A 230,686-nucleotide genomic window follows, 5' to 3' on the forward strand; every position below is an offset into this window, starting at 1 on the left:
ACATTGAAAAAATAAAACATATCAATCCTAATCTCCCAATTCATGCTATTGATGTAAATAGTAAATTTGAAGTGGAACCTGGATTGAAAAACGCAGCACAATTAAAAGATTTTATTTCGAGATATAAAAATGTTTCTAGAGAATAGAATTGGGGACTAGGAAATTAAAAGAGATATAGATTGAAATCTATTAATAAAGTCACTACTCTTTTCCTCCCTACTTTAAACTTTAAAACATTCAACTTTACAACTAAAAAAAATGGACACATACAATGTAAACGAAAAAGGATATTATGGAGAATTTGGAGGTGCATATATTCCAGAAATGCTCTATCCAAATGTTGAAGAACTACGTCAGCAATATCTTTCAATTATGAATGAAGATTCTTTCAAGGAAGAATTCAATCAATTACTAAAAGATTATGTAGGACGCCCTTCTCCATTATATTTTGCCAAGCGATTGTCTGAAAAACATGGAGCAAAAATTTATTTAAAAAGGGAAGACCTTAACCATACAGGAGCTCATAAAATAAACAATACCATCGGGCAAATATTAATGGCCAAAAAGTTAGGCAAGAAAAGAATTATTGCTGAAACAGGCGCTGGACAACACGGTGTTGCAACCGCTACTGTTTGTGCACTTATGGGTATAGATTGTGTAGTTTATATGGGAGAAATTGATATTGCTCGCCAATCTCCAAATGTGGCTCGAATGAAAATGCTTGGAGCCGAAGTACGCCCTGCCCTCTCTGGGAGTCGCACTCTTAAAGACGCCACCAACGAGGCTATTCGAGATTGGATTAACAACCCAGTAGATACGCATTACATTATTGGATCGGCTATTGGTCCACATCCATATCCAGATATGGTAACACGCTTTCAAAGCATTATTTCCGAAGAAATAAAATGGCAGCTACAAGAAAAAGAAGGTCGCCAAAATCCCGATTATGTAGTAGCTTGTATAGGTGGAGGAAGTAACGCTGCAGGTACTTATTATCATTTTTTAGATGACGAAAAAGTAGGTATCATAGCTGTAGAAGCCGCTGGAAAAGGTATTGACTCTGGGGAAAGTGCTGCTACTTCAGTTTTAGGAAAAGAAGGCATTATTCACGGCTGTAAAACCCTATTAATGCAAACCCCCGATGGGCAAATTACTGAGCCTTATTCCATTTCGGCAGGATTAGATTACCCTGGTGTTGGCCCAATGCATGCACATTTGTATAATTCGGGTCGTGGAGAATTTTTCTCTGTAACCGATAATGATGCTATGAAAGCAGGATTAGAATTATGCAAAACAGAAGGAATTATTCCTGCAATTGAAAGTTCTCATGCCTTGGCAATATTTAATCATAAAAAATTCAACCAAAATGACGTTGTTGTAATTAGTTTATCCGGTCGTGGCGACAAGGATTTAAATACATACATTGATTATTTTGATTTGTAAAACGCAAATAAGAAACAAATGAACAGAATCAGTAAAAAACTGGAAGAAAATAAAAAACTGTTATCCATCTATTTTACGGCAGGTTACCCAGCTATAGAAGATACAGTACCCGTTATAGAAGCGCTTCAAGATAGTGGAGTTGACATGCTCGAAATCGGACTCCCATTTTCCGATCCGCTGGCAGATGGTCCTACCATACAAGCAAGCTCTACGCAGGCACTTAAAAACGGAATGACTACAGAAAAGCTTTTTCAACAACTAAAAGATATTCGCAAAACAGTCCACATTCCGTTAATTATTATGGGGTATTTCAATCCTATTTTACAATATGGTGTAGAAGCTTTTTGCCAGAAATGCTCCGATATTGGTATTGACGGACTCATTATCCCAGACCTTCCTGTAGATGTTTACCATGAGCAATATCAAGCAATATTTGAAAAACACGGACTCATAAATGTATTTTTAATTACACCGCAAACCTCAGAAGCACGGATTCGTTTTATAGATTCGGTTTCTAACGGGTTTATTTATATGGTAAGTTCTGCCAGTGTAACAGGAGCTAAAAGCAATTTTGGGGATGCTCAAAGTGAATATTTTGAAAGAATTGCGAATATGAATTTAAAAGCACCACAAATTGTTGGCTTTGGTATTAGCAATGCCGAAACTTTTAAAGCTGCCACAACACATGCCAAAGGAGCAATTATAGGCTCTGCTTTTATCAAAATGATTCAAGAAAAAGGAATTAAAGGCATTGATGCTTTTGTTAAAGGAATTCAATAAAAAAACACACTTTAATTGTAAACTCGTCTAAACGAGTTCTATTAAGAAGGTCTAGGAGTTAATTTCCTAGACCTTTTTTAACACTTTTTCTTTCTATAAAACCTCATCCTTTTACCCTTCTACAGCTAGAATTATAGTGCTTTTGCATTAAATCTTATAATTCTATTCTTAAATTTTAATTGTACTCTAACGTTATATGTTAAAACAGAAATTAAACAAACGTTTAATTTAAACAATTGTTTAATTTTGCACAGAATTTCTAACATTCATTTTTATGGAGTTAAATGAGAAGCAAATAAAAATACTAGAAGTAGCAGAAAAAATGTTTGCCGAAAACGGATATGATGGCACTTCTATTAGAGCTATTGCTAAAGAGGCAGACATTAATATTGCAATGATTTCTTACTATTTTGGATCTAAAGAGAAACTACTAGAATCTCTTTTGAGCTACAAAACGGCAAACTTCACTATGGAGTTAGAATCTATTTTATCTAAAGACATAGATTACCTACAGAAAATTGATGAAATAGTTACTGTATTAGTTACCAGAATTCATAGAAATAGACGTGTTTATAAGATTATTCACTTTGAATATTCAAATGAAACGCGTCAAATAGATTTTGAAAGTTACATTCAGATAAAGAAAAACAATTATTTAATTATTGAAGACTTTGTTAAGAAAGGACAAAAGGCAGGAGTATTCTCAAAAAAAGTAAATATCCCTTTAATAATCCCAACTGTATTAGGATCATATTTCAATTTTTATTACAACAAACGGTTCTATAAAGACATCCATCAACTGTATACCACAGATTCCTTAGATGATTTTATACACACAATTCTTACAGACCATATAAAACAAACAATAAAAGCACTATTAACTTATGAAGCGTAAAATTATATTCATATGCCTACTAGGTATTTTAGGTATTAAAAACATGCAATCGCAGGAAACCTCGCTTACGCTAGAGGAAGCTATTAAATTAGCGCTCCTAAACAGCGACGAGTCAAAAATTGCAGACACTAAAGTAAACACTGCTGGCTATGAAGTAAAAGTAGCAAAAAGCAAACGGTATCCAGATTTAAAAATTGCTGGACAATACCAACACCTTACTAAGGTTAACGCCGATATAAAATTTGATACTGGCGGACAACAAAATGGAGCTGCAGAACCAGACATTAGCAGTTTAATGCTTGGACAAGCAACTGCTTCTGTTCCTATTTTTACAGGTTTTAAACTAAATAATTTAGTAAAAGCTAGTAAAAATAATTATGAAGCGGCTACACTAGATGCTAAAAGTGATAAAGAAGATATTGCATTACAGACAGTAAATGACTACGTAAATTTATACAAAGCCCATAAAACTGTAGCGCTTATCCAAGAGAACCTAAAAAGTGCTCAACAGCGTGTAAAAGATTTCACCGCTATGGAACAAAATGGCCTTTTAGCGAGAAATGATTTATTGAAAGCTCAATTACAAGAATCTAATATTGAAGTTAGTTTAGAGGAAGCCAAAAAGAATGAAAAGATTTTAAACTTCAGCTTGGTAACTACCTTAAAAATGCCAAAAGACACTAAAATTAATATTGAAGATAATAATTTTCAACTTACTCTTGGTTCTGAGTTAAATGATAGTATTCAAAGAAGCGATTTAAGAGCATTAGAATACCGAAAAGAAGCTGCTGAAAACAATATCAAAGTAGCTCAAAGTAAATACTACCCAAGTATTTCTTTAATGGGAGGTTATGTTGCATTAGACATTAAAAATGCACTTACCATTACAGATGCTATGAATTTTGGGGTTGGAGTGTCTTATAATTTAGCTGATATTTTTAAAGCAAAAAGTGATGTTAAAGTTGCTAAAAGTCAAGCTGAAGAACTACAACATACTATAGATATGGTTCAAGATAAAATTCAGATTCAAATTGAAGATGCTACTCAAAACTACAATCTTGCCAATAAAAAATACGATGTATATCTAAAGTCTGAAGAACAAGCTATTGAAAATTATAGAATTGTAAAAGATAAATATGACAATGGATTGGTAGACACCAACGATTTACTTGAAGCAGATATTGACCAGCTTCAAGCTAAAATCAATTTGGCATATTCTAAAGCAGACATCATACAAAACTATTATGAGCTTTTAAATGCTCAAGGACAAATAAACACAGACGTACAATAATCTACTATTATCAATAAAATGGAACAAAAGAAAAAAACAAACAAGAAATTCACCCTCATTATCGGTTCTTTAATCATTATAGGAATTATATACGGTGGAATTAAAATAGTTCATTCTTTTTCTCATGAAGAAACAGATGATGCACAAATAGAAGCTAATATGAGTCCGATAATCCCTCATGTAGGTGGTTATGTTGAAAAAGTATATGTGAGCGATAATGAAAAAGTTAAGAAAGGAGATACACTTTTCACTATTAATGATCAAGATTATATGGTACAGTTAGAGCAAGCAAAAGCTGCGCTAGCAGGAGCCGAAAGTCAATTAATAGTTGCAAAAGCAAGTATTGGTTCTTACCAAGCTAATGTAGCTACTTCTAATGCGCAAGTAAATTCTGCAGAAGGAAATTTAGAGAATGCAAAAATTACTTTATGGAGAGCAGAAAATGATTTTAAACGTTATGAGAATTTATATAAAAATCACTCTATAACCGAACAACAATACGAAGAGGCGCTTGCTGCTAAGCAATCCGCAGAGAAACAATTAGAAGTATTAAAAAGTCAGCAAAACGCAAGTGCTAGTCAACGTAAAGCTGCGGTTTCTCAAACAGAAATTTCAGAAAAACAAGTGGCAGTTGCCGAAGCAAATGTAAAAAGTGCACAGGCACAATTAGATGCTGCGAGACTAAACTTAAGTTACACTTTTGTTACTGCGCCTATAGACGGGCAATTATCTAACGTTGATTTACAAGAAGGGCAATTTGTTCAACCAGGACAATCGTTATTTTATCTAGTAAATACTAACGATAAATGGGTGGTAGCAAACTTCAAAGAAACCCAATTAGAAAAAATGAGTATTGGGCAAAAAGCAACTATAGAAGTAGATGCTTATCCTGGAGAAGAATTCAATGCGGTAATTACTGCTTTCTCTCCAGCAACAGGAGCTAAATTTTCTTTATTACCTCCAGATAATGCTTCAGGAAACTTTGTTAAAACAATACAACGTCTTCCAGTTAAAATAGATTTTTCAAAAGATAACGACACTGAAAAACTAGCAAAATTACGTTCAGGAATGAATGTTTTGGTAGATGTTCATTTAAAATAAGTTATGGCAGAAGCACAAGTTCAAGTTCAAGACGAAGACAGTTTAGTAGAATATGGTTTTACTAGGGTCATAATAACCATTACGGCTATTCTTTGTGCCCTTCTAGAAATTATTGACACTACAATTGTTAACGTTGCATTAAACGACATGAGAGGTAGCTTAGGGGCTTCTCTTACAGATATTGCCTGGGTCATTACGGCCTATGCAATTGCAAACGTAATTATTATCCCAATGACCAGTTGGTTGTCTAAACAATTTGGGAGACGTAATTACTTTGCAGCTTCAATTATAATATTTACTGCAGCATCCTTTTTGTGTGGAAATGCAACAAATTTATGGGAACTAGTAGCTTTCCGATTCATACAAGGTATGGGAGGCGGAGCATTACTAGTTACGGCCCAAACAATTATTACAGAAACGTACCCTGTTGCAAAAAGAGGAATGGCACAAGCTATTTATGGAATGGGAGTAATTGTTGGTCCTACATTAGGACCTCCATTAGGTGGTTATTTAGTAGATAATTTCTCTTGGCCATATATATTTTATATCAATGTGCCTATTGGAATTATTGCCACATTTTTAACCATTATATATATTAAAAGTCCGAAGTATGGAGAAAAGCTAAAAGCAAGTCAAGTAGACTGGTGGGGTATTATCTTTCTAGCTTCTTTTATTGGTTCCTTGCAATATATTTTAGAGCACGGACAACAAGACGATTGGTTTGCAGATACCACTATAATAATACTAACTATTGTATCTGGTCTAGGATTGTTATTATTTATATGGAGAGAACTTGTATATGAACACCCAATTGTAAACCTCAGAGTTTTAAAAGATTACAACCTAAGAATCGGTACTATTTTAACATTTATTCTTGGTTTTGGTTTGTATGGTTCTACCTTTATTATTCCAATTTACACTCAATCTATTTTAGGATGGACAGCCACCGATGCTGGTTTACTACTAGTTCCAAGTTCTGTTACCACCGCACTAATGATGCCTATTATTGGTAAACTTTTAGAGCGTGGAGTTCCACAAAAATACTTAGCAGCCATTGGGTTTGTAGTATTCTTTATTTATAGTTATTGGATGTATAACATGATGACTCCAGATACTGGTTCCGAACATATGTTTTGGCCTCTAGTAGCGCGTGGATTTGGGTTAGGATTACTATTTGTTCCAATAACAACCTTATCTCTTTCTACATTAAGAGGAAAAGACATTGGAGAAGGTGCCGCATTTACAGGGATGATGAGACAATTAGGGGGATCTTTTGGGATTGCAATTATCACTACGTTTGTTGCCAGATTAAGTCAGCAACACCGAGTGGACTTATTACCAAACCTCTCAAAAATAGATTTTAAAGTACAGGAGCGGTTGCAAGCGTATCAACAAATGTTTATGTCGAAAGGTTTTAGTGTAAACGAATCTTTAGATAAAGCATATCAATTAATGGAAGGAAGTATTACCTTACAAAGTACGGTATTGTCTTACATGGATATATTTTTATATTTGGGGATTCTATTTCTAATTTGCGTTCCTTTTGTATTAATGATTAAAAAAGGTAAAGGCAAAGTTGATGCTTCAGCAATGCACTAACTATTTAAATGTTAAACCATTAACAATAACTTACAATTGTTTTAAGAGCCTTTTCCCAAGTTCATTTGTATCTTTAAGTAAACTAAAAAAAAGAAATTATGAGCACTATTAAAGATAAAAAATGGAAAAGAAAACAAGAACAAACAAATCCTACAAACCCAACGGGAAATAGGAATATAGATACTAATAAGTTTGATATTGATGAGAAAACCATCAAAGATCAACAGAATAAAAAATAAAATCCCCCAATAATTAGTACCGATAATCAATTAATTATCATACAAAATATTTAATATACTGAAGCACTCTAAAATCAATAGTATTGAGATTAGAGTGCTTCTTTTTTAGTGCTTTATATTCTGGTATAGCTCCCACCGCCCTATTTGCCGCTCCCGATGGGGCTGTTAATGAAACTGTTTTTATATTTCGATTCCCAATTTTAAATTGATACTCACGAGGTACATCCGAAGAAATAGTTTCTAATTTTATTCCTTTATCCTTTAATTGCTTCCTAAAAAGATATTCAGGACCATTTTTACTATTTCCTCCCATAAATAAAATGGTATCAATAGTAGGATTTTCTTTTAAATAAAAAATCAAATCCCGGCATTCTATATTCTTCATCCCCAAATCTGACGCGTCTATTTGTTCTCTTTCTGCGGAAGCAACTATATCACAAATCCCTATTTGATAGGCTGCCAAAAATAATTTACGCTGCTGTATAGCTTCTTCCGTAGTTTCAAAAACTAAATTCAAACTAAAGATTCTATTTAAAATGGGCCACAAATATCCATCTCTACTTCCGTAAGAAAAATCTACATCGCCTTCTTTAAACACTTTTTCCGTAAATCTTGGCGGAGGTAATGTTCCTACAATTAATTTAGCTGCATTTTTAGGAATAAATGGGGAATAAGGATGTGTATGAAGAAACATATTTTTTAATTTATTGTTGTCCGATAAAAGCTAACAGAATTTATTGGACTCCACTTATATCAAGGTTAAAATGAGGTTTTCAAGATAGACCCTTACTATTAATAAAAAAGTTTTTTTAGTAATGTTGTTTTTTTAAACTACATATTTTAAGATAGTTAAAATTTAGTCTTTGTTCTTTTTTCTTACATCGAAGCGGTCTTATATTTTTACTCGGACATTAATGATTTTAATTAGAAGGACAAATTAAGTAACTTTAGTCAAATTTTAAATGAAAACGCAATGGGAAAAGGAGATAAAAAAACAAAACGCGGAAAAATAAGTAGAGGAAGCTACGGAGTAAGACGCAGAAGAAAAATTAAAAAGCAAACTCCTGTAGAAGAAAGAATAAGTGTAGACACTAAAAAATAGTTATAATAATCAAAGGCTTAAAAGCAATGTACAGTTGTCGAACTGAGCTTGTCGAACTGAGCTTGTCGAAGTTTCAAGCAACTAACTCTTAAAAACATCCTTCGACAAGCTCAGGATGACATTTAGAACTTAAACACTTTATACACCTTTCAATAGGTGTATTTTTCAATTTTATTAGTATGATTTTGTTAGATTAAAACACCCAAATAATGGTACTTTTACCTCACAAAAACTAATTCATTTTTCTTTTTAGTGTATTCTTCACTAAACGAATATCCGTCGTAATTAAAGCCTTTTAAATCTTCAATGCTTTTAGCATCGGTATCTACAATATACCTAACCATAGAGCCTCGAGCCTTTTTGGCAAAAAAGCTAATTATTTTTAGTTTGTCATTCTTCCAATCTTTAAAAACTGGAGTAATCACAGGAACTTTCAATGCTTTTTCATCAACAGCACCAAAATATTCATTACTAGCTAAATTTAAGAAAAGTTCGTCTTCCGAAAGTTCTTCATTGAGTTTTGCTGTCACTTTTTTCTTCCAAAACTCATAGAGATTTTTATTTTTTCCTACAGTTAATTTCGTTCCCATTTCCAAACGATACGCTTGCATTAAATCTAATGGTTTTAATACCCCATAGAGTCCGCTTAAAATTCGTAATCTATCTTGAAGAATAGACAATTTTTCTTTCGGAATATTATAAGCATCCAACCCAGTATACACATCTCCATTAAAAGCAAAAACTGCTGGTCTTGCATTTTCAGGAGTAAAGGGTGTTGTAAAATCTTGATTCCGTTGCCAGTTTAAATCTGCTAACTTATCAGAAATACTCATCAGCTCAGAAAGTTTTTTAGGCGATTTCTTTTGGAGCACCGTATTCAACTTTTCAGCTTCTGGTAAAAAATCGGGTTGTGTATATTTTTCTGTAGGCAATTTTGATTCGAAATCTAACGACTTTGCTGGCGATACAACTATCTTCACGTATATAGGATTTTAATTATTCAACTTCTATTTCAAAGTTAAAGATACAATCTATGTTTTACTTTTTTCAGTTTATAGATTCAGTGTTTTCTATTGATAGATTAGTAAAATTTATAATGCCTTTATAGTCTAGGCATAAGCACTCAGGTAAGCGCCTCCATATTTATATTGCTTATTCGGTAATTTCTTGATGTTTGGCATAGCCTCTCCACTTTTCTATACATTCCTGCATATCTTCTGGAATTTCAGTATCAAAACTTAGAAATTTTCCTGTTACAGGGTGTTCAAAACCAAGTGTTTTAGCATGCAATGCCTGTCTTGGTAAAATTTTAAAGCAATTTTCTACAAATTGTTTATACTTACTAAATGTAGTTCCTTTTAATATTTTTTCACCTCCATAACGTTCGTCATTGAACAAAGTGTGTCCAATATACTTCATATGAGCTCGTATTTGGTGAGTCCTTCCAGTTTCTAATTTACAAGAAACTAAGGTAACATATCCAAAACGCTCCAACACTTTAAAATGTGTAATTGCTTCTTTTCCATTATCTCCTTCAGGAAAAACCGTCATTTGCAAACGGTTTTTAGGATGCCTCCCAATATGCCCTTCCACAGTTCCTTCTTCTTCCTCTATATTCCCCCAAACTAATGCAACATATTCCCGTTCACTAGTTTTATTAAAAAACTGTTTAGATAGATGCGCTAACGCCTCTTCTGTTTTGGCTACAACCAAAAGTCCGCTAGTATCTTTATCTATTCTATGTACCAATCCTGGGCGCTCATTGCTATTCATCGGAAGGTTTTCGAAATGATAAATAAGTGCATTTATTAAAGTTCCAGAGTAATTTCCATGTCCAGGATGCACCACCATTCCTGCAGATTTATTTACCACCAAAAGGGTATCATCTTCATAAACTACATCTAAAGGAATGTTTTCTGGAGTTAATAAATATTCATGTGGAGGATGTTCAAAAAGTACTTTAACCTCATCATTCGCTTTAACCTTATGATTTGATTTTACGGCAGTTCCATTTACATAAATATTCCCATTTTTTGCTGCTTGCTGAATTTTATTACGGGTTGCATTTTCAATAAAATTCATTAAAAACTTATCCACCCGTAAAGGCTCCTGCCCTTTTCCAGCAGTAAAACTATAATGCTCGTAAAGTTCGTCGTCTTGGTTAAAATCGTCTTGCGTTTCCTCTATCATTTCAATTTCTGCTATTATTCTACAACAACTTCGGCATTGTTTCCATTTCCGCAAACCAACTCCACTTCTGTTGTTTTTGGCAACTGATGTCCTGGTAAAATATTCTCCCCTTCATAACGTACATAATACACCATATCTTTACCAATTTCATTGATGTAAGAAACTTTTCCCACATTAAGACCAACAGCTTTAAGCATAGACTCTGCATTACGTTTGGTTACTTGTATAACATTGGGAACACTTACTTTTCTATAACCAGAGGGATTTATGGTTAAATAGATTTTCCTCCCTTCCTTCACCTCATTATTTGCTTTCGGACTTTGTTCAATAACCGAAAATCGAGGATAATCTGGATTGTAATTAGTAGAATCTAACACTGCGTAATTTAAATTTGCTTTGTCCACAATTTCTTCTACTTCTCTCAAAGATTTTTTAGATAAATCTGGCACCAATACAAACTCTCCATGGTTGGTGGTTATTTTTAAATACTGAAGTGTTAATATTACTAAAACAACGATTGCTAAAACAGCCAATCCTATTTGTTTTAAAAAAGTCTTACTTGTTATAAATTTTATAAAGCTCATGGTTTTTTATTATTCAGCAAAGATATAAAAACTAGACACCTAATTTTATTTCTATTTGTATTTAGGTTTAAAGTATTTTTTTGATTGAAATTATTAATACTTTTGAATAACGTTAAATTCCCTTTTATAATATTTAAAATGAAGAAAAATATAGGTGTAGTTATGGGGGGGTACTCTTCTGAGTACCAAATTTCCTTAAAAAGCGGTGATGTAGTCTGTAAACATTTAGACCCTGAAAAATATAATGTATATAGAATCCATATATTAAAAAACAAATGGGTTTATGTTGCTGAAGATGGGACGGAAACCCCAATTAACAGAGGAAATTTCACCATTACATCAGAAGGAAACACAATTAAATTTGATTGTATTTTTAATGCCATACATGGAACTCCAGGAGAAGATGGATACTTACAAGGTTATTTAGAACTCTTGGAAATTCCACATACTTCTTGCCCAATGTATCAAGCAGGGCTTACTTTTAATAAACGGGATTGCTTGGCTGCATTAAAACCTTTTGGAATAAAATGTGCATCTTCCTATTATATAAACAAAGGGCAACCTATTAATGAAGATGAAATTATAGCAAAAGTTGGACTTCCTTGTTTTGTAAAAGCAAACAAAGCAGGTTCTAGCTTTGGAGTTTCAAAAGTGCATACTAAAGAAAATTTAACGGCGGCTATTGAAGTTTCTTTCAAAGAAGATGACGAAATTATTATCGAGTCTTTTCTAGATGGAACAGAAGTTTCTGTTGGTGTTATTACCTATAAAGGAGAAGTAACTGTTTTACCTATTACTGAGATTGTTTCTGAAAACGATTTCTTTGATTATGAAGCAAAATACCAAGGAAAATCTCAAGAAATTACGCCTGCACGAATTAGTGATGAAATGACACAAAAGGTTACAGAAGTTGCTAAAAAAGTATACAATACACTAAAAATGAAAGGTTTTAGTCGCAGTGAATATATATTTGTTGACGGAGAACCCTATCTTTTAGAAGTAAATACCATTCCTGGAATGACCACCGAAAGTATTTTACCACAGCAAGCTGCAAAAGCTGGAATTTCTCTAAATGAGTTATTCAACAATGCAATTGAGGAGGCGTTTAAAGCATAAAGAGAATTCTTAAAATAACTAATCTATAATCCCGACTACTTATAATAGAGTCGGGATTAAAATTATCTCCTCTCCACTTTTCTGTTTTATTTTAACAGTTATTCCAAAATCAATTTCCCTATATTTACATAGCTATTACTCAATTTTTGTAAAAACATTGCGATGCGAAGAGCTATTTTCCCAGGGTCTTTTGACCCAATAACATTAGGTCACTACGATATTATTACACGTGGAATTACCCTTTTTGACGAATTGGTTATTGCCATTGGTATAAATGCTGAAAAAAATTATATGTTCACTCTAGAAGAAAGAAAGCATTTTATTGAAGAGGCTTTTAGGAATCAGCCAAGAATAAAAGTAATGACATACGAAGGCTTAACAGTTGATTTCTGCAAAAAAATTGATGCGCAATTTATTTTGCGTGGATTGAGAAATCCAGCAGATTTTGAATTTGAAAAAGCCATTGCACATACAAATCGAAAATTATCTGAAATTGAAACTGTATTTTTATTAACTTCCTCTGGAAAAAGTTACATTTCTTCTTCTATTGTAAGAGATGTAATAAGGAATAATGGAGATTATACTGGCTTAGTTCCAGAAACCGTTAGAGTGAAATAATTTACACCCAACAATAAATCCCCTAAATAACCCTACTATTTAAATTTATGACGAACCTACTTACCATGGAACAATGTCCAGCCCCAATGGCCTTGTTCGATAAAAAGCTTTGCTTACTAACAGCATCCAATGCTTGGTATGACTTCTTTTCAATCTCAAAAGAAAGTATTGATAAAAAATTGTTTTTTGAGATACTTCAGAAAAAAAGTTCCTCTTTAAGCAATGCACTTCTATATGCTCAAAACACCTCTGAAATAATTGAGAGCGAAGATTTTTTTTACAAATCTCAAAATATAGCGGTATGGTTTCTGTATAAAATTCAAGCTTCTGAAGATGGTTTTTTAGTGTATTTAGAAGACATTTCAGCAAAAAAAGAAAATGAAAAAAATAAAATTTTTCTAGCACAAACAAGTACAGTTGCATGTATAGGAACTTGGTTTTTTGATGTTGAAAATGATATCCTAGAATGGTCTCCAATTACAAGAGAAATTTTTGAAGTTCCGTCCAATTTTATTCCAACAATAGAAAAAACTTTTAGCTTTTTTAAAGAAGGAATTCATATAGAAAAGGTTATTAACAGTATTAATAACGCAATAGAAAAGGGCACTTCATTTGATTACGAAGTATTAATAATTACTCAAAAAGAGAATGAAAAATGGGTGCGTTTTCGTGGAGATATTGAGCAAGAAAATGGACATACAAAAAAGATTTATGGAACCTTAAAAGATATAGATCACAAAAAAAATACGGAACTTCAATTAGCGCTCAAAGAGAAACAAATAAAAAGTACCAAAAGAGCCCTATCAGAAAATAAACAGGTTTTTAAAAGTATTTTTAATTCTACTTTTCAATTTACAGGCTTTTTAAATATAAAAGGAAGACTTATAGATATTAATGAACCTGCATTAAGTTTTGGAGGTTTACAATCTGAAGACGTTATAAATAAATATTTCTGGGACACTTATTGGTGGAAAAGTTCTGATAAAGAACAGAAGAAACTGAAGAGAAACTTCAAAAAAGCGGCAAAAGGAGAATTTATAAGGTATGAAGCCAAAGTTCTAGATAAAAATAAAGAAACTGTTTATGTAGATTTTTCATTGAAACCTGTTTTTGATGAAAAAAAACGAGTAAACTTCTTAATTGCTGAAGGAAGAATTATCCAAGAAATGGTGGAAGCTAGAAAAAAACTTAAAGAAAGTGAAAAGCTCCATAAAACGCTATTAGAACTCTCCCCAACAGGACTCGTGCTAAATGATGCCTTATCTGGAGAATTTCTAGACATGAATAACTCTTTTAAAAACAGTACGGGTTACACAACTCAAGAACTTTTAAAAATGACCCACCTCGATGTGGTTCCAAAAGATGAAAAAAACAAAGAACTTCGAGCTTTAAAAGAGGTATTAAACAATGGAAAATATGGCCCTTATGAGGGGCATTATCTAAATAAAAATAACGAATTAGTTCCTACTTTAAATACCCGAGTTTTAATTACCAATTCTTCTGGAAGGAAGCTTATCTGGTCTGTAATTCAAGATATTACACATATCAAAAAAAAAGAGGAAGAACTTCTGGAGGTTATTAATGTAGCAAGTGAACAAAACAATAGACTCCTAAATTTTGCCCATATTGTTTCTCACAACCTACGTTCTCACGCTTCAAATTTCTCTATGTTAATAGAGCTTTTAGGAGTAGAAGAAGACGTTTTCAAAAAGGTGGAAATTATAGAGATGCTAAACTCTGCTTCTAGCAATATGTTAGAGACTATAGCTAACCTCAACGAGATTATTGCTATTAATACTAACTTGAATATTAAAACAGAAACTGTAAATTTAAAAGAAGAAATTGACGAAGCTTTTACAAATATTAGCGAACTCATAAAAGGAACATTTACAGAAGTAGAAAATAATATTCCAGAAAATGTTAATATAAATGTTGTTAAAGCATATTTAGAGAGCATTTTATTGAATATCTTCACTAATGCAATTAAGTACAAGGCTCCAAAAAGATATCCTAAAATTACAATAAATTGCGAACACGTAAAAGGTTTTACAATTTTAAGCGTTACAGATAATGGTTTAGGGATAGATTTAGAAAAACACGGTCATAAACTCTTTGGAATGTATAAAACTTTTCATGGAAATAGAGATGCTCGTGGAATAGGTCTCTTTATCACTAAAAATCAAATTGAAGCCATGAAAGGTAAAATTGAAGCCGAAAGCGAACTTGATAAAGGAACAACATTTAAAATATACTTCAATGAAAACTATTAATGCCATTTGTTTAATCGACGATGATCCGATTACAATCTTCAGCGTTAAAAAACTCATAGAGGTAACCAAGATTACGCAGCAAGTAATTTCGTTTAACAACGGAATCGAAGCACTAGATTATTATAAAAATACGAGTACAGAATTATTCCCTACGCTTATTTTACTAGATTTAAATATGCCTATTATTGATGGATGGGAATTTATTGATGCTTTTAGCAAACTAGAAATTAGCAAAAAAACATTCATCTACATTTTAACCTCTTCCATTAATCCAGAAGACATTAAAAAAGTAGATGAATACGATAAGAAACACCCTTTTTCTATCAAGCATTTAATTAAACCAGTTACTAAAGAAAAATTAAACGAATTGGCTATATCTATATGTAATTAGCAAGGGTTTAAATATATGTTTGTATGATTTTACTCCTCTTCAATAAGTTTATATTCTGAAAGCGACTTCGGAAATTTCTCTGGATTTGCTGCTAAATGATACCTCGGATCGTTTACAGCAACCACTATTACCTCTCTAAATTTAGGAGACGATTTATACAAGAGTGCTTTACAATCTTCACTTAAATGCTTCAGTTTTATTGTCTTTCCTGCTGCTTCATATTTTTCAACAATATTATAAATTGCCTCAATAGCAGAATGGTCGCTTACTCTAGATTCTACAAAATCAATTTCGATGTTATCAGGATCGCCTTTAACATCAAATTTTTCATTAAAAGCAGCAATTGATCCGAAGAATAAAGGTCCCCAGATTTCATATACTTTAGTTCCGTCATCTTTAAAACGCTTACGAGCTCTAATTTTCTTGGCATTTTCCCAAGCAAATACTAAAGCAGAGATAATTACACCTACAAATACTGCAATTGCCAAATCGTAAATAACAGTAACAGCAGACACTATTACTAAAACAATAGCATCAGATTTTGGTATTTTTCTAATAATTCTAAAGCTAGACCATGCAAAAGTTTCAATTACCATCATAATCATTACTCCTACCAAAGCTGCAATTGGCACTTGTTCAATATATTTATCTGTAAACAATATAAAAGTTAATAATGTCAATGCCATCATTACTCCAGACAAGCGTCCTCTTCCTCCAGCATTAATATTAATAACAGTTTGTCCAATCATACCGCAACCTCCAGTTCCACCAAAAAGTCCGCTAAGCATATTACCTGCTCCTTGCGCTATACATTCTCTATTTCCATTCCCTCGTGTCTCGGTTAATTCGTCCACCAAATTCATCGTCATCAGAGACTCTATTAAACCTACACAAGCCGCTAAAAATGCATATGGAAGTATAAAACTAAGCGTATCTAAATTAAACGGAAGATTTTGCCATAATTCCATATTTGGCGTAGGCAATTCTCCTTTTAATCCAGTTCCACCACCTTCTATAATATAAGAACCTACTGTACTTACATCCATTCCACTAACCACCACAATAGCAGTTGTTATTAAAATAGCCGTTAAAGATGCTGGTATTTTTTTTGTAATTCTAGGTAACAACCAAATAACTCCCATGGTGAGTAAAACAAGCCCAATCATAGTATACAATTCAGTTCCTTCCATTGGAATATTGATGTATTTTTTAACGCCTTCTGCTGTTACTTCAAGCTTTTTATGCGTAAACATTTTTACCTGTGCTATAAAAATAACAATAGCCAAGCCGTTTACAAACCCCATCATTACAGGGTGAGGAATTAATCGTACAAACCTTCCTAGCTTAAAAATTCCTGCAACAACTTGAAAAACTCCCATCATAACCACGGCAGCTAGCAAGTAGTAGTACCCCATATTTTCAACGGGTACATCAAACATCATCCCTTTTGTATGTCCTTCAGAAATCATAGTAACAAAAATAACTGCTACCGCTCCTGCAGCTCCAGAAATCAATCCTGGTCTTCCTCCAAAAATAGCTGTAATTAGTCCGATTATAAAAGCCCCCGAAAGTGCTACCAATGGATCTATTTGCGCAACAAAAGCAAATGCTACAACTTCTGGAATCATGGCTAAAGAAACCGTGATTCCCGCTAAAACATCGTCCTTTGCATTTGGAACTATCTTTCTAATAAACTCAGTCATAATACTATATTCTTCTTAGTAGGGTTAAAAAAGTCACTTCTCTATTTATGAGGATGTTAACTTTTAAAGAGTGCAAAACTACTCCAAATTTTCAGTTAGACAAATAGATCACACTACTATATTGTTATAGAATTCATATTTTTGTTTCACCTAATTCGTAAAAAAAGCCTCATGAAAAAAATATCGGTCATTTTAATTATTCTAATCTCTTTTATAAAACTACAAGCCCAAAAAACCGATTTTACTACAGAGTTTGAAAAATCCAGAGGAAAAGCTACAGCTACTTATAACGAAACTATTTCCTATTTTACAGATTTAGCAAAAACATATCCTTCAATTAAAATAATAGAAGAAGGACTTACAGATAGCGGAAAGAATTTACATCTAGTCCTTTTAAATCCTGATGAAAACTTTAATATAAAAGACATTAGAAAAAATAAAAGAATTCTTTTTATAAATAATGGAATTCATCCAGGTGAACCAGATGGAATTGATGCTACCATGATGCTTTACAGAGATATTGCTCAAGGCAAAATTAGTATCCCTAAGCATACCGTATTGGCTACAATTCCAATTTACAATATTGGAGGATCTTTAAATAGAAATAGCACTTCTAGAACTAATCAAAATGGCCCTTTAGCATACGGATTTAGAGGAAATGCAAGAAACTACGACCTCAACAGAGATTTTATAAAAAACGATACTAAAAATGCCCAAGCATTTGCCAAAATATATCACTACTTACAACCCGATGTTTTTATTGACAACCATGTAAGTAACGGTGCCGATTATCAATATATTTTAACTCATCTTTTTACGCAACACAACAAACTAGGAGGAGAAGCCGGTACATACCTACATGAGCAACTTATGCCAGAAATGATTGCTTCTCTTAAAGAAAAGGATTACGACATTACTCCTTATGTAAATGTTTTTAATGAAGTTCCTGAAAAAGGATTTTCACAATTTCACGATGCTCCTCGGTATTCTACGGGCTACACTACCCTATGGAATACACTTGGAATGATGGTAGAAACGCATATGCTAAAAGACTATAAAAAAAGAGTTTACGGAACTTATGAATTGATGCGGAGCATGATTGAAGTTATCGAAAAAGATTATAAAAAAATTAAAGCAGTAAGAGAAGCTACCAGCAATTCTTTTTTAAATGCTGAAAGTTATGCGGTTAATTGGGAGGTAGATAAAAGCAAACACTCTACCCTAAATTTTAAAGGCTTTGAAGGCGAACGCATTCCAAGTGAAGTAACAGGATTAGAACGTTTAAAATATAACCGAAATAAGCCTTTTACAAAAGAAGTTACTTATTATGATACGTTTAAAGCAACAAAAACTGTTCAGATTCCTGAAGCATATTTAGTTCCAAAAGCATGGACCAAAGTGGTTGATTTATTAAAATTAAACAACGTTGTTTTAGATGAAATAAAAGATACTAAAGAATGGAATGTAGAAGTTTATCATATAGCAGATTTTTCTACAGTTGAGAGCCCGTATGAAGGTCATTACCTACACAAAAACACCTCTGTTACAAGAGAAAAAGAAACGCAACTTATTAACGCAGAAGATTATTATTTAATTAGAACTCGTCAGAAAAGTATCCGTTATATTTTAGAGACCTTGGAGCCAGAAGCAGTAGATTCTTTTTTTAACTGGAATTTCTTTGATACTATTCTTCAGCAAAAAGAAGGTTTTTCGCCTTATGTTTGGGAAGACAAAGCACTAGAGTTTTTAAACAACAATCCAACTGTAAAAAAGGAATTTGAAGCTAAAAAAGTAGCCAACAAAGACTTTGCAAACAGTTGGTATGCGCAATTAGATTGGATCCATAAAAAATCTCCTAATTACGAAAAAGCACATTTAAGATATCCTATCTATCGAGTATTTGAAAATTAGATGTTGTTTCAAATATAATTCTGTATAAGTTTTTAAGGGGTTTCTGACTAAAACAATGTTTTTATATTTTCATAAGAATTTTCCATCAATTTAGGAATGTCGGATGCTGGTCGCCATTCGGCTAACTCAATATTTTCGTTACATTGTGGCACTAAAGTACCCTTGTACTTACTCGTCATTAAAAACCAATGCGTTTCTTTTAATTTATAAGTACCATTTCTTTTAAAAATATGGTATGTTTTTTTAAGAAGAGAATCTATTTTTAGCTTCTTTACACCCGTTTCTTCTTCAACTTCACGTATAGCAGCATCTTCTATAGTTTCCCCTTTATCCACTTTTCCTTTGGGCAAATCCCATTTACTATTTCTAAAAATAAATAAAATTTCATCTTCTTTATTTTTAACTAATCCCCCCGCTGCAATGACCAACGGTATTTTTTTTAGGAATTTTTTCATCAGAACCTTCTCATCCTCATAATATATATGGGCGCATTTTATTTTACCTTTATTTAGTTGATGGATTACATCAACAATATCAACAGTTTCCATTAGAAACAATTTGAAATCTGTTTCTTTTTCAATCTTATTGGTTAAAATAATGCGATGTTCATTTACAAAAACTTCATACATTTGCAACATGGTTTTAGATAAAGATACCGCTAAAAAAACAGCAGAACTTTTATTGCAAATTAATGCAATAAAGTTGAATCCGAAAAATCCTTTTACATGGGCTTCCGGATGGAAATCACCAATTTATTGTGATAATAGAATAGTACTATCCTTTCCTCCTATCAGAAATTACGTTAGAGAGCATATGGCAAAGCAACTCGAAGAGCTTTATGGAAAACCCGATGTTATAGCCGGGGTTGCCACTGGAGCTATTGGAATTGGAATGCTTGTTGCCGAGGTACTTAGTCTTCCATTTGTATATGTTAGACCAGAGCCTAAAAAACACGGACGAGGAAACCAAATTGAAGGTTTTTTAGATCGTGGACAGAGCGTTGTTGTGGTAGAAGACTTAATTAGTACTGGAAAAAGTAGCTTAAACGCTGTTAAAGCTTTAAAAGAAGAAGGCGCTAATGTAAAAGGAATGATTGCTATATTTTCCTACGGCTTTGATGTTGCTGATGAGAATTTTAAAGAAAATAATGTTTCTTTATATACATTAAGTAACTACGAGCATTTATTACAACAAGCAGTAGATACCAACTACATCAACGAAAAAGAACTAAAGACGCTACAGGATTGGAGAAAAGATCCTGGAAATTGGAAATAATAATAGCACCATGAAGTTAGAAACAGAAAAAAAGACCGTAAATAAATCTGCTGAAGAATTATATAATTTTTTAGGTGATGTAAAAAACTTTGAAAAACTAATGCCAGAAAACATTAGTAAATTTGAAGTTTTAGAAGACGATAAGTTTCTTTTTGCATTAAAAGGAATGCCAGAAATCGTTCTAAAAATGAAAGAAAAGCAACCGCATAATAAAATTGTATTAGGAGCTGCAAGCGAGAAACTTCCGTTTACACTAACTGCGGATATTGAGAGTTTAGCTGCTGATAAAAGCGAAGCAAAACTAACTTTTGAAGGAGAGTTCAATGCAATGATGGGAATGATGATAAAAGGCCCTATTACAAGCTTTATAAATACCTTAACAGATAATATGGGTAAAGTTTCTTAACAAACAATACCTTATACATTACATTACAAAAAAAGGGTTAGACGCTGTCTAACCCTTTTTTTGGTAGTAAGACACTATCCAAAATTTTGTGTAAACGCTTAAAGTGGGTTTAGCTCAAATTTAGAGTTGAACCCTATTTTCAAATATAGTTAAAAATTGATTTAAAATTAGTCCCCAATTATGGATAGGTTGCGTCCATTTTTTGGTGATTTGCATCAGCGATAAATAGACCGATTTTTTAAGAGCATCATCTGTTGGGAACGCCATTTTGTTTTTGGTGTATTTTCTGATTTTTCCATTTAAATTTTCAATAAGGTTTGTGGTATAAATGATTTTTCTAATCTCTAAAGGAAAGTCAAAAAATACGGTAAGTTCCTCCCAGTTACGTTGCCAAGATTGTACGGCATAAGGATATTTGTCATTCCATTTTTGGGCAAATCGTTCCAGCTCTTGTGCTGCCATTTCTTTGTTGGGTGCGTTGTAAATAAGCTTCATATCGGCAGTAAATGCTTTTTTGTCTTTCCAAACCACATAACGGGCCGAGTTGCGTATTTGATGCACGACACATATTTGTGTGCCTGCTGTAGGGAATACGTTTTTAATAGACTGGGTAAAGCCATTAAGGTTATCGGTAACGGTAACCAAAATATCTTCTACACCACGAGCTTTTAAATCGGTAAGCACACCTTGCCAAAAAGCTGCTGATTCATTGTGACCCAACCACATTCCTAAAAGCTCTTTGTAGCCTTCTCTATTAAGCCCTACTGCCAAGTAAATGGTTTTATTAATCACTTTGCCCGATTGGCGCACTTTAAATACAATACCGTCCATCCAAACAACACAATATACAGCTTCCAATGGTCTGTTTTGCCAATCTAAAACACGCTGGTTGACTTTGTCCGTGATAATGGATATAGCTGATGTAGAGAGCTTGTAACCGTAGATTTGTTGTAGCTCTTCTTCTATATCGGAAACACTCATCCCTTTTGCGTAAAGCGATATAATGATGTTTTCTATAGGAGTAGCTGTGCTTTGGTTCTTGGGTACTACAATGGGCTCAAAACTACCTTCTCGATCCCTAGGAACCTGTATCTGACTTTTTCCAAATTCAGTCTTTACGTGTTTGGAACTACTACCGTTACGAGCGTTACTGTGCAAACTTTGCTCATGCTTAGAATAACCTAAATGATTATCCATCTCACCTTGAAGCATCGCTTCTAAAGCTGCTGAATGTAGCTCTTTAAGCATAGTGCTTAACTCTTCTTGTGTGGTAATGCCTTCTAAAAGACCGCTTTTTAAAAATTGTTGTTTCTCTTCTGGTGTCATAATAACTGTGTTTTATAAAATTATACAAAAATTTAAGGTGGGTTTTAAAACCCACCTTAAATCTTACTTTACACAGTTTTTTGGATACTACCGGTAGTAAATTATATCATCAATGAAAAACTAATCCAAATATTTCACCTCTATTTTATCATTCTTCATTCGGACTTTAAGCCATTCTGTCAACTTTTTAGAAGCTTCTATTTTCTTTTCAGACGACATTCCTTTTTCCCATTTTATAATAAACATCGGGATGGTGTCAATCTTTTTAAAATCGGTTTTGATTTCATTACCAAAACCTAGCTCTAAAATATTACTGTAGTTTATCTTAATTTCTTTACTTATTTCCTGAAACGGCACTTCGTTATAGGCAAATCTACTTAAACGGTCTATTTCCTTTTCAAGTACTTTTATCTGCTCATCTTTTGTAACAATTTCTTGTTTTTTAGCTTCGTATAGTTCATTTACATATTGAAACTTATCAAATTGTTTGTTTTCACCCCCCATAATAACAAGTTCAGCATTTTGTAATTTTGAGTATGATTTCATTTTTTCACGCCAAGTTTCTTGAATATTTTTAGGAATTGCAGCATCTCCCATAAAAACCAATTCTATTTTGGATCCTTTTCCTTTATTATATTCTATTACAGAGTACTTATCCAATAAAAACCCTCCATCATCAAACTTATATGGCTTTACATCGTCATTAATAAACTTGGTAGCCTGATTTTTAAAATTAGACTCTTGCAACACATCATAAAAAGTTTTCCCAGCAGGAATCATTACCAAAATGGCAAAAATGGAAGCTATTTGAGCAATGCGTTTACGTTTTTTAGAATTTACATATTTCACCATTGGGAAACGCAGTACCTTTAATACAATAAATGTTGCCAAAGCAATAAAAATGGTATTAATTAGAAAGAGATACATGGCTCCCATTGCATAATCTACATTCCCTTTTGCCAAACCAAAACCTACGGTACATAATGGAGGCATTAAGGCTGTAGCAATTGCAACACCAAAAATAACACTGGCAATAGTTCCCTTTTTTGCTCTTGCAATAACCAAAGCAGTACCCCCAAAAAATGCAATAAGCACATCTCGAATATCTGGTGCTGTTCTGGCTAAAAGCTCAGAAGACTCATCTCGTAAAGGAAACAATTTAAAGAATAAAAAAGCAGTTAGAATACTTAAAATTACCATTACGGCAAAGTTCTTAAGAGATCTTCTCAAGGTATCAATGTCATTAATAGCTAAAGACATTCCAATACCTAAAATAGGTCCCATAAGAGGAGAAATTAACATGGCTCCAATAACCACTGCTGTTGAATTAGCATTTAACCCAATAGATGCAATAAATATTGAGCAAATTAAAATCCAAGAAGTATGCCCTTTAAACGGAATATCGTTTACTATACTTTCTTTAGTAGCCTCTTGATCGGTATTATTTCTAATATCCAATAGCTCAGAGAAAAATAATTTTAAACTCCCCAAGAAACCAGAGAAATCTCTCTTCACCTTTTCTTGGCTACTATTATCGGTAGGCGTAATATTATCTTGCCCTAATCCGTTTTTCTTTTCTTCTTCCATGTTTCACTATGAATCAGTAAATTTAGTATTCAACCTTTTTAGGAGATTTTTTATCTCTTGCTCTTTTTTCTTAGGGTAAATTAGTAGCTTATCCTTTTCATCTATAATTATATAATTTTTCAAGTCGCCAATAACTACTGTTTTATTTTTTGAAGTATGAATTATATTTCCTTTACTATTTTCCAAAAGTGTTTTAGCATTTACAATAGCATTTTTATTATCGTCTTTTGGTAATTCATTATACAAAGCTCCCCATGTTCCTAAATCATTCCAATCAAAAGAAGCTGGTAGCACATATATATTTTTTGAAGGCTCCATAATAGCATAATCAATAGAAATATTTTCAGCCTCAGGATATGCTTTCGCTATAAAATCTTTTTCTTTTTCAGTATTAATATCATCAAAACCTGTTAAAAACTGGTTCAACATTGGAGCTTGATATTTTTCAAAAGCATTTAAAACACTTTGTACATTCCAAACAAATATTCCTGCATTCCATAAAAAATTCCCTTGTTTTATAAACTTTTTCGCTGTTTTATAATCGGGTTTCTCACAAAAACGTTCCACTCTTTTTACAACTTCAGAAGCATTTTTTTTATGCTCAATATAACCATATCCTGTATTCGGAAAAGTAGGTTTTATCCCCAAAGTCATTAAAACATCCTCATTTTCACAAGTCTCAAAACATAATTTAATATCGTTTACAAAACTATCTTCTTGCTCAATCCAATGGTCGCTTGGAGCAACCACTAGCATAGCATCTGGATTTTTCTTTTTTATTTTTAGGGAGGCATACAATATACAAGGAGCTGTATTTCTCATAGCTGGTTCTAGAATAACCTGTTCACTTTGAACAGTTGGCAATTGTTTCATTACCAAATCTCCATACTCTTCATTTGTTAAAATATAAATATTCTCTGCTGGAATAATTTTATTTAATCTACTGAAGGTTTTTTGAATAAGCGTCTCCCCCGTCCCCAGAATATCATGAAATTGTTTTGGCAGTGCGGCTGTACTAACGGGCCAAAAACGAGACCCGATACCTCCTGCCATCAATATTGCATAGTAATTTTTATTCATCAATCATTAATTAGTTCAACCTCGGCATTGGGTTGAAAAAGGTATACTCTTCCCGTATTAACTTCAACACACTCGTATCTTTTTACGCGTTTATTTCCTCTCTTAAAAACCTTTCCGTTGTGTATTCGAAAAACACTTCCTATTGGGAGTTCAAAGATATAATTTTTATTGTTTTGAGGATCAAATTCTTTCAGCGCTACAGAAAGATACGCATCGGTATCACTACTCGCTTTAGGGTTTTTAAAATGTCGGGCTAGCACAGGTAATAACGAACTAGGAAAAACTTCTGGTCTAATAAAGGGAAGCATCAATTGTTGAAACGTATATTTCCATTCCTGTCCGTGCGGCTTTATAAGTCGCCCATATTTTGTAAAAGCAACTAAATGAGCTATCTCATGCACTAGCGTAATTAGAAATCTATATTTATTTAAATTTGCATTTACAGTAATTTGGTGACTCCCATCTGGTAGTTTCCTGTAATCTCCATGTCTAGTAACGCGTTCATTTACAATTTTTAAATGTACATGATTGAGCTTTATCATCTCCAAACAAGGCGTTACCGCCATTTCTGGAATGTATTTAGATAGAATCTCACGCATTTATTTCCTTTTTACGGGGTGCTATTGCTAACCTGCAATAGTTTCCCATTATAAAATTTATTAGCATTTAAAGAAAATTCTGCAATATATGCTGCCATTTCTTCTGGAGTAGTTGGAGCTTTATAACCTGGAAAGGCTTCTTCTAACATCTCTGTTTGTACCGCTCCTAAAGCCAATACATTAAAAGAAGGGCCTGTTTCTTTATACTCTTCAGCCAATAATTCCGTCAAAGTAATTACAGCTGCTTTTGAAGAACTATATGCAGACAAGCCAGGGAATTTCATACTTCCTTGTACTCCTCCCATACTACTTATTGTAACAACATGACCGTTTTTTGGCATATGTGGCAGCACAAGTTGTGTTAGGGCAAATACTCCTATAACATTTACACGGTACACATCTTCCACCTCTTTCATCGAAATTTCAGCAAATGGCTTGTTTACAATACTCCCCGCATTATTTATAAGCACATCTACTTGTTTCCAATTTTCTTCAATAAAAGTTGTTACTTTTTTTAGTTGAATTTCTTCTGAAATATCACAGTCAAATGCTGTTACATTTGAAATATTAAGATTATTTACAGGCTTACAATTTCTGGAAAGCGCCAATACATTATGCCCTTGTTTTGATAACAATTGTACTAATTCAAATCCTATTCCTCTACTTGTTCCTGTAACAATAATATTTTTAGCCATTACGGTTAATTTATAGCGTATTCATTTTAATTTCCTTTGTTGGCGCGTTAGATATCTTTTCCAACACAGGAATCATTTCATTTATTACTTTTGCCATATGCTCAAAATCCATTTCACTAATCTCATCATCTACATGATGGTAATATGGATAGTTTTCAAAATCAAAGGTGCAAATAGTTTGTGCTGGCACTTTAAACGCTTCATAAAAAGGGTAATTATCGGATCTTTTAAAAAGGTTGTATTCTCCTGCTTTTGGTAAAAATCCAACTATATTTTTTCCTGCATAGGCATTCATCTTTTCAGCCATATTACTTTCCTTATATCCTGTAAGATAAGTTAACTCTTCACGCTGCATAGGCACGCCAATCATTTCAAAATTAATCATTGTATACAGATTAAAATCTTGGCTTTTTAATTTTTCAGCAAGATGCTCAGATCCTAAAAGTCCTTTTTCTTCAGCAGAAAACAAAACAAACAACAAGCTTCTTTTATTAGTTTTATGAGTTCCGAAATACTTAGCAAACTCAATTACTGCACTGGTTCCAGAAGCGTTATCATTAGCTCCATTGGCAATTTCATCTCCTTCTACAGCTTTTGCTGTTCCAATATGGTCGTAATGTGCTCCAATAACAACAAACTCATTTTTTAATTGTGGGTCGTTTCCTTCAACCATTCCTACAACATTATAGGTTGGTTTATCAAAATTTGTTAAGGTATCATGATAGGTTTCAAAATAAGGTTTCACCCCATTTTTCTTAAAAATATTTTCAATGTAGGAAGAGGCTGTGTTTATTCCTTCTGTTCCCGCTTCTCTACCGTTTAATTTATCTGAAGCTAGAAAAGACAAGTTTTTTTCTACTGAAGAAGCACTAGCTACTTTTTCTACAGAAACTTCTGCTTTTGAAGCTGTTTCTGTTACTGTAGTTGTAGTAGACTTACATGCAATTGCTACTAACGATAAGGCAAATAAATATTTTTTCACGTGTATAAAATTTAGTAATTATTTGATAATGAACAACGCTCTTGAATAGCCAAAAAGGCGTTCAATTAAAACCTATTAAATACCACTTACCAACTCTATTTACTGGTATAAAATGCATCTTTTCCCTTTCTACTTCAAGATAAAAAGACGTAGCAAAGACTCACTATGTTTTATTTTTCTGTTTTGTATAAAGAAAAAAATCATCATTTTATTTTACAGTAAATTCAATCAATAACTGGTATAATTCTTTTCGATACAAAACTCTTTAATAAACTCAGAGCAAGCATCGGAATTAAACCCTCTTAAGGGATTTAAATATACCAAAAATCCCGCATAAAGCGGGATTTCTATGTTTATTCTATAAAATTTATCTATGCTAACATGGTTACAGGGTTTTCTAAATACGCCTGTAATGTTTGTAAGAATTGAGCTCCAGTAGCACCATCAACCGTTCTATGGTCGCAGGCCAAAGTAACCTTCATTGTATGTCCAACTACAATTTCTCCATTTTTAACAACCGGTTTTTCAACAATACTTCCTACAGAAAGAATAGCCGAATTAGGTTGATTAATAATTGAAGTAAATTCTTGGATTCCAAACATTCCTAAGTTAGAAACTGTAAAAGTACTTCCTTCCATTTCGGCAGGAGTAATTTTTTTATTTCTAGCTTTTCCAGCTAAATCTCTAACTTGAGACCCAATTTGCGTTAAACTCATTTGGTCTGTAAATTTTAATACAGGAACCAAAAGTCCGTCTTCCACAGCAACAGCAACACCTATATGTACATGGTGATTGTAAACTGTTACATCATTTTTCCATGTTGTATTTACTTGTGGGTGTTTCTTAAGCGCCATTGCACACGCTTTAACTACCATGTCATTAAAAGATACTTTAATATCTGGCAAAGCATTTATCTGACTACGAGAAGCCATTGCATTACTCATATCTGCCTCGATAGTTAAGTAATAATGTGGCGCTGAAAATTTAGATTCTCCAAGGCGCTTCGCAATAGTTTTACGCATTTGAGAATTTTTCTTCTCTTCCGTACTTTCTTCTCCTGCGGGTACAAATGGCATTGCCGATGGAGCCGATGAAGCTTGTTGAGAAGCAGGCGCAGCTGTTGTTGCGCTTTCTGCTGGTTTCTTATAATTTTCTATATCTTTCTTAACAATTCTACCGTTCTCTCCAGAACCGTTTACATTAGAAAGATCTATTCCTTTATCTTCAGCCATTTTTTTAGCTAAAGGAGAAACAAAAATCCTACCGTTTGAAGTAGAAGTAGCTTTTGGAGCTTCTGCTTTTTCTTCCTTAGGTGCTTCTGTTTTAGAAGAATCTGAAGAAGTTTCTTTTTCTTTTTTAGCTGAAGCAGTTCCGCCTCCTTTTGAAGCATTTAATACTGCATCAACATCTGTACCTTCTGGTCCAATAACAGCTAAAACATCATCAACAGGTGCCGATTGTCCTTCTTCAATTCCAACATAAAGTAGCTTTCCTGAATAAAAAGACTCAAACTCCATTGTAGCTTTATCTGTTTCGATTTCAGCTAAAATATCGCCCTCTTCAACATCATCTCCTACTTTTTTAAGCCATGAAGCAACAGTTCCTTCTTCCATAGTGTCACTTAGACGTGGCATAGTAACCACTTCTACGCCTTCAGGAATTTCTCCTCCACCATTAGAAGTTTCTTCAGAAGATTTTTCTTCGTTAGATGCTTCTTTTTTACTCTCTTCTTTAGCTTCTGCTTTTGAATCTGAAGAATTTCCAGCTCCATTAATTAGTCCTGAAACATCTTCTCCTTCTTCCCCAATGATTGCCAAAAGAGAATCAACAGGTGCACCATCTCCTTCTTGTATTCCAATATGAAGAAGCGTCCCTTCATGAAACGATTCAAACTCCATTGTAGCTTTATCTGTTTCAATTTCAGCTAAAATATCGCCTTCTTCTACTTTATCTCCTACTTTCTTAAGCCATTTTGCAACGACACCCTCTTCCATGGTATCGCTCAAACGTGGCATGTTAATGATTTCTGCCATTATTTTTAAAGTTTATGCTGTAAAAATGGATAATCTTCTTGTTCGTAAACAACGTCGTACATTACATTCTTATCTGGGAAATCTGATTCCTCAGCGAATTTCTCGCACTCTTTTACTAAATCTTTTACTCGTTTGTCAATCTTAGCGATATCTTCATCCTTAGCATATTTCTTATCTAAAAGGATATCTTTAACTTGAGTAATTGGATCTATTTTTTTGTATTCTTCTACTTCGTCTTTAGTTCTATAGTGTTGAGCATCCGACATAGAATGACCACGGTATCTATATGTTTTCATTTCAAGGAAAGTTGGACCTCCTCCAGAACGTGCTCTTTCTACAGCTTCATGAACTGCTTCGGCAACTTTAACAGGATTCATCCCATCTACAGGTCCACATGGCATATCAAAACCAAGACCTAACTTCCAAATTTCTTGTTCTTTAGAAGTTCTAGCTACAGAAGTTCCCATTGCATACCCATTGTTTTCACAAATAAAAACTACAGGTAAATTCCAAAGCATTGCTAAATTAAAGGTTTCGTGTAAAGAACCTTGGCGCACTGCTCCATCTCCCATATAACATAAAGTTACTCCGTCTCTTTTGAAGAATTTATCTGCAAATGCAAGTCCAGCTCCAAGTGGAATTTGCCCCCCTACAATACCATGACCTCCATAAAAGTTGTGCTCTTTTGAAAAAATATGCATCGAACCTCCTAAACCTTGAGAAGTTCCTGTTGCTTTTCCATAAAGCTCTGCCATAACTCTTTTTGGATCTACGCCCATACCTATTGGTTGAACGTGGTTACGATATGCAGTAATTAATTTATCTTTTTTAGGATCGATAGCATGCAAAGTACCTGCTAATACGGCTTCCTGTCCATTATAAAGGTGAAGAAAACCTCTTACCTTTTGTTGTATGTAAACCGCTGCCAGCTTATCTTCAAACTTTCTCCAAAATAGCATGTCTTCATACCATTTCAAGTAAACTTCTTTTGTAACTTTTTTCATCTATATTTTCTTTTTGCCAAAAATTTGCGCATTCAATTTAGAAAAACATTTAACATAAATAGCACCTTACCTAAAAGGTTACGTTTTTCTAAACGCAATACAAAAGTAGCGTTTTCAATAAAAGTGTAAAAATGAAAAAGTGCTTTTATAAAAGATTTTTGTTAAATATTATTCAAAGTAGCTTTTCCGAAGGTAAGTGGTAATAAATCTTTTATAGAATCTGCCTTAACTACTTTCCCTGTTTCCCCCATAAAATAGAGTGCTATGGGTGCTTTTTGATTTTCTTCATATTCAAACATTGATTGCCTACACGCACCACATGGAGGGGTTGGTGTTAACACATTAAATGCATCCGAAGAAGCAGAAATTGCCATCATTTTAATAGAAATGTTAGGATAAAGTGCCCCTGCTTGATAAATAGCAACTCGTTCTGCGCATAAACCAGAAGGAAAAACTGCATTTTCCTGATTATTCCCCACTACAACTTCATCATTTTCTAACACAAGTGCAGCTCCTACTCTAAATTTGGAATAAGGAGCATAGGCATTTTTACGAACATTTACAGCTTTGACCATTAATTCTCTAACTTCAGTAGGAAGTTCATCTAGAGAATCGAAAACAGTAAGAGTTGTTGTTATTTCAAGTTTTTTCATAATGCATTTTTAATCCTTCATAAAGGTTTTAATTCCCCGAGACCACTCATAATATGTGCTAAGTACTCTCGCTCAGATACCTTTTGAGCTAGTTTAAGATAATTCCTTTCCTGAACGCATTAGCAAAATACAATATTTTGATTGAAAACTATTAGTTTTTAGTTTGAGTATCTAAAATGAAAAAAGAAGTTTTCACTATATTTTAAGGCTTCTTTATTTCATATTAATTTTTATTGCTTTTTAATAATTACATGGAACATTAAAATAATCATTCTGCTTTGTATCTAAAAATTTAGACATGAATGTTTCAGTTTTATTCATCTAAACAACGCTATCTAATAATTATAATATTCATCTCCTAAATTAAAGGTAAGAGAAAATCGAAGCGTATTTTCTAATGGGTTTCTTACATTAGAAGTAGAGAATAAATAAGAAAGATCTATAGTTGTTGCTTTAAAAGTGAATCCTGCTCCTAGCGTAAAAAACTTTCTAGCGCCTTTTTCATCATTTTCATGAAAATACCCTGTACGCAAAGCAAAAGCCTCATTATACACATATTCAGCTCCAAAAGCCCAAGTAATCTCTTTTAACTCTTCACTAAACCCATCTGGAGCATCTCCAAAAGAAGTAAACATTCCAGAGAAAAAGCTTTCGTTATAATAATCGTCTTGAGTATCAATCTGACCATCCCCATTAGAATCACTCGGTGTTGGAACTAATAATTTATTAAATTCAGTATTTAATGAAAGTTTATTCATTGGATCAAAAATAAAATCGAATCCTGCTCCAAATTTCAAATTAGTTGGTAAAGGACTTTCTCTACTATCATCTTCATCATATTTCATTTTCGGACCGATATTAGAGATATTAAATCCTCCTTTCCAAACCCCGTTAAAACTATTATATGCTATTTCATGAGAACGATAATAACCTGCTACATCTACTGCAAAAGTACTTGCAGAAGTACCATCGGTTGTTTCATCTTGATATTTTAAATCCGATCTAATAAACCTTCCAGCTACAGCCATAGAAAAAGTTTCACTGAGTTTTAATGAATAGGAAGCATCTAATGCCAATTCATTTGGTCTTACAATTGTTGGAGCAACTCCCATTTGAGCTTCATTCTCGGTAATAAATTCAATATCTCCTAAACCAAAATAACGTATGGTAGCAGCCCATGCACTACGCTCGTTAATACGACTATAAAAAGAAGCATTTAACAAGGCAATATCATTAACAAGCTGACTTAAATAGGGGGTGTAACTAAGCCCTACTCCATATTCTCTTTCTGCAAAAGCATATTTAGCTGGGTTCCATTGTTGGGAAAACACATCTGGCGAAGTAGTTACTCCTAACTCTCCCATTCCACCAGATCTAGCATCTGAAGCAATTGTAAGAAAAGGAACTGCTGTAGTTATTACTCTGGATTCATTTTGAGCTGAGGCATAAGCTGACACTAATAATAGACTCAGAAATAAAAAACTTAATCTCATTTAGTTTAGGTTGAATATTAAAACAAATATAAATCTTTATTGATTTAAGGCAAATATCACATTACAATATGCAATTAACGTATTATTAAGAATAATCTTGTGTTAAACTGACCTTTTTTATAAAATAAAATCTACAAAAATTAATTCCCCGCATATCTATACATTACAATCCCCAAAACCCGCTTATCAACAATATTCTATTTATATGAAATAATAAAATTGTTATTTCATCGTTTTTACAACAACGTAGCGAACTTTGACAACATTATACTCACAATTTTTATGAAAAAAATTGAATTAAAACACTTAATTACTATATTGCACACTTATTTAAGACAACTCAAATCTTAACTATGAAGAAGTATCTTTTTAACCCATATGTATTATGCTTAATAGCGTTTGCGAGTTTTACTAGCTGTAGTAATTCTTCAAAAAACACTTCTAGAGCTACTGGTTGGCAAATCAATTCTAAAGAAGGTGGTTTCCAATACAATACAAATTTTAAAGAGCAGGAAACTGCTCCCGGACTCGTATTTCTAGAAGGAGGAACCTTTACTAGAGGAAAAGTTCAAGATGATGTAATGCACGACTGGAACAACACACCTACTCAACAACATGTTCAGTCGTTTTACATGGACGAAACAGAGGTTACCAACAAGATGTACATGGAGTACCTTGATTACCTTAAAAGCGTTTACCCACCAGACGATCCAGCCTATGCAAACATTTATAAAGGAGCACTTCCTGATACACTTGTATGGAGAAATAGACTTGGATATAATGAAGTAATGACCAACAACTATCTTAGACATCCAGCATATGCTGAATATCCTGTAGTTGGAGTGAATTGGGTACAGGCTGTTCAATTTTCTGAATGGAGAACCGACCGAGTTAACGAATTACTTTTAGAACGTGAAGGGTATCTTGCTAAAAACAGTAAATATGCCGTAACTAACGGAGAAACTCAAGGAACATTTAGCACTGAAACCTACCTAAATAGTCCTGAAAATGTTTATGGCGGACAAATAGACTCCCTTCAAGGAAATGCAAAAAGAGATTCTACAAATGTATTTGCTAAAAGATCTAGTGGGGTAATTATGCCTTCTTATAGACTTCCTACCGAAACAGAATGGGAGTATGCAGCTGCCGCACTTGTAGGAACAAGAGAATACAACAATTATAGAGGTAGAAAAAAATATCCTTGGGAAGGGGAATACACCCGATCAGGAAAAAGAAAAAACCGCGGAGATCAACTTGCTAACTTTAAACAAGGCAAAGGTGACTATGGTGGAATTGCAGGATGGTCCGATGATAGTGCAGATATTACTGCTCAAGTAAAATCGTATCCTCCAAACGACTGGGGATTATATGACATGGCAGGAAATGTTGCGGAATGGGTTGCCGATGTTTATAGACCTATTGTTGATGATGAAGCTAACGACTTTAACTACTACCGTGGGAACGTTTACATGAAAACTTCTATTGGAGAAGACGGTAAAGTTCAAATTGTTGGTAGAGATGGAATTAAATATGATACACTAAGCAACGGTAGAATTGTTGCTCGTGATTTACCTGGGGAAATTGCAATGGTTCCTATCGATCAAAACGATACCTATTTAAGAACTAACTTTGACACCAGTGACAATAGAAATTATAGAGATGGAGATAAAGGTTCTACTAGATATTATGATATGTTTAATGAAGGAGAGGATTTAGAAGATTCTAAAAGAATGTACAATGCTCCTAAAAATAAAATCATAAGAGATTCTTTAGGAAATATTGTAAAGCAAATAGACGACTCTAATACAAGAACTACCCTAATAAACGACGAAGTAAGAGTTTATAAAGGAGGATCTTGGAAAGATAGAGCATACTGGTTAGACCCTGCTCAAAGAAGATATTTACCACAATATATGGCAACAGATTACATTGGTTTCCGTTGTGCAATGTCTAGAGTTGGATCTAAAGCTAAAGAGAAGAAAACACCAAGACATTAATAAAAAAATTTATAAATAATATAGGAAAAAGCTCTGAATTTATCAGAGCTTTTTTTTATACATTTATTCCATGACAACAGAATCACTACATACTTTATTTCTAACTACTACTGGCGCAGTTACAGACACTAGAAAGATTGAAAAAGACACCATGTTTTTTGCTTTAAGAGGAGAAAACTTTAATGGAAATGAATTTGCCGAAGAAGCTATAGAAAAAGGCGCCAAATTTGCTATTGTAGACGACAGAAAGTACAAAACTTCCGATAGAATTATTACGGTTAACAATTGTTTGCTTTCACTACAAGAGCTTGCTAAATTTCATAGAAAATATATAAACCCTACAATTATAGCGCTTACTGGAAGTAATGGTAAAACAACAACTAAAGAATTAATAAATGCTGTTTTATCAAAAAAATACAGAACGGTTGCTACCAAAGGGAATTTAAACAATCATATTGGAGTTCCATTAACACTACTCTCTATGGATAAAACCACTGAAATGGGAATTGTAGAAATGGGCGCCAACCACCTAAAAGAAATCCAAAGATTGTGTGATATTGCTACTCCAAACTATGGTTATATTACAAATTTTGGAAAAGCTCATTTAGAAGGTTTTGGAGGAGTTGAAGGTGTAATTAAAGGGAAAAGTGAGCTTTATGACTTTTTAATCGGACGCTATAAAACAGTTTTTTTTAATGCTGAAGATGAAATTCAAATTGAAAAATTAAAGCATTATGATGCTAAAATAGGTTTTAGTCAAACTCCAAAAAGCGATTATCAAATTACACTTAAAAATGCAGATCCATTTGTTACGCTAGCATTTGAAGATATTACTATTAATTCTAATTTGATAGGCACTTACAACACTACAAACATTGCTGTAGCTATAACAATGGGAAGCTATTTTGAAGTTTCTAATAAAGAAATTAAAGAAGCCATTGAAGCATACAAGCCTTCAAACAATAGGTCTCAAATAATAAATTCCAAAAATTATAAAATTATTCTAGATGCTTACAATGCAAATCCTTCTAGCATGAAAGCTGCATTAGACAATTTTAATCAATTAAAAGACACTACCAAGCTACTTATTCTAGGAGACATGTTTGAATTAGGAAGTGAAGCAGAAAAGGAACATCAAACTATAGCAATGCTTGCTGAAAACTTAGATTTTGATGCTACTATTTTAGTTGGAGAGAATTTCTATAAAACAACAACCAACGCCTTAAAATTTAAATCTTTTGACGAATTAAAAGATTACATTACAAAAGAAATCCCGACTCAAAAAAATATTTTAATAAAAGGATCCAGAGGAATGGCTTTAGAGAGAATTTTAGAGTATTTAAATTCCTAAATCTTTAAATAGACAATTTGTATTTTTCTGAATTAACCAACTACCTCGAGGCAAGCCTACTAGGTATTCAAAGGAAACAATTTAATCCATTTCGACGTAGAACGTCGGGGAATAAAACCCTCAATGAGGGATTTAAAAAAAAGGTCATTTAGAGTTTTAAACCCCTAAATGACCTCAACAACCAACCAAAAAATTTATTCTTCAACTATAAATAGACTAGCTATTGCTACGGCATCATCTCCAGATAATGCCTCATCATAAGCTTCGGTAGAAGCATCCATGCTAAAAGCAGCACCGCTACCCAAAGTAGTTACATCTAAACCACCTTGCATTACATTTTCCTCACCATTATAAACGGGCTGTGTTGCATCTGGCATTCCTGCACCTCTTTCATTTCCTGTAATCCAACCTTTCAAACCTCTTAACCTTCTAATTTCAGAAGCATGTCTAGCTTCCACAGAATGAATTTGTAAAGCGGCAGTTAAGAACGGGGAACCTAATAAATTTCCTGCCTGCCCTTTATATGCTCTCACTCCTGTATCTTCAAAAGCTTGTGCCAATGCTAATAATTGTGCATATGCCGTTTCTTGTCCAACTCCATTATCATTGAACGGATCGAAAGTACCACCTACAGTAAAATCGAATGTTGGCTTTGAAACTGGAGTTACCCCAGCACCTTCTAAACCAGCTATTAAAAAGTCAACATGCGCTTGTTCATGCTTAGAAATCTGCATATAAACAGTTTCAGGTCTTCCAGATGGCAACACTCCCGATTGAAGGGCTAAATCGTAAAACTCATCTTCTAAATACTCTAAAGTTAAAGCTAATTGAAGCGCTCCAACTGGATCTGTATTCATAGATTGCGCATATGTTTTTTTAGGCATTGCTGCCAATCCTAAAGGAACTGCAGCCATAGCCGCTTTCTTCCCTAATGTTCCTAATGTTCCAAATATATCTCGTCTTGATGTTTTACCTTCTAAAATACTACTGGTAGTAAAATCATCTAAAAAATTTATAATATTCATCGTTTTATGTTTTTGGATTAGTTCAGTTTTAAACTGAAATAAATAATTTATTACTAATAACTAAAGGTTCTTCACTACGGTAAGTTATTCGCTGTAAATTCAGTTTTAATGAATCCTGTTGCAGATACGGCAGCCAAAATATCTGATGGATCTAAAGCTGCATCTAAACCTGTATCTACAGTTACTACATCATCTCCAGCAAAGTCTGCCGAGTTAGGATTTATAAGTGTTCTTATTGCAGAAGCATGTCTTGCTTCTACAGAAACTATTTTTCCCGCTATTAATAAATAATCTGGATTAGAAATCAATCTTCCTGCACCATTATACGCAGCAACACCAGTATCCTCTAGTACTTTTGCAGTACCTAAAACTTGAGCTCTATTACTAAAATCCAAATCTCCATAATCAAACTCTAAAGTTGGCAACATTAAGTCTGTATTCCCTTCTACTGCTGCTGAAATTGCGGCATTAAAGAAATCTCTATGATTTACCTCATGGTAATACAAGTCTGTTAAAACTTGTCTTTCTTCATCTGTAATATTAGCGTAAAATGAATTTACAACCTTAGTGTAGAAATCTGCTTCCAGTTGCTCTAACGCATAGGCGTAATTTAAAACCCCTAGATCTCCTTCGCCTAAATCGAATATTCCACCTTCAGGCGGCGGCATCATATTTTGATCATCGTCATTACTACAAGCCATTAATAATCCAGTACCAGCTACCGCCAGTCCTCCCAATTTTAAAAATTGTCTTCTGTTATTAAAGCTCTTTGGTTGATGAACTTTTATTGTTGTCTTTTTCATAATTGATGTTTTTATGATTAATCTTCACTTATACTAACGAAGAAAAAAGACAAGCGGTTTTCTTAAAATTTTGTTAAAGTTAAATTTGATTAATTCTGTACAAAAAAAAGACCGTTAACCACAAATATATCTTTCCATTCCCTGCTATTCTAACCGCAGCTCCTCAAGGAAAAAGAATGATCTATATTCCAGAATCTGCGGCTAAAATTGGTAGAATTAAAAAATGCTATAATAAAATTGTGGGGAAGTAAAACACTCATTGTGACAACATAATATAGTCCGTGGTTTATGTGCGTTAATTTTCGGTTTAGCACAGGCTTTAGCAATTCCGAGCGGATTCGTACGTAGTCGAATCCGCTCGGAATTGTGGTTACTATTGCTACCACCAGTTATTTTTCATAGATAATACTGACTTAAAAAACTAGGATTTTCTTTTTCTTTTGGGTAAAAATAAATTCCGATTAACAACTTACTGTTATCTGGAACTTTGTCTTCTACTCCATTATCAAAACTTGTCCATTCCGTTTTTTTAATTATCTCAATTAATTTTTTGTCGATTGGGTTTTGATATCCACTTATTTCAATGACGTTTTTAATCCTCAAATCAGATGCAAAAGTTATTTCATAAATTCCATAATTTCTTTCAAGATCAATGCCTATGAACTGTTCTAATTCTTCATGAAGTCCCGCCTTTTCTCGATAACTTATTTTGTCTGTAAAATTTATGTTTTTCGACTTGAAAGTTTTTAGAATATCTAATTCTCTTTTTTGTCGTTTCTGATTTGTTTTGTTCAAATAAAGCAAACCAGAACACATCCCTATTCCGTAATGTTCTTCTTTATTTTTACTTGCATAAGCAATTAAACTTGTGTTTTCTGGAATATAAATATCACAAGAAGTTCCAATTCCATTGTCACTTCTCCCATAAACATAAATTGATTTTAATCTATCGCCTTTATAGAGCTCATTAATTTTAATATCTACTCTATAGCTTTGTTTATTCTTTTGATTTGGATAGATTTTAATAATTGTCACATTAGCAACAAAATCAGATTGAGTATACTTTTCAGTTATTTTCGGCGGGTCGCAATCGCAAGCAAAAACTCCGATTGAAAACAGAAAGATTGTTATTTGCAGGATTTTTTTCATAATTAATGGCAACTAATAATTAAAAACAGAAGAAAGCCCATGTGGTCATTTTTAATTAGGACAGAATTTACTATTAATTCCTAACAGCGAAAGAACAACCTTACATACCAATTTTCCATTTTCATGCCTTTAAGGTTTTTAAAATCTTTTGTATTATCAGTTACTAAGATTAACTGATTTTCTATAGCTGTAATTCCTATTAGTAAATCAAACTCATCATGCATCGGTATTCTATTCTTTATCCCTAAATTTTCTGCTTCCCTAAATTTCTTTTATAATTTGCTCGGCGGATTTTTCTGAATCAAAAGCTCTGAATAAGTTTCGATTATATGTCGGTCTATGTATGTCATTTTATTTCAAATATAATATTTCTTTTAGAATCAAATTCTCTCTCATTATTGCCAACAGACTCATTAACAACCAAAAAGAAGTCCCTTGTTAAAAATTCATTCTCATGAATCAACTACCTCGAGGCAAGCCTACGAGGTAGTTAAAGGAAAATAATTTAATCCATTTCGACGTAGAGCCTTTCAATATACTCAGAACAGGCTCTGGGAATAAAATCCTCAATGAGGGGATTTAAGAAATATCGTCTATTAAATTTGCCACCAAACTTGTCCATCCTGTTTGATGAGACGCGCCTAAACCACGACCATTATCTCCATCAAAATACTCATAAAACAAAATTAGATCTTTAAACATAGCCTCTTTATACTTTTCTGGATGATTGGAATTTATTGGTCGGTTTCCATTACTATCTTTTTCAAACATATTAATAAGACGCTCACTTAGGTTTAAAATAATTTCTGATAACTCTTTCTTTTGACCACTTCCTGTTGGAAATTCAAAACTCAAAGACCCCATTTTATGACTTTGGTATTCTTTTAAAGCTTGAATAAAAAGAAAATTAATAGGCATCCAGATAGGTCCCCTCCAATTTGAATTCCCTCCGAATAAATGCACCGTAGATTCTCCAGATTCATAATTAATAGAATAATCAATGTTTTCAATACTAATATGGTATGGCTTTTCATGTGCTTTAGAAAGAGAACGTATCCCATAGTCGCTTAAAAACTCTTTTTCATCTAAAAAGCTCTTCATTAAAATTAATAATCGATCTTGAGGCACTAAAGACAGTAATAAGTCCTCACCATCTACAAACGACTGGATTACTGGATATTTCAATGTATTTTTTCGGTATCGTTTAAACCAATTAATACTACGCTCAAATTTTGGTAGTTTCTCTATAACTTCTTTTTTGATATTTAAAACTGCAGCCATAGACAACAAACCAGCAATAGAACGGACTTTTATCAGTGTAGATTCTCCAGAAGGCAGTGTTAATTTATCATAAAAAAAGCCTTCCTCTTCATCCCAAGTTCCTTGAGAATTAATATTTATATTATTTAAAGCTTCAGCAATAAATACAAAATGTCCAAAATATTTTATAGTCATATCCTCATAACTATTGTCTTGTAAAGAGATCTCAAGACTAATTTCCAACATACTTAAACAATAAAGTGCCATCCATGAAGTGCCATCTACCTGCTCCAACTTTCCGTTTCCAGGAACCCCATAACTCCTGTCAAACACCCCTATATTATCGAGTCCTAAAAAGCCTCCTTCAAAAATATTATTATTACTACTATCTAATCTATTTACCCACCATGTAAAATTCAATGCTAATTTATTGAGTATCCGTTTTAAAAACTTAATATCTCCTACACCCTTTTGTTCCTTATCAATTTTATAAACTTTCATTGCAGCCCATGCCTGTACTGGTGGGTTGACATCACTAAAAGACCATTCGTAGGCTGGAATTTGTCCATTTGGAGCCATATACCATTCTCTAGTAAATAATATAAGCTGATTTTTTGCAAATTCTGGGTCAATTTTAGCCAAGGAAATACAATGAAATGCAGAATCCCACGAAGCATACCATGGATATTCCCATTTATCGGGCATCGACATAATATCGTGATTTCTCAATGTTTTCCAATTACTATTTCTCCCCGAAAGTCTTTCCACAGGAGGTATAGAAACATCAGAATCGCCTTCTAACCAAGTTTCAACATCGTAATTGTAATATTGTTTTGTCCATAACAATCCAGAGTAAGCTTGCCGTTGAATAGCTTTCCGTTCATTAGTACTCCCATTAGTTATTGCATTGTAAAACTCATTACATTCTTCTATACGGCGATTAAAAATTTCCTCAAACTGCTCGTCAAAAGGTTGCGAGTGCTCTTGTGCAGAAAGACGCAATTTTATAGTTTTTGTTTCCCCTCCTTGAAAATTTAATTTGTATACAGGGGCAAATTTTGTTCCTTCCTCTATAGATGTTGGCAAAGAAACATTATCATTCACTAAAGAAGTATGAAAAAGATCCTTTTTATATGGATGGTCATTCTTTCTTAAATATACAGCTTCTTCATTGGTTTCATTTTTAGTAAAAAACAAAAAATCAGCTTCCTCAAAATACAAATTATAACTCCCTACATAAATGTTCTTTACAGCTACATAATCCATTCCATTAGCTGTTTGTTTTTTGATGAATGGTTTTTCTTTTATTCCAACAAAACTCCAATAATTTCGAATCCAAAGAGTAGGCAACAAATGTAAATCGGCTTGAGTTTTAGCTACATTTTCAATTGTTATTTTTATAAGAAGGTCTTCATTATCTGCTTTTGCATATTCTGTTTCTACATTAAAATACTTATCTCCTTTAAAAGCATCGGTATCTAGAATTTTATATTCACGTTCATTCAAACCTCTTTTTCGGTTTTCCTCCACAATTTTATCATACGGAAACTCTTCTTGCGGATACTTATAGAGATGTTTCATATAAGAATGAGAAGGGGTGTTTTCTAGATAGTAATACAATTCTTTCACATCTTCTCCATGGTTTCCCTCAGGACCAGTTAATCCAAAAAGTCGTTCTTTCAAAATAGAGTCTTTTCCATTCCAAAGTGTTATTCCAAAACAAATATTACAATAACGATCGGAAATTCCAGCAATTCCATCTTCTCCCCAACGATAGGCTCTACTACGAGCGTGGTCGTGCGTAAAATACCCCCAAGCATCTCCATTTGAGCTGTAATCTTCTCGAACTGTTCCCCATTGCCGCTCACTTAAATAAGGCCCCCATTTAAGCCAATCTTTCTTCTCCGAATAATTTTCTTCTAAACGCTCATGCTCCTTAGTTCTGATTTCCATATATTTTATTTATACTATTGAAACTAAAAACATTATTTTAAAATACTTTATGCTATTAGTCGAAACTAAAATTATTGAATATAAACTACACTATACCTTTTTTAGAGTGTTTTTACCTAAGTATTTATAATTTTTGATGATTTTACAAAAAGAATCGATTTAAAAAGTGAATTCTGAAATAGAATCTATATACTACAACATTTATTCCCTGTCTTGCAATATCAATAAAAAACATGCTATTTATTCTTTACTACTATTTGATACTTCTCTGATGTAATATTCTTAATTTTGCAATTTTAAATTTAGAATAAAGCACAAACTATTCATTTTAATGAAGAAGGAAATTATCAAAAAAAGCTATTATGGTTTAGTAACGGGCGCTATTATTGTAGGAGCAACTGCTACTATTTTAGGTTATTCTTTAAAGAAAACTACAGAAATTTTTGAAGAACATATTTTTGAAAAGCTTAATAGCTTTCCCCTACTTTTTATAATAGCTCCTTCTGTAGGAATAACGCTTATTTATTTTACTAGAAAATATTTATTCAAAGGAAAAAAGAATAAAGGTATTGCTGAAATTTTCCATACCCTAAGCAACAGAAAGGATGAACTTCCGTTTTACAAAGTACCCTCTCATTACATAAATGGCTTTTTAACGGTTATATTTGGAGGTTCTACAGGTATTGAAGTTTCCACCGTAGTTGCAACTGCAGCTCTTGGAGCATCTGTACATAAAAAAGACACTGTTGCCAATAGTTATAAAACAGAGTTAATATGCGCAGGTGTTGCTGCTGGAATAACTACTTTGTTTGGGAGTCCAATTGCAGGTATTCTATTTAGTATTGAAGTTATTTCAAGAAAAGTTACAAAAAGTGTTCTCCTAAGCTGTGGAATTTCTGTATTAATAGCTTGGACATTTGTTCATTTTTTTGATAATGAAATACTTTTTGAGTATCATGTTTCACTATGGAATACAAAAGCAATTCCTTTTATGATACTACTTAGCGTGCTAGCTGGTGTTACAGCTGTTTATTTTACTAAATGTGTAATCTTTATAAAAAAAGTATTTTCTAAAATAAGCAATAATTTTATTCGGGTAAATCTTGGAGCTGTACTTGTAGGAATTTCGATATTTTTTTTTCCAGCTTTATATGGAGATAGCTACCACGGGATTAATGAGCTTCTAACTTCAAATTATTATACTCCACTTCCTATTGGATTCCTACTCTCATTATTCTGTATAATTATTTTTAAACCCTTGGCTGCTTCCCTTACATTAGGAGCAGGGGGAGATGGTGGTGTTTTTGCTCCAAGCATTGTAACGGGCGCCGCACTTGGTACTTTTGTTGCTACTTTTTGTAATCAATATTTCCAAACAGATTTAATAGTTTTAAACTTTGCTTTATTAGGCGCTGGAGCTATGCTAAGCGCTGCAATTCATGCACCCTTAACTTCTTTGTTTTTAACGTGCGCAATAGTTGGCGGAGGTTACAATTTATTCATCCCATTACTTTTTGGAGTTTTTATTGCCAAATATGTAGCAAAATTTTTATGCCATTATACCGTTTATACCTATAAACGTAAAGACAATAAATTCTTGTTTGATATAAAATAGCAAGTTCTTCCTTTTCAGATTAACTACAATTTTTGCATAAACACAACTTTTGGGAATGATCCGAATGATCCCCCATGATCCCCTATAGCGTGACCTGTACATAATTAAAAAAGCCACTCAATTTCTTGAATGGCTTTGTTTGTAAGTGGTGGGCGATACTGGATTCGAACCAGTGACCCCCTGCTTGTAAGGCAGGTGCTCTGAACCAACTGAGCTAATCGCCCTAATTTGGGCATCAAGTAAATGAAAGTTTTATAAAAAAAGACCTCCTTCAAGGAAGTCTGAAAATTGGTGGGCGATACTGGATTCGAACCAGTGACCCCCTGCTTGTAAGGCAGGTGCTCTGAACCAACTGAGCTAATCGCCCTTCATTTGCTTGATTGCGGTTGCAAATATATAACAGTTTTTAATATCAGCAAAGAAAATAAAGAAAAAATTAGAGTATTTCTGCAACAACAAAAGTACTCCCTCCAACATAAATAAAATCGCTCACACCAGCCGATTTCTTAGCCGATTCAAAAGCAGCTGAAACTGAACTATATACCACGCCCTCCAAAGCATACTCCAAAGCTTTTTCTTTTAAAACTTCTGCCTCCAAACCACGAGATATTTCTGGCTTACAGAAATAATACATGGCATTTTTAGGAAATAAAGGTAAGATGTCTGTGAGTTTTTTGTCTTTTACAAACCCTAAAACAATATGTAATTGATTATATTTTTGCTTAGAAAGCTGATTTGTTACAATTGAAAGTCCTTCTTTATTATGAGCAGTATCACAAATTATAGTTGGTTCCTCGCCTAATTTTTGCCACCTCCCCATTAAACCAGTATTCCGAACTGTATTATTCAAGCCATTTACAATGTTCTCCTCCGTAACAGAAAAGCCTTTTAATTGCCGTAACGTTAATACTACTGCTTTTATATTTTTCTCTTGGTAATCTCCCAATAAATCACTTTTATAATTGAGATTTAGCTCAGAAGCTAATTGAAGTGTTGTATTATTATAACTAGCCACTCCTTCAAAAACAGGATATGTTTCTGGATGATACTCACTTATTACCGTAGGAACATTTGACTTAATAATTCCAGCTTTTTCCCAAGCTATTTTTTCTAAGGTATCTCCCAACATATCGGTATGATCCAAACCTATATTTGTAATTAAAGCTACCTCGGGAGTAATTATATTTGTTGAGTCAAAACGCCCTCCTAAACCTACTTCTATAATTGCAATATCTATTTTTTCTTCTGAAAAAAATTGAAAAGCCATTCCAACAGTCATTTCAAAAAATGACAATTCATTGGCTTTAAAGAATGGTTTATTGACTTCAATAAAATTTACCACAAAATCTTCTGAAATCTCCTTTCCATTTATTTTAATTCGCTCTCTAAAATCTTTTAAATGAGGAGATGTGTACAATCCAACTTTATAACCTGCTTCCTGCAACACAGAGGCTAACATATGGCTTGTAGAGCCTTTACCATTGGTTCCCGCTACATGAATAGATTTAAAATTTTGCTCGGGATTCTGTAGATGTTTTGCAAGCGCAATAGTATTTGTTAGTTTAGGCTTAAAAGCCGATTGCCCTTGTTTTTGATACATCGGCAACCTACCAAACATCCAGTTTAGGGTTTGCTCGTATGTCATAATTGTATTTTATTAAAATGAAAGAATTAGTAGTTTTCTACTCTCCTAATTTGAAATTAACCACTACAAAACCTATTTGCCTTGAAGGCGCATTTGCATCAGAATTCCATTTATAAGAACGCGCAGTTTTACTTGCAGCTTCTTTTAAACAAGCTGCTGTATTTGTAGTACCTTTTACACCTGGAGTGGCGCTAATAACGTTTCCAGAACGGTCTACCTCTATTTTCACAACCACAGTTCCAGACTCATTACAGTCTTGCACAAACTTATCTCCAGAAACTAAGCTACGCCCATTAAGACCATAACCTACACCTCCAGAACCCGTTCCGCCACCACCGTAATAACTTGTAGCATATGGATCGCCATCTGGTTGCCCTTTGTCTCCTGCGCGGTTGTCGTCTCCTTCTCCTCCAGTAGCTTTTCCGTCAGAACTATTAAGTCCTCCCATCATTGCATCTAGATTCTTTTTCTTAGCTTCTTGTTCTTTTTTAATACGTTCTTCTTCAGCTTTTCGCTCACGCTCTTTTCGCGCTGCTTCTGCCTGTGCTTTTTTCTTAGCCTCTTCTTCAGCTTTCTTTTTTGCCTCTGCCTCTTTTTGCTTCTTAATCACCACAGACTCTTCATTATTCTGTGTAACTACATCTTCAACTTTAGCTTCCGCAGGTTCTGCAGGAGCAGTAGGCTTTGGAGTTTCCTCAACAGGAGTTGCCTTTTCTATAGGTTTTTCTACGGGAGTACTTTTTATTTTTTCCTTTGGTTGTACATTTCCACTCCCAAAATTTGTAGTTCCAAAATTAACAGAGATTCCATTTTCAATAGGCGGATCTAAATAAGACAACCCAATATAAAACATAAGAAACAAGAGTATTGTTAGTAACAAGGTTGTTACTGTAAAGGATTTCTTTTTATGTTTTGTATCTAAAAAAGACATATTTATTTAGGTCTAACTGCTAAAATTACTTTGTAACTATTTTGGTTTGCTATGTCCATTATATTAACTGCATTATCTATCGGAACACTTTTTTCAGCTCTTAAAATAATAGTAGGTTGCTCTACATCTTTTAATCTTCTCTTAAGTTCTGTTTCTACGAATTCAGGTTTTACTTTTACATTATCCACATAAATATCAAGGTTTTTATTGATACTTACTGAAACGTTTTGTGTATTTGTAGACTTTCCTTTTGCCTTAGGTAATAGTAAATCTAGAGCATTTGGAGAATTTGAAGTAAGCATAAAGAACACCAAGAGTAGAAAAACAATATCAGTCATAGAACTCATACTGAATTCTGGCGACACTTTGTTTCTTCCTTTTAACTTCATTTCTTATAAAATTTTAGTGTTTTAATGATAAACAGATAACCTAAAGTAAGTATTAGGCTATCTGTTTAGTATAAGGTTTCAACGTTACCAATTTTACATTGGTTCGTCTAGAAGGTCTAAAAATTCTACTGCATTAGCTTCCATATTATGGACAACCTTATCGGTACGAACAACCAAATGATTGTATCCAATATAAGCAATAATACCTACTACAAGTCCTGCTACCGTAGTAGTCATTGCTGTATAAATACCACTTGCTAATTGCCCCATTTCTGCTTGTCCGCCACTAGTTGCCATTTGGTGAAACGCTATAATCATTCCGATTACAGTACCTAAGAAACCAATCATTGGAGCCGCTCCAGCTACTGTTGCTAGAATACTTACGTTCTTTTCTAATTTATATACTTCTAAAGTACCTGCATTCTCAATTGCCTTATTAATATCTTCCAAAGGTTTTCCTATTCTAGAGATTCCTTTTTCGGTTAATCTTGCTACTGGCGAATCTGTTTGAGCACAAAGTATTTTAGCTGCTTCTAATTTTCCATTAGAGACATGATCTCTAATTTGAAGCATGAAATTTTTATCAATTTTTGAAGCTGCTTTAATAGCAAAAACTCTTTCAAAATAAATGTATAAGGCTACAAATAACAACACAAAAAGTATTGCTATAATAATTACACTTGCAGTTCCTCCATTTACGATTAAATCTATAACCGAAAGTGTTTTTTCTTCCGAAAGAACTTCTTCAGCCACCTCTTGGGTTGCTTCTTGAAATAATATCATATATTATTATTTATCGAATTGGGTTTGGTTTATAACGGTGTATTGCATATAAAATTATACGTCAAGTACAAAATTTCTTAAAAGTACAAATACTGCAGCTCCAGATAAGAATCCAATTAATGCTAACCATCCAATTTTTTTAAGGTACCAGAAGAAATCGATTTTCTCCATTCCCATAGCAACTACACCAGCTGCCGAACCAATAATTAACATACTTCCTCCTGTTCCGGCTGAATACGCTATAAAGTGCCAAACTGGATCGTCCATTCCTACAGAAAACATCCCCATACTTGCGGCTACCAAAGGTACATTATCAATAACTGCAGAACCTGCTCCTAAAATTATAACCACTAAATCTGAAACTTTTTCTCCAACAGATTCTGTTCCTAACATAGGCATTACTGCATCCATTCTTTCTGCAAAATGGAATAACATCCCTAGTGATTCTAAAGCAGCTACTGCCATTAAAATCCCTAAGAAAAATAAGATACTTGGCAGTTCAATTCTCGCTAAAGAATGATGTACTGGACTATGATGTCCTTGGAAATCTCCACTATCTTCATTAACTCCAGAAAGAGCGAATTTTTTATTACTATAAATTTCTGCAAAAGCAGCAACTACAGCAAGAGACAACATCATTCCTACATAAGGAGGTAAATGTGTTACTGTTTTAAATAAAGGAACAAAAACAATCATTCCTAAACCTAAATACAACATAATAGTTCCATATTTAGATTTTGGTGCTGTTTCTGCAAAATCTCCTTCAATTTCTCCTTTAAATATTTTTAATCTTGATGCTATTAATACTGGTACAACCATACAGAATATAGATGGTATTAATACATGCTCTATTAATAAAGCAGCAGATACTTTGTGTCCAATCCACAACATGGTAGTAGTAACATCTCCAATAGGAGACCATGCACCCCCAGCATTTGCAGCTATAATAATAATACCCGCAAACCAAAGTCTCAACTCTCTATCTTTAAGTACTTTTTGTAAGATTGTTATTAATACAATTGTTGCTGTTAGGTTATCTATAATTGCTGAAAGCACAAAAGCCAGAATACTAAATATCCATAACAATTTACGCTTACTTCTAGCTTTAATATAGCCCTTAATAGTTGCAAAGCCATCAAAATAATCGATGATTTCCACAATAGTCATTGCCCCAAGTAAGAAAACTAATATTTCGGCGGTTTTACCTAAATGATGCAACAATATCTCATCAACATGAGAAGCTTCTAGTTCTTTGAGTTCTGCATTAACTTCAAAAACATCCATGTGTGTTAATGCAATAATAGCCCATAAAAGTGCCATCATTCCCAAAGCAGGAATCAATTTGTCAATTTTTAAATTATGTTCTAGGGTGATTGCCAAATAACCAAGAACGAATACAATAATAATTATAGTCTCCATAGGATAGTGTTAGTAAATATTTGTGTCTAAATTAATTGTTTTAATGCGATTTCAAAAGCAGTACTGCTAATATTTATTTTAGCATTATTATGTTGAAAGGTATTTTGCAATGCCTTTTTAATTGTATCTGAGGTATCTGCAAAGATTGCTTCATCTGTCATTTCGGTACGTCGCTCCATAAAATAAGCAAAAACTCTAGCCATTCCACAGTTCGAAATAAAATCTGGAATTAAGCTTATTCTTTGGTCTGTATATTCCATAATAGGACCAAAAAATATTTCTTTATCAGCAAATGGAACATTCGCTCCACAAGAAACAACCTCTAAACCTGCTTCTATTAACTGGGTAATTTGTTCTTTTTTAATAAGTCGAGAAGCAGCACAAGGCAAGAAAATTTGCGCTTGTATATTCCATATCTTCTCATTCATTTCTTTAAAAGGAATCATATTTGGAACGTCCAAGGTATTTCCTTTTTTCTCCAAGAAAAACGATTTTATTTCAGCAAAAGAAAAGCCTTCTTCATTTATAACACCGCCATTAATATCGGTAATTCCAACAATTAAAGCGCCCATTTGAGATAAATAATAGGCTGCAGCAGCACCAACATTTCCAAAACCTTGAACAATTGCTTTCTTCCCTTTTACCGTTCCTCCATATATTTCATAATAATGTTTTACAGACTCTGCAACCCCATAACCGGTTATCATGTCTGCAACGGTGTATTTTCTTTTAATATCTGGAGAGAAGTTATCGTTTTCTAAAACCTTAATAACTCCTTGTCTCAGCTGTCCAATCCTGTTTATCTTATCGGCTTCAGACGGCTTAAAATGTCCGTTAAAAACTCCTTCTTGCGGATGCCAAACCCCACAATTTTCGGTAATTGGTATAACCTCATGGATTTCATCTACGTTTAAATCGCCTCCAGTTCCGTAATAACTTTTAAGCAACGGAGAAACAGCTTTATACCAACGTTCTAAAACCCCTTTTTTACGAGGATCTTTTGGATCGAAGTTAATTCCAGATTTAGCACCACCAATTGCGGGTCCAGAAACCGTAAATTTAACTTCCATAGTTTTTGCTAAAGATAACACCTCATTAGCATCCAAACCTACTCTCATTCTGGTTCCACCACCTGCGGCTCCTCCTCGTAAAGAATTTATAACGGTCCACCCTTCAGCAGCTGTTTCAGAGTCCTTCCAATTAAAAATAATTTCAGGAGATTTGTCTTCGTATTGTTTAAGTAATTCTTTCATTAATCTTTTAAAGTATTCACAAATATATAAAACAAAAAAATCTGACCTCGACTTTTAGAATATTTTAAGGATTGTAAATTTTCCCACTACTATGGTCTTTAGAAGCTCCCGTAATACTTTTCATACAATTCACTTCATCCCTTACTTTCAAGACGCCTAATAAACCAAAAATAATGGCTTCCTTAAACTCTATAGTATTATTATTAGGTAAAATTATTTCTGCATCACTCAAGGTCTTTAATTGTTCAATAAAAAAAGTATTGTAAGCGCCTCCTCCTGTTACCAAAACTCTTGCTGTTGGCTCCAAAACTTGAGCCACCTGAAAAGCTGTATGCGCTATATAAGTTCTTAAAATATCTTTTTCTGAAATTTTATAAGAATCAATTAAAGGGAGTACATCGCTTTCTACCCATTCAATTCCCAACGACTTTGGATATGGTTTTTTATAAAAAGCTAAACTATTTAACTCTTCAAGCAGTTCCTCATTAATATTACCTGATGCAGCAATCTTTCCGCCATCATCATAATCAAAACCTAATTTTGAGACGTAATGATTCAAAACATTATTCACAGCACAAATATCAAATGCCTTATAAACACCGTCCTTTTCTACGGAAACATTTGCAAACCCTCCTAAATTAAGGCAATAATTGTATTCCGAAAAAAGTAGCTTATCTCCAATTGGTACCAAGGGAGCTCCTTGCCCTCCAAGTTCTACATCCTCCACACGGAAATCGCATACTACTTTTTCGCCAACTTTCTCTGCTATAAAAGGTAAATTTCCTATTTGATAGGTCTGTCCTTCATCTGGTTTATGAAAAACGGTATGCCCATGAGAAGCAACAAAATCTATCGTCTCTATTTGTTTTTCCTTAATAAAGCCACAAATTATTTCAGCTAAAAAAACAGTGTATTCTTCGTCTAATTTCTGTAGATCAGAAGTATTTAAATGAATAGCATTTTTTAAACGTTTGCGTAAATTTTCTTCATAAGAAACTGTTTTAGAACTTCTTACAGAAAAACTCCACTCATCTTTCTTTTCAAAATAAACATTAACCAAATCGATTCCGTCCAATGATGTGCCAGACATCACTCCTATAACGTTGTAGTTTTCTTTTTTCATTAAGTGTAAAAATAAATAAGAATGATTGAAAATGTTACATTTTAAAATTATATTTGATGAATATTATAAAAATATCACAAAATAGGATGGATTTCAAACTTTCTGAAGAACAATTACTAATAAAAGAAGCTGCAAGGGATTTTGCTAAAACGGAATTATTACCTGGAGTCATCGAAAGAGACGAAAAGCAAGAATTCCCAACAGAGCAAGTCAAAAAAATGGCAGAACTTGGTTTTTTAGGAATGATGACTTCTCCCGAATATGGAGGTAGCGGAATGGATACCGTATCTTATGTTATGGTAATGGAAGAGCTTTCAAAAGTAGATGCATCTGCTTCTGTTATTGTAAGCGTAAATAACTCTTTAGTTTGTTGGGGATTAGAAAATTTCGGAACAGAAGAACAAAAGAAAAAATATTTAAAACCGCTAGCTTCCGGAGAAATTACCGGAGCCTTTTGCTTATCGGAACCTGAAGCAGGAAGTGACGCTACTTCACAAAAAACAACTGCTCTTGATAAAGGAGACCATTATATTGTTAATGGCACAAAAAACTGGATTACCAATGGAAATTCAGCAGCTGTTTATTTAGTAATAGCACAAACTCATCCAGAAAAAAAACACAAAGGCATTAATGCTTTAATTATTGAAAAAGGAATGCCTGGTTTTGAGATTGGTCCAAAAGAAAATAAATTAGGAATTAGAGGAAGCGATACACATTCTTTAATTTTTAACGATGTAAAAGTTCCCAAAGAAAATAGAATTGGCGAAGATGGTTTCGGATTCAAGTTTGCTATGAAAACGCTAGCAGGTGGAAGAATTGGAATTGCTGCTCAAGCGCTAGGAATTGCCTCTGGAGCGTATGAACTGGCAAAAGAATATTCTAAAGTAAGAAAGTCTTTCGGCACAGAAATATGCAACCATCAAGCAATTGCCTTTAAATTGGCAGATATGCATACCCAAATTGAAGCAGCAAGACACCTTGTTTTAAAAGCTGCTTGGGACAAAGACAATGGAAATGACTACGACTTATCTGGTGCGATGGCAAAATTATATGCCTCTCAAGTTGCCATGGATACCGCTACCGAAGCTGTACAAATACATGGTGGAAACGGTTTTGTAAAAGAATATCATGTAGAAAGACTGATGAGAGACGCCAAGATTACTCAAATTTACGAAGGCACTTCAGAGATTCAGAAAATAGTCATATCAAGAAGCATTCTAAACAACTAACCCTCTCTTTTAACACGCATTTCTATAATAGAAATGATAATATTACAATTACACCCCTATTTTTTTAGGGGTGTCTTTATTTTAAAACCTATTTTAAATACAACACCCCCTCTTTTTATTAAAAAAATATATTATTCCTACGACATATCCTTAAAATACCCTTAAAATTATAGGGATTAATAATTTTTTAGCCTTGAATTAACGATTTGATAATTTGCCCCACCTTAAAATCTCAATATTAGATTTTTCTCAAGCTTTAATTCTAAACACCGAATTAATTTCATTTTTTACTCAAAAACGTTGAATAATCGGCATCTTTCTTATTAGATTTGTGGAAACCACGTAATTATGAAGCCACAACAACAAGGACTATACTCTCCGGAGTTTGAACATGACAATTGCGGTGCAGGTTTTATCTGTAACCTAAATGGAGTAAGAACCAACGACATCATTCATAAAGCCCTCGATATTTTAATTCGTTTAGAACACAGAGGAGCTGTAAGTGCCGATGGTAAAACGGGAGATGGTGCAGGAATCCTAATAGAGATCCCTCATGCTTTTTTTAAACAAACATGTAAGTTTGAAATTCCCGAATCCAAAGAATATGCTGTAGGAATGTTATTCCTACCAAAATCTAAAAACCAATCTCAAATATGTATTAATCTTTTTGAGGAAAACATCAAAAAACAAGGTCTAAATATTATAGGCTGGCGCGATGTTCCTGTAGACCATAATTGTATTGGGAAAATAGCTGCTGAAACCGAACCTTTGGTAAAGCAGGTCTTTATTGGAAAAAACAACTTAGATCTTACGGAAGAAGAGTTTAATGCGAAGCTTTTTGCAGGAAGAAAAATAGCAGAACATGCTGTTTTAAATTCTAATCTTTCTGAGGCTGGCTATTTTTATTTTTCAAGCCTTTCAACCAACACAATTATATATAAAGGTTTATTAATGCCTCAAGACATTAGTACTTATTATAAGGATTTAATGCAACCAGAGGTAGTAACAAAACTAGCTTTAGTACACCAACGTTTCTCTACAAACACCTTCCCTACTTGGGATTTGGCTCAACCTTTCCGTTTAATGTGCCATAATGGTGAGATTAACACTCTTAGAGGTAACTTAAGTAGAATGAAAGCTAGAGAAGAGCTTTTTAAAACTGAAATCTTCGGAGAGAGCATTAAAGACATCCCTCCAATTGTTTTAGAAGGAAAATCGGATTCTGCTTCTATGGATATGGTATTAGAATTATTATTACAAACAGGAAGATCACTTCCTGAAGCAATGATGATGATGGTGCCAGAAGCATGGGAAAAACACCAGTCTATGACCGACTCCAAAAAGGCTTTTTACGAATACAACTCTTGTATTATGGAGCCTTGGGATGGTCCTGCTTCAATTCCTTTTACTGACGGAAATTATATCGGTGCTCTTTTAGACCGTAACGGTTTGAGACCTTCTCGATACACTGTTACTAAAGATGGGTACGTAATTATGTCTTCGGAAACTGGAGTTATAGATGTGGCTCCAGAAAATGTAGAACACCACGGCCGCTTAGAACCAGGAAGAATGTTTCTGGTAGACATGAATGAGGGACGTATTATTGGAGATGAAGAAGTAAAAGAAAGTATTGTTTCAAAAAGACCTTATAGAAAATGGCTAGATGAGAATCTTTTACAACTTTCCCAAATATCCTACACTGGAAATAAAACTCCTGTAGAAAAAGAGGATTTTATAACACGTCAAAAATTATTTGGATACACCAATGAAGATATCACAACCTTAATAACTCCAATGGCTACTTTAGGAAAAGAAGCCATCGGATCTATGGGAACCGATACTCCACTTGCTGTTTTATCGGATAAACCTCAATTACTTTTCAATTACTTTAAACAACTTTTCGCTCAGGTTACCAATCCGCCATTAGATGGGATTCGTGAAGAAATTGTAACCGATATTAGCTTGTCTATTGGAGGTGATAAAAATATCTTCGATATCATTCCTGAGCAATCTAAAAAACTGAAAATCCAGAATCCAGTAATCTCAAATGAAGATCTGGATAAGATTAAATATATTAACCACCCGGACTTTAAGGCCGTTTCAATTTCAATCCTTTATGATATTAATAAAGGGTTGAATGGCCTTGAAGCACGTTTAGACGAAATGGTGGACGAGATTTCTAATGCTATTGATGAAGGATGTAATATTATTATTCTTTCTGATAGAAATGTTTCGAGCAACATGGCTCCAATTCCATCAGCTTTAGCATGTTCTCATGTACACCATGGACTAAAGAAAAAAGAAAAGAGATCTTCCGTAGGAATTATTATTGAATCTGCGGAACCTAGAGAACCTCATCATTTTGCACTTTTATTTGGTTATGGCGCTAGCGCGATTAATCCATATATGGTAAACGAGATTATTGCAAAATTATCAGCAGAAGGAGAAATCAATATTTCTTTTGAAGAGGCAATTCTTAATTTTAACAAAGCTATCGGAAAAGGTATTGTTAAGATTATGAATAAAATTGGAATCTCAACTTTACATTCCTATAGAGGGGCTCAAATTTTTGAAGCTTTAGGATTAAATAAAAAATTTGTAAACAAATATTTCTGCAATACTACTAGTCGTATTGAAGGAATTGGGATTTATGAAATTGAAAAAGAAATTCAAAAGCGTGTTTCCAAAGCATACACTAGCAGCGAATCTTTAGCCGATTTAGATTTAGAAATTGGAGGAGATTACCGCTGGAGAAGAAATGGAGAACGCCATATGTTCAACCCAACTACTGTTGCTAAATTACAACAGGCTGTTAGAACAAATAAATTTGATAGCTACAAGGAATATTCTAAGATGATTAATGAGCAAACAGAGCGTTTGATGACACTTAGAGGGATGTTCAAGTTTAAAGAACTTAATCCAATTCCAATTGAAGAGGTAGAGCCTTGGACAGATATTGTTAAGCGTTTTAAAACTGGAGCCATGTCTTTTGGTTCAATTAGTAAAGAAGCGCATGAGAATTTAGCTATTGCCATGAATAGAATTCAAGGTAAAAGTAATTCTGGAGAAGGTGGAGAAGACCCAGACCGTTTCCATAAAGACCTTAATGGTAATTGGAGAAACAGTGCTATAAAGCAAGTTGCTTCTGGACGTTTTGGAGTTTCTATAAACTACCTTACCAACGCCAAAGAAATACAAATTAAAATGGCTCAGGGTGCTAAGCCTGGAGAAGGAGGACAATTACCTGGTCCAAAAGTAAATCCTTCTATTGCCAAAACTAGAAATTCCACTCCTTATGTTGGGTTAATATCACCACCTCCGCATCACGATATTTATTCTATTGAAGATTTAGCTCAGCTAATTTTCGATTTAAAAAATGCGAATCGTGAAGCTAGAGTAAACGTTAAGTTAGTATCAGAAGTAGGAGTAGGAACTATTGCTGCTGGAGTTGCCAAAGCAAAAGCAGATGTTGTTCTTATCTCTGGATTTGATGGAGGTACGGGGGCATCGCCACTTACCTCGCTTCGTCATGCAGGATTACCTTGGGAACTTGGGGTTGCAGAAGCACAGCAGACATTAGTCTTAAACGACCTTAGAGGACGTATAGTAATGGAATGCGACGGACAATTAAAAACGGGTCGAGATGTAGCTATTGCTTGTTTATTAGGTGCAGAAGAATTTGGTTTTGCTACGGCTCCACTTGTAGCATCTGGTTGTATTATGATGCGCGCTTGCCATTTAAATACATGTCCAGTTGGAATAGCAACTCAGGATCCTGAATTACGTAAAAACTTTAAAGGAACTCCTGAGCATGTTATTAATTTCATGTATTTTATTGCTCAAGAGTTACGTCAGATAATGGCCGACTTAGGATTCAAGTCTATTGAAGAAATGGTTGGACAGAGTCAGAAATTAGATATGAATAAAGCTATTGAGCATTACAAAGCGCAAGGAATAGACTTATCTAATATTTTATACAAACCTAGAGTTCCAGAGCATGTAAAACTTCATAATACAGAAAAACAAGACCATCAGTTAGAAGAAGTTTTAGATTTTGAAATTTTAAATCAAGCTCATCCAGCGGTTTACCGTAAGGAAAAAATGAGTTTAGATTTTCCAATAACAAACATCAATCGTACTACGGGAGCTATATTAAGTAATGAAATTTCTAAAATTCATGGAGAAGAAGGGCTTCCTGAAGATACATTAACATTAAATTTTGAAGGTTCTGCCGGACAAAGTTTTGGAGCATTTGCTACTAAAGGACTTACCTTAAAAGTAAATGGTAATACAAATGATTACTTTGGAAAAGGACTTTCTGGTGCCAAATTAATTGTAAAAGTACCTGAAAAAGCTACTTTTAAACCAGAAGAAAATGTAATTATTGGTAACGTTGCCATGTATGGTGCTGTTACTGGAGAAGCATATATTAACGGTATTGCTGGAGAACGTTTCTTAGTAAGAAACTCTGGAGCCAAAGCTGTTGTTGAAGGTATTGGAGACCACGGTTGTGAATACATGACAGGTGGGGTTGCAGTTATTCTTGGAAAAATAGGTAGAAACTTCGCTGCTGGAATGAGCGGTGGGGTAGCTTATATTTATAATCCAGATAACACCCTCGATACGAATAACTTTAATATGGAAATGGTTGAATTAGAAGATTTGTCTGATAATGACCAAATTCAATTACAAACCTTAATTAGCGAACATATTAAATACACCGATAGTCCACATGCAAAACGCATTATGGAAGATTGGGGTAAAAACAGCAAAAAGTTTGTAAAAGTAATGCCAACAGAATACAAAAAAGCATTAGAGATGCTGGCAAAACAAGAAAAAGAAGTAGAACAACTAACAACAGCATAAAATGGGAAAACTAAGAGGATTTTTAGAATACGAAAGACGCGGTGAAGATAGTATTGCTGTTGAAGAACGTGTTGAGAATTACAATGAGTTTACCAAAGAACTCGATACAAAAGAATTAAACGAACAAGGTGGCCGTTGTATGGATTGCGGAATCCCGTTCTGCCATAGTGGATGTCCGCTCGGGAATTTAATTCCCGACTTCAACGACGCCGTTTATAAAAACGATTGGAGCAAAGCGTTACGCCTACTCCATGCCACCAATAATTTTCCTGAGTTTACAGGGAGATTATGTCCAGCACCTTGTGAATCTGCATGTGTACTAGGAATTATCCAACCTCCTGTTTCTATTGAACTTATTGAAAAATATATTGTAGAACGTGGATTTAAAGAAGGATGGATTAAACCAAACCCACCAAAAAAACGCACAGGAAAAACAATTGCTGTTGTAGGTTCTGGACCATCTGGTTTAGCAGCTGCACAACAATTAAATCGTGCAGGACATACCGTAACTGTTTTTGAACGCGATAAAAAAGTTGGTGGCCTATTAAGATATGGAATTCCAGATTTTAAATTAGAAAAGAATGTTATAGATCGTCGTGTTGCTATTTTAGAAGCTGAAGGAATTGAGTTTAAAACAAACGTTCATGTAGGGAAAAACTACGATGCGGCACAACTAAACGATTTTGATGCTGTAGTACTTTGTGGTGGCGCTACGCAACGTAGAAAACTACCAATTCCAGGAGCGGAAGCAAATGGCGTTGTGCAAGCAATGGATTTCTTAAAAAGAAACAATCAGGTTGTAGACGGATTAGCAGAAACTACAGAATCTTTACATGCCGCTGGCAAAAATGTTATTGTTATTGGTGGAGGAGATACTGGGTCTGACTGTGTAGGAACTTCCAATCGTCATGGAGCAAAATCGGTTACTAACTTTGAGATTATGCCAATGCCTCCAGAATCTCGTTCAGAAGAAAATCCATGGCCTTTCTGGCCTTTTACCCTCAAAACAAGTTCTTCTCATGAGGAAGGTGTTGAGCGTAATTGGAGCATCTTAACAAAAGAATTTGTAAAAAATGAACAAGGAAATTTAACAGCTATTAAAACTGTTGAAGTTAAATGGGTTAAAATTCCAGGAGAGCGTCCACAACTTAAAGAAGTTGAAGGTTCTGAAAAAGAATGGCCTTGCGATTTAGCATTATTAGCTTTAGGATTTACAGGCCCAGAAGCTACTTTAAGCGAGCAATTAGGATTAAAAACTGATGAAAGAAGTAATATAAAAGGGAATAATTATCAAACCAATGTTCCTCATATTTTTACTGCTGGAGATATGCGCAGAGGACAATCGTTAATTGTTTGGGCTATTTCTGAAGGTAGAGAAGCAGCACATCATGTAGATAAATTTTTAATGGGATCTTCTTCACTTCCAGTAAAGGAAAAAGGAGATTTACCAGCAGCCTAGGTTATATATTTATTTAATTCCATTACGTGGTTTTGTCAATCAACTATCTCTAGGCAAAATCGAGATAGTAAGACAAAACAAATTTAACTCATTTCGGCACAGAGTGTCGGGGGATTAAATCCTTCATGAGAAATTAAAATAGCCGACTTCAATTTGAGGTCGGCTATTTTTATGCTATCTAATCGTTAAGGTTAATTTTCATTTTCGTATTTTCCCGAAAATTTTTTTCAATGCAAGAAACACCCATTTTTAGTAATGATACTATTGTATTCGGTATCATCATGTTATGTTTAGGATTTGTTTTTTTTACTTCAGCAATAAAAACTGGATTTTGGAACAAGTTCTATAAAATTGTCCCTTCCGTATTAATGTGTTATTTACTCCCTTCGTTATTTAATTCTTTTGGAGTTATTTCAGACGAAACTTCAAACTTATACTTTGTAGCAAGTAGATACCTACTTCCAGCATCATTAGTTTTAATGACGCTAAGTATTGACCTAAAAGCGGTTTTTAATTTGGGTCCAAAAGCATTAATCATGTTTTTTACTGGAACTATAGGAATTGTTATCGGAGGACCGCTTGCCATTCTTTTAATTTCCACTATTTCTCCAGATACTGTTGGAGGCGTTGGGCCAGATGCCGTTTGGCGAGGCCTTGCAACGCTAGCTGGTAGTTGGATTGGTGGAGGTGCAAATCAAGCCGCTATGCTTGAAATTTTTAAATACAATCCTGAAAAATATGGAGGAATGGTATTAGTAGATATTGTGGTAGCCAATCTGTGGATGGCAATTGTATTACTAGGTGTTGGAAAAAGTAATAAAATTGACAACTGGTTAAAGGCAGACAATAGCGCTATTGAGGAGCTAAAAAATAAAATGCAAGCCTTTGCCGATAAAGTAACTCGTATTCCATCATTAACAGATTACATAATGATTCTCTCCATTGCATTTGTTGCGGTAGGGATTGCACACTTTGGTGCTACTAATATTTCAGATTTTTTAACAGGAAACTTTGAAGCCGTAAGCGATAAAAAAAGTGCCTTGTCTTCTTTTGGATCACAATTTTTTTGGATGATTACCATTGCCACACTAATTGGTATCGGACTCTCATTTACAAAATTCAAAAACTACGAAGGTGCTGGTGCGAGTAAATTTGGCTCTATTTGTATCTATATTTTGGTTGCCACTATTGGAATGAAGATGAATATCTTTACCATTTTTGAAAATCCGGGACTTATTGCAATTGGTTTAGTATGGATGACCATTCACGCTTTATTACTAATAATAGTTGCAAAAATAATTAAAGCTCCCTACTTCTTTTTAGCAGTTGGAAGTCAGGCAAATGTTGGAGGAGCTGCTTCTGCTCCAGTAGTTGCTGCAGAGTTTCACCCTTCTTTAGCTACTGTAGGTGTTCTATTGGCTGTATTTGGATATGCTGTTGGAACCTATGGTGCTATTTTTTGCGCTTATTTAATGGAATTAGCTTCAAAAGTGTAGCAATTTTTAGTAGAATTATGCATATTTGCCCTTCAGAAAAAAACAACTTATGTACAAATTATTAGTACCCACTTTAATAGCCTTAATCCTTGTTTCTTGCGGAAAAGGAAATGACAATATGATTGTTAACGGAAACGTAGAAGGTTTGCGTAAAGGAACTATTTATTTTCAGAAATTAGAAGATAGTACAATGGTAACTTTAGACTCTATAAAAATAGACGGGAAATCCGATTTTAGTTTTTCAACCACTATTGAAAGTCCAGAAGTTTTTACCTTATACCTTGATAAAAATGATGGTAATCTTTTAAACGATCGTCTTGATTTTTTTGGAGAACCTGGAACAATCACCATAAAAACTACAAGAGATTATTTTGCTCCTGAAGCTAAAATTGAAGGCTCTGAGAGTCAGAAAACATGGGAAGAATACAAAAGTATCCTTTCAAAATTTTCTACTAAAAACTTAGAGCTTATAAAAGAAACGTTACAGGCAACTAAAGATGGGAAAATGGAAATTGCAGATTCTCTAAAACAAGTTTCTCAAAGAAATTCGACTCGTAGTTACCTTTACACGCTTAATTTTATTCTTAACAATAAGGATTCTTACACGGCTCCTTATATAACACTTGCCAATGCTTACAACACCAATGTTAAATATTTAGATTCTATAAACAACTCCTTAACACCAGAAGTTGCCGATTCTAAATATGGTAAAATGTTGGCTGAATACATTAAAGAAATAAAAGAAAATTCTACTACAGCAGCAAAAGACTCTATTAAATAATTACTGTATATATATTTTTTATCATTAATGTCCGAGTAAAAATACAAGACCGCTTCGCTGTAAGAAAAAAGAACAAAGACTAAATCTTAACTATTATAAAATGAGTAGTTTAAAGAAGTTACATTGTTAAAATTTTCTTTTTCATTCATTTTTATTAATAGCAAGGGAGCTATATAAGTAGAGCTCAATAAATTTTGTTAACCTTTATCGGACAACAATAATTTTTTATAGAAGAGGTTGGCAAATTATTTTAGCCAACCTTTTTTTATGGAACTGTTTGTAAAAGCTATTAAAAAAGCAGCTATTAAAACCACTAATGCAGGTAAAATATAAGCCGTATTCCCTAAAGCTTCTGGAGTTTTAACTACAAACAAGCTATAGCCCATTTGAATAATAATAGCTATAAGGGAAATTACAAACATAGGTTTTGCCCATTTCTTTTTTAACAGCAAAGCAAAACTCCCTAGCACCCCAGAAAAAACGGCAATTCCATAAATAAATTTTGCCCAGAGCGGATTGTTTTCATACATGGCTCTTTGGGGTTCGGGCATAGCTTCTAATGCTTCTGGTGTTACACTAATATCTGCTATAAAAGCTCCTACTCCCATTAAATTCCAAAACAATGCAAGAATAGTGATAAGCCAAAACCACCACGGAATTTTAGTTGATAATTGCGTGTCCATAATAAGTTTAGTTAGTTATAAGTCTTATAAATTTAAGAAATAAAACGCAAACTTAAATTGCCTATTTTAAAACAACGAAAAAACTTTTTAGTCCCATAAGGATACTTTGCACTGCATAAGCCGCTAAAATAAGTCCCATAACCTTACTAATTACAGAAATACCATACTCTCCAATTCTCTTTTGAATATGATTAGCTCCAAGTAAGAAAACGCAGGTTATTCCAATAACTAATAATACTAGAATAGAAGTTATTATTTGCTGTTGAATAGTGTAGATATGGTTATCTGTCATTAACACCACCGCCATAATTGCTCCAGGCGAAGCAATTGAAGGTATTGCTATTGGAAAGATAGTAACATGTTTATAATCTTTTATTGATTCTTTTTCTGAGGAAGGTTTACCTTCTCCAAAAATCATAGTAAGTGCAAATAAAAATAAAATAACTCCTCCAGAAATCTGAAAAGCATCTAAAGACACTTTCATTCCTTCCAAAATAAATTGCCCAATAACAATAAAGAACAACAGAATAAAGAACGCTACTACGCTTGCACGCATAGCTATTTTCTTTTTTTCAGCCAAATCAAACGACTTTGTTGCCTCCAAATACACTGGAACAGAACCAAATGGATCGATTACGGCAAATAAAAATAATATAGTAGTTATAATCTCCTGCATTTATAATAAATCTTAGTGTGCTAAATATACGTAGAAGATTTTTTACAGAACTCCCTAAAAAATAAAGATTTTAATTCAACCAGTTCTTTTTTATACTGAAGTTTGAAAAGAATACGTGAAAAACACCAGCAAGAATAATAAAAACAGGGAGAATTACAGATTCGGGACTGAAAGACTCTAATGAAGTTACCCCTATTAAACTATATATCATTTGAATTAAGATAGCCACCAGAGAAAGTACAAATAAGGGTCTTGACCACTTTTTACGCAATAATAAACCTATACTTCCAATAACTCCAGACAATACAGCTACAGCATATACAACTTCCATCCAAGAGGGATAAGAAAGTAAGAGTTCTTTTTCTGAAATTGGAAGCGCCAACAAGGAAGCTTGAGTCATGCTTATTTGTCCTATAAAAGCTCCCAGCCCCATTAAATTCCAAATAAGTGCAAATATAGAAACTATCCAAAACCAAATTGGAAGACTTAAAACAGCTTTACGAGTCATAATCTATTAAATTTTAGCTTATTACACCTCTAATATACACTTTATATAAGGATTTCTAAAGTGTTAAAATTACTGACTCTATTTTTATCATTTATGTCCGAGTAAAATACAAGACCGCTTCGCTGTATGAACAAAGAGGCAAGAGGCAAGAGACAAGAGACAAGAGGCAAGAGACAAGAGACAAAGAGACAAAGAGACAAGAGACAGGAGACAAGAGACAAAGAGACAGGAGACAGGAGACAAGAGACAAAGAGACAGGAGACAGGAGGCAAGAGACAGGAGATAGGAGATAGAAAACAAGAAACAAGAGATATGTATATCCCTAAATAGAGTTGACCGTTTTTATTTAATTTCCATTATCAAAAATGTAGAATTCTTCTTATTCAGATTAACCACAATTTTTACATAAACACAACAATTGGGAATGATCCACTTTTTTATGAAAGGAAACTACTATTGTATTTATACCCATAAAAAAAGCCTCTTCATTTTTGAAGAGGCTTTAGAGCCGATAGAGGGACTCGAACCCACGACCTGCTGATTACAAATCAGCTGCTCTAGCCAGCTGAGCTACATCGGCGTTTCCCTTAAAAAGTGCGCAAATATAATTCTCAAAATTATACTTGCAAACTTTTTTAAAAGAAATTTTTGATTTTTTTTAGATTAAGCCGCTGACAATTTATTCAGCTTTTCAACTAAAGAAGAAGCTTTCTCTTCAAGCTCTTTGTTAACTTGCTTTAAATGAGCTTTTCTATTATCTACATCTTTATTATTAACCTTTACGATTAACTCATCAAAAGTAGCAATTGCTTCATCTATAATTTTATCACCTTCTTTAGAATTTGGTGTATTGGTACTTATTTCCCAAATGTAAACAGCTTCAATAATATCTCCTAAAACGAAGTTTATATCTCTCTTTAAATCTCTTATACTAGCCATACTATTTTATTTTAGCTGCAAAAGTACAGCATTTTTATAAATGTACCTCCAAAATTTTAGCATCCTTAGCACTAATACTAATTTCATTGATTGTGGCTGGAATGAGGATTGTTTCTCCTTGTGCTAACTTCTCTATATTTTCTCCGACTTTAATTTGCGCTTGTCCGTCCACACAAATATAAATAGTAAAAGAATCTCTATTAACTAATTGCTTTACAAAGGTTCCTACAACATTTAAATAATTGGTAATAAAATAATCACAAGTCACCATATTATTAGACGAATTATACTCCGTACCATAGTTAACCTTAAAATCGTCTTTCTTCTGATAATCGATTGCGTCTACTGCCAATTCGGTATGCAATTCTCGTGTATTCCCATCTTTATCTTTACGTTCATAATCATAAATTCGATACGTAACATCTGATGTTTGCTGAATTTCTGCCAATAGAATTCCTGCTCCAATTGCATGAACTTTTCCTGTATTGATAAAATAGGTGTCGCCTGCTTTAACTTCTTCTTGATTTAAAATCTCAAGTAATTGTCCGTTTTCTAAGTGTTCTAAATATTCTTCTTTCGTCAAAGTTTCTTTAAAACCAACAATCAATTTAGAACCTGGATCGGCTTGCATAACATGCCACATTTCTGTTTTTCCGAAGGAATTATGCCTTTCTTTTGCCAAGGCATCATTAGGGTGAAGCTGTACAGATAAATCTAATTTTGCATCTATAAACTTAATCAAGATTGGAAATTTACTCCCGAAACGTTTGTAAACAGAAGCTCCTAAAAGTTCCTCTTTATAAGTATCTATTAATTCTTGAAGTGTTTTTCCTTGTAATTCTCCATTGCTAGCAACAGAAACATTTCCTTCTACTCCAGACAGCTCCCAACTTTCTGAGGCTGTAGTTGTTTTTACATCCTTCTGAAGGACTTCTTTTAATTTGTTTCCTCCCCATAAATACTCTTTATAAATAGGAATAAACTTTAATGGGTATAAATTCATTTTTATATAAACGCTTTATTAATAATTATTAAGCCCCTGTATAGGTAACATAATTTCTTGGTGTTTCATATAGCACAACCTCCAATTCAAATTCCTCTAAAAAAGGTTTTAACCGATTGTAGATTACTATAGCTATATTTTCTACGGTTGGATTTAAGGTTTTAAATTCTGGAACTTCAATATTAAGATTTTTATGATCTAAATGATCTTCAACTTCTCTTTCGATAAGCTCTTTTAATATTTTTAAGTCGATTACAAATCCAGTTTCAGGATCAATTTCTCCTTTTACACTTACAATTAAATCGTAGTTATGACCGTGATAATTAGGATTGCTGCATTTTCCAAATACAGCTTTATTTTTATCGTCGTCCCAATCTGGACGAAACAATCTATGAGCTGCATTAAAATGAGCTTTTCTACTAACTTTTAAGTTCATCTGTTACTATTTATTGTTTTTCAATGGTCAGCTATAATGCTCTTGACTATCATAATTGGTTGGTTTCCAAATTTGTTAATAGGCATTTCATGATATAGCACTAGATTGTTCTTCAATATGAAGGTAGAATTTTTCAAATATTATTTTAAACCAAGCTGTATACTCATCAGGATTAACCTGCATATCTTTTTTAATATCTTTTAAAGACATCCATTTCCAGCTTGCTACTTCATCAGGATTAATTTTTGGTTCTTCATTATACTTACCTACCAAAATATGATCGTATTCATGTTCTGTTAATCCATTATCAAAAGGAGCATGGTATATAAATGACAAAACTTCTTCAAGGTCTGTAGCAAACCCCATTTCTTCTTGCAAACGACGTTTTCCTGCTTCAATATTACTTTCTCCTTCTCTTTGGTGACTGCAACAGGTATTTGTCCACAAGCCTGGAGAATGGTATTTATGAGCCGCACGTTGTTGAACCATGGTTTCCCCAGCATCATTAAAGACAAAAACTGAAAAAGCTCTATGAAGCAGCGCTTTTTCATGTGCTTCAATCTTTTCCATTAATCCAATTTGCTGATCATTTGCATCAACCAAAATAACTTTTTCTTTTTCCATTTAGCATTTTTCTTTCAAAGGATGATTGGTTTCTTTTCAATCTGCCGTAAAATAGCACAACAAATCTACAAAAATGGTTAACCATATCATAAAACAAAAAATCCCACTTGTTGTGAGATTTTTCAGCTAAACCCTTTTTAGAGTTTTTCTTTATAGTAACGCTATATTATTTTAAATTGAAGCAATCATTAATTTCATCTAAAATCAACTACCCCGGAGCAAAATCACAAGGTATTCAAACGCAGAGTCCAATGGTAAGTCCGGAACAGGCTTTGAAGCATTATACCCTCTGTATGGGATTAAAAAGTTACACCTTATTACTTAGAAAAATCTTGGAGCAGTAACTCTTCTGTAATTTCTAGAAAACTCATATCTAAGGAAAATTTCCATAGTTCCATTATTAAACTGAGTTCCTCCTAATGCTGTTACTTCTCGGTCATAAGCCATTCCAATAGCTAAAGATTCGTTTAACTGAAAAGCAATCATAGCGGTTACTGCTGCATCCAATCTGTATCCTACACCAAAAGAAACACTTTCGTTATACATAAAATTAGCAGATACATCTACTTGCAAGGGTGCTCCAGAAACATATTTGGTCAATACTGTAGGCTTAAATTGCCAATCATAATTTAAATCAAAAACATAGCCCCCCATTAAATAATAATGAATTCTAGAAGTAGCCACGTAAGACGTGCTACTATTGGAATTGTTAGATTCATCAAAATACTCTGTAGTAAGCATATTAGGAACAGAAAGTCCAACATAATATTTATCGGCATGGTAATAAATTCCAGCCCCTATATTTGGCGAGAACTTATTATCGATATTGTTTTGTCCTGTAAGTTCCACATCATCATATTGATTAAGCTTTGTAAAATCAATATTCAATAAGCTACCTCCCACTTTCAATCCAAAAGATAAATTCCCTTGGTAGGAAGTTTGGATAGTGTATGAAATATTCGCATCAAAAAAGGTTTCTTGAGTAACCCCTTCACCTAATTTATCATTAATTATAGACAAGCCAACTCCTAATCTACTATCTCTAATTGGCGAATGCACATTAAGCGTTTGCGTTTGTGGCGCGCCATCTAAACCTAACCATTGATTACGGTATAAAGCTGTAGCACTAAGCATTCCTCTACTCCCCGCATAGGCAGGATTTATGCTCATGGTATTATACATATATTGAGTATACTGCGCATCTTGCTGTGAATAAACAGAATTTAATGCCGTAAGAATAAACAACACTATTAAAAAATTATTACGCTTCAAATTGTTCATCTCCTAATAATTGATATATAAATATCCAGCTGTACTCTTTGTGGTTTGGTCTTTAACATATTCTATTGCATAATAATATGTTCCAACTGGTAATTTATTATTTTGACCTATGGTAACTCTCCCCTGTGAATACCCGTTAAAATGATTAGTACTCTGTCCATAACCTTCCGTTTCGAAGACTAATACTCCCCATCTATTAAAAATCTTAACTGAGTTTTGAGGATATAATTCAATCCCACCAATTTTGAAAAAATCGTTTCTTCCATCTCCATTAGGCGATACTAATTGATGAATTTGCAAATCTTCTTCTGGTGCTGGTGGCGGAGGTGGAGCTGGGTTTAATGGCTCTGCATTTACAGTTATAAAACCTCTTTCAAAATTAATACTTCCATCGGAATGGATAACATCTACTACATAACTAAAAACATCTTGTCCTTCATAATTTGCATCAACAACATATGAAATTGTGTTGTCAGAATTTATAGTAGCAACACCATTTCCAGGCGTCCCTATACTTGAAATAACTAAGTTTGAATTTTCATTGAAAGCATCGTTTTCTAAAACATTAAAAATTACTTCTGAAGGATTTGAAGAGTCAACATAATATAAATCGTCTACCACATCTACCACAGCATTCACTTTTATGAGAACAGTAGCTGAAGAAGACTCCATTACCCCATCAATATTTGTATAATTTATACTATACTCAAAAGTATCGTTTCCTACAAAATCGGACTCGGGAGTATAAGTAATTGTATTATCAGCATTTTTAATTGCTGTTCCGTAAATTGGGGTATCAACTTCTATTGAAAAATTTGAAACCCAATCAACATTATCATTATCCAAAACCTTAATAGTAATTACTGTATCTTCATCTGTAGTTACATTATCATTTTCAGCAATATCATCTCTATCGTCATTTCCATCACTTACATCAACATGAACCGTTGCAGTATCAAAACCACCATTCCCATCTGATACAGTATAAGTAAAGCTATCCTCTCCTACAAAACCTGGTTCCGACGTATAAATAAGCGTTGTATTATCATTAGGATTAAACTCTACAAGTCCGTGTGCAGGCAACACATAGTCGTAAATAGACAAGGCGTCTCCATCTGGGTCTGTATCGTTTATCAGCACGTCCATAATCAATGATTCTCCATCAAACACATAAAAATCGTCCACAGCAACTGGGGCATCGTTGGCTGAATTATCTGTAACTTCAACTATTGTAACTCTAACTACAGCTGTAGTTTGGTTTCCATTAGCATCTGTTAGCGTATAACTAAAACGGTCATTTCCATTAAAACTTGGATTTGGGATATATTCAAATACTCCATCAGAAACTTCTACAACAGTTCCGTTACTTGCATCTGTATTATATTGATAATCATTTCCGCTACTTCCAGCCGCTCCAATATTATCATTCTCCCTTACATCTATTTGATTTGATACCCCAGGACTGCTATCTTCCAAAACTTCCAAACTATCATCTTCAGCATACAAAGCATTGATGGTAATTGTAGCAGTATCTGTCATAGGTGAACCATCGGTATTTAAAACCGATAACGAATAGGTAAATTCATCTTGCCCTTTAAAATTACTCCCTGGAATATAGGTAATGGTGTCATCACTTGGATTCTCTGATGTTTCATTTTGATTAAGTACAACCGTTCCATATTGTGCTTTTGTTACTTCTATTACCCCAATAGTTGGAATATCAGAATCGTTCTCCAGCATATTAATAGTAGTTCCTGTAGTTGCTACGGAAGCTACTACATCGTCCACCAATTGGAATTCATTTCTAAGGCAAACTACGGTAAAAGTAGGTAGTTGTTTAGCACTCCCCCCCTTTTGAAGCGTAGCTATATATTCAATATATGTAGTCCCTGCTTTTACGGTAGGCGAAAGTCCGCTAAGACCTTCATTCCAAGTTACTGCTGCATTAGTTCCAACACTACCCGCTACATTTAATGTAACCTCATTGGCTGGAGAATTGCAATACGTAACTACAAAATATGAAGTAGCATTTTTACCACATTTAGTACCATCGTAAGTAGCGTAATAAACACCTGGAATTTTTACCTCCAGAAGGTGGTCTCCATCTTGAGAAGAAGGTAACCATACAGCGTCTCCTCCATTTTCTTCCATTCCATCCTGCACATACCATTTATAATTACTAATAACTCCATTTTCGACACTTGTTTTTGGAGCTTCCAATATAAATTGTGCCTGCATTTGGAATGTCAGCAATAAAAATAAGCCGAACAAAAACTGTTTGATATGTATATTTTGATATTTCAAAATGATTTTTTTTAGATTTTTATCAAACAATTATTTTACAACAAAAACTACGTTGATAAGCGAGTTGTAGTCAGAAGGCACTGCCTTTATATCATAACTTAAAACTCCAGTATCTGAAATAGATACATTTTCAAATACATCCGTGTCGTAATAAGTTACATAGTAATACAATTCGTCTTCACCATAAGTAGGAATCCCACTAGAAGGAGCACTAGTACTTGAAACCATTGGCGAACCGTATTGGCTTACATAATCTTCATGTAGGTCTCTCGTATTTCCAGTTGAAACTGCAGATGCATTTAACGCTATCGACGGGGGATAGAAAATTCTAGCTGCTTTAGCGGTTACTTTTGACATAGCTGATATTGCTTCATTTGTATTAGTTTCATTAGTTCCATCTCCATCAACATCTAATTCTGTATCTAAACTTATACTTGAAGCTGTTTGCTCTTTCCATTCAACACCATCTCCTGCGGCATTAGTAGTAAGTATTTGATTTGCCGTACCATTTTTAATTTTAGCAGTAGTTATAGCCTCATCAGCAATGTCTGCTGTAGCAATGGTTTCGTCTTTAATTTCTGTAGAAGTAACAACTCCTTCAGCTATTTCAAGAGTTACATTATTAAAAGTTGCATTGGCTCCTCCTGTAACCGTAAGATCATTAGAAGTAATATCCCCATCTCCATTAATAGAAGCTATATCTACATCTAAAGCACCTGAAGTTGGGTTTTTAGTTAATCCTACTCCAGCTACCTCTTGATTAATATGCTTAGCTTCAACTGCAAGGTTTGATATTTTATACCCATTTACAGCCCCATCAGCAATTTTACTATCAGTAACTGCATGCAATAAGATTTTATCTGTGGTTACAGCATCATCCGCTAATTTTGCGTTTGTAATGGCAGCATCTGCAACTTCTATTTGATATTCTCCTCCTGAAACTCCTGTTCCAGAAACAGTAGTTGTTGTTCCATTTTTAATTAATGTTTCTGATCCGTCGGGAGTAGGTAATATAATACTATTACCATTTGATATAGATAATGTGTTTCCTGTTATAGCTAATTCCTGCTCATCTGTATTGTCTATATATCCTGATAAATCAATTTGATTTTCCGTTGTTTTAGGGGTTGACAACGTTAATACATTGGCAGTTAAGTTTAAATCCTGAAGCTCATTTGTCGAATTTGTATCCTCATCTGCACTAATATGATTATCTATGGCTGTTTCGTTAGCGTCAATTTGACTCTGTAAATCGTCAATAGAGTTGTTTGCCGCTGTTTTTGCAGCATCTAAATCTATTTGAACTTCTTCAATAGCATCTTGTACATTATTGCTTGAAACATTCCCTGCAGGAGAAAATGTTACTTCAGTAGCGGTTTGATCATCTGTATTATCTAAATATGGTGTCAAATCTACCGTCCCTCCATCTTCCAATGTTAATATATTGCCAGTAGCCAAACTTAATCCTTGGTCATCTGTATTATCTAAATATCCTGAAAGATTTACACTCCCTCCATCTTCTAATACTAAATCATTTCCTGATAAACTCAAAGCCTGATCATCTGTATTCACTCCACTTAAATCAATCGAAAAATCATAATCTTTTCCTTCTGAATCAGGCGTTACTGTTATACTACCATCTGTAGATGTAAGTGCTTGTATCTCATTCTCGTCATCCGTATCCCCATCTGCTGCATTGCTTGCTGCTAACTCGTCAATAGCTGCTTGTGTGTTTTCTGCTGTAAGTCCAGAGGTGCTATTGCTATAATCTACCTCTGAAGCGGTTTGATCGTCTGAACCTAAATCAGACAATGCTACTTGCAAAGTTCCCCCAGCATCTACTAACTCTAAATTAGTTCCATTAACTCCAAATGTAGTATTCAACTCATTCTCGTCATCTGTATCCCCATCTGCTGCATTACTTGCTGCTAACTCGTCAATAGCTGCTTGTGTGTTTCCTGCTGTAAGTCCAGAAGTGCTATTGCTATAATCTACTTCTGAGGCAGTTTGATCGTCTGAACCTAAATCAGACAATGCTACTTGCAAAGTTCCTCCAGCATCTACTAACTCTAAATTAGTTCCATTAACTCCAAATGTAGTATTCAACTCATTCTCGTCATCCGTATCCCCATCTGCTGCATTACTTGCTGCTAACTCGTCAATAGCTGCTTGTGTGTTTTCTGCTGTAAGTCCAGAAGTTCTATTGCTATAATCTACCTCTGAAGCGGTTTGGTCGTCACTGCTTCCTGCTGCTACTTCATCTATCGCTGATTGTACATTTGTAGCTGTTAATCCTTCTGAAGAAGTGAATTGTGTACTCGAGGCATCTACCGATAAATCATAGTTATTATCCGCATCTTTTGTAGCTACTACACTACCATCTGTAGATGTAAGTGTTTGTATCTCATTGGTTGCACTTAAATCCTCATCTGCCGATTCATGTGCTGCAAGAGCATTTGTGTTAGCTAATATTCCAGCATCAGTAGCTGCTTTATTTGTATCTACATCCGATTGTACCGCAGCTATTGCATTGGTTGCAGCTGTTTCATTTGCATCCACATCTGATTGTACTGCTGCTATCTCTGATGATTCTTCTAATAATGATAAATCTACACTAGTTCCTTTCCCATTCTCAATACCTATACTTAACGTATTTGTTGTACCATCTAAACTTGCTGTTCCTAAATCCTGATCATCACTACTTATATATCCTGATAAATCAATCTCAGAAGCAGCACTGTTGTTTGTTATTCTTAACTTATCTCCTGTTAATTCTAAATCCTGTATCTCATTGGTTGCACTTAAATCCTCATCTGCCGATTCATGTGCTGCAAGAGCATTTGTGTTAGCTAATATTCCAGCATCAGCAGCTGCTTTATTTGTATCTACATCCGATTGTACCGCAGCTATTGCATTGGTTGCAGCTGCTTCATTTGCATCCACATCTGATTGTACTGCTGCTATCTCTGATGATTCTTCTAATAATGATAAATCTACACTAGTTCCTTTCCCATTCTCAATACCTATACTTAACGTATTTGTTGTACCATCTAAACTTGCTGTTCCTAAATCCTGATCATCACTACTTATATATCCTGATAAATCAATCTCAGAAGCAGCACTGTTGTTTGTTATTCTTAACTTATCTCCTGTTAATTCTAAATCCTGTATCTCATTGGTTGCACTTAAATCCTCATCTGCCGATTCATGTGCTGCAAGAGCATTTGTGTTAGCTAATATTCCAGCATCAGCAGCTGTTTCATTTGCATCCACATCCGATTGTACTGCAGCTATTGCATTGGTTGCAGCTGCTTCATTTGCATCCACATCCGATTGTACCGCAGCTATTGCATCGGTTGCAGCTATTTCATTTGCATCCACATCTGATTGTACTGCTGCTATTTCTGATGATTCTTCTAATGATGATAAATTGGCAATAGCACTAGCTCCATCTTCTATCGAAATTGTTAAATCAGTTCCACTTAATGTAGCAGATTCTAAATTCTGATTATCTGTATTCACTCCACTTAAATCAATCGAAAAATCATAATCTTTTCCTTCTGAATCAGGCGTTACTGTTATACTTCCATCTGTAGATGTAAGTGTTTGTATCTCATTGGTTACACTTAAATCTTCATCTGCCGATTCATGTGCTGCAAGAGCATTTGTGTTAGCTAATATTCCAGCATCAGCAGCTGCTTTATTTGTATCTACATCCGATTGTACCGCAGCTATTGCATTGGTTGCAGCTATTTCATTTGCATCCACATCCGATTGTACCGCAGCTATTGCATTGGTTGCAGCTATTTCATTTGCATCCACATCTGATTGTACTGCTGCTATTTCTGATGATTCTTCTAATAATGATAAATCTACACTAGTTCCTTTCCCATTCTCAATACCTATACTTAACGTATTTGTTGTACCATCTAAACTTGCTGTTCCTAAATCCTGATCATCACTACTTATATATCCTGATAAATCAATCTCAGAAGCAGCACTGTTGTTTGTTATTTTTAACTTATCTCCTGTTAATTCTAAATCCTGTATCTCATTGGTTGCACTTAAATCTTCATCTGCCGATTCATGTGCTGCAAGAGCATTTGTATTAGCTAATATTCCAGCATCAGCAGCTGCTTTATTTGTATCTACATCCGATTGTACTGCAGCTATTGCATTGGTTGCAGCTGTTTCATTTGCATCCACATCCGATTGTACTGCAGCTATTGCATTGGTTGCAGCTGCTTCATTTGCATCCACATCTGATTGTACTGCTGCTATCTCTGATGATTCTTCTAATAATGATAAATCTACACTAGTTCCTTTCCCATTCTCAATACCTATACTTAACGTATTTGTTGTACCATCTAAACTTGCTGTTCCTAAATCCTGATCATCACTACTTATATATCCTGATAAATCAATCTCAGAAGCAGCACTGTTGTTTGTTATTTTTAACTTATCTCCTGTTAATTCTAAATCCTGTATCTCATTGGTTGCACTTAAATCCTCATCTGCCGATTCATGTGCTGCAAGAGCATTTGTGTTAGCTAATATTCCAGCATCAGCAGCTGCTTTATTTGTATCCACATCCGATTGTACTGCAGCTATTGCATTGGTTGCAGCTGCTTCATTTGCATCCACATCTGATTGTACTGCTGCTATTTCTGATGATTCTTCTAATGATGATAAATTGGCAATAGCACTAGCTCCATCTTCTATCGAAATTGTTAAATCAGTTCCACTTAATGTAGCAGATTCTAAATTCTGATTATCTGTATTCACTCCACTTAAATCAATCGAAAAATCATAATCTTTTCCTTCTGAATCAGGCGTTACTGTTATACTTCCATCTGTAGATGTAAGTGTTTGTATCTCATTGGTTGCACTTAAATCTTCATCTGCCGATTCATGTGCTGCAAGAGCATTTGTGTTAGCTAATATTCCAGCATCAGCAGCTGCTTTATTTGTATCTACATCCGATTGTACCGCAGCTATTGCATTGGTTGCAGCTGTTTCATTTGCATCCACATCCGATTGTACTGCTGCTATTTCTGATGATTCTTCTAATAATGATAAATCTACACTAGTTCCTTTCCCATTCTCAATACCTATACTTAACGTATTTGTTGTACCATCTAAACTTGCTGTTCCTAAATCCTGATCATCACTACTTATATATCCTGATAAATCAATCTCAGAAGCAGCACTGTTGTTTGTTATTTTAACTTATCTCCTGTTAATTCTAAATCCTGTATCTCATTGGTTGCACTTAAATCCTCATCTGCCGATTCATGTGCTGCAAGAGCATTTGTGTTAGCTAATATTCCAGCATCAGCAGCTGCTTTATTTGTATCTACATCCGATTGTACCGCAGCTATTGCATTGGTTGCAGCTGTTTCATTTGCATCCACATCCGACTGTACTGCTGCTATTTCTGATGATTCTTCTAATAATGATAAATCTACACTAGTTCCTTTCCCATTCTCAATACCTATACTTAACGTATTTGTTGTACCATCTAAACTTGCTGTTCCTAAATCCTGATCATCACTACTTATATATCCTGATAAATCAATCTCAGAAGCAGCACTGTTGTTTGTTATTTTAACTTATCTCCTGTTAATTCTAAATCCTGTATCTCATTGGTTGCACTTAAATCTTCATCTGCCGATTCATGTGCTGCAAGAGCATTTGTGTTAGCTAATATTCCAGCATCAGCAGCTGCTTTATTTGTATCTACATCCGATTGTACTGCAGCTATTGCATTGGTTGCAGCTGCTTCATTTGCATCCACATCCGATTGTACCGCAGCTATTGCATCGGTTGCAGCTATTTCATTTGCATCCACATCTGATTGTACTGCTGCTATTTCTGATGATTCTTCTAATAATGATAAATCTACACTAGTTCCTTTCCCATTCTCAATACCTATACTTAACGTATTTGTTGTACCATCTAAACTTGCTGTTCCTAAATCCTGATCATCACTACTTATATATCCTGATAAATCAATCTCAGAAGCAGCACTGTTGTTTGTTATTTTTAACTTATCTCCTGTTAATTCTAAATCCTGTATCTCATTGGTTGCACTTAAATCCTCATCTGCCGATTCATGTGCTGCAAGAGCATTTGTGTTAGCTAATATTCCAGCATCAGCAGCTGCTTTATTTGTATCTACATCCGACTGTACTGCAGCTATTGCATCAGTTGCAGCTATTTCATTTGCATCCACATCCGATTGTACCGCAGCTATTGCATCTGCATTTGTTCCTATGGAAGTTGTATTTGAAGTAATGTTTGTTTCATTAGTGGTTACTCTTGTACCTAAATTAGTGATATCAGTAGCATTTGTTGTAATGGCAGCTTTGTTAGTTAATATATCCTCAGTGTTTGTAGTTATATTTGTTGTATTAGCTGCAACTCCTGACTGCAAAACTGCATCATCATAAAATGCACCCCCATCTGATCCTACTTCTACATCATTATCATCATCGCCACTTACAATTGTTTGATTTGATGCTGTAATTGCTCCATCCACATATGTCTTTACAGCCAACTCTGTCGGGAACTTTGTATTAGTATCATCCGCTAAAGTAACATCTGCTGATTTATTTGATGCATCTTCCTTTAAAGCTATTGCATCTGCATTTGTTCCTATGGAAGTTGTATTTGAAGTAATGTTTGTTTCATTAGTGGTTACTCTTGTACCTAAATTAGTGATATCAGTAGCATTTGTTGTAATGGCAGCTTTGTTAGTTAATATATCCTCAGTGTTTGTAGTTATATTTGTTGTATTAGCTGCAACTCCTGACTGCAAAACTGCATCATCATAAAATGCACCCCCATCTGATCCTACTTCTACATCATTATCATCATCGCCACTTACAATTGTTTGATTTGATGCTGTAATTGCTCCATCCACATAACTCTTCGTTGCTGCATCTTGATTTGCTGTTGGAATTCCTAAATTAGTAATCACAATTCCATTTGCATCTGCTCCTTCTCCTAATACATTTGCTAAATCTTGCTCATCCTTATCTATTGCATCAGCAATTTCATCAAAAGATACATGAACTTGTCCTCCATCACTATCGGTAATAACTAATTGCTTGTTCTCTGTATCTACTTCAAATTCTTTGTTTGTTACTATATTCCCAGATGTTAATTCCCAAGAATCTCCATCCCAGAAATATAAAATTCCAGTATCGGTATTTATATAAATATCTCCAAGATCTGCTGGATAGAAGGTAACTCCAGGTGCTGTTACATCCGTACCTTTAATTACCTCACAATTACATTGATTTTCAAGGTTTATGGTTGTTTGAGAAAACGCAAACCCAGAAATAAGCAATACAATAATTATAATTCCGTTTTTCATTCTTAATTTAATTTCTTAACAATAATTATCTTAAAATTTAAACAGCAAATTCCACTGCTGTCTAAACAACATTAAATTTTATTTAATAAATTTTGGTGTATTTTTTAGCTACATCCTTTCTAAAAAAATTAGATCTTTAAGATGTAAAACTCATTTATTTGAGAGTAGTTGGTTTTCATTTTTATATGAGGTTTGAAATAGGTTTTCTTTTTATTTTCAATCTTCAAAACTACTGTAAAACAAAAGCTTAATAAAAAAAATGATGTGTAATAAAGCTATTATGTTGTATGGTCGATTAACAGTATTTTTTACAGATTAACTACATTAATTTTTGTTTACACGGTAGGTTTTATTTCTATTTGTTATGACTGTTTGAACACGAACAAATAATTTTGCATTTTCAGAAACATACTCACATCCACCTTCTGTGTTATTAATTACTAATCTGTATACATATCCTTCTTTTTCGATTTCTGGATTTAACACTTCTAAACTCGCTGTAGTGTATCCACTATAATTTATAGCATCTGTAATATCTGAGAAAGTAGTACCTCCATCTGTACTTTCTTGCCATTGATAGGTGTTTACGTTTTTAGCAGTAACCGAAAAACTAGCATTATTCCCCACAAATACCGTTTGATCCTCAGGTTGATTTCCTTCGTTAATTACAAATGGAGTAATTTTTGTAACGGCCGAAACATCAGGAAAAGTTTCCCCTGAATTAAGTCCCCCATACTCAACCAAATATCCTTTAGGTTGGTATGCTCCACTAGTAGCTCCAGTATTTGAGAGGTCATTCCATGAACCATCAAAACCAGTTCCTGGGGCGTTGATATGCGCATAATCTTCATCTCCCGATTGGTTTGGCTCTCCGGTATTCCAATTAGCATACATTCCATTTACTACAGTTCCTCCTCCAGTACCCTGCCAAAATTGCTGACCAGCTTCTGGTCCAGTTACCCATTTCCATTCCCCTTCAACAGCAGCATCACTTGCTCCAATCCAGCCAGCCCCTGGCGATTGCTCGCCTAATAAAGCAGCTTCATCTGCTGAAGTTATAGTAGCTAAATATCCTTGTACGCCATAAAAATTTCTGGCTTCGGCTGCTGCTTTAGCTACTGTCCATGTAATTCCTTCAGAAGGGATATATTCATAGTAATGACCAGAAGATTCTAAGAAATTTAATTCCGATAAAACAATGGAAATATCTTTAGTAGCATCATTTAAAACCGCAGTAGAACTATAACGAACCGCTAAAACTGCTTGCTCAAAAGCTTCAAGTGTAGCAGGACCTGTAAGAGTAAGCTTCCCTTCTGTTGGATTCCAACTTGAAGTAATTCCAGTAATCGAATTATTATAACTCAATAAATCTCCATCATCATAATTTTCTGAAATTTGAATAAATACCTTTTCGAGACTGTCTTGATCGTCGGTTATACTAACGCTCTCCACTATTGGGGTAGAACCACCTATACAATGAATAAGATTTCCAACCGCATTAATTTCTGGCGGATTGTTATCAATTCCATCATTAGCATCTCTAAAATCAACATCCCCTCCAGAATTAACATCCGAATCCATATCTGGCAAAACTACAGCCCCTGTTAAAGGGTTATCTATTGTTCCACCAGGATCTGCATATCCAACGGATGTATCTGTACTATTATCTAAACCATCATTATCACTATCTGCATTACTAAGTGTTAATCCAGCTTCAAGGGCATCATTATTGCCTTGATCATCACTATTAATATCTAAAAAATCTGGAGTTCCATCACCATCAGTATCTACAGGAATAATTCCATTCGCTCCATATGCATTATCCACCCCGTTTGTTCTGTTTCCAGAAGGTGCAATATAACCTAAGGTGGTTTGAGCTTCTACATTATCAGGAATTCCATCACCATCACTATCAAGATCTTTATAATCGGGAATCCCATCATTATCTGTGTCTACTGTGGAACAATCGTTACTTGGCAAAGTATAAGTTGCACCATAAATTCTAAATCCAATTTGGTAAGCTATAATTTTTACATATTGTAAAGAAGATTTTGTAACTATATTTAATGTTGATTTGGTTGGCCTTGCTACTCCTTGACCTACATACCCCTCGTTACTTACTCCAGTTGAGTTGGTTTTTTCTATATTAAAATCAGAACCACTAACTGAAGGATCAGCTTCTACAACTAATGATATTGTTGAACCTATTGGCAATACTTGAGGGAATTTCAGGAAAAGATTAGACTGCCCTTCATAATTACCTACAGCATTATTTGCATATGTTGTTCCTGGAAATCCTTCAACGTTAGCAACATTGTAAAAGTATTGGATATTCTTAGCCTCTTGAACATATCCTACAGATTTACACTCTACATCATTTAATATTCCATCTCCATCTACATCCTTATCTGTATTATCTTTCACGCCATCTTTGTCCAAATCGTTACATAAACCAGAAAGTATTGAAAAAGGTAATGGTCTTTTATTTATACTTGGACCAGCATAAGAAACAGAAAGATTACTGCTTCCTCCATTTTCATAAAATAATATTTGTATCGAATGTTTCCCAGACGGTAACCAAACTCCACCTGACCGCTCTTGACTCCCATGATTCCCATCATTACTTACAACTTGAGTGCCATTTATATATAGTTTAGAACCATCATCGGAAGTAGTATAAAAAGTGTAATTACCAGCCGTAGTAATATTAATATATCCTCGGTAACGTATGGAATATGTATCTGCATCACCAGGGTCTATAGTGTTCTGAAGAGCTCCAACGTCAAAGTTTCCTATCTGCCCCATTCCTAATGAACCAGAAGTAGGAATATTATCTACTGTATTCCCAGAAGGGACACCTTCATAAAATTCATAATCCAACACCCCAGAGCATGGCGGAGTTTGGCCGTAAATAAGGATTGGAAACAAAAGTAAGTATACTAAAAAACAAAGTTTATTCATTAGGATTGAGGGGTGTAGGTTAATTTAATATTTTGAAACAATTCAAGTAATTTTTCTAATTTAGTTCTTGTTAATATTTTGTTAAAGCGAAAATTATCCTACAAATATATTATGCTTGCATACTATATTGAAAATAAAAAAGACTATACACACTAATCTATCGATGAAATACATAAAGGTTATAATCACCTATATTCTATTTTTTTAGTTAAACGTTTTAGTTTTAAAACATTCATTTATAAAATATTGAACTAAATAGTGGCATTTGATCTTTATTAATTTATTTTTGCAGTCCTTAAAAAAAGGTAAGCATGCGTTTAGAAGAAGAAATTAAAAGAAGGAGAACATTTGGGATTATTTCTCACCCAGATGCTGGTAAAACAACATTAACCGAAAAGCTTTTGCTTTTTGGTGGCGCTATTCAAGAAGCTGGGGCTGTTAAAAGCAATAAAATAAAAAAAGGAGCTACAAGCGATTTTATGGAGATTGAGCGCCAGAGAGGGATTTCTGTAGCTACTTCTGTATTAGCTTTTAACTATCAGAATAAAAAAATTAATATTCTTGACACCCCTGGACATAAGGATTTTGCTGAAGATACTTTTAGAACGCTTACCGCAGTAGACAGTGTTATTGTAGTAATAGATGTTGCTAAAGGGGTGGAGGAACAAACCGAGAAATTGGTTGAAGTTTGCCGCATGCGCAACATTCCAATGATTGTTTTTATAAACAAATTAGACCGTGAAGGAAAGGATGCCTTTGATCTTTTAGATGAAGTAGAACAAAAACTTAATTTAAAAGTTACTCCGCTTAGTTTTCCTATCGGAATGGGATACGATTTTAAAGGAATTTATAATGTTTGGGAAAAAAACATCAATCTTTTTAGTGGCGACAGTAAAAAGAACATCGAAGAAACCATTGCTTTTGATGATGTTACTAACCCCGATTTAGATAAAATAATTGGCGAAAAATCTGCTAAAGATTTACGAGAAAACCTAGAATTGGTTTATGAGGTATATCCAGATTTTAACCGTGAAGAATATTTAAAAGGCGATTTACAACCTGTGTTTTTTGGCTCTGCTTTAAATAATTTTGGAGTTAGAGAACTTTTAGATTGCTTTGTTGATATTGCCCCTACACCGCTTCCAAAAAAAGCAGAAGAACGCTTGGTTGATCCTAATGAAAAAGAATTTTCTGGTTTTGTTTTTAAAATCCATGCTAATATGGATCCTAAACACCGAGATCGATTAGCTTTTATAAAAATAGTTTCTGGTACTTTTGAAAGAAATACGCCATACTTACATGTTAGAAATAATAAAAAATTAAAATTCTCTAGCCCTAATGCCTTTTTTGCTGAAAAGAAAGAGATTGTAGATATTTCTTATGCTGGAGATATTGTTGGGTTACACGATACAGGGAATTTCAAAATTGGTGACACTTTAACGCAAGGGGAAGCGCTCAACTTTAAAGGCGTACCTAGTTTTTCTCCTGAACACTTCCGCTATATTAATAATGCAGACCCAATGAAGGCTAAACAACTAGACAAAGGAATTAGTCAGTTAATGGATGAAGGGGTTGCTCAGTTATTCACTTTAGAAATGAATAATCGAAAAATTATTGGTACTGTTGGAGCCCTACAATATGAGGTAATTCAATACCGATTGGAGCATGAATATGGAGCAAAATGTACTTATGAAAACTTACCAGTACACAAAGCTTGCTGGGTAGAACCTAAAGATGCTAATAGTGAAGAATTCAAAGAATTTAAGCGTGTAAAACAAAAATTCCTAGCCAAGGATAAACAAGGACAATTGGTTTTCTTAGCAGATTCTTCTTTTTCAATACAAATGACTCAACAAAAGTATCCGAATGTAATACTTCATTTTGTTTCGGAGTATAAGTAAACTATCTTAATAGTTTATTGGGCATAAAAAGAATAGCAAAAAACATATAAACGCAAAGAAAATAGTCAATAACTGTGATTAAGTAAATAACGTTAGTTAAATATGGTATTTACTTAATCACACGATAGGCTCTATTCCTATTCATAATTACAGTTTTAACCCTCACTTTAACTGTCACTTCTGTTGAAGAATTGTAAGGACTACATAAATAACCCGTATTTTCTAGTAAAACTCTATATTTATAACCTTCCATAGAAAACTCTGCTTTTTTAATAGTAAGGGTCTTAGAATTCACTCCCGCATATACATCGTTATCTACAAGGTCTACAAAACTATTACCAGCATCTGTACTTAACTGCCAACGGTAATTGGTTACATTGTCTGCTAGAATCGTAATATTTGAAGCATGGCCATCAAACAGCGTCTTATTTTGGAGCTTAAATGAAATAGTAGGCTGGCTACTTTTTTTTCTGAAATCAAACACCCCATCTGCATCGCCATCTCTTGGGGTTGTATAACCTCCTTGCTCAATTATAATCCCTAAGGAGTTTACAGAAACTGGGGTCTTTCCTAAAATTCCATCGTTATCTTCATCTAAAAATCCAGCTTCTATAACATCATTACAACCATCCGAATCGCTGTCGAGCGACATATAATCGAGCACATTATCTTCATTAGAATCTGCTATGCTGTAATTAATATTTCCACTATCAAATTGCCCAGTTGCCTGTACGCTATTTGGAATTCCATCTGCACCTACAGCTCCAATAACTTTTCCTTCAGAATTTATACTTTTTCCATGACCTGATTCCACAGCATCAAATATTCCATCATTATCACTATCTAAATCCAAGCTATTTGGAATCCCATCACCATCTGTATCAACAGAAACGCAACCTGGCGTAAAACTACTTTCATTAACCGCAAAGAAAACAGGATCTGCACCACTCGATATTTCTAACCTAAATGCAACTGCTTTACTTATTTCTGCTGATGTAAGATTAAACTCAGATAATTCTACAGCTGCAAAGCGTAATCCCTTACGTTCATTGGCTGCATGTTTACTATCATCTGGATTGTATTGATCTACTATTGATTCTCCAACAATAGGAATATTATCCCAAATAATCTCCAACCCATTTCCAAGATAATTTCCATTAGCATCCAATAAATTTAGTCGGTTATAATTAGATCCTGCTGTTAATTTAGCTCCTTGGGTTAATAGAATATCCATAACCCCATCATTATATGCAGCAGCAGTACTTCCTCCTAACCTAAAAGACCAAGTATTTCCTATATTAGCAATAGTATATGCCATGTCCAAACCTCTTTCTCCTTCATATAAATAAGGATTAAAAGGAATCCCACCAGAGGTTAATAATGGCCCCGATGCATTTGTTAAATTCCCATCTAAGGCTCTAGCTTCTAAACGAATTCCTTTGGTAATTCTTGTTACTGGTTTAACTGCAACCCAAGTTGTTTCCTCTATATTGACATCCTTTACCCCGTCTCCATCTGTATCTATCCCGTCGTATCTACCATTATTATCAATATCTATCATTCTAGAATTTACAACCCCTGTAGCATATGTTTTCCCCATCGATTCAAAAGCTAAAAGTGTAGAATGACCATCAAAAGCAGTTGGATTAACACTACTTGTTTTGGAACTCCAATACCCCTTAAAATCAGAATAAATAGCAGTTACACTATTGTCGGAAATAACTGAAGGTGGTGGGGTAGCATAACTTTCAGAAAATTCGCATTCATCTTCCATAAGATCTGGAATTCCATCATTATCATCATCTTTATCAATATCATCTGTTAAACCATCTCCATCTGTATCTACAAGAACCTCTGTGGAAATGTATTTTTCAGTATGAAAATATTTTTTTGAAAAACTGTATATGGAGTTTATAACACTCAGTACACAAAGAAGAATAACAAGTTTTACAATTGAAAAACGAAACTTATTACGCACTAGTTTAAAAGGCATTTTAATAGGTTTAGGGGGAATTATAAGATGTATTTACATTGCTAGCTAAACTACTTATATTGATTTTAAAAGAAAACTAAATGTTGTAAACAGCATTTATAGTGTGGTATATTTAGTACACCCCAATTTATGCTTAGGCACTTCAAAAAAAATCAACTCCCTCGAGGCAAGTCTACGAGGAATTCAAAGGAAAATAATTTAATCCACTCCTACATAGAGCCCTTTGATATACTCAGAACAAGCTCTGAGGCAATAAAACTCTCAATAAGGGATTAAACTAAAATGGAGCTACTAATTATAAATGAAGAAAAACGAGCAAAAAAAAAGCCCAGATCTTCATCTGGGCTTGACGCACTAATATACTAAGATGTTAGGTTTATCGTAACCGATCTACAGATTTTACAAGATCTTCGTCCTTTTTAATGGCTCTATTTGCCAACACTAAAAAAACGATAGAAATAATAGGAAGAAGCATCCCAATACCCTTCTCCGAAACATTAGTTTCTCCGGATAACACTAGTGATCGATAAACGAAAAATCCTAGTAAAAAAAGATTAAGTATCATGTTCAATCTATTCAAGACAAATTGATTTTTTCGTTTTTTGAATAAGAAAATAGTAATAAATGCTAAAACGGCCGAAGCAATAAATAAAGCAGAATATAAAATATCGCTCTCTGCATAGACTGCTTCACCTGCATTATCTGTCCATAAATACACCCAGAAAGGCAAAACCCCACTGATTATAACTACTAAAAATAAATATATGCTCTGTATGCGTTGTAACACGTTTTCTTATTTGTTAGGCAAAAATAACGTTCTTTTCGAAAAAATATGCTTGTTTATTAAAATAAATTTGTAATATTGCGTAGTCAATTCGAAACGAGTACTTTACTACGTTCCAATTTGAACTTCTATAATTATTTTCAAGAAAACAATCATTTTCACCTCAAACCAATAATAAATTATTTATTTAATCAATGTTTGAAATTTCAGATTTAAAAGCAAAAAAACTTGCTGAGTTGCATGAGATTGCCAAAGTGGCTGGTATTCCTAAATACAAATCTCTTAAGAAGAACGATTTAGTATATCAAATCTTAGATGTACAAGCAGCAAGTCCAGAGGCAGTAGCTAAAGAAAAGGCACAAGCCAAGAATACTCCTGAGGAGAGTAACAAAACTGCACCAACTTCTACCCCAAGAAAAAGAACCCGAACTACAAAGAAACCTTCTAACGCTCCTCAAAAAGAAACTCAAAATACACCTCAAAAAACTTCGGATTCTAACTCTGAAATTAAAAAAAATGAGCCTTCTAATACAAAAGCAGCTACTCCAAAAGAGAAAGCTCCCGTAAAAGAAGAGGCTAAAACAGAGGATTCAAGGAAGCACACCAATGCTCCAAAAAACAATAATAACGATAATAAGAATCCTAAAGCGCGTAAGGATAATAATAATCCGCAACAGCGTAACAACAAACCTCATCATAATAAAAACAACAATCCTCCAAAGGATAAAGATAATTATGACAAGGAAAAGAAAAGTCGCTATAGAGATCCTGATTTTGAATTTGATGGAATTGTAGAGAGTGAAGGTGTTTTAGACATCATGCAAGACGGATATGGCTTTTTAAGAAGTAGTGATTACAACTACTTGTCGTCTCCAGATGATATTTATGTATCGCAATCTCAAATTCGTTTATTCGGATTAAAAACTGGTGATACTGTTAAAGGAACTGTACGTCCTCCAAAAGAAGGAGAAAAATACTTCCCACTTATAAAGGTTAATCTTATTAATGGTTTAGACCCTCAAGTGGTTAGAGATCGTGTTTCTTTTGAACACTTAACACCATTATTTCCTACGGAAAAATTTAGATTAGCAGAAAGACAAAGTACTATGTCTACACGTATTGTAGACTTATTCTCTCCTATTGGAAAAGGACAACGTGGAATGATAGTTTCGCAACCTAAAACTGGTAAAACAATGTTATTAAAAGACATTGCAAATGCCATTGCCGCTAATCATCCTGAAGTGTATCAATTAATTTTATTGATTGATGAACGTCCAGAGGAGGTTACAGATATGCAACGCCATGTACGTGGAGAAGTTATTGCTTCTACTTTTGATGAACCAGCAGACAGACACGTAAAAGTGGCTAATATTGTATTAGAAAAAGCAAAACGCTTGGTAGAATGCGGTCATGATGTAGTTATTCTTTTAGATTCTATTACACGTTTAGCACGTGCTTACAATACCGTACAACCTGCTAGTGGTAAAGTACTTAGTGGTGGTGTAGATGCCAATGCGTTACACAAACCAAAAAGATTCTTTGGTGCTGCAAGAAATATTGAAGGAGGTGGATCTCTTACAATTATTGCTACTGCACTTACAGATACAGGTTCTAAAATGGATGAAGTTATCTTTGAAGAATTTAAAGGAACTGGAAACATGGAGCTACAATTGGATAGACGTATCTCTAACAAACGTATTTTCCCTGCTATCGATCTTATTTCTTCTTCTACGCGTCGTGATGACTTGTTATTAGATGAAAATTCGATTCAACGTATTTGGATTTTACGCAAGTATTTATCAGATATGAATCCTATTGAAGCCATGGAATTTATGGAGCAACGTATAAAAATGACAAAAAATAATGAAGAATTTTTAATGACTATGAATCAGTAGTTTTTTAATTCTTCTGTTTTATAAAAAAGTGGCTTTTTAAAAAGTAATTTGAAGTTGTAAAAGCTTGTTGAAGCTTTTACAATTAACACTCCAAAAGAATCCTTCGACATACTCAGGATGACATTTAGAGTTTAGATACTTTTTAAAAAGCCACTTTTTTTATATGTGGGCAGACCAACTTTAGTATAAATTATTTTAATTGCTATAAAACTTCAACGTTAAGATCGTTTTTTCTTCACCTGTATGGACAATCTAAAATAAAGAGACCGTGCAATCATTATCAATACAAATGAAAACGGAAAAGCAAATATTAAAGTAGCTGCTTGCAAAGCTTTAATTCCACCACCAGCTAAAAGAACCAAACTCAATACTCCCAAGACAATTCCCCATGTTATTTTCATTTTCATGGTGGGATCTAAGTCGCCTTCCGATGTCATCATACTAATTACAAAAGTTGCAGAATCGGCAGATGTAACCAAAAATGTAAACAATAAAAATAAGGCTGTTACTGAAGTTACACTTGACAACGGAAGTTGTTCAAACAATAAAAATGTCCCTACACTAATCTCTTTCAACATCGCTCCTCCTATTGGAATTTTATCAATCATTTCTAGATGAATAGCGGTTCCTCCAAAAACAGAAAACCAAAACAAACTAAAAATTGCAGGCACTAATAAGCACCCTACAATAAGCTCTCTTACTGTTCTTCCTTTAGAGATTCTCGCAATAAAAATACCTACAAAAGGAGCCCATGCAATCCACCATGTAAAGTAACTAAGCGTCCAGTCTCCCATCCAATTTTCGTAATTAGCATCATATGGATTTAATCTAAAACTCAACGCTGGTAACTCCTGAAGATACTGACCAATAGAGTTAACAAAAACTTTCAAATCGAATAATGTATTCCCAACTATAAAAACAAATAACAATAAAAGAATAGCAATAATCATATTCAAATTAGATAAGATTCTAATTCCTTTTTTTAAACCTGTGGAGGACGAAACAATAAAAACTAATGTAATAATTGAAATAATAACAGCATACCCCATAAAATTGGAAGTTTCCATGTCAAACACATGATTTAATCCTTTGCTTATTTGCAACACCCCCACCCCTAACGAGGTACTTACCCCAAAAATAACTGCAAGAATAGATATTAAATCGGTCGTAGATTTTACAACTGTTTGTATTTTTTTATTAGAAGTAAAATTTAAAATACTCGAGGAGACCAAATAACGCTTTCGTTTTCTAAATCCATAATAGGCAATTCCTACAGCGCAAACGGTATAAATACCCCACGCATGAAGTCCCCAATGAAATGCAGAATACGTCATTGCAGAGGTAGCTGCGGCTGCACTTCCTGAAGGATCTACAGGAGAATTTAAAAAATGACTCATAGGCTCTGCGCTCCCGTAAAATAATATTCCAACTCCCATTCCTGCAGAGAATAGCATAGAATACCACGAAAAGTTAGAAAATTCTGGGCGCTCATCTGGATGTCCTAGCACAACAGAACCAAATCTTCCAGAAGCCAAAAACAATAGAAAAATTAAGAATCCAGAAGCAACTAACACATAAAACCAATTTAAATATTTAGTCACAAAACCAGCTATCCATTGAGCAAAATCTGCAAGATCTTCTCCAGCACTAAATGCAAAAATCATTACTAAGACTGTAACAAAAAGGCTAATCCAGAAATTAATTCCAATTATAGACTTCTCCTCATCTCTAATTTCTTTAACATCTCTTCGGATATCGTCCAATTCATTTTCAATAACTCGCGCTTTGAAAGTTCGTTTTTTCTTTTCTATTTCTTTATATGAATTTGCTTTAGATAAGTCTAGTTCTTTCCGCAGCTCAATTTCATATTCTTCAACCATCGAATCTATCTCTAGCTGCACTTCTGGATTTACAATTTCATTAGTCTCTTTTTCCTTCATAGTATGTAAGTTCTTCTATAATTAACATCAAGTTACTTATTTCTTATCATTTCTCCTTCCTTAAATAGGAATAAAAACTACAACGTTTTAGGTTATAAGCTTGTTAATGAATGGATTATTAAAAAAAGTTTTTATATTTTGAATGAAAACCAACTCAGATGAAGCAGTTAAAACGATTCATTACACCAATCTTACTATTTGCACTCTCCATATTTTTTAAATCGGGTGCAAACACCTTTTTAAATTTTAACGAAGAAACTTCTCTAATTGTAGGAAAGCTAAGCTCCATACTTTTAATAATTAGTGTAGCTTGGACTCTCATAGTTATTTTAAGAGTCTTAAAAGCAAGATACTTACGTAGATATGATATTAATAGTGAAAACAACCTCAACGCTAGAAAACTCTATACACAGTTTAATATTTTAGAGCGAATTATAATATTTATCATCATTATTATTGCGGTGGCAGTTACTTTAATGCTTTTTGAAAGCGTCCGAAAAATAGGACTAAGCTTATTTGCCTCTGCAGGTATTGCCGGTATTATTTTAGGTTTAGCTGCTCAAAAAGTAATTGGAACCATTCTTGCGGGACTTCAAATAGCAATTTCACAACCTATTCGTTTAGACGATGTTTTAGTTGTAGAAGGAGAATGGGGATGGGTAGAAGAAATTTCGTTAACATTTGTAGTTGTAAGAATCTGGGATAAACGCCGATTGATACTCCCAACCACCTATTTTATCGAAAAACCTTTTCAGAATTGGACCCGGAATAACTCCGACATCCTTGGCACCGTCTTTATTTATACCGATTACAACGTTCCTTTTGACAAGTTACGAGACGAACTTACCCGCTTACTCAATAGCACCAATTTATGGGACGGAAAAGCAAACGTACTTCAAGTTACAGACGCAAAAGAAAACTACGTAGAAATAAGAGCCCTCATGAGTGCCAGTAGTTCCCCAAAAGCATGGGATTTACGGGTATTTGTAAGAGAAAAATTAATAACATATATCCAAACAAATTATCCTGAAAGCTTTCCTAAAACACGAGTTCAAGTTAAAGACTTCATATCTGTTAAGAATAAAGATTAAATAGTCCTCCTCAAAACAAGAATAGAGGGCTTTAGCAGGGGTTCTAGAAGTATTTTAACAGCACGTTTACAACTAACCTTATGACAAGTTACAAAGTATTCAAATCTCTTTCAGAAAGGAAATTTATATCTACATTAACAACTTATATCATAACTTTAAGTAACTTTAAAACTAAAGCCAACCTTAAGATATGAGTAAAGATCGTTTGAGTCCTGCGTTAATACGCCAATTATTTATGCTGTTTGCAATTATTGCTCTCGGCTATCTTATTACTAAAGAAATGACTCCTTATCTCTCTGGAATACTTGGAGCAATTACGGTATATGTACTGTTTAAAAACTTTATGAGTAAGCTTTTAAACAAAGGATTAAAGCCTTGGCTGGCAGCCACTATAATTATTGTTTTGTCAATCTTTATCATCATCATTCCAGTAACACTTATCATTTTATTACTTTCTTCTAAAATACAAAAGGCAGTACAAAACTCCGAAGAACTTACCACCATTGTAAAGTCAAAACTAGGGCAAATAGAAGACTACGTTGGGGTTGATATACTTTCTCAAGTAAATGCAAAAGATGTTTCTGGATGGGTATCAGAGCAAATACAAGGCTTGGCGGGCACTACTTTTGATACTGTTATTGCCTTCGGGATTATGTATTTTTTATTATACTTTATGCTGATAAATACAAAGAATCTACAAAAAATGATACTAGCTTATATTCCTTTAAATGATGATAATATTAAAGCTATTTCTAAAGAGAGTAACGACATTGTAAAATCTAACGCTATTGGAATTCCTTTAGTAGCCATAATGCAAGGAATTGTAGCCTTAATTGGTTATTATATTTTTGGTGTTGAAAATCCTTTGTTTTGGTTTGTAATTACTGTTGTAGGCTCCATGATTCCTTTTGTAGGAACTGCCTTAGGAATTCTTCCAGTAACTCTTTTGCTTTTCTCTCAAGGGGAGAGTTGGCAAGCAATTGGATTGTTAATATATGGAGCTGTAGTAGTTGGATCTACTGACAATGTTTTCAGAATAATTGTTCAAAACAAACTAGCCAATCTACATCCATTAATAACCCTAATTGGGGTAGTTATTGGAGTTCCTCTATTCGGATTTATAGGATTGATTTTTGGACCTTTATTAGTAAGTTTATTTTTACTACTGGTGAAGATTTATAAAAATGAATACGGAAAAAAAGAAACAAAAAAGAGCCCTTATTTATAAATCAACTACCTCGAGGCAAGCCTGCGAGGTATTCAAAGGATAATAATTTAATCCATTTCTACGTAGAACACTTTGATATACTCAGAACAGACTCTGGGGTATAAACCCCTCAATGAAGGATTCAAGGCTCTTATTATTATTTTACACCCAATTAGTTTTTAGCTCTATGGCGCTCACGCGCTAACAATGTATTTTTCAATAGCATTGCAATAGTCATCGGTCCAACACCACCTGGCACTGGAGTAATATAACTTGCTTTTTTACTAACATTTTCAAAATCTACATCTCCTGTAATTTTATATCCACGAGGCGCATCTTCATCTGGAACACGTGTAATTCCAACGTCAATTACAACTACATCATCTTTTACCATTTCTGCTTTTAAGTAATTTGGTTGCCCTAAAGCGGTAATGATAATATCTGCTTGAGACGTTATTTGCGTTATATTTTTAGTATGACTGTGAGTTAAAGTAACTGTAGAATTTCCAGGGAATCCTTTTCTCCCCATTAAAATACTCATTGGGCGTCCAACAATATGAGAACGACCAATAACTACCGTATGTTTTCCTTTAGTTTCTACATTATATCTTTCTAGAAGCTCTAAAATTCCAAAAGGAGTAGCTGGGATAAAAGTACTCATATCCAAAGCCATTTTACCAAAATTCATTGGATGAAAACCATCTACATCTTTATCTGGATCTACAGCCATTAGTACTTTTTGCTCGTTAATTTGCTCTGGAAGAGGAAGCTGTACAATAAATCCGTCTATATTTTCATCTTTATTAAGCTCTTCAATTTTTTTAAGCAATTCCAACTCACTTGTTGTGCTTGGCATTTTTACTAATGTAGACTCAAATCCAACACGCTCACAAGCTTTTACTTTACTTCCTACATACGTAAGACTAGCACCATCATTCCCAACAATAATAGCAGCTAAATGAGGAACTTTTTCCCCTTTCTTTTTTATTTTATCAACCTCAACAGCTATTTCGTCTTTTATTTGGTTGGATATTTTTTTTCCGTCTAAAATTTCCATTATTTATTTTATTATTTGGTTCAAGATTTAAGGTCTCTACTTTGAAAATTTCAAGCCTTCAAAACACTTAATTGTTGCCATAAAAGCTTTAAACTTTAAAGCTTCAGATACAAACAATCTATTTCATTCCTTGCATCATCTGCATCATCTTACGGCCACCACCGCCTTGCATCATCTTCATCATTTTACTCATTTGATTGAATTGCTTCAACAACTGATTCACTTCTTGGATAGATGTTCCACTCCCTTTGGCAATACGTTTTTTTCTACTTCCGTTTAAAAGAGAAGGATTAGAACGCTCACTTGGAGTCATAGAATGTATAATGGCTTCCACTCCCTTAAAAGCGTCGTCATCTATATCCATTCCTTTTAAAGCTTTTCCGGCACCAGGAATCATTCCTAGTAAATCCTTCATGCTTCCCATCTTTTTTATTTGTTGAATCTGACTTAGGAAGTCATCAAAACCAAACTGATTTTTAGCAATTTTTTTATGAAGTTTTCTAGCCTCTTCTTCGTCATATTGCTCTTGAGCTCTTTCAACTAAAGAAACCACATCTCCCATTCCAAGGATTCGATCTGCCATACGAGAAGGATAGAAAACATCTATTGCATCCATCTTCTCCCCTGTACCAATAAATTTAATTGGCTTATTAACAACAGATTTAATTGACAACGCTGCTCCACCACGAGTATCACCATCTAATTTGGTAAGAATTACCCCATTAAAATCCAATACATCGTTAAATGCTTTTGCAGTATTTACAGCATCTTGCCCCGTCATAGAATCTACCACAAATAAAGTTTCATTTGGTGTAATTGCAGTGTGAATATTAGAAATTTCATTCATCATTTCCTCATCTACTGCCAAACGTCCAGCGGTATCGACAATAACTACATTATGTCCATTTGCTTTAGCATGCTCAATCCCTGCTTTTGCAATTGCAACAGGATCTGAATTTCCTTTATCAGAAAAAACTTCCACTCCTATTTGATCTCCTACAACATGAAGCTGATCAATCGCAGCAGGACGATACACATCACAAGCTACTAAAAGAGGTTTCTTAGTTTTTTTAGTTTTTAGAAAGTTTGCTAGTTTACCAGAAAAGGTAGTTTTACCCGAACCTTGTAACCCTGCCATTAAAATAACTGATGGACTTCCAGAAAGGTCAACTCCAGCAGCTTCTCCTCCCATTAACTCAATCAACTCATCTTTAACGAGTTTCACCATCAATTGTCCTGGCTTCAATGTAGTTAATACATCTTGCCCTAAAGCTTTTTCCTTTACAGTATTAGTAAACTCTTTAGCTGTTTTAAAGTTAACATCGGCATCAAGCAACGCACGACGTACTTCTTTAAGTGTTTCTGCTACGTTTACCTCTGTAATTTGTCCATGTCCTTTTAATACATGAAACGCCTTATCTAACTTATCGCTTAAATTATCGAACATATTGTTTTCCTTCTTTTTAGCCCCTCATTCTTTGGGAAGTGCAAATTTAAGAATTTGGATTAGAAGTTGGAAGCTTATTTTAGACTTCTTAGTGTATAGTTTATCAGAAATGTTATATTTTGTAATATTTGAGTTATTTCTACTACAATTTCTAGCCTTTTTTACTTCTTTAGACTACAAAAGGCATCAAATTATATTTGTAGTATTGAATCTTTATATTTCCACGCTCCTCTTTTATAATATACAAACGCTATAATTGCAGTGAGGGCGTTGGAAATAGGAAAAGCCCACCAAATCCCTTCATAATCCAAAGGTGTTTTATTGGATAACATAAAGCCAACAGGAAACCGAACCACCCATAAAGCTATAATGGAAATTAACATGGAAACTTTAGTAAAACCAGCTCCATTAAATACCCCATTTAAAACTTGTTGCACTCCTAACAGACCAAAGCTAGGCGACATTATTTTAATGAATTTAGCTCCTATTTGAATCACATTTTCATCGTCTGGAACAAAAAATCGAGTTAGGGGTTCAGCAAAAAAGAACAACAACATCCCTAGAAAAGTAAGTCCTATTGCGGCAATTAACGCACTTAAATCCCCTACTTTTTCTGCTCTATCAATCCTCCCTGCTCCAATATTTTGCCCCACCAAACTAGTGGTTGCAATAGATAATCCCAAAGCGGGAACAATTACTAAACTCAATATTCTAGCACCAATTCCATAGGCTGCCACCACATCACTACTAAAACTTGTAACTAGCATAACCATTGCTGTCATTGCAGTTGCCCTACTGGATTGATCTAAACTGGAAGGAATTCCAATAACAAACAAGTTTTTAACCCATTTAAAATCGAATTTCATATGGGAAAACTTAATTTTAATCCCCCTTTTTCCTCGGAAGAGAATCCACATTCCTGCCATAGCAGAAATTCCTTGTGTAATTATACTTGCAATAGCAGCACCCGCAACTCCATAACCAGGGATAGAACCGTAACCAAATATAAACAGAGGATCCAAAATAAGGTTAAGAATAACGGTAGCTAAAACGATATACATCGGAATTAAAACATTACCAATTCCACGCATTAGCGATTGGTATACGAAAAACATAAATAGAAAAATAAATCCCCATGAAGAAACCTTAAAATAGGTAACAGAATCGTTTAATATTTCTGGACCTGCTCCCACTAATCTCATAAGTGGATCGGCTAAATAGTAGCCTAAAAAGGCTAAGAAAATAGAAATAAAAAAAATTACAATTACAGTTTGAGAAGCAGAATAATTTACCATTTTTTGGTCTCCTGCTCCCTTGTGCTGAGATACTATAACCGTACCTCCAAGTGTTAATCCACCTCCCAATGATAATACTAAAAACAAAATAGGAAAACTTAAACTTACACTTGCTACTGCATTTGCACCCAATCTCCCCAACCAAAATGTATCAATTAATTGATACATGGTTTGTAGTATATTAGCCATAATAATTGGAAAGGCTAATCCTAAAAGTGAATTAAGAATATTACCTTTAACTAAATTATTTTCTTTTTCCATCCACTAATTATAATATAGCTTAAAGTTAAACTATTTATAGGAAACTACCTCCCTCCATTGGCACGAAGATCGGCTAAACATTGACTATCTAATTTGGGAATATTTTCTTCTGAAATCATTCCCCCTACATTAATACCAGACTCCACACGGTAATTCATCAAACAAGTTTCAACATCACAATGATGTCCGTTTTCTGTATCAAGATGGTCTGCTTGCATTTCGGAACCCAAATCTACAAGCCCTAAAAGATGAGAAAACTCATGTCTATAAACGGTAGATTCTAATAGCACACGACTAGGTTCTGTAAAATCATTACTAAACTTTTGTATGGTTTCTTCAAAAATAACAAATGATGTATTTCTATATGCCACTCCTAGAACTACCGAATTCTCATCGTTGTCCTTGTATTCTCCATCCACAAAAAAAGCAAATAATGCTAATCTACTTCCAGAATTATAGTGTGTTCTTATTTCTTTCTCAATACTATCTATCTCCTCAATGGTAAATAATTCCTTATTAGGAGAAACTATAGAACGCTTATTTATTTCCACACCTCCAGATTTGTAACAACGCTGATTGATAAAAGAAACTAAATTATCTAAGGAGCTTTGCGAAGGCTCAAATCCTTCAACATACACCACTTCAATAACTAAATCTGTAAAATTATCTTCGGATAAAAAATCGTTAGCTGAATCTCCTGTACCCTGTCTATTAGCAGATTTTGTGGGATTATTTGTTTCCTGTGAATCGTCATCCTTAGCACAAGACACAAAAAAGATGAAGCTAGCTACTAAAAAATAGCGAAAGGTATATTTTAACATTCGTTCGTTTTTTTATGCAATATATTAATATTCAATAAAAAAAGAGGCGCTCTCTTTAAAAAGCGCCTCTAACCACATGAATTAATGAATAACTAATTATCTAACTGACTAAAAGTCAATTAAATTTCTTCTCTCTAAATTGGTTTTATCCAAACTAGAGGTTTCCATTTTTTATATTCCTTAAGAACTAAAGCAAGATTGATGGCAAAAAAGGCTAAGGTTTTTAGTAATTCTCCTGTTTCTTCCCTTTCCAAAAAATAATGAAACAGAAAAATATGTAGGGTTATAGGAAGTAAAAAAATAGCTCCTATAAAACTTGTTCCTTGAATAATTAATAAGAGTCCGAATAAAATCTCACAAATTCCCAATACCTGCCAAAAGTAGCCTGTTTGCTTTGCGCCACTTATATAAAGTATTTTTTGAAGGGTACTTTTCTTCTCTGGAGATGAGAATTTTTCGGCTTTCTGAAACACTTCAATTGGGGTAGGACTTGGTTGTTCAAACTTATGAATTCCTCCATAAATCATGAGTCCGCCTAAAAACAATCGAAGGATTATAAATAAAATACTAACTGCTTTCATCTTACAACAAATTATATTCAAATTTAGGATATCCACGCTCTCCACTTTCACTTAACAAAGCAGTAAAACGGATTTTATAATAATTTCCATCGGTGTCTTTGAGAACATAATATCTATCATTCTTTGATACAGGCGTTGATGAAGAAGGTCCTGTTGTAGATCTCCATCCACTTCCTATAATATTCTTTTTATCAAATACTAATGAGTCTTCTATTACATCGCTCATCGTAAAATCTTCATAAGACTTTATTCCATCTTCTATCACTACTTCATATACCCCTGTCCCACCTAAAGTATTGTGTAAAACAAAATCTGAATAAGTAGTTCCAATTTCAGTTGCAAAAACTCCTGAAAAATTAAGATCCCATTCTGCTTTTGCTGGTTCTACAGATAATGCTTTATTATTTGTCAAACTAAAAGCAGTACTGTTATATTGCGGAGTTTTACTTATTAACACCTCAGAATAATCCGTAGCATCTAAAGGCGCATATTTCAACTTGTAACTATCCCCTTCCATTGTAACTCTTATTTTGTACCACCCTCTATCTACAGACCCAGTATTTATCTTTCCTGGTTCTGCGGGTGTATCTTCAATTTCTGTTCCCATATAAACCAAATAAACTTTGTTCTCTTCATCATTTACAGCAATTTCAGATATTGCAGTTCCCTCTAATTCTCCTGTAGATGTATCAACATATGGTTCATACACTGAATACGAAACTTTTACTCCTACTTTATATTCTTCAACTGAATTTACGATTACCTCATTAAAAGATTGTGTAAATAAATCAAAACTATTTATGACTAATGGTGGATCGAAAACTGTTGAGCTAGTTACCGCATTTATATCTGTAAACTGAGTTAATTCTGCTGCTGAAACTCTCAATGCAGGATTTAAAAACACTCTATTTTCTGATCCAGAATAAAAAGCGAGCTCCCACGTATCTCTTTTAATTGGAGTCATTTTTTGAGAACTCAAATCAATAAATACTTGATTAGGATATGTAGAACCTCCCCAATCTGGAGATAAAACCCCACCAAGAGCAGCGCTTTCTGTAAAACTAACCGCTAACGAAGTATTTCCTTGTATGCTACTTTCTGGATTTGAAATAGAAGCTAACTTAAAAGTAACCGACATTTCGGTTCCTTCAATTGGGTTTTGTAATTTATTAAGGGTAAAAGTCGCCGAATTGCTTCCAGCAGTTACAGGAACTGTAATAGTACCCTCTTCCGATGCTGGATTGGTTGTAAAATGTGTGTCATATTCTGCATTTACCGTTGTGTAGGTAATTGTAGCCGTACCGTTTTCTGCTGCGTTTCTAGAAAACACTAACTTAACTTCCTTTGTTTCTTCTTCCGTAGTTAAACTTACCGAAGGATTTTCAAAAGCTACTACAAATTCTTGCGTAGTTTTAGTATCGTCATCACTACAGGATGCGAGTATAAATAAAACAAAGAGGTTTAAGATTAAAAACTTGTTTTTCATGATTGTCTAGTTAAAATTTAAATTATATAATAGTTTTATAAAGTAGGATCTTCCGTACCCCAAGAGCACATTAGAGGGAGGTCCTGAATGCACCCCGCCACTCACAGATGTGCTGTTTACCCTAGTAACATCTAATAAATTTCTTGCACCAAGAGTTAGCTGAAGTTTGTTGTTGTAAAATGCCTTTCGTATCGACGCATCCCACCAACTATACGCATCTTGTTTGCCTCTAATTAATATTGTTTCTCCATTTTCATCTTGATCTTGCAAAAACTGATATTCGGGTCCGTTGTGTTTAAAATATGTTGAAAAAGTGGTATTCCATTGAGGAACACTATAAGACAAACTTGCATTTAGTTGTAATGCCTTTAAATAATCGTCATCATAATTTCTCCCTTCTAAAACTTTAGAAACTCCCGAGTAGGAAATTCCTAAATTTCCACTAATATTTTGATACATAAATCCATTAGAAAACGATACATTCCATGTTTTATATTTGTCAATATTAGTATACTGATATGCTAAAGGAGAACTATTTACAATGATGAGTTCAATACGGTCGTCTACATCTATATATCCAACAGATAATTTGCTTCTTAAGCTGAAATTATTCTGAAACTCGAAGATTTTTTTAGCATGAATAAAAGCAGAAATCCCCTCTTCTGGTTTTAAGTCTTCATTACCTCGTACATCATGATTGGCATCTACGAAATAAGAATACAGCTCTGTAAAATTTGGCATTCTTGGCGCTGTACCTACAACCGCTCTAACCTCCATCTTATTTTTAAAAAGATATTTAGAAGACAATTCTAAAGCGGTTTGCGTATCAAATTTGTTTGAAAAGAAAACCCGAGCTCCTGGTCGGAATGAAAGCCTACTATTTGGTACGTATTCTGCAGATGCAAACACATCATAAGAGCCTATTTTTCTACGGATATTCTCTCCATCATAATCTCCAGAGATAGAAGAGGCATACCCTTCATTTTGACTAATCTCATAACCAACTTGAAAATCAAAAGCACTTTCATTTAAAAAATTACTAAACGTTCCTTTGGAATAGTATATGCTCCGCGATTCGTATTCAAATTCTGCTACATCAAACTTTTCTTCTTCTAAAATTCTATAGTTATACGTTTCTGCATTTTTCTTTTGCTGCTGAAAAGAAAGCGAAACATTGTATAAAATTCCGCTATTAAAACTTCCGTTTGCATTTAAATGATGCATAAATCTTTGGGAAGTAAATATTTCGTCCGAAGAAATAGGGTTTCGTGTTTGTGTGGAAGGGTTGTAATTTTCTCTTACTACGGAATCGTAACGAGAAACTTTTTCATTAAAATATTCAAACTTGTAAAACATTTTCATGTTTTCAGCTTGATAGCTCAACATCCCTTTTGTGTTGTATTGCAATTTAGGAAGCCACTCATAGCCACGCTTTCCATCGTTATATTGATAACTTTCTCCCTGCTTATCTCCCCATAATCCTGCAAAATCGTTTCGTGTGGCAGTAATATTAGCATATAACTTTTCAGATATATTATTAGAAACACTTAACGATTGAATATGCCTTCCTTTATCAAACCACCCATACTCATCTCCAATGGTTTCTTCTTGTAAATAGGGTCTTATTTGCCATTTGTAATTAGCCGATTTTTTGGTAATAATGTTAATAACACCCGCAACGGCATCTGCTCCATACTGAACTCCCATGGCGCCCTCAACAATTTCAATATGTTCAATATCATCTAAATTAATTTGCGTTAAATCGGTATTATTTCCAAAACCTTCATCGTTTACTAGCGGAATATTATCTACCAAAATTTTGACATATTGACCGTCTAAACCAAACATTTTTATACTTGATTTCCCAGTGGAAGCATTTGGAAGAATTGAAATATTTAAAGTCTGATTTAAAACATCTGCCAAATTGTTTCCTGCTTGACGATTTATGTCTGCTTGACTGATTACAGTAACTTCATAAACCGATTTTTTTACCGACTGCGGATTGTACTGTCCAGTAACTACTACTTCCTCCAAATCGTTTACTACTAAAGAATCCATTATTTGAACCTTTTGGGCAAAACCAAAGCTTACAGTTAAAAATAATATTAGGTATGTTAGTTGTTTCATTATTTAGATTGATTCTGAATAATTTTTGACAAATATATAGTTATTTTTATTCAATCTAAATAAATTTTATATTTTTGTTCCATCAGAAATGAAAAACTAATTATATCAACAATGAAAAAATTATCAATTTTTATAGGCTTAACAATGGCGAGCCTTGCTGTAACAGCTCAAAAGCACGATAAAAGTGCGGATCAAAAAAACATTAAAGACATGTGTGGCTGTTATGAAGTACGTTTCAATTTTGCCGAAACATTTAACAACGCAAAAGATTCTACCTACCAAGCTTCCAAAGTAAAACAAGTGGGCGCTTTAGAATGGGTACAATTGGTAGAAGACAAACCCAATAAAATTGTAATGCAGCATTTATTAATTGCCAACGACACCATGATTATTAAACATTGGAGGCAAGATTGGTTGTATGAAAACACCAATTTATATCAGTTTTATAAAGACAAAACATGGAAGTTTGAAAAATTGGCGAAAGAAGATGTAAAAGGGCAATGGACACAAAAAGTGTATCAAGTAGATGATAGTCCGCGTTATGAAGGCACCGCAAGTTGGGTACATGTTGACGGGAAAAATTATTGGGTAAACACCACCGATGCTCCTTTACCTAGAAGAGAACACACCGTTCGAGACGATTATAATGTTATGAAGCGTAGAAACATACATGCCATTACAGATTACGGTTGGTTGCATGAACAGGATAATGATAAAATTATTAGAGAAGATGAAGGAAATGATTTTGTATTAGCTCAAGAAAAAGGCTACGACACCTATACAAAAGTAGCTGATGAAAAATGTAAAGCAGCACAAGATTGGTGGAAAGAAAATGAAGCTTTCTGGAAAATTGTAAGAAATAAATGGCAAGACTTATTTGAGCAAAACAAAGATATTGAGTTACAAAAAAGCGTTGACAACAAACCTTTATTTGCGCATTTATTTGCGATGCCTGCAAACAGTAGTAAAAAAGAAATTGAAGCAGTAATTGACAGCTTTATTGTGAAATAAATTACCGCAATATTTAATCTATTTCTACCTAGAGCCCTTCGGTAAACTCAGGACAGGCTCTGGGGGAATAAAACCCTCCATGAGGGATTTAAAAACAGTGATTATGTGTAAAAATCTTAAAGTATTAAACAGGTCTAAAAATGGTATTTTGATTTATTGCAAACACAACAATATGTATCAATTACTTTACAACAACCTCAACTTTAATTTTACTGAAGTTGAATTTGAGAGTTTCCATAATTACTTACACAATATTGAAGTAGATTATTGGGAGGAAGAATACAAATATTCTATTTATGATAAAAGGATTCCAATTCCAACCATCCAATCTAACTTACTTATTTTACTAAATAAACAAGAAGTTGAAGAACTTGCTGCGCTAATAAAGCTACGTCCAAAAAAATACGATTTGCTAAGCTTATGCGATATTGAATACAAACTATACCCGAATTAGCCATTTAATTGTTTGAGTTTGTTAGTTTCGAGGCTGAATTTTCAGCAAAAAACCCCGAAAAAATTTTCGGGGTTTTTAAATTTTATTGTTGTTGTCCGATAAAAGTTGACGGAATTTATTGAACTCCACTTATATCAAGGTTCAAATGGGGTTTTCAAAATAGACCCCTTGCTATTAATAAGAATGAATAAAAAGAGGATTTTTGAAATGCCATCTCTTTAAACTACTTATTTTGTGGTATTTATTAGTCTTTTTCTTATAGCGAAGCGGTCTTGTATTTTTACTCGAACATTAATGAAATTTTATACAAATTCTATGTTTTTTACATTCGTTCTGGAACTGAAATTCCTAGTAATTTTAAAGCGTTTGCAATTATTTCTGCTACTTTACTAGAAAGCTGTACTCTAAATATTTTTTCTGAAGTTACTTCTGCTCCTAATATAGACACATTCTGATAAAAAGAATTGAACTCTTTTACCAAATCATAGGTGTAATTTGCTATGATAGCTGGGCTAAAATTAGCGGAAGCATTCTGAATAATTTCTGGAAATAATTGAACTTGTTTAATAAGAGATTTTTCTTTCTCATGAAGTTTGTAATCCATCACTACAGCTTCCCCTGAAAAATCAAAATCCGCCTTTCTTAAAATAGATTGAATTCTAGCATAAGTATACTGAATAAAAGGCCCCGTATTTCCTTGAAAATCTATTGACTCTTTAGGATCAAAAAGGATACGTTTTTTAGGATCTACTTTTAGAATGTAATATTTTAAGGCTCCAAGCCCAATAGTTTTATAAAGTTCTTGCTTTTCTTCTTCCGTAAAGCCTTCTAATTTTCCTAATTCTGAAGAAATCTCTCCTGCAGTGCTTGCCATTTCGGTAATTAAATCATCTGCATCTACAACCGTACCTTCTCTACTTTTCATTTTACCGCTAGGCAAATCTACCATTCCATAACTTAGATGATACAAATGCTGTGCCCATTCAAATCCGAGTTTTTTCAGAATTAAAAACAATACTTGAAAATGATAATCCTGTTCGTTCCCTACTGTATAAACCAAACCTCCAACATCTGGATAATCTTTAATACGTTGGATTGCAGTTCCAATATCTTGCGTCATGTACACAGCAGTTCCATCGGCTCTTAAAACAATTTTTTCGTCCAAGCCATCTTCTGTTAAATCAATCCAAACAGATCCATCTTCTTTTTTAAAGAAAACACCTCTTTCCAAACCATCGGCAACCACATCCTTTCCTAATAAATAGGTATTACTCTCGTAATATAATTGGTCAAAATCGACTCCTAAATTTTTATAGGTAATAGCAAATCCGTCGTAAACCCAACCATTCATGGTTTCCCAAAGCTTTACAACTTCTTCATCTCCAGCTTCCCATTTTCTAAGCATATTTTGAGCTTCCAATAAAATTGGCGCTTCTTTTTCTGCTACTTTTTTATCTACTCCCCTAGCTATTAATTCTTCAATTTCAGCCTTATAAGCTTTATCAAAAGCTACATAATAATTCCCAACGAGCTTATCTCCTTTTAATCCAGTGGATGCTGGAGTCTCTCCATTTCCAAATTTTTGCCAGGCCAACATTGACTTACAAATATGGATTCCACGGTCGTTTATAATTTGAGTCTTATATACTTTTTTTCCAGATGCTTTAATAATTTCAGCAACAGAATACCCTAATAAATTATTTCTAATATGTCCTAAGTGCAAAGGTTTATTAGTGTTTGGAGAAGAATATTCTACCATAATAGCTTTATCTCCTTCTTTAGGAGTTTCAAAACCATACACCTCATCATTTTTTATATCACTAAAAAATTGAAGGAAATATGAATCTGAAATTACAAGGTTTAAAAAACCTTTTACCACATTAAATTTTTCAATCTCAGTAACATTAGCCTCCAAATAAGCTCCTATTTGTTCTCCTATAAGTTGCGGATTTCCTTTTATAGTACGCAACATAGGAAAAATAACTACCGTAATATCCCCTTCAAACTCCTTACGAGTAGCCTGTAATTCAACGGTTTCTAATTCTTTATCAAAAATAGAATGTATTGCTTCTTTAACTTTGGTAATTATAATATCCTGAATGTTCATTTTTATGAAAAATTTGGGTGCAAAGATACGGATTTTGAAAAAGTTATTACCCTTGAAGCAAGGATAAAAACAAATCTTTACATCGAAAAAATGATTTTTATTTCTGCTGAACGCCGATAAAAATCTATCTTTAAAGAATGCTAATCAATTTTTCTAATACAAATTCTTTTCAGAAAGAAATACTTCTAAATGAAGTAGGTAATGTTCTTCCTCTAAAAGAAAGAGTTGAAATAGGCAAAAGTCACTCCCCTAACTTATTTATTACAACTACCAGTATTCAGATTAAAAACTTATTAATTCTCAATAACAATATAGATACTTGCAACATCGAAATTAGAACAAAAGGGATTGTTATTAAATTTATAGCGCTAACAGATACTTATGGATTGTTGATTCCATTTTACAAACTTTCTTTATATAAAAGTGCTCCTCAAGAATATACCTTCCATAAAGACCACCATTTTATAAGAATTGTTGCTAAAACAAAAGAGATTCATAACTTTATAAAGAATATCTCTTCCTACAAAATCAAACATTTATCTAATCTAAGCGGCAATATTTAATATCTTAATCAAAATAATTTTTTGGAAATTTTTAAAAATAGATTATTAGTAATATCGGTAAGCATTTTAGTCTTTCTGGCTATTCTTATCTTTATTTTCCCTTCTCTTAGCTATACTTCTATTGAAAATGTATCCATTTGGATACGCGACTGGTTTGGGAATTTCTATCTGTATTTAGGTCTTTTTTGTGTGCTATTTTTACTTGGAATTGCAATCTCTCCATTAGGAAAATTACGTTTAGGTAATACTAACGACAGACCAGAATATTCTCGCTGGGCATGGATCTCAATGCTTTATAGTGCTGGAATGGGAGCTGGAATTTTACTTCGTGCAGTACAGGAGCCTGTCTATATGTACTTAAACCCGCCCATACAAACCGACGCTAGCAAACAAACAATTGCACTTGAATACACCTTTTACCAATGGGGCTTTACTGCATGGGCCTTTTATGGACTTTTTGCATTGGTTATTGGGCATTATTTATTTACAAAAAATAAACAGGCTTTAATTAGTAGTACTGTAGCTCCTAATTTTAAAAATTCAGGAGTTTTAAATGGAATAGACATTTTAGTTATGCTCGCTACCGTTTTTGGACTTGTAGGTGCCGTTGGCCTAGGGACTACACAAATTAATGGCGGACTTCAACATTTACTAAAGATAAATTTAGACGTTACCTCAGCTATTATATTGACAATAATTATCTGCGGATTTGCCTTTTTATCTGCATGGAAAGGAATAAATAAAGGCATAAAAAACATCTCTAAAGTAAACATCTTTATTACGCTCTTACTGCTAGTTTTTGTTTTATCGCAAAGCGATATTCTATTAATTCTAAAACAGTTTATAAATGCTCTATTTCAGTATCTAAAAGATTTTATTCCACTTAGTTTGGCACTAGGAAAATATAATCCTGGAAAGCAATTTCTTACAGATTGGACCTACTATTATTGGGCTTTTTGGTTAGCTTGGGCACCTTTTACTGGGGTTTTTATAGCACGGATTTCTAAAGGAAGAACATTAAGAGAAATGCTCCTTGGCGTAATGATTATTCCTTCTTTAGGTTCTTTCTTATGGTTTACAGCTTTTGGCGAAAATGCCTTCCTTCTAATTGAGGGTTGGAACAATTATAATAATGAATTTGGGGATGTATTTACTTCTATTTTTATCTTTTTCAAACAATATCCCCTTCAATTTATAATAAACTCCACCATTGTAATACTCCTCATTGGCTTTTTATTAACCTCTGTAGATTCTGCTATTTTTGTATTAAGTATGTTTAGCGATAAAGGCAATCCAAAACCTAAAAAATCGCACCGCATAGTTTGGTCTTTCGTAATTGCTATTTTTAGTATTGCAATGCTAATTCTAGGAAATGCCAAAAAAGAAATTGATGTCCTTATTGCGCTTCAGAAACTATTAATTATTACCTCCCTACCTTTTGCCCTTTTTATTCCTATAATGAGTTTTTCCTTTCTTAAAGAATTAATTCAGAAGAAACCCTCATAGAAGGATTAATTATAGCCAAGAAAATCCACTCTACAAAAGGAATAAATAAGTTTCATATTTTCATTCAACTTCATTAAACACCTCACTATAAACCATATAACTCAGGTTTATTCATAATAGAATAATAGCTTATTTATAAATTAGCGCATTACTAAAATCTTGTTCTGGTTTTTTTAAATCCACTAAATTTCCATTAATAATTAAATATTCTAAGGAATCATTCTTCTTCAAGAAAAAAGTTGGATTAGCGCCCACATATAAATTCACAGCTGTATTTTTTTTATCTGAAATAACGTGTAAAGGAATATTTATAGCATCTTTATCTTCAGGAAGGTGTTCCACTTTTACGTAAGCAAACCCTTCTTTTAAAAATGAAGAAACCCCTTTTTCTACAACAGCATTTATAGTTGAGAATGTCTCCGGATATACCTTTGGAGCAACTACTGCGTAAGCAGATGCATCAAACTCTTTATACCCATAATACGTAGATAAATCTCCCATATCCGATACTCCTGCTTTGTAATAATAACCAGATTCGGTATGAGCAGACACCTCCCTACTATCTATTCCTAAATCTACGGTATACGTATTTCCTAATAATTCGTACTGAACCCCTATTAGTTTTAAGTCGAATAATTTCCTGTCGTTTTCAGGGATTTTAAAATATTCTTCTTTAGATGATTTCTCATACTCTTTGGTTGCAATTGCTCTAATTGCAGATAAAATAGTTACGAAATTCAACTTTCTGATAAATTGCTTTTCAGGGTCGTTTGGATATCCACCAGACTCTATTAAAACAACACTTGTTCCCCATTTCTGAATATTATCTCCAAATGCACGCGGCTCAAAATCATCATTATACCTCCCTACTTGTCCTGGTGCATATTTTTGAAGAATTCCATTCATATACCCAATAAGTTTCATGGCATTTTCCCTAACATTATTCACCTCCTTTTCATAATTATATGCAGGCGCTAAATAAGAAATAGTTGCTGGCTTTGGAGTTCTATTAGCATTGTAATACGTACTTTGATCGTGTAAATTAAAACCAAAATCGGCTTCCAAACTATCTCGAACCCGCTTTAATGTTTTACTTTCTGGAGATTGTAATCTAACAGCATCTCTATTTATATCTACTCCTAAAGCATTTCTTCTGGTAAACAATTCGGCTCCATCTGGGTTTAACATGGGCAAGAAATGAATCCTTAAATTGGACAGCATCTCTTCTTTTTCCTTCTGAAAATCTGTTGATTTAAAAAAGTTCATAATATCAAAAATCGCCATGGTAGCAGTAGATTCATCGCCATGCATTTGCGACCAAAGAAAAACATCCACCTCTCCTTCTCCAAAGCTTATTAAATTTAAACTCTTCCCTTTTATGGAAGTTCCTACTTTATTCACTTCAAAAAAAGAATCAGGTTTTAATTCTTCAATTAAAGGCATTATTTTACTGTGCGTAAACCTTCTAATTGTAATACTTTCCTCTTTATAGCTATCGTATTTTTCAAATAGTTCATTGTAAAAGCCTTGTGCTGAAATCGATAAAAAGCTTCCTATAAAAAATATCGAGAGTATAATTTTTCTTATATTCTTATTCATTGGTACTTATCCTTTAGGTAATGGTTTTATATCTAATTTTTTAGTTCTCTTTCTTATTTCTTCCATAAATTCTTTATTCGGGTCTGTTTTCACAGTTCTATAACTATCGTTTTTTTCAAGCCATAAGTCGGTTTTCTCAAATAATTGATATTCATAATGACCAATAACATAATCAATTGGATACTTCTTTTTCAAATATTTTATCAACTTTACATTGGCTCTCAACTGTGCATCTGTTAAGGGTAAATCTGAGCCTCCTACATTTTCTATCCCAATAGCACAATGATTTAAACCTATTACATGGCGAGCCATAGTAGTTTCTGGCATTAAATTATAAATAATTCCATCTTGATCCACTACAAACTGAGAGGAAACATTCAAGCTTCCTGCGCCTGCAATAGCATTTCTATGCTCTGGCAAATTAGCTTCATAAAAAGCATCAACCGTTTTTTGAAACGTGGGAATTTCTGTCCAATGAACCACTATCATTTTAGGAATAATAGTTGGCTCTTCTTGCCTTATTCCATAATGTTCTTCCATATAACTCAAGGTTAAATTACTCCTTTCCTCGTCAAAAACAATAGGCTCTTGAATTATTTTTGGACCACAAGAAAAACATCCAACTATTATGATAACGTATAAATATGCTACTTTCTTTTTCATCACTTTTATTTTCCTTAAAAATAAGAATATCTTGTCAATTATAATTCCTAATGTAGAATTTAATTTACATAAAATCCAACTTTACTTAAACACTTAGCTTATAAACAAATTAAATTCTCTATTAGGGATTAAACCAAAAAAGGGGATTGCTGCTAGCAATCCCCTTCCAGAATATCTTAAACTATTTTTTTTAGCTTACATGTAAGCCACACTCCCTATTCTCTAAAACCTTGGTAGGGTCAAAATAATTAAATTCGTTTTCTAGATTATGAGCCTCCAAATAAGCATCTAACTCTTCATCTGAATAATAATAAAATGGACTCACTTTTAAAACACCATCATTTCCTTTGGTTACAATATCCAAACTATCTCTAAATGCAGTTTGTCCTTTTCTAAGGTTTGTAAACCATATATCCGGTTTATTTTCTGCCATTGCTCTCTTAAATGGCTCTAACTTAACCTGTTCTGTAAACACTTTATGCAAAGGGTCTTCAATACTAGGAATTCCCATTACCATATTTCTGTGTGCTACCGTTTGTTTAGGAACATATAATTTAATATTTAATGCCAAAGATTTTATTAAACGCTCTGCATGTAAATAAGTTTTATTGGTATTGTAACCTGTATCACACCAAATTACAGGAAGCTCTTTTTTTTCTGAAGTGGTAGCGTGTAAAATAGCTGCTTCATACGGACGGAAATTTGTGGTTACAACAGGATTTTGACCTTGAGTCAATGCCCATTTTACAATTTCCGAAGGAGATTTATCTTTTAAATTTTTATTTATTTCTACTAAATCCATAACTCTTTATTTCTATACTAAAAAGCAAAGATATCAATAGTCTAGTTAATTACTAGGTTTTTAACAAAAAAATCACAGAATATTTTTTCAACTAACTAAAAATAAGCATCTTAAGCGGTTAAAGTAGATCTAGTTAAATCTGCCAAAGTTTTATTTTCTAATACTTTTAAGGTACTATCTCTAACCTCTATCATTAACCTACTTAGCGAGCAAGCTTCTTCATTTTTACAATCATCACATTTTTCGTAAAAATTAAGACTTACACAAGGAAGCATTGCAATAGGGCCTTCTAGTACTCTAATTAGAGAAGCTACAGTTATTTTTTCGGGATCCCGAATGAGGTAATAGCCACCTCCCTTTCCTTTTTTCGACCCTAAAAAACCGCTATTTTTTAGTTGAAGTAAAATAATTTCCAGAAATTTTTTGGAGATATTTTCTTGCTCTGCAATTTCTGAAATGAGCACAGGACTCTTACTTTCCTTTTTGGCCATGTAAGTAAGTGCCTTTAAACCATATTTTGTTTTCTTTGAAAGCATAAGTTATTTTAAAATCTATATCGCTAGGTCTTTAAATATACTATTTTTTTGGGAGAAATATTTCTGCCATCATACAACGGGCACTTCCTCCTCCGCATGTTTCTATAGTTTCTAAATTGCTCGATAAAATTGTAGCGTATTTTTCTATAGATTTTGTCTGATTAGAATGCAAACTTTCATGAGCAGATTTACTCATTATTAAATATTTTTCTCCTGTTTCTGATTGAGCTTGTAGCATGTTTCCTGCAAAATTGCTCATTTGAGTTTCAGAAATTACAATAATTTCTTTTCCATCTTTTTTAAGATGATCTACTAAGTTTTTGCGCTCCTTCTTATCGTCAATAGTATCTAAACAAACAACCGCAAAATTATCTCCAACACACATCATTACATTGGTATGATAAATTGGTTTTCTTACTCCATCAACATCTTGATTGGCAGTAAAAATAACAGGGAAATATTCAAAGTCTTCACAAAATTCTATAAATAAATCCTCATCTGCTCTTGGAGAAAGTGCGCAATATGCTTTTCTATGTACACGGTCTAAAATTATACTTCCAGTTCCTTCCAAAAAAATCCCTTCTTCTTCAGCAGAGGTATAATCCATTACATTCTCAACACAAAAATTGTTTGCCTCCAATACATCCAATATATCTTCTCTCCGCTCATTTCTTCTGTTTTCTGCAAACATTGGGTAAAGCGTTACAGTTCCATCCTCATGTGTAGAAATCCAATTATTAGGAAAAATAGAATCTGGAGTATCTGGTTTTAGGGTATCTTGAACCGTAATAACTTGAATCCCGGCAGCCCTAATTTTTTCCACAAAAGTATCAAATTCTTTTTGAGCTTTGGCATTTATTGCCTCGTTCATCATATCGATATCTTCCTGAAAATAATTATTAACGGCTGTTTGCTCGTTCATTCTAAAACTAATTGGACGAACCATTAAAATTGTATTCGTAACCTGACTCATATCCTTCTAAATTTTAATCGCGCAAAGCTACAAAGAAAGTTAGACAGTATGCATAAAACAACTTGCTTTGATTAAGATTTTATGCACGAATTAATGGCATAGTTGAACAACGTAAAAGTCCTTCCTGTTTAGATATTTCACTATAAGGAATCTCTTCAACTGTAAATTTATTTTCGCGAAGCCAATTATTAAGTCGCTTAAAGTTTTTTTCTGAAACTACTACTTCTGGAGAGATTGAAAACACATTGCTAAACATATAATACATCTCATCTTTTGTAATATGAAATAAGTTTTCCTCCCCAAATAAATCCACTAAATAATTATAGTCTGCTTCCTTTCTAAAACCTTCTTTATGAATAATTCCTTTGCTCGTTCCTACTGGCTGAAAACAACAATCCAAATGCAAAGCATTGTCTCTAGCAATGGTATTTGATTTACTTAAATCAAATTCTTTCACAATTTTATTAGGAAACATTTCTTTAATAAAATTAACCCCATGCATATTTGTTCTAGCTGTAATAAGATCTGGATAATCGGCTCCTTTGTAGGTTCCTATAAAAATATGGTCATTCCAAAGCATAACATCGCCACCTTCTATATGCACTTCTTTTGGAGGTGTTATCACTTTTGAAGGCTCTATTTGATTTATTACATACTGAATAGCTTCCAGTTCTTTTTCTCGATCTGGCAATATATTCGATTTTATAAAGAAATCGTCAATAACAAAAGCGATATCTCTTGAGAAGATTTGATTGCAATTTTCTATTAATTCTGGTCTGTATACTTTTACATCATACTTTTCAAAAACAGTATTAAAAGCTTCCATTTCTGGAATCATATCTGCTTCTACAGGATAGGTTCCTGCTTTTATAAATTCCAACGACTTTGGGTCGTATGCATCTTCTATAGTTGGTGTAGGCCCATTACTTTTTGCAGTTCCTAAAACTACTGCTTCAAGTTTAGAAGTCTCATTTTCTACATGAAGTTTTAACATAAATATCTTTTTAAACTAGCATTTCTAGATGAAGATCAAAAATATCATTAATAATCGACATACAATCAATAAAAAAGGGCATGTTATAGATTAACATACCCTTTAAAAATTTTATATGGTTTTTTATTTACCTTTTTTCTACTTCTACAAAAGGTCTTAAATTCTCACCAACATATACTTGACGTGGTCTACCAATTGGTTCTTTTTTCAATCTCATCTCTCTCCATTGAGCAATCCAACCTGGTAATCTCCCTAAAGCAAACATTACGGTAAACATTTCTGTAGGAATTCCTAAAGCTCTGTATATAATTCCTGAGTAAAAATCTACGTTAGGATATAATTTTCTTTTTACGAAATAATCGTCTTCTAATGCTTGTTTTTCTAATCCTTTGGCAATTGATAAAACTGGATCTTCAACGCCTAAATCTCCTAAAACTTCATCTGCAGATTTCTTGATAATTTTAGCACGTGGATCAAAGTTTTTATATACTCTATGCCCAAATCCCATTAAACGGAAAGGATCTTCTTTATCCTTAGCTTTTTCCATGTATTTTGCAGTATCACCTCCGTCTTCTTTAATTCCTTCCAACATTTCAATAACCGCTTGGTTTGCTCCACCATGAAGAGGCCCCCATAATGCAGAAACACCTGCAGAAAGAGATGCAAATAATCCTGCATGAGATGAACCTACAATTCTTACTGTAGATGTAGAGCAATTTTGCTCATGATCTGCATGAAGAATTAATAATTTATCTAATGCTTCAACCACAACAGGATTTAATTTATACTCTTCGTTTGGTTTTTTAAACATCATATAAAGCATGTTCTCCACATAACCAAGAGAAGCATTCCCGTAATCATAAGGCTTAGCATTTCTTCTACGTAATGTCCATGCTGCTAAAACAGGAAATTTACCCATAATTTTAACGATGGCCTGATACATATCTTCTTCAGAATTTATATCAACACAAGAAGGGTTAAATGCAGTCAATGCACTAGTTAAGGAAGATAACACCCCCATTGGATGTGCAGTTCTTGGAAAACTATCTACAATTTTCTTAACGTCTTCATCTACCTCAGAATTTGCTTTGATATCATTATGGAATTTCTCTAACTGTGTTTTATTAGGAAGCTCTCCAAAAATTAATAAATAAGCAACTTCAAGGAAGTCAGCTTTCTCGGCTAGGTCTTCAATAGCATAACCCCGGTACCTTAAAATACCTTTTTCTCCATCTAAATAAGTTATTGCACTTTCACAAGAACCTGTGTTTTTGTATCCTGGATCTAAAGTAATAATACCTGCTGAAGCTCTTAGCGTTTTAATATCTATTGCTAATTCATTTTCTGTACCTTCAACAACTGGAAATTCTATTTTTTTACCTTTATACTCAATAGTAGCCGTATCTGACATAATATATTTTAGTTTATTTAAATTTTTACAAGTGTTGCGAAAATACGAAATAATGTGTTAAATTACGGTTAATCAGCAGTCTTTTTACTAGTTTCAAAGGTTAAAATGATGCCAAAATTTATTTCTGAAAAATGTAGATTTTGTTTCTTTCAATCAAAATGCTTGAAAATGAATATTTCGCATTTTTTTATGTTGAAAATTTCTAATTTGAAAAAATAATTATACAATCTTAAAAAACAACTCAATTCTTTATTAAATTGTTATTTTTTAATACTTAATTATTAATGTCTGTGTAAAAACACAAGACCGCTTCGCTATAAGAAAAAAGAACAAAGACTAAATCTTAACTATCACAAAAAAATATGTAGTTTAAAAAAATTATTAATGTCCATGTAAAAACACAAGACCGCTTCGCTATAAGAAAAAAGAACAAAGACTAAATCTTAACTATCATAAAATATGTAGTTTAAAAAAATTATTAATGTCCATGTAATAACACAAGACCGCTTCGCTATAAGAAAAAAGAACAAAGACTAGATCTTAGACTATCATAAATATGTAGTTTAAAAAAATTATTAATGTCTGTGTAAAAATACAAGACCGCTTCGCTATAAGAAAAAAGAACAAAGACTAAATCTTAACTATCACAAAAAAAATATGTAGTTTTTAAAAATTATTAATGTCCATGTAAAAATACAAGACCGCTTCGCTGTAAGAAAAAAGAACAAAGACTAAATCTTAGACTATCATAAAATATGTAGTTTAAAAAAAATAATACTTGATATTGAGAACCTCCAATACCAAGTATAAAAAATTATTAATTCAGCACCGTATAAAAAACTAATTTTTATAATTGTTTTAATTGCTGAAGAAAAGGGAATTCTTTATTTGTCATAAATTATAACTCCCGATTTGTTTCTACTATTTTTTATTCTTGGGGTAAGCTTATTTTTTGTCGAAGTTTCTAAAAGATACAATTGTTCATAATATTCTTTTACAGATTTCTCCCAACTAAATCTTTTACTCTTTGCTACTTTACTTATATGCTTCCAGATTTCTTGATCTTCAAAAAACAAATCCAAGGTACTTTCAAATACTCTTAAAAAATTCTCGTTTTTCTCTTCTAAAGTCTCTCCAGAAAAACTAAAACCAGATTTAAGATGCTCTACAGTATCTATTAAACCTCCCGTTGCATGAACAAGGCAGGGTTGCCCGTTGCGCATAGCCAACATCTGACTAATTCCGCAGGGCTCAAACAAACTTGGCATTAAATACAAATCGGACTCATAGTACAACGAATCGATAACCTCTTCCGATTGTCCATTTATGAAAATAAAATTTTCTTTTTCGTAGCTTACTTGTCGTAGTAATCTTTCGTACTCTGGAGCTCCTGTTCCTAAAACAATATAAACTCCATTTCTTTTTGCTAACAAATCTATAATATCTCTAAGAAGCTGGGGATTGTTCTTAAAGAAAAAGAATTTTTGTTCCGTTAGGCGGGCTACACTTGCGCAAACAAAGCTAGGTTTACTACTTGTTAAAGCATAAATTTTATTACCTGTATGTGCTAAAAAATCTGCTTTATATTTTTTATTTGGTTCTTGTATCCATTTAAAAATAGCTTTTAAACTATGTTTACATAATTCATTTTTCTTAACTCGGTTAATGTTTTTATAGTTACAACCATTTAAAATTCCAAATAAACGTCCCTCTTCATTCGCCTTTTTCAAATCATCTTCTAAGCCTTCTCCTCCAATAAATGTAGGCGGATTACTAGCTTTCTGTATATCTTCTTTGTAGGAAGGAGAAACCGTATGCACAGCATCTGCAAAACGAATTCCTAATGACATTAAATTTATACAGTCGTGATATCTCGGATCTTTTAGTTTTTCTTCATCTATATCAATTTCAGGATAAAATTCTTTTAAAGAAGAATAATTAGCTTGAAAAGGGCGGATTCCTTGTATAGCCAAATTATGTATAGAATAAACAAACCTGCTAGTTTTTAAAACTGAATAAGAAGGATGGTATTCTTTTAAAAATAATAATAAACTTGTATGCCAATCATGTAGATGTATAATTTGAAGTGCTCCAAATAAATTTTGTTTTACTGCCTCTGCCACAGCTATACAAAAAAGAGAAAACATACAAGCGTCTGTATAAAAAGGCTGTTCTGGATCATTAAAATAAATATGAGCTATATCTCCCGAGGTAATTTCTGGATGATCTATTACATAATGCTTAATATTTTCATTCAATTTCTTTCCAGGAACTTCATATAAATGCGCTTCCTGTGGAATACCTCTATAATTAAAACTTAATTTACTAAGAAATTCTCCATTAGAATGTAACCTCCCATAAGACGGGGTAATAATATGAGACGTATCTCCATTAATTGCTATTTGGCGTGGAACATCCCTAACAACATCTCCCATTCCTCCTGCTTTACAGTTTGGGATTCCGTCATTTTCAGCGCAAACAAAAAGAAAGTTAGTTTTCACAATGGTAGAATTTTTTCGGTTACTAAAAGCTTTTCATAATTAACTTTAAATTAAATAATTATATTGACATAATGAAAATTTTCCTTATTAAATGAATGTTAATATGACATTATTTTCATTTATAAAAAAAGCCCTTCTATAATTGAAGGACTTTATATTTATATATTGACAGTATTACCTTACTTTCTTTATTAACTTGTTAAATTATCATAGCTAGACCCACTAATAATTACGAATCAAGCATTTAATTAACAAATTTCGCACTATATTTCCACCTGTTTTTGTGCTTGACTTTGCCCCCTTACATTAATTAAGTTTATTTAATTCGAATATATATGAAGGGAAAAACAGTTAATATCCTAACTTTCCTCACACTATTGATCTTCTCATTAGGGTATACACAAAATATAGAAATAGACAGTCTATATACCAAGTTAAAAAATGCACCTACCGCTATTGACTCTATAGCTTTATATAGTGAGATTGCAGAAATAACTACGAACATCGACCCAAATGAAGCTATTTTACTTTCTGAAAAACTATTGCTCCTTTCAGAAAAAAACTCTAATCTCCTAGGAATTGCAACGGCATACAACATTATAGGCGCCTCAAATGTATATCTATCTAATCATAATAGCGCTATTGATTATTTAAATAAAGGACTTGAAATTGCCGAAAATAACAATCTAAACACTATAAAAGCTTCTATATACAACCACCTTGGAAAAGTGCATAGGTTTAAAAGCAACCACTACGTAGCTTTAAAATATTACGACAAGGCCATAGCCATAAGTAAAGAACTAAACAACACACCACAAATAGCAGAATGCTTAAAAAACATTTCTATCCTATATACATTAGTTAATGAATATGATACTTCTATTGAGCTATTAGATAGTGCGTTAGTTATACACAAAAAAATAATGACCAATATGGAATTGTCTCTATCCAAAAAAACTTGGCGTTTATTAACTCCTACAAAGGGCTTCCTGCACCCACCCTTTCTGCACTTAAAAAAGTATACCGTTATGAAGACTCTCTAGGCTACACTTTTAGGAAGCTGCTTACACAAATGTATATTGGGAATTTATATTATGAATCTGAAAATCTAACCGAATCTAAAGAGGAGTTTGAATATGCTCTTCTTTTATTAAACCAAGTAAACAACAATATTATTAGGGAAGATTGTTATATGAGTTTAGCTAAAATTCTTCGTAAATTAGGAGATGATGAAAAAGCGCTTGATTATGCTCTAAAGGCTTTTGAAACGGCAGAAAAACATCAAGTCTATGCAAACTCAATCGAAACAGCTAATTTACTATCTAATCTATATGAGCAAAAAGAAGACTATAAAAATGCACTGAAATTTTCTCAAATTGGCTACACATATCGTAACAGTTTACAACTTAATAAAGTCCAAAACACACTATTAAAAGAACGCCTAAAATTGGATTTAAAAGAATTATCCATACAAAAGGAAAAAGAGTTGAACGATTTAAAAGTGAAAAAAAATAAATATATAATTATTGGGGGGTTTATCTCTTTTATTATTGTAACCATGCTTATCTATTTTAGCAGAATTAAATTAGCTAGAATAAACAAAAGACTAACTATTTCCAATGAAATAAAATCCAACTTCTTAACCAAAATGACACATGAAGTAAAAACACCTTTAAATGCAATAATTGGTTATGCAGATTTACTTCTTAAATTTAAAGACCTTACAAGTGTTCAAAATAATCATATCAACATCATTAAATCTTCTGGGGAGTCTCTTTTATATATGGCCGAAGATATTTTTGATTTTAACCGCTATGACAAAAACAAAATTAGTATAAAACAAAACCCTACCGACCTAGGAGCCTTAGCCAACGAAATTTTTGAAATGTTTAAAATTAGGGCTCAAGAAAAAAATCTGTCGCTCTTCCTCAATACCAGCACAAACATTCCAAAAACTCTTTTAATAGACGATTTAAAAATTCGTCGAGTAGTATACTCTTTGCTAGATAACGCCATAAAATACACCTCCAAAGGTAGTGTTACTTTAAATGTAATATTGGTTAATGTATATGAGAAAACTACTGAAATTAAATTTTCTATTGATGATACAGGAAAAGGAATAAAGACTAAAAACCAAAACAAAATATTCGAAGAATTTTATCAAGAAGAGTCAGATTATACTCGAAAACATGGAGGAATAGGATTAGGTCTCTCTATTTCGTATAAAATTGTTGAAGCACTTGGAGGAATATTACAATTTGAAAGTGAAGTAAATAAAGGAAGTAAATTCTATTTTAAACTCACTTTTACAAATAGTTCTGAAGAAAAAGTGGATTCCAATCCCATTCAAAACTTAGCAAATGAGATTGAAAATAAAATATTTAAGGTGCTTATTGTTGAAGACAACAAAGTAAACCTTCTAATTACAAAAAAACTATTATCCTCTCTTTACAAAAACGCCCTTATCTATGAAGCTTATGATGGCAAAATGGGAGTTGAACTATATAGCAAAGAACAGCCTAATATTATCTTAATGGACATCCAAATGCCTGTTTTAAATGGATTAGAGGCAACAAAAATTATAAGGCGGCAATACAATGCTACAATTCCTATACTAGCATTAAGTGCTGGAAGTGCTGCAGAAAATCGAGAAAAAAGTATTTCCGTTGGAATAAGCGAGTATCTTGAAAAACCTATAAACCTTAAAAAACTAAGAGAAACTATTTATAAATACCTCACCAATTTATAGGCGTTTTTAGCATAAAAAAAATACTCTAGATAAAAATTAAATTACCTAGAGTATTAATATTTAAATTGACTTACAACTGCAAGTGCTAAATCCTTATTTTATTTTAAATGCTTTTTCCTGAGGATAAAAAGCAACAGCTCCTAATTCTTCCTCAATTCTTAGCAATTGATTGTATTTTGCCATACGATCACTACGAGATGCAGATCCTGTTTTAATCTGACCTGTATTTAATGCAACTGCTAAGTCTGCAATTGTATTATCTTCTGTTTCTCCTGAGCGGTGAGACATTACAGAAGTATAACCAGCATTTTTAGCCATGTTTACTGCTGCAATAGTTTCTGTAAGTGTACCTATTTGGTTAACTTTAATTAAAATTGAATTTGCAATACCATTTTCAATTCCTTTAGAAAGACGCTCTACATTAGTTACAAATAAATCATCTCCTACTAACTGAACTTTGTCTCCTACTTTTTCAGTAAGTGCTTTCCATCCATCCCAGTCGTTCTCATCCATCCCATCTTCAATAGAGATAATTGGATATTTAGCAGAAAGATCTGCCAAATACTGAGCTTGCTCTTCAGAAGTTCTTACAGCACCTTTATCTCCTTCAAATTTAGTATAGTCATATTTTCCATCAACATAAAATTCTGCTGCAGCACAATCTAAAGCAATCATTACTTCATCTCCCATTTTATATCCAGCTTTTTCAACTGCTTTTGAAATGGTATCCAAAGCATCTTCTGTACCATCTAAAGTTGGTGCAAAACCACCTTCATCTCCTACAGCTGTACTTAAACCTCTATCGTGCAATACTTTTTTAAGGTTATGGAAAATCTCAGTCCCCATTTGCATTGCATGCGTAAAGTTTTTAGCCTTTACTGGCATTACCATAAACTCTTGGAAAGCAATAGGTGCATCTGAATGTGATCCTCCATTAATAATATTCATCATTGGCACAGGAAGCGTATTTGCACTTACTCCACCTACGTATCTATATAATGGCATTCCTAATTCGTTTGCCGCAGCTTTAGCAACTGCAAGCGATACCCCTAAAATAGCATTAGCTCCTAATTTAGATTTATTTGGAGTCCCATCTAAATCGATCATTGTTTGATCTATTAAATTTTGCTCAAATACAGAAGCCCCTATAAGTTCTTCTGCAATGGTAGTGTTTACGTTGTTTACAGCTTCAGAAACCCCTTTACCCATGTAAGATTTTCCTCCATCTCTAAGCTCAACTGCTTCATGCTCTCCTGTAGACGCTCCAGATGGAACTGCTGCTCTACCTAAAATACCGTTTTCGGTTACTACATCTACTTCTACGGTTGGATTTCCTCTTGAATCTAATATCTGACGTGCGTGTACACTTATAATTATACTCATACTGTTTCTAGTTTTTGTTGTTTAATGTTTTCTATAAATTGATCAAATAAATACGTAGCATCATTTGGTCCTGGACCAGCTTCTGGATGGTATTGTACCGAGAAACAGTTCTTTTTAGTATGTCTAATTCCCATTACTTCATTATCATTTAAATGAGAATGTGTAATTTCGAAATTAGCATTGCTTTCTGTTTCTTTTCTGTTGATTGCAAAACCGTGGTTTTGAGAAGTAATCTCCCCTTTCCCTGTAAGATGATTTATAACAGGATGATTAATCCCTCTATGTCCATTATACATCTTAAAAGTAGATACTCCTTCTGAAAGTGCAATTATTTGATGCCCTAAACAAATTCCGAATAAAGGTAGGTCCTTTTCTATAATTTCTTTAGCCAAAGTAATAGCGCATTCTAAAGGTTCTGGATCTCCAGGGCCATTAGACAAGAAATATCCGTCTGGATTAAAAGCTTCCATTTCCTTAAAAGTGGCATTGTATGGAAATACCTTTATATAACAATCGCGTTTTGCTAAATTTCTAAGGATATTCTTCTTGATTCCTAAATCCAACGCTGCTATTTTGTAGGTAGCATTTTCATCTCCATAAAAATAAGCTTCTTTGGTTGAAACCTTTGATGCAAGCTCTAAACCTACCATATCTGGTGTCTCGTTTAGTTGCTTCTTCAATTCATCTATTTTATCTACTTCTGTAGATATTACAGCATTCATTGCACCATGGTCTCGAATATAACTCACAAGAGCTCTGGTATCAACATCAGAGATTGCAAGTATATTATTTTCATTTAAAAAGTTCTCAAGAGAATCAGATTTCCCAACTCGCGATGGAACATAGCTAAAGTTCTTACATATAAGACCTGCTATTTTAACTGAATCCGATTCCTCTTCATCATTTTTAACTCCATAATTCCCAATATGGGCATTAGTAGTTACCATTAATTGTCCATAGTAAGATGGATCTGTAAAAATTTCTTGATAGCCTGTCATTCCTGTGTTGAAACAGACTTCGCCAAAAGCACTTCCTTCTTTATTTGCAACGGCTTTCCCATAAAATATGGTACCGTCTGCCAATAAAATCATTGCTTGTTTTCTAGATTGATACTTCATTTTTGTACGTTGCAAAAGTTTTACAAAATAACACAAAAAAAAGGATAAACTAAAACGTTTATCCTTTTTGATATGTTATGATAACATTAATCACTATTCTTGTGAAGTTTCTGGTTTTTCATTGTCAGAATCTTCTTTAGCTGCAGGAGCTTCTTTAGCTTGAGGAGCTTCAACAGTAGCAGCCTCAGTAGCTTTTTTACTTCTACCTCTTCTAGTCGATTTTTTCTTAGCAGGCTTATCAGCTACATTGTAAGTTTCGTTGTAATCAACTAGCTCAATCATCGCCATGTCTGCGTTATCTCCAAGTCTGTTTCCTAGTTTAATAATTCTAGTGTAACCTCCTGGCCTATCACCTACCTTAACAGCAACATCTCTGAAAAGCTCAGTAACAGCGTATTTGTCTCTTAATTTACTAAAAACAACACGTCTGCTGTGTGTTGTATCCTCTTTAGATTTTGTAACTAAAGGCTCAACAAACTGCTTTAAAGCTTTAGCTTTTGCTAAAGTTGTATTAATACGCTTGTGCTCTATTAATGAGCATGCCATATTAGCAAGCATTGCTTTTCTATGAGCTGTTTTTCTACCTAAATGGTTAAATTTCTTTCCGTGTCTCATGACAATTGTTTTAAATCAACATCTTGCTCTACCCATTTTGAGGAGCAAAATATGATGATTTTGTTAGTCTTTATCTAATTTATACTTTGATAAATCCATTCCAAAACTAAGTCCCTTGTTATTTACAAGTTCTTCTAATTCTGTCAACGATTTTTTACCAAAGTTTCTGAATTTCATTAAATCGTTCTTATTAAAAGATACTAAGTCTCCTAATGTATCTACTTCAGCAGCTTTCAAACAGTTTAATGCTCTTACTGAAAGATCCATGTCTACTAACTTGGTTTTCAATAATTGACGCATATGAAGAGATTCCTCATCATAAGTTTCTGTTTGTGCAATTTCATCCGCCTCCAGAGTGATACGCTCATCAGAGAATAACATAAAGTGGTGGATAAGTATTTTTGCAGCTTCAGTTAAAGCATCTTTTGGATGTATAGAACCATCTGAAATGATTTCGAAAACTAATTTCTCGTAATCTGTTTTTTGCTCTACACGATAATTTTCAATGCTAAATTTAACATTTTTGATAGGTGTATATATTGCATCTGTGAAGATAGTTCCAAGAGGAGCATTTGCTTTCTTGTTTTCTTCAGCAGGAACATACCCTCTACCTTTTTCGATTGTAACTTCCATGTTTATAGTTACTTTCGGGTCTAAATTACAGATCACTAAATCTGGATTTAATACCTGAAAACCTGATATAAACTTTTGGAAATCTCCAGCAGTTATTTGTTCTTTACCTGAAATCGAAATAGAAACGGTTTCGTTATCAATATCTTCAATTTGTCTTTTGAAACGCACTTGTTTCAGGTTCAAAATGATTTCTGTAACGTCCTCAACTACACCTTCGATTGCAGAAAATTCGTGTTCTACTTTATCGATTCTAGTTGATGTAATTGCAAAACCTTCTAATGAAGATAAAAGAACTCTTCGTAATGCGTTACCAACGGTCAATCCATATCCTGGTTCCAAAGGTCTGAATTCAAACTTACCTTCGAAATCGGTAGAATCGATCATTATAACTTTATCGGGCTTCTGAAAATTTAGTATTGCCATAGTACGACTGCTGTCTAATTATTATTTAGAGTATAACTCGACGATTAATTGCTCTTTAATATTTTCTGGAATTTGTAAACGTTCTGGAACAGCAACAAAAGTACCTTCCTTTTTCTCGTTATTCCAAGTAATCCATTCGTAAACACTACTATTATTAGCTAACGATCTTTCGATAGCTTCTAAAGATTTTGATTTCTCTCTTACTCCAACTACATCACCTGCTTTTAACTGGTAAGAAGGAATGTTTACTAATTCTCCGTTTACTGTAATGTGACGGTGAGAAACTAATTGTCTCGCTCCTCTTCTTGAAGGAGAAACTCCCATTCTAAAAACTACATTGTCTAAACGAGACTCACAAAGTTGTAAAAGCACTTCCCCAGTAACTCCTTTGCTACGGTTTGCTTTTTCAAATAAGTTTCTAAATTGTTTCTCAAGGATACCGTAAGAGTATTTAGCTTTTTGCTTCTCCATTAACTGGATAGCATATTCTGATTTTTTACCTCTTCTACGGTTGTTTCCGTGTTGTCCTGGAGGATAATTTCTTTTTTCAAAAGATTTATCGTCTCCAAATATTGCTTCTCCGAATTTACGGGCTATTTTAGTCTTTGGACCTGTATATCTTGCCATGTTTTGTAATATTTTGAAGGTGATTATGAATTAAGGCTAATCCTTCGATAATCGTAAAAACCTTCTTTTAAACATAAATGTTATTAAACTCTTCTTCTTTTTGGTGGACGACATCCATTGTGTGGTAGTGGAGTAACATCGATAATTTCTGTTACTTCAATCCCTGCATTATGGATAGAACGGATAGCAGATTCTCTCCCTGATCCTGGACCTTTAACGTACACTTTTACTTTTCTAAGACCTGCCTCTTGAGCTACTTTTGATGCATCTTCTGCAGCAATTTGAGCAGCGTAAGGAGTGTTTTTCTTAGAACCTCTGAATCCCATTTTCCCTGCTGAAGACCAAGAAATAACATCACCCTTTTTATTTGTCAAAGAGATAATTACGTTATTAAATGATGCAGCAATATGAGCTTCACCTACAGATTCTACTATAACCTTGCGTTTCTTAGCAGTTTTTGTATTTGACTTTGCCATAATTAAGCTACGAATTATTTAGTTGCCTTCTTCTTGTTAGCAACAGTTTTTCTTTTACCTTTTCTTGTTCTAGAGTTATTCTTAGTGCGTTGTCCTCTTAATGGAAGACCTGCTCTATGACGAATACCTCTTTGACAACCGATGTCCATTAAACGCTTAATGTTCAATTGAACTTCCGAGCGTAACTCACCTTCTATTTTGTAAGAAGCAATAGCCTCTCTAATACCAGCGATATCTTCGTCTGCCCAGTCGTTAACTTTTGTGTCTTCGCTAACCTGAGCTTTCTCTAAGATCTCTTTAGCTCTACTTTTTCCAATACCAAAGATGTAAGTTAAACCTATAACTCCTCTTTTATGCTTTGGTAAATCTACTCCTGCGATTCTAGCCATAACTTATCCTTGTCTTTGTTTAAATCTAGGATTCTTTTTATTAATTACATACAATCTCCCCTTTCTACGCACAATCTTGCACTCGGGACTTCTCTTTTTTATTGATGCTCTTACTTTCATCTCTTTTAATATCTATAAGTAATTCTTGCTTTAGTAAGGTCATATGGACTCATCTCAAGTTTTACCTTGTCTCCTGGTAATAATTTAATATAATGCATACGCATCTTACCAGAAATATGAGCCGTAACAACGTGACCATTTTCTAATTCTACTCGAAACATTGCATTAGACAATGCTTCGATTATACTTCCATCTTGTTCTATTGCGGGCTGCTTTGCCATAATTAAGCTACAACTTTTCTATTTTTACCTGTTTTCATCAAGCCATCATAATGCCTGTTCAACAAATATGAGTTTACTTGTTGCATTGTATCTATAGCAACACCCACTAAAATTAATAGTGATGTACCGCCATAAAACAACGCCCAACCTTGTTGTACACCCATTATCTTAACAACAATTGCTGGTAATACAGCTATTACTGCTAAAAATAAAGATCCTGGGAATGTAATTAAAGACATTATTTTATCTAAATAATCTGAGGTTTCTTTTCCTGGACGAATTCCTGGTATAAATCCACCACTTCTTTTTAGATCATCAGCCATTTTATTTGTCGGTACAGTAATTGCGGTGTAAAAATACGTAAATATTATGATTAATAGCGCAAAAACTAAATTGTACCATAATCCAAAGATATTGCTAAACTCAGTTTGCAACCATTGACCAGCACCTGTATCTTTCAAAGCTCCTATTCTACCTACATATGCTGGAGCAAACATGATTGCTTGAGCAAATATAATTGGCATTACTCCAGATGCATTTAACTTTAAAGGAATATACTGTCTAGATCCAAAAACATTTTTCTCATAACCACCAGAAGCCGTTCTACGAGCATACTGAACTGGAATTTGTCTTGTTGCCATAACCAACATAATACATGCTAGTATAACTACAAACCATAAAATCAATTCAATCAATATCAACATTAATCCTCCGTTTGAACCTGATGTTCTAGAAACAAATTCTTGCACGAATGACTGTGGCATTCTAGCAATAATTCCTACCATAATAAGTAAAGAGATTCCGTTACCAATACCTTTATCGGTAATTTTTTCTCCTAACCACATAGCAAAAATGGTTCCTGTAACTAAAATTAAAACTGCAGGAATCATAAAATCAAGTCCTTTACCTAAGATAAAAGCACTATCTGGAACACCTAAAGATCCTAATGAATAAAGATACGCTGGTGCTTGTACCAAACAAATACCTATTGTTAACCAACGGGTAATTTGATTTAATGTTTTACGCCCACTCTCCCCTTCTTTTTGTAACTTCTGAAGGTAAGGAATAGCTAATCCCATTAATTGAACTACGATTGATGCAGAAATATAAGGCATAATACCTAAAGCAAAGAAAGAAGCATTTGCAAACGCTCCACCTGTAAATGCATTTAAGATACCTAATAATCCTCCACCATCTGTTCTAGATGATAATTCTGCCAATTGTTGTGTATCAATACCTGGTAATACTACTTGTGCACCAAAACGATACACTAATAGAAGACCAAGGGTAATTAAAATTCTACCCTTTAGTTCTTCAATTTTCCAAATATTGCTTAATGTCTCAATAAATTTCTTCATGGTTACTTGTTGGTTATAAACTTACTGCTTCACCTCCGGCTGCTTCGATAGCTGCTTTTGCACTGGCGGTAAATTTATGTACTGATATTTTTAATTTAGCTTTTAGTTCTCCACCTCCTAGTATTTTAACTAGCTCGTTAGATTTAACAACTCCGTTGCTAACTAAAACTTCTAAATCTACAGTGTCTTTAACAACACCTTTATCAACCAATTCTTGTAACTTGTTTAAATTGATTCCTGTGTATTCCTTTCTATTGATGTTATTAAAACCAAATTTAGGTACACGTCTTTGAAGTGGCATTTGCCCCCCTTCAAAACCAATTTTCTTAGAATATCCTGAACGGGATTTAGCTCCTTTATGACCTCTAGTGGCAGTACCACCTTTGCCAGAACCTTGACCACGTCCTACTCTTTTTCCGTCTCTATGTACTGAACCTTCAGCTGGTTGTAAGTTACTTAAATTCATAACTATATTGTTATTAAGCTTCTTCAAAAGAAACTAAGTGTTCTACTTTTTTTACCATACCAAGGATGTTTGGTGTTGCATCATGCTCCACAACTTGACCAATTCCTCTTAGGCCTAGTGCTTTTAACGTTCTTTTTTGTCTTTCAGTACGTTTTATGCTGCTTTTTACTTGCGTAACTTTTACTTTTTTCATCTTATCCTTGGTTTATCCTTTAAAAACTTTTTCTAAAGAAATTCCTCTTTGCTTAGCGATTGTTCTAGCGTCTCTTAAACGTAGTAAAGCATCAAAAGTTGCTTTTACAACGTTGTGAGGGTTAGAAGAACCTTGAGATTTAGATAGTACATCATGTACTCCAACTGCTTCTAATACCGCACGTACTGCACCTCCTGCAATAACCCCGGTACCGTGTGAAGCTGGCTGAATGTAAACTCTTGCACCACCGTATTTCCCTTTTTGCTCATGAGGTAATGTACCTTTGTTAAGAGGGATACGTACTAGGTTTTTCTTAGCATCTTCTACTGCTTTAGAAATAGCATCTGCTACCTCTTTAGATTTTCCTAATCCGTGACCAACTACACCATTCTCGTCTCCTACAACAACAATTGCAGAAAATCCGAAGGCTCTACCTCCTTTAGTAACTTTAGTAACTCTTTGTACACCTACTAAACGATCTTTCAATTCAAGTCCACCAGGTTTTACTAATTCTACGTTTTTATAATCTTGATACATATCTTCTTAGAATTTAAGTCCTGCTTCTCTAGCACCATCTGCTAATGATTTTACTCTACCGTGATATAAATAACCACCTCTATCAAAAGAGATTAACTCATATCCAGCGCTTTTTGCTTTCTCTGCAATAGCTTTACCTACTAAGGCTGCTATTTCAGTTTTAGTACCTTTTGCAGAACTAATTTCTTTATCTCTTGAAGATGCTGCTAACAGAGTTTTCCCTGTTACATCATCTATCAATTGAGCATAAATTTCTTTATTACTTCTAAAAACAGCCAATCTAGGTCTTGCTTCTGTTCCAGAAACAACCTTGCGGATTCTGTTTTTGATTCTCTGTCTTCTTTCAGTCTTTGATAATGCCATAGTGCTAATTATTAAGCTGATTTACCTGCTTTTCTTCTTAATTGCTCACCAACAAACTTGATTCCTTTTCCTTTGTAAGGCTCTGGCTTACGGAAAGAACGGATCTTAGCTGCTACTTGACCAACTAATTGCTTATCGTATGATGTTAGTTTTACGATTGGGTTTTTACCTTTTTCTGAGATTGTTTCAATCTTAACCTCAGGAGCTAAATCGATAACAATGTTATGCGAAAAACCTACAGCCAAATCTAATTTCTGACCTTGGTTGCTAGCTCTGTAACCTACACCAACTAATTCTAACTGTTTAGTAAAGCCATTAGAAACACCTTCAATCATGTTATTGATTAATGATCTGTAAAGACCGTGTTTAGCTTTAACATTTTTTATCTCTGAAGAACGCTCAACAATAACATTTCCTTCTTCTACCTTTACAGTAACATCAGAAAAAGTCTGCTTTAATTCTCCAAGTTTACCTTTTACGGTAACTTCGTCTTCTTTAATATCTACAGTAACTCCCTCAGGAATTACTATTGGACTATTACCTATTCTTGACATTTCTTCTTGTCTTTAATATATTAGTAAACGTAACACAATACTTCTCCACCTACGCTCTCTAACTTTGCTTGCTTACTTGTCATTACTCCATGAGAAGTAGAAACAATTGCAATACCAAGTCCATTTAGAACTCTAGGAAGTTCATCTTTACCTACATACTTACGTAATCCAGGTGTACTTACACGCTTCAGTCTTTTAATAACAGGCTCTTTAGTTAGCTTATCATATTTCAAAGCTATCTTAATAGTTCCTTGTACTGAGTTGTCTTCAAATTTATAACTTAAAATATATCCTTGATCGAATAAAATTTTAGTCATGTCTTTTTTCAAATTAGAAGAAGGTATTTCTACCACTCTGTGCCCAGCGCTGTTTGCGTTTCTAATTCTTGTTAAATAATCTGCTATAGGATCTGTATACATCTATATCTATTTGCGGTAATAGTTTTCGGGTAAATCCGAACTTACTACCAGTTAATTTTTGTTACCAACTTGCTTTCTTAACCCCTGGGATTAATCCGTTGTTTGCCATTTCTCTGAATGTTACACGAGAAATTCCAAAAGTACGCATATAACCTCTAGGTCTTCCAGTTAGTTTACAACGATTGTGTAAACGTACTGGTGAAGAGTTTTTTGGTAATTTTTGTAATGCTTCGTAATCTCCAGCTTCTTTTAAAGCTTTTCTTTTCTCAGCATACTTATCTACCAATTTCTGTCTTTTAACCTCACGGGCTTTCATTGATTCTTTAGCCATACTAGTTCTTTTTAAAAGGTAATCCTAATTCGCTTAATAATGATTTTGCTTCTTTATCGGTATCCGCAGAAGTAACAAAGGTAATATCCATACCTGCTACTTTGTTTACTCTATCGATATTGATCTCTGGAAAGATAATCTGCTCGGTTACCCCAAGGTTATAATTCCCACGTCCATCAAAACCATTCGCTTTGATTCCATTAAAATCTCTAACTCGAGGAAGTGCTGAAGTAACTAATCTATCTAAAAACTCGTACATCATTTCTCCACGTAAAGTTACTTTTGCCCCAATTGGCATTCCTTTACGAAGTTTAAAAGACGCAACATCCTTTTTAGATATTGTAGCTACTGCTTTTTGTCCAGAAATTCTACTTAATTCGTCTACTGCGTAGTCGATTAGCTTTTTATCTGCAACTGCTGCACCAACTCCACGGCTAATAACAATCTTTTCCAGTTTAGGCACCTGCATAACATTGGTGTAACCAAACTCTCCTGTAAGAGCAGAAACTATTCTTTCTTTATACTCTTGTTTTAATCTTGGAATGTAAGCCATAATTAAATTACTTCATTAGATTTTTTAGAAAATCTCACTTTCTTACCATCTCTTTCTTCGTAACCTACTCTCGTAGTTTCTCCTGATTTAGGATCTATTAACGACAAATTAGATATATGAATAAGAGCTTCTTTCTTAACGATACCACCTTGAGGGTTTTTAGCACTTGGCTTCTCGTGTTTAGACACAAGATTAACTCCCTCAACTATCGCTTTGTTCTTTTCACGATTTACTTTAAGCACTTGCCCTTCTGAACCTTTATGTTCTCCTGCAATTACTCTTACAGTATCTCCTGATTTTATCTTTAGTTTTATCATTTCTTAATGTATTAAAGCACCTCTGGAGCTAATGATACAATTTTCATAAACTGCTTATCACGCAATTCTCTAGCTACTGGTCCAAATACACGAGTTCCGCGCATCTCCCCTGCAGGGTTAAGAAGTACACAAGCATTATCATCAAAACGAATGTAAGAACCATCTGGTCTTCTTACTTCTTTTCTAGTACGAACTACTACTGCTGTAGATACTTGCCCCTTTTTAACGTTTCCGTTTGGAGTTGCATCTTTTACGGTAACAACTATTTTGTCACCAACAGAAGCATATCTTCTTTTAGTACCTCCTAATACACGGATAGTAAGAACTTCTTTAGCTCCCGTGTTGTCTGCTACTTTTAATCTTGATTCCTGTTGTACCATAATTATTTAGCTCTTTCAATGATTTCAACTAATCTCCAACATTTAGTTTTACTTAAAGGTCTTGTTTCCATGATCTTTACTGTATCACCAATATTGCAATCGTCTTTTTCGTCGTGCGCAACATATTTCTTTGTTTTTAACACGAACTTACCGTACATAGGGTGTTTTACTCGTTTTACTTCAGAAACCACAATTGATTTCTGCATTTTGTTACTTGTAACAACCCCTATTCTTTCTTTTCTTAAATTTCTATTTTCCATCTTCTAGCAGAATCGAATTATTGTAATTCTCTTTTAGTAAGCTCTGTTGCCAATCTAGCCACCGTTCTTCTAGTATATCTCAACTGAAGTGGATTCTCCAAAGGTGTAATTGTATGAGCTAATTTTAAATCTGCATATTGTTTCTTAACAATACCAAGCTGTTCTTGTAGCTCAGCAGTAGAAAATTCTCTAATCTCTGATTGTTTCATAATCTTCTTAATTAATTAAGCTGAATAATCTCTAGCTACAATAAACTTTGTTTTAACCGGTAGTTTCTGAGCTGCAAGCCTTAAAGCTTCTTTTGCAACATCCATAGGCACTCCACCTATTTCAAACATAATTCTACCTGGTTTAACTACAGCTGCCCAATATTCTGGTGCACCTTTACCTTTACCCATACGCACCTCAAGTGGCTTCTTTGTAATTGGCTTGTCTGGAAAAATTTTGATCCATAACTGCCCTTCTCTTTTCATAAAACGAGTAGCAGCAACACGAGCAGCCTCAATTTGACGCGCTGTGATGAATGATGAATCCATTGATTTTATACCAAACATACCATTTGAAAGTTCATGCCCTCTTTGAGAAAGACCTTTCATTCGGCCTTTCTGCTGCTTACGGTATTTTGTTCTTTTCGGCTGTAACATTTTTCTTTTACTTTAAAAAATTACTTTCTACGACGAGATTTTCTAGCTCCACCACCGGCATTATTATTGCCGCCTTTCCCTTGCTTCTTAGACATTCCAACAAGCGGAGAAAGCTCTCTCTTTCCATAAACCTCACCTTTCATGATCCACACTTTGATTCCCAATCTACCATAAGTAGTATGAGCCTCATGTAATGCATAATCAATGTCAGCTCTAAATGTTGACAAAGGAATTCTACCATCTTTATACGCTTCAGAACGTGCCATTTCAGCCCCGTTTAAACGTCCAGAGATTTGAATTTTGATACCTTCGGCGTTCATTCTCATCGCTGCAGCGATAGCCATTTTGATTGCACGTCTGTAAGAAATTCTATTCTCAATTTGACGAGCAACACTTGCAGCAACAAGGTTAGCATCTAATTCTGGTCTCTTAATTTCAAAGATGTTAATTTGAACTTCTTTGTCGGTAATTTTCTTAAGCTCTTCTTTTAACTTGTCTACCTCTTGACCACCCTTACCAATAATGATTCCTGGGCGAGCCGTAGTGATAGTAACGGTCACAAGCTTAAGCGTACGCTCAATAATTACTCTAGATACACTAGCTTTAGATAAACGAGCATGGATATACTTTCTGATTTTATCGTCTTCAGCAAGTTTATCTCCATAGTCATTACCTCCATACCAGTTGGATTCCCATCCTCTAATGATACCAAGGCGATTTCCGATCGGATTTGTTTTCTGTCCCATACTCTATCTTAACTTTGTGTATTATTTTTAGCACCAACCACTATTGTAACGTGGTTAGAACGTTTTCTAATTCTATGTGCGCGACCTTGAGGTGCTGGACGAAGTCTTTTCAACATTGCCCCACCATCTACGCGAATTTCTTGAACAAATAAATCTGCCTCCTCTAAGTTTGCATCTTCATTTTTAGACTGCCAGTTTGCTATCGCAGAAACTAACAACTTCTCTAAACGACGAGATGCTTCTTTTTGGTTAAATTTCAAAATAGCAAGTGCCTTCTCAACTTTTTCCCCACGAACTAAATCGGCTACTAACCTCATTTTTCTTGGTGAAGTTGGGCAGTTATTCAACTTTGCAAACGCTAAACTTTTCTTAGCTTCTTTTATTTGCTCTGCTCTTTCTCTTTTACGAACTCCCATGGCTACTTATTATTTTTTTCCTTTATTTTTTGCACCTGCATGACCTCTAAAAGATCTTGTTGGTGAAAATTCTCCTAACTTATGACCTACCATGTTCTCTGTTACATACACAGGAACAAATTGGCGACCATTATGTACAGCTATTGTTTGACCAACGAAATCTGGAGTAATCATAGATGCTCTAGACCAGGTTTTAATAACTGTCTTCTTACCAGACTCAACATTTTGTTGAACTTTTTTCTCTAAACTATAGTGAACGTAAGGTCCTTTTTTTAGTGAACGTGCCATCTCTTAATACTTTATTTCTTTCTACGTTCTATAATATACTTATTACTCGCTTTAGATTTAGTTCTTGTTCTAAATCCTTTAGCAGGTATTCCGTTTCTTGATCTTGGATGTCCTCCAGAAGCACGGCCTTCCCCACCACCCATTGGGTGATCTACTGGGTTCATTACAACCGGTCTAGTTCTAGGTCTTCTTCCTAACCAACGTTTTCTACCTGCTTTACCAGAAACCACTAACTGATGATCTGAATTTGATACCGCTCCAATTGTAGCTAAACAATTTGCTAATACCAATCTAGTTTCACCAGAAGGAAGTTTCACAGTAGCATATTTACCTTCTCTTGCCATTAACTGAGCAAAAGCACCAGCCGAACGAGCCATAACAGCTCCTTGACCAGGACGTAATTCAATACAAGATATAATAGTACCTAATGGAACCTCACTTAAAGGCATTGCATTTCCTATTTCAGGAGCTACACCAGATCCAGAGACTACAGTTTGACCTACTTGCAAACCGTTTTGAGCAATAATATAGCTCTTCTCTCCGTCTTTGTATGTAATTAATGCAATAAACGCAGTTCTGTTTGGATCGTATTGTATTGATTCTACTGTAGCTTCAACGTTAGTTTTCATTCTTTTAAAATCAACCACACGATACTTCTTCTTATGACCACCACCTAAATAGCGCATGGTCATTTTTCCTTGACTGTTTCTACCTCCCGACTTTTTTAACGGAGCGAGTAAACTCTTCTCCGGCTTGTCAGTAGTAATCGCGTCAAATCCGTTTACTACTCTAAATCGCTGCCCAGGAGTTACTGGTTTTAATTTTCTTACTGACATTTCTTGTCTTTACTTATATATTATTATAAAAATCAATAATATCCCCTTCGGCTACTTGAATAACAGCTTTCTTAATAGCATTGGTTTTACCATGCTGAATACCTGTTTTTGTGTAGCGAGTACTTCTTTTTGGTCCGTAATTCATTGTGCGAACTTTTTCAACAGAAACTCCATAAGTAGCTTCCACGGCATCCTTAATTTGCAACTTGTTTGCCTTAGTATCTACAATGAAACCATAACGATTATTCAACTCGCTATCTGCGGTTGCTTTTTCGGTAATAATAGGTTTTATTAACACACTCATTGGTTCCTTATTTACTTAAATTCGACTCAATTCCTTCTATAGATCCTTCTAAAAGCACTATGTTATTTGCATTAACAATTCTATAAGTGCTTAATTCTGAGTTAGTTACAACTTCAGAGGTCTTTAAATTGCGTGACGACAAATATACATTATTATTTGAATCACCCAACACAAAGAGGGACTTTTTATTTTCTAACCCTAAAGCTTTCAAAACATTAGTGAAATTTTTAGTTTTTGGAGCTTCAAAATCGAAGTCTTCTAAAACAATAATTGATTTCTCTTGTGCTTTGATTGTCAATGCTGAACGTCTTGCAAGACGCTTCACATTTTTATTTAGCTTCTGAGTATAATCTTTTGGTCTAGGACCAAAAATTCTACCACCTCCTTTAAAAATTGGAGACTTGATACTTCCTGCTCTTGCAGTACCTGTACCCTTTTGCTTTTTTATCTTACGTGTACTACCTGCAATCTCCGCTCTTTCTTTAGATTTATGCGTACCTTGACGTTGATTAGCCAAATACTGCTTAACATCTAAATATACAGCGTGAGTACTAGGCTCTACACCAAAAACTGACTTAGAAAGACTAACTTTTCTTCCAGTTTCTTTTCCGTTGATATCTAAAACTGCTACTTCCATTACTTCTGAACGATTACATAAGCATTTTTGTGACCAGGTACACATCCTTTAACTACTAAAAGATTTTTCTCTGCAACCACTTTCAATACTCTTAAGTTTTGTACTGTTACTCTTTCTGCACCCATCTGTCCAGCCATACGCATACCCTTAAATACACGAGCAGGATATGATGCAGCACCAATAGAACCAGGAGCTCTTAAACGGTTATGCTGACCGTGAGTAGACTGACCTACACCACCGAAACCATGACGTTTTACAACACCCTGAAATCCTTTTCCTTTTGACGTACCAGTAACATCAATAAATTCTCCTTCTACAAATTGCTCTACTGTTACAGTATCACCTAATTTGAAATCTCCTTTAAAATCTTGGAACTCGACAACTTTCTTTTTAGGAGAAACACCTGCTTTTTTAGCGTGACCTTGCTCAGCTTTATTAGCATGTTTTTCTGCCTTGTCATCGAAACCAAGCTGAAGAGCTTCATACCCGTCAACCTCTGCGGTTCTGACTTGGGTAACTACGCATGGTCCAGCTTCGATCACTGTACATGGAATGTTCTTTCCATTTTCGTCGAAGATGCTGGTCATACCAATCTTTTTTCCTATTAACCCAGACATTCTAATTTAATTTACGATGTACAATTTGTAACTATTACAAACCTTCCACCAAATTGTTATTACTAATTGTTATTTATCTAAAAAACTTCAGAGCTGAAAAATACTTTCAGCTCTGAATGTATTTTTTCCGTTTTTCCTTCGCCAAAGGCTTAGGACATGTACTAATCAAATTCCATGATTAGTTCAAGGAATTAAACCTTGATTTCTACTTCAACACCACTTGGTAATTCCAGTTTCATCAAAGCATCAATTGTTTTTGATGAAGAACTGTAAATATCAAGAAGTCTTTTGTAAGAGCTTAATTGAAATTGCTCTCTAGACTTTTTATTTACGTGTGGAGAACGTAGTACAGTAAATATTTTTTTGTGTGTTGGTAACGGAATTGGTCCAGTTACTACAGCACCAGTAGTTTTTACTGTCTTAACGATTTTTTCAGCTGATTTATCAACTAAATTATAATCGTATGATTTAAGTTTTATTCTGATTTTTTGACTCATTTTCTTTAGATTTAAGCTTCAACTCCTTTTGCTTCCTTAATTACAGCTTCAGATATATTTGAAGGTGTTTCAGCATAATGTGAAAATTCCATAGTAGATGTTGCTCTACCAGATGATAAAGTACGTAAAGAGGTTACATATCCAAACATTTCAGATAATGGAACACTTGCTTTAATTACTTTTGCACCCGCTCTGTCGCTCATGTTGTTAATTTGACCACGACGACGGTTAAGGTCACCTACAATATCTCCCATACTTTCCTCAGGAGTTAACACTTCTAATTTCATAATTGGCTCCATGATCACAGCTTTTGCAGCTTTTGCAGCAGCTTTAAATCCTAGTTTAGCAGCCAATTCGAACGAAAGTTGATCGGAATCCACATCGTGATAAGAACCATCAGTCAAAGTAACTTTCATAGCATCTACTTCATAACCCGCTAACGGACCATTTTTCATTGCTTCTCTGAAACCTTTCTCAATAGAAGGAACAAATTCCTTAGGAACGTTACCACCTTTAATTACAGATTCGAATTCAAGACCAAGCTTACCTTCTTCAGCTGGCTCAAGTGTAAATACGATATCAGCAAATTTACCACGTCCACCAGATTGTTTCTTATAAACCTCTCTGTGATCCGCTTTTTGCGTAATCGATTCTTTATACTCAACCTGAGGCTGACCTTGGTTAACTTCAACCTTAAACTCACGTCTAAGACGGTCAACAATAATATCTAAGTGAAGCTCACCCATACCAGAAATAATTGTTTGTCCTGAAGCCTCATCAGTTCTAGCTGTAAATGTTGGATCCTCTTCAGCTAATTTAGCTAAAGCCATCCCCATTTTATCAACATCTGCTTTTGTTTTAGGCTCCACAGCAATACCAATTACTGGATCTGGGAAATCCATACTCTCAAGTACAATAGGTGCTTTTTCGTCTGATAAAGTATCTCCTGTTTTGATGTCTTTAAACCCAACAGCAGCTCCAATATCTCCAGCCTCTATATACTCAATTGCATTTTGCTTGTTTGAGTGCATTTGATAGATACGAGAAATACGCTCTTTTTTACCAGATCTGTTATTTAAAACATAAGATCCAGCATCTAATCTACCAGAATATGCACGGAAGAATGCTAAACGACCTACAAAAGGATCGGTAGCAATTTTAAATGCCAAAGCAGCAAAAGGCGCATCCACATCTGGCTTACGTCTTTCTTCAGCACCTGTATCAGGATTCGTTCCAACAACACCATCTTTATCTACCGGTGAAGGTAAATAACGACAAACAGCATCTAATAAGAACTGAACCCCTTTATTTTTAAATGAAGAACCACAAATCATAGGAATGATTGCTCTATCCATTACCGCAGCTCTTAAAGCAGCGTGAATTTCTTCTTCAGTTATAGAACTCTCATCTTCAAAGAATTTCTCAAGTAGATTTTCATCATACTCAGCAACCTCTTCGATAAGTTTTGCACGGTACTCACGAACTTCTTCCTTCATATCTTCAGGAATATCTACTACATCAAAAGTAGAACCGAAATTATCTTCGTGCCATACAATAGCTCTATTTTTTACTAAATCTACAATTCCTTTAAAATCAGCTTCATCACCAATAGGCAATACAATTGGAACTGCATTAGAACCCAACATCTCTTTAACCTGCTTTGAAACAGCTAAGAAGTTAGACCCTTGACGGTCCATTTTGTTAACAAAACCAATTCTAGGAACACCATAATTATCTGCTAATCTCCAGTTAGTTTCAGACTGAGGCTCAACACCATCAACCGCACTAAACAAGAAAACCAACCCATCAAGAACACGTAAAGAACGGTTTACCTCTACGGTAAAGTCAACGTGGCCAGGAGTATCGATAATATTAAAGTGATATCCTTTAGTTTCAGGAGTTGGCTGTGCATTCTCCATAGGGAACTGCCAAGTACAAGTTGTAGCAGCAGAAGTAATTGTAATACCTCTTTCTTGCTCTTGCTCCATCCAGTCCATTGTAGCAGCACCATCGTGCACCTCTCCAATTTTATGAGAAACTCCTGTGTAAAAAAGAACACGCTCTGTTGTTGTTGTTTTACCAGCATCAATATGAGCCGCAATCCCTATATTTCTTGTATATTTTAAATCTCTTTGTGCCATTTTATTTTTTTACTAAAATCTAAAGTGAGAGAATGCTTTATTTGCTTCAGCCATTTTATGAGTATCAACTCTTTTCTTAACCGCTGCACCTTCTTCTTTTGCAGCTGCAAGAACTTCGCCAGCTAATTTTTGAGCCATTGATTTTTCATTTCTCTTACGAGAATAACTAATCAACCACTTCATAGCCATAGATACTTTTCTATCTGGTCTAATCTGCATAGGAATTTGGAATGTAGCTCCACCTACACGACGGCTTCTAACCTCTACGTGTGGCATTACATTTGATAATGCATCTTTCCAAATCTCTAAAGCAGTTTTTTCTTCGTCTTGTTTTTTCTCTTCTACGATATCAATTGCATCATAGAAAACTTTAAAAGCTACAGACTTTTTACCATCCCACATCATCATGTTAACGAAACGCGTCACTAACTGATCATTAAATCTTGGATCTGGTAAAAGAGGTCTTTTTTTGGCCTGTCTTTTTCTCATTTCTTCTTGTTAAAAGTTTTAATTACTTCTTAGGGCGCTTTGCACCGTATTTTGATCTACGTTGCGTTCTTCCTTGAACACCAGCTGTATCTAAAGCACCACGAACGATGTGATACCTTACCCCCGGTAAATCTTTTACTCTTCCGCCTCTTACTAATACTATCGAGTGCTCTTGTAAGTTGTGACCTTCTCCAGGGATGTATGCATTTACCTCTTTACCATTTGTAAGACGAACCCTTGCTACTTTACGCATAGCAGAGTTTGGCTTTTTAGGCGTAGTAGTATAAACACGCGTACAAACCCCTCTTCTTTGAGGACACGAATCTAAAGCAGCCGATTTACTCTTCTTAGTAATTGTGACTCTTCCTTTTCGTACTAATTGTGAAATTGTTGGCATAATCTACTAAACAATAATTATGTTTTATTTAATTAAATTTCCCTTTAAAATCCTGAGATTCAGCTCATAAAAGAACACACCTCTCGTTTAAAAGGGTGGCAAAGGTATAAAAAATTATCAATAAATCAAACCTTAATTAATTAATTTTCAACAAAATCCACCTGCCACATAAAAAACAGCACAAAGAACACATAGTAATGTAAAGGAATAGTCACAATTATTTCAGAAAAGTAAAAATTACAAATTATTGTTGTCCGATAAAAGTTAATGGAATTTACAGGACTCCACTTATATCAAGGTCAAAAATGAGGCTTTCAAAATAGACTTATTGTTATTAATAAAAATGAATAAAAAAAGATTTGAGCAACACTTTTCTTTAAACCGATTACTCCATGACAATTAAGGCTTAGCCTTTGTTCTTTTTCTTACAGCGAAGCGGTCTTGTATTTTTACTTGAACATTAATGATTACAGAATTAAAAAAAGACTACACTAAAAATACTGTATTATTAATAAGGTGTTATATTTAATAAGAATTATGTAAAAAACCACAAAAAGCTTAACATTCTCTTAAAATTTATGACAGAAAAGTTGCAATCTTAACGTTATTTTATCATTTTCGCAGCAGCTAATTCAAATAAATTTATAAAATGAGAACAAAGTTTAGTGGATTTTTGACGCTAATCCTAGCGTTAATTGTGCAAATAACTTTTGCACAAGAAAAAACCGTAACAGGTGTGATTACAGACCAGGATGGCCTGCCGCTACCTGGCGCAAATGTAGTAGTTAAAGGTACCGCCAATGGTACTCAAACTGATTTTGATGGAAATTATTCCATCCAAGCCAACACAGGAGACATATTAGTATATTCTTTTGTTGGACAAAAAACTGAAGAGCGAACAGTTGGCGCTTCTAACGCCATTGATGTTAGCCTTCAACAAGATGCACAAGCTCTTGATGAAGTTGTTGTAACAGCTCTGGGGATTAAAAGAGAAAAGAAAGCATTAGGGTATGCAACTCAAGAGGTAAAAGGAGAGGCAGTTTCTACTGTAAAAAGTCAAAACTTTGTAAACTCTTTATCTGGTAAAGTTGCTGGTTTAAACATTAAGCCTTCTGGTACAATGGGTGGTTCTACACAAGTTGTAATTAGAGGTAACAGCTCAATTGCTGGAAACAATCAGGCTTTATTCGTTGTAGATGGAGTACCAATTAACAATGACAACAACAATACTGCAGATCAACAAGCTGGTCGTGGTGGTTATGATTATGGTAACGCTGCCTCTGATGTTAACCCAGATGATATTGAAAGCATCAACGTACTTAAAGGTGCTGCCGCAACAGCTCTTTATGGATCTAGAGCTTCTAATGGAGTTGTAATGATTACTACCAAAAAAGGTAGAAAACAAAAAGGAATTGGAGTTACTGTAAGTTCCAGCTTTACCATGGGTACTGCTGACAAAACTACACTTCCTACATATCAGAAAAAATATGGTGCTGGTTATGGACCATATTATGACTCTGCTGATGGTTTCTTTTTATTAGACGACATTAACGGTGACGGAATTGATGATTTAACAACTCCTTTCACTGAAGATGCTTCATACGGAGCTCCTTTCGACCCTAACAAAATGGTGTACCAATGGAATAGTATCTACCCACAATTAGGAGATACTTACCAAAAAGCCACTCCATGGGTTGCTGCTGAAAACGACCCTAATTATATCTGGAGCGCAGCCGGCACAATGGTAAACTCTGTATCTCTAGATGGTGGTTCTGACAAAGGAACTTTCAGAATGGGATACACTAATCTTGATCAAGAAGGTAACTTACCAAACAGCCAGATTAAAAGAAACTCATTAAATTTTTCAGGGTCTTTGAATCTAACCGATAAGCTAACAGCTACAACTACTTTCAATTTTGTTAAAACAGATGGTAAAGGACGATACGGAACAGGATACTCTTCTTTAAACCCAATGCAACAGTTTAGACAATGGTTTCAAACAAATGTAGATGTTAAAGAACAGAAGGAAGCATATTTTGCTACAGGCGAGAATATTACTTGGAATCCAAATTCTTCAAGTGATTTATCTCCTATTTATTCTGATAATCCATACTGGACATTCTTTGAGAACTATCAAACAGATACTCGTAATAGATTCTACGGAAATGCGGCTTTAAACTACCAAATTAATGATTGGTTAAGTGTTTTAGGAAGATTTACTTACGATACTTCTTCAAGTCTACAGGAAGAAAGAATTAACGTTGGTAGTGCAGATGTTTCTAAATACAGTAGATTCAATAATAATACTGCAGAATACAACTATGACTTAATGTTAAATTTTAATAAAGATTTAACTGAGAAATTAAATTTGGATGGTAACATTGGATTTAACTTAAGAAGAAATGAGTGGAGCTCTATTTTTGCAGAAACTAATGGCGGCTTAAACCTAGCAGGATTATACAGCCTATCAAATAGCGTTAACCCTCTTGAGGCTCCAACAGAATATGAAGCTGTAAAAATGGTAGATGGTGCTTACGCAAGAGCAAGTTTTGGTTATGACGACACTGTATATATTGAAGGTACAGCTAGAACAGACCGTTCTTCTGCACTTCCTAAGTCAGACAACAGATACTTCTACTGGTCGGTAACTGGAAACTTAATTTTTTCTGAGCTATTCGATAGTAGCTGGTTATCTTTTGGTAAAGTAAGAGCAAATTATGCAACTGTAGGTTCTGACACAGATCCTTATAGAGTATTTAACACTTACACAGTTGGAACTCCATTTAATGGTGGTTTAGCATCAAACAACTCTACAAAACAAAATCTTGAACTAAAGCCAGAAGAACAAGAAAACTGGGAGGTTGGTCTTGAAATGTTCATCCTTAATAGACGTCTAGGTTTTGATGTATCCTACTACGATACTAAAAATAAAGACCAAATTACAAGCGTTCCTGTATCAAACTCTACTGGATATACGTCTGCTTTATTAAATGCAGGTACTATTCAGAATAAAGGGCTTGAAGTTCAATTAAATGCAACTCCAATTCAAAGTGAAAACTTTAGATGGAACTTTATATTGAACTGGTCTCAAAACAGAAGTGAAGTACTTTCTCTAGCAGATGGTATCGAAAACTTACAATTAGCTTCCTTACAAGGTGGAGTATCTGTGAACGCTGCTGTTGGAGAACCAATGGGAGTTATTAGAGGTACAGACTATGTATATGATGACAATGGTAATCGTGTTGTAGGAAGTAATGGATATTACCTTACATCTGCCAGCAACTCTATTATCGGAGATATCAACCCAGACTGGAAAGCAGGTTTATACAACACTTTCTCTTACAAAAACATTAGTTTAGGATTCTTAATAGACATGCAAAAAGGAGGCGATATATTCTCTCTAGACACATGGTATGGTTACGCAACAGGTCTATATGACTTCACTGCTGGTACAAATGATTTAGGAAACCCTGTAAGAAACCCTTTAACTAATGATGCTACTAGTGGTGGTGTTATTTTACCAGGCGTTAAAGAAGATGGAACTCCAAATGATATCAGAGCCAACGCATCCACTTCTGGAAACCCATGGGGATATGCCAGAGCAACAAATGCTCAACACGTTTATGATGCAGGTTATATTAAATTACGTGAAGCTAACATTACTTATAAGTTAAGTGATAAGGTTCTAGAGCAACTTCCATTCACAGCAGCTTCTTTCTCTTTAATAGGAAGAAATTTATGGATTATTGATAAAAGTGTTCCATTTGCAGATCCAGAAGCAGGTTTAAGTTCTGGTAATGTTCAAGGATATCAATCAGGAGCATACCCAAGTATTAGAGAAATAGGAGCAAGTCTTAAATTACAGTTCTAAAAAAATAATTATGAAAAAAATAGTATTAACAATTATATCTCTAGTAACTCTAATCTCTTGTCAATCAGACGACAAGTATGAGAACTACAATAGAGACCCAAAGAATCCAACTCAAGTTGATGCGGACTTCTTATTCAACAATGCTCAAAAGAGCTTGGTTGACCAAATGACAAGCACTAGTGTTAATCGAAATGTATTTAGATTACTAGGTCAGCATTGGACTGAAACTACATATTTTGATGAAGCCAACTACGATTTAACAAACAGAAATATACCGGAATACCATTGGTCTGAAATGTATAGAGACGTCTTGTTAGACCTAAAAACAGCGAAAGAGGTTGCGGAAGCAAACCCAGAGCTAAGTGCAGGAGAAATAGCGGCTAGAAAAGCGCAAGCAGAAGTATTAATGGTATATACTTACCAACAATTAGTAGATACTTATGGCAACATTCCTTATACAGAATCTCTTGATGCTGAAGGCTTTCCTTTACCTGCTTATGACGATGCTGCAACAATTTATTCTGATTTAATTACAAGAATAGATGCAGCAACACCTAACTTAACAGGTTCTGGTTTTTCAATTGACAATATCTACGGAGGAGATATGGCTGCATGGACTAAGTTTGCTAATTCTATAAAATTAAGAATTGGTATTCGTTTATCAGATGTTAACCCTACCCTATCTCAATCAACTGTTGAATCAGCTGTTGCTGGAGGTGTATTTACATCTAATGATGATAATGCTACTTTTGAATATCAAGGAGCTACTCCAAACACAAACCCTTTATGGGTAGATTTAGTTCAGTCTGGAAGATCTGATTTTGTTCCTGCTAATACATTAGTAGATTTCATGAACGATCTAGAAGACCCTCGTAGAGCTGTATATTTCGATGACAATATGGGTGCAGACACGTATGTTGGAGGTATTTATGGAGCTAGTAATACATTCTCTAACTATACACATATTGGAGATCTCCTACACCAACCTACATTTCCAGGAATCCTTCTTGACTATTCAGAAGTATCCTTCTATTTAGCTGAAGCAGCTGCTAGATCTTACGCTGTTACAGGCACAGTTGAAGAACATTATAACAATGGTATAACTGCATCTTTTGAATACTGGGATGTTGCAGATGTTGCTACATACCTTGCTAAACCAGAGGTTGCATATGCTACAGCTCCAGGAACAGATTGGAGAGAAAAAATCGGTTCTCAGTTCTGGTTAGCAATGTACAACAGAGGATTTGAGGCATGGACTGTTTGGAGAAAATATGACACTCCTGTGTTTAACCTTCCAGAAGACACTGGAAATCCAGTTCCAGCTCGTTACACATACCCAATTAACGAGCAAACACTTAATGGAACAAATTGGGAAGCTGCATCTGAAGCAATTGGTGGAGACGAACAAACTACTAAAATTTTCTGGGACGTTAACGACTCTCCTTCGAATTAATAATTCTTATTTTAAAATATATAAAACCACCTCACTTCGAGGTGGTTTTTTTATACCCTATAAATTAGATAATACATTAAAATCATTATAAAAAATTAAGAAAAACAACATTTAACACAATAATAAATAGCTGATTTTTTTAAAAAAAACGTGTAATTAAATTCATACATAAAAATACATCTTAATACTATCTTCATTAATTAACTTAAAAAGTTAAACATATCTTATTTCAATAAAAAATTACGTAGAATCCAGTCTACGCCTGTAGTTGTGTAATTAACATTAAATTATCACTTTCGCAGATGCTAATTCAAATAATTTATTAAAATGAGAAAAAAGTACAATGGGTACTTAGCGCTAATATTTGCGCTAATAGTACAAATTACTTTTGCGCAAGAAAAAACCATTACAGGGGTTATAACAGACCAAGATGGTTTACCATTGCCAGGAGCAAATGTAACTGTTAAGGGGACTTCAACAGGTACACAAACAGATTTTGACGGAAATTATTCAATTTCTAGTGAAGCAGGAAACACCTTGGTTTTCTCTTATGTTGGTCAAAAAACAGAAGAAAGAAAAGTAGGTAGCTCCAACACAATTAATATTGTATTAGAACAAGATTCCCAAGCTCTAGAAGAAGTAATAGTTGTTGGATATAGTACATCAACAAAAGAGTCTTTTACTGGTACAGCAACCACAATAGACGCCGAATCAATCGACAAAAAAAGTGTCTCTAATATCTCACAAGCACTTGCAGGAGAAGCTGCAGGGGTAAGAGTTATTAACACTACTGGACAACCAGGTCAAGCGGCTACAATTCGTATTCGTGGATATGGTTCTGTGAACGGGAATAGAGATCCATTATATATTGTTGATGGAGTTCCTTATGTTGGAAATATTAGTTCTATAAATCCAGCAGATATTAAATCTACCACTATTTTGAAGGATGCATCTGCAACTGCTATTTATGGTGCAAGAGGGGCAAATGGAGTTGTTGTAATTACAACGCAAAATGGTAGAGGTGAAGATTCTTATATTGAAGTAGAAACTAAAACTGGCCAAAACATGAGCTTAATCCCTCGTGCTAAAACCATTGAATCTCCAGAACAATACATCGGTCTTGCATGGGAAGGTCTTTACAATAAAGGAAATATAAATGGAGTTGATCCTGAGGCTTATGCTAATGCTAATTTATTTAGTAACAATGGTATTTCTCCATTTTATAATATGTGGAATGTTGCTGATGGGGGAGAATTAATAGACCCTGCTACCAGACAAGTAAGAGAAGACGTTACAAGAAAATACAACCCAGAAAACTGGGAAGATTATGCGTTTCAACCTGCTAACCGTATCGAAGCAAATTTAAAAATAGGTGGTGGTAATGATAAAACAAGTTACTATACTTCTTTTGGATACTTAAAAGATCAAGGTTATTCAATCAATTCAGATTTTGAACGTATCTCAACTCGTTTAAATTTAACTCACCAAGTACGCGATTGGTTATCTGGATCTGTAAATTTAGGATATGCAATTACAGATGCAAACAACAATGGGCAATCGGAAGATTCTGGAAGTATATTCTGGTTTGTAGATAACATTCCTTCTATATATCCTTTATTTTTAAGAGATGGAAATGGAAACATCGTTCAAGATCCTATCTATGGCGGACCTCAATATGATTACGGTGAAGATGGTCGTGGATTTGGAGCATTAACAAATGCAATTGCAGATTCATACTATAGCACTAGTAAAACTAAACGTCATGAAATTAATGGTAGTGCAAATTTAGATTTTAAATTTTCAGATCATTTAACATTTGAAAATCGTTTAGGACTTCAGTATTACAACAGTGGTTATGACAGTCTAGGAAACCCTTTTTATGGATCTAGTGCTAGTCAAAATGGATCTATATTCAAATCTAAAACTGAATTTTTTAGTTACAATATTTTAAATTTACTACGTTACCAAAATAAATGGGGTAATCATAGTTTTCAAGCTTTAATAGCTCATGAAGCTAACTCTTGGGAGCGTAAATACCTTTCAGCGTCTAAATTTAATTTAGTTGACCCTGATGGAAATGAATTTAACAATGCAGTAGGATCCAATCCTCCAACTTCATATACAGACGACTATACTTTAGAAAGTTATTTCGGTCAGATTAATTATGACTTTGATAAGAAATACTTTATTTCTGGTACAATTCGTAGAGATGGATCTTCTAGATTCTTAAACGATAAATGGGGAACTTTTGGGTCTATTGGTGCAGCATGGGTTTTATCAAACGAAGAATTCATGCAAAACCAAAATGTATTTAACAACCTAAAAGTAAAAACTAGTTACGGTATCATTGGTGAGCAAGGTGGTGTAGGTTTCTACCCTGGATACGACTTATATGAGTCTAGCAATTTAAATGGCAACATTTCATTATCTTTTGACTCTAAAGGGAATCCAGATTTAACTTGGGAAACATCTAAAATGTTCCAAACAGGTATTGAAATGGGTATTGGAAACTTCCTTGACGTAGCTGTTGATTACTATGTAAAAAATACAGACGATTTAATATTTGATAGAAGAGTTGGACCTTCTCTAGGGTATGCTACTATTAAAGTAAACGATGGTCAATTAAGAAACAGTGGTTTAGAATTTGATGTACAAGCACATATTGTTCAAACAAAAGATTTTTACTTAGACTTTGGCGTAAACGGTGAAGTATTAACCAATGAGTTAACACAGATGCCTATCGATCCTGCTACAGGGCAAGAAAAAGTATTGAATATTGACGGTTATTTTGGACAATCTCAAGGACACTCTATATACGATTTTTATATGAGAGAATGGGCTGGTGTTGATCCAGATACAGGATCTGCAATGTGGAATCAATATTTTTATGATGCAAACGGCGACGGTCAGTTACAAGCAGATGAAGAAACAATCAACTCTATGACTGATTATTTAGCTGCAAATCCGGATAGAGCTAATGCTATTGGGAAAACGACTACTACCGTTTACCAAAATTCTACTCAAAAATACATTGGCAAATCGGCTATTCCAGATGTACGTGGAGCCTTCAGATTATCAACAGGATACAAAGGATTTAGTTTAAGCGCACAATTCTTATATGGTATTGGTGGTTATTCTTATGACTTCGTTTATTCTCAATTAATGAGCAATGACCAAATAGGTAATGCTAATTATCATGTTGATATCTTAGACAGATGGCAACAGCCTGGTGATATAACTAATGTCCCTAGATTGTCTAGTAATGCAGATGGAGATACAAACTTCGCTTCTGCTTCAACAAGATTCTTAACAAAAGCAGATTACTTAAGTTTAAATAATATCCGTTTAGGATACCAAATTCCTAGAAACTACATTGATCAAATAGGTCTTGCAGACATGGAATTTTGGATAAGTGGAGACAACTTATTCTTATTCTCTGAACGTGACGGATTCAATCCAACTGCTAGTGAAGACGGTGGAACAGGTTGGTATCAATACGCACCATTATCTACTGTAACATTTGGTATTAGAGCTAAATTTTAATTAAAAAATGATGAAAATGAAATCTAAAATATATTTAACAGCACTTGCAGGTGTGATTACTCTTGCAAGTTGTAGCGATGACTTTTTAGAGACAGAGCCTACCGAGTTCATCTCTTCAGATCAAATTGCTGATGCTTCTGAATTAAACCCAGGGTTACAAGCTGCCAATGTTGCTGGTTTGTACTCAACAATGTACACCACTGGATCTGGCGGAACAGATCTAGATCATGATGATTTCGGTCAAAAAGGATATGATATCTATTCAGATATGTTATCTGGAGATATGGTTTTAGGTGCATTAAATTACGGTTGGTACTCTGGTATTGCACAATTACAATCAACAATTGACTTTACAGATACCGACAATTATAAGCCTTGGAGGTATTATTATAGAATTATTTTTGGTGCAAATAATGTAATTACTGCTTTTGGAGGAAACGATGTTGTTCCAGAAACTGATGAAGCAAAACACTTTATGGGACAAGCCAAAGCTATGCGTGCTTATGCATACTTTTATTTAGCAAACTTATATTCTGAAGGGTATGAGGCTTCCACTCCAATTCTACCAATTTATACGGATACAGAAGCACCAAACCAACCGCTTTCCCCAGCATCGGATGTATATGATTTAGTTATAAGTGATTTAGAAGATGCTGTTAGCCTATTAAGCACTTTTTCTCGTACCGATAAAAGTGAAATCGATCAGGATATTGCTAAAGGGTTACTAGCATATGCTTATGCCGCAATAGGTGATAATGATAAAGTAAAAACAATCACTAAAGAAATTATCGACACAGGAAAGTTCCCTATCGCTACTGCAGAAGAGGCTTTAGGAGGATTCAACAACATTACACAACCAGGTTGGATGTGGGGTATGGATTTAACTCTTGATAATGGTCTTGATCTTGTTTCTTGGTGGGGACAGGTTGATGTTTACACCTATAGCTATGCATCTGTTGGAGATGTAAAGTCTATTGACGATGACCTTTACGACGCAATGCGCGAGGATGATATTCGTAGAGAACAATTTACAGATGTATATGAAATTGGACAAAAAGCTCCTACTGGTAAATTTTATGATCCAGCTAGAGAAATCCAAGGGCAACGTTACATCGAAACAGATTATGTTTACATGAGAATTGCTGAAATGTACTTATTAAACGCTGAAGCTTCTGCAAAAACAGGAGATGAAGGAAACGCTATCACAATGTTAAAAGTACTTCTTAACGAAAGAGTTGAGGATGCTTCATATGTTGATGCATTATCTGGACAAGCATTGTTAGATGAAATTTACCTACAAACTAGAATTGAACTTTGGGGAGAAGGTAAAAGTTATTTAGCTATGAAACGTAATAAAGCAACTATTACTAGAGGTCCTAACCACTTATCGTTTCCAGGGCAATCGTTTTCATATGATGATGATAGATTAACCCTTGAAATCCCTCAATTGGAAATCCAAAACAACCCTAATATCAACTAATAAATTATTGATATTATAAAACAATAAACCACCTCCCTTCGAGGTGGTTTTTTTATACCCCATTCTTCTGTAGAACTATAATTCAATTCCAAAAAGTATAAATTTTAATTTTACTTCAATAAAGCAGAAGATTTTATTTAATTGGGTTAACTCCTAAGCATTCAATAAAAAAATTCATGTACTTTTGCAACATGGAAAACAACTACCAAATATTTGGAATCAGAGCTATTATTGAAGCGGTTCAAGCAGGAAAAACTATTGACAAAGTATTTATTCAAAAAGGCTTAAAGGGAAGCTTATTTCAAGAGCTTGATACCCTTTTAAGAAAAGAACAAATAAACACTTCTTATGTTCCGGTTGAAAAGCTAAATAGACTCACAAAAAATAACCATCAAGGGGTAGTTGCAAATATTTCTCCAATAGAGTTTCACGTAATAGAAACCCTTATTTCTAATGTATTGGAATCTGAAGCTAAGCCACTATTTTTGCTATTAGACCAACTATCTGATGTCCGAAATTTTGGAGCAATTATTAGAACTGCAGAATGCACAGGCGTAAGCGGAATCATTATTCAGAAAAAAGGAGCTGCTCCTGTAACTGCAGATACTGTAAAAACTTCGGCTGGTGCTGCTTTTAAAGTTCCTATTTGTAAAGTTGACCATATAAAAGATGCTGTTTTCCATATGCAAGCTTCCGGAATTCAAGTGGTTGCTGCTACTGAAAAAACCGAAAACACCTTATACGATGCCGATTTTACATTACCTACAGCAATCATTATGGGATCTGAAGATGTAGGAATTTCCCCTTCCATCTTGAAGGTTGTAGATCAAAAAGCGAAGCTTCCATTATTGGGAGAAATCCAGTCTTTAAATGTATCGGTAGCTTGTGGTGCTTTTTTATATGAAGTTGTTAGGCAACGAATGTAAAATTAATTCCCCCTCAAAAAAAGATATTAGACCGCTACGCTACGAGAACAAAGACATAATCCCTGATTTATGTGAAAAAATACTTACAAAAACATAAGGCTCTAGTTTAAAATTACGTTGATTATTTGCTGGCTTCAATATCAATTCAAAATGTAGTGACTTCATGTTTTTCATTTCTTTTGCTCGCCCAAAAGAAACGAAACAAAGAAAAAGGCGCCTTCTCCAATGAATTTTTTTAACAACGGGGTCGAAAAACCTTAACCGAAACGCTGCGTCGCTGCGCTACGAGAAAAAAGAATGCAATATTATTTAGCAGATTTTCTATTTCTTTTAACTACTTACTTTATGATAGTTAAAATTTAGTCTTTGTTCTTTTTTCTTATTGCAAAGCGATCTTGTATTTTTACTCGAATAACTATTTCTAGGCTTTTTCTCCAGATGAAGGATTTCTTTTAGTTTCGTAATAATGGTATTTTATTTCTAGTGGATGCATTTCTGCTTCAGAGGTATCTTCTTCTGGGAGTTTTTCAATAAAATTTCCATTTTCATCAAAATGTTGTAAAAAAGGATCTTCTGCTTCATTATAATCTGGGCGCTCCCATTCATATTTTTCTTTCCGAAGCACTTCAGTTTTAAAAACCAATGCCAATACAAGCCCAACTATAAACCCTGATAGATGTCCTTCCCAAGAAATTTTATTTTCGACTGGAAAAATAAACCAAAACATACTTCCGTAGACAAAAACAGTAACTAAGGAAAGTGCTACTAAGCGTCTATTTTTAGTAAAAACACCTTTAAAAAATATAAAACTAACTAATACATATATAAGTCCGCTAGCACCTATATGGTAGGCTGGACGACCTATTAACCAGGTAAAAAAACCGCTAAATAAGATTCCTAACACTAATACTTTCCAACTAATCTTATTATAAAAATAAAATAGAGCAGCGCTCAAAAACATTAACGGGAGCGTATTGCTATATAAATGTTCTACGTTACTGTGTATAAAAGGACTACATATAACACCTTTTAAACCACTAAAAGTGCGAGGATAGATACCAAATTCTTTAAAATCATGACCAAAAGTTAGCTCAAACCAATATACAGTCCAGATAGTCAGTCCAAAAAACAATGGATAGATAAGCATCCAAAGAGAAAAATCTAAAGAATCGTTTTTTTGCATAGTAAGGCTTCATCAAAATTAACTCCAAACTAAAAGTACTGATAATTTGTCAGAAGAAAGAAAAAACAATCTGGCATAAAATTGAACAATTGAGCAGTATAAATTTTGTAATTTTGAGGCATGAATGAACCTTTAGCAGAACGTATCCGTCCTAAAAACTTAGAGCAATACATAAGTCAAAAACATCTTATTGGAGATGATGGCTCTTTAACGGCTCAAATAAAAAGAGGAACCATCCCGTCCTTAATTTTATGGGGACCTCCAGGGACTGGAAAAACAACATTAGCAAACATTATAGCCAATGAAAGCAAGCGTCCGTTTTATACTTTAAGTGCCATTAACAGTGGGGTTAAAGACATTAGGGAAGTTATTGAAAAGGCAAAGCAAAGCGGTGGACTCTTTACTGCTAAAAATCCTATTTTATTTATTGACGAGATCCATAGATTTAGTAAATCGCAACAAGATTCTCTTTTAGCTGCTGTAGAAAAAGGTTGGATTACCTTGGTTGGTGCTACTACAGAAAATCCGAGTTTTGAGGTTATTCCTGCCCTACTTTCTAGATGTCAGGTTTACATTTTAAATGCCTTTGATAAAAATGATTTAGAAGCATTATTACATCGTGCATTGAAAGAAGATTCTCTTCTTTCAAAAAAAAATATTGAATTAAAAGAAACAGAGGCCTTACTCCGTCTTTCTGGCGGAGACGGAAGAAAACTACTCAATATCTTTGAGCTAGTTATAAATTCTGAAGCTACCGATACCGTTGTTATTACAAACGATTTGGTAATGAAGAAAGTGCAGAAAAACACTGTTTTATACGACAAAACTGGCGAGCAACACTATGATATTATTTCAGCTTTTATAAAATCTATTAGAGGAAGCGACCCAAACGGTGCGGTATATTGGCTTGCCAGAATGATTGAAGGTGGAGAAGATGTTAAATTTATTGCTCGGAGAATGATTATTTCTGCCTCCGAAGATATTGGAAACGCAAATCCTACAGCCCTAGTTATTGCAAACAATACTTTCCAAAGTGTTACTACTATTGGATATCCAGAAGCTCGTATAATTTTAAGTCAGTGTGCTATTTATTTGGCTACTTCCGCAAAAAGTAATGCTTCTTACGAAGCTATTAATAAGGCTATTTCGGTTGTAAAACAAACTGGCGACTTATCGGTGCCGATACATTTACGAAATGCACCTACAAAATTAATGAAAGATTTAGGCTACGGAGAAGACTACAAGTATTCTCACTCCTACCCTAATAATTTTGTAAAGCAAGAGTTTCTTCCAAATTCCTTAGAAAACAATATTTTTTATACTCCAGGAAATAATCAAAGAGAAAATGCCTTGAAAGAATTCTTAAAAAACAGATGGTCCGGAAAATACAATTATTAAAAACAGACTAAACTTTTATGTAAAGAAGCACAAATTTCTATTTAACTGAAAGTCTATTTGCCACGAATTCACAAATGTTTCTCTAATCCCTATCCATAAAATAACTCCTTCAAGAGAAGTCAGTGATTTATCCGTGAATTTGTGGCTAAAATTTTAAAAACTATAATTGCTAGAGATATGTTGTACTTACTTTTGGGTATTGCGTTTGTCAGGCTGAACCAATACAACATTTTATATATAACACAACACTCGAAAAACAAAGTTCGTTTGCCACGAATTCACAAATATTTCTCTAATCCCTATCCATAAAATAACTCCTTCAAGAGAAGGCAATGATTTATTCGTGAATTTGTGGCTAAAATTTTAAAAACTATAGTAACTAGGGATATGCTGTATTTACTTTTTGGTATTGCGTTTGTAAGGCTGAGCCAATACAACATTTTATATATAAAACACAACACTCGAAAAACAAAGTTCGTTTGCCACGAATTCACAAATATTTCTCTTATCCCTATCCATAAAATAATTCCTTCAAGAGAAAGGAATTATTTATTCGTGAATTTGTGGCTAAAATTTATATTACATAAAACAATTTGCAGAAAGACTAAAACTTAATATTTAAAGTTTCTTGTTTTAGTACATCCCCTTCATAATATTCTGCAATCCACTTTCCATCTTTTTGATAAAGAAATCCGTTCTTATCTTTAATAAGATAATAGTTAGGTTGCGTTGTTTTAGTAATTTTAAAAACAACTTTTGGAGTCATATCTACTAATTGAAATCCTGTTGCAGTTGGTTGTGCAAATAAGGTTTTAGCATCTGTATCTACAGTAGTTGCAGCTACTGGAGTAACTTGCTCTTGAGCCTGATTTACAGTAGAATTTACACTCGAAGAAGCCACCGCCACAGAGGTAGTAGCCGCGGCCGCAGGAACTGTTGCAACTTGAGTTGGCATTTGTACTTGTGTGTTAGCAACAGGCTCATATTTATAATTTAACCCTCTTACAGACACAAAAGCATTTTCTATAGCTTCTTGGTATGCTTTTTCGTAATCCTTTTCTTTACTCTTTCCTTCATCCGATGTATAAACTATAGTTCCTTGGCAATTTTCTAGAGTAACATTAAGTTTTGTGGTAAACAAATTTGAATTATCAAGAATATTTGCTTTTAGTCCCAAACAAGGATTCGCCTGAAGATCGGCTGGCTTTTGATCATCATATATTGCAGTAAAGCCTTGTTTTTCGAATAAAAATTTAGTAAATGTATTTACTCTATATTGATTCTCTTCTTTTAAGAAATCGAACTTTTTAGGAACTATTATATATTTATAATTGTTTACATTTTCTTGAGCAGACATAGAAATTGCTATTAAAAACAATCCCAGAAATAATAATTTTTTCATGTGTTTATATTTGTTTTATGTTGTCAAATAAAACATCCCTATAATTCTTCCTTTAGCAAATTATATAGTGGACATTCCCTTGAATTCGTTAATCTTTAATCGGAAATATATAATTAAATCCAAACTGTAAAGATGCATTATTAGCATCCGCTAAATTATAATATTCCAGCAAATTATCAGCTAGTAAATAGAAGTTAAAGTTAGCAAAATGTGTTGATAATCCAAGTCCGATGTTGGTTTTCGAAAATTTATCAACGGTGTAAGTTGTTTTTACACGTAAAGCACTGCCTAATTTTCTGTAATAAAAGGCTGTAAGCGCAGCTTGAGGGTATCTAGAATGACTTTCAGCAAAAAGCTGCAATCCTACAGAATTTACATAATCGTTTTTCCCTGAAGTACAATTACAGTCATTGCTTCTTCTTTTAGCACCAAAATTATACATAGTAGCGGCATTGAACTTTACTGGACGCATTGTGGTATATGAATTATAAATTGTATCTCGGGGAAAGGCTGCTTCTATTTCATCAATCAATTCTTGCCAATTATCAGACAAGCCGCCTCCTGTTATAATAGCATCAAATGGTAGGTTTATTCCTTCCAAAGAATAAGCCCCTTTTAAGGTGTAGGTTTCCACATCTTTCTTTTGCGCTATATAACCTAAATCTTGAATACTGGCTGTATGCGTCCATTGATCACTCGGTGTATATGTTATCCCAAAATCAACCCCTAAACCTATATTCCCACCGAGCAGCGCTCTGTTTTTTAAAATATTCAAAACATCGGCGGCACCGTCTACATCTTCCTCGCGCAACCCTGAATAACCCGATGTTTGCACCTTTACATCGGAAAGCAAGGTGTGTGTGTAAATATTATTTGTTCCTTCTGAAGTAACAAAGTACCCGCTATTTTTAGTGGAAGAAATATCTATAATTCCTGAATATAATTTCCCTCGTATACCGTAGCTAAAATGTTCATTCACTTTTCTATGAAAACCTATATGGAAAACAGTTAATAATTCTCCTTTAACATTTAAATGAGATAAATTAAAAGGGCGACCAATATTTGTAGAATTTCCTTCATAAGCCAAAATAGCGAGGTCTTCTGGCCAATAATTAAATACATTTAACTCTTGATAAACTCCAAAACTCACATAGTTTTTACTGAATAAACCTCCTATTTTAAAACCTACATTTAAAATTTCAACTTGTTCATTTACACGTTGAATATCGTTATTATTTAAGCTATACACAGCATTCCGAACTTTGGCATTGAAGTCAACTCCATCATCAGAAAAAAGGTCATAAAGAGAAATCTCACTAGTCCCAACATTTGCATAAATCCCAGACAATGCAGGAATTCCAAAATAGGCTCTATTTTGAATAGTAGCCCCAGGATTCACCATTAAAGACTGCGGAATGTCTGTAAAATTATAAAGTAATTGCTTGTTCTGAGCATTTATAAAAACGCCTAAAAATAATAACAGGTATAGTATTACCTGATTAATCCGCATCTATAGACATAAAAAAGGTTCCAGAAGATTTTAACAATAACTCTCCACTTGAGTTTGGGTCGAGCATAGGAGCTCCAGGCATGAGCATTAACTCAATTCCCATATACGCCATATTTTTTATCTTTTGGATTTCTGTTTCATTATAAGATGTAGTATTTGTTATTTTTGGTGAATCCACTAAAATTTCTATTTCGTCCAATTCATTGTATGCATTATCATACAACACAATTTTAGCATTAAAAATACGCGGAATAGAATTTAAAAACTCAAAATCAAATGTAGCTTCCTTTAAATTTTCCTCCAAAAAAGGCTTTGAGAATATTTCTAATTTGGTAGTGTCCTGAACACTATATGGATTTACATCATTGTTAGGTATAAACCCAACTTGTGAAGCCTGCAAATCAAAATAAAGTAAACTTACGTCTACAACAGATTCTATTTTTAAAGTTTCAGCCTGATCAAAATCTACATCTTTAACACAAGAAAGCATAAAAAAGCTACTAAGGATAAATAAAAAATAAGGGCTATATTTTTTGGTTAGTAGTAGCATTTAATTAAAACGAAATAAACAAGAAACTATTGCCCTTTAAAGATAGTTTTTTATTTGCTTTAATTTGTTAATTTTATGAGACTTAACTTTTACATAATCTTCTTTTGGAGTATAAAAAAGAGTATGCATTCCTATATTTTTAGCTCCTAAAATATCTGCTTCATAACTATCGCCAATCATTACAGAAACTTCGGGCTTTGCATTTGCTTGCTCCAATGCTTTCTCAAATATTATGGCATTAGGCTTTTTTACGCCAGCAGTTTCAGAATCCATAATTACTTGAAAATAATGATCAATTTTAGAATTTTTGAGTTTTTTTAGCTGCACTTCAGCAAACCCGTTAGTTATAATATGTAGTTTATAGTTAGGCTTTAAATAATCTAAGATCTCTATAGTATCTACAAAAAGGTGATTAAATGTTGCTAAGTTTTCAATATAATCGTCGCTGAGTTTATGAATCATCTCCTCATCAACTTTTATATTCAATTGGTCAAAAATTGTTTTTAAACGCTTGTAACGCAAATCTTCTTTGGAGATTTTATCTTCTTGATAAAGTTTCCAAAGTTCAATATTATACGGCACATATAGTTTAAAAAAATCTACGAGGTCGATTTCTAATTTATTTTCAGAAAATATTTTTTTATAAGTAAGTTCAGAATTCTTTTCAAAATCCCATAAGGTGTGATCTAAATCAAAGAAAACATCTGTAATCCCTTCATTCTTCAATATCATTTTTAGCACTCATTTTTAGGTAATTAACATATAATTCTTTCCAGGCATTTCTTTCATTCAGATTTAATACTTCATTAGAAAAAACAATATTAAAATCGCCATCAACTTCTCTAATTCTATTGGAAAGTTCTATTATCTTTTCTTCTACTTGAGAAATATTTTTAAACTTATATAAGGCTGTATACTGAATACAAAATGAATTTATCTGAATAGGTATTTGTTCTTCAAAGCTAATATCGTAAAAATAAAAAGGACTACAAGTACCTGCTCTAAATCCAGTTTTTCCAGTGTATCCCATGGAATAATCCTCATTAAAACCAGCATCCACCATGAGTCTATATGCATCTGGAATATTCAACCTATTAAAGCGTTGACGTACTCTTTTTACTGGTCTGTTAATAAAATTTATAAGTCTTTTTCGCTCTTTTTTTAAAGTTGTCAAATCTGACAACGATTTGTAAGAAGCCATTAAAGAAACAATACTATAATCGGCTACAGATTTTACCAAAGACCGAAACGTAGGGTTGATAACAGATATATTTTTATCGTAGGTAGAATAATCTGCCATTAAAAAGAAAAATATAGCAGGAACTTTATATTTTTTATGAAGTAAGGTTACATCATCAAAGAAATCATATGGATCTCTTCGGAAACGCAAAAGCACCAAATATCTTTCCACTAGCTTTTTTAATCTAAGGTTTAAAAGATCCAACAATGTTCCTCCCATTGTTCTTACAAATCCCTTTTTTAAATAGGCATATGCAACCGCAATATCCATTATAGAGGTTTGGTTATAGCTTTTTTTAGGGAAATTAATTTCTGGGAATTTCTCTTGAAGGGCTTCTTTTAATTTCTTAACCCACAAATCTACTACTGGAATTTCTAAAAATCCTTGCTGAAAAGCCAAACTTTCCTCCACCGGAAACCTTCCGTGCTCATCTTTTACATGCGGCAAATACTCTTCGTACCTACTTAACAAATAAAAACTCGCTGCAAAAATATCAAATGGAATTGCACACTTGTCATTTGTAGGAAAGAAACTCGGAATTCCATCCCATTTATGGATGTTAATTTCCACGTCAGAGATTCCTTGATCGAATAATAACTCATGACTTTTAATAAAAAATTCGCTTTGTAGTGGTTGTTTTGTATACGTAATCTTAGGCCCTTTGTGGGCTATAAAATCTTCCACTTTGGTTGTGATACTTATATCTATCAACAACATTTTTGTAAAAATGTGCCTCATAATATAAGTCAATCTCGGTGTAACTTTGTAGGTGTAAACTAGTAGCATTTTTATAAAAGTCCTTCGTCTGCAAAGCTAAAGTAAGATTTTTCAGTTACAATAAGATGGTCTAAGAGCTTAATATCCATTCCTGCACCCGCATTTTTTATTTTATTAGTAATTTCTTTATCTGCTTCACTAGCTATTAACGTTCCCGACGGATGATTATGAACCAATATCAAAGCGGTAGCATTAAGTTCCAAAGCTTTTTTAAGAGTGAGCCTCACATCCACTAAAGTTCCAGTAATTCCACCTTTACTTAACTGCAATGTTTGAATTATAGCGTTTGAATTATTTAAATATAAAATCCAGAATTCTTCATGTTGAAGCTCTCCTATTTTGGGTTGCATTAATTCAAAAACATGTTTACTGCTTTTAATCTTTTTAATTTCTTGTACCTCTTCTCCCCTCCTTCTCCTTCCTAATTCCAAACATGCAACAATACTTACAGCTTTGGCCTCTCCTATTCCTTTAAATTTCATAAGCTGATTAACATTTAACCGACCTAATTGATTTAAATTATTAGCTACCGAAGCTAAAATTCTCTTGGACAACTGTACTGCACTCTCATCTCTACTTCCGCTTCCTATTAATATAGCTATCAACTCGGCATCGGATAGTGCTTGCCGTCCTTTAGAGAGCAACTTCTCTCTAGGTCGATCGTCTACACTCCAGTTTTTAATCGAAAAGGAAGAGGGTTTTTCTTTCATGAATTAAATATAGTAAATTATCTCAAAAATGTAATTTATAATGAATAATAATACTATAAACTAAACCACTATGGACTCAAAGTCCATAGGTTTGATATAGTCTGAAAGTCTGTTTTGCCACGAATACACATATGATTTTAAAATGCAAACCAATATATATTCGTGTATTCGTGGTGTATAATAAGTTTTAGAAGCTAAAGCGGATGTACTAAAGCCTTAACTTCTTCTAAATCAAGACCTCCATAATTCCCGCTACTCATTAGCAATAAAGCTGAATTTTCTAATTTCAGATTAAATAAATACTCTTTAAAACTAGCAGGATTTGTGTAGACAATTAAATCTTCTCGGTTAAAAGCCTCTTCAATTTGAGACGCAGAAACTTCTTCTAATTGTTTAATTTTAACAGCTTCTGGGGAGAAAAACACCACTGCTATATCTGCATTATCAAGTGTATTTTTATATTCTTTTAAAAATGTTGCATTTAAGCTACTGTAAGTATGTAACTCTAAACAAGCAACCACTTTTCTCTCTGGAAATTGCTCTTTAACAGCAGTTAAAGTAGCCGCAACCTTACTTGGAGCATGGGCAAAATCCTTATAAATAACACTGTCTCCTTTTTCTGCTAATTTATCTAAACGTTTAAACGCTCCTTTAAAACTTGCAATAGCCTCATAAAAATCGTCTTCATCTACCCCCATGTGCTGACAAAGCCATTTGGCTCCTGCCAAATTATTTAAATTATGCCTTCCAAAAACCTCAATCGGCATAGCGCCTTCTGGAGTTTCTAAATAGGTTACACCGTCTTCAACAGTAAACTCTGGAGTAGAATATGGAATTTTTCGAATTTGATTTTCAGAAGCTTCCACTACGTTTACCACCTCAGCGTCTTCTTCATTATAGGTAATACTTCCCCCTTCAACAATTGAATCAACAAAAATTTTAAACTGCTCTACATAATTCTCAAAAGTTGGAAACACATTAATATGGTCCCAAGCAATCCCGCTTAACAACGCTATATTTGGTTGATAAAGATGAAATTTTGGTCGCCTATCTATTGGAGAAGACAAATACTCATCTCCTTCTAATACAATAAAATCATTTTCTTCGGTAAGTTTCACCATGGTATCAAAACCTTCAAGTTGAGCTCCTACCATGTAATCTACATCAATATCATGATAATGCAACACATGCAAAATCATAGAAGTTATAGTGGTTTTTCCGTGACTCCCACCTATTACAACTCGGGTTTTGTATTTACTCTGCTCGTAAATAAATTCTGGATACGAATATATTTTCAATCCCATTTCCTTTGCTTTCTTCAGCTCTGGATTGTCTGCTTTTGCATGCATTCCAAGAATTACAGCATCTAAATCTGCTGTAATTTTTTCTGGAAACCAACCAAAACTTTCTGGACATAAATCTTTAGCCTCCAAACGAGATTTGGAAGGTTCAAAAATAACATCGTCACTTCCAGTTATTTTATATCCTTTGTTATGTAAAGCAAGTGCCAAGTTGTGCATAGCACTTCCACCAATGGCAATGAAATGTATTTTCAATGTAGTAATTTTTAAATCGTATTCAGACTGTAAAGATAAAAGGACAATTTGCTATAGACAAACCTTCAGCAGAATATATTAATTCATTTAAAACCATTAATATCCGAGTAAAAATATAAATCAGCTTAAAAATTACAGGGCTTTAATTTTTTTATTTTCTGAAATAAAATCTTTTGAATTTGGGTTTCGCACTATGGCTTCTTCAATATAATAATTGGCTTTGTCCTTATTTTTTTGGTAACGGTACAGCACAGCCAACCTATAATAAACATCTTCTAACGGAATTATACTTTCTGGGGTATGAAGATTTTTATATACCAACATATGATCAATTCCAGTTTTTATTTGATACTTATATTGATAAGCAATATCTCCTATTTGATAATGAATATCTTTTCTTCTATAATTTTTATCAGGAAAACTATTTTTTGCCACCACATCCAAAGCTCTTTGATAATAAGTTGTAGCCAATTTTTCATTATTCCGTTCAGCTTCAATAAAGCCTTTAGATAAATAGCCTTCTATAGGAGCAATTGCAGATAATTCTTCAGAATATTGATACGCCTTATTATTACTCCCGCCTAATATTCCTGGAAGCTTAAGGTATAAATCTATAGAAGCCCAACGCACATCAAGGTGCTCTTCATCCAACGCACAAGCAATCTTAAAATGCTCCTTTACATCATCAAGAAGTGTTAACGCTCTTATTTTACTTTCCAAAGAAATCATCCCTAAAACACCGCCATACTTAAAATGGTAGTTGGCATTTTTAGGATCTTTATCAACTAAAATCTTATAATACTTTGCTGCAGCATCCCAATCTTTTTCAATTCCATAGACATCGCCTAAACGCTCTATTATTTTCGGGTCTGGATTTTTTTGGGAAGCTAAAAGCAATACTTCTTTTGCTTGAGCAATTTTATTAGACTTTATAAAAGAATTTGCCTTCTCTAAACTCGACTGCTGAGCAGAAACAATAAATCCAATCAATAAAAAAAGTAGTCCTAAGGATTTATTGTTAACAATCATTTGGAAGAAATTATTACTGTGGAGGATAATTAGAAAACACTTTATCTACAACTGCTTTTAGTTTGGCATCACGTATTTCTGGAGTCATTTGTTCAGAAATAGTTCCTTCACTTACTGCTTGCCAAATTAACTCGTCTTCAGTGGCATCTACTATATCAAATATAATTTCTCTATACTGCTCGGCACCGCCAACGGGAAGTCCTACAGAAACGCCTCCACCAATATTTCTTCCTGTACCTCCAATCCCAATTCCTACCGAACTATTGCTAGGTTTTGGTCGGGTTGAAGTTTTAATATTGATATAAATATCTGGCGTTGTAGAATACTCAAAACCGCGTGTTTGCAATAAACTATCTATATGTCTAAACAGTCGTTTATTATCTAGATCGCTTAAGCCACTTTCCATTTCTGGGTAATAATCGTAGCTTTTATAATTGGAAAAATCTTTTTTCTTATCGTAATCATACGCTACTTGAACGCTTCCACAAGCACACAAGATCAAGCAACAAAAAAATCCTAAAGATTTGGAATACATAGCCTTCTTTTTTGCTAAAATTAAGCAAAAAAAACTTGTATCTAGTCTTCTTCATTTTTATTCAACATAATCCACAATTTATCTTTTAATTGCTGAATCCCTTGTTGAGCTACAGAAGAAATAAACATATAATCTATTTCTTTAAAATTTTTATCGAGTTCTATTTTCATTTCGGATTTTAACTCATCGTCTAACATATCCGATTTTGAAATAGCTACCAAACGTTCCTTATCTAGTAATTCTGGATTGTATTTTTGAAGTTCGTTTAAAAGAATTTCATATTCTTTATAGATATCTTTTGCATCTGCTGGAACCAAGAATAACAAGGTTGAATTCCGCTCAATATGCCTTAAAAAGTAATACCCTAAACCTTTTCCTTCGGAAGCTCCTTCTATAATTCCAGGGATATCTGCCATTACAAAAGTCCTAAAATCTCTGTACTGAACAATTCCTAAATTAGGTTTTAGCGTGGTAAACTCATAGTCTGCAATTTTTGGTTTTGCTGAAGTAATTACAGAAAGTAAGGTAGATTTTCCTGCATTTGGAAAACCAACTAAACCAACATCGGCTAATAATTTTAGCTCTAATAAAATTTCTCGCTCTTCTCCAGGCAAGCCCGTTTGAGCATATCGAGGGGTTTGATTGGTAGCCGATTTAAAATGATTATTACCTAAACCACCTTTTCCACCTTTAGCGATGATTCTTTCTTCCCCATCTTCGGTAATTTCAAACAAAACCTCATTAGTTTCGGCATCCTTTACTTGAGTCCCCAGAGGAACTTTCATATAAACGTCTGCTCCATCGGCACCTGTACTGGTTTGTTTACTCCCATGTTCTCCATGCCCTGCTTGGTACACTCTTTTAAATTTAAAATGAAAAAGTGTCCAAAGATTTTTATCTCCCTGAATTATTACATGACCTCCACGACCACCATCTCCACCATCTGGCCCACCATAAGCTACATATTTTTCCCTGCGTAAATGTGCGGATCCCTGCCCACCTTTACCAGATGTCACTCTAATCTTTACATAATCTGTAAAATTCCCTTCTGTCATTTAAATATGTTTTTGTATTGTAAAATTGATTAGCTGTCCAATTTTATACTAAAAATTCTTCACTATGTTTTTCAAAAAAATACGCTCTCATAATTCTTAAATTCAGAGAGCGCTCACTATATATAAAGCTTAATAAACTCTTTGAAGGAGTTTACATTTTGATGTAATATTATAATACCTCATGACTTATTTAGTCAACCTCGTTTAAACAAACTCAAGGTAGTTACAATCATTAAAGCGTAGCAATAACTTTACTCAAACGCTCTGTAATATCTTCAATAGATCCAATTCCGTTTACACTGTGGAATTTATCTTGCTTCTTATAATACTGCATCAAAGGAGCTGTTTTCTCGTTGTATTCGTCAAAACGATTTCTAATTTTACTTTCGTCTTGATCATCACTTCTTCCGCTTACTTTCCCACGTTCTAATAGGCGTTGGATTAAAACTTCATCATCTGCCTCTAACGCTATTGTTGCATCAATTTTCATTTCTTTTTCTTCCAACAAATCGTCTAGAGCTTCTGCCTGTGCATTTGTTCTTGGAAAACCGTCAAAAATAAAACCACTAGCGTCCGGATTTTTCTCTACTTCAGCTTTAAGCATGTTAATAGTTACTTCATCTGGAACCAACTCTCCCTTGTCAATATATGACTTAGCTAGTGTACCTAATTCAGTGCCGTTTTTAATATTAAATCTGAAAACATCGCCGGTAGATATATGCTTTAAATTGTATTTCTCTTTTAAAAAATTAGCTTGTGTACCTTTACCTGCTCCTGGTTTTCCGAACAGTACTAAATTGATCATATTTTATTCTTTTATTTTATATACTTCTGGTAAATTTCTTCCTAATTCGTCATAATCAAGCCCATAACCTACAATAAACTTGTCGGGAATTTCAATCCCAACATAATCAATATTATACTCCCCGCTATATATTTCTGGTTTGTAAAACATAGATGCTATTTTAAACCTCTTTACATTAATTTGAGAAAACATAGAGACCAGTTCTTTTACGGTATTTCCAGTGTCAATAACATCCTCTAAAATAACAACACTTCTTTCCTCTACAGTATCTGGAACATCTAAAAGTGTTTTTACTATTCCTGTAGACGACATCCCTCGGTAAGAACTTAATTTAACAAAAGTAATCTCACAATCTTGGTCGTAATGCTTCATAAAGTCTGAGGCAAACATAAAAGCACCATTTAACACACATATAAAAATAGGTGTCTCATCTTTAAAATCGGCTTTTACCTTTTCCACCATCTTTTTTATGGCAGCATCTATTTCTTCTGCAGAAATAAAAGGTTCAAAATATTTATCGTGAAGCTTAATCAATCTCCTAAAAATTATAAAGTTGCAAAGATACCATTTAGATTTTTGTTTTCCTTTAAATTTAATCGTTTTCAGCAATAATTACACTTTTTTCACAAAAAAATCGCTCTTTTATATAGTTATAACCAAATAGTTAGCATTTAATTGCTTAAAACTTAATTTTTAAAAGCCTCTCAAACAAAAGTGTATTCTTACGCTCTAATGAACTACTTCAGGGCAAGCCCATGAGGTATCAGACAAAACAACCTTAATTTATTTAGACACAGCAAATCGGAGAATTAAACCCTCTGTGAGGGATTAATTATGTAGATTTCATATTTAGCCATACTTTTGCAAAATCAAATTTGTATTTACAATTTGTAGCAGAAACATACAGTCAGTTTTAAAAATATAAGAACATGAACTACTTTTCATCAGATTTTAAACTTGGTATTTTAGGCGGTGGACAACTTGGTAAAATGATGCTTTACGAAACAAGAAAGTATGATATCCAAACCCTTGTGCTAGATCCAAGTAATGATGCTCCTTCTAGAATAGCTTGTAATGAATTTTTCCAAGGCGATTTAATGGATTACGACACAGTTTATGAGTTCGGAAAAAAAGTAGATGTTTTAACTTTTGAAATTGAAAATGTAAACGTTGACGCACTAGCACAATTAGAAAAAGAAGGAAAAACTGTTTTTCCTTCTGCTAAAACATTAAAAACCATCAATAATAAAGCTACACAAAAACTGTTTTATGTTGATCACCAAATTCCAACAGCCGATTTTAAACGCTTTGCTTATCCTGATGAAATACTAAATGCTGTTAAAAACGAATCTCTAGCCTTTCCTTTTGTATGGAAAAGCGCTCGTTTTGGTTATGATGGTCAGGGTGTAAAAGTAATTAGAACTTATTCTGATTTGGAAGGTTTACCAGAGGGTGAGTGTATTGCTGAAAAAATGATTCCTTTTAAAAATGAATTGGCAGTAATTGTGGCACGTGATAGCAAAGGGAATGTAAAAACATATCCAGTAGTAGAAATGGAGTTTCATCCAGAAGCCAACCAAGTGGAATATGTAATTTGTCCAGCTCGTATTAGTGAAGAAGTTGCAAAAAAAGCACAGCTCATTGCTTTAAAAGTTTCTAAAGCTTATGAACATGTTGGACTTTTGGCTGTTGAAATGTTTCAAACAGAAAACGATGAAATCTTAGTAAATGAAGTAGCTCCACGCCCTCATAACAGTGGACATTACAGTATTGAAGCCAGCTATACCAATCAATTTGAACAACAAATTCGTGCTATTTTAGGACTTCCATTAGGCAACACAGAAAGTAAGGTAGCAGGTATTATGGTTAATTTGGTAGGGGATGAAAACTATACTGGTTCTGTTGTATACAAAAACATTGAAAAAATTATGGCAATGGAAGGGGTTACACCACATATTTACGGAAAACGAGAAACACGTCCGTTTAGAAAAATGGGACACGTAACTATTGTAAATAAAGATATAGCCAAAGCTAGAGAAATAGCAGAACAGGTAAAGAAAAGTATTAGGGTTATTGCTGAATAAAATTATTTAAGACGATAGGCAGTAGGCAATAGGCAATAGGCAATAGGCAATTTTAAATTAAGAATACAAATTTTAAAAAATGGCAAAAGTAGCAGTTATCATGGGGAGCACGAGTGACCTCCCAGTAATGCAAGACGCAATAGATGTTTTAAAAGAATTAGGAATTGAAGTAACGGTAGATATAGTTTCTGCACACCGTACGCCAGAAAAAATGTACGACTTCGGTAAGAATGCTCATAAAAATGGGATTTCTGTAATTATTGCTGGTGCTGGTGGTGCTGCGCATTTACCAGGAATGGTAGCTTCGCTATCTCCGCTTCCTGTAATTGGGGTTCCTGTAAAAAGTAGTAACTCTATCGACGGATGGGATTCTGTGCTTTCTATACTTCAAATGCCTGGAGGCGTTCCTGTTGCCACTGTAGCGCTTAATGGAGCTAAAAATGCTGGTATTCTAGCCGCTCAAATTATAGGCTCTGCAGACCTTTCTGTTCAAAACAACATAGTAGCCTACAAAGAATCTTTAAAAGAGAAAGTTATAAAAGGTGCAGAAGAAATAAAAAAATAGGCTCTGAGGGTAAGCCTATTTTTTTTAAAAATCCAATACATTACTGTTTAGGGGATTTACACAGCGTATTAAAAGAGTAGGTTTGGTGTGTATCTTATATTATTATTTTAACTTTAAATTCCTCTTCAACAACCTCACCTACGAAGCTGTATTTCTTATGGTTTTTTTATTTGAAAAAAGTTTCACTAAAATCGATTATGTGCTTAATTAATACGTTGTAATGATGAAAATGAATAAAAAGAGGATTTTAGTAATACTGTTTCTTTAAACTGCTAATTTTATAATATTTAGTCTTTTTTCTTATAGCAAAGTGGTCTTGTATTTTTACTCGGACATTCAGATTTATAACTTAGTTCCCTTGAAGAGAGAGGGTCCTACAAAACAACTTTAATTACTTTTAAAGCATTTAAAATTTTATATTTTGTTGTTTTAAAAAATGTTAATCATTCTTTAAGCGACCTATCTATTTTAGAGAAAGTTTATTACTTTGTAAATAAAAGAACCTCGGTGCAAGCACATGGGGTATTCAAACAGAACAAATTTAACCCATTTCGAGGTAGAGCACATCGATTAACTCTGGACGGACTTTGGGAAAATAAAAACCCTCTATGAGGGATTCAATTATCTTATAAAAATTAGAACATGGCAAATTTGCTTAATCATACATTTACAACGCCTTATCAAACGGCTCCTTTTTCAGCAATAAAAAACGAAGATTTTCTTCCTGCAATTCAAGAAGAGATTAAAAAAACAAAATCCGAAATTGATGAGATTACATCAAATTCGGAAACTCCTACTTTTGAAAATACTATTGAAGCTCTTGAATTTTCGGGAGCTCAATTAGATAGAGTTACTTCCATCTTTTTTAACTTGAACAGCGCCGAAACCAATGAGGAAATTCAGAAATTAGCACAAGAAATCTCTCCTCTTTTATCGGAATTTGGAAATGACATCCGTTTAAACGAACAACTTTTTAAAAGAGTAAAAGCGGTTTGGGAAGCTCGCAAAGAACTTACGCTTTCTAAAGAACAGCAAATGCTTTTGGAAAAAACGTATAAAGGTTTTTCTAGAAATGGAGCAAATCTCCCTGAAGAAAAGAAATCCATTTTAAGAGATATCGATAAGAAATTATCCCAACTAAGTTTAAAATTTGGCGAAAATGTACTAGCAGAAACCAATGCTTTTGAACTTCATATTACTAATGAAGAAGAATTAAAAGGACTTCCAGAAAGTACGTTGGAAGCAGCTGCCGACGAAGCTAAATCTCGCAATAAAGATGGATGGGTTTTTACACTCAATTACCCTAGCTATATTCCTTTAATGACGTATGCTGAAAACAGAGAACTCCGCAAAAAAATGTCGTTTGCATTTGGAAGCAAAGCATTTCAAGGGAACGAGTATGACAACCGAGAAAATGTAAAACAAATTGTTCGATTAAGACAGCAAAGAGCAGCATTATTAGGTTATAAAACCCATGCGCATTTTATTTTGGAAGAACGCATGGCAAAATCTCCAGAAAAAGTAACTACTTTTTTAGAAGAGCTTTTAGAAAAAGCAAAACCTGCGGCTCAACGAGAATTTAAACAATTAGAAAACTTTGCCAAAGAAGAAAACGGACTTGAAAAGCTCGAAAAATGGGACGGGGCTTTTTATACAGAAAAGCTAAAACAAAAGCTTTTTAATTTAGATGATGAAAAACTCAAGCCTTATTTTAAATTAGAAAATGTTATTGATGGTGTTTTTACGGTTGCTGAAAAATTATATGGTCTTCAATTTGAAGAAACTAAGGAAGTAGACACCTATCATAAAGACGTAAAAACGTACAAAGTTTTAGACGAAAACGGCGAATTAACCGCTATTTTTTATGCGGATTTCCACCCACGTCCTGGAAAAAGAAATGGCGCTTGGATGACCGTTTATAAATCGCAATGGAAGAAAAATAACGACAACTCTCGTCCTCATATTTCTATTGTTTGCAATTTTACTAAACCTACCGCTTCTAAACCTTCATTACTTACTTTTAACGAAGTAACTACATTATTTCATGAATTTGGACACGCCTTACATGGAATGCTAGCAAATACCACCTATCCTAGCCTAAGTGGAACTAGTGTATATTGGGATTTTGTAGAACTTCCTAGCCAAGTTTTAGAAAACTGGTGTTATGAAAAAGAGGCTTTAGAAATTTTTGCAAGACATTACCAAACTAATGAGGTTATTCCAATGGAATTTGTTACAAAAATAAAGGAATCGGCTACTTTTATGGAAGGAATGCAAACGCTACGCCAATTAAGTTTTGGAATGCTAGACATGAGTTGGCACGGTATTGACCCAAGTACTATTGAAGATGTAAAGGCGCATGAAAGTAAGGTTTTTGAAGCAACGAGTTTATATCCAGAAACTCCAGAAACATGTATGAGTACAGCTTTTTCACATATCTTTCAAGGTGGTTATTCTGCTGGGTATTACAGCTACAAATGGGCAGAAGTTTTAGATGCCGATGCTTTTGAGTTTTTTAAAGAAAAAGGTATTTTCAGTAAAGAAGTAGCTCAGAAATTTAAAGAAAATGTACTTTCTCAAGGAGGGACAGAAAACCCAATGGAGTTGTACAAACGCTTTAGAGGAAAAGAGCCACAACCAGAAGCTTTATTACGTAGAGCAGGATTGATTGAGAAAAAATAAAGCCCCTCATTGAGGGATTTTATTATGAGCATAGCCTGTGTTTAGCTTAGCTAAAAATCACTTCCACATGAGTGGATCAATAAAGCAAAGGTGTTAAAAGGTTCTGATTTCTCACATAACTATATAAGATGTTAAAAATCAATTATTTATCATAGAATAATTCGCATGAAACTACAAACACAAATTCCATTAAAACCACTAGAAAACTCAATAGATTATAATGCTAAAGTGTTTTTAATGGGATCTTGTTTTGTAGAGAATATTGGAAAAAAATTTTCGTATTATAAATTTCAATCGCTTGTCAATTCATTTGGAATTATTTTTCATCCAAAAGCGATTGAAAATTTAATTTCCAGAATAATTCAGCAAAAAAAGTTCACCAAAGAAGATGTTTTCTTTTTAAATGAACGCTGGCACTGTTTTGAAGTTCATTCGGTATTGAGTAATCCCTCCGAAGAAATATTTTTAAACAAGCTCAATGAAATTCTAGAAGAGTCATTTTCTTTTTTAAAAACAGCCTCTCATATAGTTTTTACTTTGGGTACTGCTTGGGGTTATGAGAATAAAGAAAGTGCTAATTTAGTTGCTAACTGCCATAAGGTACCGCAAAAAAACTTTAATAAAGTACTTTTTAATGCAATTGAGATTGAAGCATCTCTTAAAATAATTACCCGTTTAATAAAAGAAATCAACCCTAAAGCTGCTATACTATTTACGGTTTCTCCAGTGAGACACCTTAAAGATGGTTTTATAGAAAATCAACGTAGTAAAGCGCATTTAATAACTGCAATCCACCAAATTATAGAAAAGGATACTTCCATTTCTTACTTTCCTTCTTACGAAATTATGATGGATGAATTACGAGATTATCGTTTTTATGCAGAAGACATGATACATCCTAACAAAACGGCCATAAATTACATTTGGGAAAAGTTTAAAGAAACAGCCGTTGCTTCTTCTTGTACAAATACGATGAAGGAGGTTGAAAAAATTCAAAGCGGATTATCACATCGTCCTTTCAATACGGAAAGTGATGAATTTAAAAAATTTCAAGAAAAACTTCAGCAGAAAATTGTGTATCTTTCAGAAAAACATCCACATATAACATTCTAATATGCGAAAAGTTCTTTTCGGAATTATCATCACTTTACTTATTTTATGGACGTATCAATTGTACAAACGCTATGATGAACGTTCTAAATACCTAAAAGAAAATACCGCTTTAATTCAGCAAGAAATAAAAAATGTTAGCAAATTAATTGTTACTGAAGGACACTTTTCACAAGTATATAATTACAAACAATCAGAAAAAATATTTGCTAATTTATTAACTACCGAAAAAAAGGCATTGGTAGTAGTAAATGCAGAAGTAACAGTTGCTTACGACCTCAGTAAAATAAATTTTGATGTAGATGAAGAACATCAAACTCTTTATATTACCGATATCCCAGCTCCTGAAATTAAAATTTTCCCCGACTTAAAATACTACGATATTTCTGGAGATTATTTGAATCCGTTTAACGCAAACGATTTTAATAAAATAAAAGATGAAGTCCATATTGCCATTGGAAAAAGAATTGATAATTCTAACCTAAAAGAAAATGCTGAAAACAGATTAATTAGCGAATTATCTCGCTTCTATGTTCTCACAAATTCTTTAGGATGGAAATTGGTTTACAATAAACAAACAATTACAGACGGAAAAGAATTAGAAAAACTCAATTTTAAGCAATAATCATGCATAAATTCTCTATATTTAAGAAATTATACTAAGACAATAATGACTTTGAAAGGTAAAAGAATAAATATAGCTACGGTGATTATGTGCATATCTACAGTAGTAATTTTGGTATATATAGCAGGGTACTTTTTAGGAAAGACTTTATATTATGTCTTACATTAAGTTGTAAGAAATATGCTAACTAACCAAGAGGCAAAATATCTATTGGATTTAGAAAAGGTTTTAATCAACCCGAATCAAACAATAGACCTATCGAAAAAGAAAAATAGATTGGAATTGATTTCTCATCAAGATTCAGACCACAACTTTTTGGTTGAAATTACAACCAACCAGAAAATAATACTTAAAACTTCGATACATCATTTAGAAAGTAACTTTTATGTTGGGCTTTTAAGAATTGATTACAGAGGAGGACATCACAATCCTACAAATATACTACCAACTTTACCTGATATTCTAATTCCGTATGCAGATAAATGGTTTAATCCAACCGAATCTCATATGCACATTTATGTTGAAGGTTACAGACCTTTGGCTTGGGCAATTCCATTATCTGATATTGATTTCCCTATTAAAGATATTACTCAACCATCTGACTTATCGGATTTAATATTTAACTTTGCCCGAAGAATAAATTTAAAATCATTAATTAATATTCAACAATCAATACTTTGAATTGGGTAAATACATATGTGGACAATTATTACAATTGGTTAAGAGAAAAAACTTTTATCCAAAAGGACTCTACCACCGATTGGCATCTAATAAATACCCCTTTTGTTGGAGCATTTAATGACACGATTGAGATTTATGCTCAAAAAAATGGAAATCATTTAAAATTAAGCGATAATGGAGAGACAATGTCTAATTTAGAACTTCAAGGTCTACATATTCAAGGTTCAAAAAGACGTAGAGCAATTTTAGATACAATACTTTTAAACTATGGGGTTAGAGCAGAAAATGATGAATTAACTATTGAAGCAAACAGTGATAATTTTTCACAATCAAAGCATAACTTTCTTTCAGCAATAATTGAGATCAATGATTTATATGTATTATCAAAACATAATGTTGCTTCTATTTTCAAAGAAGATGTTAGGGATTATTTAGATTCTCTAGATATAATTTATACCCCTGATTTTATATCTAAAGGGACAACAGGATTGGAATTTAATTTTGATTTTCAAATTGCAAAAAAAGATAAAGAAATTGTCATTAAATCATTTAATACAATTAACAAATCGAATTTACCAACCTTTCTTTTTTCATGGGACGACATAAAACCAGTTCGAGAGAAAATCACAAAAAAGAATGTAAACGCAATTGCTATCATCAATGACATAGGTAAAGAAATTAAAATGGAATTTTTAGATGCACTTAAAGCGAAAAATGCTAACTATATTCTGTGGTCTGAACGTGAATCGGAAAAAAGTAAAGAACTTATATCTGTTTAAAGTACTACTTAACAATAGTATTAGTTATTGCTAAAAAATACAACTACTCATAGCTGAGACCAAAATAACCACACACTTTTCAAACAGTCAAAAATTAATTTTTGATTCTTTCCTTCACCCAATTCAAAAATTCGTTTTTAAAATCTTTTACATCCCAAGATTTTCCCTTAGCCATATCATTACTCTTTTCTACAACCGAATTATTTTCGGTTTTCTGATAATGAATACTAATTTTTCCGTCAGAAGAGGTACTCCAGTAGGTTTCTTTGTATAAAATCATGCCGTTATCTCCAATTTTAACAATTCGGGCACTATAATTACCTCCTCCAGTTTTAGAAGTATAAATAGCCGACTTATTATCTTTATCAATTAAAATATACGGTGCCATTGAAGGACCTGTAAAAGCTTCATTTTTAACAAAAGTATTCGACTCAGGATTGTACAAATAAACAGCATACGTAGCATTTCTATTTAAATCAAACCCTTCTGGAAAACTCAAATCTGTATACCCATCAAAGTTTATATCGAAATCGGAAACCTTATAATCTTGCTCAGATAAATCGCCAATATTAATTGGCTTTTTAATAGGCGAAAGAGGAGCTTCAAAAACAAAAGTAGTATCTTCAACCTTTATCAATTCCTTCTTTGACACAGAAACTTCAATAGTAGTTGGATTGGCATTTGTTTTTCGCGTATACCGGACCGAATATCGCCATTTAGTATCCATTTTATTAATAGAAAAAGGCTTACTATAAACAAAAAATGTAGTGTCTATTAAAGACCTATAATACTGAGGATAGGTGTTTTCAAGGTTAAAAGAATCTATTGCTTTTAGCGTAAATTTAAAGTCCTTATTATAATGATATTGCTTAATTATTGAATCTATGTTATATGCCACTACATGCTTAGAATTTTTGTCTTGTTTTTCTGAAACTTCAAAAGTTTTAAAAACCGAATCATTGACAAATGCACTAGAATATTTGGTAGTTTTATCTATAGATTCACTTTTTCCACTAAGCGTAATATTAGTTAATACACTTGCAGTATCTTGAATAATTAATTTTTCGAGCACACTAGTACTGTCCACAAAATAATAGGTGTTTAAAGCAGTAGCATCTTGTATATCTAACAACCCATTTGAACGATAAATTCTAGCGCCGCTAGCCAAGGTATCTAAAATAGAATCTCCTTTAATTAACCTATCTTTTCTAATGGTAAAAAACTTATTCTTATTCTCTACAGTATATTTAAATTCTTTTTTTGGTAACAAATCGTAGTAAAAATTTGCGGTGCGTGTTGCTTTTCTTATAGAAATTGGGGTGTCTCCAAAATCAATATCGTAGGCACTAAAATTAGCATTTGTTACACTGTGTGTGTATATTTTATAACGATTCTTAGAAGATTTATCTATTCTAAAAACATTTCCATCAATTCGAGAAGTAATTGTTTTATTATCCTTAATAATAGCAGTTTGTTTAAACTCTTGTAATTTTCCTAAATGTTTTACTTTTCCGTAAAGATTCATCACTATAAAAGCAGAATCTTTTGGTCTTTTTATTTTTGCCAGATAGTAAATAGAGTCTTCTGTTGAGAGTTGGTTATTCTTAGCTCTCAACATATCTTTAACCCGCTGCTCATCTGTAATTACTCGTTCTTTCTTTTGAAGAAGTCTTAGAGAATCGGCTTCTGTAGCCAGTCTAGTTTTATGAGTGTCATCATTTTTACATGCTACATTAGCCAAAATGAAACCGATAATAAATAAGTATTTTTTCAAACTAAATAAGTAATTGAATTTGGATAAAAATATAAAATCTTTTTAAAGCGACCTATTTCACCAATGCATCGTTTACTAATGAAATCCCATCGTCTATTAAATGCCCTACTGTAGGTCGGTTTCTTTTTACCGATTCGAGATGATTCAGAATTTCCTCAGAAAAATCATCATCTCCATTATTTTTTGCAAGTTCATAAAGCTCAACAGACAACAACCAGTCCTCTGGATAAAATTCTTGTAATTGCTCAAAAACCTTATGTCTTGAAATCGTTTTATTTTCCCCTTCCCTATATTCGCGCACTTGTAAATATAACGTTTCAAGCATCTTGGTATTATTATTTTTTTGCTTTTTTGTTTCTTCAGAATGGCTATGTGTTATTAAATCAAAACTATTTACATCTGCGGGGCCATTATAAGCGGAGATTGCTTCTTTCCCAACAGCAAGATTATAAATACCTTGTGAAGGTTCAAATAAAACTTCGCCTTTATGTTTTACAGTACAATTATCAAAACTAATAAGTATAATTTTACCCATTAAATTCCGAGTTCCAGTAATAATAGTTCCAGAAACAGTTACACCGCCTTCAAACTCCAAATCCACCTGATGTCCTTCATAAATATTATACGCCTTTAAATCTCTAGGGCTCATATCTTCAATAGCTAGGTTTATCCCCTTAAGTTTTCCTAACGGACTCCCAAATCCTTGTTGATACTTTTCTATTCCGTGCCCAACCAATTCTTTGTCTCTGTAAGAAAGCGCTGTCTCTTTTTCTGTTTGAAAATAAATAGGCTTCCCTTCAAACTCGATTACATTTGAAAAAGTTCCTGAAATCTGAATTCCAGTACTTAATTCCACCGTTCCTAAAGCGTTAGAATTTATTAGTTTTAGCATCCCTTTCAAGCCTCCTTTTCGGAGCGCCATTGTATTAGCAAATTCTTCCAAAATCAAACTTAGATATGCAAAATCTGGAGTAATATAAAGCTGCGGTTGTGGTTTTGTAATATCAAAATCTTGGTATGCCGCCTGCATATTATATGGTACTTTTTTTACAGCATCCGTCATACACCACTTACTTTCTCCAATAGAAGACAATAAACCAGCACCATAAATTTTTGGATTATCAAATGTTCCAATTAAACCATACTCAACCGTCCACCAATGTAAATTTCTGATTAAAGACATTTCACTAGGCTCTCCCATATTCTGCTGCAAATCTTCCACTCGCTTTTCAGCTTTTTCAATTTCGGAAGCAGTAGTTCCATCGGCTTCTTTTATAATAGAAAGATGGCGTATAGCCTCATACATTTCATAATCTTTTGCACTAGAAATTGCTTTACATCCAATCTCTCCAAAACGTCTTAAATACTCTGCATACTCTGGATTTGCAATAATAGGTGCATGTCCTGCCCCTTCATGAATAATATCTGGTGCAGGGGTGTATTCTATATTTTCAAGCTGTCTAATATCCGAAGCTATTACTAACACATTATAAGCTTGGAACTCCATAAAAGCATTTGGAGGGATAAAACCATCTACTGCAACGGCTGCCCATCCTATGTCTTTCAATATTCTATTCATTCCATACATACTTGGAATTCGATCGATAGAAATCCCTGTTTTTTGCAAACCTTCTGTATATGATTTATGCGCAACCTTACTTAAATAATTCACATTCTTACGCATCACATAACGCCACACCGCTTGATTTATAGAAGTGTAATCGTTATAGTTCTGAGGCTTTATAAATTGCTTTAAATGTTTTGGTAAACGATCTAATAATGGATTGCTTTTATAACCGGTTTGCATATGCTTTGTTTTAGATTTTTAAAAATACAAAACCTTACGAAAACGTTGTCTTAAAATGAACACAAAGATATTTTTCAACTCAAATAATGCTATTAGACTTAAAATTAGTTTGTTAAAAAAATTCTCAACCTAATCTAAAAATTATTACTTTTATCAAACTTTACCAAAATTCATAAAATGAAAGCTAATAAAAGAACAAAACTTATTTTTAACACTGTATTTATTTACGTTTTTATTTCTATATTTCTTATAAGTTGTAAAAAAGAAACTTCAGAAGAGAAAATAGAAAGTACCAAAAGTCCTAATGTTGTAATTATTTATATGGACGATTTAGGATATGGAGACGTTAGTTTTAATGGCGCTTCAACTATACACACTCCAAACATGGATAAACTTGCTAATAATGGAGTTATATTTACCAATGGATATGCTGCTGCTTCAACATGTACCCCAAGTAGGTATTCTTTATTAACAGGAGTATATCCTTGGCGAGAAAAAGATGCTAAAATATTACCAGGAACAGCGCCATTACTTATAAAACCAAATCAAGTTACACTTCCTAAAATACTTAAAAGTAAAGGATATCATACAGGAATTGTAGGGAAATGGCATCTAGGATTAGGCACAGGAATTATAGATTGGAATGAAACAATAAAACCCAGCCCTAATGAAGTTGGCTTTGATTATTCTTATATAATGGCAGCAACTCAAGATAGAGTTCCTACTGTTTATATAAAAAACGGAGATGTAGTTGGACTAGAGAAAGAAGACCCGATTGAAGTTAGTTATGAACAAAACTTTGATGGGGAACCAACAGGAAAAGAAAATCCGGAATTGACAAAAATGAAATGGCACCATGGACATAATAATAGTATTGTAAATGGAATTCCTAGAATCGGTTTTATGAAAGGTGGTGAAAAAGCCAAATGGATTGATGAAGATATGGCTGATAATTTTTTAAATGAAGCTAAAAATTACGTAAAAGAACATAAAGAAAAACCCTTTTTTCTATACTACGCACTGCAACAACCCCATGTTCCAAGAACTCCAAATAAACGCTTTGTAGGAAAATCTGGAATGGGACCAAGAGGAGATGTAATCCTTGAAGCGGATTGGTGTGTGGGAGAATTTGTAAAAACCCTTGAAGAACAAGGAATATTAGAAAACACTCTTATTATTTTTTCTAGTGATAATGGCCCTGTTATAAATGATGGTTATTATGATGAAGCAGAAGAAAAAATTGGAAATCATAACGTAACAGCAGGATTAAGAGGAGGAAAATATAGCCTTTATGAAGCTGGAACTAGAGTCCCATTTTTTACATATTGGAAAGGAACAATAAAACCTGGAGTTTCTGACGCAATAGTAAGTCAGATTGATATTTTTTCTTCGATTGCTAAGTTGATTGGAAGCAGTGAAAAAACCAATGATAGTGTAGACTTATTAGCTGAATTCTTAGGGAACTCAGAAGTAGGAAGAGAAAACATCATACTTCAAGGGTCTTATGGAACTTTTATAAGAGAAAATGAATGGGTAATGATTCCAAAAAATGACACAGCGCCCTCTTTTATAGAAACCGTAAAAATTGAAACTGGAATTTCTAAAGAAGATCAACTATATAACTTAAAAGAAGATTTCGGTCAGCAAGAAAACGTAGCTAGCAAATATCCAGAAAAATTAAAGGAATTAAAGGAGAAGTATGAATTGATCCGATATAATTAATCTGAAAAAACAATTATAAAAAAAACTGAGTCAGTCTCAAAATTGTGAGGCTAACTCAGTTTAAAATATTTTATAAATACTATTTTATTGTCCGTTTTGAACTACAGCTACTTGTGTAGAAACTGGAGGGAACTGTTCTAAAATTTCTTTAACAAATTCGGTTATACGTTCCTCTTTTTTAGCTAGATTTCCATTGGTAACCAAATAACCAGTTCCTTTACCTTGCCAAACTAATTCTTTTTTACCAGCATCAATTAAGTCAATATAAAGTGAGCCTTCGGTTTCCGTAGACACAGAATTATAACCGCCACCCCAATATGGGTAACCGTAATAACCCCAGCCCCAACCAACGTTATTATAAACACTAACACGATCCACTTCTTTAGTAAAAATACTTACTAAAATATCTGGATTCTCAGATAATCTATAGCCTCTATTCTGTAGTTCGTATTGTATTGAGCGTAAGATTCTTTTCTTATCAAGATCAGAAATTTCTGCTTTATCAATACCAGGTTTATAAAACGCAAAAGTTTTATACTTACTAAAATCTACGTGTCGGTCGTAATCTGTTGCAACACTTACACTAGAGCAAGCGCTCATAAGGAGTGTAACAAGCAACATTCCAGAAAGGAGTTTTATTGTTCTCATGGTTTATTTTTTTATTGTTTTTAATTGCCACATAAAACATCCAAATAATTAGCCTCCTAAGCGACTTAAATTAAATATGAATGTTTCATTTTATTTCACTTTAAAGTTCTTCGTTTATTTAAAAATTTCATCTAAAACTAGATAAAAAAGGTATTCTAATTACTATAGCAAATCTTCATCTACAAAATTTGGAAGTGTTACTTTTAAATTAGGCTCAGCATTCATTGCTCGTTTTATTGCAAAAACAGCTTCTTCATTTCTTGCCCAGCTTCTTCTAGCTATTCCATTATTTACATCCCAAAATAACATAGATTGTAAACGTTTATCTGCTTCTATAGTACCATCAAGAACCATACCAAAACCTCCATTTATAACTTCTCCCCATCCAACGCCACCGCCGTTATGAATACTCACCCAGCTGGCACCTCTAAAACTATCACCAATTACATTATGAATAGCCATGTCTGCTGTAAAACTAGAACCATCATATATATTAGAGGTTTCTCTGTATGGAGAATCCGTTCCACTAACATCATGATGATCTCTCCCTAAAATTACAAAACCTATTTCATTATTTGCTATTGCCTTGTTAAAAGCTTTGGCAATTTCTATTCTTCCTTCTGCATCTGCATATAAAATACGTGCTTGAGAACCAACTACAAGCTTATTTTCTTGAGCAGATCTAATCCATTTTATATTATCCTCTAATTGTTTCTGAATTTCCTTTGGAGCTGTTGCTTTTATACGCTCCAGTACTTGACAAGCTATAGCATCTGTCTTTTTTAAATCTTGAGGATCTCCACTAGCACACACCCATCTAAAAGGACCAAAACCATAATCAAAACACATAGGTCCCATAATATCTTGCACATAACTTGGGTATTTAAAATCGATATTATTTTTTGCCATCACCGCTGCACCTGCACGTGAAGCCTCTAATAAAAAAGCATTTCCATAATCAAAAAAATACGTTCCTTTTTCTGCATGTCTGTTTATAGCTGCTGCATGTCGGCATAAACTTTCTTGAACTTTAGCTTTAAAGGTTTCGGCATCATTTGCCATTAAGGATTGCGATTCTTCAAGAGATAATCCCACAGGATAATACCCTCCAGCCCATGGATTGTGTAAAGAAGTTTGATCGGAACCTAAATCAATATAAATATTTTCTTTATCAAATTTCTCCCAAACATCTACTACATTTCCTTGATAAGCTATGGAAACAGTTTGTTTTTGGACCTGTGCTTCCTTTACTCTTTTTGTTAATTCATCTAAATCAGAAATCACTTCATCTACCCATCCTTGAGAATGCCTTGTCTCTGTTGCCTTCGGATTTACCTCTGCACAAACAGTTATACATCCTGCAATATTTCCTGCTTTTGACTGAGCTCCACTCATTCCTCCCAAGCCAGAAGTTACAAAAACACCTCCCTTAGGGTCTTTCTTAATTTTTCTAAATCCATTTAAAACCGTAATTGTTGTTCCATGAACAATTCCTTGCGGACCAATATACATATAACTTCCAGCAGTCATTTGTCCATATTGAGTAACTCCAAGCGCGTTAAATTTCTCCCAATCGTCTTGTGCTGAATAGTTTGGAATCATCATCCCGTTTGTTACCACCACTCTTGGCGCATTTTTATGTGACGGAAATAACCCCATTGGATGCCCACTATACATTACCAAGGTTTGCTCATCATTCATTTCGGCCAAATACTTCATCGTTAATCGGTATTGTGCCCAATTTTGAAAAACAGCTCCATTCCCTCCATAAGTAATCAACTCATGCGGATGCTGCGCCACTTTTGGATCAAGATTATTCATAATCATCAACATAATTGCAGCAGCATGTTTTGACTTTGCTGGATATTGATCAATAGGCCGTGCATACATTTTATAATCTGGACGAAGTCGATACATGTAAATACGACCGTAAGCTTCTAACTCTTCTTTAAATTCTGGAAGTAATTCTGCATGAAACTTCTTATCAAAATATCGTAATGCATTTTTAAGGGCTAATTTCTTTTCTTCTGAAGTTAAAATATTCTTTCGCTTTGGAGCGTGATTCACATTTTTATCATATTCCTTTTTAACAGGAAGCACCTCTGGAATCCCAACTAAAATTTCGTTTTCAAAAGTATTTTGGGTATCAATCATCAATCTATTTTTTATAAAATTGAAATTTTCAATTCGTTATCTTCTATTCTTTTTAAAACCATACGGACAATGCCTACATCCATTCTCACAACAATACCCTCTCTTTAAATGATATTGTTCTGTAAAAACCCGATAGCCCTCAGGCGACAAATAATAATCACCTTCTTCAGGCTTTAAATTTTTTTTCATCTATTGTACTATTCTCAAAAAAAGTTATAAAAATTATGCTTTTCTTAAATTAAGATTAAAAATAACCGTTATAAATTTTTATAACAGCAAATCCTATTATCTTTACAAAGATAACAGAAAACTACAGCTCTACTAAAAGCTGCTTTATGATTCTAATTTTTAAATACATTTTTCCTAAAAGATATGTTGGCCTTACACTTTGGCCTGTAATTATCTTAAAAGAAAATAGACTAAAAGAAGACGATGTGCTTATTAACCATGAGCGAATTCACCTAAAGCAACAATTAGAATTATTTATTCTCCCTTTTTACATTTGGTATCTAATAGAATGGCTTATTGGCGTAATGCTATTTAGAAATTTTAATGAAGCTTACAGAAATATAAGTTTTGAAAAAGAAGCCTATCAAAATGAGCGAAACTTAAATTACATAAAAGAGCGACCATTTTGGGGCTTTTTAAGCTACCTATTTTAAACGTTCCTCTTATCTTTGAATTCTATAAAGAGAGATAGTTTTGCACAACCAAGAAATTGTTCTAGAAGAAACAAAAAATGCCAACGTTCAACTTTTCATCAAACGTGAAGATTTAATCCATCCGTTTATTTCTGGAAACAAGTTTAGGAAATTAAAATACAATATTGCAGAAGCCAAAAGACTAAATCATGATACTTTATTAACTTTTGGAGGCGCCTATTCCAACCATATTGCTGCTACTGCATATGCTGGTTTTGAAAACAATCTAAAAACAATTGGAGTTATTAGAGGGGAAGAGCTTTTAGATAAAATTGAAGAAAATCCTACACTTTCTTTTGCCAAAAAACACGGAATGTCTTTCAAGTTTGTAAGTCGATCCGACTACAGAAGGAAAGAGGAACCTGCTTTTATAGCATCTTTAAAAAATACCTACCACAATTCATTCATAATTCCAGAAGGAGGCACCAATGAACTTGCTGTTAAAGGTTGTGAAGAAATTTTGGAAAAAGAAGATTTTGATTTTGATTTCATTTGTGTAGCTGTAGGCACAGGAGGCACTATTTCAGGACTCATAAATTGTTCACAACTCCGTCAACAAGTTTTAGGGTTTCCCGCTTTGAAAGGCAATTTTTTACAAACAGAAATTTGTAAATTTGCACATCAAGTTAATTGGAATTTACATACAGATTATCATTTTGGCGGGTACGCAAAAGCTGACAAAGAATTAGTAAATTTCTTAAATTGCTTTAAAGAAAAAACAGACATTCCTTTAGACCCAGTTTACACTGGAAAAATGATGTTTGGAATACTAGACTTGATAAAAAAAGGTTATTTTAAAGAGAATACAAAAATTTTAGCGATTCATACCGGAGGTCTACAAGGTATTTCTGGAATGAATATTCGCTTAAAACAAAAGAATTTACCCCTTATAAAATGATTATAAAACGGCTTATTTATACTTTTCTCATACTACTTTTAGTAAGTTGTGGCGCTAAAAAAAAGGCTTCTTCGTCTAAAAAAAATTCTAGAAAGTATCCTACTACAAATACACGGACTACGCATAACAAAAATGATGTTGAAACAAACAATAATAGAACTACCGAAACTTTAGAATCTACTTCCAGAACTACAGTTTATACAGCTACTGTAGAGGAATATATTGATGTTTTTAGTCCGATTGCTGAACGCCAAATGCAAAGTCACGGAATTCCAGCTAGTATAATTTTAGCGCAAGGAATTTTAGAAAGTGGCGCAGGAAAAGGAGAATTGGTTAGAAAAGCAAATAATCATTTTGGGATAAAATGCCATACTGGATGGACTGGAGAAAGAGCGTACCATGATGATGATGCCAAAGGCGAATGTTTTAGAAAATATAGATACCCAGAGCTTTCCTATGAAGACCATTCGGAATTCCTAACCACCAGAAGTAGGTATGCTTTTTTATTCGATTTAGATAAAGACGATTACCGTGGATGGGCAAAAGGACTTAGAAGTGCAGGTTATGCAACCGATAGACGGTATCCAGATAAATTAATAAGTTTAATAGAAAAATATCAACTTTACAGATATGATGCAGCGGTTTTAGGTACAAATCCTGCTAGAAGAAAGCAAGTAGCAGAACAAACGTATCGCGTTTCTAAAGGAGACACCCTGTATTCCATTTCAAAACGCTATAATGTTTCTGTAGATGCTATAAAACGAAAAAACGGATTAAGAAATAATAATATTAAAATTGGACAGATATTATATCTAAATTAAACTACATCGGGGCAAGCCCGAGGTAGTCAAACGAAACAAATTTAACTCATTTCGACGCAAAGCGTCGGTAAAATTAAACCCTCTATGAGGGATTAAAATAAAAAACATGGAATATAAAAGAAGTAGTGCCCTTTTTGCTGAAGCCAAAAAATACATTCCAGGAGGAGTAAATTCTCCTGTTAGAGCATTTAATGCTGTAGGTGGAGAGCCCATTTTTGTGAAGCAAGCAAAAGGCGCCTATCTATATGATGAGGACGGAAATAAATTAATAGATTATATAGCATCTTGGGGACCAATGATTTTAGGTCATGCTTTCCAACCTGTTGTGAATGCGGTTATTGAAAAAACACAACTTGGTACTTCCTTCGGTATGCCTACTCAAATAGAGACAGAAATTGCTAAACTAGCAGTTTCTATGGTTCCTAATGTTGATAAAATTCGTTTTGTAAATAGTGGAACTGAAGCCTGTATGAGCGCCGTTAGATTGGCTAGAGGTTTTACAGGAAAAGATAAAATTATCAAATTTGCTGGTTGTTATCATGGACACTCAGACTCTTTTTTAATCCAAGCAGGAAGCGGCGCTGTAACTTTTGGAAGTCCAAATAGTCCTGGAGTAACTCAAGGAACAGCAAAAGACACTTTGCTTGCTAGATATAACGACTTAGAAAGTGTAAAAGCTTTAATTGAAGCAAATAAAAATGAAATTTCTGCAATTATTATCGAGCCTGTTGCTGGAAATATGGGATGTATTATTCCTAAAAAAGGCTTCTTAGAGGGCTTGCGTAAACTTTGCGACGACCATAAAATACTCCTCATTTTTGATGAAGTAATGACGGGGTTTAGGCTTGCACAAGGAGGCGCTCAAGAGTTACTAAATATAAAAGCAGATATTGTAACTTTTGGAAAGGTTATTGGTGGCGGACTTCCAGTAGGGGCCTTTGCTGCTAGAAATGAAATTATGGATTATTTGGCGCCGCTAGGCCCTGTTTATCAAGCAGGAACTTTAAGTGGGAATCCTCTTGCTATGGCAGCTGGATTAACAATGCTAAAAACATTATTCGAGCATGAAGATATTTTTAAAAGCTTAGCCGATAAAACTGCTTATTTACACCAAGGTCTTGAAAAAGCTCTTGAAGAGTCGGAATTAACATATACTATAAACCGACTAGGATCTATGATTTCTGTGCACTTTACAGAAGAGGTATACGATTTTGAAACTGCAGCTAAAGGGAATAACAGCTATTTCAAAAAGTTTTTCCACGGAATGTTAAACGAAGGAATCTACCTTCCTCCTAGCGCTTTTGAAAGTTGGTTCTTAAATAATGCCTTAACTTACGAAGATTTAGACAAAACTATTGATGCCGCAACCAAGGTTATCAAATCATTATAAAACCGAAAAAGCCTCGAAACTCAACAAAGTTTCGAGGCTTTTATAAAACTAACTAACCAACCTATTATTTTCTAGCAGCCATTCTATGATCACGTTTTCCGTGCTTTTTATGCTGACTTCTCTTCCACATTTTATATTGATCTTCATCTAAAATATTTTTCATTTTAGTCTGAACAGCCAATTGCTCATCTAACATAGCGTTCTTCATTTCAAAACGCTCTTCAACTGTAGGCTTCTCTTCTTTTTCTTTCATTTCTTTGAAAGACTCCACCTTAGCTTTATGCTTTGTAGCCAAATCTTTGTTTATTGCAAGAATATCTTTTTGTTGCGCATCTGTTAAGTCTAAAGCCAACGCCATTTTTTTTGTCTTTAACGTCGCAATTTGATCTGGAGTTAAATTTGCATATGCTTTTCTAAAATCTTCTCTTCGCTCCTTTCTATCTTGATCTCCACGTTTTTCTCTCGGTCTATCTTGAGCAAATGTTGTTCCCACAATAAATACAAGTAATAATAAGCTTAGTGTCTTTTTCATCTTTATACTGTTTTAATTTGTTATAATAATAAGACTGCAATTCAAAGCTATGGTTTAATTGTTGGGAGTTTTTTAACTAAATTCAGAAATAAAAAAAGCTCATAACAAAACTGTTATGAGCTTTTTTATTTAGTCTTTATCTTATCTATCCAATATAATCTTTTGCCTTTAATAAAGCCTCGGGTATTCCCACAGGATTTTTACCCCCAGCGGTTGCAAAGAAAGGCTGACCTCCGCCGCCTCCTTGGATTAATTTTCCAAGCTCTCTCACTATTTGTCCAGCATTCAACTCTTTTTCTTTCACAATTTCCTTAGAAACATAACAAGTCAGTATTACTTTTCCGTCATTTTCTGAAGCAAATAATAAGTATAAGTTTTTAAACTCACTTCCTAACTCAAAAGCTAAATCTTTTATACTTCCTTGGTCTAAATCTACTTTTTTAGCTAAAAATCTAACTCCGTTTACCTCTTCTAGTTCCGCCTTCAATTCTCCCTTTAAGCCTTTTGCCTTATCTTTTAGCAACTGCTCAATTTGTTTTTTCATCGCAGTATTTTCTTCCTGAAGAGCGGTAATAGCTTTTATTGGATCGACAGCATTATTTTTCAATACCGCTTTTACTTTATTAAAAGCTTCCGTTTGGTTTGCAAAATATTCTTTAGCAGCATCAAAAGTAATTGCTTCTATTCTTCGAACCCCGGCTGCAACTGCACTCTCATTAGTAATAATAAAATGCCAAATATCTCCTGTATTTGCTACATGCGTACCTCCACAAAGCTCCATGCTCTCTCCAAACTTTACAGCACGCACCAAATCTCCATACTTCTCTCCAAATAAGGCAACCGCACCTTCCTTGATAGCTTCTTGATATGGCATATGTCTATTTTCTTGCAATGGTAATTGCTCACGAATTCTAGCGTTTACAAAATCTTCCACCTGCGTAAGTTCTTCTGAAGTAACTTTTGCAAAATGCGAAAAATCAAAACGCAAATACCCACTATGCACCATACTTCCTTTTTGCTCTACATGCGTTCCCAACACACTTCTCAATGCTTGATGCAACAAATGTGTTGCGGTATGATTAGCAGCAGTTCTATTACGTTGTTTCTCATCTACAACTGCTCTAAAAGGATCGTTTAGATTTTTTGGTAAATTCTTAGAAAAATGAATAATTAGGTTATTCTCTTTCTTTGTATCTATTATATAAATAACGTCTCCATTAGTAGACTCTAAATATCCTTTATCTCCAACCTGACCTCCTCCTTCTGCATAAAAAGGAGTAATATTAAATACTAATTGATACAGCTCCCCATCTTTTTTACTTTCCACCTTGCGGTAGCGTGTAATTCTAACTTGAGTTTCCAACGTATCATAACCAACAAACTCTTCAATTGGATCGTCTATTAAAACTTCCCAATCTCCAGTTTCTATTTTTGTAGCTGCTCTGGATCTATTTTTCTGCTTCTCTAACTCCTCCTGAAATCCTTTTTCATCTAACTGAAATCCTTTTTCATCTAAAATAAGAGCTGTTAAATCGATAGGAAAACCGTAAGTATCGTATAATTCAAAAGCTTTACTCCCAGAAATAACCTTATCTGTATTTGCCCCGATAATATTATCTAACAATACTAATCCTTGTGCCAAAGTTCTCAAGAAAGAATTTTCCTCTTCTCTAATAACATTGATAATAATATTTTTTTCCTTTTTAAGTTCTGGAAAAAACTCATGCATTTGCTTAATAAGCGTATCCACCAACTTGTAAATAAAGGCTTCTTTTTGGTCTAAAAATGTAAATCCGTAACGAATAGCGCGACGTAAAATCCTACGTATTACATATCCAGCTCCAGTATTGCTTGGTAATTGTCCGTCTGCAATAGCAAAAGAAACCGCTCTAACATGGTCGGCAATTACACGAATAGCGATATCTATTTCCTCTTTAACTCCATATTTGGAATTGGTAATTGTTTCAATTTCTCTAATAATTGGAGTAAAAACATCGGTATCATAATTACTTTTCTTACCCTGTAGGACCATACACAAACGCTCAAATCCCATTCCAGTATCCACATGTTGTGCTGGTAGTTTTTCTAGAGAACCATCAGCTTTACGGTTAAATTCCATAAAAACTAGATTCCAAATTTCCACAACCTGAGGATGGTCTTGATTTACTAAATCTGCACCTGGAATTTTAGCCTTTTCTTCTGCAGAACGAATATCTACATGTATTTCTGACGAAGGTCCACAAGGCCCTTGATCTCCCATTTCCCAAAAATTATCCTTTTTATTCCCTAGAATAATTCGGCTTTCTGGAACAATTTCTTTCCAAAAATCGTAGGCATCTTGATCCATAGGAAGCCCTTCAGCATCAGCTCCTTCAAAAACTGTGATATAAAGAATGTCCTTATCTATTTTATAAACTTCGGTTAATAATTCCCAAGCCCATTTAATAGCATCTTTTTTAAAATAATCTCCAAAACTCCAATTCCCCAACATTTCGAACATAGTATGGTGGTAGGTATCTTTTCCTACTTCTTCCAAATCGTTATGTTTTCCACTTACACGAAGGCATTTTTGGGTATCTGTAGCTCGTTGATTTTTAGGTACTTTATTTCCTAAAAAATACTCTTTAAATTGATTCATCCCCGCATTGGTAAACATCAGGGTTGGATCGTCCTTAATTACCATGGGCGCAGAAGAGACAATTTCGTGACTCTTATCTTCAAAAAACTTCAAAAACTGCTTTCTTATCTCTCTGGAGTTCATCATAAAATCTTAACTTTTTCTAAAAATTACACTAACTGAAAAACAATTTATATATTTGCTCGTTACACAATTAGTTGCTACAACAATTTATGTGGCAAAAATAGAATTTTTAAACTAATGACGAAGGTAAAATATTATTACGATTCTGAAACATTATCTTACAGAAGGATTGAGCCTAAAAAAGGTAAAAAGGTTGTAAATATTAGTTTGTTTGTACTCGCTGCCTTTTTATTTGGTGGAATTTGTTTACTTATTCTATTAAATACTAATTTGGTAAACACTCCAAAAGAACTCTCCCAAGCTAGAGAATTAAAAAATTATGAATTTCAATTTGAGCTATTAGAAAATAAAATGACTCAAATGGAAGAAGTGCTAGCAAATATTGAAGATCGAGATAATAATATTTACAGACTTTACTTTGAAGCAAGTCCGATTCCAAAAGAACAACGAACCGCTGGTTTTGGAGGAGTTAATAGATATAGAAATTTAGAAGGATTTAATAATTCTGATTTAATAATAGACGCTACCGAGAAACTTGAAAAATTACAAAAGAGACTAGTAATCCAATCTAAATCTTTAGATGAGATAACTAGTCTTGCTAAAGAAAAAGAAAAACTATTGGCAGCAATTCCAGCAATTCAACCAGTAAGCAACGAAGATCTTACAAGAATGGCTTCTGGTTATGGTTGGCGTTCCGACCCATTTACTAAAGTTAGAAAAATGCATTATGGAATGGATTTTACTGCGCCAAGAGGAACTCCAGTTTATGCAACTGGAGACGGGGTTGTTACTCGTGCAGACAACAGGTCTTCGGGTTATGGAGAACATATTAGAATTGACCATGGCTTTGGCTATATGAGTCTTTATGGGCATTTAAGTAAATATAAAGTTCGTCCAGGGCAAAAAGTAAAAAGAGGTGATTTAATTGGCCTTGTTGGAAGCACAGGAAGATCTCAAGCACCTCATTGCCACTATGAAGTTTGGAAAGACGGCAACCGAATTAATCCGATTAATTTCTACTACGGAAGTTTATCTGCGGATGAATACGAAGCTTTATTACATGCTGCATCACAAGAAAACCAATCTCTTGACTAATGCATATAAATCTTCCAGAAAAATTATATTACAGCATTGGAGAAGTTGCAAAAGCCTTTGATGTAAACACTTCCTTAATTAGATTTTGGGATAAAGAATTTGATATTCTAAAACCAAAAAAAAACGCAAAAGGAAACAGAAAGTTTACTCAAGAAGATTTAAAAAACTTGAGTCTTATTTACCATTTAGTAAAAGAACGAGGCTTTACTCTGGAAGGTGCAAAACTTCACTTAAAAGAGCAAAAACAAAAAGCACTTTCTAATTATGAGATTATTCGTAAATTAGAAGGAGTTAAGGCTGAGCTCACTAAAATTAAAGATCAATTATAAAATTATTTCTCTATTCCGATTTTATTGCTGAATTTTGAAGAATCTTTTTTAAGAGAGGAGCATCCCCAGCTACAACAAAAATTAACAACTTAATAAAATATCGAAAAATGAAAAAGTGGATTATTGGTTTAATTGTATTGGCTATAATAGGTTTTGGAGTCTACAACTGGGCTGTAGGTTTTAATAACAAAGCCATTAATTTAAATGAAAATGTTTCTGAGGCATGGGGTAATGTACAAACTGCTTACCAACGTAGAAATGACCTTATCGGAAATTTAGTTAATACCGTAAAAGGAGCAGCAGATTTTGAAAGAAATACACTTACCGATGTTATTGAAGCCAGAGCAAAAGCTACTTCAGTAAATATTAACCCAGAGAATATCACTCCAGAACAGCTAGAACAATTTAACCAAGTTCAAGGTGGATTGAGTAGTGCTTTAAGTAGACTTTTAGTAAGTGTAGAGCGCTATCCAGAGCTAAAGGCAAACCAAAACTTTTTGAAATTACAAGACGAACTTACCAGTACTGAAAACAGTATTCAAACTGCTAGAGTTAGATTTAATGAAGCTATCAAGCCTTATAACAACCATGTAAAAACCTTCCCTAATTCTATATTAGCTGGCTGGTTTGGTTTTGAAGGTAAACCATATTTTGATGCTGAAGCAGGCGCAGAAAAACCTGTTGATGTTGAATTTGATTTTGACAAATAAAACATTTAGGTGCTGTGTAACAACAGCACCTTTTTTATAATAAACTCATTTAAGTTATTAACACATGAAATCATCTAAAGTAGAAGCATTCCTTTCTTCCGAAGAAGAGAAAGAGATTGTAGATGCCATCCGACAAGCAGAAAAAGAAACTTCTGGAGAAATTCGTGTTCATATAGAAGCTTCTAGTAAAAAAGATCCTTTAAAAAGAGCCCATGAAATTTTTCATATGCTAAAAATGGACAATACTAAGGATGAAAATGGAGTTTTGATTTATGTTGCCACAAACGACAAAACCTTTGCCATATACGGAGACAAAGGAATTGACAAGGCAGTTCCTAACGGTTTTTGGGATAGCACCAAAGACATTATACAAACACACTTTCGAAATAACCATTTTAAGGATGGGCTTGTTGAAGGAATTTTAAAAGCTGGAGTAGAATTGCAAAAGCATTTTCCATGGCAACACGACGATGTAAATGAATTATCAGACCAAATCTCCAAAAGCTAAATTTTGATGCAAAAACAAAAATTCGCCTTTCTATTATTTTTCTTAGCATGTATCTCTTTACAATCGATATATGCTCAATTTGATATTCCAAAATTACCCGAAAAACAAACTAGTGTTTATGACTATGCAAACGTATTTTCTGCTTCAGAAAAAACAGCATTAGAACAAAAGCTTATTAATTATGCTGACACTACTAGTACGCAAATTGTAATTGCTACGGTTCCTACAATAAATGGTGAAAATATAGGTATGCTTGCTCCTAAATGGGCACACGAATGGAAAGTAGGACAATCCAAAGAAGATAATGGCGTTTTTATTTTATTAGCTGAAAAAGAACGTAAAATATGGATTTCTCCAGGGTATGGTTTAGAGCAAAAGCTAACCGCTGGAATTAATGGAGAGATTATAAGAAATATAATTATTCCAGAGTTTAAAAAAGGCGATTATTACAGCGGATTAAATAAAGGAACAGATGCCCTTATCGACCTTTTTGCAGGTACTTATAAAGGCACTCCAAAGCCAAGAAGCAGAAAATCTTCTGGAGGTGGCGGTAGCGGATTTATTTTCCTTTTTATCATCTTTATAATTATTATGATTATTCTTTCTAGAAATAATCGTGGAGGTGGAAACCGTGGTCGTAGAGGTGGCGGTTTCGATTTAATGGACATGATTATACTTAGTAATCTTGGTCGTGGTGGTGGAAGCTTCGGCGGAGGTTCTTCTGGAGGTGGCTTCGGTGGCGGCGGATTTGGTGGCGGCTTCGGCGGCGGTGGATTTAGTGGTGGCGGCGCTGGCGGTAGTTGGTAGCTATACTGAGCTTAAGAAAACTACCTCTATGAAAAAAATATTATTCATTTTCATTTTATTCATCACCTACAGTTGTACAGAAAATAAAAAGTCTAGGCTAATATCTCAATATTATGAAGGGTTTAAAAACTCTGACTTTAACCAAATACGGAGTACAGTATCTGATACACTTATAATTACTGAAGGTGACTATATAATGACCTACTCACCAGATAACTATTACGACCATTTTAAATGGGACTCAACCTTCAAACCAACTTATAATTTGGTTGCCATAGAAAGTCAGGATAATACAATCACTACTACTGTCTCTGTAAGCTCTATAAGGTTTAAATTCCTAAAAAACGATCCTCTTATCTGTAAATATAAGTTTGCATTTAATTCAGGAAAAATAATCAAAATAGAAAATTTAGATTGTATTGACGTAAACTGGAAGCTATGGCAAAAAGAAAGAGATTCTTTAGTTAATTGGGTCAAATTAAATCACCCCGAACTAGATGGTTTTATTAATAATATAAGTGCGCAGGGGGCTAAAGATTATGTAAAGGCTATCGAATTATATAACACAAAAGACTAAAATCTCAAAAGTAGATGTCTCTTGCCTTAGTTTACTTTTACTTCTTTTCTCTTTCTAAATTTATGTAAAAATCTATTATACAAATCTAAAAGAACTTGTCAAAGCTAATTAATATACAAAATTAATAGCGTCCAAAACGTTTTTATTAATTTTTTTAAACGTACTGAATTTATTGAGGTTTTAATAAAATTCCATTGTTTTTGGTTTGGTTATGGCCTATGCTAAAAACATTGAAAATCAAGGAAACAGCAGTGGCAAGAAGATAAAAATAACTCATTCCGCCCCAAGGCGGAATGAGTTATTTTTATCTTCTTCTTCTACCTGGCGCTTTCCCTCCAAACTGATCAAATTTATAGCTAAAACTAGCCATAAAATATTGTGTTAGTACGGTACTTTGATAATCTTGAATATAATCGGCCCCAGTACTTCTGCTTACATTATTGTTTTGATTCAGCAAATCGTAAGCTAATACTTTAAAAGTTGCTTTCTTTTTAAAGAATTGATATCCTAAACTCATGTTCCAAAAAAGAGCATCTTTATCAAAATCGTCAGATACATTTCCGTTATAATTATAATTGATATCATTACCCCATACTACATTTCCAGGCCAATACGTTGTAGTTCTTAACGAAGCTGTATGCGATATAAATTCAATATCATCAAACCTATCAATATTATATTTTGTGTTATTATAAGAAATATTATACCCTGGTTCAATCTCTACCAGCTCTAAATAATTAAAAGTAGTACTAATTCTTGGACTAACACTAAACCGTTTTGAAATTAATTCCTGTCCGTTATTAAAGCTTACGTCTTTATTATAATTAATATTCGGATGGAAATTAAGTTTTACAGTATAAGTAGTATCTTTTTTTATTTGCTTAGAATATCCAAAGCCCAAATACGCATTATAGTTTCCGTTTACGTTTGTGAAGGTGGTAGTTCTTAAAAAATTTTCATCGGTAGTTGTTACACTTACTACTTTATCGTCTTGAATTTCTCCACCAGCATACAAAAACAAACCTGTACGTTCTCTCCAATTATAATTATTAAAATTTAACGACAAACGATGTGTTTTGGACACATCTAGATCTGGATTACCCTGTCTAATATTTAATGGGTTGTTGATATTTATAACAGGTTGCAACTGCCCAACCGAAGGCACTTGAATATTAGTACGATAATTTATTCGAAAACGCATATTTTGATTAAATCTGTATGATGACGATGCATTAAGCAACAAATTCTCATAACTTCTTTCAAAAGTTCCTTCATGTAAGTAATCATCATTATTTATATCGGTTAATGCATAATCTGCTCCAACTCTCCAACGCCATTTCTCCCCATCTCTACGGATACCGAGAGAAGGCGTTTGTTGAGTGTTACTAAATTCGAAATCGGTACTTAATGCATCATTAAAATTATCGTAACTCGATGTATTTTCATTAAAATCTAAAACATCATTCTCATTTCGCTGCTTCATATCTTCATAACCATATCCGAAATCCAAGAAGAATTCATTTCCAAGTGGCTGTCTGTACGAAACCCCTATTTCATATGTATCATTTCTATTATTAGTTGTGGTAAATTGGTTTACAGACTCTACACTTGCATCATCTCCAAAAATCTCTCTTGTAGACTGAAAATTTGATTCATTTTCGTTTTTAGAATTATTATTTGAAAAAGTAACTCTTACAAATTTACCAAGCGTATCGAGTTTCTTAATGATATTTAAGCTATTAGAAAAATTCCTTTGTAAGCCATCATCTAAAGTTTGTACATCGTTACTGTTTGAAAGTTCTCCATCCACATTTGTTGAAGTTGTATTACTTGTATCCATAGAGTTAGCTCTAGTAACATTCAAAGAAGGTTCTATAGAAACACGAAGCGTTTCATCAATATCAAACTCTAAATCTGCAGACCCGCTATTAGAATTTGTAGAACCATCAAATCGGGACACACTATTGGTAAAGAAGCTCCCCTCTGGCAATAAGTTCTCTCTAGATGTTTTTTGATCGTTATAAGAATCGCTATAAGCAAAGAAATAATTAGCACTTAACTCATAAGCATCCTTTTGAGCATTGGCATAACTTGCTCCAATGGTAGATGACGTTGTAATTCCTCTTCCGTAATTATTTATAAGTCCGTTGCTATTGGCAATATCATACCCACCACGAGTATTCCCAACCATATCATATATTTCGTCAAAAGAAAAACCTGCATTATTGATATTATTAGAACTGGCTATAAAACTAATCCGTTCTTTATCTTTAAAATAATTAAGCAAACCGTTTACTTGGTAGCGTTCATCTGTTCCGTAACCTAATGAAGCACGCCCCATATAGCCTTTATTCTTATCCTTTTTAATTGTTATGTTGATGGTTTTTGTTTCTCCATCCCCATCATCTCCAGTAAATTCTTGTGTTTTGGACTTTGTATCGGAAATCTGGATTTTATCTATAATCTCTTTTGGCAAACTTTTGGTAGCAACCTTTGGATCATCACTAAAAAATACTTGTCCGTTTACCAATACCTTATTAACCTCTTTTCCATTCACGGTAATTTTACCATCGGTATCAACCTCAACCCCAGGAAGTTTTTTCAAAACGTCCTCCACATTAGCATCTGGACGAGTTTTAAAAGAATTAGCATTAAATTCTAAGGTATCTTTAGAAATTTTAATAGGAACACGCTCTCCAACTACGCTAACACCTTCTAATTGCTCTGCTTGTAAAGCAAGAGCAATTTCCCCTAAAGCAATGCTCTTCTTGCTAAGAGTAATTACTTTCTTAACAGGCGTATAGCCATTATAGGTTATAAATAAATTAAGTTTTTCTTGAGCAGAATTTAAGTCTAGTACAAAGTTTCCCGTTTGATCGGAAATTGTGTAAGACACCATGGTACTATCTTGAATACTTTCAGCATAAACAGTAGAAGCTTCGAGAGGCTCCTTTGTAGTTTCGTCAATTACTTTTCCTGTAACCTCATATTCTTGCGAAAATGAAATTGCACTCATTACTAAGAAAAATAGTAGGGATATTTTCTTCATTTGTTTTGGTATAGTTTCTTCGAAAATAGAATAAAACCACTACCAATAAACGTAATATTTACTTTTTAATATTTTTTTAACTCAATAATCGCTATTTGCTTTGAAATGTTTTTTTAGTTTTCCTTCAATGCACCTACTGTTTACTATGAGAAAGTTTATTTTTATTTTTTTCTGAAATACACCTGTACTGGAACTCCTTTAAAATCAAAATTTTCTCTCAATTTATTCTCAATAAACCTACGATACGGATCTTTTACATATTGTGGTAAATTTGCAAAAAAAGCAAACTGAGGTGTTGGTGTTGGCAACTGAGTACAGAACTTTACCTTAACATATTTTCCTTTATGAGATGGTGGTGGAGTATGCTCTATAATAGGCAACATTGTATCGTTTAATTTAGAAGTAGCAATGCGTTTTGTTTTATTATTATAAACCTCTACAGCCGTTTCAATTGCTTTAAAAATACGCTGTTTTGATAATGCAGAAATAAAAATAATAGGCACATCCGTAAAAGGTTCAATTTGTTTTCTAATATAAGCTTCAAATTGTTTTACGGTATTCGTTTCTTTTTCAACTAAATCCCATTTATTCACTAAAATTACAATCCCCTTACGGTTTCTTTCTGCCAACCAAAATATATTTAAATCTTGACCTTCAAAACCACGAGTAGCATCTAGCACAAGCATTACCACATCACTATGTTCTATAGCTCGTACCGAACGCATTACTGTATAAAATTCTAAATCCTCTTTTACTTTGGCTTTTCTTCGGATTCCTGCGGTATCCATTAAGTTAAATTCAAAACCAAAACGATTGTATTTTGTATCTACACTATCTCTTGTAGTTCCTGCAATATCGGTAACAATGTAACGGTCTTCTCCTAAAAGAGCATTAATAAAAGATGATTTTCCCGCATTTGGACGTCCAACTACAGAAAATCTAGGAAGCTCTTCTTCAACAACACCAGAATCTTCTGGAAGTTTTTCTACAACAGCATCCAACAACTCTCCAGTTCCACTACCATTAATACTAGAAATAGTATAATACGCTCCTAAACCTAAAGCGTAAAATTCAACTGCATCTACTTCTCTAAGGGCACTATCCACTTTATTAACCGCCAAAAATGTAGGCTTATTTGCTCTACGCAATAATTGCGCAACCTCATCATCCATACCTGTTACTCCAGCAGTAACATCTACTACAAAAATAATTACATCAGCTTCATCAATAGCTAACTCTACTTGTTTATCAATTTCTTTTTCAAAAATATCATCACTTCCTACAACATACCCTCCTGTATCTATTAATGAAAACTCACGTCCATTCCAATCTGATTTCCCATAATGACGGTCACGCGTAACTCCACTAATTTCATCAACAATAGCATCTCTTCTTTTAATCATTCGATTAAAAAGAGTTGATTTACCAACATTCGGTCTTCCTACAATGGCTACAATAGCACTCATACTTAAAATTTTATGGCGCAAAGGTAATTCTATTTTTTCAGTTTTTAACAATTGCTTTTCAGGAAACCACTCTACACCATAAGGCACAGAAGTTTAAAGCTGATTAAAAGTTGTTTCCCGCGAATTTATAAATGTATCTTTTTCCGTATCCATAGGCTCTCAACGCCCGCTCAACAGCAACAAATAATATATTCATTAAGCTGCAACTACTATTTATAACACCTAAAAAGGCTCCTATAAAACCTTTGCTTTTCATTTTACTTACAAAGAATATTATATGTAAAATCTTACTAAAAAAAGAAAAGGCTGCCTACATAAATAGACAACCTCTTCTACGGAATTAAAACTAACCTTCTATATTATTTGTTCTCATAAATGCTAATAGTACCACTAGCCTCATTTGTTACAATTAACAGTTCTTTTTCTGAAGGACTATCTTCTGCGCTTATTGCTAGAACTCCCTCTGGGGCATCGTCTCCTGCTTGACTAAGAAATTGTATAAATTCTGGCGCAGTTGGATTGCTTATATCGTAAACCATTACTTGGCTATTTCTTTCTAAACCTACAAACATAATTGTACGTTCCCCAATTTTTAATGCCTCTACCGCCTCTGGCTCTGCACCTTTATCATCACTCCTTCCATCTACTTCTCCTTCATCTGCATTAAAATGATCTGGAGTAAACTCAAGAACTTTTTTTGCTATATCACTTCCACTATCATATACTAAAGCTCCATTTTCAGACCAAATAGTATACGAACGAGCTCCATAGGCATATAATTCATCATAATCACCATCGCCATCAGTGTCGCCCAATGTAGTAGTAACTTTTAATCTCCCTAAATTCTCATCCTCTTGAAGCATGGCTGCATCAGGAAAAGCAATTGCATCTAACGTAAGGTCTTTTATTCTTTCTTCCTCAGAGAAAGCATCATAATCTCTAGCGTCTCCTTCATTGGCAGTAATTACATAAGACACCCCATCAATAGCCACATGTTTAATTGCATCTGGCATATATACTCCTTTTACTGACCAATTTTTCAACTCCGTAACATCGTCTTTATTACTTGCATCCAAAGCATTTTCTGCTAAAGAATGATCTTTAAATCCTAATGGATAAATAGCAGAGATTTGTTTAGCCTCTAAACTTACCTTCGCAATTCCATTGTTCTCTTGTAGTGTTACCCATGCAGTTTTGGAATCGTCTGAGATTGCTACATATTCTGGCTCTATATCTTGTGCAAAACTAGCCTCAGGACCAAAAACTCTGAATCCATCAGATTTTAGCGCTGTTTCTTGAGACGCAAAACTATCGAATGTTAAAGTAGAAACATTCCCAGAAGCTACTTCTATAATACTGATACTTCCTTTTGGATCGTTTAAATAATCTGCACTAGGCTCTCCCTCGTTGGCAGTAACAATATATTTTCCATCAGGAGAAAATAAAACCATGTCTGGCAATGCACCAACGCTAAAAGTATTTTGTAGTGCTTGAGAGTCCGTATTATAAACTAAAATATTCCCGTTTGCCTGTTTATTGCTAGCCTCTACTGCAATTGCCAACATATCTCCATATACCGACACACTATTTGGAGTTCCAAGAGCACTTACATCTATAGCATTTAATTGTTTAGGTGAAGAAATATTAGATAAATCAAACACCATTACTTCATTTGCATCTGGATTTACAGTAAACAACTTTTTGGAAATAGCATCAAATGCCGAAATCTCTGTAGTTCCTCCAGCATTAATAGTAGTAAGGTGTTGAAAATTTACTTCTTTAGCTTCTGGAACTTCTACAACAGAGCCATCGTCGTCTTTTTGACAAGCAGAAAGAGCTATTGCCAACATAGCAATAGCAGAGATTAATCTTAGTTTCATTGGTTAGGTTTTTTATCAACCCCAAAGAAACTAAAGCAGTTTTAAGTTAGTGTTACTTGATTAGAAAGGTTTTGTTACTTCTTTTTCTGAAAGTAAAATTATTGTTATTAATTATATGAGGTAAATACTACTTAACTCCTGTACAAACGATACTTTTATTTTTCTTGAATCTGCTCTAGCAGCACTAAGGCAATTCTATTTTTGGTTGTAGCCGAAGCGTTTTAACTGATTCTGATTAGAGCGCCAGTTTTTATTAACTTTTACATAGATTTCTATATGTACTTGTTTTCCAAAAAATTTCTCTAAATCTTTTCGAGATTGAACCCCTACTCGTTTCAAAGCAGCTCCTTTATGCCCTATAATAATTCCCTTTTGCGTATCTCTTTCTACCATGATTACAGAACGAATTCGAATAATATCTTCATCTTCTATAAACTCTTCTGTTTCTACTTCTACAGCATATGGAATTTCCTTTTTGTAGTTGATAAGGATTTTTTCACGTACCGTTTCATTAACAAAAAAACGTTCTGGTTTATCGGTAATTTGGTCTTTAGGATAAAAAGGAGGTGATGCTGGTAACAATTCTAAAATACGATTAAAAACAGTATCTATATTAAAATTTGTTAATGCTGAAATAGGATAAATTTCGGCATTTGGCACTTTCTCGCTCCACCATTGCACTTGGTCTTCTAATACTTCTTGAGAAGAAATATCTATTTTATTCAGCAATAATAAAACTGGTAATTTTGAAGCAGTTATTTTATCAAAAAAGGCTTCATCCTTTAACTCTTTCTCCCCAATCTCTACCATATAGATAAGCACATCGGCATCTTCAAAAGCCGATTTTACAAAATCCATCATAGATTGCTGAAGCTCATATGCTGGTTTTATAATTCCTGGAGTATCAGAAAAAACTATTTGAAAATCATCTCCATTAACAATTCCAAAAATACGATGACGTGTAGTTTGCGCTTTAGAGGTTATTATAGAAAGTTTTTCACCTATAAAAGCATTCATTAATGTGGACTTTCCAACATTTGGATTCCCAATAATATTTACAAAACCTGCCTTATGATTCTCCATCTTTTACCTTTTTAAAATATAACTTCAAGGAGTTATTAACCTTTGGCGCTAGATAAACTACCGCTATCATATTAGGAATACACATTAATGCATACGCCAAATCTATAAGATTAATAACAACCCCCACCGAAGTAATTGCTGCAAAGGTAATGGTAGCTACGTAATAAATATTAAAAAACTTACCAATTTTAATGTTTGTAAGGAAAGTTAAGCATTTTGTACCATAATATGAATACGTAAATAAGGTAGACATAGCAAAAGCTGCAACAATTAACATTAGCAAAATATGGCCATATCCAAACAGTGACTTTTCAAAAGCCAACAATGTCATTGCAATTCCGTTATTATCTGCTTCTAAATAAGCACCACTTATAATAATAGTCAACGCTGTTAACGTACAGACAATAATAGTATCTATAAATGGACCCAACATAGCTACTAAACCCTCTTGTACTGGTTCGTTTGTTTTAGATTCCCCATGGTACATTGGGGCACTTCCTAAACCAGATTCATTTGAAAATACAGCACGTCTCACCCCCAAAATCACTAAACCCCAAAAACCACCTTTAATAGCGGTTTCGAAATTAAAAGCTTCTTGAAAAATTAATTTAATTGAAGGTATTATACCACCTAAATTGGTAAACATTATTACTAAAACTGCAATAAAATAAAGCGCCACCATAAAAGGGACAATTGCCGTAGCTACTTTAGCTATTTTTTTGAGTCCGCCAAAAATCACTAAAGAGGTTAATACCGAAAGTGTTAATCCAATAATAAGTTTCCAATTAAAATCTCCTAATGCAGCAATTGTAACGTCTGGATTTACTACACTCATAAAAGTTTGCGTAAACTGATTTACGGTAAAAACACCTAAAAAACCAATAAGTCCAGCTATGGAAAAGAAGATTGCTAAAGGTTTCCCTTTTTTCCCCATTCCCTTTGTCATATAATGCATTGGACCAGATTCTATAGCCCCGCTACTATCTATTGTTCGATACATTACAGCCAAGCTACAAGAATAAAATTTTATAACCATTCCAATAATTGCTGTGAGCCACATCCAAAATACAACCCCTGGTCCGCCTTGGTAGATTGCAATTGCAACTCCCGAAATATTTCCGAGTCCAACGGTTGCGGCAACAGCCGAAGATAACGCCTGTAAATGACTAATTTCTCCAGGGTCGTTTGGATCGTCATGCTTTCCTTTAACTACCTCAATAGCGTGCCGAAACATTAAATAAGGCTTAAATCTTGAGTAGATTAATAAAAAAAGGCCTCCTCCAATTACAAAAAAGAGCATTGCCCATTCCGCATAGGGAATAAGAGCGCTTATAGCTTCATTAATTTTATTCATAAAAACTAAAGTAACTAAATCCTTGGATTCGAGAAAGAAAAATAGGGAAAAGAAACTTTTTTAAAATTTATTTCATTTTATGCTTGCACAAATGTAAAAACGTTGTATATTTGCACTCGCAAACATCGCGGGATAGAGCAGTAGGTAGCTCGTCGGGCTCATAACCCGAAGGTCACTGGTTCGAGTCCAGTTCCCGCTACTAGCAAAGACAAGGCTTCACAGAAATGTGAAGCCTTTTTTTATGGACTGGGTACAACATAGGTACAACATTTTGCCGTTTTTGATGGTGATATATATTTTGATATTATTTAGTGTCGTTTAATGTTGATCAATGCTAAAACAAACCGCAAAACTTTTATGGATGCAACATAAAGTTCAAATCTTTTAGCTTTTTGAGTGATGGAGTCAGTTTTTTGGAATGAAAGGTTTTTTCTTTTGGTAATAATAAATAGCTATTGATTAAATTTATATCAAAACAGAAGATTTATGCCAATCGATATAGAACAAAAGTCAAGAGAACTTAAGGAATATGTTAGTGTTTATGACACTAAAACTTTTTTGGGAGATTTAAGTACTTTGTTATTAATGGTGCCTATGCAACATTTACCAGAGAGTATAATTGGTTTGGTAGCTCCTCAACGACAAATTTTCTATTTAGCAGGGTTACATTTAACCTCTGAAAAAAAAGAAAATGCAGGGTTAAAATATCAATATACTCCAGAAGAATGGGAACAAATAAAAGCACTGCTAATAGAAATCGAACAAGGGTATGAAGAGCATTTTTATCCTACATCAGATACAAATATTGATGATTTATGGCTAGAACAACGTAAAGTGGGATTGTTGTACCATTTGAATTATTTTAATCAAGGAGATTTGAATTATGAAGAGCAAATTATAGAAAGAATAAAAGTTTACTTTACTCCGTTTGATAGGGAAATCAGAAATCATTTTGGTTTAAGTGTTGAAGATTTTATTTCGATCTACCTTTTTTTAGACGAAATGTTGCATCAAAAATTAAATACAGTATTTGCTAAGGAAGATGAGCATACTTGGGATGATATATCTATTGAACAATTTGCAGAAGGTATAATGAACCCAATAAAAATGAAAGAATTGGCACCACCATCTTATATTAGAATGTCGGAAAGTGTTATGGATCCTGGTAAAAAATATCGATTTACTATTAAAGAACTGTCGGAACATTTTGATGAAGATATTATAAAAGCATTTGTTAGCATACTTAGTTATAAAAGACAGGTCACAGAATATCTATTTTATACAGAAAGTAATCCATATTTTAGCCACCCTATTTTCGAAAGCGATGATGGTTCATATCAATCTATAGATATAAAACAAATTATTATTGCAATATATAATAGGTTGTTAAACTATATAACTGGTTTGAATATCGTTGATGAAAAATTTTATAAGCATCGAGGAGTTAAATTGGAAAATAAAATTGTAAAGCTTTTCAGGTCTGTATTTGGAAATGATATAAAGGTATATCAAGGCTACTATACCGAGTTAGGGAATGAACAAGATATACTTATATTATATAAAGGAATTGCTTTAATTATTGAGGCTAAAGCTTCAAAACGAAGAGAACCTCGCTCTGATCCAGATAAAGCATATGACCTTATTAAAAAAAATTTTGATAAGGTTATACAGAAGGGATATGATCAAGCATATAGAGTAAAAAAGAGATTTATTAATGGTGATACAATCAAAATATATAGCGATTTAGCTTTAATTGATGAAATTGCTCAAATAAAAACCAAGAATTATCATCACGCCTTTAGTTGTATTGTTACCCTGGAAAGATTTGGTCAAATACAAACTGATTTAAATGATTTATTGGTAATTGAAGATGATGATGAATTTCCATTATCTATTTGTATTGATGACTTAGAGGTGTTTCTTTTAGCCTTTAAAAAACGTGGTTCAAAATTCAGTGAGTTACTAAGATATTTTGATGCAAGAGAATATTTGCACGGAGGTTTGTTATGTAGTGATGAACTGGAAATATGTGGTGCTATTATAACAAAAACTTTAACCGATAAAATTTTAAAATCTGATGAACCAATTAGAACAGATCCTGATCACGCACAACTATTTGATGATTACTACGCAAAAGGACTAGGTTTTGAAAATGAAATCAATCTTGAACGTAAAACTAGTGGTAAATTTTTAAATATGTTTAGGTGATTCTCGTTACTTACCTATTTTCTTCTTTTTTTATTTCTTCTACTATATTCCTTATTTCTTTCAATAATTTCTTTGATATAGTTTTGTATCGGTAATAACATTATATCTTCAGGTAAGGAATTTATATAACCTAAAACTTCTTCCCATCTTTTGGCTCTAATCAAATCAGGGTCTTCATTTCCACTCCAAACTGCTTGTTGGTATATCCACCTTACCTTTTCAAAAACAGCCTTATCTTTATTTTTAATCAGATGAGTTTTTATAAAGCTTTCCTTTTCATTTGCGAATTTTTTATGAACTATGTCCATAACAACCGTCAAGTGTTCAGGGCTGTTAGTATGTTTTATCATATATGTTCTTAAAAAAGAGATGGCTCTTTTACTTTCTTCAGGTTTTAATTGTTCGAAAAGATTTCCTGTAGGATGGTCACTTATTCCGTAGTAATGTTCTTTGTCAATAATATAATCTAAAATAGATTCCATTCTTTCTATTAAATCTTCATTTTTCCATACAAAATTGTATTTATCGCGATGCTCTCTATTAGGTCTTTTAAGTTCCGATATACTATAATAGTATTCAAAGTATTCTAAAAGAAATTCAGGATAGAATATACATAGTTGCTCTAATCCTTCGCTATCATAATCAAAATGAGCTTGTGTGAAATCTTGCAACAAATATGTTTCTTTTAAAATTTTAATATCATCAGTAAATAAATTTACATACTTTTCAAACAGACTACCATAAAAATAGATTCTCAACCCTTCTTTCATCTTTTTGTTCAAAGAAGATAATATCTTATGAAACAACTTCGAGTCTGCTTTTAAATATTTCTCTAAATTTTCAAAAGAAATGCTGAAGTTTTCAGAAGCCGTTTGTGACCACTCAACAATATCTATCGCTGTCTTATGATATAATTTTTTAACTTTAAGTCTTTCAAAATAGCATAATATTAACCCGTTGTGCATTTAGAAAAAGTTGTGCAAACTGCTAAAATGCAGTAAATTGTAGTAACCACACTATAATTTATATGCACAACTTTCAAGCAAATTACGACAAAATCCTCAAGGTTTTAAAAGAATTGGATTGTAAAATGGATTATTTACATCAAATCCGTAAACCTAAATTAAGAGATAAAGAGCTTATAGCTATTGATTTAACATCAGAATATATGAGTGTTGATAGTGAATGCCAGCTTTTTCGAATGTTACCTGCTGGTCTATCCAGCAAAATAGAGCGCAGTGTCTACAATAGAAGAAAGCGTAAGTTGTTTTCTTTTAGAGAATCACTTCGCAAGGCATTAGTGAGAAAGTTGAATAAATCTGAGCATTGTTATATTGTTGACAGTATGCCGTTAGAGGTCTGTAAATTATCAAGAAGCGCTAGAAGTAAGATATGTAAAGAACAAAACTACAGTCTGCCCGAAAAAGGATATTGTGCAAGTCAATCAAGCCATTATTATGGATATAAATTACATGCTGTCTGTTCTGCTCAGGGTGTTATCGAAAGTATGGATATTAGTCCAGCCTCTGTGCACGATATTAATTATTTAAAGGATATAAAGCATCAATTAAGTGATTGCATATTACTTGGTGATAAAGGGTATTTGTCGGCTGAATATCAATTGAATTTATTTGAATATCATAATATTAGACTTGAAACCCCTATGAGAACAAACCAGCATAACTATAGGGAGCAGCCGTACGTTTTTAAGAAATCCAGAAAGCGTATTGAAACATTGTTTTCTCAACTTTGCGACCAATTTATGATTCGAAGGAATTATGCTAAATCTTTTGAGGGATTCAAAAACAGAATATTATCTAAGATTACGGCTATGACGGTCATTCAATATATAAACATATTTGAATTCAACAGAAATATCAATAACCTAAAAATCAATATTGCCTAAATGCACAACGGGTTAATATTATATTGGTTTTTCTATTATAATCTCCTTTACTAATTGCCTCAAAAATTTCAAGAGATTCCTTTTCTTCAATAAGAAAATTTGAAAATGGCCAATACGGTATATAATTCACTTGATTGTTATCTTTAATTATAGTTTTTAATAATTCTAACCCTTTTTTAAAATCAATCCCAAAAATGGAATTAACTGATATGTCAAAACTGTTTCCAGAGATACTCCATTCAGCATTTGTAGCCTCATATAAATATTTGTAATCTTTATAGAGTAATTCAGGTTCTTTAGAATATATAGAAATTGTATAAGCCTTTATTTCATTGTTCTTTTTTTCCTCATATATTTTATGATCTAATTTATCATCTAGTTCATATCTGTGAACCCCATTTAATACCTGTCTGTTTAAAATTTTATAAAATTGATATAACTCACAGTTAAACGATGTTGAAAGTTCTCTAAAGAATTTATGATTAACCTTAGATCTTTTACACCACCATATTTGTTTTTGTACATATCTACAATGTTCAAACATATTTGGATTTAATTTTTCATTAATGATTTTTAATATAAATTCTAAATCATATTTCATTAACTCTTTATTGTTATCTGGATGCATTGAAGCACAAGATTCTAATAATTCTAAAGACTCATTTTCATACGAATCAAAATGTGTAAAAACTCTATTCCATATATCATCTCTTAATTCTTCTATGATTGTTCCTTTTTTGACTTCGTAATTATAAATTGATAAACTGTTACCATATATGGGTTTTACTTGTTGGAATTTATGTTTTAATAGCATTTTCCCTATTACATAAAACAATTCTTTCTCAAGTTGTTTTTCTTCATTTGCCCCTTTTAAAACAATATCTAATAAAGTTCTTTGTTTATAATAGCCATATTGTACATCTTGATAATCAAAACTTAAATATTCTTTTATTGTATAATGAAATTCACTTGCTGTTTCAGGATTACGTCTAATAAATTCTAATGTAGCTAATAAAGCATTCTTTAGGTAGGTAGATGGTCTTCTTGAAAAATGACTTAATAAGCTAAATATGTTTCGCTTTTGTGATGAAAACTCGTTAGTCTCAAAGTTAAATTTGTATTTATCAACTGATTTAGGTTCACCTTGAAGGCCTAACTTAAGCATATATTCAATTGTTTGGTCAGGTATGATAAACCAAAACAATTCATAGAATTCTAATAGATTAATTTTAGAGCTACGCGCAAAATTTAAGAGCACAGATTTAATTGCTTCTACTACGTTTTCGTGATTAAAGCTATTGTTAGCAGATATTACACAATCTTTAAATCGATAATCATATTTTGGAAAATAATTAAATAGTAATATCTCAAAATCTAATGATTTTAATTGAAAAAAAGCTTTGTTAAAAAAATAGATACCTAAGTTTTGCTCTACTATTTTAATTTCTTCTTTATAGATACTTATCAATTCAGACTTTCTTAATAACTCGACATTTGAAACAAAGTCATTTTTATTTAGTTTGAATGTCTTGAGTAAATTATCAAAATCAATAGAATTCATATTTACTGAACTGAAGAAGGTAATCAAAGCCATTGTATTAATAACATTTTCATTTTTTAATTCGCTTGAATCCTTTAAGAAAGTTTTAAAATAAAGGTCAAATGCGTCTTCTGTGTTATTAAGAGCTGACATATCTTGATTAACGCCATCAAGTTTAGCTAGCATAAGAGCAAGTCTAACATTTCCTTTTGCTAAATCTAATATTTTATAAAGTGAATCTTTATTTTTTATACAAAAGGGTTCGGTAGTTAAAATATCTCTTAATTCCTCATCTTTAAGTCTTTTGATACTTATAGTTTCGAAATCAAATTCACTAATGTGTTCAGAAAAATCTGTTGCAGCATAATCTCTAACAGTTACAAGTATTTTTACTTTTTTGTAAGAACTATTTTTTAAAAACTGTAAAATCCGTTCAAAATGAGATATTCTATGTGCATCATCTATAAAAAGAATGGTTTGTGAGCCTACCGATAGCTTTCCTTTTAGATCATCTACAATTGAATCACTGTCAAATGAATTTACCCAAACCATTGTGCTAGGTTGTTCTCTTAGTAGTCTATCTAATACTTCAACACATAATTTAGATTTTCCTGTCCCAGCAGGGCCAGAAATGATTGAAATATGATGCTTATTGATTAATTGAAAAACTTCCTTGATTTCAGTCTCTCTATGTAGAAATGGGTTGTTTAATGGTGTAGCAATTTGTTTGCCAGCACTGTTATAGTTTTTGACAAATGTTTCTAAAGAGACCCACTGGGATTTATCTAAAGGGATGTCTAAATATTTATTACCTATGTCTGTATTTTGTAATAAAATATTTCTCGCAATACGATTGATACCCCAAAAATCCATTAAGATATTTTCTTTTTTGCATAGCTCATTGAGTTGATCACTTTGACCTGGTTTTAACTCAAAACTTGCACAGAATGTGATTGTCTGTATTTTTTCTTTTTTTACTCCAGTCTTTTCTTCATCTATACATTTAGTGAAGTCATTTATAAGCTTATTTAACCCTCCACTTTTATCTTTTGTAATCTCATTAAAAACAAAAAGATCATTATCCAAAAGTATATAAGAGTCTGGTGTCCCTGATTTTGTTTCTTCTTTTCCTAATGCCATACCAGACCGACCAAAATCTTTGTGAGACGGGTAATTACGTAGTATGATTTCATCGCACATTTCCTGAAATAATGTGCTGTTTAATGAAATTATTTTTGAAACTATTTCAGAAAGTTGAGACATATCTATTTATTTTCAATCAAACCTAATTTAAATTCTTCCAAAATTTCAACGGCATATTCTAAATCCCATTCTCTATTTCTTATCCATTGTTTGGCAATTACTGAATCTTTGGCATTTGCAACGTTATCGTTGATGGTTTTTAAAATTCTATCATTGATGGCTTCTGAAATATTTAAAAAGTGGCTTGCTTTTCTCCCTAATACTCTTGCTGCAATTTTGAATTGATCCAAGTCATCTTCCTCCGGAAAAGTGTCATTGTGATGTTCTACTATTTCATCAAAATTTAAATCGAAGTAATGTTCAATGATTCTTAAAATATCATAGAGGTCGTTATCCCTTTCTTCTGGTCTATCGCTCCAGGCTATTAATTTTAAAATTACCATTCCGGGAAGGGATGGGATTTGCAAGGACTTTTCTTCTATTTGTACGGTTTCAGATTCTTGTAGCACTTCGTTATATCCCAGAACGTGTAAATCTGTGTAGCGTTCATTAAATTTTATGGTGAATTTTTCTTCTATCTCTCCAAAGGGTAATAGATCAATAGCAATATTGAATTTGTCATTATAGAGAGTCCACGGAGCTTCTACTTTGTTAAATCCATATTTGAGAAGTGCTTCAACCACGGCTTCAAATTCCTGTATGGAAGCTATCATTATAGCAAAATCAATATCTTTTGTTCCCCTGTTGGGTTTAATACCTCCTTTCAATAGTTCTAAGGCTACCGCACTTGCGCCAATGAGGTAGTATGGTATGTTCAGTTTTACCAATACATCATCGATAATGTCAAAAACTTCTTTAAAATAAGGGATTGCTAATTCCTTATAGGTTTGGTTTGATTTGCTCATTCAAAATTAGATTTGCGGTTTCTTTGCTTCTTTTATCATTCCCGATCATCAATTCTGCATACACTAATGCTGCGGGTGCTGTATTCTCATTAAATTGGGGGTTCCAAAAGAGATCGTATGCCCATACATCTCCTTCATCATCTGGGATTAGTCTATAGTTGAGCATCAGTTCTTTTACGGTCTCTATCGTGTATATTATAAACTTTTCTGGGCGTAAATGATTGGTGAGTATATCCCCTGCAGGTTCACCTCCCCATACGGTTTTCCCTTCGTTGAACTGTATTTCTTTCCAATCTTGATTTTTATTTTGAAATCTAAAACGTTGCTTAAAAATCGTAGGCCGTAAAGTTTGTTCAAATTCTGTAATCCATCTATTGAGAAGTTCTTCATAATGATTGATGATGTATTCATTCTTATTCAATTTTAAAATGAAGTTAGTGTCCAATAACCCATTTATAATTAAAGGAATATTTCCCAAGCCTACATTTGTAAGCTCAGCGATATCTCTCTGAGTGTGATTTAATAACTGGGGATTTAATAAAAAATGAAATACGACCTTAAGTCCAGTTTTTGTAAATGCCCTATTTCCTTTATCCTTTTTAGTTCTAAGTGTTTTATTGGTATCAATATATAGGAATACTTCATTATGGTTTATATAGACATTTCCATTGCCCTCTAAATAATTCACGTTATGCGCTCTTAGTTCTTCCTTTACTTTTGGAAATAACTTTTCGGCAACCAATAGAAAGTTTTGAAATTCACTGTTGTAATGTAGTATATTGAGTATTTGATGATTCTTCACATCCTTTTTAATCTCTACCAGTAATACGACCTTCTTATCATTAAGGGTTAAATTTAATTCCCCATCTATACCAGTGTCTTTATTAGGATCAATAGTTTTCCAGTCCCAAATAATCGGGATATCCTTCTCTAAATTATGAATTGCATTATTGAAAATATCTAATTCAGTCATTACAAAAACATTTTATTGTTCACTATTTTTTATTGTTCATAATTCGTGAACACGTGTTATTTATGAACAAAGATACTTGATTATTATGATTAATATATAAAAATCATTCAGCACATTTCTCTTCATTCCACAAAAAGCTACATTCCGGGCAAAAAGCTTCCCTAAAAAGTCTTGGACACCATCCACAATTTCTCCTTTCCATTCCGTTAACCCTTCCCGATGCTCTGGGAAGGAACACTGCATTCCCAATTCGAAATCGTGAACACAGTCCGCTTTATCGGAATTCCATTTAATCATTTGGTGCCACTTCCTATGTATTGGTACTTCACAAAAGACTTTAGAACTACTCCCGCACCCCTCACTGTCCCTCCCTTTTTTTGACAGCAAAATACCAACATTTGGAAGTTGAACGGACTGCATAAGCCAGTCGTGCCTCCTTTTTATAAGTCCTTATCAATTCCAAATATTGAAACCGTATCAGCAACAAAAAAAGGTAACAGCGAGGGCGCTATGGGAAGTAAATCTAAAATGAATCTTATGAAATCGTACAAAAACATCAAAAAGGAAGCGGCACCAAAAAAAACAAAAAAGGAAAACGCTCTGGATATAATAAGTAAATCATTTCAAAAAAATAGAAACGCAAACTGTCTGAATGGTTCAGATAGCATTATTAATCTTTAAATATTTTATTATGAGTACTTTAAAAAATCACGTACAGTTAATCGGAAACGTTGGACAGGAACCAACCATTACCAACCTTGAAAGCGGAAAAAAAGTAGCCCGTTTTTCAATCGCCACCAACGAACACTACAAAAACAGCAAAGGCGAAAAGGTACAGTCCACCGACTGGCACACGGTTGTAGCTTGGGGCAAGACTGCCGAGATTATCGAAAATTATGTAGGTAAGGGAAAGGAAATAGCCCTAACGGGAAAACTACGAACCCGAAGCTATACCACCGATGACGGAAACCAACGCTATGTAACCGAGGTGGAAGCCAATGAAATCCTATTACTAGGAAGCAAAAATGATAAGTAATCCTAAAAAGCAAAGAGGGCGTTCCCTTGGAAAGTAGCGCCCTCTTTTAATTATTAACCCTTTTAATAAGCTAATAATGAAAAGCAAAGTTAATGAAATAGCTATAAGTTACAGCGGAAGCACCAAAGCAAATTTACTTCCCAAAATCACCTGTTCCCAGAGTGCGGCAGATTTAGCTTACAGCCATTGGAACAAAGAAACAATCGAACTACACGAAACCTTTAAAATACTATTACTCAATAATGCCAATAAAGTGAAAGGGATTTATGAGGTTTCCAACGGAGGAATTACGGGTACTTTAGTAGATGTGCGAATTTTATTTGCTGTCCTCTTAAAGAGCCTCACTACCGCAGTAATTTTATTACATAACCATCCGAGTGGAACTTTAAAACCAAGTGAAGCCGACAAACGCCTAACCCAGAAAATTAAAAAGGCAGGAGAGCTGTTTGATATCAAAGTTTTAGACCATTTGATATTGACCCCTGATGGTGACTATTACAGTTTTGCAGATAACGGAATCCTTTAAACTGAAAGCTATGATTTATCTAAATTTTACCGACTTGAGCGAAAAAACTCAAAACCGACTTTTAGAGGATTCTAAAAAAGATGTAGAACGAAAATTTGGGGATGAAATCCGCAAATACGTCAAGGAAAATTATACAAGTTTTGAAACGATGATTGAAGAAGAAGCTATAAGGAATTTGTATTCCTATACTTTTGTATTCAATATTTAATTTTTAAAAATTTCCCAGGAAAACACCGCTATATTGTAGTGGTGTTTTTTGCTTTATTGAATTTTCAATTCAATAAAAATCATTATCTTTATTTCGCTGAAATTCAGCATTCAATTTTACGTAGGGTTATCCATTTTTTGACTTTCGCCGATAACCGTACCCATCGAAAAATTACATAACAGGAAATTATTTCCCTGAAACTGGCAATTGGCTTTTTAGCCAAATTGTACGGAATTTTGTCCAGCTGGGCGGGACGAAAAGGAGTAGCAAGAGGGTAACACGCGATGCGATGTTAAGCACTCCTACTTCTTGTTAATCACTTGATTTTTAGTTAATTAAAAATCAAGTGATTATTTGGATTTCTACAATTTGCGACAAATGCCCTGTGAGCGCCCATTTTTAGGGAAGGATTTGCGACAAATCGGCGAATTATGGACTCATTTATCGGCATTAGATTCAAAAAGGAAACCGCCAAGCGTTTCCAGCAATTTTCAAGAGCACACTTCAAATCGCATACCGAGGCAATGGCGGTGATGCTCGATTTTTTCTTCTACAATGAAATCTCGCCACGGGAAAAACTGGGCCCGACCGGGAGGACGATAGAGGCCAATTTAAAGAAACGGATCAATGCGGTAATCGCCATAATGCGGAATATGGAAAAGACCCAGACCAAACCCACCGTGGCGATGATCGAATCCCTTTTTCAGACCGAAGAACCCAAAAAGAAACCGCTGATCTTGGAGAAGAAATTTGTGAAAGAAAAGAAGGAAGTGCATTTTCAAGAAAAACGAAATCTAAATAACGAACTCTAAATTTTTGAGCTATGTATATCACGATCACACCTCAAAAATTAGGAGGAAATTATTCACAAAGTTCGGGCGATTTTGTGGGCTATCTGGAAAAGGAAAATCAAAGTTTGGAACAGGAGGAAATGGAATATTTTTTCAACCAATATGACGATGAAATCTCGGCCGAGGAAGTGGTAAAGGATATTGATGGGAACGGTGCCAAACTGAAAAAGAAAGAGCCAAAATTCTATTCGATTACGGTCAGCCCTTCCAAGTATGAACTGAACAGATTACAGAACAGTAGCGAAGATCTGAAAAAGTACACCCGCGAGCTGATGAAGGATTATGTGGGATCGTTCAACCGGGAAATTAATGGCCGACCGGTAACTATTGACGATATAAAGTATTACGCAAAAATCGAGCACCAACGAACCTTCAAGGGAACAGACAAACAGATCAAAGAAAACCAACCCTTTGCCTCCAAAATATTGCAGCTAAAAAATGAGATCCGAAACATAGAAAACGGCTCGATGGAAGGAAGTGCCAGAAAGCGGGAACGGGAAATTGCTAAATTAGAAAAGCAGGCCCCGCACCAACAGGATGGGAAACGTATTGTCCAGGGAATGCCCAAGGCCGGCAACCAAAGTCATATCCATATTATCGTAAGTCGCAAGGATGCTTCCAATTCGTTCAGCCTTTCGCCGGGGAGTAAATACAAGGCTTCCGATGTCGAGATGAGAGGGAAACAGGTTAAACGGGGTTTTGACCGGGACAAGTTTTTTGAACAAGCAGAAAAAACCTTTGATAAGACTTTTGGCTACCAACGGAACTTTGCCGAAACCTACAAAGCCCGGAAGAATTTCATTAAAAACCCAAAAATCTACTTTGCCTCCCTGATGAAATTGCCGACCAATGAAAAGGCAATCGCTTTTAAACTGATGCGGGAAACGGGCATCCCGATAATGCCAAGTATCCCGACCAACCAGGCGCAGCTTGCCCTAAAGGTTTTCAATAAGCTGCGCAAAGGTTTGGACGTGGCCATCAAATCAAGTTCCATCGGAATCTAAATCTTTGTTATGCAACTGGACAACCTTACAACGACACTCTTAATTATTGGTTTAACAAGTGCGCTATTTTATATGCTGTACAGGTTGACCCGTTATGCCTTTTTTTTAAACGTGGCTTTGCTCGGTGCTTTGGTATTTTACCTATCGAGCAACAATGGACTTATTTTGATTTCATTGATCCTGGTTTGTCCGCTGATGCTGATTAATACAGGACTGTATGTTTTTTTGCACAAAACGGACGAGCCAAAAAATAGAGATAGTAAATATCAGGTTAGTTTTGCAACGAGCAATGGAAACTTTAAACTGGAAAACGTAAAACGTGGGGCATCCATCATCGGATCTGCCGGAAGTGGCAAGACTGAAAGCGTAGTTTATGGTTTCCTAAGGCATTTCCGAAAAGAAGGCTTTTGCGGGATCATCCACGACTATAAGGATTTTGAGTTGACGGAAATGGCGTATCCGCTTTTCAAGGATAGCGATATTCCGTTTAAGGTCATCTCCTTCGATAAGATTATACATAGGGTGAATCCCATCGCTCCACGCTATTTAGAGAACGAGGAAAGCGTAAACGAGGTTTCAAGGGTATTGATCGAGAACCTATTGGAGCAAAGGGAATCCGGCACGAGCGGAACGACCAATTTTTTCAATGATGCTGCGGAAGGATTGATCGGCGGGTTGATCTGGAAATTGAAAAACTCTTACCCCAAATTTTGTACCCTGCCACATTTGATCGCCATTTATCAATATCTGGACACGGACAGCCTTATTCAGTTTTTAGAAACCAATACCACATCAAGGGCAATGGCGGATGCGTTTATTAGCGGAAAAGATTCCGAACGACAAACGGCAGGTGTAAAAAGTACGCTGGCCAATGCGCTCAAACGAATCAGTACCCAGCGTATCTTTATGGCACTTTCCGCAGAGAATTGTGAATGCGAGGTCGGTGACGACCTCCATTTGCACTTTCATTGCAACAACTGTAATGAGACAGTCTGTTTTTGAAGCAGTCCAACTCAGTCGATCGCCGGTGGCCAAGGTGTTTAATTTTCGTGATTTTCCATAAGATAAATTCCTTAAATCGTCCAATTCCTGAATATAGTGGTTGACCAAAAGATCATACGCCATAATTTTGGCAACGGCATTATCGTGACTTGTAGAAAATTCTGCATCGGTATAAAAGTGAGAGGTGTCTGAAACCAAACTGATTTTATCTTTTCCCCGCAAAAAATAAAACTCATCGAGAACGGTAGATCCCTCCCTATAATACTTTATAAAATCCAAATGGCGGCGATTGCTTTCCTGAAGTTTTTTAATCTCATCGTCTATAAACAATTGTTGTGATTTAATCGTTCCGGCCGGCCGATTAATCAGAAAGTTGTAGAGCTTAGCGTAATATTTCAAGCGACTGTAAATATAAGGCTTATGCTTTTTGAAAAATATGATTTCTTCCTCTGGATTTTTGAACTCATTTTCCCTTACGCATACTCGTAATTTCTGTAGATACTGTCTGGAAATCGATATCCCATTTTCAACGATACTGAAATCATTGAGGTTTGATTCTTCTACGGGTTTTATTTCTTTTTTGTAATCGTTTATTATCTTGAGTAATTGTTTTTTCAAATCTGATTTGGGTTTATATGTTAATTAAAATAAAACCCACATTATCAACAACTACAATTTTGGGGTTTAAGAAATTAGGTGGTTTTTTAGTGAGCGAACACATCAAAATTCAATGCTTATGAATGTTCCCTTTTAGCACAAAAAAGTAAAGCGAAAATGAGGCTATGACCAAGAGGACAAGTACGATAATTCCCTTGACCTTATCCTTTTTTGAGATTTGACCTTTCGATGGTTTTTGAGCTTTTTTCTTTCTTCTATTTCTTCTACTTTGGGACATCTTGTTGTACTATTTCCAATCCATTTTCTGTAATTAACTCCAAAAGCACCTAAGATCAGCAGCAACTTAAACACCAACGACAGAGCGATATTGTGCGAAAAGTTTTTTAGCTTTTCTAAAAACATGACCTTTTAGAAATTTAATTTTACAGAAAATAATATTTCGACAGCCTTATAAAATCTATATATTTTATAAAAAAAAGAACTCTGTCATTATTTTAAAATAAGTACAGGTGCTTCTGATTTAAAAATCATTTTTCTTCTCAAACCAAGTTCAGTTAATTTTTCTATAAAATCATGTTCCCTGTATAATAGAGCCAAAACATCGATTATGTTTTCCTTCAGAAAATTGGTTATATTCTCTTCAGTTTTTCCGTCGGAAAAAAGGTGAACAGAAATATTCTCCAGGTTAAAAAACTGCTTATAATAATCTTTAACCTCCTGCTCATTAATATTTTCATCTTTACTTTTAGAAGAATGAAAAATAAAAAGACTGGCATTAAATGCCATTAATAGATTAGCAAGAATACTTAATTCTCTATCAGGCCTGAGATTATCTGAATCCAAAGCGAGACAAATTCTTTTTAAGCCAAAAGTTTCTAAATCTTCAGGTACAACCAGCACGGGGCAGGGCACGTCCATGCTTATTTTTTCACTGGTAGTTCCTGCAAGGTAACCTTCTACCTCACCCGCACCTTCCGTACCCATGATTACTAAATTGACTTTTTCTTCTGTTGCTAATTGAAAAATTATATCCGAAGTTCTTCCAGAGGTTACAATACTCTTATATTTAATTGTGGCCAGACGCGGAAAATTTTCGAGAAATTCCAGCATTTTCTCTTTGTATAAATCCTGGTAAGAACTAAAATTATCGGGGACCGGATAGGCTATAGCTCCATATCCGGCATATTGATAACCTCCAGAGTAGGTATGTACAAAAATGATTTCCGAATTTAAAGATTCGGCCACCTTTGTTGCATACTCTACTCCAATTTTTGAACTTTGACTAAAATCGATCGGAACTAATATTTTCATGATTTTTTAATTTTAATTACACATTCAGTTTTCCATTGTTTAATTTTAAAAAAGTTATTTTTTAATCCATTTTTTTGCAGTTTCTCTATCCTCTAGATCATAATATTTCACTTCTGCATTGGTGAACGGTTTCATAAACTGAGTTATCCAATCCTGCCATTTTTTACCTCCAACCATCACAATTTTTTCATAATCCTGAGCGTGTGTGGTATCTATTTTCAGGTCTTCCCAGAATCCAGGAAGATCCCAGCCCGTAAAGTCTTCCATTTCAAAATACCAGCGTACCTTCATTCCTTTGTCCAGTATAGCGTGGATAAGCGGATGGATTTTTTCCATATCCTCTTTTTTTAATTTACCTGAAGCTTTTGTTGCTATGATATTCCCCCCTGTTAATTCAATTATCTGTAACATACTTTTGTGTTTTAATTATTATCCTCCTAAATCGTAAAACCATTCCTCAGCTTTTACAATAGCCTCAGATATAGCCTTTTTTTCCATGTAATTTTTCTCCTTAACTAATTGCCCGGCAATTTCCAGCGCCTTTTCCCTAACCCTTGGGTCGAGGGAATCAAGATCGGATTTGAAATCTTCGAACATCCAGTCCATCTTGTTATTGAAGTGTTTTTATTATTACGGCTAAATTTTTCTGTTTTCCATCTCTGCTTTTACAATACCACGCTCCAGGGCTTCCTCCTTTGAACATTGGTTTTTTCTATAGTGTTCTTCAGCATATTTTACTGCCAATTCACGGATATTTTCATCCAGAATATTGAACCTTTTTGTGTAATTTTTAAAAAGTCCATCTTTCATCTTCAAAATAGTTTTAGTACGAAAAAAATCATTACCAGCAAATAGACAATGTATGCCGCATCAAACACAAAAATTTGCCAGCGGGAGAAACCGTGCAATTCCTTACTTTGGTGCACAAACAAGATGTATAGTAGTGGCATAAGCCCAACAAAGGCCAGGTTAACCCAAAACAACTGAAAATCTTCGATTGGGGTAGTTACCAGTGCCAATGGAAAAAATGCCACCGTCATCGTGACTGCATTGTCTGCAATAACACTGGTGGTGCCCGCCGTCACCTCTCCTCCTTTTACCACGCTCCAGGTCTTGAAAATTTCCGGTGCCGTGGTCATTATGCCCGTGATGAAAAGACCGCCCACGATTTCCGAAATATTTAAGGCCGCAACAATATTTTCGGTTGCCTTTACAATAAAGAAGGCACCTACGGCTATTGCCAGGGCACCAGCAACGGAAAGGGCTATCTTTTTCTTGTTCCAGGTTACCTTTTCACCCTTTTTTCTTCCTTTTACTATGGCGTGGGTCAAAAACACTCCATATGCCGCCAGCATAATCCACCCGTCTATCGGTTGGAGACCCCGCCAGGCTTTAGGTAAAGTCAAAAGGGCCACAAGGGCGATAATACTTAGATATGGTAGGGAAAGAACGGAAACAGAACGTTTGTTCAATGCCAGAATGTTTTTCTCCAGATGTTTTTGGTGGGTTTTATTTTTTTTGAAGTGTCTCCGGGAAGCGAAATACGCAATGGTTACCATCAGGGGAATTGAAATAATATTGGAACCTAACAAATTTCCAAGCCCAATGTCGGAAACACCCCGTGCAGCACTTGTAATGTTGATGGCTACTTCAGGGCTTGCCGTGACAATGGCAAGGAAAGCAGCACCTGCAGAAGCGGTAAGCCCCCATTGTTTACGGAGCATTTTTAAAGGAGCCAATAACTGATCCGCACCCCAATGGGCCGCCCAGGCGGCAATTCCCAATACTATTATCCAAAGCCAGACATTCATATTTTAAATTTTAATTAATTACTCTCCCATCCATAAATTTTTTGATAAGATCTACTTTGATAATTTTAATATCCTTATGGCCCCGCGCATTACGAAAGTGAACACGATTCCACCAATAACTAAATCTGGCCACTTACTATTTAAAAAATAAACCAGGATTCCCGCTAATATGACACCTCCATTCACTATTATATCGTTGGAGGTAAAGATCGCACTGGCCTGCATATGCGCTTCCTTACTTTTGGCCTTGCTTATCAGCCAAAGGGAAACAAGGTTTCCAATAAGGGCAAAAATGGAAACAATGATCATCCATTGGAATAGCGGTGTTTCGCTATTGGTAAAAAACCTTCTCAATACTTCAATAAATCCAAGTGTCGCTAATGCCATCTGGAAGTATCCGCTGAATTTCGCCACTTTCTTTTTTCTGGCAATAGCACCGCCAACCGCAAAGAGGCTTAACGCATACACAATAGAATCTGCCAGCATATCCAACGAATCGGCAATAAGGCCCATAGAAGAAGAAATCCAACCTGTGGTCATCTCGATGACAAAAAAGCCAAAATTGATTGCCAAAACCCACCGAAGAATTTTTTTTTGTTTGGATTGGTCTTCTTTTACAGGAGGTTCTGCTTCTTCGGTTCCCTGAAGTGTTTCATTGAACTTTAATGCTGAAATTGATGAACGTATCTCTTCGACCGCATCTAAATGGTAGACTTCCAACGTTCTGTTAGGTATATCAAAATCCAAGTATTTAACCTGGGCATAGGCCTCCAATTTCATCCGAATCATTTGCTCTTCGGAAGGACAGTCCATTTTATTTATTATAAAAGTACTTTTCTTCATTTTTGGGTTATTTCGTATTAAATATATTCTCACATAACACCAGGACTAAATTCCTCAACTTCTTTTTTGATTTTTCTTTTGTTAGAAGCTAACAGCAGGATAATTGCACCACCAAGAGCTGCAAGTAAAGAAGCTATTAAAATACTTATCTTTGAAATCTTAATTATTGATTCGTCACTGAAGGCTAGATTGGTTATAAAAAGGGACATTGTAAAGCCAATTCCTGCTATCATACCAATTCCCACAATATGTTTCCAATTAAAGGCACTATGTAATTCGGAAATTCCAAGTTTTTGCCCGATCAATGTAAAGATACCAATGCCAGTTACTTTTCCGATCCCTAAGCCTAAAAGTATTCCCAGGCCTAATGAACTGGAAACAACCTCAATTAAATTTACATCGAGCTTTACTCCCGCATTCGCGACTGCAAAAATTGGAATGATAAAGAAAGCATTGAAATCAACAAGGGAATTTTCCAGTTTGAGCAAAGGAGGCCTTGAATTCTCAGTATCTGTTTTAATAGCTTTTAAAATTATTTGTTGTTTTTTATCCTGAAGAGGATTTAATTTTTCCAGCTCTGTTTTCTCAAGATTAGTAACGTTTGTGGCGGTCCTTTCTTTTAATATTTTACTGTCTAATTTGGGCACTATTGGAATGGTAATGGCAAAAAGTACTCCCGCAATAGTTGGATGGATCCCCGAATTAAGGAAGCAATACCATAAGATGATCCCAATAATAATATACCAAATCAAATTTTTGATCCCAGTCCAATTCATTAATAATAATACCCCAAATGCCCCCATGCCCGATCCAAGGTATATCCAGCTCAACTCGTTGCTATAAAACAATGCTATCACCAATATGGCACCTATATCGTCAGCAATAGCGAGGGCTATTAAAAATGTTTTTAACTGCCTGGGGACATTTTTTCCCAGTAGGCCAATAATCCCTAGTGAATATGCGATATCGGTAGCCATAGGGATGCCCCAACCCTTTATATTTTCAGTGCCTAAATTTAGGCTAATAAAAATGAGGGCCGGAACTGCCATGCCACCTAAAGCTGCCAACAATGGGGCTGAGGCTTTTTTAATTGAAGATAATTCCCCCACCATAACCTCCCTCTTCAATTCAAGGCCGGCAACCAAAAAGAAAATTGCCATTAGGCCATCATTGATCCATTCTTCAATTGTTAGCCCAAAACTAAGATGCTCGGAAAATTCAAAAAGCAATTCATCGCCAAGAAAATGATGATAGGCACCTGCCCACTTTGAATTAGCTAAAAGAAGGGCAACTATAGTAGCAATTATTAAAAAAATCCCCCCAGCTGTTTCCCTGTCGAGGAACTTTGTTGCCGTTTCCCTGATATACCCAATAGTGGATTGATTTCGAACTGATTGCCCCATTTTATCTTATCTGTTTTTTGAGTTCATTACTTAAACCTTAATATTTCAAAAAGCTCAGTAGCGTCTTAATTTTTAAGAACTTACTGTTAGGTCAACTTTAAATATGCAACGCCCTGTCTTCGGTAGCTGCCAGACAGGCCTCCTTAAAGGTCTCGGAAAATGTGGGGTGACCGTGTGACATTCTTGCAATATCCTCGGCAGCCGCCCTAAATTCCATCGCTACCACCGCTTCGGTATAACTGTCTGCTATGCGAGGGCCTATCATATGCACGCCCAATATCTCATCGGTTTCCTTATCTGCGATTACCTTGATAAAACCATCCGTATCCATACTTATCTTCGCCCGTGCGTTTGCCTTATAGGGAAAAGAGCCCGTTTTTATACTTCTATTGGTCTTCTTCAGTTCTTCTTCCGTCAAGCCTACACCGGCGACCTCAGGCTGGGTGTACACGATATTTGGGATAAGGGAATAATTGATATGTGGCTTTTGACCTGCTATGCTTTCGGCTACAAAAACGCCTTCTTCACTGGCTTTATGGGCAAGCATTGCCCCCCGGATTACATCCCCAATGGCATACACACCCTTGACATTGGTTTCAAGGTTTTTATCTACCGTTATCTGTCCTTTCTCATTGGTTTCCACTCCTATATTTTCAAGCCCTAAACTGGCGGTGTATGGTTTTCGGCCAATGGCCATAAGACAGTAATCGCCATCTAAACTCATTTCTTCTTTATCGGAAAGATTTTCCGCTTTCAATTCTACTTTATCCTCAGTTGCCGTTGCGTTTGTCACCTTATGTTCCAAATAAAAATCAATTCCCTGTTTTCTAAGGGAACGGTGCAATTGATGTCCCAGTGCGCCGTCCATAGTGGCGATAAGGCTATCAAAATATTCTACTATGGAAACCTTTGAACCCAGGCGGGCGAATACGGAACCTATCTCAACACCGATAACGCCACCCCCAACGACCATTAAGTGCTTGGGGATTTCCTGTAGGGCAAGGGCTTCGGTGGAAGAGATGATACGCTTTTTGTCTATTTTAATATTGGGCAGTGAAGCGGGTTTGGACCCTGTGGCAATGATGATTTTATCGGTTGTTATGGTTTCCGTTTTGTCCCCGCCCTTAATCTCAATCGTGTTTTTGTCCTTGATGGTGCCGTGGCCTTGATAGACGGCAACCTTGTTCTTTTTCATCAGATAATCAACACCATTGATGATTTCCTGTACCACATCCTGAACCCTTTGGTTCATTTTTTTGATATCGACATTGGCTTCTTTTACATCAATCCCAAAATTTTCGAATTGATGTTTGAGTTTGTAATAATGCTCAGAGGCTTCAAGCCAGGCTTTTGACGGGATACAGCCCACGTTAAGGCAGGTGCCGCCAAGCGTGCTGTACCTTTCAATAATGGCTACTTTTAATCCTAATTGGGCGCAACGTATAGCGCTTACATACCCGCCAGGGCCAGAGCCTATAATTGTTACATCATATTTTTCCATATTCGTAAATTTTTTAATTAAATAAGGTGGGGGAAACCTTAAGCTGACCAGGGGCGCAAGGGTTCAGTTTTAAGGTACTCCCACCTATTATTTTTTACTACAATTTTTACATACCCCTTTTAATACCAGGTTCAAATCGTTTATTTCATAATCGTCCGGCAAGTTTTGTTTCGATATTCTATCCGGCAAGCAAATAGTTTTTCCGCAAACGGTACAATGAAAATGCATATGTAAATCTGTACCGTATTTACCTTTGGCCTTTTTATCGGAAATTGCAAATTTTGCCACTCCTGTCCCATCATTAATCTGATGAATTAGCCCTTTATCTTCAAAAGTTTTTAGGTTTCGATAAAAGGTAGTTCTGTTTGCCGTTTTGTTTTTTTCGCTTTTAGCGATAAAGACTTTTTGCATTTCGTTTAAACTTACTGCATAGGTCTTCCTATTGAGGTATTTGTGAATTTTCAACCTCATTTCAGTAGGGCGTATCCCTTTTGACGATAATTTTTTTTCCGTTTTTGTCATTTTATATTCTTTCGAAAAACAGTCTAAGTCCGGATCTAATCTTTTTTATAAGCCAAAAGCCTTAACGCATTAAAAACCACCAGAAGCGTCGAACCTTCATGGATTACTACCGCCACTCCAATATTTGCCAAGCCGAATATGGTTGAAGGTATAAGCAGGGCCACAATACCAAGGCTAACCCAAAGGTTTTGCCTGATAATCGCCTTTGCCTTCCTGCTTAAACCTATGGCAAAGGGCAGGGTTTCCAACTTATCGGCCATTAGCGCAATATCCGCCGTTTCCAGGGCTACATCACTTCCCGCAGCACCCATAGCTATTCCTACAGTGCTGTTTGCCATGGCAGGGGCATCATTAACGCCATCGCCCACCATTGCCACCTTGGATTCCTTTTCTTTTAATTCTTTTATAGCATCCACTTTTTCTTCCGGTAATAAACTACCCCAGGCATCGGTCAATCCTATTTCTTCTGCTACTGCGTCTGCTACCTTCTGGTTATCACCAGTAAGCATGATCATTCGTTTAATTCCTATTTCTTTTAATTTTTTAAGGGTTCCCTTGGCGGCTTCACGAGGGGTATCCATTAATGCAATGATGCCTATATATTCTTCATTTTTTCGTATAAGCATTGTTGTATTTCCACCACCTTCAAGACCACGCACTTTCGTAGCTATTTTTTCGGAAGGTGTACTCTCATCAAGCCCTTCGTACAGGTCGAGGTTACCTATATAGATTTTATCATTGCCAAATGATGCTTTAATCCCTTTACCCAGAACTGCCTCTAAATTAGAGGCATTTGGGATTTCCTCGCCTTCCAGACGCTCTTTTCCATCACGAACTACAGCTTTGGCCAGGGGGTGATCACTAAGACCTTCCACGGCTACTGCTATTTTGAGAAGTTCATTGTCTGAAATATCCCCAAGTGGCACCACTTGGGTAAGTTTTGGCTTTCCTTCCGTTAGAGTTCCGGTTTTATCAAAGGCTAGGGCGGTAATAACCCCCAGGTCCTCCAGAGGGCGCCCTCCTTTAATTAATACCCCGCCACGTGCCGCCCGTGCCACCCCGCTCAAAACCGCACTTGGGGTCGAGATTGCCAACGCACAGGGACTTGCAGCTACTAATACGGCCATCGCCCTGTAAAAGCTGGCGCTAAAGGGTTCGTCAATAACTAAAAAAGCAAACAAAAGAATCCCGACCAAAATAAGGACGGACGGCACAAAATATTTTTCAAATTTATCGGTGAGCAACTGGGTAGGCGATTTTTGAGTCTGAGCTTCGTTAACCAGTTTCACCAATCGGGAAAGCGTTGAATCTTTGGCTGCTTTGATAACTTTAATCTCCAAAGTATTGTTCCCATTGATCGTTCCGGCAAAAACGCGGTTTTCATCTTTAATATCATCTACCTCTGAGTAATCCTTCTCAACATCTTCTACGGGAACTTTATCTACCGGTACACTCTCCCCGGTTATTGGAGCCTGGTTAACACTACTCTGCCCATCTACCACTACGCCATCTGCAGATATTTTACTATTTGGTTTCACCACAATGATATCCCCAATATTGAGTTTTTCGATACCAACTTCTTCCGTTTTACCATTTTTCTTAACCAAAGCTGTTTTTGGCGCCAGTTCTGCCAGTGCAGCTATAGATTTTCGTGCTTTGTTCATTGCATAATGCTCCAAGGCATGCCCCAGGCTAAAGAGAAATAATAACAAAGCTCCTTCAGCCCATTCCCCAAGAATAGCTGCTCCTATAGCTGCGACCAACATGAGAAAATCAATTTCAAATCCACCTTTGGCTACGGTCTGTATGGCTTCTTTTGCTGTAAAGTAACCTCCAAAAAAGTAGGCACCTATGTATAGGGATAAGCTGACCCATTCCGGTATTGATGTTACGTAGGACAAACCAAAACCAATACCCAAAAGAGCACCACAAATAATAGCAAAAATAAGTTCGGTGTTTTTCCCAAAAATACCTCCGTGGGCGTGGGAATGTTCTTCCCCGGCCCCGTGGCTATCCGCTTCTCTATGATTCTGGAGATCAGTATCTTTATGCTTTTGTTCTTCTATATCCCTTACCTTTTCTTTATTTAAATTTTGAGGATTCTTTTCGGCAGATTTAAAGCCCTTATTCTCAGCAGAGGAGCTTTTTTTAACTTGTAGGTTTTCTTTTTCGAGCTTTGTAGTTATCTCATCAAAACTTGTTTCCCGTTTATCATATTCTAAACGGATCATTCCTCCGGCATTGGCGGAAGCTTCCAAAACGCCTTTGATATTCAGCAGACTCTTTTCTAAAGTCCTTGCATGCCGGGTATGCCTAATCCCCTCAACCTCTATAAGCAAATGTCCATATTTCGCGGTAATTTCAGCCCCGGTTCTTTCTGCCAATGATTGAATGCTGTCAATAGAAATTATATCCGGATCGTAATGAAAGCACAATTGTGGCACCGTATCTTCCTGATCGTCTTTTATATGCACTTTATCAAGACCTTCTTTGGCCTCTAATTCTTCAATGAGCCTTTGCACACAAGTGTCTTTTTCATTTGGCACCTGAGGTAACAGTACCGGAATTTTCAGTTGTAATTTTTTCATTTTAGGTGTTGTTTATTTTATGTTTTTTCAAAAAAGGGAAATGATGTGAAACCAATAATAGAATAAGAAAAGCGGATGTAACACTTCCAATGAGGTACATACCAAACCCAATTGATATACCAACCGCGGCAGTGGCCCAAATTGTAGCTGCGGTAGTCAAACCGGAAATTAAATTTTTCGCGCTATCCCTAAAAATAATTCCTGCACCAAGGAACCCAATACCGGAAACAATATTGGCGACAATGCGGGTTTGGTCAGTTACTTCAATATGAGTATTGATTATTGTAATTAATGCGGCCCCAAGGCAAACGGCTGCATACGTTCTAATTCCTGCCGCATTTCCGTCAATTTCCCTATCGAGTCCTATCAGGACACCTAGTAAAAGAGCGACAAATAATCTCGGTATCAGTGTTATTTCAGTTTGAAAATCCATTGTATTCATCTTGTATTATAAAATATAATAATCTGTTGGCTCTTTCTTTACAGGAACATCTGTTTCACCTATCATTTGTTTAATGTTTATTTCTATCGTTTCGGCCAAATCAGTCATGGGTGTATCCAAAGGGTCGTTTTCAAAGGGATCCTGCATGAGTATGGATGTTTTTTCAATGGCAATGAAAATGACTGGTATAATAAATGTTATAGCGATTTCAACTGCTATATTTTTATCGTCCAATCCAAAAGGCAACATTGTAGCAAAAACGTAGATGATCAAATGAATCAATAAGCTGTGTGCTTTGGGGAAGACAGTATTTTTTATACGTTCGCATTTGCCCATTGAATCACATAACCTGGCTATAGTACTGTCTATCTGTACCTGCTGAAAATCATTGACCATACCAATTTCTTTTGCCTTTAACAAAGTTTCAGAGTGTTGTGACAATAAAGCATTAGGAATATTAAATGCTTTAATCCCATAGGATTCTGAGTATACCTTAACCCGAGTGGAAAAGGGTAGTTTCCTCAACGATTCCCCTAGGGCATAGCACCAGATTACCTGACGATCGGTCATCTCTTTCACCATCTTTTGATAGCCTCCTTGATCCCTTGCAAAAAAAGACACACACTGCCTGACCAGTGTTCTGGAATCATTGACAATAGCCCCCCAAATAATACGGGCTTCCCACCACCGTTCATAGGCTTGATTGGTTCGAAAACCCAAAAGTAGAGCCACCGCAGTACCAAAAACGCCGGTTATTGCAATTGGAATAGAGATTTTTGACAAAAAACCATATTGGTCCATATAGCCAACCAGAATTGAATAACTACCGATAAATATCAGGTCAAATTTTATGGTTTTCAAGAAGTCAAAAATTGATATCCGCTTATTTAAGAGCATATTTAAAAATTATTTAAGTCCGTTCAATAAGTTGTTTGCTTATTCTCATAATGTAAACTATACTTCATTGCCACATTTAGAACAAAATTTTGCATCCATAGGTATTGGTTCTTGACAACTTATGCATTTTACTTTACCTAAAGGCTCGCCATAATGTTGACAAAAAGAAGCATTTTCAGGATTGTCTTTGCCGCATTTTGTACATCTCACAACAACCTTGGGTTCATTAAATCTTGGGTCATTATTTTTACGTTGATGCTTGTTGGAATGATGACCATAATTTCCTCTTAATAAATGTTTTAAAAATCCCATATTGTTTAGTTTAAGTATGTTTCCATATATTCCAACGCCTCGGGCATATCCAACTCGCGGGTTCCGTTCCCTGTTCTGATAAAGAAATGCGAACGATCGCCCAAATTCAAATACACAGGTTTTTGTGATTTGTGAACCCTTACATAACAGATATCCTTTTCTTCAAATTGGTGAAAAGACACTTTAACCAAAGTGCAAAAATGGGTACCCAACTTGAGGGACACCAATTGCATTATATATTGCTCAAACCCGTCCTTGCCAGGTTTTTTTAAAGTACCATAATCCTGTTCCAGCCCCAGAATACTACCTTCATCATCAATTCCGATAATTAAATGCCCTCCTTGGGTGTTCATAAACCCGGCAATTGTTTTTGCTATTACGTCTTCCAAAGCCTTATTCGGTTTAAACTGCCTCAAATCCCATCTCAAGGTAGATTTAAATTCTACTTGCTGGTTTTCTCCTGCCGCAATCAGCTCTCTGATCTCCTCCAGCTTATCTTTTCTTCCGGTCAATTGAAATATTCTTTGCCTGACCATAAACATAAGCGACAAGGCAATGCCCAGCAGTCCAAATAGCAATTTGATTATGGCTTGATCCAAATCCCATGAACTAAATTCCTGCTGATATGAAGCAAGCAGAGATTTCCACCATTCGCCATTACCTCCCTGCATGTCATACATGTGGAGTGAAATAACCAGGGGCTGTATTATAAATAAGCCAAGGGCTAATCCAATGAATATAAAAACAAATACTTTGCGTTTTTTCATTTTTACCTTCTTTTATAAGCCATAGGTGCCATCGCTTTCGATGCCTGTGCCTTATAACTACTTCTTCTTATCCTGAAGGACTTTCTTCTTTTGTTCAAATTCCTCATCGCTTATCTTCTGTTTAAATTTATTTAACTTTTTTAATGATTTTCTTTCTCCATCCATTCCTTGGCCAAATCTTTTTCTTCAGGGCTAAAGAATTTAATATGTGTCCTTGTAAAGGGAATCAAAACTTCCGTAAACTGTTCCTTCCATTTTGTATTTCCCACCAATGCAACCTTTTTAACGCGTTCTTCATTCGGAAGTTTCAGTTCAATGCCCTTCCAATACGCACTTGCGGTCCACCCCTCAAAATTTTCCATTTCAATATACCAGTACACTTTATGGTTTGCCTGTATATGGTTTTTTAATTGAGATATCAAATTGTCATAATCGGTAGCATCCAATCTATTTTGAGCTACCATATATACCTTGCTTTCTTTCTTATAAATTTTCATCATTGTTCCAATTTTTTAAATCAAAAAACTTAATCCAAGTCATTGCTACATTTCTCACAGACTCCCTTGGCCACCAGATTGATATCCTCTGCCACATAGCCTTCGGGCAGGTTTATCTGAGGGATTTTGTGCTCTGTAAGGCACACGGTTTCCCCGCAACTATTGCAATGAAAATGTAAGTGAAGGTCGTTTCCCACCTCACATTCACAATTGTCTTCGCACAGGGCATATTTAATGATGCCGGTGCCATCCTCAATTTGATGCACGATTCCTTTTTCTTCAAATGTCTTCATAGTACGGAAAAGCGTACTCCTTTCCGAGCTTTCGAAATCCTTTCCAAGGTCGCCTAAGCTAACGGCCACATTCAGTTGTGCCAGCCGTCTATAGGTCATCAAGCGCATTGCCGTAGGGCGGATGCCTTTGCTTTCCAACTTTTTTACTATTTTTTCCATTTGCTATAAAAGTATTTAGGGGTCGTAACGCTTTATGGATTCCCCGGTTTTTATCTGGAAGGCATCTTCAATATCGGAAAGATAAATTATTCCGTCACCGGGTTCAGTTGTTTTTGCATTCTCAAGGATAATATCTATTGCTGATTGTGCTTCTTCGTTTTGACATACCAGTTCTAACTTTACAACCGGACTGTCTGTTACACGGAAATCTAAAGAAGGTGATGCGCCTTTTGCTTTAAAAGCCCCGGTACCTTCCCCCTGGGAAAGCGTCATACTTTTGAATCCACTTTCACTAAGGGATTCTATCACTTTTTGAACTCGTTTCGGTTTTATAAATGCTTTTATTTCTTTCATTGCTGTAATATTAATTTTAGTATTAAGGATGAACCCTCTGGAATTTTAATTAAGACAAACATTTAACAGAGAGTCCATCCATCTAATTTTTTTAATTTAATGACCATGGGAAGTCTGGCTTTTCTGCATTTCAGAAACCAGATAATAGGCATTATTATAGGCAACCAACGTACCTTCAGGCAGAGGCTCCAGCAGTTTAATTTCAACCCAACCATCTTCATTTATTCCCGTTCTAACCTGCACTGGTTTCAATTCCCATTCGGTTTCACCATCTTCCTGGTGTTTTTGGGCCGTAAAGATGTAGGGATTTCCTTCTTCTTCAATTATTGCTTCTTCCGGTAAGGCAGGAACAGCTTCTTCACCGGTCCTGATTTTTCCGTTTATATACATCCCCGGAATTAGAAAATCTTCTTTATTATCGATTTCTGCATGCACATGTACCGCTTTGGGGTTTTGTTCAAATTGTTTCCCCACTGAATAAATTTCCCCGGTTAAATTACTGCCTGGAACCGATTCCAGTGTAAACGCAATCTTTTGGCCTTCTTTCACCTTATAAATATCTTTTTCAAAAACCATTAGATCGGCATGAACATGTTCAGTATCAACTACCATAAACATACTGGTCTGAGGGTCTACATATTGTCCTACCTGTACCAGTACTTTTTCAATATAACCTCCAATTGGGCTTACTACCGGAATATATTCATATAATTCACCGTCTCTAACCTGGGAAGCATTTAGGTTTAACTGGCGCAATTGCGATTCGTACCCCCGCACTTCACCTTGTACAGACTGGTAATCTGATTGGGTTTGTTGAAAAGATTTTCCAGATCCTACCTCTGCTTCATATAAACGTTTCTGTCTTTCAAATTCCTTTTCCAAAAATTGCATCCTACTATATGCATTAATATAATCAGACTGCATTCTGGTTAAATTTGGGTGAGAAAGATAAGCCAACACCTGACCTTTATTTACCTTATCCCCCTCAATAACCTTTATAGAAGTTATATTACCGCCTAAAATTGCCGTAACGGTAGCTTCATATTGTGGCGGCACTTCTAACTGGCCATTGGCTTCCACAATACCCGACAAAGCTTTTTTAGGCAAGGTATCTACTTTAATCCCCAGACTATTGAATTTCATTTCTGAAAGATGTACCGAACGCATCCCACCTTCTTCTTCACCGTGTTCTTCATCTCCTTCCTCACCGTGATTTTCACCTTCTTCGGTATTAGTAGTTGCAGTTTCACTGGAAGCATCTTCCCCTGCCGCAGGATTTTCTTTACATCCAAAGAATATGCTGAGCGTTAAGGCAAGCATTAGAATATTTATTGATCTTGTATTCATATCGATTTTCTTATTTTAATTTTTAATTTGAATTCTTAAGGTAATATTCCAGTTGGTAGCGGCTGTCGAGATAATCGTTAAAAGCACTCCAGGCATTTACCTCGATTCTAATGGCATCTCTTATATTTTGGAGAAATGTCACATAATCGATAGCGCCTTCCTTAAAGGCCAGCACTGATCCACCTTGTTGCTCTTTGGCCAGCGGAAGTGCTTCATCCCTATAATAATTCCATGAGTTTCTCCATTTGATGTAGTCTTCACGCATATTTTTATAGGCGGTTTCCAGTTCGATTTTATCCTGATAAAAGTTTTGCTCTGCAATCTGTCTATTTACTTGTGCTTCCTGTGTACGGCCTAATTCCGGCCCAAAAAACAGCGGAATTTGAATTCCTATTTGATATTGGAAGAAACCCGATTGCCCGGCTATTTCCTGCCTACCGTACTGACCCTGAAATTTGGGCAAAAATTCAGATTTTCGTTCTCTGGTAACCGCTTTGGCAACATCTATCCTTTGTTCCGAAACCTGCAGCAACGGATGATTTTCAAGCGACTCTACCAGAAAGTTTAAAGGTTCGTCTAAAGTTTCAACAGGCAAATCTGGTACATCATAGATTGTGTCACTAACGAACCATAGGTTTAAACGCTGTATTGATTTCAGGTAATCTCGGTACGATTGTTCCAGCTGTATTTTAACCTCATTCCCCTGATTTGAAGTAGCAAGATACTCCAGTTTAGAGGTAGCTTCTGTTTCATACCTGATTCGTGCTGCTCTTTCAATGTCTTCAAAAATTGAATCCATTTTCTTATATACCCGATACCTCTTTTTACTTGTATAAACTGAAGCCCAGGCCCTGCTTACTTCACGTTCCACTTCTAAGGTATTTAGTTCTAAAGCATTTTCAGCAAGGGCCACCCTTTCTTTCTGTAATTTCAAACGGGGAGCTATTCCAAAAACATCTATGCCTTGTTGTTGAACACCAATTTGGGTATAGATCCCATCAGAGCCATTTCCTACCTCTTCTTTTCCTGTAAAGATTTGGGTATTCCCAAAATCATAGGCGGTTTTACGCAATACTTCCTCACTTTCAATTTCAAGTTGGGCAGCTTTTAATTGTGGAAAGTTTTGGATTGCCATTTCTTTAGCCTCTTCCAAACTAATAGTTTGTAAAGAATCCTGTATTGGATTTTCCGATGACATTTCATCAGATTGTGCATTTACGGAAAAGGTTCCGCCTAACATCAAGCCAATTATCAAAATTGTGGCTAAAGATCGTGAATTGGAAGAACCAAGCTTGTTCTGTTCCTTTTTCTCTCGTCTCTTCTCTACAAATGTATAAAGGACAGGAAGAACAACCAGCGTAAGTAAGGTAGCTGTAAGCATGCCACCAATAACAACCGTAGCAAGGGGTCGTTGTACTTCAGCTCCTGCTGACGATGAAAAAGCCATCGGCAGAAATCCAAAAATATCTGTTGTTGCTGTTAACATAATGGGACGTATTCGTTCTTTGGTTCCTGTAAAAATTCTATCTTTTATACTGGTTACCCCTTCTTCTTTTAAGGAATTAAACCTGTTAATAAGCACCAGCCCGTTTAAAACGGCAACCCCAAACAATACAATGAAGCCTACACCAGCTGAAATACTAAACGGCATATCTCTTAACCAAAGAGCAAATATTCCTCCAATAGCCGCCAGTGGAATGGCTATATAGATCATAATTGATTGGGAAAAAGATTGGAGTGCAAAGTACAGAAGCACGAATATCAGAAATAGAGCGATGGGCACTACTATTTGTAAACGCCCTTTTGCTCTTTGAAGGTTTTCAAACTCCCCACCATAAGTAATGTAATATCCTGGAGGTAAATCTAACTCTTCATCCAATTTTTGCTGGATGTCATTTACCACAGATTCCACATCCCTCCCGCGGGCATTAACTCCCACATAGGTTCTTCTAAAGGTGTTATCCCTGGAAATTTGCATAGGACCCGGTACATAACTAATATCAGCTACTTCCTTAATCGGAACCTGGGTTCCATCCGGCAGATCTATATAGAGGGTACGTAAATCATCAATGCTTTGGCGGTGCGCCTCATCAAAACGTATTACCATATCAAACCGCTTTTCCCCTTCAAAGATCACTCCGGCCGTTCCTCCGGCAAAAGCTGCACTTATATAATCGTTAATCTTTTCAATGTCCAATCCATATTGCGCAATTTTTTTACGATTAAACCGCACCGTCATTTGTGGAAGACCAGATGTTCGTTCAGGGTTCACATCTCCTACGCCCGGTATAGTCTGTATTATTTCAGCCATTTTATCAGCTTTTTCAGCAAGAAGGTCTAAATCTTCGCCATATAATTTTACCGCAACATCTTCCCTGACCCCGGTAAGCAGTTCATTAAAACGAAGCTCTACAGGCTGGCTAAAAACCAGGTTGACTCCCGTAAGTTCTTCATTAAGTTTCTCTTTGATCTTTTCTATCAATTCCTCTTTAGAACTTGCCGAAGTCCAATTATCCATATCCTTCTCTAATACAATAAACATATCGGCAATATCCATAGGCATTGGATCAGTAGGGATATCGGCAACCCCAATCCTCGCTACGGCGGTTTCTACTTCCGGGAAATTCTCAAGAAGGATATCTTCTATTTTTGTGGAAACATCGATTGTTTCACTCAACCCACTTCCAGGCCTGATTAACGCCTGCATGGCGATATCCCCTTCATCAAGTTGAGGGACAAATTCCCCTCCCATTCTGGAAAAGATAAAACCGGCTACTATAAGTGAGACAACCGCAGACCCCAATACTATGAACTTCAATCTTAAAGCTCCTTTTAATAAAGGCATGTATCCT

General features: G+C 34.2%; 206 protein-coding genes, 4 tRNA genes and 2 pseudogenes (2 of these 212 only partly in view). 67 read left to right on the plus strand and 145 right to left on the minus strand.

Annotation, left to right across the window (positions count from 1 at the left end):
* From JOOMADRAFT_RS11025 to JOOMADRAFT_RS20315, 8 genes are all read left to right on the plus strand, one after another.
* Nucleotides 1–146 carry the end of a phosphoribosylanthranilate isomerase gene (locus tag JOOMADRAFT_RS11025; RefSeq protein ID WP_008613401.1) on the plus strand. It extends 547 nt beyond the left edge of the window, so only the last 146 of its 693 coding nucleotides appear in the window; the start codon falls outside the window, past its left edge; it ends in the stop codon at nucleotides 144–146.
* A gap of 112 nt (nucleotides 147–258) precedes the next feature.
* Complete coding sequence (gene trpB / locus JOOMADRAFT_RS11030; protein ID WP_008613403.1) at nucleotides 259–1,443, plus strand: tryptophan synthase subunit beta; 1,185 nt, start codon at nucleotides 259–261, stop codon at nucleotides 1,441–1,443.
* Between the two features lie 18 nt (nucleotides 1,444–1,461).
* Nucleotides 1,462–2,223 (plus strand): tryptophan synthase subunit alpha, encoded by a 762-nt coding sequence (gene trpA / locus JOOMADRAFT_RS11035; protein WP_008613405.1) that lies wholly within the window; start codon nucleotides 1,462–1,464, stop codon nucleotides 2,221–2,223.
* Nucleotides 2,224–2,497: 274 nt separating this feature from the next.
* The gene (locus tag JOOMADRAFT_RS11040; protein ID WP_008613407.1) at nucleotides 2,498–3,118 is read left to right on the plus strand and encodes a TetR family transcriptional regulator; all 621 of its coding nucleotides are present in this window, start codon (nucleotides 2,498–2,500) and stop codon (nucleotides 3,116–3,118) included.
* Nucleotides 3,108–4,409, plus strand: a complete 1,302-nt coding sequence (locus tag JOOMADRAFT_RS11045) for a TolC family protein (RefSeq protein ID WP_008613408.1) — start codon at nucleotides 3,108–3,110, stop codon at nucleotides 4,407–4,409. The genes JOOMADRAFT_RS11040 and JOOMADRAFT_RS11045 overlap by 11 nt, the downstream gene beginning before the upstream one ends.
* Nucleotides 4,410–4,427: 18 nt before the next feature.
* Nucleotides 4,428–5,510: an HlyD family secretion protein gene (locus JOOMADRAFT_RS11050; RefSeq protein ID WP_008613410.1), complete on the plus strand. Its 1,083-nt coding sequence runs from the start codon at nucleotides 4,428–4,430 to the stop codon at nucleotides 5,508–5,510.
* Nucleotides 5,511–5,513: 3 nt separating this feature from the next.
* On the plus strand, nucleotides 5,514–7,109 hold the full coding sequence (locus JOOMADRAFT_RS11055) for a DHA2 family efflux MFS transporter permease subunit (RefSeq protein ID WP_008613418.1): 1,596 nt from the start codon (nucleotides 5,514–5,516) through the stop codon (nucleotides 7,107–7,109).
* A 98-nt stretch (nucleotides 7,110–7,207) separates the two neighbouring features.
* Nucleotides 7,208–7,348, plus strand: coding sequence for a hypothetical protein (locus JOOMADRAFT_RS20315; protein WP_008613419.1), 141 nt, complete (start codon nucleotides 7,208–7,210; stop codon nucleotides 7,346–7,348).
* A 37-nt stretch (nucleotides 7,349–7,385) separates the two neighbouring features.
* Here the strand turns inward: JOOMADRAFT_RS20315 and JOOMADRAFT_RS11060 are convergent, their stop codons facing one another.
* Nucleotides 7,386–8,042: a uracil-DNA glycosylase family protein gene (locus JOOMADRAFT_RS11060; RefSeq protein WP_008613421.1), complete on the minus strand. Its 657-nt coding sequence runs from the start codon at nucleotides 8,040–8,042 to the stop codon at nucleotides 7,386–7,388.
* A gap of 279 nt (nucleotides 8,043–8,321) precedes the next feature.
* On the opposite strand from JOOMADRAFT_RS11060, the gene JOOMADRAFT_RS19910 reads away from it, so the two are divergent.
* Nucleotides 8,322–8,450 (plus strand): 30S ribosomal protein THX, encoded by a 129-nt coding sequence (locus JOOMADRAFT_RS19910; protein ID WP_008613422.1) that lies wholly within the window; start codon nucleotides 8,322–8,324, stop codon nucleotides 8,448–8,450.
* 218 nt (nucleotides 8,451–8,668) lie between these two features.
* Here JOOMADRAFT_RS19910 and yaaA read toward each other — a convergent pair whose 3' ends face one another.
* The 3 genes from yaaA to JOOMADRAFT_RS11075 form a co-directional block, all read right to left on the minus strand.
* Nucleotides 8,669–9,430 carry a peroxide stress protein YaaA gene (gene yaaA, locus JOOMADRAFT_RS11065; protein WP_008613423.1) on the minus strand — a complete coding sequence of 254 codons (762 nt, stop codon included), beginning with the start codon at nucleotides 9,428–9,430 and terminating at the stop codon, nucleotides 8,669–8,671.
* A 172-nt stretch (nucleotides 9,431–9,602) separates the two neighbouring features.
* Nucleotides 9,603–10,640 (minus strand): RluA family pseudouridine synthase, encoded by a 1,038-nt coding sequence (locus JOOMADRAFT_RS11070; protein WP_008613424.1) that lies wholly within the window; start codon nucleotides 10,638–10,640, stop codon nucleotides 9,603–9,605.
* A gap of 14 nt (nucleotides 10,641–10,654) precedes the next feature.
* A complete protein-coding gene (locus JOOMADRAFT_RS11075) occupies nucleotides 10,655–11,224 on the minus strand; it encodes a PASTA domain-containing protein (protein ID WP_008613426.1) in 570 nt (189 codons plus the stop codon).
* Nucleotides 11,225–11,362: 138 nt separating this feature from the next.
* On the opposite strand from JOOMADRAFT_RS11075, the gene JOOMADRAFT_RS11080 reads away from it, so the two are divergent.
* The 4 genes from JOOMADRAFT_RS11080 to JOOMADRAFT_RS11095 all read left to right on the plus strand — a co-directional run bounded on the left by JOOMADRAFT_RS11080 (nucleotide 11,363) and on the right by JOOMADRAFT_RS11095 (nucleotide 15,619).
* On the plus strand, nucleotides 11,363–12,340 hold the full coding sequence (locus JOOMADRAFT_RS11080) for a D-alanine--D-alanine ligase (RefSeq protein WP_008613427.1): 978 nt from the start codon (nucleotides 11,363–11,365) through the stop codon (nucleotides 12,338–12,340).
* A gap of 162 nt (nucleotides 12,341–12,502) precedes the next feature.
* Entirely contained in the window at nucleotides 12,503–12,958 is a 456-nt protein-coding gene (gene coaD, locus JOOMADRAFT_RS11085; RefSeq protein ID WP_008613428.1) for a pantetheine-phosphate adenylyltransferase, read from the plus strand.
* A gap of 47 nt (nucleotides 12,959–13,005) precedes the next feature.
* Nucleotides 13,006–15,228, plus strand: coding sequence for a PAS domain-containing sensor histidine kinase (locus JOOMADRAFT_RS11090; protein WP_008613429.1), 2,223 nt, complete (start codon nucleotides 13,006–13,008; stop codon nucleotides 15,226–15,228).
* Nucleotides 15,215–15,619: a response regulator gene (locus JOOMADRAFT_RS11095; protein WP_008613430.1), complete on the plus strand. Its 405-nt coding sequence runs from the start codon at nucleotides 15,215–15,217 to the stop codon at nucleotides 15,617–15,619. Before JOOMADRAFT_RS11090 ends, JOOMADRAFT_RS11095 begins: the two co-directional genes overlap by 14 nt.
* 29 nt (nucleotides 15,620–15,648) lie before the next feature.
* Here the strand turns inward: JOOMADRAFT_RS11095 and JOOMADRAFT_RS11100 are convergent, their stop codons facing one another.
* Complete coding sequence (locus JOOMADRAFT_RS11100) at nucleotides 15,649–17,322, minus strand: SulP family inorganic anion transporter (RefSeq protein WP_008613431.1); 1,674 nt, start codon at nucleotides 17,320–17,322, stop codon at nucleotides 15,649–15,651.
* Nucleotides 17,323–17,493: 171 nt separating this feature from the next.
* On the opposite strand from JOOMADRAFT_RS11100, the gene JOOMADRAFT_RS11105 reads away from it, so the two are divergent.
* Nucleotides 17,494–19,233 carry a M14 family metallopeptidase gene (locus JOOMADRAFT_RS11105; protein ID WP_008613432.1) on the plus strand — a complete coding sequence of 580 codons (1,740 nt, stop codon included), beginning with the start codon at nucleotides 17,494–17,496 and terminating at the stop codon, nucleotides 19,231–19,233.
* Between the two features lie 47 nt (nucleotides 19,234–19,280).
* Here JOOMADRAFT_RS11105 and JOOMADRAFT_RS11110 read toward each other — a convergent pair whose 3' ends face one another.
* Nucleotides 19,281–19,862, minus strand: a complete 582-nt coding sequence (locus JOOMADRAFT_RS11110) for an NUDIX hydrolase (RefSeq protein WP_008613433.1) — start codon at nucleotides 19,860–19,862, stop codon at nucleotides 19,281–19,283.
* A gap of 7 nt (nucleotides 19,863–19,869) precedes the next feature.
* On the opposite strand from JOOMADRAFT_RS11110, the gene pyrE reads away from it, so the two are divergent.
* On the plus strand, nucleotides 19,870–20,508 hold the full coding sequence (gene pyrE, locus JOOMADRAFT_RS11115) for an orotate phosphoribosyltransferase (RefSeq protein WP_008613434.1): 639 nt from the start codon (nucleotides 19,870–19,872) through the stop codon (nucleotides 20,506–20,508).
* Nucleotides 20,509–20,518: 10 nt separating this feature from the next.
* A complete protein-coding gene (locus tag JOOMADRAFT_RS11120; RefSeq protein ID WP_008613436.1) occupies nucleotides 20,519–20,914 on the plus strand; it encodes an orotate phosphoribosyltransferase in 396 nt (131 codons plus the stop codon).
* A 120-nt stretch (nucleotides 20,915–21,034) separates the two neighbouring features.
* Here JOOMADRAFT_RS11120 and JOOMADRAFT_RS11125 read toward each other — a convergent pair whose 3' ends face one another.
* From JOOMADRAFT_RS11125 to porV, 10 genes are all read right to left on the minus strand, one after another.
* Nucleotides 21,035–22,240 carry an IS256 family transposase gene (locus JOOMADRAFT_RS11125; RefSeq protein WP_008613438.1) on the minus strand — a complete coding sequence of 402 codons (1,206 nt, stop codon included), beginning with the start codon at nucleotides 22,238–22,240 and terminating at the stop codon, nucleotides 21,035–21,037.
* Nucleotides 22,241–22,360: 120 nt separating this feature from the next.
* Nucleotides 22,361–23,827 (minus strand): DUF389 domain-containing protein, encoded by a 1,467-nt coding sequence (locus tag JOOMADRAFT_RS11130; protein ID WP_008613439.1) that lies wholly within the window; start codon nucleotides 23,825–23,827, stop codon nucleotides 22,361–22,363.
* Nucleotides 23,828–23,833: 6 nt separating this feature from the next.
* On the minus strand, nucleotides 23,834–24,907 hold the full coding sequence (locus tag JOOMADRAFT_RS11135) for a mannose-1-phosphate guanylyltransferase (protein WP_008613442.1): 1,074 nt from the start codon (nucleotides 24,905–24,907) through the stop codon (nucleotides 23,834–23,836).
* Nucleotides 24,907–25,506, minus strand: a complete 600-nt coding sequence (locus JOOMADRAFT_RS11140; RefSeq protein WP_008613444.1) for a SprT-like domain-containing protein — start codon at nucleotides 25,504–25,506, stop codon at nucleotides 24,907–24,909. Before JOOMADRAFT_RS11140 ends, JOOMADRAFT_RS11135 begins: the two co-directional genes overlap by 1 nt.
* An 11-nt stretch (nucleotides 25,507–25,517) precedes the next feature.
* Nucleotides 25,518–26,201 (minus strand): SDR family NAD(P)-dependent oxidoreductase, encoded by a 684-nt coding sequence (locus JOOMADRAFT_RS11145; protein WP_008613445.1) that lies wholly within the window; start codon nucleotides 26,199–26,201, stop codon nucleotides 25,518–25,520.
* Nucleotides 26,202–26,211: 10 nt separating this feature from the next.
* Complete coding sequence (locus JOOMADRAFT_RS11150; RefSeq protein WP_008613446.1) at nucleotides 26,212–27,183, minus strand: M28 family metallopeptidase; 972 nt, start codon at nucleotides 27,181–27,183, stop codon at nucleotides 26,212–26,214.
* 371 nt (nucleotides 27,184–27,554) lie between these two features.
* Nucleotides 27,555–29,216: a pyruvate dehydrogenase complex dihydrolipoamide acetyltransferase gene (locus JOOMADRAFT_RS11155; protein WP_008613447.1), complete on the minus strand. Its 1,662-nt coding sequence runs from the start codon at nucleotides 29,214–29,216 to the stop codon at nucleotides 27,555–27,557.
* 5 nt (nucleotides 29,217–29,221) lie between these two features.
* Nucleotides 29,222–30,220: a pyruvate dehydrogenase (acetyl-transferring) E1 component subunit alpha gene (pdhA, locus tag JOOMADRAFT_RS11160; RefSeq protein ID WP_008613448.1), complete on the minus strand. Its 999-nt coding sequence runs from the start codon at nucleotides 30,218–30,220 to the stop codon at nucleotides 29,222–29,224.
* A 161-nt stretch (nucleotides 30,221–30,381) separates the two neighbouring features.
* Nucleotides 30,382–30,873 carry a cytidine deaminase gene (locus JOOMADRAFT_RS11165; RefSeq protein ID WP_008613449.1) on the minus strand — a complete coding sequence of 164 codons (492 nt, stop codon included), beginning with the start codon at nucleotides 30,871–30,873 and terminating at the stop codon, nucleotides 30,382–30,384.
* Between the two features lie 335 nt (nucleotides 30,874–31,208).
* On the minus strand, nucleotides 31,209–32,366 hold the full coding sequence (gene porV / locus JOOMADRAFT_RS11170; protein ID WP_008613450.1) for a type IX secretion system outer membrane channel protein PorV: 1,158 nt from the start codon (nucleotides 32,364–32,366) through the stop codon (nucleotides 31,209–31,211).
* 353 nt (nucleotides 32,367–32,719) lie between these two features.
* Here porV and gldJ point away from each other — a divergent pair, with 353 nt between their 5' ends.
* Together gldJ and JOOMADRAFT_RS11180 are read left to right on the plus strand one after the other, a co-directional pair.
* Complete coding sequence (gldJ, locus tag JOOMADRAFT_RS11175; protein ID WP_008613451.1) at nucleotides 32,720–34,363, plus strand: gliding motility lipoprotein GldJ; 1,644 nt, start codon at nucleotides 32,720–32,722, stop codon at nucleotides 34,361–34,363.
* Nucleotides 34,364–34,433: 70 nt separating this feature from the next.
* Entirely contained in the window at nucleotides 34,434–35,714 is a 1,281-nt protein-coding gene (locus tag JOOMADRAFT_RS11180; protein WP_008613456.1) for a UDP-N-acetylmuramoyl-tripeptide--D-alanyl-D-alanine ligase, read from the plus strand.
* A 194-nt stretch (nucleotides 35,715–35,908) separates the two neighbouring features.
* Here JOOMADRAFT_RS11180 and JOOMADRAFT_RS11185 read toward each other — a convergent pair whose 3' ends face one another.
* From JOOMADRAFT_RS11185 to JOOMADRAFT_RS11205, 4 genes are all read right to left on the minus strand, one after another.
* Nucleotides 35,909–36,739, minus strand: a complete 831-nt coding sequence (locus tag JOOMADRAFT_RS11185; RefSeq protein WP_008613458.1) for a ferritin-like domain-containing protein — start codon at nucleotides 36,737–36,739, stop codon at nucleotides 35,909–35,911.
* 74 nt (nucleotides 36,740–36,813) lie between these two features.
* Nucleotides 36,814–37,542 carry a ferritin-like domain-containing protein gene (locus JOOMADRAFT_RS11190; protein WP_008613460.1) on the minus strand — a complete coding sequence of 243 codons (729 nt, stop codon included), beginning with the start codon at nucleotides 37,540–37,542 and terminating at the stop codon, nucleotides 36,814–36,816.
* 396 nt (nucleotides 37,543–37,938) lie between these two features.
* Nucleotides 37,939–38,691 (minus strand): hypothetical protein, encoded by a 753-nt coding sequence (locus JOOMADRAFT_RS11195; protein WP_008613462.1) that lies wholly within the window; start codon nucleotides 38,689–38,691, stop codon nucleotides 37,939–37,941.
* A 579-nt stretch (nucleotides 38,692–39,270) separates the two neighbouring features.
* The gene (locus JOOMADRAFT_RS11205; RefSeq protein WP_008613464.1) at nucleotides 39,271–41,904 is read right to left on the minus strand and encodes an MGH1-like glycoside hydrolase domain-containing protein; all 2,634 of its coding nucleotides are present in this window, start codon (nucleotides 41,902–41,904) and stop codon (nucleotides 39,271–39,273) included.
* A gap of 331 nt (nucleotides 41,905–42,235) precedes the next feature.
* On the opposite strand from JOOMADRAFT_RS11205, the gene JOOMADRAFT_RS11210 reads away from it, so the two are divergent.
* On the plus strand, nucleotides 42,236–43,519 hold the full coding sequence (locus tag JOOMADRAFT_RS11210) for a chloride channel protein (RefSeq protein ID WP_008613465.1): 1,284 nt from the start codon (nucleotides 42,236–42,238) through the stop codon (nucleotides 43,517–43,519).
* Nucleotides 43,520–43,665: 146 nt separating this feature from the next.
* Here JOOMADRAFT_RS11210 and JOOMADRAFT_RS11215 read toward each other — a convergent pair.
* The 9 genes from JOOMADRAFT_RS11215 to JOOMADRAFT_RS11255 all read right to left on the minus strand — a co-directional run bounded on the left by JOOMADRAFT_RS11215 (nucleotide 43,666) and on the right by JOOMADRAFT_RS11255 (nucleotide 51,062).
* Nucleotides 43,666–43,743, minus strand: a tRNA-Val gene (locus JOOMADRAFT_RS11215).
* A 65-nt stretch (nucleotides 43,744–43,808) separates the two neighbouring features.
* Nucleotides 43,809–43,886, minus strand: a tRNA-Val gene (locus JOOMADRAFT_RS11220).
* Nucleotides 43,887–43,955: 69 nt separating this feature from the next.
* A complete protein-coding gene (locus tag JOOMADRAFT_RS11225; protein WP_008613467.1) occupies nucleotides 43,956–45,164 on the minus strand; it encodes a bifunctional folylpolyglutamate synthase/dihydrofolate synthase in 1,209 nt (402 codons plus the stop codon).
* A gap of 37 nt (nucleotides 45,165–45,201) precedes the next feature.
* On the minus strand, nucleotides 45,202–46,095 hold the full coding sequence (locus JOOMADRAFT_RS11230) for an energy transducer TonB (protein ID WP_008613468.1): 894 nt from the start codon (nucleotides 46,093–46,095) through the stop codon (nucleotides 45,202–45,204).
* A gap of 2 nt (nucleotides 46,096–46,097) precedes the next feature.
* On the minus strand, nucleotides 46,098–46,484 hold the full coding sequence (locus JOOMADRAFT_RS11235; protein WP_008613470.1) for an ExbD/TolR family protein: 387 nt from the start codon (nucleotides 46,482–46,484) through the stop codon (nucleotides 46,098–46,100).
* A gap of 93 nt (nucleotides 46,485–46,577) precedes the next feature.
* Entirely contained in the window at nucleotides 46,578–47,267 is a 690-nt protein-coding gene (locus tag JOOMADRAFT_RS11240; protein WP_008613471.1) for a MotA/TolQ/ExbB proton channel family protein, read from the minus strand.
* A 54-nt stretch (nucleotides 47,268–47,321) separates the two neighbouring features.
* Nucleotides 47,322–48,686: a sodium:proton antiporter NhaD gene (gene nhaD, locus JOOMADRAFT_RS11245; RefSeq protein WP_008613472.1), complete on the minus strand. Its 1,365-nt coding sequence runs from the start codon at nucleotides 48,684–48,686 to the stop codon at nucleotides 47,322–47,324.
* 26 nt (nucleotides 48,687–48,712) lie between these two features.
* Entirely contained in the window at nucleotides 48,713–49,939 is a 1,227-nt protein-coding gene (locus JOOMADRAFT_RS11250; RefSeq protein WP_008613473.1) for a Glu/Leu/Phe/Val dehydrogenase dimerization domain-containing protein, read from the minus strand.
* Nucleotides 49,940–50,003: 64 nt separating this feature from the next.
* Nucleotides 50,004–51,062, minus strand: a complete 1,059-nt coding sequence (locus JOOMADRAFT_RS11255; RefSeq protein WP_008613474.1) for an anhydro-N-acetylmuramic acid kinase — start codon at nucleotides 51,060–51,062, stop codon at nucleotides 50,004–50,006.
* A gap of 86 nt (nucleotides 51,063–51,148) precedes the next feature.
* Here JOOMADRAFT_RS11255 and JOOMADRAFT_RS11260 point away from each other — a divergent pair, with 86 nt between their 5' ends.
* The 5 genes from JOOMADRAFT_RS11260 to JOOMADRAFT_RS11280 all read left to right on the plus strand — a co-directional run bounded on the left by JOOMADRAFT_RS11260 (nucleotide 51,149) and on the right by JOOMADRAFT_RS11280 (nucleotide 60,893).
* Entirely contained in the window at nucleotides 51,149–52,291 is a 1,143-nt protein-coding gene (locus tag JOOMADRAFT_RS11260) for an acyl-CoA dehydrogenase (RefSeq protein WP_040880065.1), read from the plus strand.
* A gap of 348 nt (nucleotides 52,292–52,639) precedes the next feature.
* A complete protein-coding gene (gltB, locus tag JOOMADRAFT_RS11265) occupies nucleotides 52,640–57,157 on the plus strand; it encodes a glutamate synthase large subunit (RefSeq protein WP_008613477.1) in 4,518 nt (1,505 codons plus the stop codon).
* Between the two features lies 1 nt (nucleotide 57,158).
* Nucleotides 57,159–58,616, plus strand: a complete 1,458-nt coding sequence (locus JOOMADRAFT_RS11270) for a glutamate synthase subunit beta (RefSeq protein WP_008613478.1) — start codon at nucleotides 57,159–57,161, stop codon at nucleotides 58,614–58,616.
* Between the two features lie 230 nt (nucleotides 58,617–58,846).
* Complete coding sequence (locus JOOMADRAFT_RS11275; protein WP_008613480.1) at nucleotides 58,847–60,112, plus strand: DUF819 family protein; 1,266 nt, start codon at nucleotides 58,847–58,849, stop codon at nucleotides 60,110–60,112.
* A gap of 49 nt (nucleotides 60,113–60,161) precedes the next feature.
* Nucleotides 60,162–60,893: a DUF4369 domain-containing protein gene (locus JOOMADRAFT_RS11280; RefSeq protein ID WP_008613482.1), complete on the plus strand. Its 732-nt coding sequence runs from the start codon at nucleotides 60,162–60,164 to the stop codon at nucleotides 60,891–60,893.
* Between the two features lie 245 nt (nucleotides 60,894–61,138).
* Here the strand turns inward: JOOMADRAFT_RS11280 and JOOMADRAFT_RS11285 are convergent, their stop codons facing one another.
* The 14 genes from JOOMADRAFT_RS11285 to JOOMADRAFT_RS19715 form a co-directional block, all read right to left on the minus strand.
* Nucleotides 61,139–61,576 (minus strand): hypothetical protein, encoded by a 438-nt coding sequence (locus JOOMADRAFT_RS11285; RefSeq protein ID WP_008613484.1) that lies wholly within the window; start codon nucleotides 61,574–61,576, stop codon nucleotides 61,139–61,141.
* Nucleotides 61,577–61,637: 61 nt separating this feature from the next.
* Complete coding sequence (locus tag JOOMADRAFT_RS11290; RefSeq protein WP_008613486.1) at nucleotides 61,638–62,252, minus strand: MarC family protein; 615 nt, start codon at nucleotides 62,250–62,252, stop codon at nucleotides 61,638–61,640.
* A gap of 70 nt (nucleotides 62,253–62,322) precedes the next feature.
* Complete coding sequence (locus tag JOOMADRAFT_RS11295) at nucleotides 62,323–62,760, minus strand: hypothetical protein (RefSeq protein ID WP_008613487.1); 438 nt, start codon at nucleotides 62,758–62,760, stop codon at nucleotides 62,323–62,325.
* Nucleotides 62,761–63,266: 506 nt separating this feature from the next.
* Nucleotides 63,267–63,340: transfer RNA gene (locus JOOMADRAFT_RS11305), tRNA-Thr, on the minus strand.
* Between the two features lie 83 nt (nucleotides 63,341–63,423).
* A complete protein-coding gene (locus JOOMADRAFT_RS11310; RefSeq protein ID WP_008613489.1) occupies nucleotides 63,424–63,699 on the minus strand; it encodes a hypothetical protein in 276 nt (91 codons plus the stop codon).
* A gap of 34 nt (nucleotides 63,700–63,733) precedes the next feature.
* The gene (locus tag JOOMADRAFT_RS11315; RefSeq protein WP_008613491.1) at nucleotides 63,734–64,702 is read right to left on the minus strand and encodes a type I phosphomannose isomerase catalytic subunit; all 969 of its coding nucleotides are present in this window, start codon (nucleotides 64,700–64,702) and stop codon (nucleotides 63,734–63,736) included.
* A gap of 28 nt (nucleotides 64,703–64,730) precedes the next feature.
* A complete protein-coding gene (locus tag JOOMADRAFT_RS11320; protein WP_008613493.1) occupies nucleotides 64,731–65,138 on the minus strand; it encodes a 6-pyruvoyl trahydropterin synthase family protein in 408 nt (135 codons plus the stop codon).
* A gap of 87 nt (nucleotides 65,139–65,225) precedes the next feature.
* Entirely contained in the window at nucleotides 65,226–65,762 is a 537-nt protein-coding gene (idi, locus tag JOOMADRAFT_RS11325; RefSeq protein WP_008613494.1) for an isopentenyl-diphosphate Delta-isomerase, read from the minus strand.
* Between the two features lie 321 nt (nucleotides 65,763–66,083).
* Nucleotides 66,084–67,043, minus strand: coding sequence for a PorP/SprF family type IX secretion system membrane protein (locus JOOMADRAFT_RS11330; protein WP_040879694.1), 960 nt, complete (start codon nucleotides 67,041–67,043; stop codon nucleotides 66,084–66,086).
* Between the two features lie 3 nt (nucleotides 67,044–67,046).
* Entirely contained in the window at nucleotides 67,047–69,347 is a 2,301-nt protein-coding gene (locus tag JOOMADRAFT_RS11335) for an Ig-like domain-containing protein (RefSeq protein WP_008613497.1), read from the minus strand.
* Nucleotides 69,348–69,377: 30 nt separating this feature from the next.
* Nucleotides 69,378–74,378 carry a beta strand repeat-containing protein gene (locus tag JOOMADRAFT_RS11340; RefSeq protein WP_008613499.1) on the minus strand — a complete coding sequence of 1,667 codons (5,001 nt, stop codon included), beginning with the start codon at nucleotides 74,376–74,378 and terminating at the stop codon, nucleotides 69,378–69,380.
* A gap of 188 nt (nucleotides 74,379–74,566) precedes the next feature.
* On the minus strand, nucleotides 74,567–74,761 hold the full coding sequence (locus JOOMADRAFT_RS11345) for a hypothetical protein (protein ID WP_008613501.1): 195 nt from the start codon (nucleotides 74,759–74,761) through the stop codon (nucleotides 74,567–74,569).
* A 188-nt stretch (nucleotides 74,762–74,949) separates the two neighbouring features.
* A complete protein-coding gene (locus tag JOOMADRAFT_RS11350) occupies nucleotides 74,950–76,728 on the minus strand; it encodes an autotransporter outer membrane beta-barrel domain-containing protein (RefSeq protein ID WP_008613502.1) in 1,779 nt (592 codons plus the stop codon).
* 324 nt (nucleotides 76,729–77,052) lie between these two features.
* Nucleotides 77,053–79,689 (minus strand): PA14 domain-containing protein, encoded by a 2,637-nt coding sequence (locus tag JOOMADRAFT_RS19715; RefSeq protein WP_008613505.1) that lies wholly within the window; start codon nucleotides 79,687–79,689, stop codon nucleotides 77,053–77,055.
* Between the two features lie 311 nt (nucleotides 79,690–80,000).
* Here JOOMADRAFT_RS19715 and JOOMADRAFT_RS11360 point away from each other — a divergent pair, with 311 nt between their 5' ends.
* On the plus strand, nucleotides 80,001–81,590 hold the full coding sequence (locus tag JOOMADRAFT_RS11360; protein WP_008613506.1) for a peptide chain release factor 3: 1,590 nt from the start codon (nucleotides 80,001–80,003) through the stop codon (nucleotides 81,588–81,590).
* Nucleotides 81,591–81,699: 109 nt separating this feature from the next.
* Here JOOMADRAFT_RS11360 and JOOMADRAFT_RS11365 read toward each other — a convergent pair whose 3' ends face one another.
* A complete protein-coding gene (locus JOOMADRAFT_RS11365; protein ID WP_008613508.1) occupies nucleotides 81,700–83,583 on the minus strand; it encodes a hypothetical protein in 1,884 nt (627 codons plus the stop codon).
* Between the two features lie 376 nt (nucleotides 83,584–83,959).
* A complete protein-coding gene (locus JOOMADRAFT_RS11370; protein WP_008613509.1) occupies nucleotides 83,960–84,370 on the minus strand; it encodes a DUF4293 domain-containing protein in 411 nt (136 codons plus the stop codon).
* 191 nt (nucleotides 84,371–84,561) lie between these two features.
* Here JOOMADRAFT_RS11370 and rho point away from each other — a divergent pair, with 191 nt between their 5' ends.
* Nucleotides 84,562–86,262, plus strand: a complete 1,701-nt coding sequence (gene rho, locus JOOMADRAFT_RS11375) for a transcription termination factor Rho (protein ID WP_008613510.1) — start codon at nucleotides 84,562–84,564, stop codon at nucleotides 86,260–86,262.
* 218 nt (nucleotides 86,263–86,480) lie between these two features.
* On the opposite strand, the gene JOOMADRAFT_RS11380 is transcribed toward rho, so the two are convergent.
* Complete coding sequence (locus tag JOOMADRAFT_RS11380) at nucleotides 86,481–88,202, minus strand: BCCT family transporter (RefSeq protein ID WP_008613511.1); 1,722 nt, start codon at nucleotides 88,200–88,202, stop codon at nucleotides 86,481–86,483.
* A gap of 158 nt (nucleotides 88,203–88,360) precedes the next feature.
* Here JOOMADRAFT_RS11380 and JOOMADRAFT_RS11385 point away from each other — a divergent pair, with 158 nt between their 5' ends.
* Both JOOMADRAFT_RS11385 and JOOMADRAFT_RS11390 read left to right on the plus strand, forming a co-directional pair.
* Nucleotides 88,361–89,293, plus strand: a complete 933-nt coding sequence (locus JOOMADRAFT_RS11385; RefSeq protein ID WP_008613512.1) for a mechanosensitive ion channel family protein — start codon at nucleotides 88,361–88,363, stop codon at nucleotides 89,291–89,293.
* A 190-nt stretch (nucleotides 89,294–89,483) separates the two neighbouring features.
* On the plus strand, nucleotides 89,484–90,521 hold the full coding sequence (locus tag JOOMADRAFT_RS11390; protein ID WP_008613513.1) for an AI-2E family transporter: 1,038 nt from the start codon (nucleotides 89,484–89,486) through the stop codon (nucleotides 90,519–90,521).
* Nucleotides 90,522–90,672: 151 nt separating this feature from the next.
* Here JOOMADRAFT_RS11390 and JOOMADRAFT_RS11395 read toward each other — a convergent pair whose 3' ends face one another.
* From JOOMADRAFT_RS11395 to JOOMADRAFT_RS11425, 7 genes are all read right to left on the minus strand, one after another.
* Complete coding sequence (locus JOOMADRAFT_RS11395; RefSeq protein ID WP_008613514.1) at nucleotides 90,673–91,557, minus strand: bifunctional 5,10-methylenetetrahydrofolate dehydrogenase/5,10-methenyltetrahydrofolate cyclohydrolase; 885 nt, start codon at nucleotides 91,555–91,557, stop codon at nucleotides 90,673–90,675.
* Between the two features lie 118 nt (nucleotides 91,558–91,675).
* A complete protein-coding gene (gene ffh / locus JOOMADRAFT_RS11400) occupies nucleotides 91,676–93,004 on the minus strand; it encodes a signal recognition particle protein (RefSeq protein ID WP_008613515.1) in 1,329 nt (442 codons plus the stop codon).
* A gap of 191 nt (nucleotides 93,005–93,195) precedes the next feature.
* Nucleotides 93,196–94,560 (minus strand): MATE family efflux transporter, encoded by a 1,365-nt coding sequence (locus tag JOOMADRAFT_RS11405; protein WP_008613516.1) that lies wholly within the window; start codon nucleotides 94,558–94,560, stop codon nucleotides 93,196–93,198.
* Nucleotides 94,561–94,604: 44 nt separating this feature from the next.
* A complete protein-coding gene (locus JOOMADRAFT_RS11410) occupies nucleotides 94,605–95,381 on the minus strand; it encodes a hypothetical protein (RefSeq protein WP_008613517.1) in 777 nt (258 codons plus the stop codon).
* Nucleotides 95,382–95,515: 134 nt separating this feature from the next.
* A complete protein-coding gene (locus tag JOOMADRAFT_RS11415; RefSeq protein WP_008613518.1) occupies nucleotides 95,516–95,962 on the minus strand; it encodes a DoxX family membrane protein in 447 nt (148 codons plus the stop codon).
* Between the two features lies 1 nt (nucleotide 95,963).
* Nucleotides 95,964–97,448, minus strand: coding sequence for an HmuY family protein (locus JOOMADRAFT_RS11420; RefSeq protein WP_008613520.1), 1,485 nt, complete (start codon nucleotides 97,446–97,448; stop codon nucleotides 95,964–95,966).
* Nucleotides 97,449–97,454: 6 nt separating this feature from the next.
* Complete coding sequence (locus JOOMADRAFT_RS11425; protein ID WP_008613522.1) at nucleotides 97,455–99,575, minus strand: TonB-dependent receptor plug domain-containing protein; 2,121 nt, start codon at nucleotides 99,573–99,575, stop codon at nucleotides 97,455–97,457.
* Nucleotides 99,576–99,686: 111 nt separating this feature from the next.
* Between JOOMADRAFT_RS11425 and JOOMADRAFT_RS11430 the strand changes: the two genes are divergently transcribed.
* Together JOOMADRAFT_RS11430 and JOOMADRAFT_RS20395 are read left to right on the plus strand one after the other, a co-directional pair.
* The gene (locus tag JOOMADRAFT_RS11430; protein WP_008613524.1) at nucleotides 99,687–100,586 is read left to right on the plus strand and encodes a DUF6607 family protein; all 900 of its coding nucleotides are present in this window, start codon (nucleotides 99,687–99,689) and stop codon (nucleotides 100,584–100,586) included.
* Nucleotides 100,587–100,689: 103 nt separating this feature from the next.
* Complete coding sequence (locus JOOMADRAFT_RS20395) at nucleotides 100,690–101,040, plus strand: DUF6686 family protein (RefSeq protein WP_008613525.1); 351 nt, start codon at nucleotides 100,690–100,692, stop codon at nucleotides 101,038–101,040.
* 322 nt (nucleotides 101,041–101,362) lie between these two features.
* On the opposite strand, the gene argS is transcribed toward JOOMADRAFT_RS20395, so the two are convergent.
* On the minus strand, nucleotides 101,363–103,147 hold the full coding sequence (gene argS / locus JOOMADRAFT_RS11440) for an arginine--tRNA ligase (RefSeq protein ID WP_008613533.1): 1,785 nt from the start codon (nucleotides 103,145–103,147) through the stop codon (nucleotides 101,363–101,365).
* A 137-nt stretch (nucleotides 103,148–103,284) separates the two neighbouring features.
* Here argS and JOOMADRAFT_RS11445 point away from each other — a divergent pair, with 137 nt between their 5' ends.
* Both JOOMADRAFT_RS11445 and JOOMADRAFT_RS11450 read left to right on the plus strand, forming a co-directional pair.
* Nucleotides 103,285–103,710 (plus strand): hypothetical protein, encoded by a 426-nt coding sequence (locus tag JOOMADRAFT_RS11445; protein ID WP_008613535.1) that lies wholly within the window; start codon nucleotides 103,285–103,287, stop codon nucleotides 103,708–103,710.
* 21 nt (nucleotides 103,711–103,731) lie between these two features.
* Nucleotides 103,732–105,216, plus strand: coding sequence for a BCCT family transporter (locus JOOMADRAFT_RS11450; protein ID WP_008613540.1), 1,485 nt, complete (start codon nucleotides 103,732–103,734; stop codon nucleotides 105,214–105,216).
* A 129-nt stretch (nucleotides 105,217–105,345) separates the two neighbouring features.
* Here JOOMADRAFT_RS11450 and JOOMADRAFT_RS11455 read toward each other — a convergent pair whose 3' ends face one another.
* The 8 genes from JOOMADRAFT_RS11455 to JOOMADRAFT_RS11490 form a co-directional block, all read right to left on the minus strand.
* Nucleotides 105,346–106,815 (minus strand): M14 family metallopeptidase, encoded by a 1,470-nt coding sequence (locus JOOMADRAFT_RS11455; RefSeq protein WP_008613547.1) that lies wholly within the window; start codon nucleotides 106,813–106,815, stop codon nucleotides 105,346–105,348.
* A gap of 6 nt (nucleotides 106,816–106,821) precedes the next feature.
* Nucleotides 106,822–107,478, minus strand: coding sequence for a peptidoglycan recognition protein family protein (locus JOOMADRAFT_RS11460; protein ID WP_008613554.1), 657 nt, complete (start codon nucleotides 107,476–107,478; stop codon nucleotides 106,822–106,824).
* Nucleotides 107,479–107,668: 190 nt separating this feature from the next.
* Nucleotides 107,669–108,280 (minus strand): phosphoadenosine phosphosulfate reductase domain-containing protein, encoded by a 612-nt coding sequence (locus JOOMADRAFT_RS11465; RefSeq protein ID WP_008613556.1) that lies wholly within the window; start codon nucleotides 108,278–108,280, stop codon nucleotides 107,669–107,671.
* Nucleotides 108,281–108,390: 110 nt separating this feature from the next.
* Nucleotides 108,391–108,816 carry an RrF2 family transcriptional regulator gene (locus tag JOOMADRAFT_RS11470; RefSeq protein WP_008613557.1) on the minus strand — a complete coding sequence of 142 codons (426 nt, stop codon included), beginning with the start codon at nucleotides 108,814–108,816 and terminating at the stop codon, nucleotides 108,391–108,393.
* A 40-nt stretch (nucleotides 108,817–108,856) separates the two neighbouring features.
* On the minus strand, nucleotides 108,857–109,789 hold the full coding sequence (ctlX, locus tag JOOMADRAFT_RS11475; protein WP_008613558.1) for a citrulline utilization hydrolase CtlX: 933 nt from the start codon (nucleotides 109,787–109,789) through the stop codon (nucleotides 108,857–108,859).
* A gap of 79 nt (nucleotides 109,790–109,868) precedes the next feature.
* Nucleotides 109,869–110,783, minus strand: coding sequence for a dimethylarginine dimethylaminohydrolase family protein (locus JOOMADRAFT_RS11480; protein ID WP_008613559.1), 915 nt, complete (start codon nucleotides 110,781–110,783; stop codon nucleotides 109,869–109,871).
* A gap of 127 nt (nucleotides 110,784–110,910) precedes the next feature.
* Entirely contained in the window at nucleotides 110,911–112,194 is a 1,284-nt protein-coding gene (locus JOOMADRAFT_RS11485) for a citrate synthase (RefSeq protein WP_008613560.1), read from the minus strand.
* Nucleotides 112,195–113,078: 884 nt separating this feature from the next.
* Nucleotides 113,079–114,695 carry a glycogen synthase gene (locus JOOMADRAFT_RS11490; RefSeq protein WP_008613561.1) on the minus strand — a complete coding sequence of 539 codons (1,617 nt, stop codon included), beginning with the start codon at nucleotides 114,693–114,695 and terminating at the stop codon, nucleotides 113,079–113,081.
* Between the two features lie 335 nt (nucleotides 114,696–115,030).
* Between JOOMADRAFT_RS11490 and JOOMADRAFT_RS11495 the strand changes: the two genes are divergently transcribed.
* Both JOOMADRAFT_RS11495 and JOOMADRAFT_RS11500 read left to right on the plus strand, forming a co-directional pair.
* Nucleotides 115,031–115,738: a tetratricopeptide repeat protein gene (locus JOOMADRAFT_RS11495; RefSeq protein ID WP_008613562.1), complete on the plus strand. Its 708-nt coding sequence runs from the start codon at nucleotides 115,031–115,033 to the stop codon at nucleotides 115,736–115,738.
* Nucleotides 115,654–117,444 carry an ATP-binding response regulator gene (locus tag JOOMADRAFT_RS11500; RefSeq protein WP_157136678.1) on the plus strand — a complete coding sequence of 597 codons (1,791 nt, stop codon included), beginning with the start codon at nucleotides 115,654–115,656 and terminating at the stop codon, nucleotides 117,442–117,444. Before JOOMADRAFT_RS11495 ends, JOOMADRAFT_RS11500 begins: the two co-directional genes overlap by 85 nt.
* Before the next feature lie 93 nt (nucleotides 117,445–117,537).
* On the opposite strand, the gene eno is transcribed toward JOOMADRAFT_RS11500, so the two are convergent.
* The 34 genes from eno to rpsL form a co-directional block, all read right to left on the minus strand.
* Nucleotides 117,538–118,827, minus strand: coding sequence for a phosphopyruvate hydratase (eno, locus tag JOOMADRAFT_RS11505; protein ID WP_008613564.1), 1,290 nt, complete (start codon nucleotides 118,825–118,827; stop codon nucleotides 117,538–117,540).
* Nucleotides 118,824–119,945, minus strand: a complete 1,122-nt coding sequence (gene carA, locus JOOMADRAFT_RS11510) for a glutamine-hydrolyzing carbamoyl-phosphate synthase small subunit (RefSeq protein ID WP_008613565.1) — start codon at nucleotides 119,943–119,945, stop codon at nucleotides 118,824–118,826. Before carA ends, eno begins: the two co-directional genes overlap by 4 nt.
* 93 nt (nucleotides 119,946–120,038) lie before the next feature.
* The gene (gene rplQ / locus JOOMADRAFT_RS11515; protein ID WP_008613567.1) at nucleotides 120,039–120,560 is read right to left on the minus strand and encodes a 50S ribosomal protein L17; all 522 of its coding nucleotides are present in this window, start codon (nucleotides 120,558–120,560) and stop codon (nucleotides 120,039–120,041) included.
* Nucleotides 120,561–120,623: 63 nt separating this feature from the next.
* Nucleotides 120,624–121,616 carry a DNA-directed RNA polymerase subunit alpha gene (locus JOOMADRAFT_RS11520; RefSeq protein ID WP_040879703.1) on the minus strand — a complete coding sequence of 331 codons (993 nt, stop codon included), beginning with the start codon at nucleotides 121,614–121,616 and terminating at the stop codon, nucleotides 120,624–120,626.
* Between the two features lie 21 nt (nucleotides 121,617–121,637).
* Entirely contained in the window at nucleotides 121,638–122,243 is a 606-nt protein-coding gene (gene rpsD / locus JOOMADRAFT_RS11525) for a 30S ribosomal protein S4 (RefSeq protein WP_008613570.1), read from the minus strand.
* A gap of 83 nt (nucleotides 122,244–122,326) precedes the next feature.
* Nucleotides 122,327–122,719 carry a 30S ribosomal protein S11 gene (gene rpsK / locus JOOMADRAFT_RS11530; protein WP_008613572.1) on the minus strand — a complete coding sequence of 131 codons (393 nt, stop codon included), beginning with the start codon at nucleotides 122,717–122,719 and terminating at the stop codon, nucleotides 122,327–122,329.
* 14 nt (nucleotides 122,720–122,733) lie between these two features.
* Complete coding sequence (rpsM, locus tag JOOMADRAFT_RS11535; RefSeq protein ID WP_008613573.1) at nucleotides 122,734–123,108, minus strand: 30S ribosomal protein S13; 375 nt, start codon at nucleotides 123,106–123,108, stop codon at nucleotides 122,734–122,736.
* 3 nt (nucleotides 123,109–123,111) lie between these two features.
* Complete coding sequence (gene ykgO, locus JOOMADRAFT_RS19915; RefSeq protein WP_007094966.1) at nucleotides 123,112–123,228, minus strand: type B 50S ribosomal protein L36; 117 nt, start codon at nucleotides 123,226–123,228, stop codon at nucleotides 123,112–123,114.
* Between the two features lie 5 nt (nucleotides 123,229–123,233).
* Entirely contained in the window at nucleotides 123,234–123,449 is a 216-nt protein-coding gene (gene infA, locus JOOMADRAFT_RS11540) for a translation initiation factor IF-1 (protein WP_008613577.1), read from the minus strand.
* Nucleotides 123,450–123,451: 2 nt separating this feature from the next.
* Nucleotides 123,452–124,807, minus strand: coding sequence for a preprotein translocase subunit SecY (gene secY, locus JOOMADRAFT_RS11545; protein WP_008613578.1), 1,356 nt, complete (start codon nucleotides 124,805–124,807; stop codon nucleotides 123,452–123,454).
* Nucleotides 124,808–124,820: 13 nt separating this feature from the next.
* Nucleotides 124,821–125,273, minus strand: coding sequence for a 50S ribosomal protein L15 (gene rplO / locus JOOMADRAFT_RS11550; protein WP_008613579.1), 453 nt, complete (start codon nucleotides 125,271–125,273; stop codon nucleotides 124,821–124,823).
* A gap of 13 nt (nucleotides 125,274–125,286) precedes the next feature.
* Nucleotides 125,287–125,466 carry a 50S ribosomal protein L30 gene (gene rpmD / locus JOOMADRAFT_RS11555; protein WP_008613580.1) on the minus strand — a complete coding sequence of 60 codons (180 nt, stop codon included), beginning with the start codon at nucleotides 125,464–125,466 and terminating at the stop codon, nucleotides 125,287–125,289.
* A 12-nt stretch (nucleotides 125,467–125,478) separates the two neighbouring features.
* On the minus strand, nucleotides 125,479–126,003 hold the full coding sequence (rpsE, locus tag JOOMADRAFT_RS11560) for a 30S ribosomal protein S5 (RefSeq protein ID WP_008613581.1): 525 nt from the start codon (nucleotides 126,001–126,003) through the stop codon (nucleotides 125,479–125,481).
* 6 nt (nucleotides 126,004–126,009) lie between these two features.
* Nucleotides 126,010–126,366, minus strand: a complete 357-nt coding sequence (gene rplR / locus JOOMADRAFT_RS11565) for a 50S ribosomal protein L18 (protein ID WP_008613582.1) — start codon at nucleotides 126,364–126,366, stop codon at nucleotides 126,010–126,012.
* A gap of 11 nt (nucleotides 126,367–126,377) precedes the next feature.
* Nucleotides 126,378–126,920 (minus strand): 50S ribosomal protein L6, encoded by a 543-nt coding sequence (rplF, locus tag JOOMADRAFT_RS11570; RefSeq protein WP_008613583.1) that lies wholly within the window; start codon nucleotides 126,918–126,920, stop codon nucleotides 126,378–126,380.
* A 20-nt stretch (nucleotides 126,921–126,940) separates the two neighbouring features.
* Nucleotides 126,941–127,339, minus strand: a complete 399-nt coding sequence (gene rpsH, locus JOOMADRAFT_RS11575; protein WP_008613584.1) for a 30S ribosomal protein S8 — start codon at nucleotides 127,337–127,339, stop codon at nucleotides 126,941–126,943.
* Nucleotides 127,340–127,400: 61 nt separating this feature from the next.
* Nucleotides 127,401–127,670, minus strand: coding sequence for a 30S ribosomal protein S14 (rpsN, locus tag JOOMADRAFT_RS11580; RefSeq protein ID WP_008613585.1), 270 nt, complete (start codon nucleotides 127,668–127,670; stop codon nucleotides 127,401–127,403).
* A gap of 1 nt (nucleotide 127,671) precedes the next feature.
* Nucleotides 127,672–128,223 (minus strand): 50S ribosomal protein L5, encoded by a 552-nt coding sequence (gene rplE, locus JOOMADRAFT_RS11585; protein WP_008613586.1) that lies wholly within the window; start codon nucleotides 128,221–128,223, stop codon nucleotides 127,672–127,674.
* A gap of 2 nt (nucleotides 128,224–128,225) precedes the next feature.
* Nucleotides 128,226–128,540, minus strand: coding sequence for a 50S ribosomal protein L24 (gene rplX / locus JOOMADRAFT_RS11590; protein ID WP_008613587.1), 315 nt, complete (start codon nucleotides 128,538–128,540; stop codon nucleotides 128,226–128,228).
* Between the two features lie 11 nt (nucleotides 128,541–128,551).
* Entirely contained in the window at nucleotides 128,552–128,920 is a 369-nt protein-coding gene (rplN, locus tag JOOMADRAFT_RS11595; RefSeq protein ID WP_008613588.1) for a 50S ribosomal protein L14, read from the minus strand.
* A gap of 2 nt (nucleotides 128,921–128,922) precedes the next feature.
* Complete coding sequence (gene rpsQ, locus JOOMADRAFT_RS11600) at nucleotides 128,923–129,180, minus strand: 30S ribosomal protein S17 (RefSeq protein WP_008613590.1); 258 nt, start codon at nucleotides 129,178–129,180, stop codon at nucleotides 128,923–128,925.
* Nucleotides 129,181–129,197: 17 nt separating this feature from the next.
* The gene (rpmC, locus tag JOOMADRAFT_RS11605; protein ID WP_008613591.1) at nucleotides 129,198–129,389 is read right to left on the minus strand and encodes a 50S ribosomal protein L29; all 192 of its coding nucleotides are present in this window, start codon (nucleotides 129,387–129,389) and stop codon (nucleotides 129,198–129,200) included.
* A gap of 15 nt (nucleotides 129,390–129,404) precedes the next feature.
* Nucleotides 129,405–129,824: a 50S ribosomal protein L16 gene (gene rplP, locus JOOMADRAFT_RS11610; protein ID WP_008613592.1), complete on the minus strand. Its 420-nt coding sequence runs from the start codon at nucleotides 129,822–129,824 to the stop codon at nucleotides 129,405–129,407.
* Nucleotides 129,825–129,844: 20 nt separating this feature from the next.
* Nucleotides 129,845–130,570, minus strand: coding sequence for a 30S ribosomal protein S3 (gene rpsC / locus JOOMADRAFT_RS11615; protein WP_008613593.1), 726 nt, complete (start codon nucleotides 130,568–130,570; stop codon nucleotides 129,845–129,847).
* A gap of 8 nt (nucleotides 130,571–130,578) precedes the next feature.
* Nucleotides 130,579–130,986, minus strand: a complete 408-nt coding sequence (gene rplV / locus JOOMADRAFT_RS11620) for a 50S ribosomal protein L22 (RefSeq protein WP_008613594.1) — start codon at nucleotides 130,984–130,986, stop codon at nucleotides 130,579–130,581.
* A 9-nt stretch (nucleotides 130,987–130,995) separates the two neighbouring features.
* Nucleotides 130,996–131,274 (minus strand): 30S ribosomal protein S19, encoded by a 279-nt coding sequence (gene rpsS / locus JOOMADRAFT_RS11625; protein ID WP_008613595.1) that lies wholly within the window; start codon nucleotides 131,272–131,274, stop codon nucleotides 130,996–130,998.
* Nucleotides 131,275–131,285: 11 nt separating this feature from the next.
* Entirely contained in the window at nucleotides 131,286–132,110 is an 825-nt protein-coding gene (gene rplB, locus JOOMADRAFT_RS11630; protein ID WP_008613596.1) for a 50S ribosomal protein L2, read from the minus strand.
* A gap of 13 nt (nucleotides 132,111–132,123) precedes the next feature.
* Complete coding sequence (gene rplW, locus JOOMADRAFT_RS11635) at nucleotides 132,124–132,414, minus strand: 50S ribosomal protein L23 (RefSeq protein ID WP_008613597.1); 291 nt, start codon at nucleotides 132,412–132,414, stop codon at nucleotides 132,124–132,126.
* 7 nt (nucleotides 132,415–132,421) lie between these two features.
* Nucleotides 132,422–133,051: a 50S ribosomal protein L4 gene (rplD, locus tag JOOMADRAFT_RS11640; protein ID WP_008613598.1), complete on the minus strand. Its 630-nt coding sequence runs from the start codon at nucleotides 133,049–133,051 to the stop codon at nucleotides 132,422–132,424.
* On the minus strand, nucleotides 133,051–133,668 hold the full coding sequence (gene rplC, locus JOOMADRAFT_RS11645; RefSeq protein ID WP_008613599.1) for a 50S ribosomal protein L3: 618 nt from the start codon (nucleotides 133,666–133,668) through the stop codon (nucleotides 133,051–133,053). Before rplC ends, rplD begins: the two co-directional genes overlap by 1 nt.
* 191 nt (nucleotides 133,669–133,859) lie before the next feature.
* Nucleotides 133,860–134,165, minus strand: a complete 306-nt coding sequence (rpsJ, locus tag JOOMADRAFT_RS11650; protein WP_008613600.1) for a 30S ribosomal protein S10 — start codon at nucleotides 134,163–134,165, stop codon at nucleotides 133,860–133,862.
* 11 nt (nucleotides 134,166–134,176) lie between these two features.
* A complete protein-coding gene (fusA, locus tag JOOMADRAFT_RS11655) occupies nucleotides 134,177–136,306 on the minus strand; it encodes an elongation factor G (protein ID WP_008613601.1) in 2,130 nt (709 codons plus the stop codon).
* 12 nt (nucleotides 136,307–136,318) lie between these two features.
* A complete protein-coding gene (gene rpsG, locus JOOMADRAFT_RS11660) occupies nucleotides 136,319–136,795 on the minus strand; it encodes a 30S ribosomal protein S7 (protein WP_008613602.1) in 477 nt (158 codons plus the stop codon).
* Nucleotides 136,796–136,817: 22 nt separating this feature from the next.
* Nucleotides 136,818–137,192 carry a 30S ribosomal protein S12 gene (rpsL, locus tag JOOMADRAFT_RS11665; protein ID WP_008613603.1) on the minus strand — a complete coding sequence of 125 codons (375 nt, stop codon included), beginning with the start codon at nucleotides 137,190–137,192 and terminating at the stop codon, nucleotides 136,818–136,820.
* Between the two features lie 649 nt (nucleotides 137,193–137,841).
* On the opposite strand from rpsL, the gene JOOMADRAFT_RS11670 reads away from it, so the two are divergent.
* The 5 genes from JOOMADRAFT_RS11670 to rlmB all read left to right on the plus strand — a co-directional run bounded on the left by JOOMADRAFT_RS11670 (nucleotide 137,842) and on the right by rlmB (nucleotide 148,465).
* The gene (locus JOOMADRAFT_RS11670; RefSeq protein ID WP_008613604.1) at nucleotides 137,842–141,063 is read left to right on the plus strand and encodes a SusC/RagA family TonB-linked outer membrane protein; all 3,222 of its coding nucleotides are present in this window, start codon (nucleotides 137,842–137,844) and stop codon (nucleotides 141,061–141,063) included.
* 10 nt (nucleotides 141,064–141,073) lie between these two features.
* Entirely contained in the window at nucleotides 141,074–142,516 is a 1,443-nt protein-coding gene (locus JOOMADRAFT_RS11675) for a SusD/RagB family nutrient-binding outer membrane lipoprotein (RefSeq protein ID WP_008613605.1), read from the plus strand.
* 327 nt (nucleotides 142,517–142,843) lie between these two features.
* Entirely contained in the window at nucleotides 142,844–146,059 is a 3,216-nt protein-coding gene (locus JOOMADRAFT_RS11680; protein WP_008613606.1) for a SusC/RagA family TonB-linked outer membrane protein, read from the plus strand.
* Nucleotides 146,060–146,075: 16 nt separating this feature from the next.
* Nucleotides 146,076–147,539, plus strand: coding sequence for a RagB/SusD family nutrient uptake outer membrane protein (locus JOOMADRAFT_RS11685; protein ID WP_008613607.1), 1,464 nt, complete (start codon nucleotides 146,076–146,078; stop codon nucleotides 147,537–147,539).
* A gap of 191 nt (nucleotides 147,540–147,730) precedes the next feature.
* Complete coding sequence (gene rlmB / locus JOOMADRAFT_RS11690) at nucleotides 147,731–148,465, plus strand: 23S rRNA (guanosine(2251)-2'-O)-methyltransferase RlmB (RefSeq protein WP_040879707.1); 735 nt, start codon at nucleotides 147,731–147,733, stop codon at nucleotides 148,463–148,465.
* Nucleotides 148,466–148,886: 421 nt separating this feature from the next.
* Here the strand turns inward: rlmB and JOOMADRAFT_RS11695 are convergent, their stop codons facing one another.
* Nucleotides 148,887–149,648, minus strand: coding sequence for a rhomboid family intramembrane serine protease (locus tag JOOMADRAFT_RS11695; RefSeq protein ID WP_008613609.1), 762 nt, complete (start codon nucleotides 149,646–149,648; stop codon nucleotides 148,887–148,889).
* A gap of 120 nt (nucleotides 149,649–149,768) precedes the next feature.
* Between JOOMADRAFT_RS11695 and JOOMADRAFT_RS11700 the strand changes: the two genes are divergently transcribed.
* Nucleotides 149,769–151,046, plus strand: coding sequence for a replication-associated recombination protein A (locus JOOMADRAFT_RS11700; protein WP_008613610.1), 1,278 nt, complete (start codon nucleotides 149,769–149,771; stop codon nucleotides 151,044–151,046).
* A 604-nt stretch (nucleotides 151,047–151,650) separates the two neighbouring features.
* On the opposite strand, the gene JOOMADRAFT_RS11705 is transcribed toward JOOMADRAFT_RS11700, so the two are convergent.
* From JOOMADRAFT_RS11705 to hpt, 12 genes are all read right to left on the minus strand, one after another.
* Complete coding sequence (locus JOOMADRAFT_RS11705) at nucleotides 151,651–152,448, minus strand: hypothetical protein (RefSeq protein ID WP_008613611.1); 798 nt, start codon at nucleotides 152,446–152,448, stop codon at nucleotides 151,651–151,653.
* An 88-nt stretch (nucleotides 152,449–152,536) separates the two neighbouring features.
* A complete protein-coding gene (locus JOOMADRAFT_RS11710) occupies nucleotides 152,537–153,958 on the minus strand; it encodes a DUF5723 family protein (RefSeq protein WP_008613618.1) in 1,422 nt (473 codons plus the stop codon).
* Nucleotides 153,948–154,448 carry a hypothetical protein gene (locus tag JOOMADRAFT_RS11715; RefSeq protein ID WP_040879709.1) on the minus strand — a complete coding sequence of 167 codons (501 nt, stop codon included), beginning with the start codon at nucleotides 154,446–154,448 and terminating at the stop codon, nucleotides 153,948–153,950. The genes JOOMADRAFT_RS11710 and JOOMADRAFT_RS11715 overlap by 11 nt, the downstream gene beginning before the upstream one ends.
* A gap of 96 nt (nucleotides 154,449–154,544) precedes the next feature.
* Nucleotides 154,545–155,240, minus strand: a complete 696-nt coding sequence (locus JOOMADRAFT_RS11720) for a YjjG family noncanonical pyrimidine nucleotidase (RefSeq protein WP_008613621.1) — start codon at nucleotides 155,238–155,240, stop codon at nucleotides 154,545–154,547.
* Nucleotides 155,224–156,534, minus strand: a complete 1,311-nt coding sequence (locus JOOMADRAFT_RS11725; protein ID WP_008613623.1) for a polysaccharide deacetylase family protein — start codon at nucleotides 156,532–156,534, stop codon at nucleotides 155,224–155,226. Before JOOMADRAFT_RS11725 ends, JOOMADRAFT_RS11720 begins: the two co-directional genes overlap by 17 nt.
* Nucleotides 156,535–156,536: 2 nt before the next feature.
* Nucleotides 156,537–157,235: a RadC family protein gene (radC, locus tag JOOMADRAFT_RS11730; RefSeq protein WP_008613625.1), complete on the minus strand. Its 699-nt coding sequence runs from the start codon at nucleotides 157,233–157,235 to the stop codon at nucleotides 156,537–156,539.
* 194 nt (nucleotides 157,236–157,429) lie between these two features.
* Complete coding sequence (locus JOOMADRAFT_RS11735; RefSeq protein ID WP_008613627.1) at nucleotides 157,430–158,791, minus strand: UDP-N-acetylmuramate--L-alanine ligase; 1,362 nt, start codon at nucleotides 158,789–158,791, stop codon at nucleotides 157,430–157,432.
* 132 nt (nucleotides 158,792–158,923) lie between these two features.
* Nucleotides 158,924–159,820, minus strand: a complete 897-nt coding sequence (locus JOOMADRAFT_RS11740; protein ID WP_008613629.1) for a tetratricopeptide repeat protein — start codon at nucleotides 159,818–159,820, stop codon at nucleotides 158,924–158,926.
* A 13-nt stretch (nucleotides 159,821–159,833) separates the two neighbouring features.
* Nucleotides 159,834–160,355, minus strand: coding sequence for a DUF4136 domain-containing protein (locus JOOMADRAFT_RS11745; protein ID WP_008613637.1), 522 nt, complete (start codon nucleotides 160,353–160,355; stop codon nucleotides 159,834–159,836).
* A gap of 41 nt (nucleotides 160,356–160,396) precedes the next feature.
* A complete protein-coding gene (gene obgE / locus JOOMADRAFT_RS11750; RefSeq protein ID WP_008613638.1) occupies nucleotides 160,397–161,410 on the minus strand; it encodes a GTPase ObgE in 1,014 nt (337 codons plus the stop codon).
* A 232-nt stretch (nucleotides 161,411–161,642) separates the two neighbouring features.
* Nucleotides 161,643–162,215 (minus strand): adenylate kinase, encoded by a 573-nt coding sequence (locus tag JOOMADRAFT_RS20735; RefSeq protein WP_008613639.1) that lies wholly within the window; start codon nucleotides 162,213–162,215, stop codon nucleotides 161,643–161,645.
* A gap of 3 nt (nucleotides 162,216–162,218) precedes the next feature.
* Nucleotides 162,219–162,749, minus strand: a complete 531-nt coding sequence (gene hpt, locus JOOMADRAFT_RS20740) for a hypoxanthine phosphoribosyltransferase (RefSeq protein ID WP_008613640.1) — start codon at nucleotides 162,747–162,749, stop codon at nucleotides 162,219–162,221.
* A gap of 395 nt (nucleotides 162,750–163,144) precedes the next feature.
* Here hpt and JOOMADRAFT_RS11765 point away from each other — a divergent pair, with 395 nt between their 5' ends.
* The 7 genes from JOOMADRAFT_RS11765 (at nucleotide 163,145) to JOOMADRAFT_RS11795 (ending at nucleotide 170,741) form a co-directional block, all read left to right on the plus strand.
* A complete protein-coding gene (locus JOOMADRAFT_RS11765) occupies nucleotides 163,145–164,299 on the plus strand; it encodes a 5-(carboxyamino)imidazole ribonucleotide synthase (protein ID WP_008613641.1) in 1,155 nt (384 codons plus the stop codon).
* Nucleotides 164,300–164,378: 79 nt separating this feature from the next.
* Entirely contained in the window at nucleotides 164,379–164,864 is a 486-nt protein-coding gene (gene purE / locus JOOMADRAFT_RS11770; protein ID WP_008613642.1) for a 5-(carboxyamino)imidazole ribonucleotide mutase, read from the plus strand.
* A gap of 642 nt (nucleotides 164,865–165,506) precedes the next feature.
* Nucleotides 165,507–167,546: a M3 family metallopeptidase gene (locus JOOMADRAFT_RS11775; RefSeq protein WP_008613643.1), complete on the plus strand. Its 2,040-nt coding sequence runs from the start codon at nucleotides 165,507–165,509 to the stop codon at nucleotides 167,544–167,546.
* Between the two features lie 165 nt (nucleotides 167,547–167,711).
* On the plus strand, nucleotides 167,712–168,659 hold the full coding sequence (locus JOOMADRAFT_RS11780; protein ID WP_008613644.1) for a GSCFA domain-containing protein: 948 nt from the start codon (nucleotides 167,712–167,714) through the stop codon (nucleotides 168,657–168,659).
* 1 nt (nucleotide 168,660) lies between these two features.
* A complete protein-coding gene (locus JOOMADRAFT_RS11785) occupies nucleotides 168,661–169,281 on the plus strand; it encodes a DUF4230 domain-containing protein (RefSeq protein ID WP_008613645.1) in 621 nt (206 codons plus the stop codon).
* A 180-nt stretch (nucleotides 169,282–169,461) separates the two neighbouring features.
* Nucleotides 169,462–169,962, plus strand: coding sequence for a DUF6978 family protein (locus JOOMADRAFT_RS11790; protein ID WP_008613647.1), 501 nt, complete (start codon nucleotides 169,462–169,464; stop codon nucleotides 169,960–169,962).
* Nucleotides 169,959–170,741 (plus strand): DUF1828 domain-containing protein, encoded by a 783-nt coding sequence (locus JOOMADRAFT_RS11795; RefSeq protein ID WP_008613649.1) that lies wholly within the window; start codon nucleotides 169,959–169,961, stop codon nucleotides 170,739–170,741. The genes JOOMADRAFT_RS11790 and JOOMADRAFT_RS11795 overlap by 4 nt, the downstream gene beginning before the upstream one ends.
* A 94-nt stretch (nucleotides 170,742–170,835) precedes the next feature.
* Here the strand turns inward: JOOMADRAFT_RS11795 and JOOMADRAFT_RS11800 are convergent, their stop codons facing one another.
* Together JOOMADRAFT_RS11800 and JOOMADRAFT_RS11805 are read right to left on the minus strand one after the other, a co-directional pair.
* On the minus strand, nucleotides 170,836–172,515 hold the full coding sequence (locus JOOMADRAFT_RS11800) for an XAC2610-related protein (protein ID WP_157136679.1): 1,680 nt from the start codon (nucleotides 172,513–172,515) through the stop codon (nucleotides 170,836–170,838).
* 52 nt (nucleotides 172,516–172,567) lie between these two features.
* A complete protein-coding gene (locus tag JOOMADRAFT_RS11805; protein WP_008613661.1) occupies nucleotides 172,568–174,322 on the minus strand; it encodes an aromatic amino acid hydroxylase in 1,755 nt (584 codons plus the stop codon).
* Between the two features lie 177 nt (nucleotides 174,323–174,499).
* Here JOOMADRAFT_RS11805 and JOOMADRAFT_RS11810 point away from each other — a divergent pair, with 177 nt between their 5' ends.
* Nucleotides 174,500–176,044, plus strand: coding sequence for a sulfatase family protein (locus JOOMADRAFT_RS11810; RefSeq protein WP_008613662.1), 1,545 nt, complete (start codon nucleotides 174,500–174,502; stop codon nucleotides 176,042–176,044).
* A gap of 84 nt (nucleotides 176,045–176,128) precedes the next feature.
* Here the strand turns inward: JOOMADRAFT_RS11810 and JOOMADRAFT_RS11815 are convergent, their stop codons facing one another.
* The 3 genes from JOOMADRAFT_RS11815 to JOOMADRAFT_RS20320 form a co-directional block, all read right to left on the minus strand.
* The gene (locus JOOMADRAFT_RS11815; RefSeq protein WP_008613663.1) at nucleotides 176,129–176,692 is read right to left on the minus strand and encodes a DUF4136 domain-containing protein; all 564 of its coding nucleotides are present in this window, start codon (nucleotides 176,690–176,692) and stop codon (nucleotides 176,129–176,131) included.
* 162 nt (nucleotides 176,693–176,854) lie between these two features.
* Nucleotides 176,855–178,846 carry a urocanate hydratase gene (locus JOOMADRAFT_RS11820; protein ID WP_008613664.1) on the minus strand — a complete coding sequence of 664 codons (1,992 nt, stop codon included), beginning with the start codon at nucleotides 178,844–178,846 and terminating at the stop codon, nucleotides 176,855–176,857.
* A 36-nt stretch (nucleotides 178,847–178,882) separates the two neighbouring features.
* Nucleotides 178,883–179,035, minus strand: coding sequence for a DUF5522 domain-containing protein (locus JOOMADRAFT_RS20320; RefSeq protein ID WP_008613665.1), 153 nt, complete (start codon nucleotides 179,033–179,035; stop codon nucleotides 178,883–178,885).
* 146 nt (nucleotides 179,036–179,181) lie between these two features.
* Here JOOMADRAFT_RS20320 and JOOMADRAFT_RS11825 point away from each other — a divergent pair, with 146 nt between their 5' ends.
* The 4 genes from JOOMADRAFT_RS11825 to hemL all read left to right on the plus strand — a co-directional run bounded on the left by JOOMADRAFT_RS11825 (nucleotide 179,182) and on the right by hemL (nucleotide 182,656).
* Complete coding sequence (locus JOOMADRAFT_RS11825; protein WP_008613666.1) at nucleotides 179,182–179,508, plus strand: hypothetical protein; 327 nt, start codon at nucleotides 179,182–179,184, stop codon at nucleotides 179,506–179,508.
* A gap of 40 nt (nucleotides 179,509–179,548) precedes the next feature.
* Entirely contained in the window at nucleotides 179,549–180,445 is an 897-nt protein-coding gene (locus JOOMADRAFT_RS11830; protein WP_008613667.1) for a 1-aminocyclopropane-1-carboxylate deaminase/D-cysteine desulfhydrase, read from the plus strand.
* On the plus strand, nucleotides 180,442–181,266 hold the full coding sequence (locus tag JOOMADRAFT_RS11835) for a glucosaminidase domain-containing protein (RefSeq protein WP_008613668.1): 825 nt from the start codon (nucleotides 180,442–180,444) through the stop codon (nucleotides 181,264–181,266). The genes JOOMADRAFT_RS11830 and JOOMADRAFT_RS11835 overlap by 4 nt, the downstream gene beginning before the upstream one ends.
* A gap of 106 nt (nucleotides 181,267–181,372) precedes the next feature.
* Nucleotides 181,373–182,656, plus strand: coding sequence for a glutamate-1-semialdehyde 2,1-aminomutase (gene hemL, locus JOOMADRAFT_RS11840; protein ID WP_008613670.1), 1,284 nt, complete (start codon nucleotides 181,373–181,375; stop codon nucleotides 182,654–182,656).
* A gap of 64 nt (nucleotides 182,657–182,720) precedes the next feature.
* On the opposite strand, the gene JOOMADRAFT_RS11845 is transcribed toward hemL, so the two are convergent.
* Nucleotides 182,721–183,188: a hypothetical protein gene (locus tag JOOMADRAFT_RS11845; protein ID WP_008613675.1), complete on the minus strand. Its 468-nt coding sequence runs from the start codon at nucleotides 183,186–183,188 to the stop codon at nucleotides 182,721–182,723.
* A gap of 145 nt (nucleotides 183,189–183,333) precedes the next feature.
* Nucleotides 183,334–185,949, minus strand: coding sequence for an alanine--tRNA ligase (alaS, locus tag JOOMADRAFT_RS11850; RefSeq protein WP_040879714.1), 2,616 nt, complete (start codon nucleotides 185,947–185,949; stop codon nucleotides 183,334–183,336).
* A 117-nt stretch (nucleotides 185,950–186,066) separates the two neighbouring features.
* Between alaS and JOOMADRAFT_RS11855 the strand changes: the two genes are divergently transcribed.
* The 6 genes from JOOMADRAFT_RS11855 to JOOMADRAFT_RS11880 all read left to right on the plus strand — a co-directional run bounded on the left by JOOMADRAFT_RS11855 (nucleotide 186,067) and on the right by JOOMADRAFT_RS11880 (nucleotide 189,975).
* Nucleotides 186,067–187,044, plus strand: a complete 978-nt coding sequence (locus tag JOOMADRAFT_RS11855; protein WP_008613679.1) for a M23 family metallopeptidase — start codon at nucleotides 186,067–186,069, stop codon at nucleotides 187,042–187,044.
* Nucleotides 187,044–187,373, plus strand: coding sequence for a MerR family transcriptional regulator (locus JOOMADRAFT_RS11860; protein ID WP_008613681.1), 330 nt, complete (start codon nucleotides 187,044–187,046; stop codon nucleotides 187,371–187,373). The genes JOOMADRAFT_RS11855 and JOOMADRAFT_RS11860 overlap by 1 nt, the downstream gene beginning before the upstream one ends.
* Nucleotides 187,374–187,480: 107 nt before the next feature.
* Nucleotides 187,481–188,083, plus strand: a complete 603-nt coding sequence (locus JOOMADRAFT_RS11865; protein ID WP_008613683.1) for a LemA family protein — start codon at nucleotides 187,481–187,483, stop codon at nucleotides 188,081–188,083.
* 64 nt (nucleotides 188,084–188,147) lie between these two features.
* Nucleotides 188,148–188,591 carry a TPM domain-containing protein gene (locus JOOMADRAFT_RS11870; RefSeq protein WP_008613685.1) on the plus strand — a complete coding sequence of 148 codons (444 nt, stop codon included), beginning with the start codon at nucleotides 188,148–188,150 and terminating at the stop codon, nucleotides 188,589–188,591.
* 6 nt (nucleotides 188,592–188,597) lie between these two features.
* Nucleotides 188,598–189,398 carry a TPM domain-containing protein gene (locus JOOMADRAFT_RS11875; protein WP_008613687.1) on the plus strand — a complete coding sequence of 267 codons (801 nt, stop codon included), beginning with the start codon at nucleotides 188,598–188,600 and terminating at the stop codon, nucleotides 189,396–189,398.
* 28 nt (nucleotides 189,399–189,426) lie between these two features.
* Nucleotides 189,427–189,975, plus strand: coding sequence for a hypothetical protein (locus JOOMADRAFT_RS11880; RefSeq protein ID WP_008613689.1), 549 nt, complete (start codon nucleotides 189,427–189,429; stop codon nucleotides 189,973–189,975).
* A gap of 304 nt (nucleotides 189,976–190,279) precedes the next feature.
* Here JOOMADRAFT_RS11880 and JOOMADRAFT_RS11885 read toward each other — a convergent pair whose 3' ends face one another.
* The 5 genes from JOOMADRAFT_RS11885 to JOOMADRAFT_RS11905 all read right to left on the minus strand — a co-directional run bounded on the left by JOOMADRAFT_RS11885 (nucleotide 190,280) and on the right by JOOMADRAFT_RS11905 (nucleotide 198,807).
* A complete protein-coding gene (locus JOOMADRAFT_RS11885; RefSeq protein WP_008613691.1) occupies nucleotides 190,280–193,024 on the minus strand; it encodes an outer membrane beta-barrel protein in 2,745 nt (914 codons plus the stop codon).
* Between the two features lie 161 nt (nucleotides 193,025–193,185).
* The gene (der, locus tag JOOMADRAFT_RS11890) at nucleotides 193,186–194,490 is read right to left on the minus strand and encodes a ribosome biogenesis GTPase Der (RefSeq protein ID WP_040880077.1); all 1,305 of its coding nucleotides are present in this window, start codon (nucleotides 194,488–194,490) and stop codon (nucleotides 193,186–193,188) included.
* Nucleotides 194,491–194,849: 359 nt separating this feature from the next.
* Complete coding sequence (locus JOOMADRAFT_RS11895; protein WP_008613697.1) at nucleotides 194,850–196,370, minus strand: choice-of-anchor I family protein; 1,521 nt, start codon at nucleotides 196,368–196,370, stop codon at nucleotides 194,850–194,852.
* Between the two features lie 195 nt (nucleotides 196,371–196,565).
* Entirely contained in the window at nucleotides 196,566–197,453 is an 888-nt protein-coding gene (gene era, locus JOOMADRAFT_RS11900; RefSeq protein ID WP_008613698.1) for a GTPase Era, read from the minus strand.
* On the minus strand, nucleotides 197,440–198,807 hold the full coding sequence (locus JOOMADRAFT_RS11905) for an alanine/glycine:cation symporter family protein (protein ID WP_008613699.1): 1,368 nt from the start codon (nucleotides 198,805–198,807) through the stop codon (nucleotides 197,440–197,442). The genes era and JOOMADRAFT_RS11905 overlap by 14 nt, the downstream gene beginning before the upstream one ends.
* Nucleotides 198,808–198,933: 126 nt before the next feature.
* Between JOOMADRAFT_RS11905 and JOOMADRAFT_RS11910 the strand changes: the two genes are divergently transcribed.
* Nucleotides 198,934–199,006: transfer RNA gene (locus JOOMADRAFT_RS11910), tRNA-Met, on the plus strand.
* A 287-nt stretch (nucleotides 199,007–199,293) separates the two neighbouring features.
* On the plus strand, nucleotides 199,294–201,015 hold the full coding sequence (locus JOOMADRAFT_RS11915) for a hypothetical protein (RefSeq protein ID WP_008613700.1): 1,722 nt from the start codon (nucleotides 199,294–199,296) through the stop codon (nucleotides 201,013–201,015).
* Nucleotides 201,016–201,029: 14 nt separating this feature from the next.
* Here JOOMADRAFT_RS11915 and JOOMADRAFT_RS11920 read toward each other — a convergent pair whose 3' ends face one another.
* Nucleotides 201,030–201,980 carry a hypothetical protein gene (locus JOOMADRAFT_RS11920; RefSeq protein WP_040879717.1) on the minus strand — a complete coding sequence of 317 codons (951 nt, stop codon included), beginning with the start codon at nucleotides 201,978–201,980 and terminating at the stop codon, nucleotides 201,030–201,032.
* Between the two features lie 62 nt (nucleotides 201,981–202,042).
* Here JOOMADRAFT_RS11920 and JOOMADRAFT_RS11925 point away from each other — a divergent pair, with 62 nt between their 5' ends.
* Entirely contained in the window at nucleotides 202,043–202,921 is an 879-nt protein-coding gene (locus JOOMADRAFT_RS11925; protein ID WP_008610872.1) for an IS982 family transposase, read from the plus strand.
* Here JOOMADRAFT_RS11925 and JOOMADRAFT_RS11930 read toward each other — a convergent pair.
* Genes JOOMADRAFT_RS11930 through JOOMADRAFT_RS11940 form a run of 3 tightly spaced genes read right to left on the minus strand, consistent with a single transcriptional unit; the run spans nucleotide 202,908 to nucleotide 207,542 of the window.
* The gene (locus JOOMADRAFT_RS11930; protein ID WP_040879719.1) at nucleotides 202,908–205,724 is read right to left on the minus strand and encodes an nSTAND3 domain-containing NTPase; all 2,817 of its coding nucleotides are present in this window, start codon (nucleotides 205,722–205,724) and stop codon (nucleotides 202,908–202,910) included. The two genes, JOOMADRAFT_RS11925 and JOOMADRAFT_RS11930, sit on opposite strands and share 14 nt — an antisense overlap.
* Nucleotides 205,725–205,726: 2 nt before the next feature.
* Complete coding sequence (locus JOOMADRAFT_RS11935; RefSeq protein WP_008613703.1) at nucleotides 205,727–206,569, minus strand: nucleotidyl transferase AbiEii/AbiGii toxin family protein; 843 nt, start codon at nucleotides 206,567–206,569, stop codon at nucleotides 205,727–205,729.
* The gene (locus tag JOOMADRAFT_RS11940) at nucleotides 206,544–207,542 is read right to left on the minus strand and encodes a type IV toxin-antitoxin system AbiEi family antitoxin (protein WP_008613704.1); all 999 of its coding nucleotides are present in this window, start codon (nucleotides 207,540–207,542) and stop codon (nucleotides 206,544–206,546) included. The genes JOOMADRAFT_RS11935 and JOOMADRAFT_RS11940 overlap by 26 nt, the downstream gene beginning before the upstream one ends.
* 691 nt (nucleotides 207,543–208,233) lie before the next feature.
* Between JOOMADRAFT_RS11940 and JOOMADRAFT_RS11955 the strand changes: the two genes are divergently transcribed.
* The 6 genes and pseudogenes from JOOMADRAFT_RS11955 to JOOMADRAFT_RS11980 form a co-directional block, all read left to right on the plus strand.
* Entirely contained in the window at nucleotides 208,234–208,578 is a 345-nt protein-coding gene (locus tag JOOMADRAFT_RS11955; protein ID WP_008613710.1) for a single-stranded DNA-binding protein, read from the plus strand.
* 76 nt (nucleotides 208,579–208,654) lie between these two features.
* Entirely contained in the window at nucleotides 208,655–209,104 is a 450-nt protein-coding gene (locus tag JOOMADRAFT_RS11960; RefSeq protein ID WP_008613712.1) for a JAB domain-containing protein, read from the plus strand.
* Nucleotides 209,105–209,114: 10 nt separating this feature from the next.
* The gene (locus tag JOOMADRAFT_RS11965; protein ID WP_008613718.1) at nucleotides 209,115–209,312 is read left to right on the plus strand and encodes a hypothetical protein; all 198 of its coding nucleotides are present in this window, start codon (nucleotides 209,115–209,117) and stop codon (nucleotides 209,310–209,312) included.
* A gap of 431 nt (nucleotides 209,313–209,743) precedes the next feature.
* Nucleotides 209,744–210,124 carry a BfmA/BtgA family mobilization protein gene (locus JOOMADRAFT_RS11970; RefSeq protein WP_008613719.1) on the plus strand — a complete coding sequence of 127 codons (381 nt, stop codon included), beginning with the start codon at nucleotides 209,744–209,746 and terminating at the stop codon, nucleotides 210,122–210,124.
* Nucleotides 210,125–210,135: 11 nt separating this feature from the next.
* On the plus strand, nucleotides 210,136–211,167 hold the full coding sequence (gene mobB / locus JOOMADRAFT_RS11975; RefSeq protein WP_008613720.1) for a MobB family relaxase: 1,032 nt from the start codon (nucleotides 210,136–210,138) through the stop codon (nucleotides 211,165–211,167).
* Between the two features lie 9 nt (nucleotides 211,168–211,176).
* Nucleotides 211,177–212,118, plus strand: a pseudogene (locus tag JOOMADRAFT_RS11980) (type IV secretion system DNA-binding domain-containing protein); the annotation flags it as partial.
* A 66-nt stretch (nucleotides 212,119–212,184) separates the two neighbouring features.
* Here the strand turns inward: JOOMADRAFT_RS11980 and JOOMADRAFT_RS20665 are convergent.
* The 20 genes and pseudogenes from JOOMADRAFT_RS20665 to JOOMADRAFT_RS12065 all read right to left on the minus strand — a co-directional run.
* Nucleotides 212,185–212,787, minus strand: a pseudogene (locus JOOMADRAFT_RS20665) (RteC domain-containing protein); the annotation flags it as partial.
* A 489-nt stretch (nucleotides 212,788–213,276) separates the two neighbouring features.
* Nucleotides 213,277–214,098, minus strand: a complete 822-nt coding sequence (locus tag JOOMADRAFT_RS11985; RefSeq protein ID WP_008613722.1) for a universal stress protein — start codon at nucleotides 214,096–214,098, stop codon at nucleotides 213,277–213,279.
* Between the two features lie 54 nt (nucleotides 214,099–214,152).
* Nucleotides 214,153–214,509, minus strand: a complete 357-nt coding sequence (locus JOOMADRAFT_RS11990) for a SpoIIAA family protein (protein WP_008613723.1) — start codon at nucleotides 214,507–214,509, stop codon at nucleotides 214,153–214,155.
* Nucleotides 214,510–214,527: 18 nt separating this feature from the next.
* Complete coding sequence (locus JOOMADRAFT_RS20325; protein ID WP_008613724.1) at nucleotides 214,528–214,704, minus strand: hypothetical protein; 177 nt, start codon at nucleotides 214,702–214,704, stop codon at nucleotides 214,528–214,530.
* Nucleotides 214,705–214,734: 30 nt separating this feature from the next.
* Nucleotides 214,735–214,908, minus strand: coding sequence for a hypothetical protein (locus JOOMADRAFT_RS20330; protein WP_008613725.1), 174 nt, complete (start codon nucleotides 214,906–214,908; stop codon nucleotides 214,735–214,737).
* 2 nt (nucleotides 214,909–214,910) lie between these two features.
* Nucleotides 214,911–215,909 (minus strand): sodium:calcium antiporter, encoded by a 999-nt coding sequence (locus tag JOOMADRAFT_RS11995; protein ID WP_008613726.1) that lies wholly within the window; start codon nucleotides 215,907–215,909, stop codon nucleotides 214,911–214,913.
* Nucleotides 215,910–215,960: 51 nt separating this feature from the next.
* Nucleotides 215,961–216,752, minus strand: a complete 792-nt coding sequence (locus tag JOOMADRAFT_RS12000; protein WP_008613728.1) for a cation transporter — start codon at nucleotides 216,750–216,752, stop codon at nucleotides 215,961–215,963.
* A 29-nt stretch (nucleotides 216,753–216,781) separates the two neighbouring features.
* Nucleotides 216,782–218,155, minus strand: a complete 1,374-nt coding sequence (nhaA, locus tag JOOMADRAFT_RS12005) for a Na+/H+ antiporter NhaA (RefSeq protein ID WP_008613730.1) — start codon at nucleotides 218,153–218,155, stop codon at nucleotides 216,782–216,784.
* A 97-nt stretch (nucleotides 218,156–218,252) separates the two neighbouring features.
* Complete coding sequence (gene lpdA / locus JOOMADRAFT_RS12010; RefSeq protein WP_008613732.1) at nucleotides 218,253–219,656, minus strand: dihydrolipoyl dehydrogenase; 1,404 nt, start codon at nucleotides 219,654–219,656, stop codon at nucleotides 218,253–218,255.
* 87 nt (nucleotides 219,657–219,743) lie between these two features.
* Nucleotides 219,744–220,178, minus strand: a complete 435-nt coding sequence (locus JOOMADRAFT_RS12015; protein ID WP_008613740.1) for a Fur family transcriptional regulator — start codon at nucleotides 220,176–220,178, stop codon at nucleotides 219,744–219,746.
* 35 nt (nucleotides 220,179–220,213) lie between these two features.
* Complete coding sequence (locus JOOMADRAFT_RS12020; RefSeq protein ID WP_008613743.1) at nucleotides 220,214–222,766, minus strand: heavy metal translocating P-type ATPase; 2,553 nt, start codon at nucleotides 222,764–222,766, stop codon at nucleotides 220,214–220,216.
* 1 nt (nucleotide 222,767) lies between these two features.
* Entirely contained in the window at nucleotides 222,768–223,199 is a 432-nt protein-coding gene (locus JOOMADRAFT_RS12025) for an MgtC/SapB family protein (RefSeq protein ID WP_228249894.1), read from the minus strand.
* 15 nt (nucleotides 223,200–223,214) lie between these two features.
* A complete protein-coding gene (locus JOOMADRAFT_RS12030; RefSeq protein WP_008613747.1) occupies nucleotides 223,215–224,105 on the minus strand; it encodes a bestrophin family protein in 891 nt (296 codons plus the stop codon).
* A gap of 57 nt (nucleotides 224,106–224,162) precedes the next feature.
* Nucleotides 224,163–224,417, minus strand: coding sequence for a zinc ribbon domain-containing protein (locus tag JOOMADRAFT_RS12035; RefSeq protein ID WP_008613749.1), 255 nt, complete (start codon nucleotides 224,415–224,417; stop codon nucleotides 224,163–224,165).
* Between the two features lie 5 nt (nucleotides 224,418–224,422).
* Nucleotides 224,423–225,184 (minus strand): AlbA family DNA-binding domain-containing protein, encoded by a 762-nt coding sequence (locus tag JOOMADRAFT_RS12040; RefSeq protein ID WP_008613751.1) that lies wholly within the window; start codon nucleotides 225,182–225,184, stop codon nucleotides 224,423–224,425.
* 140 nt (nucleotides 225,185–225,324) lie between these two features.
* A complete protein-coding gene (locus JOOMADRAFT_RS12045; RefSeq protein WP_008613752.1) occupies nucleotides 225,325–225,684 on the minus strand; it encodes a SpoIIAA family protein in 360 nt (119 codons plus the stop codon).
* Between the two features lie 26 nt (nucleotides 225,685–225,710).
* A complete protein-coding gene (locus tag JOOMADRAFT_RS12050) occupies nucleotides 225,711–226,133 on the minus strand; it encodes a Fur family transcriptional regulator (protein ID WP_008613756.1) in 423 nt (140 codons plus the stop codon).
* Nucleotides 226,134–226,148: 15 nt separating this feature from the next.
* Nucleotides 226,149–226,487: a P-II family nitrogen regulator gene (locus JOOMADRAFT_RS12055; protein WP_008613762.1), complete on the minus strand. Its 339-nt coding sequence runs from the start codon at nucleotides 226,485–226,487 to the stop codon at nucleotides 226,149–226,151.
* Nucleotides 226,488–226,583: 96 nt separating this feature from the next.
* Nucleotides 226,584–227,834, minus strand: a complete 1,251-nt coding sequence (locus tag JOOMADRAFT_RS12060) for an efflux RND transporter periplasmic adaptor subunit (RefSeq protein WP_008613764.1) — start codon at nucleotides 227,832–227,834, stop codon at nucleotides 226,584–226,586.
* A gap of 22 nt (nucleotides 227,835–227,856) precedes the next feature.
* Nucleotides 227,857–230,686 carry the 3' portion of a CusA/CzcA family heavy metal efflux RND transporter gene (locus JOOMADRAFT_RS12065; RefSeq protein WP_008613766.1) on the minus strand. It continues 1,604 nt past the right edge of the window, so only the last 2,830 of its 4,434 coding nucleotides appear in the window; the start codon falls outside the window, past its right edge; its stop codon occupies nucleotides 227,857–227,859.

Source organism: Galbibacter orientalis DSM 19592, from assembly GCF_000260115.1.
In the GTDB taxonomy this organism is placed as follows: domain Bacteria; phylum Bacteroidota; class Bacteroidia; order Flavobacteriales; family Flavobacteriaceae; genus Galbibacter; species Galbibacter orientalis.

Bases quoted from the DNA above. Each gene is read 5' to 3' on its own strand.
- trpB (WP_008613403.1), top strand. From the start codon at position 259: ATGGACACATACAATGTAAACGAAAAAGGATATTATGGAGAATTTGGA.
- trpA (WP_008613405.1), top strand. From the start codon at position 1,462: ATGAACAGAATCAGTAAAAAACTGGAAGAAAATAAAAAACTGTTATCC.
- JOOMADRAFT_RS11040 (WP_008613407.1), top strand. From the start codon at position 2,498: ATGGAGTTAAATGAGAAGCAAATAAAAATACTAGAAGTAGCAGAAAAA.
- JOOMADRAFT_RS11045 (WP_008613408.1), top strand. From the start codon at position 3,108: ATGAAGCGTAAAATTATATTCATATGCCTACTAGGTATTTTAGGTATT.
- JOOMADRAFT_RS11050 (WP_008613410.1), top strand. From the start codon at position 4,428: ATGGAACAAAAGAAAAAAACAAACAAGAAATTCACCCTCATTATCGGT.
- JOOMADRAFT_RS11055 (WP_008613418.1), top strand. From the start codon at position 5,514: ATGGCAGAAGCACAAGTTCAAGTTCAAGACGAAGACAGTTTAGTAGAA.
- JOOMADRAFT_RS20315 (WP_008613419.1), top strand. From the start codon at position 7,208: ATGAGCACTATTAAAGATAAAAAATGGAAAAGAAAACAAGAACAAACA.
- JOOMADRAFT_RS11060 (WP_008613421.1), bottom strand. From the start codon at position 8,042: ATGTTTCTTCATACACATCCTTATTCCCCATTTATTCCTAAAAATGCA.
- JOOMADRAFT_RS19910 (WP_008613422.1), top strand. From the start codon at position 8,322: ATGGGAAAAGGAGATAAAAAAACAAAACGCGGAAAAATAAGTAGAGGA.
- JOOMADRAFT_RS11070 (WP_008613424.1), bottom strand. From the start codon at position 10,640: ATGATAGAGGAAACGCAAGACGATTTTAACCAAGACGACGAACTTTAC.
- JOOMADRAFT_RS11075 (WP_008613426.1), bottom strand. From the start codon at position 11,224: ATGAGCTTTATAAAATTTATAACAAGTAAGACTTTTTTAAAACAAATA.
- JOOMADRAFT_RS11080 (WP_008613427.1), top strand. From the start codon at position 11,363: ATGAAGAAAAATATAGGTGTAGTTATGGGGGGGTACTCTTCTGAGTAC.
- coaD (WP_008613428.1), top strand. From the start codon at position 12,503: ATGCGAAGAGCTATTTTCCCAGGGTCTTTTGACCCAATAACATTAGGT.
- JOOMADRAFT_RS11090 (WP_008613429.1), top strand. From the start codon at position 13,006: ATGACGAACCTACTTACCATGGAACAATGTCCAGCCCCAATGGCCTTG.
- JOOMADRAFT_RS11095 (WP_008613430.1), top strand. From the start codon at position 15,215: ATGAAAACTATTAATGCCATTTGTTTAATCGACGATGATCCGATTACA.
- JOOMADRAFT_RS11100 (WP_008613431.1), bottom strand. From the start codon at position 17,322: ATGACTGAGTTTATTAGAAAGATAGTTCCAAATGCAAAGGACGATGTT.
- JOOMADRAFT_RS11105 (WP_008613432.1), top strand. From the start codon at position 17,494: ATGAAAAAAATATCGGTCATTTTAATTATTCTAATCTCTTTTATAAAA.
- JOOMADRAFT_RS11110 (WP_008613433.1), bottom strand. From the start codon at position 19,862: ATGTATGAAGTTTTTGTAAATGAACATCGCATTATTTTAACCAATAAG.
- pyrE (WP_008613434.1), top strand. From the start codon at position 19,870: ATGGTTTTAGATAAAGATACCGCTAAAAAAACAGCAGAACTTTTATTG.
- JOOMADRAFT_RS11120 (WP_008613436.1), top strand. From the start codon at position 20,519: ATGAAGTTAGAAACAGAAAAAAAGACCGTAAATAAATCTGCTGAAGAA.
- JOOMADRAFT_RS11125 (WP_008613438.1), bottom strand. From the start codon at position 22,240: ATGACACCAGAAGAGAAACAACAATTTTTAAAAAGCGGTCTTTTAGAA.
- JOOMADRAFT_RS11130 (WP_008613439.1), bottom strand. From the start codon at position 23,827: ATGGAAGAAGAAAAGAAAAACGGATTAGGGCAAGATAATATTACGCCT.
- JOOMADRAFT_RS11135 (WP_008613442.1), bottom strand. From the start codon at position 24,907: ATGAATAAAAATTACTATGCAATATTGATGGCAGGAGGTATCGGGTCT.
- JOOMADRAFT_RS11140 (WP_008613444.1), bottom strand. From the start codon at position 25,506: ATGCGTGAGATTCTATCTAAATACATTCCAGAAATGGCGGTAACGCCT.
- JOOMADRAFT_RS11145 (WP_008613445.1), bottom strand. From the start codon at position 26,201: ATGGCTAAAAATATTATTGTTACAGGAACAAGTAGAGGAATAGGATTT.
- JOOMADRAFT_RS11155 (WP_008613447.1), bottom strand. From the start codon at position 29,216: ATGGCAGAAATCATTAACATGCCACGTTTGAGCGATACCATGGAAGAG.
- pdhA (WP_008613448.1), bottom strand. From the start codon at position 30,220: ATGAAAAAAGTTACAAAAGAAGTTTACTTGAAATGGTATGAAGACATG.
- JOOMADRAFT_RS11165 (WP_008613449.1), bottom strand. From the start codon at position 30,873: ATGAAAAAACTTGAAATAACAACAACTCTTACTGTTTTCGATTCTCTA.
- porV (WP_008613450.1), bottom strand. From the start codon at position 32,366: ATGAGATTAAGTTTTTTATTTCTGAGTCTATTATTAGTGTCAGCTTAT.
- gldJ (WP_008613451.1), top strand. From the start codon at position 32,720: ATGAAGAAGTATCTTTTTAACCCATATGTATTATGCTTAATAGCGTTT.
- JOOMADRAFT_RS11180 (WP_008613456.1), top strand. From the start codon at position 34,434: ATGACAACAGAATCACTACATACTTTATTTCTAACTACTACTGGCGCA.
- JOOMADRAFT_RS11185 (WP_008613458.1), bottom strand. From the start codon at position 36,739: ATGAATATTATAAATTTTTTAGATGATTTTACTACCAGTAGTATTTTA.
- JOOMADRAFT_RS11190 (WP_008613460.1), bottom strand. From the start codon at position 37,542: ATGAAAAAGACAACAATAAAAGTTCATCAACCAAAGAGCTTTAATAAC.
- JOOMADRAFT_RS11195 (WP_008613462.1), bottom strand. From the start codon at position 38,691: ATGAAAAAAATCCTGCAAATAACAATCTTTCTGTTTTCAATCGGAGTT.
- JOOMADRAFT_RS11205 (WP_008613464.1), bottom strand. From the start codon at position 41,904: ATGGAAATCAGAACTAAGGAGCATGAGCGTTTAGAAGAAAATTATTCG.
- JOOMADRAFT_RS11210 (WP_008613465.1), top strand. From the start codon at position 42,236: ATGAAGAAGGAAATTATCAAAAAAAGCTATTATGGTTTAGTAACGGGC.
- JOOMADRAFT_RS11225 (WP_008613467.1), bottom strand. From the start codon at position 45,164: ATGACATACGAGCAAACCCTAAACTGGATGTTTGGTAGGTTGCCGATG.
- JOOMADRAFT_RS11230 (WP_008613468.1), bottom strand. From the start codon at position 46,095: ATGTCTTTTTTAGATACAAAACATAAAAAGAAATCCTTTACAGTAACA.
- JOOMADRAFT_RS11235 (WP_008613470.1), bottom strand. From the start codon at position 46,484: ATGAAGTTAAAAGGAAGAAACAAAGTGTCGCCAGAATTCAGTATGAGT.
- JOOMADRAFT_RS11240 (WP_008613471.1), bottom strand. From the start codon at position 47,267: ATGATATTATTTCAAGAAGCAACCCAAGAGGTGGCTGAAGAAGTTCTT.
- nhaD (WP_008613472.1), bottom strand. From the start codon at position 48,686: ATGGAGACTATAATTATTATTGTATTCGTTCTTGGTTATTTGGCAATC.
- JOOMADRAFT_RS11250 (WP_008613473.1), bottom strand. From the start codon at position 49,939: ATGAAAGAATTACTTAAACAATACGAAGACAAATCTCCTGAAATTATT.
- JOOMADRAFT_RS11255 (WP_008613474.1), bottom strand. From the start codon at position 51,062: ATGAAAAAAGAAAACTACAACGTTATAGGAGTGATGTCTGGCACATCA.
- JOOMADRAFT_RS11260 (WP_040880065.1), top strand. From the start codon at position 51,149: ATGGATTTCAAACTTTCTGAAGAACAATTACTAATAAAAGAAGCTGCA.
- gltB (WP_008613477.1), top strand. From the start codon at position 52,640: ATGAAGCCACAACAACAAGGACTATACTCTCCGGAGTTTGAACATGAC.
- JOOMADRAFT_RS11270 (WP_008613478.1), top strand. From the start codon at position 57,159: ATGGGAAAACTAAGAGGATTTTTAGAATACGAAAGACGCGGTGAAGAT.
- JOOMADRAFT_RS11275 (WP_008613480.1), top strand. From the start codon at position 58,847: ATGCAAGAAACACCCATTTTTAGTAATGATACTATTGTATTCGGTATC.
- JOOMADRAFT_RS11280 (WP_008613482.1), top strand. From the start codon at position 60,162: ATGTACAAATTATTAGTACCCACTTTAATAGCCTTAATCCTTGTTTCT.
- JOOMADRAFT_RS11285 (WP_008613484.1), bottom strand. From the start codon at position 61,576: ATGGACACGCAATTATCAACTAAAATTCCGTGGTGGTTTTGGCTTATC.
- JOOMADRAFT_RS11290 (WP_008613486.1), bottom strand. From the start codon at position 62,252: ATGCAGGAGATTATAACTACTATATTATTTTTATTTGCCGTAATCGAT.
- JOOMADRAFT_RS11295 (WP_008613487.1), bottom strand. From the start codon at position 62,760: ATGACTCGTAAAGCTGTTTTAAGTCTTCCAATTTGGTTTTGGATAGTT.
- JOOMADRAFT_RS11310 (WP_008613489.1), bottom strand. From the start codon at position 63,699: ATGGCTAGTATAAGAGATTTAAAGAGAGATATAAACTTCGTTTTAGGA.
- JOOMADRAFT_RS11315 (WP_008613491.1), bottom strand. From the start codon at position 64,702: ATGAATTTATACCCATTAAAGTTTATTCCTATTTATAAAGAGTATTTA.
- JOOMADRAFT_RS11320 (WP_008613493.1), bottom strand. From the start codon at position 65,138: ATGAACTTAAAAGTTAGTAGAAAAGCTCATTTTAATGCAGCTCATAGA.
- idi (WP_008613494.1), bottom strand. From the start codon at position 65,762: ATGGAAAAAGAAAAAGTTATTTTGGTTGATGCAAATGATCAGCAAATT.
- JOOMADRAFT_RS11330 (WP_040879694.1), bottom strand. From the start codon at position 67,043: ATGAACAATTTGAAGCGTAATAATTTTTTAATAGTGTTGTTTATTCTT.
- JOOMADRAFT_RS11350 (WP_008613502.1), bottom strand. From the start codon at position 76,728: ATGAAAAACGGAATTATAATTATTGTATTGCTTATTTCTGGGTTTGCG.
- JOOMADRAFT_RS19715 (WP_008613505.1), bottom strand. From the start codon at position 79,689: ATGAATAAACTTTGTTTTTTAGTATACTTACTTTTGTTTCCAATCCTT.
- JOOMADRAFT_RS11360 (WP_008613506.1), top strand. From the start codon at position 80,001: ATGCGTTTAGAAGAAGAAATTAAAAGAAGGAGAACATTTGGGATTATT.
- JOOMADRAFT_RS11365 (WP_008613508.1), bottom strand. From the start codon at position 83,583: ATGCCTTTTAAACTAGTGCGTAATAAGTTTCGTTTTTCAATTGTAAAA.
- rho (WP_008613510.1), top strand. From the start codon at position 84,562: ATGTTTGAAATTTCAGATTTAAAAGCAAAAAAACTTGCTGAGTTGCAT.
- JOOMADRAFT_RS11380 (WP_008613511.1), bottom strand. From the start codon at position 88,202: ATGAAGGAAAAAGAGACTAATGAAATTGTAAATCCAGAAGTGCAGCTA.
- JOOMADRAFT_RS11385 (WP_008613512.1), top strand. From the start codon at position 88,361: ATGAAGCAGTTAAAACGATTCATTACACCAATCTTACTATTTGCACTC.
- JOOMADRAFT_RS11390 (WP_008613513.1), top strand. From the start codon at position 89,484: ATGAGTAAAGATCGTTTGAGTCCTGCGTTAATACGCCAATTATTTATG.
- JOOMADRAFT_RS11395 (WP_008613514.1), bottom strand. From the start codon at position 91,557: ATGGAAATTTTAGACGGAAAAAAAATATCCAACCAAATAAAAGACGAA.
- ffh (WP_008613515.1), bottom strand. From the start codon at position 93,004: ATGTTCGATAATTTAAGCGATAAGTTAGATAAGGCGTTTCATGTATTA.
- JOOMADRAFT_RS11405 (WP_008613516.1), bottom strand. From the start codon at position 94,560: ATGGAAAAAGAAAATAATTTAGTTAAAGGTAATATTCTTAATTCACTT.
- JOOMADRAFT_RS11410 (WP_008613517.1), bottom strand. From the start codon at position 95,381: ATGTTAAAATATACCTTTCGCTATTTTTTAGTAGCTAGCTTCATCTTT.
- JOOMADRAFT_RS11415 (WP_008613518.1), bottom strand. From the start codon at position 95,962: ATGAAAGCAGTTAGTATTTTATTTATAATCCTTCGATTGTTTTTAGGC.
- JOOMADRAFT_RS11420 (WP_008613520.1), bottom strand. From the start codon at position 97,448: ATGAAAAACAAGTTTTTAATCTTAAACCTCTTTGTTTTATTTATACTC.
- JOOMADRAFT_RS11425 (WP_008613522.1), bottom strand. From the start codon at position 99,575: ATGAAACAACTAACATACCTAATATTATTTTTAACTGTAAGCTTTGGT.
- JOOMADRAFT_RS11430 (WP_008613524.1), top strand. From the start codon at position 99,687: ATGAAAAAATTATCAATTTTTATAGGCTTAACAATGGCGAGCCTTGCT.
- JOOMADRAFT_RS20395 (WP_008613525.1), top strand. From the start codon at position 100,690: ATGTGTAAAAATCTTAAAGTATTAAACAGGTCTAAAAATGGTATTTTG.
- argS (WP_008613533.1), bottom strand. From the start codon at position 103,147: ATGAACATTCAGGATATTATAATTACCAAAGTTAAAGAAGCAATACAT.
- JOOMADRAFT_RS11445 (WP_008613535.1), top strand. From the start codon at position 103,285: ATGCTAATCAATTTTTCTAATACAAATTCTTTTCAGAAAGAAATACTT.
- JOOMADRAFT_RS11455 (WP_008613547.1), bottom strand. From the start codon at position 106,815: ATGAATAAGAATATAAGAAAAATTATACTCTCGATATTTTTTATAGGA.
- JOOMADRAFT_RS11460 (WP_008613554.1), bottom strand. From the start codon at position 107,478: ATGAAAAAGAAAGTAGCATATTTATACGTTATCATAATAGTTGGATGT.
- JOOMADRAFT_RS11465 (WP_008613556.1), bottom strand. From the start codon at position 108,280: ATGGATTTAGTAGAAATAAATAAAAATTTAAAAGATAAATCTCCTTCG.
- JOOMADRAFT_RS11470 (WP_008613557.1), bottom strand. From the start codon at position 108,816: ATGCTTTCAAAGAAAACAAAATATGGTTTAAAGGCACTTACTTACATG.
- ctlX (WP_008613558.1), bottom strand. From the start codon at position 109,789: ATGAGTCAGGTTACGAATACAATTTTAATGGTTCGTCCAATTAGTTTT.
- JOOMADRAFT_RS11480 (WP_008613559.1), bottom strand. From the start codon at position 110,783: ATGTTAAAACTTCATGTAGAAAATGAGACTTCTAAACTTGAAGCAGTA.
- JOOMADRAFT_RS11485 (WP_008613560.1), bottom strand. From the start codon at position 112,194: ATGTCAGATACGGCTACTATTGAGTATAAAGGTAAAAAAATAGAATTT.
- JOOMADRAFT_RS11495 (WP_008613562.1), top strand. From the start codon at position 115,031: ATGAAGGGAAAAACAGTTAATATCCTAACTTTCCTCACACTATTGATC.
- eno (WP_008613564.1), bottom strand. From the start codon at position 118,827: ATGAGTATAATTATAAGTGTACACGCACGTCAGATATTAGATTCAAGA.
- carA (WP_008613565.1), bottom strand. From the start codon at position 119,945: ATGAAGTATCAATCTAGAAAACAAGCAATGATTTTATTGGCAGACGGT.
- rplQ (WP_008613567.1), bottom strand. From the start codon at position 120,560: ATGAGACACGGAAAGAAATTTAACCATTTAGGTAGAAAAACAGCTCAT.
- JOOMADRAFT_RS11520 (WP_040879703.1), bottom strand. From the start codon at position 121,616: ATGGCAATACTAAATTTTCAGAAGCCCGATAAAGTTATAATGATCGAT.
- rpsD (WP_008613570.1), bottom strand. From the start codon at position 122,243: ATGGCAAGATATACAGGTCCAAAGACTAAAATAGCCCGTAAATTCGGA.
- rpsK (WP_008613572.1), bottom strand. From the start codon at position 122,719: ATGGCAAAGTCAAATACAAAAACTGCTAAGAAACGCAAGGTTATAGTA.
- rpsM (WP_008613573.1), bottom strand. From the start codon at position 123,108: ATGGCTAGAATCGCAGGAGTAGATTTACCAAAGCATAAAAGAGGAGTT.
- ykgO (WP_007094966.1), bottom strand. From the start codon at position 123,228: ATGAAAGTAAGAGCATCAATAAAAAAGAGAAGTCCCGAGTGCAAGATT.
- infA (WP_008613577.1), bottom strand. From the start codon at position 123,449: ATGGCAAAGCAGCCCGCAATAGAACAAGATGGAAGTATAATCGAAGCA.
- secY (WP_008613578.1), bottom strand. From the start codon at position 124,807: ATGAAGAAATTTATTGAGACATTAAGCAATATTTGGAAAATTGAAGAA.
- rplO (WP_008613579.1), bottom strand. From the start codon at position 125,273: ATGAATTTAAGTAACTTACAACCAGCTGAAGGTTCAGTACATAGAGAC.
- rpmD (WP_008613580.1), bottom strand. From the start codon at position 125,466: ATGAAAAAAGTAAAAGTTACGCAAGTAAAAAGCAGCATAAAACGTACT.
- rpsE (WP_008613581.1), bottom strand. From the start codon at position 126,003: ATGTATCAAGATTATAAAAACGTAGAATTAGTAAAACCTGGTGGACTT.
- rplR (WP_008613582.1), bottom strand. From the start codon at position 126,366: ATGGCATTATCAAAGACTGAAAGAAGACAGAGAATCAAAAACAGAATC.
- rplF (WP_008613583.1), bottom strand. From the start codon at position 126,920: ATGTCAAGAATAGGTAATAGTCCAATAGTAATTCCTGAGGGAGTTACT.
- rpsH (WP_008613584.1), bottom strand. From the start codon at position 127,339: ATGTATACAGATCCTATAGCAGATTATTTAACAAGAATTAGAAACGCA.
- rpsN (WP_008613585.1), bottom strand. From the start codon at position 127,670: ATGGCTAAAGAATCAATGAAAGCCCGTGAGGTTAAAAGACAGAAATTG.
- rplE (WP_008613586.1), bottom strand. From the start codon at position 128,223: ATGGCTTACATTCCAAGATTAAAACAAGAGTATAAAGAAAGAATAGTT.
- rplX (WP_008613587.1), bottom strand. From the start codon at position 128,540: ATGATAAAACTAAAGATAAAATCAGGAGATACTGTAAGAGTAATTGCA.
- rplN (WP_008613588.1), bottom strand. From the start codon at position 128,920: ATGGTACAACAGGAATCAAGATTAAAAGTAGCAGACAACACGGGAGCT.
- rpsQ (WP_008613590.1), bottom strand. From the start codon at position 129,180: ATGGAAAATAGAAATTTAAGAAAAGAAAGAATAGGGGTTGTTACAAGT.
- rpmC (WP_008613591.1), bottom strand. From the start codon at position 129,389: ATGAAACAATCAGAGATTAGAGAATTTTCTACTGCTGAGCTACAAGAA.
- rplP (WP_008613592.1), bottom strand. From the start codon at position 129,824: ATGTTACAGCCGAAAAGAACAAAATACCGTAAGCAGCAGAAAGGCCGA.
- rpsC (WP_008613593.1), bottom strand. From the start codon at position 130,570: ATGGGACAGAAAACAAATCCGATCGGAAATCGCCTTGGTATCATTAGA.
- rplV (WP_008613594.1), bottom strand. From the start codon at position 130,986: ATGGGAGTTCGTAAAAGAGAAAGAGCAGAGCAAATAAAAGAAGCTAAG.
- rpsS (WP_008613595.1), bottom strand. From the start codon at position 131,274: ATGGCACGTTCACTAAAAAAAGGACCTTACGTTCACTATAGTTTAGAG.
- rplB (WP_008613596.1), bottom strand. From the start codon at position 132,110: ATGTCAGTAAGAAAATTAAAACCAGTAACTCCTGGGCAGCGATTTAGA.
- rplW (WP_008613597.1), bottom strand. From the start codon at position 132,414: ATGAGTGTGTTAATAAAACCTATTATTACCGAAAAAGCAACCGCAGAT.
- rplD (WP_008613598.1), bottom strand. From the start codon at position 133,051: ATGGAAGTAGCAGTTTTAGATATCAACGGAAAAGAAACTGGAAGAAAA.
- rplC (WP_008613599.1), bottom strand. From the start codon at position 133,668: ATGTCTGGGTTAATAGGAAAAAAGATTGGTATGACCAGCATCTTCGAC.
- rpsJ (WP_008613600.1), bottom strand. From the start codon at position 134,165: ATGAGTCAAAAAATCAGAATAAAACTTAAATCATACGATTATAATTTA.
- fusA (WP_008613601.1), bottom strand. From the start codon at position 136,306: ATGGCACAAAGAGATTTAAAATATACAAGAAATATAGGGATTGCGGCT.
- rpsG (WP_008613602.1), bottom strand. From the start codon at position 136,795: ATGAGAAAAAGACAGGCCAAAAAAAGACCTCTTTTACCAGATCCAAGA.
- rpsL (WP_008613603.1), bottom strand. From the start codon at position 137,192: ATGCCAACAATTTCACAATTAGTACGAAAAGGAAGAGTCACAATTACT.
- JOOMADRAFT_RS11670 (WP_008613604.1), top strand. From the start codon at position 137,842: ATGAGAACAAAGTTTAGTGGATTTTTGACGCTAATCCTAGCGTTAATT.
- JOOMADRAFT_RS11675 (WP_008613605.1), top strand. From the start codon at position 141,074: ATGAAAAAAATAGTATTAACAATTATATCTCTAGTAACTCTAATCTCT.
- JOOMADRAFT_RS11680 (WP_008613606.1), top strand. From the start codon at position 142,844: ATGAGAAAAAAGTACAATGGGTACTTAGCGCTAATATTTGCGCTAATA.
- JOOMADRAFT_RS11685 (WP_008613607.1), top strand. From the start codon at position 146,076: ATGAAATCTAAAATATATTTAACAGCACTTGCAGGTGTGATTACTCTT.
- rlmB (WP_040879707.1), top strand. From the start codon at position 147,731: ATGGAAAACAACTACCAAATATTTGGAATCAGAGCTATTATTGAAGCG.
- JOOMADRAFT_RS11695 (WP_008613609.1), bottom strand. From the start codon at position 149,648: ATGCAAAAAAACGATTCTTTAGATTTTTCTCTTTGGATGCTTATCTAT.
- JOOMADRAFT_RS11700 (WP_008613610.1), top strand. From the start codon at position 149,769: ATGAATGAACCTTTAGCAGAACGTATCCGTCCTAAAAACTTAGAGCAA.
- JOOMADRAFT_RS11705 (WP_008613611.1), bottom strand. From the start codon at position 152,448: ATGAAAAAATTATTATTTCTGGGATTGTTTTTAATAGCAATTTCTATG.
- JOOMADRAFT_RS11710 (WP_008613618.1), bottom strand. From the start codon at position 153,958: ATGCGGATTAATCAGGTAATACTATACCTGTTATTATTTTTAGGCGTT.
- JOOMADRAFT_RS11715 (WP_040879709.1), bottom strand. From the start codon at position 154,448: ATGCTTTCTTGTGTTAAAGATGTAGATTTTGATCAGGCTGAAACTTTA.
- JOOMADRAFT_RS11720 (WP_008613621.1), bottom strand. From the start codon at position 155,240: ATGATATTGAAGAATGAAGGGATTACAGATGTTTTCTTTGATTTAGAT.
- JOOMADRAFT_RS11725 (WP_008613623.1), bottom strand. From the start codon at position 156,534: ATGCTACTAGTTTACACCTACAAAGTTACACCGAGATTGACTTATATT.
- radC (WP_008613625.1), bottom strand. From the start codon at position 157,235: ATGAAAGAAAAACCCTCTTCCTTTTCGATTAAAAACTGGAGTGTAGAC.
- JOOMADRAFT_RS11740 (WP_008613629.1), bottom strand. From the start codon at position 159,820: ATGATTGTTAACAATAAATCCTTAGGACTACTTTTTTTATTGATTGGA.
- JOOMADRAFT_RS11745 (WP_008613637.1), bottom strand. From the start codon at position 160,355: ATGTATTCCAAATCTTTAGGATTTTTTTGTTGCTTGATCTTGTGTGCT.
- obgE (WP_008613638.1), bottom strand. From the start codon at position 161,410: ATGACAGAAGGGAATTTTACAGATTATGTAAAGATTAGAGTGACATCT.
- JOOMADRAFT_RS20735 (WP_008613639.1), bottom strand. From the start codon at position 162,215: ATGATCAATTTAGTACTGTTCGGAAAACCAGGAGCAGGTAAAGGTACA.
- JOOMADRAFT_RS11765 (WP_008613641.1), top strand. From the start codon at position 163,145: ATGAACTACTTTTCATCAGATTTTAAACTTGGTATTTTAGGCGGTGGA.
- purE (WP_008613642.1), top strand. From the start codon at position 164,379: ATGGCAAAAGTAGCAGTTATCATGGGGAGCACGAGTGACCTCCCAGTA.
- JOOMADRAFT_RS11775 (WP_008613643.1), top strand. From the start codon at position 165,507: ATGGCAAATTTGCTTAATCATACATTTACAACGCCTTATCAAACGGCT.
- JOOMADRAFT_RS11780 (WP_008613644.1), top strand. From the start codon at position 167,712: ATGAAACTACAAACACAAATTCCATTAAAACCACTAGAAAACTCAATA.
- JOOMADRAFT_RS11785 (WP_008613645.1), top strand. From the start codon at position 168,661: ATGCGAAAAGTTCTTTTCGGAATTATCATCACTTTACTTATTTTATGG.
- JOOMADRAFT_RS11790 (WP_008613647.1), top strand. From the start codon at position 169,462: ATGCTAACTAACCAAGAGGCAAAATATCTATTGGATTTAGAAAAGGTT.
- JOOMADRAFT_RS11805 (WP_008613661.1), bottom strand. From the start codon at position 174,322: ATGCAAACCGGTTATAAAAGCAATCCATTATTAGATCGTTTACCAAAA.
- JOOMADRAFT_RS11810 (WP_008613662.1), top strand. From the start codon at position 174,500: ATGAAAGCTAATAAAAGAACAAAACTTATTTTTAACACTGTATTTATT.
- JOOMADRAFT_RS11815 (WP_008613663.1), bottom strand. From the start codon at position 176,692: ATGAGAACAATAAAACTCCTTTCTGGAATGTTGCTTGTTACACTCCTT.
- JOOMADRAFT_RS11820 (WP_008613664.1), bottom strand. From the start codon at position 178,846: ATGATTGATACCCAAAATACTTTTGAAAACGAAATTTTAGTTGGGATT.
- JOOMADRAFT_RS20320 (WP_008613665.1), bottom strand. From the start codon at position 179,035: ATGAAAAAAAATTTAAAGCCTGAAGAAGGTGATTATTATTTGTCGCCT.
- JOOMADRAFT_RS11825 (WP_008613666.1), top strand. From the start codon at position 179,182: ATGATTCTAATTTTTAAATACATTTTTCCTAAAAGATATGTTGGCCTT.
- JOOMADRAFT_RS11835 (WP_008613668.1), top strand. From the start codon at position 180,442: ATGATTATAAAACGGCTTATTTATACTTTTCTCATACTACTTTTAGTA.
- hemL (WP_008613670.1), top strand. From the start codon at position 181,373: ATGGAATATAAAAGAAGTAGTGCCCTTTTTGCTGAAGCCAAAAAATAC.
- JOOMADRAFT_RS11845 (WP_008613675.1), bottom strand. From the start codon at position 183,188: ATGAAAAAGACACTAAGCTTATTATTACTTGTATTTATTGTGGGAACA.
- alaS (WP_040879714.1), bottom strand. From the start codon at position 185,949: ATGAACTCCAGAGAGATAAGAAAGCAGTTTTTGAAGTTTTTTGAAGAT.
- JOOMADRAFT_RS11855 (WP_008613679.1), top strand. From the start codon at position 186,067: ATGACGAAGGTAAAATATTATTACGATTCTGAAACATTATCTTACAGA.
- JOOMADRAFT_RS11860 (WP_008613681.1), top strand. From the start codon at position 187,044: ATGCATATAAATCTTCCAGAAAAATTATATTACAGCATTGGAGAAGTT.
- JOOMADRAFT_RS11865 (WP_008613683.1), top strand. From the start codon at position 187,481: ATGAAAAAGTGGATTATTGGTTTAATTGTATTGGCTATAATAGGTTTT.
- JOOMADRAFT_RS11870 (WP_008613685.1), top strand. From the start codon at position 188,148: ATGAAATCATCTAAAGTAGAAGCATTCCTTTCTTCCGAAGAAGAGAAA.
- JOOMADRAFT_RS11875 (WP_008613687.1), top strand. From the start codon at position 188,598: ATGCAAAAACAAAAATTCGCCTTTCTATTATTTTTCTTAGCATGTATC.
- JOOMADRAFT_RS11880 (WP_008613689.1), top strand. From the start codon at position 189,427: ATGAAAAAAATATTATTCATTTTCATTTTATTCATCACCTACAGTTGT.
- JOOMADRAFT_RS11885 (WP_008613691.1), bottom strand. From the start codon at position 193,024: ATGAAGAAAATATCCCTACTATTTTTCTTAGTAATGAGTGCAATTTCA.
- der (WP_040880077.1), bottom strand. From the start codon at position 194,490: ATGAGTGCTATTGTAGCCATTGTAGGAAGACCGAATGTTGGTAAATCA.
- JOOMADRAFT_RS11895 (WP_008613697.1), bottom strand. From the start codon at position 196,370: ATGAAACTAAGATTAATCTCTGCTATTGCTATGTTGGCAATAGCTCTT.
- era (WP_008613698.1), bottom strand. From the start codon at position 197,453: ATGGAGAATCATAAGGCAGGTTTTGTAAATATTATTGGGAATCCAAAT.
- JOOMADRAFT_RS11905 (WP_008613699.1), bottom strand. From the start codon at position 198,807: ATGAATAAAATTAATGAAGCTATAAGCGCTCTTATTCCCTATGCGGAA.
- JOOMADRAFT_RS11915 (WP_008613700.1), top strand. From the start codon at position 199,294: ATGCCAATCGATATAGAACAAAAGTCAAGAGAACTTAAGGAATATGTT.
- JOOMADRAFT_RS11920 (WP_040879717.1), bottom strand. From the start codon at position 201,980: ATGCACAACGGGTTAATATTATGCTATTTTGAAAGACTTAAAGTTAAA.
- JOOMADRAFT_RS11925 (WP_008610872.1), top strand. From the start codon at position 202,043: ATGCACAACTTTCAAGCAAATTACGACAAAATCCTCAAGGTTTTAAAA.
- JOOMADRAFT_RS11930 (WP_040879719.1), bottom strand. From the start codon at position 205,724: ATGTCTCAACTTTCTGAAATAGTTTCAAAAATAATTTCATTAAACAGC.
- JOOMADRAFT_RS11935 (WP_008613703.1), bottom strand. From the start codon at position 206,569: ATGAGCAAATCAAACCAAACCTATAAGGAATTAGCAATCCCTTATTTT.
- JOOMADRAFT_RS11940 (WP_008613704.1), bottom strand. From the start codon at position 207,542: ATGACTGAATTAGATATTTTCAATAATGCAATTCATAATTTAGAGAAG.
- JOOMADRAFT_RS11955 (WP_008613710.1), top strand. From the start codon at position 208,234: ATGAGTACTTTAAAAAATCACGTACAGTTAATCGGAAACGTTGGACAG.
- JOOMADRAFT_RS11960 (WP_008613712.1), top strand. From the start codon at position 208,655: ATGAAAAGCAAAGTTAATGAAATAGCTATAAGTTACAGCGGAAGCACC.
- JOOMADRAFT_RS11965 (WP_008613718.1), top strand. From the start codon at position 209,115: ATGATTTATCTAAATTTTACCGACTTGAGCGAAAAAACTCAAAACCGA.
- JOOMADRAFT_RS11970 (WP_008613719.1), top strand. From the start codon at position 209,744: ATGGACTCATTTATCGGCATTAGATTCAAAAAGGAAACCGCCAAGCGT.
- mobB (WP_008613720.1), top strand. From the start codon at position 210,136: ATGTATATCACGATCACACCTCAAAAATTAGGAGGAAATTATTCACAA.
- JOOMADRAFT_RS11985 (WP_008613722.1), bottom strand. From the start codon at position 214,098: ATGAAAATATTAGTTCCGATCGATTTTAGTCAAAGTTCAAAAATTGGA.
- JOOMADRAFT_RS11990 (WP_008613723.1), bottom strand. From the start codon at position 214,509: ATGTTACAGATAATTGAATTAACAGGGGGGAATATCATAGCAACAAAA.
- JOOMADRAFT_RS20325 (WP_008613724.1), bottom strand. From the start codon at position 214,704: ATGGACTGGATGTTCGAAGATTTCAAATCCGATCTTGATTCCCTCGAC.
- JOOMADRAFT_RS20330 (WP_008613725.1), bottom strand. From the start codon at position 214,908: ATGAAAGATGGACTTTTTAAAAATTACACAAAAAGGTTCAATATTCTG.
- JOOMADRAFT_RS11995 (WP_008613726.1), bottom strand. From the start codon at position 215,909: ATGAATGTCTGGCTTTGGATAATAGTATTGGGAATTGCCGCCTGGGCG.
- JOOMADRAFT_RS12000 (WP_008613728.1), bottom strand. From the start codon at position 216,752: ATGAAGAAAAGTACTTTTATAATAAATAAAATGGACTGTCCTTCCGAA.
- nhaA (WP_008613730.1), bottom strand. From the start codon at position 218,155: ATGGGGCAATCAGTTCGAAATCAATCCACTATTGGGTATATCAGGGAA.
- lpdA (WP_008613732.1), bottom strand. From the start codon at position 219,656: ATGGAAAAATATGATGTAACAATTATAGGCTCTGGCCCTGGCGGGTAT.
- JOOMADRAFT_RS12015 (WP_008613740.1), bottom strand. From the start codon at position 220,178: ATGACAAAAACGGAAAAAAAATTATCGTCAAAAGGGATACGCCCTACT.
- JOOMADRAFT_RS12020 (WP_008613743.1), bottom strand. From the start codon at position 222,766: ATGAAAAAATTACAACTGAAAATTCCGGTACTGTTACCTCAGGTGCCA.
- JOOMADRAFT_RS12025 (WP_228249894.1), bottom strand. From the start codon at position 223,199: ATGGATTTTCAAACTGAAATAACACTGATACCGAGATTATTTGTCGCT.
- JOOMADRAFT_RS12030 (WP_008613747.1), bottom strand. From the start codon at position 224,105: ATGCTCTTAAATAAGCGGATATCAATTTTTGACTTCTTGAAAACCATA.
- JOOMADRAFT_RS12035 (WP_008613749.1), bottom strand. From the start codon at position 224,417: ATGGGATTTTTAAAACATTTATTAAGAGGAAATTATGGTCATCATTCC.
- JOOMADRAFT_RS12040 (WP_008613751.1), bottom strand. From the start codon at position 225,184: ATGAAAAAACGCAAAGTATTTGTTTTTATATTCATTGGATTAGCCCTT.
- JOOMADRAFT_RS12045 (WP_008613752.1), bottom strand. From the start codon at position 225,684: ATGATGAAAATTTATAAGAAAGAAAGCAAGGTATATATGGTAGCTCAA.
- JOOMADRAFT_RS12050 (WP_008613756.1), bottom strand. From the start codon at position 226,133: ATGGAAAAAATAGTAAAAAAGTTGGAAAGCAAAGGCATCCGCCCTACG.
- JOOMADRAFT_RS12055 (WP_008613762.1), bottom strand. From the start codon at position 226,487: ATGAAAGAAATAAAAGCATTTATAAAACCGAAACGAGTTCAAAAAGTG.
- JOOMADRAFT_RS12060 (WP_008613764.1), bottom strand. From the start codon at position 227,834: ATGAATACAAGATCAATAAATATTCTAATGCTTGCCTTAACGCTCAGC.